This is a genomic window from Campylobacter sp. RM5004, assembly GCF_022369455.1.
GTDB lineage: Bacteria > Campylobacterota > Campylobacteria > Campylobacterales > Campylobacteraceae > Campylobacter_E.
Genome location: NZ_CP059599.1, coordinates 1,150,494 through 1,381,179, shown reverse-complemented (window position 1 = coordinate 1,381,179; position 230,686 = coordinate 1,150,494). Strand labels below are relative to the sequence as shown.

Genomic DNA, 230,686 nt, shown 5'->3' with positions numbered 1-230,686 from the left:
TAGCCTTGTGAAGTTCATTTATAAAGCTATCAAACTCTATTTTGGTGTGTGTATAATAGTCTAAGTAAAAAGGCGTATCATCAACTATAAAAGTTTCTAACTCATCAATGGTTTTTTCCCAACAAATCTCATTATCATCATTTAAACTAAAGCTGTCTTTAGTATTTGTATAAATGCCGTTTTCATAAAAATCTTTGATGATTAAAATAGCGATATTTAAAGGATTTACATCTTCAACATCTTCAACATTATTTGCCATTAGGTTATTTTTATGATACTTTTCAATAACGTTTAAAACTTCTAAAAAATCATCATGATTACTATCTATGTTCGCATTTTTTGTATATTTTGGATAGATAAAAAAATATTCATTATCTTTAGCCAAAAGCCCTACGAAATTAAATCTAGCAATATTATTTTTATAGCTTACAAACTCACTACAATACTTAGCTAAATCATCATCTAATTCATCTTTTAGCTCTATATACTTACGTATTTTCATCTTGATTTTGCTCTTGCTGGTTTAGGAATATATTTCTAATATCTTCTATTTGTGCAAAAGTTTTTTCTCCAAAAACCTTAGCTCTACAATGTCTTAAAACATCTTCGTATAAATACATTAATACTTTATTTTGTAAAGCTTTTAGATAATTATCTTCATTTTCTAAAGCTTTACTATTTAGAAAGTAAAATCCAAGCAATTTATCTTCATTTATACCTAAGCTTAATAATTTTTTATTTATATTTTTTCTTAGCTTATTCCATTCTAGTTTTAAGCCTTGTAATTGCTCTTCATCTTCTTTCGTTAAATCAAGCGGCATATATTCAAAATCCCACCTACGCTTAAACGCTGTATCAAGTGGCATTACACCTTGGTCAGCATTATTCATAGTAGCCCAAATATAAAAATTACTTGGTAAATATAATTTGTTATTTTTTAAATTCTTCACCGATTCTTTATCTAAATGCTCTTTTAACTCATCACTTATAGATATTTTATACTCGCTCTCTCCGTTTTCATCTCTATCAAGCAGTTGAAACATATCACCAAAAACTGCGGCTGTGTTAGCTCTGTTTATTTCTTCTATGATTAGCAAATAATTTTCATTTTCGTTTTTTAATGCTTTTACAAGATGTCTTATAAAAACTCCTGCAATGTATTATAAGTGATTTTTCCATTTTTGCTGTATGGTTTAAATGAACCTACAAAAGCCCCATAAGTAAGACTGGGGTGAAAAGTAACTCGTTTAATATTACTGTCAAATACTTCAGCTTTTTTATTTAACTTACTGCTTTTTCCTGTCCCAGGTGCTCCGTAGAATATGAGTTGATATGGATGATTATTAGATTTAAGTATTTTTCTATTATATTTTTCGTCTTCAGCACTATTTTTATTATTAGTATTTTTATATTTTGAATTATTGAAATTTATATCATAAAATTGATTAGATTTAATTGTGGATAAGTTAGAAAAATTTTTCCATTTATTTTCGCCTAGTTTAAAATACCAAATTAAAAAATGAGCATATAAATCTCTACAAGTTTTATATCCTGCAAAATCTCCATTATCTTTTTTTTAGGTTTGTTAGAAAATCTATATCAATACTATTTAATATAGATATTATGTCATTTACATTATTTTTATCAACATTAAAAATATCTTTACCATCTTTTTTTTTGTTTTTTGATTATACATTTTTAATAATCTTGGAATATAGTGCATTGTTACAGTAGAGTTTTTATATCCATTTTTTAAATTATTTGGTTGACTAGAACACCAATTTATAAATTCATCTTTTATATTCGCCATTTTCTCTCCGATATTTTATTTATTAAATATAGTTTATATTTATATAATAAATTAATATTTATAAGTAGTTTAATTTCCTATTTCAAATTCTTTTTATAATTTATTTATTATTTCTATCTCGCTTTGTTTAAAGTCTAGTTTTTGACTTTTATTATCGTTTAAATCCATTTCTATATACACAGTATCGCTTAAACTTGATAGTATCAAAACATCTTTTAAAACATAATTTCCATCAATTAATTTGCAAATATTTCTCTCACCTTTTAGTTCATCACAAAGCCTAATATCAAGCTTTTTATAATTTACAAAATAACTCATATAAAGACTATTTTTACTAATCACCATATCAGTTCTAAAGCCACCTATATTTGCTAATTTCACCACTTTTATATCAAGGCTAAAAAAATACCAAATAGAGCAAATTATCCAAATAATTTTGATAAGCAAACTAAATCTTTTGAAAAGATATGCAAACACACAAAGAACTATAAAAATACTCATCATAACATTTAAACAACTATTTAGAGTAGGTAGGGAAATATTATCGTAATTTGTTGTTTGATAGACTTGAACAAGGCTTAAAAATACTAATTCAATCACGATAATAACAGAAATTGCGATTATCAAAAATACTTTTTCATATAAAAAATTAATAATTTTTGAAGTTAAATCATTAGCTTTTTTTGTTTTTGTTTTACACGCAAGTAAAACTACAAATTCTATCATAATATAAGGAATTATTCCTATAAAAATAGAATATATAAAACATACATAACCAAAAGTAAGAAGTAAATTAAAATCAAATCTAGGCAAATACCCAACTTCAAATAAATAATATTTAGTATAAGCAATAACAGAAACTAAGGTAATCAAAACTAGCGAAAATCTCATAGTTTTTGTAAATAAATTAGCAATTTTTAAAAGCTTAGAATAGTTTATTAAAAACCTTTTCATCTGTAAAGAATAATTTTCCAAACTATTTCTAGTCTTTCTTATAAAACAAATTTTTATTTTTCTAATAAAAGATATTTTAACTCCTTTTTTATAATTTAGCAAAAAAGTCGTTTATTTTTTAGGAATTTGAATTAGGAATTTAAATATTTTTATATAATCAAAAAAACTTATAAGGACAAACTATGAACTCAAGCTTATTTTTAATGGGTAGGATAAAAGAACTTGCAAATGAAATGATTTTAAATGAGCTTAACAAAAGAGCCGAGTTTGATTTGTCATTTTCGCATGCTGATATTTTAAATATGCTTTTTGATGAAAATGAGTATTGTATGGTTCAAATTGCTCAACAAATCCATAGAAGCAAAGCCACTGTAAGTTCATTAATTGATAAATTAGAGCTAAATGGTTATGTTATAAAAAGACAAAGTGAAGAAGATAGTAGAATGTATTTAATTAAAGCTACCAAAAAAGCTTTGGATTTAAGAGTAATTTTTGAAGAAGTTTCTAATATAGTTTTTTCTAAATTATTAAAAGATTTTTCAAAAGCTGAAGCTTTATTAATAGAAGAATTATTAGAAAAAATGCTAAAAAATATAAAAGATTAACTTTTTAATATAAAATAGTTCGTTATCAAACTAAAAGGAGATAAAATGAACAAAAATTTTAGCATTGAGAGTTTAGGTGAGTTTTCAAGTATTAGCAGAGTTGATTTAAAAGATAAGCTTGAATTTACTTCTTGTGAGATAAGTATTAACACACTTTTGGCAAATACAAATGTGCCTTTTATACATTATCATAAAAGCAATGAAGAAATATATATTATATTAAATGGAAATGGGGAAATAAAGTTAGATAATGAACTAATTTCAATTAAAAAAGGCGATATAATTAGAGTTGCTCCTAGTGTTAGAAGGCAGATTTTTGCTAAAAGTGATTTAAATTATATCTGTATTCAAGCTAAGGAAAATTCTTTAACTCAATATACATTTACAGATGGTGTGATTGAATAAAATTAAAAGTTTTTATATATAGCTTTAAAATGTCTATATATTAAAATTTAGTATTTTTAAATACCTAAATATTACAAAGATTTAGCACGGAATAAATATTCCGTGTATTTTTAAGAATTTACTATTTCATTTAGTATGTGATTTTCGTATTCTTTTAGATATTTTTGCGTATCTTCACCCTTATGAACGTTATAACAAGCAAAGGTTTTAAGCGCACTCATTCCGGCTGATTGGTTTGCTTTATGAAGACTTACGCTTAGCCCATCAACTCCAACATCACTAAAAAATTGCCCTTCTTCAAAAAATGCAACCTTTGGAGCGTTAAAGGTCCAAGAAATCATATATTTTTTACCTTGGCTAAGCCCACCTGAGCCGTATTTTTTGCTAGGGTCACTTCTACTTCTGCCATCATTTTCCCAAAGTTTTCCTTTACCAGCTGTATAAACTTTGGCTAGATATTCCCAAAAAATCCAAGGTGCATTCATATAAAAGCAAGGAATTTGATAGATGATGATATCAGCTTTTAAAAACTTTTCTACCTCAGTTGCTTCATCATAGCCTTGATTTATAGTGGTTTGTTCTACATTAAAGCCGTTTTTGCTTAAAGTCTTAAAAGCAACTTCTTGCAAGCTAGCGTTTAGCTCGCCTTTTGAGAAAAGATAAGGCATAGAACCATTAATCAGTAAAACATTTTTCATAAAACCTCCTTAATTTATGGTAAAGTCATTATAATTAATGGGAGTTTTTTGTCAATACGAACAAAAAGGAGAGTGTATGCAAAATCATTTAGAAAATTGTTGGCTAAAACACGCCCTAAAGCAAATTTTTGGCAAATATAAAATTGAGATCATGTATAATCTTTTGCATAGCGAAGTCTTAAGATACAACGAGCTTAAAAGAGCTGTTGGAGATGTTTCTTTTAAAAGTCTTACAAGAGCTTTAAAAGAGCTTGAAAGTGATGGTCTAATAATTCGCATAGAATATCCAGTAATACCACCAAAAGTAGAATACAGGCTAAGCAAAAAGGGACAAACTTTAGTTCCTATTATGAAAATGCTTTGCAAATGGGGAAATGAAAATAAATAATTCCTATTTCAAATTCTAATGATTTTATGGTATTAAAATCTAAATTTAATAATTAGAAAAACAAGCTTAAAGCACAATAAATAAGCATTAAAGCTAGAATAATATTTGTAATTTTTGCATATTTTACGAATAAAACACTAAAAATACTGCCAAAGCCAGCCCAAAGAAATGTAAAAATACTTCCTATAAAAGCTAGTAAAAATGCAAAAAGTATTAACATAAAGAAATCATTTTGATAAAAAGGCATTATGAAAGTTTGCATTGACACTATGCAATAAATATAAATTTTTGGATTTATAAATTGTAATAATGCACCTTGAATAAAGCTATTTGTAGGCTTTACATTATCATTTAATGTGCTTTTTATAATCTTAAAGGCTAAATAAGTTAAATAAATAGCTCCGATTATTTGCATATAAAATTGAAGCATAGGAATATATACTGATAATAAATTGCAAAAAATAGTGCAAATTAACATTACAACGCTAAAGCCTACAAAAACTCCGAAATTAAAAGGCAAACTCTTTTTAAATCCGAAATTTTTCGCATTTATCATTGATAAGATATTGTTTGCCCCTGGTGTAATAGACATAATCACAGCATAAGATAAAAAACTAAACCAACTAAACATATTAATCCTTTGATATTAAAACTAATTTATATATTTTCCACTATTTCAAATTCTAAAAAAAATTAGAATTTGAAATAGGAATTTGCTTTAGCTAGTTTTTGCTAATTCTTTGATTTTTTCTATTGTTTCGTAATTTACGCCAAATCTTCTTGAATACTTACTGACACAAGAATCAACTAAAAATTCTAAAACAATCTCACGAGCAACTTCTTTAGAACATAAATTATCTTTAATTAGCCTTGTTATTTCTTCTAAAATTTCTGCTTTTATGTTTAATAAATCAATCTTTATAAACTCACCTTCAAATGCTTTTGGACTTTGGGTAAATTCTTCTTTGTTTTCTTTATTATAAACCCTTCTTGCTTTTGCCACTCTTTTCTCAATTACCGAATATCCTAAGGCATTTTTACCATTGCTAGGCTCTTTTATAAGCTCAGGAGTAATTAAGAAAAAGTCATCTAAAAACGCTCCTGTTCCATTATCATCAACCCTAAGGCTTAAATCAAAACCATATAATTTTTCTTCTTTTTCTTGATTTAAAAACTCTTTTTCAAGCTTTTTATAAACATCATCGTTAAAGCATAAAATATCAAATTCTCCAACTTCATCAACAACTTTAATCTTAGCAAATGCTTTATTTTTCTTGCTGATTTTAAATTCTGCATCAATTACAACACCCAAGCTAAAGGCGTTATAATCTCCATACTCGCTTTGAGCGAATTCGCTATGCTTTAAATAGTCTATTTTTTCAACTAAATGAGAAAATCTTTTTATATCGCCTTTGATTTTTTTGCCACCTTTTTTGACAAAAACTTCAAAACCTAAGGCGTTTTTATCAAACTCATTTACGCCTATATCTTGAGCATCAACTTCAACTAAACTATTTAAAAATAAAGTATTTTTGCCATTTTCACGCTTATTGTTTAGTAAAAATCCATAAAGAGATTTTTTGGTTTTTGTATCCGAAGAAGCAAGATTCATAGCTTTATATTTTGACGCTAAAATTTCTATTAAATCAGGGTTAAAGCATAAAATATTAAAGTTTGAATAATAATCAAGCGCTTTAATATTTGCATAACTTTTACCACTTTTACTTTGTTTAAAATCTACTTCTTCAATAATACCTAAGCAAAATGCTTGATAATCACCATCATCTAAGTTTTCAAAATCAGAGCTTTTATAATGATCTATTGATTTGATTTCTTTTTTAAACTCATCTAGCGGGTGAGTTCCTAAATAAATGCCTAAATATTCTTTATCAAATTCTGCAAGTTCTGCAACGCTAAATTCTTCTTGATTTGTAATATCAATACTACTATGATATTCGGTTTCAAACTGAGAAAACAAGCTTTCTTGTAATCTTTTATCATGCTCTTTTTTTGCTTTAAATTCATTAATAATATAATCAATTGCAGCTAAAGAGCTTTTTCTATTAATTCCTATACATTCAAAGCAACCCGTTTTAGCTAAAGCTTCTATGCCTTTTTTATTCATATAAGCAGCATCAGCTCTTGCAATAAAGTCTTTTATATCAGTAAATGGCTTATCTCCTCTAGCTTTAGTAAGACCTTCAGCGCTTGGAATTCCAAAGCTTTTAATTGAGCCTAGTCCATAAACAATAGCAGCCTTTCCATCTTTATCAATAACGTTAAATTCTCTTGTGCCATCATTGATATTTGGTGGTAAAAGCTCTATTCCTAATCTATCAAGCTCATCTTTGTATTTTTCAATTTTTTCAACCTTACCTTCTTCGCTAGTTAGTAATGCTGCCATAAATTCCGTTTCATAATATTTTTTAAGATAAGCAGTCTGAAACGCAACTAGAGCATAAGCAGCCGAGTGAGATTTATTAAAGCCGTATTCAGCAAACTTTAAGATAAGCTCCCATAAATCATCAGCCTTTTTCTCATCAAAGCCTTGCTTTATAGCTCCATCTAAATACTCGCCTTTTAGCTTAATCATTTCTTCAAGCTTTTTCTTACCCATTGCACGGCGAACCAAATCAGCTCCACCTAGGCTAAATCCACCGATAGTTTGAACGACTTGCATAACTTGCTCTTGATATACAATAACCCCATAAGTTGGCTCTAAAATAGGCTTTAATTCAGGGAAAGCATATACAGCAGGTTTTCTTCCATGCTTAATGTCAATAAAATCATCAACCATTCCACTATCAAGTGGTCCTGGGCGATAAAGTGCAAGAACAGCGATTAAATCTTCAAAGCAAGTTGGCTTAAGCCTAGCATTTAAATCCTGCATTCCCGAGCTTTCTATTTGAAAAATCCCAAGAGTGTTACCAGTTTGAATTAAATCATAAACGCCTTTATCATTTACATCAATTTTGTTCCAGTCTATGTCTATATTATGGCGTTTTTTAATAAGTTTTATAGCATTATCAATAACGGTTAAAGTTTTAAGCCCCAAGAAGTCAAACTTAATCAAATCAACATCTTCAAGATAATCTTTCATATATTGAGTTACTAACGCATCTGATTTTGGCTGTTTAAATAATGGAGTTTTTTTCCATAATTCTTCGTTTGAAATAACAACACCAGCAGCATGCATTCCTGCGTTTCTATTAAGTCCTTCAAGAGCTAATGAATATTCCCAAACCCTTGTTCCGATTTTGCTTTTGCCCCTTACATCATCAGGATGACAAACTATATTTTTATATTCAGCGCGATTGTCTAAATCTTCAATGAAAGCTTTTATATCAGGGTTTTTTTCGTAAGCATCTTTTAAAGTGATTTTTAATTCTTCAGGCACTAATTTTGCTAAAGTATCAGCATCTTTTATGCGTAAATCACAAACCCTTGCAACATCACGAATAACACCTTTTGCAAGTAATTTACCAAAAGTAATTACTTGGGCTACGTTATAACGACCATATTTTTGTACAACATAATCAATCACTTCTTCACGCCTATTTTGACAAAAATCCACATCAATATCAGGCATAGAAACACGCTCAGGATTTAAAAAACGCTCAAAAAGTAAGTTATAAGGAAGTGGGTCTAAATCAGTTATTTCTAGACAAAATGACACCAAAGAACCTGCAGCAGAACCCCTACCAGGTCCAACAGGAATATCCATATCTTTAGCAGCCTTAATAAAATCATGAACGATTAGCATATAACCACTAAAACGCATATTTTTAATAATATTTATCTCAGTTCTTAAACGCTCTTTATATGTTTCGTGCTTGCTCTCATCAATATAAACCAAACGCTTAGCAAGTCCATCCCAGCAAAGCTTTTCAAACAATACATCATCATTATCAAAACTAAAAATATCTTTACTAGGAAGCTCTAAGCCGATTTTTTCGGCATATTCAAGGGCGAATTTAAAGTTTGGCGGAGTAGGGTTTCCTAGGTTTAATTCTAAATTACATTTATCAACTATTTCTTGAGTATTTTGCACAACTTCAGGCACATCAAGGAATAATTCATACATTTCTTCAGGACTTTTTACATAAATTTCACTCATTGTATGTCTTAAGCCTGTGTTTTTCTTAGCATCTTCACTTTCAGGATCAACCCCAACGATATCTCCTGTGCTAATTGCCATGAAAATATTTTGAGCTTGAGCTCTATCTTTGTATGTATAGTGCGAATCGTTTGTAGCAATTACTTTTATACCTAATTCTCTTCCTAATTTAAGTATATTTGTGTCTATATTATATTGAGAATTAATCCCCATTCTCATAATTTCAAGATAAAAATCATCTCCAAAAACTTCTTTATACCAAAGTGCAGCAGCTTTAGCTCCTTCGTAGCCTTTAGCTCCCATATCGGCGTTTGTTTTTCCATTACGGCGAACTTCTTTATCATTTAAGTGCCAATTAATCTCACCGGCAAGACATGCAGAACTACAAATAATGCCTTCACTATGCTCTTTTAATAATTTTTTATTAATTCTTGGGCGATAATAAAAACCATCTATATGAGCTCTTGAAGTAAGATACATAAGGTTTTCATAGCCTTTTTGATTTTTGGCAAATAAGCATATATGCCAGCGATGATTTGTTGAAGTGCTGCTTATATCATCTTCTTCGTGTAAGTAACCTTCAAAGCCAATAATAGGCTTAATGCCGTGCTTTTTCATACTTTTATAAAAGTGAATAGCCCCAAACATTACTCCATGATCGGTGATTGCACAAGCTTTGAAATTTAGCTCTTTTAGTCTTTTTGCTAATTCATCAATTTTGTTTGCACCATCTAAAAGCGAATATTCCGTATGTAAATGTAAATGTGTAAAATCCATATATTATCCTTTAGGGCTATTTTAGTCGTTTTATCTAAAGACTTCTTAAACGCAAATTCCTAGTTTCAAATTCTTTGAAATTTTTGTGGAATTTGAATTAGGAAAATAATTTTAGTTTTTAAATGAGTTTTTTAAAATATCTAGCATTTTTTCTCGATGCTTTTCAATTTGTATAGCTTGCCAAGTTTGGCTATTCAAATTGTTATCTTTATCATTTTTTTGATATTCTTCATTTTTATATATATCCAATAATTTTAAGCTTATTATTTTTTTATCTTTGCTTTTAAATTTATTAAATATTCTTTTCTTTTCAACAAATACATTATTACTAAAAGTTGAGTTTTCACCATCTGTTATTAGGGCTAAATTACCAAAATCATTCAGCACTTTTTGATTTTCTTTATCTTTACTTAAACCATCTAAATCATTTTGCGCTAAAACATGTTCTACTGAATTAACATATCTAAAACGATATTTTTCAATATCATCATTATGTTTTTTCTTAAAGTTTTCATCGGTCAACAAGTAATATTCTAAGCGATAAAACCAATAATGCGGAGTATTTGTGCCGTAGTTTAAAAAATTAAAATTGGGCTTATCCGTATTTTTTTCTACATTTTCAAAATTTAAATTTTTAATACTTTCTTTAATTTTATTTGTTTGGTCATCAAAATTAAATTGACCAAAAGAAACATCGCTAATAATATCAATCAAATTTGCCATATCAATTAAATTATTTGCCATGCCAAGTTGTTTTAATGCCAAAAAGTCATCAATGCTTTTTAGGTATTTTCTAAGATTATCTGCGTTATTACTATCTTTTAAATTATCCAAACATTTTTTTCTAGTTATTCCTTCTTCACTCATAATTTCATTACTCATAATTTCGTTTTTACAAAATTCTAAGTAATGCGTTAAAAAGTGGTGGTAGTTAGCATTATCTCCACTCCTTGCTATTCTTAGATAGTTTTGAATAATTGCTAAATCATTAGCATCACTTACTTCATTCCAATTATTGTTTTTATTCCATAATTTATATTCATTTTCTTCATTATCTGCTTTTCTTTTTATCACAAAGGTATCAAAAATGGTTCTATATTCTTTTAAAGCATCTATGATTGTTTTTGCTTGTTCTGCATTCAACCCATCATTTAATTTATCCCAAGTATTTTCAAGGAATTTGTCTTTTTTTATTGATATTTTTATATCTTTTTTAAAAATATTTGATTCTTGTCTTGATAAAATCTTAAAAACATGCAAAATAAAGGTAGGAAAATCAATAATACTCTCAAACTTAACTCTATCATTATTATTATTTGAGTAATTTTGTAATTTTTTTTCATTTTTTATTATATTTTCAATAGTTGGCTTGGTTGTATTGGTGTTCGTATTATTATCTATAAAACTAAAATCTGAAAAATAATTCATCTGCGAACATTCATCAAATATCCTAGCGTATTTTGTAACTTCGCTTTTTTCATTTTGAATTTTTTGTTCTTTTTCATAATCGCTTATCAACTTTAACAATCTTGCCTTTAAAATATCTGTGCCATCAAGCTGAACTCCTGTATTATTCATCCTTACAAAGTATTTATTTAGCTCTACTTGGTCACTTAAAATAACTAAATTAAACTTAACATCTTTTTTTATAAAATTAATACGTTGTTGCTTATCTTCTTCATTATCTTTACCAAAATACACTTCAAAAAATTTAAAAGCATTCTTAAAACCTACATTTGTATTGTTTTTTTCGTTAAAACATTCATCTAAAGTTTTACCCTTACAGTATTTATCTATCGCCTGAACATCTTCTTCTCTAATAGGCATTTCTATATCAAAATAATCTTCTTTCTTAAATTTTCCTTGTAACAAATACCTTAAAACTAGCCAAATAGTAGTTAGCCTTTGCTGCCCATCTATAAGGACATATTTGCCATTATCTTCTGATACTACGATATTACCTATAAAATGAGATTTTTGTTCTTTTTGGTTTTTATTATGCTCAATACAATTTTTAAAATCATCTAAAAGAGTTTTTATTTGCTCATCTTTCCAAGCATAAAGCCTTTGATAGGGTGGTATTATGAAACCATATCCTTTAATATCATTAATTATTTTAATCTCTGCTTTAGTATCCATCTTTTATCCTTTTGTAGATTTAAGTTCAATTTCATTATAAACTTCTTGTGAAATTATAGGAATTTGATATTTTTCATATTCATTATTAAAAAACTCCATATCATTTTTTAATATTTTATAGGCTATATTGGTATAATCTATATTTGTTAATTCTATTTGGGAACTTAAAATAACCTTGTCTTTTAAATAATCTATTATTTGACTTTCAAAAGTGGAAAAATAAATCTTTTTAATTATATCTTGTGCTAAATTAAGTGAATTAACTTTATTAAATTTTTGATTTGTAATTCTAAAATTATGAAATAATCTCATTAATAACCTAATAAATAAATCAAAATTTCCATTACTATATTTATCCATAAAAATAATCATAGTAGCCCTTAAACCTTGTCTTAAATATTTACTATAATCATTATTTTCTTTAATACGTATATAAATAGGTGAATAATGGATTGTTTTGACAATTTCATAATATTTTTTAAAATACTCAAAAAAATCTACTCCATTTGAAAAATCTCTTATAATACCAGTATCATACAACGACAAACCACTTAAATCTTCTTTGCAAAATTCATCAAACACATCAATTTTAGTATTTCTATCCAATTCACCATGTTTAATTGCATATCTAGCATATGAAAGTAGCTTATCTATAAAGTTTGAAATATTAACCTCTTTACTCTTATTTATACTTTCAAAATATCTAGCATTAGCATTTTGCAAATCTTTATGACGCTCTTGCATGGCTTGTAAATGAAAGGCTTTTATTAAATCATAGCTTTCTAGTTTTTTGCCTTTTGAGTTGGTATTATCAAAAAAGATAAAAGCATCATCGGCGTTTATTGTAGCTACTATGATAAATTGTGTATTTTCTAGCTTTTTTAGAAAATCTTTAGCTTTATCTTCATTACTCAAATAGTTTTTAATATACTCATAATTATTCTTAATATTATCTTGAGAAATTTTATGAAAAAAACTTACATCTTTTAGATAAGTTTGATATTTATGTAGTTGCATAAAAAACAAAGAAACTTTTTTACAAAATAAACTCGAAATCTTACTTTTATTGTCTAATTTTATTATTTTATTTTCTAACGCCATTAAAATAAGCTTTATGGTAGTTAGCCTTTGCTGTCCGTCTATTACTTCATAAATTTCGTTTTCGGTTTTATGCAAAATAATAGAGCCTAGCAAGGCTCCTTTTTTACTATTTTCAATATCTTTTAAAAGCATTCTTGTTTGCTTTATCTCCCATACATAAGGGCGTTGATAATCAGGTATGCTAAGTTTTAACTTGCTTGCTAAAGTGTTAAAATTTATAACATTTGAACCTACTTGATTTGTATCATTAAGCTTAAAATCAATACATCCCATAACTTTTTCCTTTTTTTAGTAATTAACCATAATAATTAATTATTATAGCAAAAGCATTGTCGTGATTGTGTCCATATAAAAAATTTAAATTAAGATTTTTAATATATTTAATGCTTTATGAAGTTAGCAAATTCCTATTTCAAATTCTTTGAAATTTTTGTGGAATTTGAATTAGGAATTTGACTAATGATTATTCTTCTTTTTCGTTGATTTTACTAATAATTTATAAGCTTTATAAACATTTAAAATAGCAGCTGCAATTCCAAACCCAAGCCCTACAAAAAATAAGGGCTTATAAAGTTTTGCAAGCAAGATTCCAAGCCCAACACCTATTAAAATAGCAACTACAACGCTAATTCCTAAGCTTAAATAATTTGCTGCATCAACTAAGGTTCTAACTTTTTTAGCTCTGCTATTTTCTTGCTTATGCACGAATTGCCTTTACAAATGCGTTTTTGAAAAGCTCTAATTCAGTATCTTCAAATGAAGTGCAAATAAAGGCTGTTTCATAGGTTGATGGTGCTAGATTTACGCCGTTTTCAAGCATAACTTTATGAAATCTTGAAAATTTAGCTGTATCACTAGTCTTTGCTTCATCGTAATTAGTAGGATATTTTTCATTAAAGAAAAATCCTAACATTGAGCCTATATTTTTTGCTACAAAAGGAACTCCTGCTTTTTTGCTCTCATCAAGCATTATGTTAATTGCTGCTTTTGCCCATTCATCGCATTTTTTATAAATATCTTTATTTAATTTGCTTAAACTTGCAATTCCAGCTGCCATCGCAAGTGGGTTTCCACTTAAAGTTCCTGCTTGATACACTCCACCTATTGGGCTTAATAATTGCATAATTTCTTTTCTAGCTGCATACGCACCAACAGGAAGACCACCTCCGATTACTTTACCAAAGCAAACCATATCAGGCTTAATACCATAAACCTCTAAAGCTCCACCTAAAGCAGCTCTAAAACCACTCATAACTTCATCAAAAATTAAAACGATTTTAAGCTCATCGCAAAGTTTTCTAAGCTCTATTAAAAACTCCTTGCTAGCAGGAACAAAGCCCATATTTCCAGCAATAGGCTCGATTATAATAACGCCTATTTCATTGCCGTTTTGTTTAGCTGCTGCGATTTGCTCTTTTACGCTATTTATATCATTATATTTTGCTGTATAGGTGTCTTTTACGGCGTTTTTGCTAACACCACTTGAGCTTGGAGTATTAAAAGTAGCTAAGCCACTTCCAGCATTTACTAAAAGCATATCAGCATGTCCATGATAACAACCATCAAATTTCATTATCCCATCACGCCCACTAAATGCTCTTGCAAGGCGGATTGCACTCATGGTTGCTTCTGTTCCACTATTTACAAATCTAATCATTTCAATCGCAGGATATAGTGAAATAACTTTTTTTGCTAATTCGCTTTCAGCTAAAGTAGGAGCTCCATAGCTTGTGCCATTTGCTGCTGCATCACATATTGCTTTGGTTATATCATCATCTGCATGACCTAAAATACAAGGTCCATAGCTTTGCACGAAATCAAGGTATTTTTTACCTTCAATATCATAAACATAAGCACCTTTAGCATTTTTTATAAATATCGGATCATTATCAACGCTTTTGAATGCTCTTACGGGAGAATTTACCCCACCTGCTATTAGTTCTTTTGCTTCTTTAAAAGCTTCTTTATTTGTCATTTTTTTCTCCTTTTTTCTTTATATATAAGTATAGATTTTTTATTTCTTCATTTGTTAAATAATAGTTTGGCATTATGTTTTTTGAACTTGTTTTGCTAACTAAGGCCTTATAAAAATTCTCATAACTAATATCTTTTATACTAGGAATTATTACTTTTATTGTTTTTCCGTTTTCTTTATATGTTGCAAATACTTGTTCGCTTCCATCAAGCCCATGGCATTTATCACAGCCAATTCCTCTTGGATTTTGATATAAACTTAATTGATATTCATCTTTACTTAAAAAATCGCTATTTGCATAAACAAATACGCTAAGTATTAATAAGATTAATTTTAGTTTCATTTTATAATCCGTTGTTTTTAGGGGTTATAATACACTCTTTATTTTTATAAAGGTTACAAATTGATATTAGATGGAAAAAAATTAAGCCAAGAATTATACATAAAATTATCATCAAAAATTAAAGAATTAAATACAAAACCTTGCTTAGCAGTAATCTTAGTAGGAGATGATTATGCAAGTAGTATTTATGTAAGAAATAAATTAAAAGCTTGTAATGAATTAGGAATTATCAGTAAAGATTATAAATTAAGTTCAGACATTAGCGAAATAGAGCTTTTAGATTTAATCAAGTCTTTAAATGAAGATGAAAATATTGATGCAATTTTAGTTCAATTACCATTACCAAATCATATTGATAAAAATAACATTATAAACGCAATTAAGCCAGAAAAAGACGTAGATGGCTTTACTCCTTATAATTTAGGTTTAGTATTAGCTAATCAAGAGCCTTATTTTTATGCTTGCACTCCTTTAGGGATTAAAATTTTATTAAATCATTATAAGGTTGATTTAAAAGGCAAAAATATATGCATAATAAATGATAGCATTATAGTTGGACGCCCACTTGCTGCTATGATGATTAACGAAGGTGCAAGTGTTAGTATATGTCATAAATACACAAAAGATTTAAAAGAATATACCTTAAATGCAGATATTTTAATAAGTGCTACTGGAGTTTTACACCTTTTAAATGATGATTATTTAAAAGATGGAGCGATTTTGGTTGATGTAGGAATTACTAAAAAAATTGATGGAAAAATGATAGCAGGAGATTATATTAAAACAAGCGATAAAGCAAGTATGATTACCCCTGTTCCTGGCGGTGTTGGGCCTATGACAATATATGCTTTAATGCTAAACACCTATGAAGCAAGATTAAAAAAGGAAAAAAATGAAAGAAAATAAAACAAAATGGCAAAAATTAGTTGATTTTTGGAACTCATGGACTGGGACTATTATATTTGTCTTAGTTTTTATATTTTTTGTAGCACAAGCTTTTACAATTCCAAGTGGTTCTATGAAAAATACATTATTAATAGGCGATCATTTATTTGTAAAAAAATTCGCTTATGGAATACCAACTCCTAGAATACCATTTTTAGAAGTGCCTGTTTTACCTGATTTTAAAGGCGATGGACATTTATTAAGCTATGCAAAGCCAAAGCGTGGAGATATAGTAGTATTTTTATATCCACATAATACGAAATTACATTATGTTAAGCGTTGTGTTGGCTTAGGTGATGATGAGATAATTTATTCAAACAAAACTCTTTATGTAAGAATGCATGAAGGAGATGAATATATGAGAGCAAATTATCCTGAAAATAAGCAAGTGATTTTACAAGGTAAATTATATATAAAAGAGCCATTTACAAAAAAAGGAATTCATTATGATGAAAGAATTGATTTTGATAGAGTAATTGAAGCTTATATTGCAAAAAATCAATTCGCAATGGAGCCTATTTATGTTAGTGAATTAAAAGGACTTCATAAAGCATATTATTATAAAGTTCCTAGCAATGAATATTTTATGATGGGCGATAATCGTGACCATTCAAATGATAGTAGATTTTGGGGAAGTGTAGATTATAAATATATTGAAGGAAAGCCTTGGTTTGTATATTTAAGCTGGGATGAAGATTATAATATTCGCTGGGAAAGAATGTTTAAAAGTGTTGATACATTAGAAAATGATGAGCGTTATATTCATCATGAAGTAAGCGATATTAATTCACTTGATTAAGATAATTTAAATTCCGAATTCAAATTCTTTGATTTTTATAAAAAAGCTTTAAAGCTGATTAAAATTACTTAGAATTTGAATTCCGAATTAACTTTTTGCTAATACAAAATCCGAATTTAAATTCTTTAAGATTAATTAAATAATGAAGGCGTATAGTTGCTTAGCTTTAAAAGCGAATAAGCTTTATTAGTTGCTAGTCTTCCTTTTGCACTTTTTTCAATATAATTATTTGAAATCAAATAAGGCTCAATTACATCTTCAATAGTTCTTTCATCTTCGCTTAAAGCTGCTGCAATTGTATTTAATCCAACAGCTTTTTTAGCCTTACATAAAAACTCAAGATAATTTAAATCGCATTCATCAAGCCCTAATTCATTTACACCTAAGCTCTCAAGCGCTTGTTTTGCTCTTTGTAAGCTTATTTTTGTTTCATTATTTACAATGGCAAAATCTCTAACTCTTTTAAGCAGTCTAAGAGCAATCCTTGGAGTGCTTCTACATCTTTTAGCTATTTCTTTACTAGCTTCATCATCGCAACTTATATCAAGCTTTAAAGCTGCTTTTTTTATGATTAAAGCAAGTTCATCAGGAGTATAAAACTCTAATCTACAATTAATCCCAAATCTATCTCTAAGCGGAGTTGATATTCCACCACTTTTTGTTGTTGCAGCGATTAAACAAAACTTAGCTAAATCAATTTTAACCGTTTGAGCAGCAGGACCACTTCCTATAATAATATCTAAGCGAAAGTCTTCCATCGCAGGATATAAAACTTCTTCAATAGCTGGACTTAGGCGATGAATTTCATCTATAAATAAAATATCTCCATCTTCAAGATTTGTAAGAATTGCAGCTAAATCTCCGCTTTTTTCTATCATAGGAGCCGCTGTTGTTTTAATATTTACGCCCATTTCGTTTGCAATTATATTTGCTAGAGTAGTTTTTCCAAGTCCTGCAGGTCCAAAAAATAAAGTATGATCTAAGGGAGCATTTCTTAATTTTGCTGATTTTATAAATACTTTTAAGTTTTCTTTTGTTTTTGCTTGTCCTACATATTCATCAAAATTAGTAGGCCTTAAGCTAATTTCGTATTTGCTATCATCTTTAAATTGTTCAATTTCTACTATTCTTTCCATATTTTGCCTTAAATAATGTTTGTAAATAATTTGTATAATCTTAGCAAAATATAAAAACGAGTGATTACATGAATAAAAATTTAGGACTTTTAGGACAATTAGAATTAGAATTTGATTTTGATATTGTTGATGATTTTATGACGCATTTTAATATATTTTGCGATTCTTTAGAGCCTGTTATAATAGCTTTAGAAGATGAGGTTAAATATTCTGAAAAAATTAACGAATTATTTAGAATGTTTCACAATATGAAAAGTGCTAGTGGGTTTTTAAAAATTAATCAATTCGTAAATATTTGCAAAATTGTTGAAGATGTTTTAGATGAAGCTAGAGCTATGAGTGGGCCTGCAAGCGATGAATTAATTGACTGGCTTTTATTAATAACCGATCAATTTATTGTCTATAAAATTGATTTTAATGAAAATAATTCTTATTTATCAGCACTAAATCCTAAAATAATCAAAATACCAGAAAGGCTAAATAAGTGAATACAAAAGTCTTTATTACTTGCTTAGTTTTATTAGTGTTTTGCTGTTTATTATATTTATTTCGTCCGTTTTTATTAACAATAGCAATAGCTGTTTTAATGGCAGTTGCAACAGCAAATCTTCATCATAAAATATTTGTTAAAACTAAAAAAAAATATCTAGCACCTATAATTTTGACTGCTTTAATGTCTTTATTGTTTTTCGCTCCTTTAGGATATACTAGCTTTTCTCTTGCAAGTTCTATAAAAGAATTTGATTTAACACAAGTTCAAACAACTATTACAAAATTAAAGGCAATTGATTTTAATTTACCGCAAGATTTTAGTTTTGTAGAGCCTAAAATAAAAGAATTTTTAAATGAAATTGATTTAAACAATTTAGGTAAAAACATTCTAAATTATGCTTCAAATTTTACCAAATCAGGGGCTAAATTCTTTACAGAATTAGTTCTTATTGTGATTTTTTATTTTTTCGCAAATTATTATGGAGTAGAGCTAGTAGGATTTTTTAAAAGATTACTTCCACTTAGAAAAAAAGAATTTGAAAACATTTTAAGTGAAGTTTCAAACGTTATGAGTGTTGTGTTTTATTCTGTGATTATTACCGCAGTTTTTGAAGGTTGTTTGTTTGCAATGTTTTTGGTATATTTTGGATATGATGGGCTTTTAATGGGGATTTTATATGCGATTTCTTCGCTAATTCCATTAATAGGCGGGGCTTTACTTTGGGTTCCTGTAAGCCTTTATGAGTACTCGCATGGAAATACTACTAATGCAATAGTGATTGCGCTTTATTCTATTGTGGTAATTTCTATTATTGCAGATACATTTATAAAGCCTTTAATAATTAAATGGATAAATGAAAAACTATTAAAAACTCCGGCAAATATCAATGAGCTTTTGATATTTTTTGCGATGATTGCAGGTATTTCTACTTTTGGATTTTGGGGAGTTATACTTGGACCTGCTATTTTGGCGTTATTTTTATCAGTAGTTAAATTATATGTTTTGATTATGGAAGCTAAGAATTAATTTTAAGATTAATTGTTAATAATGAAAATCGCATAAGAATTTGAAATAGGAATTTAAAATCATAATTCCGAATTCAAATTCTAATTGATTTTATCAAGCATACTAAGAACTTCTTCAAAGGCAAAAGCTTCATCATTTCCTTGTCTTAAAAAATCATTCATATAATCTTTTTTAGAAATTGCAAAATCAAGCTCTTTATCGCTACCTTTAACATAAGCTCCAATTCTAATTAAGGTTTCATTTTCTTTTAGCACGGAATTAAGTCTTTTAAACTTTGCTGCATTTTTTTTATGCTCAGGCGTAACTACATCTCCCATAACCCTGCTTGCTGAGTTTTGAATATTTATAGGTGGATATATTCCAAAATCAGTTAGATTTCTATCAAGAACAATATGCCCATCAAGAATTGATCTACTTTGATCAGCGATAGGATCACTCATATCATCTCCATCTACAAGCACGGTAAAAAACGCTGTTATAGTTCCTTTTCCTTCTTCTTTACCAGCACGCTCCATTAATTGTGGTAGTAGGTTAAAAACACTTGGTGGATAGCCTTTAGCAGTTGGTGGCTCACCTAATGCAAGTCCAATTTCTCTTTGTGCCATAGCAAAACGAGTAACACTATCCATAATAAAAAGAACATCCATTCCTTGCTCTTTAAAAAACTCAGCAACACTCATAGCACAAAATGCTCCGTATTTACGCATCAAAGCACTATCATCGCTAGTTGCTACTATCATTACGGTATCATCCATTTTTCCGCCTAAGTTTTTGTGGATAAACTCAGGTATCTCACGCCCACGCTCGCCTATTAATGCTACTACTTTTACTGCTGCAGGAGCGTTTTTAACTATCATTCCCATAAGGGTTGATTTACCAACCCCAGAGCCAGCAAATATGCCTAGTTTTTGTCCAACTCCGCAAGTTAAAAGCCCATCAATACTTTTAATCCCAACAGGAAAAGGCTCACTTATAAGCCCACGCTTTAAAGCTTCAATAGGAGCTCTTAAAATAGGCATCATTTTTGTAGGATTTATTTTGTCTTTTCCATCTTTTGGTCTCATAAAAGGATCAACCACACGCCCAAGTAGTTCCATTGAACAAGGGATTTTCATTCCTGCTTCTTCCATGAAAGCTTTATCGCCTACTTTAAAGCCTTCTACGAAATCAAAAGGGCTTAAAAAGCTTATAAATTCTTCAATCTTAACAACCATCGCATAAGCAGTTTTTTCTTCATTTTCAAGTCTTATTAAATCACCTACGCTAGTTGTTAAACCTTTAATCTCAATGCTAATTGAACTAATTTTATATATATAGCCAAAGTTTTGAGATTTTGGAATTTGTGCTATTTTTTTCTTTAATCTTTCTAAATTCATTTTATTAGAGAGTAAAACTCTTTCCTAGTTCTTTCGTCGCTTAAAAATATTCCTTTAAGTGAGCTTGTTATGGTTTTTGAATTTACTTTTTGAATGCCACGCATTTGCATACATAAATGCTCTGCTTCAATAGTTACAGCTACACCTTTTGGTTTTAATATTTCATATAATGAATTGCTAATTTGTTCGCATAATTGTTCTTGAATTTGTAGGCGTCTTGCAAATACTTCTACAAGCCTAGGAAGTTTTGAAAGTCCTACGACTTTGCCATTTGGAATATATGCGATATGAACTTTTCCAAAAAAAGGCAATAAATGGTGTTCGCATAAACTATAAAAATCAATGTCTTTTACTAAAACCATTTCATTATTATCTGTATTAAAAATCGCTTCGTTTAGAATATCTTTTGGGTTTTGATGGTAACCACTACATAAGTATTCATAAGATTTTTGAACTCTTTCAGGGGTTTTTATCAGTCCTTCTCGGTCTGGATTTTCTCCGATTTTTATTAATAAATCTTTAATTAAATCTTTCATTCTTTACCTTTATATTTTGCCAATGATTAATTTTTTTAGCTAGAATTGTGCGAAATATTTTACAAAAGGTAGTTTAATGAAACTTAGTACAACAAAAATCAACGAAATTAATTACTCAGTAAGCGGTGTTATTGAGCAATCTTTATTAGATGAAAAGATTAAAGAAATAGCTGTAAAAGCTAGCAAGACTATGCAAGTTGCTGGATTTAGAAAAGGTAAAGTACCTGTAAATGTAGTATTATCAAGATATAAAGATTCTTTAGTAAAAGATGCAGAGCAAGAAGCAATCACAAGCGCTTATAAAGAAGCTGTAAAACAAACAGGTAAAGAAGAAAAAGAATTAATTGGTGAGCCAAGCTTTAAGAAGTTTGAAAGAAAAGAAAATGGAATAGAATTTGAATTCGTAATTTCATTTAGACCAACAATTGACTTAACAGGCTATGAAGCTTTAGTTCCTGAGCTAAAAATAGAAGAAATTAAAGAAAAAGACATTAAAGCTAGAAAAGAAGCAATGTTAAAGCAATACGCTCCACTTGAAAAGACAAAAAAGCAAATCCTTAAAAAAGGTGATTATGCTAAATTTGACTTTGAAGGCTTTGTTGATGGCGTTGCATTTGAAGGTGGAAAAGCAGAAAATTATATGCTAGAAATCGGCAGCAATCAATTTATTCCAGGTTTTGAAGATGGTATGATTGAATTAAAAGTTGGCGAAGAAAAAGATATAGAAGTAACTTTCCCAGAGAATTATCAAGCGGCACACTTAGCTGGTAAAAAAGCTGTATTTAAAGTAAAATTACATGAAATTCATGGAAGAAAATTACCTGAAATTGATGAAGAATTACTTAAAAAATTATTACCAGGTGTAGAAAACCCAACCGAAGCAATCTTAGATGAAAAGATTAAAGAACAATTAGAAACAGAAGCTAAATTTAAACAAATTGATGAGAAATTAAAGCAAGAATTTGTTGAAAAAATGCTAGAAAAATATGATTTTGCAGTTCCACAAAATATATTAGAGCAAGAAACTAATTTACAATTCAATCAAGCAGCAAGAAGCTTTAGTAAAGAAGAATTTGATAAATTAAAAGATGAAAAATATCTAGAAGAAAAAAGAAAAGAATATGAAGCAGAAGCTTTAAAGAGCGTTAAATTAACTTTCATTGTTGATGAGTTAGCAAAATTAAGAAAAGTAGTTGTAAATGATCAAGAAGTAGCACAAGCTATTTATTTTGAAGCTTTAAGATATGGAATGGATCCAAAACAACTAATTGAAACTTATACAAAAAATGGAACTTTACCAGCTGTTAGAATGAGCTTAGTAGAAGAAAAATTATTTGCTGATTTATTTTTAGGAAAAGATAAATGAGCTACATTCCATATGTAGTTGAAAAAACTAGCAAAGGCGAGAGAAGTTATGATATCTACTCTCGCTTACTTAAAGATAGAATTATTCTTTTAAGTGGAGAGATAAATGATGAAGTAGCAGCTAGTGTTGTTGCTCAATTATTATTTCTTGAAGCTCAAGATGCTAATAAGGATATTTATTTATATATAAATAGCCCAGGTGGTGTGGTTACTAGTGGATTTAGTATATTTGATACTATGAATTATATTAAACCTGATGTTAGCACAATTTGTATAGGTCAGGCTGCTTCAATGGGCGCATTTTTACTTAGCTCAGGTGCTAAAGGCAAAAGATTTGCTTTAACAAATGCAAGAATTATGATACATCAGCCACTAGGTGGAGCGAGAGGACAAGCAACTGATATTGAAATACAAGCTAAAGAAATTTTAAGATTAAAAGCAATTCTTAATAAAATATTAGCTGAAAACACAGGCAATAAACTTGCTAAAATTGAAAAAGACACTGAAAGAGATTATTTTATGAGCTCAGATGAAGCTTTAAAATATGGATTAATAGATAAGGTATTAGAAAAAAGTTTTAAATAGGATAGGGCTTTGAATAAAGATGTAATTTATGATGAATCTCCTAAGATTCAAAAACTTAGTGGTGGAGAGTTTGAGAAATTTACTCAACAAGTGATTAAACAATTAATTGAAGATAATGTTCCACCAACTCCTACTAATTATGCTATATATTTTGAAAAAATGCTTGATACTAAACCTATGGCGTTTAAAAAAAGAGTTAATGAAATGATATCTTATGAAAAAGAAGATCAAAGCAATAAAATAGCAGTGATTGAACAAGATATTAAAGAAACTTTTGCAAATATTAAGCAATTAGTTGGCTCAATTGCAGCGATTTATAAAAACATCACTACAATGAAAGCATTAATTAAGAAAAAAATAGGGGATTTAAGTATTGCAACTGGCTCTTTATCAATTCAAAATATCTTAAAATCACTTGATAGTGATATGGCAAAACTTACAACTGCTCTTGATATACAATTAAATAGTATTAAAAAAGGTTATGATGAGATTGTAAAAATCCATAATAGGGTAAATGAGCAAAGTGAGTTTGATGATAAATTCGGAGTATTTAATAAAAGATATTTATACAGCAATATAACTCAAGATATAGAAGATATTAAAAAATATGGCTATTCAATATCACTAATGTTTGTAAAAATTAAAGATAGTTTATTAAATACAATTGAACTACAAAAAGACAAAAATCTTTTAATGAGAAATGTTGCTAAGTTATTATTAAAAACTTCAAGAAGAAGTGATGTAGTAGCACATTTTGGTGATGGAATATTTGTAATGGCTATGAAGCATACAAATATAGTAAATGCTAAGAAAGCTTGTGAGAGAATTTCTGATTTATTTTACAATACGACGTTTTTCATTAATGATAATGAGATTGATATCAATATAGAAATGAGTGTTGTAGCGCTTAGTGGTGATAATTATGAAGAGCAAATCTTAGAAGCTATTAGTGTATTACCTAATACGGGTAAAGACAAAGAAATTTATGCTGTTGTTGGAGATAGCGAAGAAGATGCTTGAAATAATCACATATCCAAATAAACTTCTTTTTACAAGAAGCCAAGAAGTAGAGAAATTTGATGAAAATCTACATAAACTTTTAGATGATATGTATGAAACTATGATTTCATCAAATGGTATAGGCTTAGCTGCAATTCAAGTAGCAAAACCTTTAAGAATATTTTTAATAAATCTATTAAATGATAAAGAAGAGCAAAACAAAGAAGATTTAATTGAATTTATTAATCCTGTAATTACTCCTATTGGAGAAGGAACTCAAGTTTATGAAGAAGGTTGCCTTAGTGTTCCTGGATTTTTTGAAGAAGTAACTAGATACGATAGGATTAAGGTTGATTACTGCGATAGGTTTGGCAATGCAAAAAGTCTTGAGACAGATGGTCTTTTAGCTGTTGCTATCCAACATGAAAACGACCATTTAAATGGACATTTATTTATAGAAAAACTATCTTTTAACGGAAGAAAAAAACTAGAAAAACATTTAAAAAACTCTAAAAAGTCTAAAAAATAATCTTAGCTCAAGCTAGGGTTATTTAACTTGCATTATAAATAATAAGCCTAGATTTTAATAATTATTTAAATGATTAATTCTTAATGTTTTAAAGTAATTTTTAATTCAAATTCTTTGAAATTTTCAATATTTAATCAATAATAAAATACAAAATTATAAGCGAACTAAAGTTTATTTAAATCTATTAAATGTATTTGTATTTAAAATTAGCAAAATTTTGTAATCACACGAGCAAAGCCAAAATAATTACAAATTTCAAAGAATTTGAATTAGGAATTTAAATAATATTAGACCTTATAAAATTAAAAGTATTCATTTGTTTTTTTACGTAAATTAAGATTACAACTTTTACTTGTATTATTTTAAAATATCAGCTTTCAATTTATCAAGCATAATCTTATAAATTTTAAAGTCAAATTCCTAATCTAAATTCTTTTGTTTGTCTAAATAATTAAACATAAACTTCAAATACTTTTATATTTTTTCTTTTAGTTTGAATTTTAGCGCTTACTACTTAGGAGTGTTTTGCTTGAGATTGCTTGAGATTGGTTGAGATTGGTTGAGTGCCGAGCGTATAATGATTATCAATAGTTTTTGTTTAAACTTTTAAAGAATTTGAAATAGGAATTTGATTTTATTAATTCTATTTAAGTTCAAAATATTTAATAGCTTTAGTTTTTACATACTAAATTATTTGAAATATATAAACTCATAAAAATTCTTAAGAATTTGAAATAGGAATTTAATTAAGTACAATGAATTATCCTAAATATTTAGCATAATAATTTGTAGCTTATATAACTAATAATTTTTTAAAATGTGTAAAAATTGCTTTTTAATTTTAAAATTCCTATTTTAAATTCTTTAAACTTCTTAAATACTTATTATTATTTGAGTAATCTAGTAACAACTAAAAATAATATTTTATTTTTTTTACAAAATTTCACATTATTTAACATTACAATCAAAATAAAACTAAAGAAGATAAAATGACCCCAAAAGAATTAAGAGCTTTGATTTCAAAAAACGAGTTTAATAAACCTACTTCAGGTGTGTGTCCTAACTATGTTCAAGCAAATCTTGCGATTTTACCAAAGAGTGATGCTTATGATTTTTTATTATTTTGTCAAAGAAATCCAAAACCTTGTCCTTTGATAGAAGTGCTTGATGCAGGAGAGTATTTGACCAAAATATGTGCTGATAACGCAGACATTAGAACAAGCATTCCTAAATACAGAATATATAAAAAAGGCGAATTAGTAGATGAAGTAAGCGATATTATAAATTATTTTAAAGATGATTATGTAAGTTTTCTAATGGGCTGTTCGTTTTCATTTGAAGCAGCTTTGATAAATCACAAAATCCCTTTAAGACACATTGAAGAAGATCATAATGTGCCTATGTATATTACAAATATTGATTGCCTTAGTGCGGGTAAATTTCATGGAAAAATGGTTGTATCAATGAGACCTATTAAATACAAGGATTTAATTAGAGCTACAACTACAACAGCACTTTTTCCAAGCGTTCATGGAGCTCCAATTCACATAGGAAATCCACGCGAAATAGGTATAAAAGATATTTCAAAGCCTGATTTTGGCGACGCATCTACTATTTATCCTGATGAAGTTTGTGTATTTTGGGCTTGTGGGGTAACTCCGCAAAGCATTGCACTTACTAGCAAACCTGAGATTATGATAACACATTCGCCTGGCTATATGTTCGTAACTGATAAGCAAGATAATGAATATTCAGTATTTTAGGAGCGTAAAATGTATAATGAGTTTAAAATAATTAGTGAAACTTCACTTCTTTTATACCTAGCGCCTCCTATTAGTATGCAAAATCAACGTCTTTGCTACGCACTTAACGAAGAGCTTAAAAACAAAGCTCATATTAAAGAAGTAGTAGTTGGTATGAATAGTGTTTATGTGCTAACAAGTGATTTAAATTATAAAGAATTATTAGATTTACAAAGCGAATTAAACGAACTAATAAAATACATAAAACCACTTGAATTAAATGGAAAATTAGTAGAAATTGCAGTTGATTATGGTGGGGATTTAGGACTTGATTTAAAAGTTATTGCTAAGGCTAAAGGTATGAGTATGAGCGAATTTGCAAAATTACATGCCGAGCCTATTTATGATGTTTATTTTATAGGTTTTCAACCTGGTTTTGCTTATTTAGGTGGGCTTGATATTAGGCTTCATACTCCAAGACTTAGCACTCCAAGACTAAAAATCCCTGCAGGTTCAGTTGGTATAGGCGGAGCACAAACTGGAATATATCCTTATCAAAGCCCTGGTGGTTGGAACATAATAGGCAATACTAAAACAAAATTATTTGATATTAATAGCGACGAGCCAAGCCTTTTAAAAGCAGGAGATAAGCTTAAGTTTGTAATTAATAGCATTAAGGAGAGATTATGAAAGTTACAAAAGTTTCATCAATTTCTAGCATTCAAGATTTAGGAAGACTAAATTATAAAGCTTATGGGGTTAATGAAAACGGAGCTTTGGATAAATGGAGCTTTATGTTAGGAAATGCTTTATTAGGCAATGATTTAAACGCACCTGCAATTGAAGTTATTTTAGGCGGTATTGAAATATATTGCGATAAAGCAATGACTTTTTGTATCACAGGAGCAAATTATGAAGCTTTTATAGATGAAAAGCCAATTCATAATAATTACAGAATTAGAATTGAAGCAGGAAAAACCTTAAGATTAGTAAGGGCAATGTCGGGAATGTGTGCTTATATTTGTGCTTATGGTGGTTTTAAGGCTGATTTGGTTTTAAACTCAGCTTCTACAAATCTTAGTGCAAATTTTGGTGGATTAAACGGAAGAGCATTAAAAGTAGGCGATGAGCTTAGCATAGGCTCAAGAATGAATTTATCTCAAATAGCAGTAGCGGGTATTAAAAATAGAAAAAGCATTAGGATATTAAAGGGTAGTGAGTGGGATTATTTTAGCGATGAGGCTAAACACAATTTATTAAATAATGAGTTTTTAATTACAAGTTCAAGCAATAGAATGGGGTATAGATTAAAAAGTGATTTTAAATTAGATTTAAAAGAAGAGCTTTCTTTAGCATCTCACGGAGTTAGTGCAGGGACAATTCAAGTGCCAAGTGGCGGAGAGCCTATTGTTTTATTAAAAGATGCACAAACTACAGGCGGTTATGCAAAAATCGCTCAAGTAATTGAGGCTGATTTAGGGCTTTTTGCTCAAAGTAGAATTAATAGTAAAATCTCTTTTGAATTAGTAGATTTAAAAGAAGCCTTAGAAGCTAAAAAAGAAAGAATATCACATATAAATCAAGTAAAGGAGTACGCAAGTGAAAATTGATTTTAATTCAGATTTAGCTGAAGGCATTGGTAATGATGAAGAGATTATGAGAGTAATTAGCTCGGTAAATGTTTGCTGTGGTCTTCATGCAGGCAATTATAAAGAGATTTTAAAGACACTTAAACTTGCAAAAGAATTAGGCTTAAGAATAGGAGCGCATCCTAGCTTTGATGATAGGGCTAATTTTGGAAGAAGTAATGAAAATCTAAGTGAAGTTGAGCTAAAAGCCTTGCTTGCTTATCAATTTGGTGCGATGAAGCAAATGTGTGAATTAGTAGGGGTTAAATTAAGCTATGTTAAGCCACATGGAGCTTTATATAATATGGCTTGCGTAGATTTTAAACTAGCTAAAAATATCGCAATAGAAGTTGCAAAATTAGGCGAAGATATTGCTTTAATGGGGCTTAGTAATTCGTGTTTAATTAGTGCTACAAATGAAGTTGGTATTAAATCAATTAGCGAAGTTTTTGCAGATAGAAGATATACAGACGAGGGCTTGTTGGTATCAAGAAGTAAAGAAAATGCTGTTATTAAAGATGAAAATGAAGCTATAAATCAAGTTTTAAGAATGATTAAAAACTCATTTGTAATTAGCGAAAATGGCAAAAAAGTTCCTATAAAGGCTGAAAGTTTATGCTTGCATGGAGATAACGAAAAAGCAATTTTATTTGCCAAAAAAATCAAAAAAACTTTAGAAGAAAACAACATAAGCATAAGGAGTAATTAATGAAAGATAATCGTGCCATTTTAGGGGCTGCGTTTTTAATGGCAACTTCAGCAGTTGGCCCTGGGTTTTTAACTCAAACTGCAAGTTTTACAGCTGATTTAGGAGCTAGTTTTGCCTTTATTATTTTAATGTCAGTTATTATGGATATAGGGGTTCAATTTAACGTATGGAGAGTAATTGCAGTAAGTAAGCTAAAGGCTCAAGATATTGCTAATAAGGTCTTTCCTGGAGTTGGGTATTTATTATCATTTTTGATTATTTTGGGCGGACTTGCTTTTAATATAGGAAATATTGCAGGAGCTGGGCTTGGATTTGAGACGATATTTGGCATTAATCCTATTTTAGGAGCTTGTATTAGTGCAATTATTGCTATTGGGATTTTTATTAATAAAGACGCAGGTGCTCATATGGATAGATTTGCAAAAATCTTAGGAGCATTGTTAATCTTAATTATTATTTATATTGTTTTTAAGGCAAATCCACCTTTTAAAGAAGTTGTAGTAGAAACCTTTGTGCCATCTAAGTTTAATGCACTAAGCCTAGTAACTTTAATAGGTGGAACCGTTGGTGGATATATCACATTTTCAGGCGCTCATCGTTTGCTTGATGCAGGGATAAGTGGTAAAGAAAATCTAAAAGAAGTTAGCAAAAGCTCAATTTCAGGAATACTAATAGCAAGTATTATTAGAGTATTTTTATTTTTAGCTGTTTTAGGTGTTATTTCTTTGGGCGTTAAATTAAATCCTAATAATCCTGCTTTAACTCCGTTTGAATATATTTTAGGCTCATTTGGAAGCATTGTTTTTGGTATAGTTATTTGGGCTGCTTCTATTACATCAGTTGTTGGCTGTGCTTATACTTCGGTAAGTTTTATTTCAAGCTTTAGCCCATGGCTTAAAAAGAATGAAAATAACATAATAATAGCATTTATAATATTTTCAACCTTAGTATTTTCTACCATAGGTCGTCCTACTCAAGTTTTAATTCTAGTTGGGACTTTAAACGGATTTATTTTGCCTATTGCTTTATGTGTGATTTTGATTGCTGCATATAAGAAAAACATAGTAGGTGATTATAATCATTCTAAATTATTAGCTTTATTTGGTTGGATTATTACTATTGCTATGGCTTATTTATGCTATGAAACCACAATGAAATATATAAACTCTTAATCAAAAAGAATTTGAAATTCCTATTTCAAATTCTTTAATTTTTCAATGTAATTTCTAAGTAAATTCAAAAGGAATTTGAATTCGGAAATTGAGTTTAAAAATCCAAATTCCTATTCTAAATTCTTTAAAATTTATTTTAATTTAAGTTTATATTAGTATTATTGACAGATTTTTTTGAACTTCAAATTACACAATTTCCCCTTTATATTTCAATCACATTTCGGCGGTTAGGCCTTACTCTCGTGGGAGGAAAAAAATGCGTGATTATTTAACAACTAGAACTCTTAGTAATGATGATTTTTATAAGTTAATTAAAAAAGCACTTTATTATAAAAATAACGATGGCTTTTTTAAAACTTATGAAAATAAAATCATAGCTAATTTATTTTTTGAAGATTCTACAAGAACAAGGACTAGTTTTGAAGTTGCCGAGCTTAAGCTTGGCTTTAGAGTGCTTAATTTTTCTGCAGCAAGTTCAAGTATTAATAAAGGCGAGAGTTTATATGATACTTGCAAGACTTTTGAAAGTCTTGGAACTAGCGTTTTAGTAATTAGGCATAAACAAAATAATTATTTTGATGAATTAAAAAATCTTAATGCAAAAATCATCAATGCAGGTGATGGCAGCGGAGCACATCCATCTCAATGTTTGCTTGATCTTATGACAATCTACGAACAATTTAATACTTTTGAAGGTCTTAAAATTGCTATTGTTGGAGATATTAAAAACTCTCGTGTAGCAAGGTCAAACAAAGATGCGCTTGAGCGACTTGGAGCTAAAGTATTTTTAGTAGCACCGCCTATTTATCAAGACAATGAATACAAAGATTATTACAAACTTGATGAAATAATTAACGAAATTGATGTTTGCATGCTACTTCGCATTCAGCACGAAAGACACGATAAAAACGAACTTGATTTAGCTAAATACAGAAATTCATTCGCCCTTACAATGGATAAATACAAAATGCTAAAAGAGAATGCAATCATTCTTCATCCAGCACCAATTAATAGAGATGTAGAGATTGATAGTTGTTTGGTTGAGTGTCCTAAATCAAGGATTTTTACACAAATGAGTAATGGTGTGTTTGCCAGAATGGCAATATTAGATTATGTTTATGAAAGGATTTAAAATGCTTCTTAAAAATTGCAATGCGTTTATTGATAATGAATTTATTAATACAGATATTTTAATTGAAAATGAAAAGATTGTAAAAATCGCTCCTAATATTAATTATTGTGGCGAAGTAATTGATGTTAAAGGTAGGCTTGTTAGTGCAGGTTTTGTTGATATTCATCAGCACCTAAGAGAGCCAGGATATTCACACAAAGAGACAATTAAAACAGGCTCATTAGCAAATGCAAAAGGTGGAATTACCACAGCTTGTGCTATGCCAAACCTAAAGCCAGTGCCTGATAGCTTAGAGAATTTAAATCAAGAATTAGAACTTATTAAAAAAGATTCTTGCATGAAAGTCTTACCATACGGAGCAATTACGCTTGAAGAAAAGGGGCAAAGCTTAGTTAATTTTAGCGAATTAGCACCTTTTGTATTTGCGTTTAGTGATGATGGAAGAGGCGTTGCAAATGCAAAAATTATGAAAGATGCAATGATAGAATGCGCTAAGCTTAATAAATACATAATAGCACATTGTGAGGATTTAGACTTAGTAGAAGGTGGTTTTATGCACGATGGTTTGCAAGCAAAAAAGCTAGGCATAAAAGGAATTTCAAGCTCAAGCGAAAGTGTGCAAGTTGCAAGAGATATGCTACTTTGTAAAGAGACTAATTCAAATTATCATGTATGCCACATAAGTGCAAAAGAAAGCGTAAAAATGGTTGAGCTTGGCAAGAGCTTAGGTGTAAATATAAGCTGCGAAGTAACCCCACATCATTTAATATCTTGTGATGAAGATATAAAAGAAGATAATGGAATGTGGAAAATGAACCCACCTTTAAGAAGTAAAGATGATAAAGATTATTTAATAAAAGCTTTAAATGAAGGCATAATTGAAGTTATCGCAACCGATCATGCTCCACATTCAAAAGATGAAAAGCAAGGTGGATTTTCTAAAGCGTATTTTGGAATTATAGGAAGTGAGTTTGCATTTTCGCTGCTTTATACAAAGCTAGTTAAAACGAATTTAGTAAGCCTAAAAACTATCTTAAACGCATTTAGCCTAAATCCTAAAAAAATCTTTAATTTAGAAAACGCAGGAGAGCTAAAAGTTGGCTCTAGGGCTGATATTGTTGTGATAGATTTAGAAAAAACTTGGGAATTAAAAGAAAGCGAAATTATAAGTCTTGGCAAAAACACACCTTATTTAGGTGAAGTTTTAAGCTCAAAAGTAATGTTAACAATTTGTGATGGAAAAATAATTTATAAAGGAGAATAAATGAAAGAGATTAAATCAATTTTAGTAATAGGAAGTGGTCCGATTATTATAGGTCAAGCTGCTGAGTTTGATTATGCAGGAACTCAAGCTTGTTTGTCGCTTAAAGAAGAAGGAAAAAGAGTAATTTTAATAAACTCAAATCCAGCCACCATAATGACTGATAAAAATATTGCAGATGAGATTTATATAGAGCCAATTACTTTAGAATTTGTAACAAAGGTTATTAAAAAAACTCGTCCTGATGCAATCTTAGCAACCTTAGGCGGACAAGTTGCGCTTAATATGGCGATAGAATTAGATAAAGCCGGAGTGTTAAAAGAATTTGATATCAAGGTTTTAGGCTCAAGTTTAGAGACAATTAATAAGGCTGAAGATAGAGAATTATTTAGAAATTTAATGAATGAATTAAATGAGCCAGTTCCACCTAGTGTAATAGTAAATGATACTTTAAGTGCAATTTCATTTGCAAAAGAATGTGGCTATCCTGTCGTAGTTCGCCCTGCATTTACAATGGGTGGAACAGGTGGTGGAATATGCGAAAATGAAGCTGAACTTAGAAAAATCACTCAAGAAGGCTTAACATATTCACCTACAAATCAGTGTTTAATAGAAAAATCAATAGCAGGATTCATAGAGCTTGAATATGAAGTTATAAGAGATAGAAAAGATCAAGCGATTTTAATTTGCGATATGGAAAATATAGACCCAGTTGGCATTCATACAGGCGATTCGCTTGTGGTTGCACCAACTCAAACACTTAGTCCTGAGATTAAACAAAAAATGATAAATGTAGCTTTAAAACTAATAAAAGCTTTAAAGATTGAGGGTGGTTGTAATGTTCAAATTGCACTAAATCCTAATACAAATGATTATTATATAATTGAAGTAAATCCTAGAGTATCACGCTCAAGTGCATTAGCTAGCAAGGCAACTTCTTTTCCTATTGCAAAAATTGCTGCAAAAATTGCACTTGGTAAAACTTTAGATGAGATTAAAAACGAAGCAAGTGGCTTAAGCTATCTTGAATATAAACCAAACTTAGATTATGTTGTAACGAAAGCTCCTAGATTTGCCTTTGATAAGTTTAAAGATGCTAATAGATATTTAGGCACGCAAATGAAAGCAACAGGCGAAGTAATGGGGCTTGGAACTAGCTTAGCAGAAAGTATTTTAAAGGCTATTAAATCGCTTGAATATGGTATTTGTCATTTAGGGCTAAAAGATGGCGAAACTTATTCAGATGAAAAAATCAAAAAGCGTTTAAGTAAAGCAGGAGATGAGAGAATATTTTTTATAGGTGAGGCTTTAAGGCGAGGAATTAGCGTTGATGAGATTATGAGCCTTACAAAAATACAAAGATTATTCATTGAAACTTTTAAGCAAATTATTGATACAGAGCATGAATTAAAAGAAAAAAGATTTGATATAGAGGCTTTAAAAAAAGCTAAAAAATTAGGCCTAGCTGATAAAATCATCGCTCATCGTTGGCAATGTAGCCAAAAAGAAGTTTATGAATTAAGGGCTAAAAACAACATAAGACCTATTTATAAATGCGTTCAGCCGATTGATTATAAAAATAAAATCCCGAGTTTTTATTCAACTTATAATGATTTTAAAGATACAAATGAAATCAGCAAAAATCAAAAAATAATAGTTTTAGGCAGTGGTCCTATTAGAATAGGGCAAGGAATTGAGTTTGATTATTCTAGCGTTCATGCTATTTGGGCTATTAAAGAAATGGGCTATGAAGCAATAATAATTAACAATAATCCTGAAACTTTATCAACTGATTATAGTGTGGCTAATAAGCTTTATTTTGAGCCTTTAAGCAATGAAGAAGTTTTAGAAATTATTAATATTGAAAAACCTTTAGGAGTAATTGTTAGTTTTGGCGGACAAACTGCTATTAATTTAGCTGAATTTTTAGAAGCGAATGGGGTTAAGATTTTAGGGACTAGTTTAGATAGTATAAATACGGCTGAAGATAGAAAATTATTTGAAAAATTAATGAGTGATTTAGGCTTAAATCAACCAAAAGGAATTACAGCAATTAGTGTTGATGAAGCTCTTAAAAATGCTAATTTGATAGGCTATCCTGTGCTAGTTCGCCCATCGTTTGTATTAGGCGGAAGAGCTATGCAAATAGTATTTAACGATGAAGAACTTAAAAAATATATGCAAAATGCTACCGAAATTAGCCAAGATAAACCTATATTAATAGATAAATATTTATGTGGAAAAGAGCTAGAAATTGATTTAATATGCGATGGAGAAAATGTCTATATACCAAGTATTTTAGAACATATTGAAAGAGCAGGAGTGCATAGTGGAGATAGCACAGCAATAACTCCAAGTATTAGTATAAACGATGAGGTAAAGGCTAAGATTATTGATTATGCTAAAAAGCTTGCAATTGCTTTAAAAATCAAAGGTCTTTTAAATATACAATTCGTATATTATGAAAACGAGCTTTATGTATTAGAAGTAAACCCTAGAGCATCAAGAACATTGCCATTTTTAAGCAAGGTTTTAAATAAAAATCTAGCAAATATAGCGCTTAAAGTTGCTTTAGGAAAGAGCTTAAAAGAATTAGGCATTAGTAAAGAATACGAAGAAGTAAAGGGTATGTATTATGTAAAAGTTCCTGTTTTTTCATTTTCTAAACTTGCTTTAGTTGATACTATTTTAGGACCTGAGATGAAAAGCACAGGAGAAGTTTTAGGAGCAAGTGTAAGCCCTAATAAAGCTATATTTAAAGGCTTATTAGCTAGTGGAATTAGTATTAAAGAATATAGCAAGGTTTTATTTAGCATTGATGATAAAAATAAGCCTGAAGCTTTAGAATTAGCTCGTGGTTTTAGTGCTTTAGGATATGAAATATTAGCTACTTTAAATACTGCAAATTATTTTGCTACAAATGGCGTAAAAGTAAGCAAGGTTGATAGGCTTAGCGAAAGTGATGAGATAATTACAAAGCTTGTAAATAAGCAAATTTCGCTTGTAATAAACACTCCAAGCGATGCAAAATCTAGCCTTAGCGATGGCTTTAAAATAAGAAGAGCTGCAAGTGAGAGTAAGGTTGCAAGTTTTACAAATCTTGATATTGCAAAAGCTTATTTAAAGGCTTTAGAAGAAATAAGCTTAAATATTTATTCTTTATAAAATATAAGGAATTAGGATTTAATAAATTTAGCTTTTAAATAGTGCATATTAAAAATGATGATTATTTACGATTTTTAATTAGATTTAGATGTTAATTTCTTTTTAAGGAGAAGCTATGAAAAAGCTTTTATGGGTTGTAATTGCTATCCTTGGAGCGTTTTGTATGGGCGTTATTGCATTAAATAACGGCGAGAGCATAAATGCTGCTTGGATTGTTATAGCTGCTGTTTGTATTTATACAATCGGCTATAGATTTTATGCTTTGTTTGTTGAAACTAAGCTTTGCGGTGTTGATGCTAGTAGGATTACTCCTGCTGTTGCATTAAATGATGGAAAAGACTATGTTCCTACAAACAAATATGTATTATTCGGTCATCACTTTGCAGCAATTGCAGGAGCTGGACCACTTGTTGGACCAATCCTAGCAGCTCAAATGGGATACTTGCCTAGTGTTTTATGGATTTTAATAGGCGGTGTTTTAGTAGGTAGCGTGCATGATTTTGTGGTGCTTTTTGTATCTAGTAGAAGAGGCGGAAAGAGCCTTGGCGAAATGATAAAAGATGAAATGGGAAATTTTGTTGGCGCTATTTCTATGCTAGGAATTTTTTTGATTATGTTAATTATCATTGCAATTTTGGCAATGGTTGTTGTAAAAGCTTTAGCTCACTCTCCTTGGGGAACATTCACGATAGCTTCAACAATTCCTATTGCGATATTTATGGGAATTTATATGAGATTTATTCGCCCAGGTGCTGTTGGAGAAGCTAGTATAATAGGCTTTGTTTTACTTATGCTTGCACTTTATTTTGGTAAAGTTGTAGCAAATGACCCAGAATTAGCAAGACATTTTGATTTTAGTGTTCTTGAACTTAGCTTTATAATGATGGGTTATGGAATGATTGCTGCGATTTTGCCTGTTTGGTTTTTGCTTGCACCTAGAGATTATCTATCAACTTTCTTAAAAATTGGTGTTATTGTGATAATGGCTGCTTGCGTTGTTTTAGTTTTACCTGAGATTAAAATGGCTAAGGTTACAAAATTCGTTGATGGCACAGGTCCGGTTTTTGCTGGCGGATTATTTCCATTTTTATTCATAAATATTGCTTGCGGGGCGATTTCAGGCTTTCACGCATTAATTTCTAGTGGAACAAGTCCAAAAATGCTAGAAAATGAATCTCAAGCAAAAATGGTAGGCTATGGTTCAATGTTAATGGAAAGTGCTGTTGCTATAATGGCTCTTATTGCTGCTTGTATCTTGCAACCTGGAGTATATTTTGCAATAAACTCAGCACCTGCAATTATAGGCACTACGCTTGAAAGTGCAGCTGCAACCATTAGTGCTTGGGGCTTTAGCGTAACACCTGCTGATATAGCTAATCTTGCAAATGATATAGGAGAAGCTAGTGTTTTAAGTAGAACGGGTGGAGCACCTACATTTGCAATAGGCTTATCATTAATCATTCACGAATTAATCGGTGGAAAAGAAATGATGGCGTTTTGGTATCACTTCGCGATTTTATTTGAAGCTTTATTTATCTTAACAGCAGTTGATGCAGGAACTAGAACTTGTAGATTTATGGTTCAAGATATGTTAGGAAATATTTATAAGCCACTTGCAAATACAAGCAATTTAGGAGCAAATATATTTGCAACTATTATTTGCGTTGCTGGTTGGGGTTGGTTCTTATATGGTGGAGCGATTGACCCACTTGGTGGGATTTACTCACTTTGGTCGCTATTTGGTGTATCAAATCAGCTTTTAGCAGTGGTTGCTATGTTTTTATGTGCTTCAGTGTTTATTAAAATGGGAAAAAGAAAGTATATTTTAGCAATAATCTTGCCTGCACTTTTTGTAATCTCTACAACATTTACAGCAGGAATTGCAAAAATTATGCCACAAAGTGAAAGCAAAATCGCTAACTCAATTTCTCACGTTGCAACAGCTCAAATAAATTTTGCTAAAGCAGATGATTTAATGGCAAAAATTAATGCAGGAGATACAAGCGAAGCAACAGCAAAAGAATTAGCAAAAGCTAAGCAAATTGCAAATTCAAACGTTGTAAATGCAATTTTAACTATATTTTTCTTGCTAGTTACAATTATCGTTGGGCTTAAGTTTGTAATGATTTTAAGAGAAAGCTATACAGGTAGATTTTCTATACCATTAAAAGAAGTGGTATATGAAAAAGCAAATTCGTGAGTTCTTTTACGCTTTAGCTGGTGCGCCTGATTATGAAAAATATTTAGAGCATTTTAAGAAAATGCACCCTGATAAAACTCCTTTAAGTAAAAAGGAGTTTTTCATAGAGCAAACCAGCAAGCGTAAAACAAAATGCTGATAAAGATAAAGTAGCTAGTTAGCTAATACAAATTATCTTTATTAGCAATTTTTACTTACATTTAGAATTATCAAGTTTAAGTTTTTGGAATTTAAAATAGGAATTTCATTTTTTTTAGTGATTATTTTTTAAATTATCTTAGAAGAATGGGTAAGGATTTAAATTGCGAAGTCGTTTTCTTACTCCTTTTTATAAAAAAGTATTATAAAAATTCCAAAAAATCTTTTTTAAGAAAAATGAAATTCCTATTTCAAATTCCTTTTGAATTTGCTTAGAAATTACATTGAAAATTTAAAGAATTTGAAATAGGAATTTGAGTGTAGTTTTGTTTGAATTAAGCTGTTTTTTAAACAATTTTTTAGATTTTAGATAATTTCAAATTCCTGTTTTAAATTCTTAAATTTTAAATTATTTGATAATTCACTTAAACTAATATTGTGTAAAGCTAGAAAAAATCTAAGATTTTTAGGCACTTTTGCTATTCTAAACATTTCTTTTTGATTTTTGCTTAGTTTAAAAATCGCCTTTAAAAATACCAAAAAATAACCTTTATAAATGCAAATGCAAACACAATTACTCCCAAAATAAAGCTCAGCTTCGTTGTTTTTAGCCAAAAGATTTTTTAATTCTATTTTTTGCTTTGTTGAACTTATAAAACCTAGTTTTTTGATTGCTTTATCTATTGCGTTTTCGTTTAGACAAAAATAAATACCTTTATATGAAAATGCATCTTTACATATTTTGCTTTTATCGTTTTCTAAATAATTTAGAGTGTTTTTAACGCCATTTGAATAACTTTTTATGAATTCATTTGCGTATTTTAATCTTATTTCATTTCTTTTATATTTAGTATCAAAATTGCTTTCATCTTGAAAATATTCATATTTGTTTTGCTCTAAATATTGCATGATTTCATCTTTGCTGACATTTATTAATGGGCGAATAATTTTATAATTTTTTCTATTATCAATACCATTAAAACCAAGCAAATTACAAAGTCCTGCACCTTTTGCAAATTGCATTAAAAACCATTCAAATCTATCATTTAGATTATGAGCTATTATTAAATTATCATAATTACACATAAGCTCATCAAAGAACTCATATCTATAATTTCTAGCATTATTTTCAAAATTATTTTGTGCTAGATTTGCGTGCTTTATATAAATGTTTTTTCCGTATTTTTTAGCTAAATTTCTAGCTTTTTCTTCTTCTTCATCTGAATTTATTCTTGTGTGATAATTTACTAAGCACAAATCAAACTCGCAATTATCTAACAAAGCATAAAAAAGTGCCGTGCTATCAGTGCCATGAGAAAAGGCTAAAAGGTTTTTTTTGCCTTTTAGCTCGTCTAAAAAATCAATTTTCATAGCGTCTTAGAGCTGTTGCGATTAATGTTTTTTCATTTACTTGCGTGATTTTACAAACTATTAAATCGCCCACTTTTAAATCTTGAACTTCGCTTTCGTTTATTAGTATTTCTCCATCAATATCTCTATCAAATAAAAGTGGCTTAGCACCTATGAAAAACTCTCCTTCGCTAGATTCGCCCAAACAACTTGCTATGATTTCTTGATTTAGCATTTTTGCAAAACTTTGATTTATCTTTTCATCTACTATTTTTTCAATTTTTTTAAGTCTTGCTTTTATTGTATTTGCGTGAATTTGTGGCATTTCGTAAGCTGCTGTGTCTTCTTCTTTTGAATATGCAAATACACTAATTCTATCAAAATCAAATTCTTTTATAAACTCGCATAAATCATTAAAATCTTCTTCGCTCTCACCTGGGTGTCCTACGATAAAGCCAGTTCTTAAAAAGCTATTAGGAGCTTTTCTCATTTGTTCTAAAAAGCTAATTGCCTTAGCCTTATCATATCCACGCTTCATAATCTTTAGCAAATTATTACTTGAATGTTGAAGTGGCATATCAAAATAATTTACAAATACTTTTGAATCAATGATTTTAGCAATTAAACTTGGCTTTAGTGAGCTTGGATATAGATATAAAATTCTTGCAGCCTTAACGCCTTTTATTTTTTCAATTTCATCTATTAATTTCTCTAAACCATCGCTAATATTTAAATCTTTTAAATAAGAGCTTGTATCTTGAGCAATGAAAGAAAAATCATAATAGCCTTTTTCAACAAGTCCTTTTACTTCTTTTGCTACGTCAAGAACACTTCGTGATTTTAATTTACCTTTAAAGCTAGGAATTGCACAAAAGCTACATTTTTGATTACAGCCTTCAGCGATTTTAATATATGCGTGAGTATTTGAGCCTGTTATAACTCTTTTAGCGTTTGCATCTTGTAAATATACAAAATCTCTAAATCTACTTTCACGATTTGCGATTAGCTCATCAATTTTTTCATACTCGCTAACCCCTGCAAATAAATCAACTTCAGGTAATTCTTTTACTAATTCATCTTTATAGCGTTGCATCAAGCAGCCTGTAACAACCAAAATTGAATTTTTTTTTCTAATTTCGTGAAGTTCTAAAATCGCATTTATACTCTCAATTTTTGCACTTTTTATAAAGCCACAGGTATTTACTATCAAAACATCAGCTTCGCTAGCTTCGTTTGTAATTTCGTATTCTTTTAAACGTCCTAGCATGATTTCACTATCTACTAGATTTTTATTACAGCCTAAACTTTGTAAAAATAATTTCATTAAAAATTCCTTTAAAAAAAGCTATTATCTTAATAAATTTTAGCTAAGATTTGCCTTTAAAATTACAATTACGGAGTAAATTTTGGATACTTATGAATTCGGCGAATTACTAAAAGAACTAAGAATAAAATTAGAAAATATAGAAAAAATCATAAAACCAAACGAAGCAAAAAAAAGACTACAAGAAATAGAAAAAGAACAAGAAAATCCAGAACTATGGTCTCAAGCCAAAAAAGCTGCAGAACTTGGAAAAGAAAAAACAAAACTAAATCAATTAGTTTCAAAATACGAGATTGCTTATAGTGAATTAATAGGCACAATTGAATTATTTGAATTAGCTTGTAAAGAAAATGATATAGACACATTAGAAGCTTTATATGCTGATAGCCAAACCCTTGAAGATACTATAAAAAGTCTTGAGATTTCAATGCTTTTAAGTGGAGAAAATGATTCTAAAAACGCAATTATCAATATTCACCCAGGAGCAGGCGGAACAGAGAGTAACGACTGGGCTAGTATAGTTTATAGAATGTATTTAAGATTTTGTGAAAGAGAAGGCTTTAAGGTTGAAACACTTGATTACCAAGAAGGTGATGAAGCAGGGATAAAAGATGTTAGCTTTGTTGCTCGTGGGCTTAATGCTTACGGATATTTTAAGGCTGAACACGGAGTTCATAGACTTGTAAGAATTAGCCCATTTGATAGCAATGCAAGACGTCATACTAGTTTTTGTAGCGTAATCGTTGCACCTGAAATTGATGATGATATAGAAATTGAAATTGAAGAAAAAGATATAAGAATTGATTATTATAGAGCAAGCGGTGCGGGCGGACAACATGTAAATAAGACAGAAAGTGCTGTAAGAATTACTCATATTCCAACAGGAATTGTAGTTCAATGTCAAAACGATAGAAGTCAGCACAAAAACAAAGCCACAGCTTATAAAATGCTTCGCTCAAGACTTTATGAGCTTGAAATGGAGAAATTAAATGATGGCAAAGATACAGGGGGAGTTGGCGAAAATAGTTTCGGACATCAAATTCGCTCTTATGTTTTAGCTCCTTATCAGCAAGTAAAAGACGCTAGAAGCAATGAAGCATTTAGTCAAGTTGATGCGATACTTGATGGCGATATTAAAAAAATGATAGAAGGCGTTTTAATTGCACAAAAGGGTGATAATGAATAAAGAAATAGCTTTGCTTGCTTTAAAAGATAAGATTAGCGAAGAAGATTTGTTTATATTAAGCACTAAAGATAATGCAGATTTTTCTAAGATATGCTTACTTGATTTAAAAAGCCCTTTAACAGGGCTTATTTTAGGATTATTTTTAGGAGTACTTGGGGTTGATAGATTTTATAAAGGCGATATATTTTTAGGAATTATCAAAATTTTTGTAAATTTGATAACATTTGGTATTTGGTGGCTTTTAGATTTATTTTTAGTTTATCATGGGATTAAAAAGGATAATTTTCAAAAGATTTTGATGGTAATTTGAAGGAAAATTTATGCAAGAGAGCGAATTAGTATATTTGTTAGGCAAGATAAAATCTAATGATTTAGTGAGTTTAAAAGATAAGAATTTAGATAAAAAGATTTTATTAGCACTTAATCTAAAATCTCCAAAAATAGGGGTGATATTAGGAATATTTTTTGGTGTTTTTGGGGTTGATAGATTTTATAAAGGCGATATATTTTTAGGAATTATTAAGCTTATTTTGTCTTTTATCTCTCATGCTGCTTTATTTACTGCTTTTTTAAGTGCTTTGAGTGTTATTGTATATGCTGCACCAGATGCACCGCCTGCGCCACCTAATTTAGAGCAAGAAATAGATACAATCATTTTGTATTGTTTTGGTATATGGTTTTTGTTTATGATTTATATCGTTTGTGATTTATTTTTAGTCTATCGTGGGATTAAAAAGGATAATTTTCAAAAGATTTTGATGGTAATTTGATGTGGAATTTGAAATAGGATTTATTAATGAAAGAATATCAAGCTTTGTATTTAAAAACATATTTAAATACTAAACAAATACTAAGCTTAGAAGATAAAAATTTGAATAATAATGCTCTTTTTATGCTTAATCTAAAATCTCCTAAAATGGCATTAATTTTAGGGATATTTCTTGGAAGTTTTGGAGTTGATAGATTTTATAAAGGTAATATACTTTTAGGAATTATTAGATTGTTAGGTGGTGTAATTTCACATTTTTTGTTTATTGCATTTCAAGGACTTGCTATGCTTTTTGGGCGTGGCGTTGAGAGCAATGAAAATGCTGATTTGATAGTCTTATCTTGCCTTGCATTATGGGTACTTATTAATTTTTTTATTTATTTTGATGTATTTTTAGTTTATCGTGGTATAAAAAATGATAATTTTCAAAAGATTTTAAGTGTAATAAAGGATGAAAATTGAATATATTTTTAATATTAATAATAATTTTAGGCATTATTGGATTTATTACTGGTAAAGGTATTATTAGAACTATCTTTTCATTTTTTGCTATTGCAATTGGCACTATTATAACTGCTATTTTAGGGCTTATTGGAGCGATATTGCTACCATTTTTCTTCAAAGGAAATATTTTAAATAATCAATTTAGCCAAATGAAAGGCGGATATGCTGAATATTTAGTAGCTTTAATTGCAAAGATTGCAAAGCTAGATGGCGTAATATCTCCTAAAGAAGCTGAGTTTATAAAGCTAATCTTAGATAAAAATTCATATAATTTAGTTGAGCGTGAAAGATTAAAACAAGTTTTTAAAGACGCTAAAGAAAATCCAGAAAATTACAAACTTGTAGCACAAGAACTTAAAAATAATTTTACTCTTAATAAACACGAAAAGCTAAATATTATGCAAAGCTTACTTTTTTGTGCGAGTATTGATGGCTTTAGCGAAAGAAAGGTTTCAGCCTTAAAAGAGATTGCAGAAATTTTTGAAGTTTCAAATGAATTTGCACAATTTATTAATTTTGGTAACAATACGCGAAAAAATAAGCAAAGTATAAAAGATCCTTATAAGGTCTTAGAATTAAGTCCAAATGCAAGCTTAGTAGAAGTAAAAGCAGCATATAGAAGACTTGCGAAAAAATATCATCCTGATATACTAAATACAAAAAATCTTAGTGAAGATGAATTAAGAGCAGGTATAGAAAAGTTTCATGAAATAAATGAAGCTTATGAAATTTTAAAAGAAAAATTGAGTTAAGGAAGATAAGTGGTTATATTAATAACAGGAGTTGCAGGATATATTGGTTCAGCTACTGCAACTAGGTTTTTAGAAGCTGGTCATAAGGTTATTGGAATTGATAATTTAAGTGGAAAAAATAAAAAAGCTATTAAAAATATTAAAAAATATTATGAAATAGATTTTTATGAAGTTGATATTTCAAATGGCAATGCTTTAGAAGATGTTGTAAGTAGATTTAAAATAGATATGGTTTTTCATTTTGCAGCAAGCACTAATGAAAACTTTAGCAAAAAAGACAATCTAACATTTTATGAAAACAATATCATAAATCTTTTTAAAGTTTTAAAGGTTATGAAAAAGCATAAGATTAATAATTTAATCTATCCATCAAGTATATTTGCAAAAATAGGCTTAGAGAATACAAATGATGCTTATGTTAAAACAAAGATTTTAGCAGAAAATATGATTCGTGATTATGCGAATACTAATCCTGATTTTTCTTATGCAATTTTAAGATATTGCAATATCGCTGGATATTATTCTAAGATATTTTTAGGAGAATTCGAGCATTATTCAATAATTAAAAATGTTGCAAGGCTTGCTTGTGGAAAAGCTGAATTGGGTCGTGATTTTATTTATGATGAGAATTATCATTTCGTTCATATTGATGATGTTGTAAATATTAATCTAAAAATTGCTAATGAATTGCACGAAAAAAGACAAAATATATGCACCACTATTGCAAGTAAAGAAAGTATAAGCGTAAAAGAATTAGTAGCTTTAGTAGAAAAGCTAAGCAAAAAAGACATAAATATAACAATAGCTTTAAAAAATGAGCATAAGCATGAAGAAAAATTTTGCAATTATTTAGAGTATGAATTAGAGTATTCTATTGAAGATATTTGCAAAAATCAATTAGAGCACGAAGCTAGGTTTTAATGTTTAGATATTTATTACTAAAGTATGAAAAAGAAAATTTAATAAAATTTTTAAAAGAATTTGATTTAAGATATGAAGAAGATATAGAATATGCTTTAGTTTATGAAGAAAACGACGAGATAAAAGCTTGCGCTTGTATAAGTGGCAATATAGTAAAATGTATTGCCATTGATAAATCTTTGCAAGGCAATAATTTTAGTGCAACACTGCTTAGCCAAATTGCTGATAAATTAAGAGAGCTTAATATAAATGAATATTTTATATTTACAAAGCCATGTAATGCTAAGATATTTTCAAATTTAGGGCTTTATTTATTATGCAAAACTCCTGATATTGCTCTTTTTGAAAATACTAAGCTAAATTACGAAAAGTATAAATTTGATTTAGAAAAGCATTACAAAAAAGCTAATAAAATAGGTGCAATTGTAATGAATTTAAATCCTATGAGTAAGGGGCATTTGTATTTAATAAAAGAAGCTTTAAAGCAATGCGATATTTTACATATATTTATTTTAAGTGAAGATTTAAGTATGTTTAGCACTGATGCAAGAATACAGATTGCTAAAAACGAGCTAAAAGAATATAAAAATATAATAATTCACGAAAGCAAAAATTACATAATCTCAAAAGCTACATTTCCTACATATTTTTTAAAAGATAGTGCTGATATAAATGAAGTTTATTCAAGACTTGATATAACTTTATTTGCTACAAAAATAGCACCTATTTTAGGAATAAACATTAGATTTTTTGGAAGTGAGCCAAACGATAAAATTACAAATGATTATAATGAAAAAGCAAAAGAAATTTTAAAAGAATTTGAAATAGGATTTTGCGAAGTGCCAAGACTTGAAATTAATAATGAAGTAGTAAGTGCTAGTAGAATTAGGAAAATTATTTTAAATGATAAGGATTATTTAAATAATGAAGAGTTACAATTGCTCTGCACAAATTCAACTTATGAATATTTAAAAAATAATTTAATAACTAAAAATTAAGTTATCTTTGCAATAATAAAACAAAACTTAAAAAATTTAATTAATTAGGAGATTTGATGATTACAACCGTTGCTAGTGCAGGTTCGCTTGAATCAGGCGATGTTTTAATTAGTATAAGTCCAGCAAATGTTGGAAGAAAGATTGAGCTAAATTCAAGTGTTTATAAACAATTTGGCGAAGATATTTTAAAAAGTGTTAATGAAATCTTAGATGAATACGAAGTAAAAAACGCAACAATTAAGATTGAAGATAAAGGAGCGCTTGATTTAGTAATCCGTGCAAGGCTTAAAACTGCAATTTTTAGAGCTAGTTTAAAAGATTATAATTGGGAGAATGAATTATGCTAAATAAAGATAGATTAAGAAGAAGTATGATGTTCTTACCAGGCAATGCACCTGCTAAGCTAATTGATGCACATATTTATGGAAGTGATTCAATTATGATTGACTTAGAAGATGCTGTAAGTATTTCAGCAAAAGACGCTGCTAGAATGCTAACTTATGAAACTCTAAAAAAGATTAACTATGGCACAACAGAAGTAGTAGTTAGAATAAATGCTCTTAATTCTCCTTATGGAAGAGATGATGTAATTGCTATGGTTAGTGCAGGGGTTGATGTTATTAGACTTCCAAAAACCGATAATGCAAACGAAGTAAAAGAAGTAGATGAATTAATAAGCGAAATTGAATATAAATTAAATCGTCCTAAAAAAACACTAATCCTAGCAGCAATTGAGAGTGCTAGTGGGGTAATTAATGCTTGCGAGATTGCAAAGGCAAGTGATAGATTAATGGGGATTGCTTTAGGTGCTGAAGATTATGTAACAAATCTAAAAACAACTAGAAGCAAACACGCAATGGAGCTTTATTATGCAAGAGAGCAAATCGTTCATGCTGCAAGAAGTAATGATTTGTATTGCTTTGATACCGTTTTTTCAGATATTAAAGATAAGGCTGCTTTTGCTGAAGAAGTGCAATTTATTAAAGATTTAGGATTTGATGGAAAGTCAGTAATTCATCCTAGTCAAATTAAAATCGTTCATGATATTTATGCTCCAAAAGAAAAAGAAATAATAAACGCAATAAAAGTTGTAAATGCAGCTAAAGAAGCTGAAAAGAACAATATTGGAGTAATTTCAGTAGATGGAAAAATGGTTGATAGACCAATAATTATAAGAGCTTTAAGAGTAATTGAACTAGCAAAAGCTAGCGGGCTTTATAAGGAGGAGTTTTAATGTTTAAATTAAACGCAGTAAATAGAAAAATCCCAAATAAAATAGAAAATTATAAAGATGTAGTTGTATATAGTGGAGAGTTAAAACAACCTAAAGAGCGTAAAATCGGTGCAGCAATTAGAGTTGGTAAAAAACAAGATAAAATCACACAAGATTTAAAAGATGCGATAATTAAATCAGGGCTTAAAGATGGTATGACAATAAGCTTTCATCATCACTTTAGAAGTGGAGATTATATAGTAAATCTAGTTTTAGATGAGATTGCTAAGCTTGGTATTAAAAATATTTGTGTAGCTGCAAGTTCGCTTTCAACTTGCCATAAGCCTTTAATAGAGCATATTAAAAATGGCGTTGTTACAAGCTTGCAAACAAGTGGCTTAAGAGATCCATTAGGCTCGTTTATTTCTCAAGGTGGTTTAAAAACTCCTGTAATTATTCGCTCACATGGAGGCCGTGCAAGAGCTATTGAAGATGGTTCGCTTAAAATTGATGTAGCATTCATAGGAGCTCCAAGTTGCGATAAATTCGGCAATATCAATGGCTACACAGGAAAATCAGCTTGTGGAAGTTTAGGTTATGCTAAAGTTGATGCTATGTATGCAAATAAAGTTGTTGCAATTACTGATAATTTGGTTGATGGAATAAATCTTCCTGCAAGTATTGATCAAACTATGGTTGATTATGTTTGCGAGATTGAAAGTATCGGAGATCCAAAAGGAATAGTTTCAGGTGCAATTCGCTTTAATGATAATCCAAGAGATATTTTAATTGCTCAAAATGCTTTAAAATGTATTTTAGCTTCAGGTTTATTTAAAAATGGCTTTAGCTTTCAAACAGGAGCTGCAGGTGCTAGCTTAGCTGTTACAAAACTTTTAAAAGATGAGATGATTAAGCATAATGTAAAGGCAAGCTTAGGCTTAGGTGGAATTACAGGGGCTTTAGTTGATTTGCATGAAAGTGGTTTAATGGACGCACTTTTTGATACTCAAAGCTTTGATTTAGATGCAGTAAGCTCACTTGCAAAAAATCCTAAGCATTATGAGATTTCAGCTTCATTTTATGCAAACCCAAATTTAGTAACACCAGCAGTAAATCAGCTTGATTTTGTAATGTTAGGAGCTTTAGAAATTGATACAAGCTTTAATGTAAATGTTATTACAACTTCAACAGGAGTGATAAATCAAGCAATAGGCGGACATCAAGATACAGCCGAAGGTGCAAAAATTTCAATGATATTAGCTCCTTTAATTCGTGCTAGAATTCCTATCATTGTAGATAGCGTTAGCACGGTTTGTACCCCAGGAGCAAATGTTGATGTGGTTTGTACGGATTATGGAATTGCTGTAAATCCAAAAAGAACTGATTTGATAGAAAACTTCACAAAAGCTGGTATTAAGCTATATACCATAGAAGAATTAAAAGAAATGGCAGAAAATATAACAGGCAAACCTGCTAGCATAAAATTTGGCGATGAAATCGTAGGCGTTGTAGAATATCGTGATGGCAGCGTTTTAGATGTAATTTATAAATCTTTATAATTTTAAAATCCTATTTCAAATTCCTTTGGTAATTTTTAGAATTTGAAATAGGAATAAACAATCAAATTAAAAATCTTAATGTTGAAAAATGTGTGATTTATTAGGGTTTTTGATTTTTATTAAAGCAAATCACATAAATTATTCTAATCAATTCGTGCAAGATTTTAAAGCTTAAGATAAAAGAATTTGAATTAGGAATTAGCTTTTAAATTGTTCTAAGCACTTGTAAGATAATTTTTAAAATTAAAAATAATGCAAGTGAAGATTTAGTTTGGTTTTATAAGGTTAAACATTGTTTTAAATTCTTATTTCAAATTCTTTTGCTTATAACTTCAAATACTTTTATATTTTTTTCTTTTATAACTTTTGTTTGAATTATTTAGGATTTAGGATTTTTGTTCCGAACTTATAATAATTATCAATAGCTTTTGTTTAAAATTTCAAAGAATTTGAAATAGGAATTTAAAAATAATATTTAGACTTTATAAAACTAAAAATATTGATTTGCTTTATATAAATTCAAATTAAAATCAAATCTCACTCATTTTTGTTTTAAGCAGATTGTTTAAAAAAGAATTATAAAACTAAAATCAAGATTTTAATTCGTGCAGGGTCTAAAAGATTTTAAAATCCTAATTCAAATTCCACTAAAATTTGAAAGAATTTGAATTAGGAATTAAGATTTAAAATAAAGCTTCATCCATTTCATCAGGTTTTTTAATATCAAGTATTTTTAGCACACTTGCAGCAATATTTGCTAAGCTACCATCGTTTAATTTCACATTTTTATGGTAATTATAAAACCAACAGCCAACATCATAAGTAGTGTGATTTGTTAGAATATTTCCATGAGTATCCATCATATCTTCGCAGTTTCCATGATCAGAGGTTAAAATCATTGCATAATCTTTTTCTTTGCAAGTTTTTATAATCTTACCTAAACACTCATCCACACACTCAACTGCTTTAATACAAGCTTCATAATTTCCTGTATGACCTACCATATCGCCATTTGCAAAATTTACAACTATGAAATGAAACTCTTCATTCATTGCTTTTAATACTTCATCACAAACTTTATAAGCACTCATTTGTGGTAATTCATCATAGCTTTTAACCTTTGGGCTTGGGATTAGTGAGCGTTTTTCGTTTTTAAATTCTTTCTCAACTCCGCCATTAAAGAAAAAGCTAACATGAGCGTATTTTTCAGTTTCTGCTGTGTGAAATTGTATAAGATTATTTTGGCTAATTACTTCTGCAAGAGTATTTTTTATATCAATTTTTGGAAAAATAACACTAAGCTCAAGTTTTTCATCGTATTCACACATACATAAAACTTGTTCTTTACTTAGGCGATTTTTAAGCTCACTTGCAATCTGTCTTGCTCTATCGCTTCTAAAATTTATAATAATTACTCCATCATCTTTATTAATCCCACTAAAGCCTAAATTCTTTGGTTTTATAAACTCATCATAGATTTTATTCTCATAAGAATTATTAATTAAATCTTCTAAATTGCTTTCATTTGCGCTTGAAAATAGCATATTTATATATTCATTTGTTCTATCAAGATTATTATCTCTATCCATTGCATAAAATCTACCTGAAATACTGCTTGGTTTTATAAAACTTGGATTGTTTTTATAAAAATCTTTAAAAGAGCTTGGCAAAACATCTCTTCCATCGCTTATTAAGTGCATATAAACATTATTTTTAACACTTGCAATTTTTGCTATTTCATTAAAATGAATATGGCTTGAATGAACTCCGCCATCACTATACAAGCCTATTATGTGAATGTTTTTAAATTTACTTAAAAAGTCTTTTAAGGTTTTGTTATTTTCTAAGCTTTTATCTTTTATAGCATTATCAATTCTTACAAGATTTTGATAAATTACTCTACCACTTCCTATACTCATGTGACCAACTTCGCTATTTCCCATAACCCCGTTAGGAAGTCCTACTGCATTGCCACTAGTTTTTAATCTACAAAACTGAGCGTTAATATTTAAATAATCATAATTTGGTTTTTTTGCATGATGAAATGAATTGTATTCTAATCTATCGTTTAAGCCTATTCCATCGGTTATTACTAATATACATTTTTGCATTTTTTCTCCTTTAAGTATAATTTAAGAGTTGATACTAAGTGGTTAAACTTTATTAAGTTAGATTAGCTAAAATAACTCAAAAATTTATGTTATTATAGGATGAAAAGATGAAAAATTATTACGAAATATTAGGCGTTAAAAAAGACGCTAGCACAGATGCAATCAAAAAAGCTTATAGAAGTCTTGCAAGAAAATATCATCCTGATGTTAATAAAGATAAGGGTGCGGAAGAAAAATTTAAAGAAATCACAGAAGCTTATGAAGTCTTAAGCGATGAGAAGAAAAGAAAAGCCTATGATAATCCTTCTTTTGGTGGATTTAATGGTTTTAACGGATTTAGCTCAGGTGGTTTTGATGGGGTTGATTTAGGAGATATATTTTCTCAATTTGGCTTTGGCGGTAGAAGTAGCGGCGGATTTAATTCAAGTTCGTTTAATAAACCTATGCAAATTGAATTAGAAATAAGCTTTCTTGAAGCTATTTTAGGAACTACAAAAAGCGTTAATGTAAGAGGAATGAGCTTTGATATTGAGATTAAATCAGGCATTATAAATAATCAAGAAGTCTCAGTTAGTAAAAACGGAGTTAGTCTAAAAGCAAAAATAAAAATAACAAATAGCAATGAATACGAAAGAGATGGAGATGATTTAACAAAAGATTTAGAAGTGCCTTTAAAAATAGCTTTATTTGGTGGAAAAGTGCCATTTGACACTCCAAAGGAGCAAGGTAGAAAAATAACAATCGCAGCAAATACAAAAAATGGTGCTTTATTAAAAGCTAAAGGTTTGGGTATAAATAACGAATACACAAAGGCTAAGGGTGATTTATATTTAAGGGTTAAGGTTATTTTACCTGATATTAACACTCTTGATGAAAAATTAGTAAAAGCTTTAAAAGAATATTTATAAAGGAGTTTGAATGCATTATGATGAGCCGGTTTTTTTAATCTCAGTTGTATCAAAACAATTAAACATTCATCCACAAACTCTAAGACAATACGAAAGAGAAGGTTTGATTGAGCCAAATAGAACCTGTGGTAAGGTTAGAATGTATTCTCAAAGAGATGTGGATAGAATTAAATTAATTTTAAGATTTACAAGGGATTTAGGGGTAAATTTAGCAGGGGTTAGCATTATTTTAGAACTTAAAAATCAAATAGCAGATTATGAAGAAATGCTTAATAATTTAAAAGAAAAACCTAAAAAGAATGCTTTAATAAAACAAAATCAAAAATATGATGTAATCTTTTATGATGATAAAGGCAGTAGTTAATGCAGGCTTTTTTAGAAATATTTTTAATAACAAGTGCTATTGCAATCATTTTAAATGTAGTGCTTAAAAAATTTAGCATACCTACAATAATAGGTTATATTGCAACAGGTTTTATTATTGAAGAAGTATTTTTTGTAACTGCATCAGAACAGCTAAGCCATATTGCAGAATTTGGAATAGTGTTTTTGATGTTTACAATAGGGCTTGAGTTTTCCATAAAGCATCTTCTTACTATGAAAACTGATGTTTTTGTAAATGGTGCTTTACAAATGGGAATTTGTGGGATAGTATTTGCTGTTATCTTACATCATGCCTTTGGGATTAAAGATGATATTGCTTTAATTATAGGTTTTACTATTTCGCTCTCATCAACTGCAATTGTTTTAAAAATCTTAAATGAAAATCAAGACATAAACCAACGCTATGGAAGAAAAGCTTTAGGAATATTATTATTTCAAGATATTGCAGTAATTCCACTACTACTAATGATAGATATATTTAATCAAGACGGAGTTGCTATTAGCACACTTGTTATAAAGACTTTAATATCAGCTTTTATTGTTTTGTTATTATTATTTTTAATAGGAAAATATATTTATAGCAAGGTGCTTTATTTTGTATTAAAGACTAATTCTCAAGAGATTTTTATAGCTACGATTTTATTTACCGTTGTAGGTGCTTCTTTTTTAGCTTCGTTTTTTGGCTTTTCGTATTCGCTTGGAGCGTTTATTGCTGGAATGATGATAGCTGAAACTGAGTTTAAACACCAAATTGAAGCTGACTTAATACCTTTTAGAGACCTTTTATTAGGATTTTTCTTTATTACGGTTGGACTTCAAATAAATATAGATGTAATTATAAAATACTGGTATGTAATCATAGCTCTTACAATAGGAATTATGCTTATTAAGACTTTATGTATATTTTTATTATTAAGCATTAAAAGCACTAAAAGTGATGCCTTAAAAACTGCTTTAAGTGTTAGTCAAATAGGAGAATTTGCATTAGCTATATTTACTTTATTAGTTGCTAATAAAATGCTTGATTCAAATACAGCTCAAATGCTAACACTTGCAGTAATTTTAAGTATGATTTTATCTCCATTTATCTTAAAAAATATCAAAACTCTAGCAAGTATTACAAATGATGAAATAATCACAGTTGCTCCTAAAATAGAAGCAATGAGCGGACATTTTGTAATTTTTGGATATGGATCTTTAGGTCAAGAAGTTGTATTAAGACTTAAAAATCAAGGCATTCCTTATATTGTTTTAGAAAATGATATGAGCTTGGTTGAATTAGGTCAAAGTAGAGCAGAGAATGTTTATTATGCAAGTGCAGAACAAACAGCAAGCTTTGATAATGCAAGTATTAAAACAAGTGCTGCAGTAATTGTAACTATTTCAAACGAACAAGTTTTAGAAGTAGTAAGTAAAAAAATACTAGATTATGACCCAAATGCTAATGTAATCATTAGAATTAATAAAGATGAGTATAAGATATTTGAAGATTTAGGTGAAAATATCAAAATGGTAAAAGAAGAAAAAGTAATAGCAAGAACGCTTTTACAAGAAGCGTTAGTTTGCAGAATAAAACAACAATCTTAAAGGAAAAATATGAAAATAGCTACTAGAAAATCATTACTTGCTTTATGGCAAAGTGAATATGTAAAAGAAGAATTATTAAAAATTGAGCCAAATCTTAATATAGAATTATTAGAACTTAGCACTAAAGGAGATGTGATTTTGGATACTCCTTTGGCAAAAATAGGTGGCAAAAATCTATTTATAAAAGAATTAGAAAACGCTATGTATGATGGACTTGCTCAAATTAGCGTTCATTCTTTAAAAGATGTAGGAGCAAGTTTAGCTTATGATTTTAAGCTTGCAAGTATATGTAAAAGAGAAGTGGTAAATGATGTTGTAGTTTTTCGTGGAAATGAAAAATCATTAAGCGAGTTAAAACAAGGTGCAAAAATAGGCACAACAAGTCTTCGCCGCCAAATGCAACTAAGACTTATTAGAGATGATTTTTCTATACATTCATTAAGGGGAAACCTACAAACAAGACTTAAAAAGCTAAAAGATGGCGAATTTGATGCGATAGTTTTAGCTTATGCAGGACTTAAAAGGCTAAATCTTTTAGATGATTTAAATTATGAAATTTTAGATACTAAAATAATGATACCTTCAGCAGGGCAAGGTGCAGTTGCGATTGAAAGTATTAATGATGAAAAGGTTCTTAATTTGGTTTCAAAACTAAATTGTGAAACGACAGCTTTACTTTGCAAGATTGAAAGAGATTTTACAGCTACTTTAAATGGGGGTTGTGGTGCTCCTATTGGAATTAATGCTTCTATGATAAATGATGATTTAATATGCGTAAATGCAATTGTAGGCTTAATTGATGCTAGTAAAATCATCAAAATGCAAAGAAAAATAAGCAAAAAAGAAGCAAGTGATTTTGGGGTTGTTTTAGCAAAAGAGTTTATAAAATACGGAGCACTTGATTTATTAAAAGAAAATGAAGAATTATTAAAAGAAATGCTATGAAAAATTATATAGAAAAATTAAAAAAAGAAAATTTATTAAAGGTTATAAATACTCCTTTAGATGTTGATTTAGAAATAGCTCATTTAGCTTATTTAGAAGCTAAAAAGAGCGATTCAAAGGTATTATTATTTACTAATCCTAAAAAGGGCAACACAACTTATGATATGCCTATTATTATGAATGTTTTTGCTAATAAAAAAGCACTTAATTTAGTATTAGGCAAAAGTCCTGATGAAGTAGCAGCAGAAATTGAAAGCTTATTAAAGCTACATATTCCGCCAACATTTGGCGCTAAATTAAATCTAGCTAATAAATTATTTTCATTAAAAAATATAGCTCCAAAAAGAGAAATTAACAAAAACGCACCTTGCAAACAAAAAACCTATTTCCTAAATCAAATTCCTATCATTAAAACTTGGGAAAAAGATGCAGGTGCATTCATTACAATGGGTCAAGTTTATACACAAAGCCTTGATGGAAAACAAAATAATTTAGGAATGTATCGTTTGCAAGTATTAGATGATAATCATTTAATTATGCATTTTCAACTTCATAAAGATGCAAATAATTACTTTTATGAATATAAAACAGCAAATAAAAAAATGCCAGTAGCTATTGCAATAGGAGATGACCCACTTCATATATTTTGTGCTCAAGCACCACTTCCTAAAGGCATATTTGAATTAATGCTTTATGGATTTATAAAAAAACAAGGTGCAAAATTAGTAAAATGTGATACAAATGATTTATATGTTCCAAGCAATAGTGATTTTGTAATTGAAGGCGAAATTGATGTAAATCATTTTGCTATTGAAGGGCCTTTTGGCGATCATACAGGATTTTATACTCCACAAGGAAATTTCCCTGTTATGAAGATTACAAAAATTACGGGTAAAAATGAGCCTATTTATAATGCAACGGTTGTTGGCAAACCTCCACTTGAAGATAAATGGATGGGGTATGGGACTGAGAGAATTTTCTTGCCATTACTTAAGACAACTTGCCCTGATTTGATTGATTATTCTATGCCTGAAAATGGAGTTTTTCATAATTTGATTTTAGCAAAGCTTAAAAATAATTATGAAGGCATTGCAATGGCAAATATGCACGCATTTTGGGGAGTAGGGCAAATGGCTTTTGTAAAAAATGCTATTTTTGTTGATGAAAATGCACCTAGCTTAAATGATTATCCTAAAATTACTGAATATATTTTAGATAATTTTGCTCCTAGCAAATTACTTTTAAGTTATGGATTATGTGATGAGCTTGATCATTCAAGCACAAAATTAGGAATGGGTGGAAAATTAGGGCTTGATGCTACAACTAAACCCGCTTATAAAGCACATACATTTAAAAAAGAAAATGAATTACACCTAAAAGAAAGCTTTAAACCAAATCTTAAAGCTTTATTAGAAAACTTAAAAGATTTTGGCTTGTATGAATATAATATTTTCTATCCTGAGGCAAAGACACAAATTACTTGCATAAGTTTAGATAGAAAGCATAATTTAGATGAGATTTATAAAGCTTGTAAAGATAATTTAGGTGGAGTGGTTGTATTATTTGATAAAGGCGTTGATTTAACAAATGCTTATATGTTAGTTTGGAGAGCTTTTAATAATTATGATCCAAGTACAGATATTAAAATAGATGAAAATGGTATTTTAGTAGCAGCTTATGCAAAAGGCGAAATTGATGGCTATTTAAACGAGTGGCCTAGTACAACTGATTGCACTAAATCAGTAATAAATGGGCTTATTGAATTAAATTTATTAGAAAATGATGAAAATTTTTTCAAAAGGTATGAAGTTTTTTAAAAATTAGCCGATTTAGAAAACAAGCATATTAAAAGGAGATTATTATGGAAATTTTTAGAGCAGCGAGTTCTCAGTATGATACTCAAGTAAGAGCGAGTGCAGAAACAACAAAAATGCGCCCAGTTGAGCAAACTCATATTGAAACAAATTCGGGCAAGCAAAAAAATGAAGAAATAGATAAGGAAATCACAAAAGAAAAGCTAGATGAGTCAATCAAAAAGCTTAATGAAAATATGGAAGAATTAAAAACTGATGTAAGATTTGGTTATAACGATAAAATTAATCAAATGTATGTAGATGTAATAGCTACAAAATCAGGTAAAGTAATTCGTAAAATTCCTAATGAAGAAGTAATTAAACTAAGCGAAAGTATGAAAGAAGCAATAGGAATTATATTTGATAAAAAAAGCTAAAAGGAGTTAGTAATGGCAGGAATAGGCTTAGTAGCAGGTGCAAACCAGTTTCAATTTAAAGAAAAATATGATGCATTAAAAGAAGCTGATCAAAAGCAACAATTAGCAATACCTAATAAAAAGCTAACTGATACACAAGCAAAACAAAAGGATTTAACAGATTTAACCACACTTTTAGGAACTTTTAAAGGGGATATTTCAAGTATTGTTGAAGGTGATGTGTTTTCTAAAAGTAAGGTTGATGCAACAGGAGAGAGTGCTAGTATCACTACAAAAAAAGGCGTAAAAGTAGGCGATTTTGATATAGACGTAAAACAATTAGCTACAAAAGATGCTTATCAAACTAATTCGTTTTCTAGTGAAGCTTATGGTATTTTTAATGATGTTAGTATTATTAATGATAAAGGTGAAAAAGAAATGCTTAAAGATGCAGAATTTAAAATCACCGTTAATAAACAAGAATTTACTATAAGAATCAATTCAGGAGATTCTATACAGAGCTTAAATGATAAAATTCTTTCAGCTACAAATGAAAATGGTAAAAAACTTAGCGATTATGTAAGCACTAAAGTTTTAGATACAGGTCATGATAATTATAGACTTATGATCACAAGTAAAGAAGCAGGAATTGATAATGAAATAGCTTTTGGTATATCAAGTAAAAACGATGATCCTAATGTAGCAGAATTTTCAAAAGCAGTTCTTAAAAAACTTGGTTTATTAAACTCAGCAAATGCTAGTTCGGTTAAAAAAGAGCTTAAGAGTGCTACAGAACAACTTGATGCTTCTAAGGTAATTTTAGGTGATAAAAATTATTTGGAAGATATACAAAAAAAAGTTTCAGAATTAACAGCAGATAAAGAGTTGAGTTACAAAATATCAGAACAAGATCCAAATGATAGCAGTAAAACTATTGAAAAAGAAGTTAAATTTACAATCAATAAAGATACAGATTTAACTAAATTAAGCGATGATGAAAGAAAAGCTGTATTTAATGAATTTAAAGATAAAACAAATATGGAGCAACAAACTAAAGATTGGGTTTCGTTTATCAAAAACAAAGGCGAAGAGCTGAATGTTAAATTTAAAGATAGCAGTGGAAAAGAACAAACTGTAAGTATTAATAAACTAACAGATTTTGACAAATTAAGTAATGATGAGAAAAAAGGATTACAAGAATTTTTTGAACTTCAACAATTTAATTATTTTGACAATGAATTAGATGTTAAATCAGCAGAGACTAGATTGAAGGCAATAGATACTTCGGCAAATCACGTTCAGACTGCAAAAGATTCTAAATTTGTTTATGAAGGTATAGAAATTACTAGAAGTACTAATAATATTGAGGATTTAATAATAGGTGCAAAGATTACTCTTAAAAAAGAAGGTGTAACTAATTTTAAAGTTAGCGATGACTTAGATGCTCTAACAGAACATTTAAATACCTTTACAACAAACTATAATGCCTTAGTTAATTCACTTGCTACTTCAACTGGATTTGATCAAGAGAAAAAGACTTCAGGAAGCTTACAAGGTATAACAGAGATTACGAGATTAAAATCTCAATTATCATCATTAATTACAAAAGCAGATGCTAATGGAATGAGCTTATCTGGTATGGGATTTAGTCTTAACGAAAAGGGTATTTTAGAATTTAAAAAATCAAAGTTTGAAGAAGCTTATAAAAAGAATGGCGAAAATATCAAATCGTTTTTACAAGGTAGCACAAAATATCAAGAATTAAACGAAACAAGTAAAACAATTAGTCAAAAAGTAGCTTTAGCTGAAGGTGATTTAAAGATTAATGGAAAAGATATTACGTTTAAAAAAGAGTTTTTAGATAAATTAAATGATCCAAAAAATACTATCACTCAAGGTGAATACTTAAATAAATTAGTTGAAGCTATAAATGATGCTAAGATTGATGGAGTAAGCGCAAAACTTGGAAAAGATGGTAATATTATTATTTCAAGCACAGGTAAAAATGCTTTAGAAATAAAAGGCTCAAGTGATAAATTATTACAACTTGGTTTGGAAGAAAAAACTATAAATACTATTAAAACAGAGCAAACTGGTATATTTAGAACATTTAAAGATACTTTAGATGGTTTAGTTGGCTCAAATGGAACTATTAGTAAGTATAGTCAGCAATTAGAAAAAGATGTAAAAGATTTAAATGAGAGTATTAAAAAAATCAATCAAGAGATTGAGAAAAAGTATGAAACTTTAGCAAACAAATTAAGCCATTATGATGGTATTTTAAAGAAATATGAGTTGCAAGGTAATACAATTAATGCTCTTATTAACTCAGCTTTTGCAAATAAATAAGGAATATGAATGGTAAGTAACGCATACGCAAGTTATTCACAAAATAACATAGCAGTAGATAGTAATGAAAAAATGATTGAACTTTTATACGAGGGCATACTTAGATTTTGCTCTCGTGCAAAAAAAGCAATTGAAAAAGATGATATAGAAAAAAAATGCTTAAATATCAAAAAAGCCACAGCGATATTTGTGGAATTATTAAATTGCTTAGATTTTGAACAAGGAGAAGTAAGTTATTATCTACAAGGACTTTATTCTCACCAAATTAGCACGCTTAGTAAGGTTATAATTGATAGTGACCCTGCTAAATTAGATGAGGTTATGAGAGTTGCTAATGGTCTGCTTGAAGCTTGGCGTGAAGTAAATCATATGGAGCTTTAATTAAAAATATAAGAATTAGGGATTTGTAATTCCTAATTCAAATTCTAGCTATTTTTATCTTCTAAATTACACATATTTTCAAGCTTTAAAATATTAAAAAAGTTATTCCTATTTTAAAGAATTTAAAATAGGAATTTAAGTTTATTAAAGTTTTCCGCCTTCTACCACAACGCTTTCTTTATCAATATCGTTGCCATAAACAGGTGCTAGAGTTTCATCGTAGTTTTTGTGAAAGAATTGTTCTTCACCAAGTTTGATAATTTCTGCATTAATCCATTCAAGCAATTCAGTATTTCCTTTTTTAACAGCAGGTGCAATCACATCAATATCGCCTAATTCACTAATTCCTACTACAAACTCAGGATTATTCTTAACCCAAGCAAAAAGCAAGGTATTATCGTGTGCAAGTGCAGCACCCCTACCATCTAATAAAGCTCCAAAAGTTTCAGTATTTTGGTCGTATTTTGCTAGATTTACGCCGTTTTTATTCTTTGTAAAATAAGCATCTGCAGTAGTGCCTTTATTTACGATTAAAGTTTTTCCATTTAATTCGCTAATATCTTTAATCTCTGCATTTTTAGGACTTGCAATACCTAAAGAAACTTTCATATAAGGCAATGCAAAATCAACAACTCTTGCTCTTTCTGGAGTTTTTGTAAAGTTTGCTAAAATTACATCAACTTTATTAGATAACAAAAACTCAACCCTACTAGCAGCCTCAACAGGAACAAAAACAACCTTTGTTTCATCTCCTAATAAATCTTTTGCAATTCTTTTTGCAAAATAAACATCATAACCTTGATAATTACCAGCCTTATCTACAAAACCAAATGGTGGTTTATCAGCAAAAACACCGATTTTAATATTATCTTCTGCTTTAATTTCTGCTAAACTTCTAGCATTTAACGAACAGGTTAGAATTGCCCCTGCAACTAATGATAAAATAGTTTTTTTCATAACTACACTCCTTTAAATTAAAATGTAGATAAATTTAAACTTGAAATTATTAATAAAAGATAATTTTAATCCTTTTTAAAATCAAACATATTTAAAAATTGTTTCGCTCGGTTACTTTTAGGTCTAGTAAAAAACTCTTCAGGGCTTGCAATTTCTATAATCTCTCCACTATCCATAAAAATTATTTTATCAGCAACTGCTCTTGCGAACGCCATTTCGTGAGTTACAATTAGCATTGTTTTTTCTTCTTTTGCAAGATTTAATAATACATCTAAAACTTCTCTTACAATCTCAGGATCAAGCGCAGCCGTAACTTCATCAAAAAGCATAATTTCAGGGTTCATACACAAAGCTCTTACTATTGCAATCCTTTGTTTTTGTCCGCCGCTTAGCTCTTTTGGATAGGCGTTAAGCTTGTGTTCTAAGCCAACTTTTTTAAGTAATTCTAAAGCTTCTTTTAAAACTTCATCTTTTTTTCTATTTTGCACTTTTATAGGTGCTAATAAAATGTTTTCAATTACGCTTAAGTGATCAAATAATTCATAACTTTGAAACACCATTCCAACATATTTTCTAATTTCTTGCCAGTTTTTAAAATCTTTTGAAATTACTTCATCTTTTATATAAATATTTCCACTTGCAATATTTTCAAGTCCATTTATACATCTTAAAGTTGTGCTTTTTCCACAGCCACTAGGGCCTATTAAAACAACCACTTCGCCCTTATTAACTTCAAAAGAAATATTTTTTAAAGCATGGGTTTTACCATAAAATTTATTGATATTTTCAAGTTTTAAAATACTCATTAGCTCCACCTTTGTTCTAGGATTTTTGATATTTTTGATAAAGGATAACAAATAATAAAATATATAAAAAATATTATTGTATAAATATATAAAGGTGCGAAATTACTTGTAAGCAATGTAACTTCTTTTAATTGATTGCCTATTGCTAAAACATCTACAACGCCTATTAAATAAGCAACAGAAGTAGTTTTTATCATACGGCTTAAAAGATTTATCACACTAGGAAGCAATCTTCTTGCTGCAAGTGGTAAGATTATAAATCTATACATTTGATACTTGCTAAGTGCAAGAGCGTTTGAGCTTTCAAACTGATGTTTAGGAATACTAAGCAAAGCACCCCTTACTAAATCCATCATTTCAAAAACTCCCCAAATAACAAAAACGATTATACTAGCAGTAATCGCATCTAAACTAAGCCAGCTAGACATTCCAAAATAAATCAAAAACAACCAAACAATAATAGGCATAAATCTTACAATTTCAAGCATTATTTTTAGAATATAAAAAATAATTTTATTTCCTAAACTCATAAAAACACCTAAAATAAGTCCGCCAATAATAGAAAAAAATATAGAAACAAATGATATAAAAAGCGTAACTTTTAAACCTTCAAAAAGTCTTTTATAAATATCTAAATCAAACAATATTTCACTCATCTTCTAATCCTTTTTTCTATTAAGCTAAGTATTAAAGATAATGGTAAAATCATTATAAAATAAGCTACGCATAACATAAATAAAGCTTCATTTGTAACATAATAAAGCCCAATAATATCTTTTGTAGTATAAACCAAATCAGCTAGAGCGATTACGCTTACAACCGAAGTTTCTTTGAATAAAAATATAATATTTGCACTTATACTAGTTATTGATACTCTAAGAGAAAGTGGCAAAATGATGTGATATAAAACTTGATTTTTACTTAAAGCTAGGGCATATCCTGCCTCAATTTGATGCTTGCTAATCGCATTAAGCCCAGCCTTAAGACTTTCAGCCATATAGCTACCACCTAAAAAAGCAAGTCCTATTACTCCACAAGAAAAAGCTTCAAGTTTAATGCCTATTTTTGGCAAGGCATAATATAAGAAAAATAAATGAATTAAAAGTGGAGTATTGCGTGAAAGCTCAATATAAGCATTGCAAACTAATCTTAAAAACTTAAACCTATGAAGCTCTACCCACATACAAAACAAACCTATTAAAAATGACAAAATCACTCCATAACAAGCGAGTTTTATAGTTAGATAAAAAGCATCAATAAAAAGTGGATAATACTCTTTAATAATCTCAAAATCCATCTTAACCCCTAAATCAAAATGGGTTAAAATATATCCTTTTTTGATAAATCAAAATGCCTATTTCAAATTCTTTAAAATTTTAAAGAATTTGAAATAGGAATTTAAGTTTTGTAATTAGTCTAATTTTGATATAAAATTTTAAGCATATTAAAAGTTTTGCTTATTTATAATCAAGCTTTTAATTTCGGCTAAGTTTTAGCCATACAAGGACAACTTATGAAAACTTCTAACTTCGGTGCTGATTTAGCACATTTTAAACACACTTATTTAGACAATTTTTATAGCAATTCAAAAGCTGTTATTTTGCTTAGTATTATGGCAACTTTGTATTTTGCTATTTTTGGCGGTGTGTTTGCAGTAACTGGTGAATTTACTCGCATAGGCGGAGAAATTCTAGAACTTTTTGGAATTGATTTAAGCTCATATTCTTATTATCAAAAGCAAAACCTAAATGGCACAATGCTTACTCGTGTAGATGGAGTGATGATTATAGGGCTAATTATTGGCTGTTTGTTAGCTGCTAGTATTGCTAATAAAGTTTATTTTAGAAAAATTGCTTCTAAAACAAGATTTTTTCAAGCACTAATCGGCGGGATATTAGCGGGTTTTGGTGCAAGACTTGCTTGGGGATGTAATCTAGCAAATTTTTTCACCGGACTTCCTTATTTTTCATTGCATACTTGGGTATTTGCGATTTTTATGATGTTTGGAGTAATAGCAGCCATTTTAACCCTTAAGATTAAAATATTTGCTCCAAAATACGAAATGATTAAGACAAACACCCCACAGCTTAAAATTGATTCTAAAATTAATCAAAAAAATAAAATAATTTTCTTTTTAAGTTTGAGTGCTTTTTTTGTATTTTTTATCTATCTTGCGATTAATGATACAAAAAATCTACCTATTGCTCTTGTTTTTGGGCTTATTTTTGGTTGGCTTATTCAAAAAGGTCAGATTTGTTTTACATCTTGTTTTAGAGATTTGTTTTTATTCAAGCGTTATGGTTTTTCATTAGCTTTGTTTATCTCAATGCTAATTGCTAGTATTTTTGTATTTGCTTTATTAAATAAAGGCTATAACGCTAAGGTTTTAGAAATATCTTTAGCGCTTTGTGTGGGTGCATTTATATTTGGCTTTGGCATTGTGTTTGCGGGTGGTTGTGAGTGCGGATTTTTATATCGTGCAGTAGAAGGGCAAACTCATTTTATGGTAGTTGGCGTTGGAAATATCTTAGGAACTATGCTAATTGCTTTAAATTATGATTATTTGCCTAAGTGGTTTTTAGCAGGTGAGAAAATTAAGCTTAGTGGATATTCAGGCTTTAGTATAAATCTTGCATTGTTTTTAATAAGCATTGCTTTAATTTTATTTTTTGCAAGGAGTAAAAAATGAAAATTGATTATTCTATAACGCTTTTAGGTGAGCCATGTCCATATCCAGCAATAGTTGCAAACGAAGCAATCAATAAACTTAAAAGTGGCGAAGTGCTAGAAATTATTAGCGATTGTCCGCAAAGTATTAATGGAATTGTGCCTGATATGAAAAAATTAGGTCATAGTTGCGAAGTCGTTCAAAATGGCTCGGTTTTAGGATTTTATATAACAAAATCTTAATAATTAGCAAGGGCTTTAAAGTCTTTGCTTGAAAAGTTTAAGAATTTGAATTCGGAATTAGGTTTTTCTTTTTTAAAATCTTTTCAATTTTCTTACGCTGTTTTGCTATGTATTTTTCGCCTAATGGTTGTGCTTCTTCTCTATGCTCTATTTCGTAAGCTCCTTTGCTTATCGCAGAATGTTTTAATCTATATTCAGTGTATAAAAAATAAACCGATAAATCATCAACAAAAGGCAATGAAAATAGCTTGGTTTTAGTTTGATATATTGTGTAAGTTTTTAAGTTTTTACCATTTAATAAAAACAATATTAAATAGCTTGATAAAATATTTAATATTGCAAAAAACATAACTATAGGAAAGAAAATGATTCTAGTTATAGGGTAGTCTAATCTATAATTTAAGCTTTTATTTTCTATTTCTTTAGTATTGTAAGTATCTTTATCAAATATATGTGAATACGCTAAAGCAGGTCGCTTAGATTGTAATCTAAAAACTATATCGCTTTTATTTATCGTTTCGCTTACTTTTTTATAACTTTTAGCAATATCAAAAAGACCTTCTTTATCTACTGCATATGTTTCAAAATATATCTTTTCTTTATCTACGCTAATGTAAAAATCATTATTTTTAACAAATCTAAGCCTTTTAATATGATTTGTCTTTATGAATAAAAAAATAAAAAATATACCGACAATTATTGTAGCTTCGCCTCTTCCTCTTAATCTAATCTCAGTCATTTCTGTGTGAGAAGCTTCAGGTAGTTTATCTAAATTGTAAGCTATAAAACAAATTGTGCAAATTAATAATAAAAAAGCAACAATATCATTAAATAATCTAATAAGCTCTAAGCTATATAAATAATCGTTTTTTTATTTTATAATCTTTTAAATTATCTATATTCAAAATTTTTCCTTAAAATCTTATAAGCTTAATATACAATATTTAAATTCCTATTTCAAATTCTTGCGAAATTTTATGAAATTTGATTAGGAATTTTATTTAAATTCCTAATATTTTTTAATTATCTAAATTGTATTTTTTTAATAATTTTAAATAAGTGCCGTTTTCTTTTAAAATATCTAAAGCCTTATTAAAATTATCTCTTAATTTTGTATTGCCTTTATCAAAAGCAAAGCTTGCTCCACTTCCTTTTATTTCTTTTTTTGCAAAGACTTTTAATTCAGGATAGCTTTTCATATAACCTTTAGCAACTGCAGCTTCTAGCAAAAATCCATCAATTTTTTTATTTATAGTTGCTAAAACAAGCACTATTAATTCAGCATTTAAATATGGTTTTACGCCTTTAATATTACTTAATTCTTCAGCTTGTAAAGTGCCTATTTGAGTTCCAAATATCGCTCCTTTTTCTAAATCTTCAATATTATTAAACTTATCATTATCTTTTAATTTTACGAAATAATTCATTCCTAAATAATAAGGATTAGAAAACTCTACACTTTTTGCTCTTTGCTCGGTTTTATTCATACCTGCTGCTATTACATCAATTTTTTTAGCTTTTAAAGCATTAATAAGTCCATCAAAATCCATAACTTTATATTCTATTTTTATATCTAGAATTTTTGCTATCTCATTTACTAAGTCTATATCAAAGCCTACTAATTCATCATTTTGAATATACTCAAATGGAGCATAACCTGATGTTGTTCCAATTTTTAAAATATCTTGTGCGAATATTTGCGAAATTAACGCAAAACTTAATAATAATTTTTTCATAAATTTTTCCTTGTAATAAAAATAAAAATTGCATAAAGCAAAACCTAAAAAATAAACCTAACAATAATAAAAATTAACAATGATAAAAATGTGAGAAATTAAGAAATAGAAGTAAGCATCAACGTAGTTTAAAGATTAATTTAGCAACACTCTTTTGCATTTTTCACTCCTTTAAAATAATTTAAATAATCATATCAGTAAATCTCATTTATGTTTGTAATAATTTTAATTTTTTTGTTAATTTTGTAACAAAATGAAACAAAATTAACAAAATTTAGTATGAAATTTCTTACATTTCATATTTTTCTAATAATTTTTCATAAATTCCTTGACTTTTTACAACTTCTAAAGCTTTGTTAAAATCATCTCTTAATTTTGTATTTCCTTTAGCAAAGGCAAAGCTTACTCCATCGTTTTCTTCTTTTAATTCTTGAAAGATTTCAAGCTCATTATAAGTGTTTAAATATCCACGAGCTACTAATTTATCAACAATTACCGCATCAACTTTATCATTTACTAATGCTAATACTAAATTAGCTATTTCAGAGTTTAAAAAAGGTTTTGTATTTGGAATTTGATTTAGCATATTTGCTTGAATTGAGCCTAATTGAACGCCTACGCTTAAGCCGTTTAAGCTAGTAATATCGGTTCTTGATTTTTTTCTTAAAAAGCAGTTTGAACCTTGATAATAAATATCGCTAAACTCAACATTTTTTGCCCTTGCAGGTGTATTGCTAAGTCCTGATGCTATCACATCAATTTTGCCAAGCTTTAAAGCGCCCATTAAAGCATCAAAATCCATAGGCACAAACTCTATTTTAATATCTAAAACCTTAGCTATCTCATTAACCAAATCAATATCAAAGCCAATAATTTTATCATCTTTAATATAGCCAAATGGAGCAAAACCCGGTGACATACCAACTTTTATCAAATCACTTGCAAAAATTTGCATAATAAATGCTAATAAAATAATAATTTTTTTCATAAAATTTCCTTTGTAATAAATATAAAAATGCTAAAAGCAAAAATTAAAAATTAACAATAATAAAAATAATTTGGGATTAAAAAAGTAGGGTAAGGGTCAATGGGCTTTAGTTAGTAAAAATAAATTAGTTCTAAGTTTTTGTTTCATGTCATCTCCTTTAAAAAATATTCTTGAGATTAACACAAAAAAGGTTAAGCAAATAATATTTAATAAAAAATATTATTTGCTTTGTTACTTTTAGTTACTTTTTTTGAAGAGTTTTAATATTTTTAAGGTTAGTTTTTTTAATAGACTAGTTTTTTGTGTAGTTAAATACTCAGCTATTTCAAGTCTTCCAAACATAAGAGCGAATGTATAAGGCGTCATGCCTAAGCCGTTGTTTTCATTTATGTTTGCACCATAGCTTACAAGTAATTTAACAATATCTAAATATCCTTTAAAGCAAACCCCTGCTAATGGGGTTTGCCCTTTATCGTTTTTCATATCTACATTTGCGCCATTTTCTAAAAGCATTTTTGCGCATTCGTAAGAGCCGTTATAACAAGCTAACATTAAAAGCGTATTGCCACGATGGTCTTTAAAATCTACATTAAATCCTGCTCTTATCATATTAAGAAGAGTGTTATGGTCATTGTTTCTAGCAAAATCTAATGCCATTTTACAAAGCTCATCATATCTTGCTAATTCGGCACTACTTACTTGCATATTATTTTCCTAAAGCTTTTTTAACGCCGTTTGCGTATTCTGGGCTGATTTTTTCAAAATGTGCTAGAGCTTTTTCTATGATTTCAACTTTAACACCATCAAAACTTGCTGCTAGGTTTTTATAAAGTCTTTCTTTTTCATCACTTGGCAAGATATTAAATAAATTTCTTGGTTGTGTGTAAAAATCATTATCTAGTGGAGCATATCTTGCTGCACTGCTGCCTACTGCTAAATCTGGCTCAAGATATTTATTATCTTCTATTGCTCCATTTAAGGTATTTGGCTCATAATAAGCACCGTTTACTAAGTTATCTCCTATACCAAAGTTCATTGCACCTGCGACATTATAAGTATGAACTTCATTTTTAGCTCTATTTACAGGTAATTGATGATAGTTTGCTCCGATTCTATATCTTTGAGCATCAGGATAGCTAAAGATTCTAGCTTGTAGCATTTTATCAGGGCTAAAGCCTATACCTGGAACTATATTACTTGGGCTAAATGCAGCTTGTTCAACTTCGTTAAAATAATTTTGTGGATTGCGATTTAGCACCATTTCACCAACTTCAATAAGTGGAGCAACGCTATGCGGCCATACTTTTGTTAAGTCAAATGGATTAAAGCCAAGTTTGCTTACTTCATTCTCAGCTAAGATTTGAATTTTTACGCTCCATGCAGGGAAATTGCCTTTTTCAATATTTTCATATAAATCTCTTTGATGAGATTCTCTATCTTTTGCGATGATTTTTTCTGCTTCTTCGTTTGTTAAACACTTAATTCCTTGCTTGGTTTTAAAGTGAAATTTTACCCAAAATCTTTCGTTTTTATCATTAATAAAAGAATAAGTATGAGAACCATATCCGTTCATGTGGCGATACGATGCAGGAATTCCTCTATCACTCATAAGAATTGTTACTTGATGAAGACTTTCAGGAACTTGCGTCCAAAAATCCCATGCAGCATTGTTGCTTCTTAGGTGTGTTCTTGGGTCTCTTTTTTGAGTGTGGATAAAATCAGGGAATTTATAAGCATCTCTTAAGAAAAATGTAGGAGTGTTATTACCTACTAAATCCCAAACGCCTTCTTTTGTGTAAAACTTGATAGCAAAGCCACGAACATCTCTTTCAGCATCAGCTGCACCAGCTTCACCTGCAACTGTTGAAAAGCGTAAGAAAAGTGGCGTAACTTCGCCTTTTGCAAAAACTTTAGCTTTTGTGTATTTGCTAATATCAGCTGTAATTCTTAGTTCTCCATAAGCACCACTTCCTTTTGCATGAACTGCACGCTCTGGGATTCTTTCTCTATTTTGATGAGCAAGTTTTTCAATTAGTTGATAATCTTGCATTAAAAGTGGTCCCATTGCACCTGCTGTAAGTGAGTTTTGATTTGAACCTATTGGGTTACCAAAGTCTGTTGTTAATTGTTTCATTATTTCTCCTTTTTTAATTAAACGAGAGAATAATATTTTTAGTAAGATAATATTTAGTAAATAATAAAAATTATTTTTTAAAAATTTTAATTATTACTTTTGAAATTATAAAATTTATTCAATATTTAAGCTTTTTCTAATTCCTAATTCAAATTCTTTGAATTTTTTTAGAATTTGAAATAGGAATTTGAATTTGAGTTTTAACTTAAATTGTAATAAAGATTTAACTTTAATTTCACATTATCAACTTATACTAATTTTATTTCACTTTAAGGCTAGACTATGAATAGAAGAAAATTTGTATTTATAGGAATGACAACTTCAAGTTATGCATTTAGTTTTCACAATAAAGGTATTGATATGCTTGATAAAAGGTATATCGGCAATTCATCCAAGCGTTATGCAATGGTTATTGACTTAAGGCGATGTATTGCTTGCCATGCATGCACAGCAGCCTGTATTAATGAAAATAAAGTTCCTCAAAATCAATTTAGATCTTTTGTAAGCGAATATGAATTAAGCAAAAATGATGAAGTATTTAAGGCTTTTTTGCCAGAGCTTTGCAATCATTGTGACAATCCTCCTTGTGTTAGCGTATGTCCAACCGGTGCAACATTTAAGCGAAAAGATGGTTTAGTTTTAGTTGATAGTAATATTTGTTGGGGCTGTAGCTACTGCGTAAATGCATGTCCTTATGATAAAAGATTTATTAATAAAGAAACTAAAGTAGCAGATAAATGCACCTTTTGTGCGCATTTAATAGATAATGATGAACTTCCTGCTTGTGTTAGCACTTGTGTTGGAAAGGCTAGAATTTTTGGAGATTTAAATGATAAAACAAGTGAAGTTTCAAAACTTTTAGCTAGTTATCCAACTAGCGTTTTAAAACAGCATTTTGGAACAAAACCAAGGGTGTTTTATATTAATTTAGACAATGAATTAAATGAAATAAATCCAAATCACAAAATGCTTCAAGATATTTCAAGAGAATTTGATATGGCTTTAGAAGAAGAGTGGAGTGTAAGATGAGTGCTGTTATAATTGAAGGTTTTAGTGTTCAAAGAACATGGGCTTTAGATGTTGTTAATGATTTTTTTATTGCAGGGGCTAGTTTTGGAGCATTTTTAATTGCGAGTTTGTATTTTGTATTTGGATTAAAACAATATAAAAATACTGCATTATTTTCGTTATTAATTTCATTAATTTGTGTAATTGCAGTTCCTTTTAATCTAGTAGATGATTTAAAACAGCCTTCAAGATTATTAGAATTTTTCTTAAATGGTTGGGCTAACTTGCCAACTTCTCCTATGAAATGGGGAGTTATTTTACTTATTGTATATCCTTTATTTTTAATGATATTAGCTTTTTTGCATATAAAAAATAAAAATGTAAAAACGCTTGCAATAATTACTTTATTTTTATCTTTTTGTATTCCGGGCTATACGGGTTATATTTTAGGAGCTAGTGTTGGAGTTAGTTTTTGGAATACGCCTGTTTTACCATTATTATTTATTGTAAATGGTGCCGTTGGTGGGGTTGGAGTATGTGCATTGGTTTTATTTATATATTCAAAAATAATAAAAGTATCAATTGATTTTAATAAGCTAATAAAAGTAGCAGGGTATTTAATAATCCTTGATTTGCTTTTAAGATTTTTTTGGTTTAGCTTTATGCTAGGCTTTAATAAAGAAATTAAAGAGCTTTATCAATATGTATTTTTAGCTAGATTTTATGAGATTTTTATTCTTGAGTTTTGTTTGATTTTAATTATTCTAATAAATTTATTTACAAAGCTTAAAAACTATCAATTTTCACTACTTTTAACATTTTTAAGTATGGCTACTTATAGTTATTGCTTTAAGTTTAATGTGGTTTTTGCAGGTAATACTATGCCAAAAATTATGAGTGGATTTTCAGAATATTCTTTTAAGATATTAGGTAGTGATAGTTTAGGTTCTGTTGTTGGTAATTGGTGTATTTGTGTAGCTTTATTTTGTTTATTTGCTGCGATATTTGATAAAGATTTAAGAAAGAGTTTTAAATGAGTAGAAGAAAATTTTTATTAGCTGCAGGTGTTAGTGGGGTTGCTGGAGCGTATTTATATAATGAAACTATAAAGAAAATGATTGGCTTACAAAAAGCTGGGCTTAAAGTAAATGATAGTGTTTATGCAAATAGTATAAATGTAAATGCGGGTAAATACTATTCAAGTGTTTGTAATGGTTGCGTAACTCATTGTGGTGTTAGGGTTAAGGTTAAAGATAATAAAGTTTTAAAAGTTAGCGGAAATCCTTATAGTTTGCTCTCAAGTGATCCTTGGCTTGATATGAATACTAGTATAAATGATAGTTTTGCGTTATTAAATCAAGGCAAAATCCATTCAAGTGTTTGTGCTAGGGGGAATTTAGTTTTTGATAAATTAAATGATAAAGCAAGAATTACACAAATCCTAAAAAGAGTAGGAAAGCGTGGAGAAAACAAATGGCAAAGCATTGAACCTGAGAAATTTTTAGATGAGATTGTTAATGGTGGCGATTTGTTTAATGAAGGATATGTAAAAGGTTTTAAAGAAGTCTATAATCACGATGAACTAATAGACGATAATGCACCTGAATTTGGTAAAAAGGCAAATGGTTTATGTATTATCGCAACAGGTGATGAAGGAAGAAAGAATTTCTTTCAAGAAAGATTTCAAAAATCATTTGGAACTATTAATTTTCATGGACATACTGCTACATGTGGCTTATCTATGCGTGCTGCAATGGCTTGTTTTTTAAATGATTTTGATAAATATCCACATTTAAAACCTGATTATGATAATTGTGAATTTTTAATTAATTTTGCTAGTGCTCCAGCTCAAGCAGGAAATCCTTTTAAAAGGCAAGGATTAAAAATTGCAGATAAAAAAAGTAAAAATTGCGAGTATGTTACAATCACTCCGATACTTACAAACTCAACTTCAAGTGCTGCAAGCTGTGGTAAGTGGATTGCTATAAAACCAGGTGGGGATTTATATCTTGTATTAGCTCTTATTAAAGGCGTAATTGAAAATAAACTTTATGATGAAGAATATTTATCTAATTTAAATGATCCTAATTTTGCTAGTTATTCAAACGCAGCTTATTTAGTAGTGCAAAGTGCTAGTGATAATTATAAAAAAGGCGAGTTTCTTAGACTTGATAAAGAGATTTTAGTAATTTGTGATAATGAATTAAAAAAGGCTAGTGAATGCAAAAAAGCTAATATTTATTATGATGGAATTATTAATCTAAATGGCGAAGATTTGCATGTTAAAACAAGTTTTGTTAAGTTGTATGATAGTGTTAAGGATTTAGATGTTAATGAGTTATTAGCTAAGAGTGGGGTTAAAAAAGCTGATTATGATTATTTAATAAGTAAGATTAAACAATATAAAAGCAAAGTTGCATTTGACTTGCATGGTGGGACAATGCAAACAACTGGATTATATACAGGTTATGCGATTTTAGAGCTTGTTGGCTTGCTTGGTAATTTAAATAAAGTTGGTGGAATGAGTGCAGGTGGGGGTAAATTTAATGATTTATCTGGAATTTTTGAGTTAGCTAAATTTAAAGGCAAAATTAAACCTAGTGGAATTAGAGTTGATAAGACAAAAAAACCTTATGAAATTACAAGTGAATATAAAAATAAAATAAAAAACAACGAAAATCCATATCCATCAAAACTGCCTTGGTATCCATTAACAAATGCGATTTGCACTGATGCTATTACAAATGCTGCTTTAAAATATCCTTATGGAATAGATATTTTATTATCATGGAATGCAAATATTGCTTATGCAAGCAATATGAATAATATAAAAGATACTTTAAAAGATAGCTCTAAAATACCTTTATTTATAGCAATTGATCCATTTATAAACGAAACTAGTATGTTTGCTGATTATATTGTTCCTGATAGTGTTATGTATGAAACTTGGGGTATTGTTAGTCCTTGGGGTGGGGCTTTAACTCGTGCAAGTCATTTTAGATTTCCTATTTTAAATTCTCCTAATGTTAAGTTTAGTAATGAAGAGAGTGTTTGTATGGATAGCTTTGTTATTGAACTTGGCAAAAAATTAGGCTTAGCAGGGTTTGGTAAAAATGCTATAAAAGATAAAGATGGTAATTTTTATAATTTAGATAAGCCAAGTGATTATTATTTAAGAAGTTTTATAAATGTTGCTCTTGATGGTGGGTTTGATTATGAAATAAATGAAGATGAGATAAAAGGTTTGCCATTTTATGATGAGCTTAAAAGTATTAGTCCAGAGCATTATAAAAAAGCACTTTTTTGTATGGCAAGGGGTGGTAAATTTGAAAACGTTAATAAAGCTTATGATGGCGAGTTTTTAGCTAAAAGATATAAAAAAGAAGTAGCTATTTATAATGAAAATTTAGCACTTTGTAAGGATTCTTTAACGGGGGAAAATTATAGCGGTGTTCCTTATTTATTAAATCAGCGTTACAAAAATGGTGAAGATTTAGATAATTTAGACTTAAAAGCATTTTCTTATAAATCAAATATATTTTCAAGCTTAACTGCTGCAAGTTCAAAATTAACTCATCTTAGATATTCAAATTATATTGAAATGAATGAAATTACAGCAAGTAATTTAGGGCTTAAAAATGGTGATTTGATAAGAGTAATTAGAGATGATAAAAAAATAATAGGTATTTTAAGAACAAGAAAAGGTATTCACGAAAACGCATTAGGCATTGAGCATGGGCGTGCAAGGCGTGGTGAAGGTGGAAGTGATTTTTATATAGATGGTAAATTAATAGCAAAAAATATTGCAAAAAGAACAGGCGTAAGCATTGCAAATATAATTCCAAGCGATAAGTTAAGAGGCGAAAATGCGTTGATTAGTGATTTTGTAATAGGCTCAGTTGCTAGACAAGGATTTGGTGTAAAAGTAGAAAAAATTAAAAGCTTATTATAAAGCTTAATTCCTGTTTTAAATTCTTTTGATTTTTTGGAATTTGAAATAGGAATTAGCAAAGTTCTTATTTCAAATTCAGTGAGCGAAAAGTATTTTATAGTTTAATAAAATCGCCTATTTTAAAGTATTGTTCGTAGTACTCTGATAATTTTAATACGCCTTCATTACCCATAACTAATGCATTATCATTGTGTATTTTTAAAGCTGAGCCATAAGGCAAGGCAAATACTGATGAATTCTGGTGTAGTTTAAAGTATTCAAATAATTTTAAAGCAAATTCTTTATCTTGTGGAATATATTCTGTAATTATTTGATATTTTAAAATCCCTAATGCTTTTAAATTATTTGGATATAAAATAGGTAAATCATTACAGGTTTTAATATCTTCTGAAAGCAAGCTCGCACCTGCTCCCCAGCCTGCATATAAAGCTGAATTATTTATCTTATCTTTTATAGCATCTAACAAATTAAGCTGTTGTAATCTATATAATAAAACAAATAAATTACCCCCACTTACTAAGACCCCATCGCTTTCTTTTAGGATATTGATAGGGTCGCTATGAATTGATACTATTTTTGAGTTTATTTTATTTTTTAGTAGCTTTTCGTATTCATTAAAATCATCGCCAACTTGTGCGTAAGGAACTAAAGCAATTTGCTTAGTTTTTGCAAAAAAATCATTCAATATACTTACACACCATTCAAATGATTCTAATTGTTTATATCTATCGCTACTTAATAATAAAATATTTTGCATAATTTTCCTTTAAAACTCATATCTGTAATTTAGCATAGTTGAGTAATTTATACTATCATAAAAATTATGATTTGAATCATCTTTATCATAGCTTAAATTAAGGCTAATAGTTTGATTGCTATTAATCATATATTCTATTGTTGCACTTACAAAGTATTCATTATCTTTTCTTTTTGAAAAATAAGAAATATCTTCTTTTGAATAATCTGTATGAGTATAAGATATACTTGGTTTAAAAGCATAGCTAGTAGCAAATGGAATAATAGCACCTATTTTAACTCCATAGCTTTTAAAATCTGAGTTTGAACTTAAGCTTTCTTTTGCTTTTTCAAAGTCATAATTTAAATTCAAATAATAAATATTATTGTTATAAGCTAAAACATTATTAAAACCTAAAGAATGGTGATTAAAGTTTGAATCTTTATCATAGCTATTATCAAAAATACCTTTTGAATAATCATAAAAAATTGAATATAAATAATTATCATTTAAGTTATTTTCATAAGTAAAGCCTAAATTTATACTATGTAAAAATGCAGCTCTTCTTAACATTACAAAATCATAGCCTAAATTTAAAACAAATTTATGATTATTATAGGTATATTTTGGATTAATACCTAGCGATAATACATTTAAATCAGGATAATTTTCGCTTTTATTTTTTAGATATTTTTTATTATAAAAGTTTCCATAAAATTGGGTTGAATAATTATTCCCTAAATCTAAATTGTAAGATCCATCAATGCTAAAAATTATACTTGTTGAGCTATTAGCTTTTTGATTTTGGAAGTTTTCCATACTTATAAAATCAGTATATTTATCGTTACCATAAAGCGGGTTTGAATCATAACCAAAACCAATATTAATTCCTAAGAAATATGGTCTAGAAATTTCTTTTGTTTTTTCTAGATTGCTTAAAAGATTATTTATTCTAGTTTTTTGCTCTTGGCTTAAATCAAGATTATTTAACATATAGTTTAACTCATCTTTCATAAGCTCAGGGTTGCCATTTTCATAATATAAGTTAGCTATTGAAAACCTTGCTTCAATATTGTTTTCATTAACAATCAAAACTCTATCATAAGCAGCTATTGCTTCTTTTGTATCTTTTAATTTTTCAGCACTTTTAGCTAATATTATATTTAATTCTTCGCTATTACAATCAATATCGCATTGTGCTTTTGCCAATTCTAATGCTTTTTTATAATTTTTATTATTATATTCTTCAAGGTAACCAGCACAAAGAATTGAAGTTGCTAAGCAAATTAATGATAATTTTTTAATCATTTCTTCCCCTTTGTCTTGGGTAATTTACATTATTGTTATTTTTATTATTTTGATAATTTTTACCACTTGAATAGTCTTTATTAGCATAATTAACTTTATTTTGTATGCAATATGGATTTCCATTACATATTTGAATAATATCTTTAGAAACTGCATTAATATCTAAGTCTTTAATTCTTTCACTTCCATACTTATAGTTGTTTTGATATTCTTGGTAGTTTTTGTTTTGATATAATTCTTGTTTTGCTTTTATCATTTCTTCTTTTTTATTTAAAAATTCATTGAAATTTTCATTATTTTTATATGATACATTTTTGTTGCTTGCCACTTCTTTGCCAGTGTTAATTGTCTCATATTCTTTTGGTGCGATTTTTTCAATTTTGATGATTTTATCATTATCAAATCTTAATTGATTTCCTGCTTGAATTAGTTGAGATTTATTACCTACTTTAACATCAATAGCACCTTCTAAACATCCTACCTTATCAACCTTACCAAGACTTCCAACGAATACTGTTCCACGGATACCTATGGTTGCTGTTTTTGCTTGAAATTCAAAGTTTTCTCTAGCAATTTTAGAAATATTACCTGACATTACTTTAAAATGTCCGTTATTTACCTTTAAGCTTACTTTTGAGTTTTTGCCATCAATTACATAGTCGTTAATATTTAAAGTAGTGTTTTTACCTAAAGTAACTATTGTGTTATCTACAAATTTAATTTGTAATTTTGCATTATTTTTAGTAACTATTGTGTCGTTTTCTTCTAATATATCATTAGCTTTAGCAATTCTTTCTTTGTTATCACTAACGATTAAAACATCACCCCTTAAGGTTACAATTTTACCAACATTTGCAAGTAACGAGCTTGCTAAAAAAATCATTAAAGCAATTTTTTTCATAATATCTCCTTTTAATTTCCTAGCCTAATCATTTTAAATTCGCTAGGTTCTAATTTCTTTAGTGTTATTGTTTTTAAGTTTTTATAGTGTAGTCTTTCGCCTTTTTTAAGATTATAGGTTTTATTTCCTACTTTTACATCAATTTCACCATCATTGCAATCTACGAATTTTTGATTTAAATCTCCACTAAATCTAGTTCCACGAATTCCTATTGTTGCAGTATTTGCCTGAAATTTAAAACTTTGTCTAGCTAGTTTTGAAATCTCCCCACTAGTTAAATCATAGCTGCCTTTTTTAGCATTTAAATCTACCTTTGAGTTAGCTCCATTTATTAGGTATTTATTGATTTTAATAGTTGAGTTTTTACCTAAAGTAAGATTTGTATTATCTATAAATATTATATGAACTTTTGCATTACTTTTAGTAATTATTGTGTCGTTTTCTAATAATTCATAATTTTTATTTTGAACTACAATGCTTTCGTTGTTTCTTAAAATCTCTACATCACCTACATAATTAACAATGCTACCAACATTAGCTAATAAATAATTAGCAAAAATAAAAATAAATAAAGCAAAACGCATAACTATCCTTTAAAAACTTTAACCCACAATTCTAGGCAATTAAGTTTAATTTTAAATTAAATATTTGTTAAAATTTATATTAAAAAAATGAAATTTATATTTATCTTCGTAATAATGCCTTTTTAGACATTATTACGAAAGGAATTTGAAATAGGAATTAAAACGAATATCTATAAACTAAGTTAAAGCTATAATCAATGTTTAAATCACCGCCAAAAGTTCTTTCAAACTCAAGATTTAGAGTTGATTTTTCATTGATTTTATAAGTATTTGAAAGATTTACAAAGGCTCTTGAATCTTTTTTACCATTATAAATACTTGTGCTATCTAAATCCTTTATAGTTTTTTTGGCATTATTTATTAAATCAGCTGCGTATCCTACCCCAGCTCTTAAAGCAAACTTTTCATAATTAGCACCCATAAAAAGCGCGGTTTTTATATTAAACGGCACAAAAGAATCTGATTTTAAATTAAGCTTTTTATCTTCGCTTGATAATTCTTGTTTTCCTACATAGCCAGTGATAAACTCAATTTGTGGCTCAAGATAAAAATTATTAAAATCTTTTCTATAACCTAATTCAACACTAGCAATTAGTGAAGATGAATTTTTTGCTTTTAGTGAGTTTAAAACTTCGTTTTGATTTTTTACATATAAAGTAAAATCATTTTTATAATTGATGTATTTTGCAATAGCGTCTATATAAAATCCATTATCAAAAATAGTGCTATTATAAATACCAAATCCTGTGCCTTTTATATCTCCACTTAAATTATTTCCTAATTTATAAATGCTTTGATTTAGCACTAAACCTGTGTAATTTTTATAATAATTGCTATCATTTAATTTATCAATTCCTAATTGAAATTCATAAAATTTTGTTTTATTGTAATCTTTATAAGAACTTTCTCCTACATAAGCTCTAGTCCAAAATCCACTTGAAGTGTTATTTCTTAATTCACCCATTCTTTTTTGTAAGTTATTCCATTCTAAAACATAAGAGAAAAATACTTGATTTAATGAATTATCAATCATTTGAGTAACTGCTTTATTTTCTTCCACAAAGAAATAATCTTTTATAGTAGGTTTTTCTTCAATATTTGGTGTATTTGGGTTATTTATCTCAGGCTCTTGCGTTTCTTCTTTTAAACTTACTAAATACCAATTAGCTTTGCCATTTTCGTTAGCAAATTCAATATTTGGCTTATAAATACTTATATTTTCTTTATACTCAATTGCCTTTAAATAATCTTGTTTTATTGTATTATTTGTATTATTTATACTTGCTAATAGATATTTATTCTCTCCTGCTAAGCTAGGCTTTATCATAAAGGTATTTAAGCTACCCATTGCACTATTAGTTACTTTTAAAGTCTTATTTAGTGCAAAATAAAAATTAGTATTAGTTGCGTTTAGATTTGCAATATTTATATTTGCTTCAATGTTTGCATTTTCTAAGTTTAAACTACTTGTGTTATCATCGCTTATACTTCCGTTAAACTCTGAACCATTTTTAATATTTAGGCTTGAATTATTGTTTAAAACTACATTTGCATTTACATTTATATTACTTGCTAAAGAATTATATTCTTGCAAGCTAGAAGTAAATACCAAATCATTTACACCATTGCTAATATGATTGTTATCGTAATAATCAAGATATATTTTATTCTCACCTATATTTAAATTAGATGCGTTATTTAAAGTAATATTTTTTGCATTTAAAATGCTGTGTTTTAAAATATTTAAATTAGCACTATTTAAAACTATATTATCTATATTATTTACTCTAGCTTCATAATCTTCTTGAAAGCTAGTAGTTGGAGTTATATTTGCACCTACTTTATTTGCAGTTTGTATGTTATACAAATAAGCATGAGCTAGTGGATGTCCTTGAAGATTAATTGTTGAATTATTAATATTTAAATTATTTAAATTTAATTCTCCATCAAATACAAAATCTTTAGCATTATTTAATTCAAGTGAAATATTATTAGCAATTTTTCCGTGATAAATATCAAGCTCTTTAGGATTTGTAATATTTAGTTTTGATTCTTCGGAATTTGAATTCGTAATTAGGGTGTTAAAATTATTTGCTTGAATTTTATTAAGACTTAAATTTACTCCGTTTAAATCAAGCTCTCCACCATTAAAGATTAGATTAGTATCTTTTAGTTGATTTTCATTAGTAATTTTTAATTTTGCATCGTTTAATAAATATATAGAGCTAAAGGCTTTGTTAGTGGTATTAAGAATAGTTAGACCTTCGCCACTTCTAAGTCCTCCTAGGCTTTCTTCATTGATATTTAAGCTTCCTTTTCCCATTTTATGAAGATTATCATTAAGCCCTGTTGTAGCATTAAATTCAAGTGTCTTACCATCGTTTATTACAACTCCACCAAGTAAAACTTCGCCACCATTTATAGTAGAATTATCATTAAAATAAAACACACTTGAGCCTAAATTTTCTTTATCATTTAGAGTAATTGTTGTTGCATTAGCAAATACTAAGTCTTTATTATTTTCATTATTTTTATCTTTTATACTAGCACTTATAGTAGTAGAATCATAACCATTACCATCTAAAGTAGCTGTGAAACCATTTTTAAAATCATTAATTATATGATGATTTATAAGAGCGTAAGAGCTAGTGCTACAAGCATAACCGTTTGTTTCATATGGATTACAATCACTTGTGCTTGCAACTCCTACAACAAACCAATCTTTAATTAGATTATCATAAACATAAACAGCACTTCCACTATCGCCAGGTGCAGGGTTATTAGAAAAATCAAGTCTTGAGAAATCTTTTGTAACTATTCTATTTTCACTAACTGATTCAAGTTTTAATATACCTATATTATCAGTACTTGCACTTTTATTAAGATACAAAACTCCGCCTGTTAAATATACACCTTCGTATTCAATTAAATTAGGAACTAGTTGTCCGTCAATATAGCCTATTTTTTGCATTCCAGAGCCACTTCTAGCATATACACTAAATCTTTCAGGATGGTTTATTAAAATTCCTTTTCCTATATCTTCGCTATCTTGTTCTTTACCTGTTGCAATGTATTTATCATACTCAGTTTTGTTCCAAGCTTGATTTTTCATGCTAAATTTATCTTTATAAAGTTCATTTTGATCATTTTTTAAATTTTCGCTAATAAAGGGGTCTATATAAAAAAATTCTCTATTAATTAACTTTGCGCTTGCATTTATATTTAATTTACTCATTTTAATAACTGCGAAATCTCTCAAATCATCTACAGCTTGAGGTTCTTTGCAGTTATCATTCCATTTAAGATAATCTTTAAAATTAGTATCACTTGCCACAACACTTGAAGCTACATTGCCAAACTCATATTTTTTGCCTTTATTGATCAAATCAGGCCTATGAGTTGGGCTTATCATATGAGCTGCAGTGATTGCATAAGAGCCACCTATGTTTGTAAGCTCACCCATTAAATCTCCACTTTGATTTGCAGCAGAGAAATCTGGCATAGGAACTTTAAAATCAACAACTTTTCCGCTTTTATTAGTTACTGATATGTTTTTTCCAACACTAAATTTTCCCTTATTAGCTCCAAAATCTAAATAATCTTGATAAGCAAAATTAGGATTTACTACACCAGCAAAAAGGTTCATACTAAGCAAAATTGCACTATATTTTATTTTCATACAAACTCCTATTAAATATATGCTTTATAATAGTATTAAAAAACTTTGAAAATACTTTAAAGAATAAAATTTATTAAAGGAAAAATTGTGAAATTATTAAGTATAGCTTTGGAAAACTCAGCAAATACTCATTTAAAACATATCTTAAAAGAATTAGACAATATTAGCTTATATGGGATTTATGATGTTAATTTGAAAAACGAAATTCCTATTTCAAATTCTTACAATTATTGCGACTTTAGTGAGTTTAATGCTATGGGTTTCGTGCAAGTTTTACCACTAATTTTAAAAGCAAAAAAAGCTATAAAAGAATTAGTTCAAATTGCACTTAAAGAAAATATAGAAAAGGTTTTATTAATAGATTCTCCTGCTTTTAATATACCTTTTGCAAAAGCATTAAGAAAGGCCGGTTTTAAAGGTAAGATTATATATTTTATTTTGCCACAAGTTTGGGCATGGAAAAAAGGTAGAATTAAGGTTGTTGAGAGTTTGTGTGATGAATTAGTTGGGATTTTACCTTTTGAAAATCAGTATTTTAAATCATCTTTATATTATGGAAATCCAAGCAACGAGGCTTTAAAAGAATATTTTAAAAACGATACAAAAACTAAAAAATTAATAGCATTTTTGCCAGGTTCAAGAAAAAGTGAAATAAAAGCTTTAATGCCAATTTTTAGAAACCTTAAAAAGCATTTTAGTGATTATGAATGCGTTGTTTGTGTGCCTACTTTTTTAAAGGATAAATTATATTTATATGAAGATTTAAGTGGTTTTACTATTTCTTACGATACTAAAACAACTCTTAAAAATTGCGAGTTTGCTTATATTTGTAGTGGTACAGCAAGCCTTGAAGCAGGACTTATAGGAAATGCCTTTTGTTTATGTTATAAGGCTAAAATGATTGATTATTTCATCGCAAAAACTCTAGTAAAAATCAAGTTTATAGGACTTTGTAATATTATTTTTGATAAGCTTAATTTGGGCGAATTTCACAAAGAATTTATACAAAACTTTGATGAAAATGAATTATTAGCAGTATTTAAAAACGCTAATAAAGAAGAGTTTTTACAAAAATCAATAAAATTAAGAGAACTAACAAAAGGTGAAATAGCAAGCAATTTAGCAAAATTAATCAAGGAGTAAAAATGCAAATAATGACACAAAAAGGCTATGAAAAATTATATAAAGAATTAGAACATTTAAAAGTAGTTGAACGCCCTAATGTAGTAAAAGAAATTGATATTGCAAGATCTCATGGGGATTTAAAAGAAAACGCAGAATATCATGCAGCAAGAGAAAAACAAAGCTTTTTAGAAGGAAAAATCGCTGAACTTAGTGAAATTTTAGCAAATGCAAAGATTGTAAATCCTGCTGAGTTTAATCATGATAAAGTAAGATTTGGAAGCACGGTAGAGATTATGGATTTAAATACTGAAGAAGAAAAGACTTTTAGTATTGTAGGAGATTGTGAAAGTAATTTAGAAAAAGGATATATAAGCATAAATTCTCCTATCGCAAAGGCAATGTTAGGTAAAGATGAAGGAGATGAATTTAGCGTTGTTTTACCTAAAGGAAAAGCAAGTTATGAAATCCTTAGCATAAGTTATAAAGAGCTTGATATTTAATGATTGAGCTTAAAGACAAAGCGATTTTTATAGCCGATGTGCATTATGATAGCACTAGGCTAGATTTTTGTGAATTTATTGAATATTTAAAACTTAATAAGCCCCCACAAGTAATACTTCTAGGAGATATTTTTAATCTTTTAATAGGTGGAATTAAAAGCTCTGAAATTGATAATTTAAACATAATTAATGAATTAGATAATTTAGCTAATGAAATTGAAATTATTTATTTTGAAGGAAATCATGATTTTAATTTAAAAAAACTTTTTAAAAATGTAAAAATCATTAAAAATCAGCCTATTTTAGCTAAATATAAAGAGCTTAATATTGCAATTTCTCATGGAGATATTTTCTTGCCAATAATTACTCAAATAGCTTTAAGATTTTTAAGATTACCTTTTGTAATTTTTATATTAAATCTTTTAAATATTATATGTTTTGATAAAATTTATCAAAAGATTTGCAATCAACAAAAGGTAAAAAAACTATATAAAAAATTAGATTTTTTTGATAGTTTAATGAAATTTAGAATTAAAAAATATCAAGATTATTTTGCAAAAAAAAGCCTAAAAATTGATTATATAATAGAAGGGCACTTTCATCAAGGAAGAGAATTTGAATTAGGAAATACAAAATACAAGAATTTAGAAGCTTTTGCAAATGACCGAAGTTTTTTTATACTAGAATATGGACTTATAAAAAAATATAACTTACCCAGAAAGGAGTAAAAATGGCAGAAGATAAAGTCTTAAAGGCTGATTCTAATGAAATGGAACTTGTAGATTTTCGTATCTATAAACAAGGACAACATAAAGTCTATGAAGGAATTTATGGAGTGAATGTTGCAAAAGTTAAAGAAATTATAAAAATACCAGCATTAACAGAATTACCAGGTGTGCCTGAATATATTGAAGGTGTTTTTGATTTAAGAGGCGTTGTAATTCCTGTAATAAATCTTGCTAAATGGATGAATATTATTGAGCCAAAGGATATGGTTTTAAAACCTAGAATTATTATTGCTGAGTTTTCAAATATTATGATAGGTTTTATCGTTCATGAGGCAAAAAGAATTAGAAGAATTAGTGCTACTGATATTAGAGGTTCGGATTTTTCAACTAATACAGGTGGTTTTGACAAAAGTCAAATCACAGGAATTGCTAAGATTGAAAATGATGAAGTTTTATTAATCTTAGACCTTGAAAGAATAGTAGAAGAGCTAGGAATTTATTCTCCAAAAATTGATATTGAAGAAAAAGAAATTAAGAAAATGACAGGAACAGCTGTTGTTTTAGATGATAGCTCAACTGCTAGAAAATTAGTTCGTGATGCGCTTGATAAAATGGGCTTTAAAGTAATTGAGGCAAAAGATGGCGTTGATGGACTTAACAAAATGAATGAGCTTTATGATGCTTATAAAAATGATATAGCAAATCAAGTAAAAGTGATTATTTCAGACGTTGAAATGCCACAAATGGATGGCTTCCACTTTGCTTCAAGGGTTAGAGAAGATATAAGATTTAAAGGAATTCCAATTATATTTAACTCATCTTTAAGTAATGAGTTCTCAACTCTTAAGAGTAAAGATGTAGGTGGAGATGCCTTTTTAACTAAGTTTGATGCTAATATTTTTTATAAAGAAGTATCAAGAGTAATTGAATCATATATTAATAAGTAAGGAGCGTAAATATGGAAGATATGCAAGAGATATTAGAAGACTTCTTAGTAGAAGCTTTTGAATTAATTGAACAAATAGATCACGATTTAGTTGAGCTTGAAAGCAATCCAGAAGATTTAGAATTGCTTAACCGCATTTTCCGTGTTGCTCACACAGTTAAGGGAAGTTCAAGCTTTTTAAACTTTGATGTTTTAACAAAATTAACTCATCACATGGAAGATGTTTTAAACAAAGCTCGTCATGGGGAATTACTTATAACTCCTGATATTATGGACGTTGTTCTTGAGTCTATTGATATGATGAAGGATTTATTACATTGTATTAAAGATAATGGAAATGATACGGCTATTAATATGGATATTAATTCAATTTGCACACGCTTAACAGCAATTAGCGAAGGTAAAGTTTTAAGTGAAGTTCAATCAGAACCAAAAAGTTTAAATGAAAAAATTGAAGAATTAATAGAAAAAGATTCAAATAGTAATGAAGAAGAAGTTGATGTTAATTCTTTAAGTGCTGATGAAGTTGAAGCTGAAATTGAAAGATTATTAAAGCAAAGAAAAGCAGAAGATAAAGCAAGAAGAGAAGAAAAGAAAAAGAATGAAGCAGCAGCTGAGCCAAAAGTTGAAGCAAAAGCTGAGCCAAAAGTTGAAGCAAAAGCTGTTGAAAAACCAAGTGCGACAGATAAAGACAAGAGCTCAAGTAAACAAGCTCCAGTTGCAGCAGACAAAGGCAATTCTTCAAATATGGAACAAACCATTAGGGTTGAAGTAAAAAGACTTGATAACTTAATGAACTTAATAGGTGAGTTAGTTCTTGGTAAGAATAGATTATTAAAGATTTACGATGATGTTGAAGAAAGATATGAAGGCGAGAAATTTATTGAAGAATTAAATCAGGTTGTAAATCAACTAAGCGTTGTAACAACAGATATTCAACTAGCTGTAATGAAGACAAGAATGCAACCTATTGCAAAAGTATTCAATAAATTCCCAAGAGTTGTAAGAGACTTAAGCCGTGATTTAGGCAAGCAAATTGAGCTTGAACTTGAAGGTGAAGAAACTGAATTAGATAAATCAATCGTTGAAGAAATAGGCGATCCTATTATGCACATGATTAGAAACTCATGCGATCACGGGGTTGAATCAACAGAAGATAGAATTGCAGCAGGTAAGCCAGAAAAAGGAACAGTTCAACTAAAAGCTTACAATGAAGGAAATCACATTGTAATTGAAATTGCTGATGATGGTAAAGGTCTTGATGCTGAAGTATTAAGAGCAAAAGCTATTGAAAAGGGTGTTATTAGCGAAAGAGAAGCTGATAATATGAGTGATAAAGAAGCTTATGGGCTTATATTTAAGCCAGGATTTTCAACTGCTAAGCAAGTTACAAACGTAAGTGGTCGTGGCGTTGGAATGGACGTTGTAAAAACTAATATTGATAAGCTAAATGGTATTATTGAAGTAGATAGCGAGCTTGGTAAAGGAACTGTAATTAAGTTAAAAATACCTTTAACTTTAGCAATTATTCAATCATTGCTTGTTAAAACTCAAGAAGAATTTTATGCTATTCCACTTGCTAGTGTTCTTGAGACAGTTAGAGTTGCTATTGATGATATTTACACAATTGAAGGTAAAAACGTATTAAGATTAAGAGATGAAGTTTTATCACTTGTAAGGCTTAGTGACTTATTTGGTGTAAAACAAGTACTTGAAAATAGCGAACAAGCTTATGTTGTAGTTGTTGGTGCAGCTGCTTCAAAACTTGGAATTATTGTAGATACTTTAATAGGACAAGAAGAAGTTGTAATTAAGTCTATGGGATATTACTTACAAAATATCACAGGAATTGCAGGTTCAACCATTCGTGGAGATGGTAATGTTACCTTAATCGTTGATGTTGGTGCAATGATGGATATGGCTAAAGATGTTAAAGTAGATATTAAAGCAAGTAGCGAAAGCAGTGCAAAAGTTACTAAAGATAAGCCAAGTGATTATGTTGTTTTAGCTGTTGATGATTCTCAAATTGATAGGGGAATTATGAAAAAAGCTCTTGAGCCACTAGGCATTAAAGTAATTGAAGCAGCTAATGGTGTTGAAGCCCTAAACGTTGTAAAAAGCGGAGAGCATTCAATTGATGCAATGTTAATTGATATTGAAATGCCTAGAATGGATGGATACACACTAGCAGCAGAAATTAGAAAATATGCAAAATATAGAAATCTACCATTAATTGCTGTAACAAGTAGAACAAGTAAGAGTGATAGATTAAGAGGTGTAGAAGTAGGAATGACTGAGTATATTACAAAGCCTTATTCTTATGAATATTTAGAAAATGTAGTAAGAAAGAATTTAAAGTTAGGATAATGTAATGGAAAGATTAAATCAAGTTTTAAATAGACAGCAAGAGCAAGTAAAAGGCTCTTCAGCAAGAGATACTAAAGAAGAGCAAATTAGACAATTAGTAGGTTTTATGATAGATGAAGAAGAATATGCTATTCCGATTTTAAGCATTCAAGAAATAATAAAACCTATTGAATACACTAGGGTTCCTAGTGTGCCTGATTATGTTTTAGGTGTATTTAATATGCGTGGTAATGTTATTCCTTTAATTGATTTAGCTAAACGCTTTGGTTTAGGAAGCTCAAAACATACTCAACATACTAGATATATAGTATTAAAAGGTGAAGAAGGAAATATAGGTTTTGTTATTGATAAATTAACAGAAGCTATCAAAATTAAAGAGAGCAATATAGACCAACCACCTGAGACTTTATTAAAAGAAAAAGGTATGATTGAAGGTATTGGAAAGCAAGAAAATAGCATTCTTACCATATTAAAAGTTGAAGCTTTAATGAAAAGGGATTTTTAATGAGTGGATATAGCATTTGGTGTGATTTTATTGAAAATAGTTTTTTAGATAATGAATTTTTACAAATGCTAGCTAGTGGCACTATAAATGGTGCTACTAGTAATCCTAGTATATTTAAAAACGCAATTACAACTTCAGCTTATTATAAAGAAAGAATAAAACAATTAAATATTAAAAACAAAGAAGAATTATTTTTAGCTCTAGCTTTAGAAGATATAAAAAAAGCAGCCCTTAAAATGAGTTATTTATATGCAAAAGATAACAATAATGGTTTTATCAGTTTTGAAATAAATCCATTAAATAGTAATAATGCAGGTCTTAGTATTGCAGAAGGTTTAAAAATTGCTAATTTAATAAATATGCCAAATCTAATGATAAAAGTTCCGGCAACAAATGCAGGTTATGAAGTTATGAATACTTTGGCAAGTTATGGAATTAGCATTAATGCAACTTTAATTTTCTCACATGAACAAGCAAAAAAATGTAATGATGCAATAATTGAAGGTATGAAAAAATATAAAGCAAAAAATCCTAATGGAATAACAAACAAAGGTGTTGTTAGTATTTTTGTAAGCAGGGTTGATAGCTTATTAAATCATAGATATAGCGTAAAAAATCAAATAGGTATTCAAAATGCAATATATTCAGCATCTAAGGTGGATAGTGAAAATATTAGAGCTTTATTTGCTAGCACAGGAACCAAAAGTAATGATTTAAGTAAAGATTATTATTTAAAAGAATTAGAATTAAACAATACTATAAATACAGCACCAATCAATGCAATAAATGCTTATAGACCAAGTAAAAACATAAAGAATTTGAATCAGGAATTAATAACTTCATCAAAAGAATTTATATTCTCAACAATTAATGAAATAGAGTATGATAATGCATGTAAAAAGCTTTTAGATGATGGTTTAGTTCAATTTGAAAAAGCTTATATAGATATATTAGAAAATCTTTAAGGACTAGTATGGAAATAGATTTAGAGAATATCCGTTGGGAATTAAGAGATAGTTTAGATGGTTGGCTTAATACCTTAATTGACTTAGGTGGAAGCGATTTACACTTAAGTTCAAATTTAAATCCTAAAGGTAGAGTAAATGGTGAAATTAGTGAAATTGCACCAGAAATTGTAACTAGAGAAGATATGTTAGACTTATGTAAAGCTTTAACAAGAGGTGATTTTACGAGATTTGTAGATAATAAAAATATAGACTTTTCGTATGAACCAAAGAATAAAGATAAGTTTAAATATAAAGGCTCATTTCGTGTGAATTTATTTTTTACAATGAATGGACCAAGTGCAGTATTTAGAACCATTCCTGATACTATGCCAAGTTTTGAGGCTTTAAAACTGCCTGAAGTTATAAAAGATATTACTACAACAGAAACAAGAGGTTTAATATTAGTTACAGGTCCAACAGGTAGTGGTAAAACAACAACTCTTGCATCAATTATTGAATATATAAACCAAAATTATAATAGACATATTATTACTATTGAAGATCCAATTGAGTTTAAATATAAACCTGCAAAATCAATAGTAAATCAAAGAGCAATAGGACAAGATGCTTTAAGCTTTCAAGATGCTTTAAGAGCAGCTCTTAGAGAAGACCCTGATATTATTTTAGTTGGTGAGATGAGAGATTTAGAGACTATTGAAGTAGCAATGCACGCAGCAGAAACTGGACACTTAGTATTAAGCACACTGCATACAATTAATGCTCAAGAGACTTTAAACAGGGTTTTAGGAATGTTTCCTAAGGAAGAGCAAAACAGAATTAGAAGTTCATTTTCAGGCGTTTTAAGAGCTGTAATTTCTCAAAGATTATGTAAAACAACTGATGGTAAAAGAACTGCAGCTATTGAAGTTTTAAGAGGTAATGAGCGTATTAAAAGGCTTATTTTAGAAGGTAGAGAAAACTCAATAGGAGATGTTTTAAAAGAAGGCACTATGAAAATGCAAAGTTTTGACCAGCATTTATTAACTTTATATAAAAATGGCAGAATTACTGAAGAAGAAGCTTATGATAAAGCAAGTAATGCAAACGATTTGAAAGTTTTAATTGATGGTTATAAATTTGGTGAAGCTAAGAAAACTCAAACAAGTGCAAGTGTAGGTTTTCAATTTAAATTAGCACAAAAAGAAGAAAAAGAAGAACAAAAATAATTTATATTAAATATTTTAAGATAATATAAACGCTTATTTTTTATGAAAGGACATTTTATGTTAGAAGGACAAATTAGACAGAGTATTGGTAGAAAGTCAGCTAAAGCTGCTAGACAAGATGGTATGCTAATTGCAAATATCTATGGAAAAGGTGTTGAAAACATTCACGCAGTGTTTAAGACAAACGAATTTATTAAAGAAGTTCGCAAAAAAGACGGATTAATTTTCCCAGTTAAAGTTGATGGAAAAGTTTATGAAGTTGTAATCGTTGATTATCAACACCACCCAGTAACAAGTGAAATTAAGCACGTTGATTTAAAATTAGCTTTAAAAGGTGTAGAGAGCTTTTATATGGTTCCAGTAAAAGTTGTTGGAACTGCAAAAGGTCTTAAAAATAAAGGTGTTTTAATTCAATCAAAACGCCGTTTAAAAGTTAAGTGCAAAGCAGAAAACTTACCTAATTTCTTTGAATTAGATGTAACTGATTTAGATGTTGGCGATGCTTTACTTGTAAGAGATATTAAAGTTGCTGATAATGTAAAAATTATTGACGCAGGTCGTGTAGCTGTTGTTGGAGTAGAAAAAGCTAGATGATTTTAGTCGTAGGTCTAGGAAATCCTGGCGAGAAATACAAAAATACTCGCCACAACCTAGGCTTTATGTTAATTGATAAAATACTTGATTCTTCTTTTAAAAAACAAAATCTTAATTGCAACGCAGAATTGTATAAAAAACAAGATTTATTATTGTTAAAACCATTAACTTATATGAATAATTCAGGTGAAAGTGTTAAAAAAGTTGTAGATTTTTATAAGCCTGAGAGAATTATTGTTTGTCATGATGAAATGGATATTGGATTTTGCAAATTAAAGATTAAAAAAGGTGGTAGCTCAGGAGGGCATAATGGATTAAAATCTATTGATGCTTTAATAGGAAATGAGTATGAAAGGGTAAGGCTTGGTATTGGAAAGCCTCAATTTAAATATGAAGTTATTAATTATGTTTTAGATAATTTTAGTAAAGAAGAAGAAAAGGAATTACAAAGTTTTTTAGATTATTCAAAAGAAGCTTTAGAGTATCTTATATCAAATGATATTTTGAAAACTCAAAATAAATTCCATAATTAAACTTTACATGTTTATAATTAATTAATAAAATAAATATTTATTTAATAATCAATAAATTAAGAAAGAGAATGAAGATTTTAAAAGTATTAATTATAATTCTTACTATATTTAATATGAAATTATTTGCTAAACAAGATTATAGCTGTTTGCAATTTGAAAGCGTTGAGCAATTTAAACAAAAGAGCTTAACAGCTTTACAATTAGCATTTAGTGATATTGATGCTATGATTTTTAGCAAGATTTTTCAAATTCATGAAATAAATGAAATTAGCAATGATAAAATAAATAAAATTAGCAAGTGTGAAGTATCATACACGGTAATTCCTATGGAAAGGTATGAAGCTTTAGGCTATTTATATTCAATAGGAAATGATTATTCAGAGTTTAAAAATATATTATATGGTTTAATAAATGAAGATAAGCACGAAAGAGAAAGATTTATTTCAAAGCTTAAAAAACTTACTTTAATATTGCCAAAATCAACTTATGTTTCAAAATATACAAATAAAAAAATAGAAACAAAAATAGCTAAATTTTCAATTTTTGAACTTTTTAGACAGCAAATCCAAAATAACTAAAAAAACGCTTTATTATTTTACTTTATACATTTATAATTCGCGCATTTTTTAAACAAGGAAAATTAATGGCGGAAATAAAAGTTCAAGACTATACTTTAAAAGCTTTTGATTTAAAAGCTAAGGATTTAATGCAGCAATATTTAAATGATTTTGATGTAAATGTAAGTGATTATTCATTTTGTGCTAATTATATTTGGCTATCAAAATCTAGCGGTTTTTATGCGATTATTAATAATACATTTTGCTTATTTGTTATGAATGGTGGAGAGCTTTCTATGTTATTACCGCCACTTGGCAAGCCAAAAGATTGTTATGAGAGTATTCCTGAATGTTTTAAGATTATGAATGAAAATAATTCATCTAATTATTATTCAAGAATTGAGTATGTATGTGATAGTTTTTTAGAAGGTTTTATTACTTACACAAATGAAGGAGAGGTTATTTTTAGCTCTCTTGATAATTATGTAATAGAAAAAAAATTAGCAGATTACATTTATGTAAGTGATGATTTAATAGAGCTAAAAGGCAATTCTTATCATACAAAAAGAACAGAAATTAATAAATTTAAAAGAGTTTATCCTAATTACTTAGTAGAAGTTTTAGATTGCAAAAAACACAGCGAAGATATAAGAATATTATTTGATAAATGGGTAAGCGATAGAATAAAATATGTGCCAAAAGCTGAAGTTGATGCGTTCTTAGATGGTATTTATCAAGAAAGATTAGCAATTAAAAGATGTTTGCAAGATTATGAAGCACTTGGCTTAGTTGGTCTAGTAATTTATATTAACGATGAATTGAAAGGCTTTACAATCGGAGAAAAGATTTGCAGTGATACAGCAAGTGTTTTGATTGAAAAAACAGATTTTGAAGTATTAGGCTGCGCTCAATTTATTTTCAGAGAATTTTCAAAATATTTAAAAGATAAATTTGATTGTAAATACATAAATGTAGGTGATGATATGGGATTTGAAAATCTAAAAAAAGTAAAAATGTCTTATCGCCCAGAAAAAATCATTCCAAAATACACAATTTATCAAAAATTATGATTATAAAAGCTAATAAAAATCATTTAGATTCATTGCTTTATTTAGAAGAGATGTGTTTTAAAAATGATTGTTTTAAATTAAGTAGGGCGAATTTTTTATATCACATAAAAAAAGAAAATATTTTAATCTATTTAAAAGATGAAAAAGTTGTAGCATATATTCTAAGCATAACTTATAAAAACAGCATTAGAATATATTCTTTAGCAGTAGATAAAAATTATCAAAATATGAGTTTAGCAACTAAGCTTTGTGAAAATATTATAAATAATTCAAATAAAAAGATTTATTTAGAAGTTAGAAAAAGCAATGAAAAAGCCATTAGATTATACGAAAAATTAGGCTTTAAATATCAAAAAATACTTAAAAATTACTATTTTGATGAAGACGGAATAAAAATGTTAAGAGAATTTGAAATAGGAAATTAAATCCTATTTCAAATTCCTTTTGTATAAAAAGATTTATTTTATCCTATTTTTTACAACATTTATTTAAAAAAATTCCGTAATATTTCATAAAGGATTAAAATGATTAAAATTATGAAAACTAAGGCTATTTTAGACTTTAGCCGTGATGATTTTTTGCAGATTAATAAGACTTTAGTATTTGATGAAAAAATTATAAAAATATGTGATTTTGATGAAGCTATTAAAGAATACAAAAACGCTCATATTATAGACAAAAGCGAGTTTATAATAAGTCCAGTTTTGTGTAATTTGCATTCACATTTAGAGTTTTGTTTATCAAGACTTTATTATGGAGATTTTGCAAAATGGCTTGAAAGCATAATTGCAAATAGACAAAATTATGATAAAGATAAATTAAATCAAGAAATAAAAAATCAAATTAATATTATGCTAAAAAGCGGAGTAGGGTATTTAGGAGAGATTTCTAGTTTTGGTGCAAACCTTGAAAGCCTATCAGAAAGCCCAATAAAGAGCATAATTTTTCATGAGATTTTAGGTGCAAATGATGAAGCAATATCTAAAAATATTGATTTTTTTGAAGAAAGATTTTCAAGATTTTCAAATTTAAACAATCATATTTCATTGCATAGCCCTTATTCAATTTGCGATAAGACTTATGATTATGCTATTAATTTTGCTAAAAAAAATGATTTATTAATAAGCACTCATTATTTAGAAAGTCCTTATGAATTAGAGCATTTAAAAGGATATAAAAATAATCTTAGTTCATATCTAGCAAGATTTAATCCGAGCTTAATTACAAAGGATTTTTTAAGCGGATTTGATGATTTAAAGGCGATTTTTACACATTGTAATTATGTTGATGATTTTAGTATTTTTAAATCTCATCACATAATAACGTCTTGCCCTAGGTCTAATAGGTTTTTAGGCTCTCGTGCATTAAGGTTTAAAAATCTTTTAGAAAATAAATTAAACTTTAGTTTAGGAACAGATGGGCTTAGCTCAAACAATACTTTAAATATGTTTGATGAGCTTAGAGCCTTTTTATATATACAAAGTGATTTTGAATTAAATGAACTAGCTTTTCTACTTTATAAGGCTGTTTGTTTTGATAATTCTCATTTGTTTTTAGATGGTTTAAAGCCATTTAGCAAAGGTGCTAGTGCTGATTTTATCATTTTAGATGATTTTGGATATTTAAATGATAATTTACTAGCTCAAATTATATTAAGAACACAAGAAATTAAAAATATGTATTTAGATGGAAAGGAAATTATATGAATGTAGTTTTAGCAATGAGTGGTGGGGTTGATAGCTCTTATACGGCTCTTATGCTTAAAGAAAAAGGTTTTAATGTAAGCGGTGTTTATATGAAATTACACGGCCGCCCTAATTATCACGAAAAAAACATAGAAAACGGACAAAGGGTTGCTGATTTTTTAGGAATATCTTATGAAGTGCTTGATTTTACTAAAGAATTTAACGATGCTGTATTTAATCCTTTTATTAAAACCTACGAAGCAGGACTTACTCCAAACCCATGTGCTTTATGTAATAAAAATATAAAATTAGGAGCTTTATTAGATCACGCAAAGAGCAAAAATGCAAAACTAGCAACAGGACATTACGCTCAAATTGAAAATGGCATGCTTAAAAAAGCCATCGATTTAAGTAAAGACCAAACATATTTTCTAGCAAATGTAACTAAGCAAAGTTTAGAAGATGTGCTTTTTCCTTTAGGGGATAAGTTTAAAAAAGACATAAAAGAACAAGCCCTAAAAATCCCTATGCTAAAGTCTATTAGCGAGCAAAAGGAAAGCTCAGAAATATGCTTTGTAACTACAAACTACACCGATGTTTTAAAAGAGCATGTAGAGGTTAATCAAAAAGGCTTTGTAAAAAATACAAAAGGCGAAATCGTAGGAGAGCATGATGGCTATATGCATTATACTATCGGCAAAAGGCGTGGATTTAGCGTAAAGGGTGCATTAACCCCGCATTATGTTCTAAAAATAGACGCAAAAGCAAATGAAATAATAGTAGGCTCTAAAGAAGAATTATTTGTAAAAGAATTTGAATTAGGAAATATAAACGCATTTTGCGATTTTGATGAGCTAGAATGTAAAGTAAAAATTAGATATAACACAAAAGAAGTTCCTTGTAAATTAATCAAAAAAGAAAAAAAGGTATTATTAGAAGAAAGCGTATATGCTTTAGCGAAGGGACAATTAGCAGTATTTTATCAAGGTGATTTAGTAGTAGCAAGTGGCTTTATAGTATAAAGGATGAAAATGAAGAAGGAATTGGTATTTAATAGGGAATTATCTTGGCTTAAGTTTAATTCAAGGGTGCTTGATCAATGTAATAAAAAAATCCCACTTCTTGAAAAATTAAGATTTATTAGCATATATTGCACTAACTTAGATGAGTTTTATATGATTAGGGTTGCTGGGCTTAAGCAACTTTTTGCAGCTGGTGTTGTTCCACAAAATGAACTCCCACCGCTTGAGCAATTAAATGCTATTAGAGATTATTTGCATGATGAAAAAGATACTTTAGAAAAAAACTATTTTCAAATAATGAGCGAGTTAGCAACAGCAGGGGTTGAGCTTAAAAGCTACAATGATTTGACTAGAAATCAAAAAGGAAGAGCAAAAGAGTATTTCTTTAGCACAATAATGCCTGTTATCGTTCCTATTGCAGTGGATTCAACTCACCCATTTCCACCGCTTAATAATTTATCTTTTTCATTAGCTGTAAAGCTAAAAAGCGAAGATGAAAAGCATGATAAGTTTGCAATGGTTAGAATTCCTAGAGTATTGCCTAGATTTTTTGAAGCTGATAGAGGGCTTTTCGTTCCTATTGAAAGCGTTGTAAAAGAGCATTTAGAAGATATTTTTCCAGGTTTTACAATGGTAGAAAGTGCTGCTTTTAGGGTTACTAGAAATGCTGATATTATTATTGAAGAAGAAGAAGCAGATGATTTCATGATGTTGCTTGAGCAAGGCTTAAAGCTTAGAAGAAAAGGTGCTTATGTAAGAATTCAAATAGAAAATGGTGCAAGTGAAGAGATAAAAAACTTTTTAAGTATGCATCTTAAAGTATTTAATAAAGACATTTACGAATACAAAACCCCACTTGCACTTTCATCAATGCTACAAATCGTAAATAATAAACAATTAAGCCATTTATGCCACGCATCTTATGTGCCAAAGATTTTGCCACCATTTGATGAGAATGTAAGCGTATTTGAAGTAATTGATAAGCAAGATATTTTGTGTTATCAACCATATGAGAGCTTTGATCCGGTTGCAAGTTTTATCAAAGAAGCTAGCAAAGATCCTAAAGTAATTTCTATTAGAATGACGCTTTATCGCTTAGAAAAGAATAGCCAAATTATAAAAGCTTTAATGGACGCTGCAAACGATGGTAAGCAAGTTACTGTTATGGTTGAGTTAAAGGCTCGTTTTGATGAAGAAAACAACCTTTATTGGGCAAAAGAGCTAGAAAATGCAGGAGCTCATGTAGTATATGGAATAGCAGGTTTTAAAGTTCATGCAAAAATTACTCAAGTAATACGCCAGCTAGATGATGGAACTCTTAAGTTTTATGCACATTTAGGAACAGGCAATTATAACGGCGTATCAGCTAAGGTTTATACAGATGTAAGCTTTTTTACTTCTAATTTTGATATTGCAAATACCGATATAACAGCGTTTTTTAACATACTTACGGGGTATTGTAAAAACAAGCGTTTAAAGACTTTATCAATGAGTCCATTTCAAATAAAAGAGCAGATTTTAAAAATGATTAAAACTGAAAGCCTAGCAGGTAAAAAAGGCGAAATCATAATGAAGATGAACTCACTTGTTGATGAAGATATCATAAAAGCACTTTATGAAGCATCAAATAAGGGTGTTAGTATAGATTTAATCGTTCGTGGGATTTGTTGTCTTAAGCCAAATCTTAAAGGCTTTAGTGAAAACATAAGAGTAAGAAGTATAGTTGGAAAATATCTTGAGCATGCTAGAATTTTTTATTTTAAACACGCAACTCCGCAGTATTATATAAGCAGTGCTGATATGATGCCAAGAAATTTAGAGCGAAGATTAGAGCTTATGACGCCTATATTAAATGAGAGTTTGCATGCGAAATTAGCTGAGATTTTAAGGCTTCAATTAAGCGATAATCAATTAGCTTATACTTTAGATGAAAACGGTGTTTATACAAAGGTGCAAAAAGATGAAAAAGCCCTTGATTCTCAAGAGACTTTTGAAAACTATGTAAGTGGTATTTACAAAAGCTTTAAAAAAGGTCGTGATAAGGCAAAAGCAAACCAAATGGCTCAAAAATTCTTTAGAGAAAATTAGAATTTGAATTCGGAATTTGAGTTTAGAAAAATCCAAATTCCTATTTCAAATTCTTTTTCAATACCTTTCTTAATATCTAAAATATTTTTCATTTATATTATTGATTTAATAAATATCAAAAATATTTAAAATCTAAATTCTGATTTTAAATTCTTTGTAATTTAATACAAAATGTTACAAATCACTAAAAATTTTTAATAAAAATATAAAAATTAATTTATTAATAAAAAATATTTTAATAAATTTATTATAAATATTTTTATTTTTATTGTTTATAAATATTTTATAAAAAGTTAAAATATTTAAATATTATTTAAAATTAATCCTTTAGTCTTTTTATGAATTATCATTATTGCCATTTTTTTTTTTTTTTTTTTGTAAATGTCGGCATATAAAGTTCTTTAATATTGTTTATTTTATATTTAATATTTATTAATGATAATTTATATTAAAAATAATTATTATTTTATTTTTTAAGTTTAGTTTTATAATCAAACAACTATCATAAAGGCTCAATTTTAAATTATTTTAAGGAGACTTTATGAAAAAGCGTAACAAACCTGTTGCTGGGGGGGGTATTTTAAAGTTATCTCTTGCAGCTAGTGCATTAATCTTCTCTCAAGGCTTAATTGCTGAAGAACTACAAACCTCAAATGACAACACACAATTAGAAAAAACAAAGGAAACAAACTCACAAAATACAGATGTATCATCTTTAAACTCAGCTGGAATTCAAACAACTGATGAAGGTTCAAAAACTACTGATGAAGGTTCAAAAGTAGATGAAGGTTCAAAAACAACTGATGAAGGTTCAAAAACTACTGATGAAGGCTCAAAAGTAGATGAAGGCTCAAAAGTAGATGAAGGCTCAAAAGTAGATGAAGGTTCAAAAGTAGATGAAGGCTCAAAAGTAGATGAAGGCTCAAAAGTAGATGAAGGTTCAAAAACTACTGATGAAGGCTCAAAAGTAGATGAAGGCTCAAAAGTAGATGAAGGTTCAAAAGTAGATGAAGGTTCAAAAACTACTGATGAAGGCTCAAAAGTAGATGAAGGTTCAAAAACAACTGATGAAGGCTCAAAAACTACTGATGAAGGTTCAAAAACAACTGATGAAGGCTCAAAAACTACTGATGAAGGTTCAAAAGTAGATGAAGGTTCAAAAACTACTGATGAAGGCTCAAAAGTAGATGAAGGTTCAAAAGTAGATGAAGGTTCAAAAACTACTGATGAAGGTTCAAAAACAACTGATGAAGGCTCAAAAGTAGATGAAAGTCATATAGATAAACAAGACCCAACAGTAGAGACAAAAGACCCTGATGAGCCGAAGAAAGAAGAGCAGGTAGATGAAAGCCAAAAAGGTGAAGCTGGTAAAGGTGATGGCTCAAATGTAGATGAAACTCCAAAAACTGAAGATAAAAAAGAAGAAGTTAAAGAGCCAGAATCAGGTAAAGAAGATGCAAATAAAGAAGATACAAGCAAAGGTGAAGAAGATAGCAAAAAAGATGAAGCTACTAAACCAACTGAGCCTGATGTAAGCACTCCAGAAACTAAGCCAGAGCCAAGTCCTGAAGAAGTTAAAAAAGAGCAATTAATCAAGCAAACAGAAGAAATTGTGAAAAATTTAGGCAATTTAGGAAATATGGCAAAAGATGCAGTAAGTAAGCTTGTAACAATTCTAGTAGATAGTGGAGTAAAAGATTTAGCAACATTTGATGCAAATAAATTAGACGCTACTACAAAAGCAAAAGTTCAAGATGCAGCAAATACAGTAGCAGCAAAAGTAATTGATAATGAAAAAACAAATATCGCAAGCAACGCTCTAGGTGCATTTAATGTTCAAATTAACAATATGAACAAGCGTTTAGGTGAGATTAGAGGTCTAAATGGCGAGATTGGAACTTGGTTTAGAGCTTATGGCGGAAGATTTAGCGATAATAGTAAGCATATTAATTTCTACTCAACTCAATTTGGTGCTGATAAGATGACTAATTTAAGCGATGCTGATGTTATTACTGGTGCTGTATTAGGATTTGATAAAGTTAATGCTGATACTAAAGCAAAAGGCTTTAATATAGGCTTATACGGAAGTTATATCCATAATAATGGTCTATTTGTTGATAGCGTTTTAAAATATGCAAATACAAGCTTTAAAAAGACTGGTGTAGAGTTCAAAAAACAAAACTCAGTATTATTAAGTGTTGAGGGTGGTTATAGAGCTAAGATTAACGATAAAGCTTATGTAGAGCCAAGTTTAGAAGTAATCACAGGTCATGTAGGCAAGTATGAAGCTAAGAGCAAAGCAAATACAATAAGCGTTAAATCATTTACACCAATTATGATTAAGCCTCAAGTTTATACAGGTATAGAACATAAAGACTTTGTATTTAGAGCTGGAGTTGGTGCTGTGGTAAATGCGAAAAAACAAGAAGCTGATATAGTAATCAATAATATCGTAAATGGAATTGATGCTAAAGCTAAAACTAAGTTAAATAGCAATAATCACGGATTTGTAAGCGTTGGCGGTAGCTATAAAGTAAATGATAATCTAAGAATTAACTTAGGTGTAGAAAAGAGCTTCGGAAGTAAGTTCAAAAAAGATTATGAAGTAAATACTACTATTAGATATACATTCTAATATTATTCGTTTTTCCTTCTTGTAAAAAGTTAGGTAGGGTTTATCCCTACCTATTTAATATTAAAAATTTTAATTCTTATTTTGATTTTTTATTTGTATCTTAAAATTTTAAAAAGTTAAAAAATAATATTTCAAAAGCTACTTGCATTATGATTATCGTTTGTGATTGATTTTAATAATATTTTTATTAGTGTTTAAAATAATTTTAATTCAAATTCCTAATTCAAATTCCAGAAATTTTGCAAAGAATTTGAAATAGGAATTATGATTTTTGATTGTTTAGTTTTAAAAGTTCTTGTTTTGCTTTTTCTAAATCATCAAGATTTAAGACAAAATCATAATCTTTAGGCTTTTTATAAACTTTATCATAATAATTAACTAAAAGGATTTTTGCTACATTTTCTAAGTCGTTTTTCTCATAAAACGAGCTTAAATCATTTACTAAGGCATTTCCTAAATACTGCTTTAATCTCTCAAGGCAAAAATAAAAAAACTCCTTGCTAATGCTCTTATAATCACTCACGCAATTATTTATTCTAGTTTCTAAACTAGCTTCACAAAATACCTTAATCCCGCTATTCATTTGCTCGTAAAAATTATTAAATAATACTATTTGACCTATGTTTTTACTCTCTGCTTCTATGAAGACTTTTTCATTTTTTAAGGCTTTTAGTTTTGAGATTAGATTAATGTCAAATTGCTGTTGGCTAGGCTGAGAAAAGCCACGAGAACCAAAGGTTGAGCCTAAATGATGAGCTAAACCTTCTAAATCAATTTTATTATCAAGTATTTTTAAAAGCCTTGTTTTTCCACAAGCTGTATTGCCTGATAAACTTACAAAATTAGGATTTTTATAAGTGTTTAAAAAATCTATCATCTCATTTCTTAAAGACTTAAAACCGCCTTCACACTTATAAACTTCATATCCGATTTCGCTTAAAATATGACCTATCGCACCACTTCGCTGACCGCCTCTAGCACAATATATATAGATTTTATCTTTATGTGGATTTGCTAGTTTTTCAATCTTTTTAAGATGAATGCTAGTGTTTTTACATATTAAACTAGCTCCTAATAATTTTGCATGAAATTTATTATTAGCGTATTTTGTCCCAACTATTTCATGCTCATTATCATTTAGTGCGTAAAAGTTAAAAGCCTTTTTTAAATGAGCTTTTTTGTATTCGCTAGGACTTCTTGCGTCTATTAAAATATTTTTATCTAAATTAAAAAAATCTTTTGCATTAATTATTTGCATTGTAGTTTTTAAAACTCTCTTTTATTTTTAAATATAATTTATCGCTGCTAGTTCCTAGCACTCTAGTATCACAAATAGTAGTAATAAAATTAGTATCCTTATACCATCTAGGTAATACATGTAAATGCAAATGCTTTGCAATTCCAGCACCTGCTGCATCTCCAAGGTTAAATCCTATATTTACACCTTGAGCTTTTAGGGTTTTTAGCATTATGTTTTCTGCAAATCTTGCGATTTTTGCCATTTTAAGCCAAGTATTTTCATCTAATTCATTTAAAAATTCACAATGTTTTTTAGGTGTTATTAGAATATGCCCTGGAGAATAAGGGTATTTATTCATCAAAACCCTACAATCATCATCTTCATAAACTAAAACTTCGCTATCTTCACAAAAAGGGCACAAACTTCTATCTTCGTTAAAGTATTTATCTCTCCAAGGAGCATTAAGATATTGCATGTAAAATTCCTTTATATTTAGTATCTGGAACGTTTTTTAATAAATCAATATTAGCTACAAAAATATCAAACTGCTTTATGGTAGCTTTGAATAAATCAATATTATTTTTTGCCAAAAACGCTAAGCTAAAACCGCAATTTTTAGCTAAATTTAATAAATCTTTATCACATATTTTATCCAAAATAATCCCATCAGCCCCATAAACACTAGCTTTAATAAGCTCATCTTCGCTTAAATTATTAGAATAAAAAAATAAATGCTTTTTGCTATATCTTCTAGCATATCCTAACTCATCAAAATCACTCGTAATAAAAGCATCATTAAGATCGTTTAAATCATAAGAAAAATTAATGATTTTAGCTTTAAAATCGCTTAAATCCTTTGGATAAAATAGGTTAAAACTAAGACTTTTTATTAATATATCTTTGCTTAATTCTTGCATTTGTTTATCCTGTTATTGTGTAAAATTACTTCGTTTTCTTTATTAACTTCTTCGTTTTGCATTACTTTTTGCATTATTATTTTAGCGTTTTTGCAATCGTTGATTAAATAATATCCCCAAGCTAAAGTATCAAGAAAATAAGCATTATTTGGTTCGCTTTCTAAAGCTTTTTTAACTAATTTTATGCCTTTATTAATATCAATTTTTTTATCAATTATTGTATAAGCATAAATATTTAGCATATTAGCACTTACTCCGCCTTTTGCTACTAATTCATCAAGTTTAAAATAATCAAAATCAAAAGGATTATCTAGCATTTCATAGATGTATGATTCAACCAAATATGAATTATTACTTGTCTTTAAGGCTTTTTGCATAAATGATTTGCTTAGTTTTTTATAATCTTTAAGATTAAAATATATTTTTAATGCCAAATCTTCATCTAAATTTGCAATTTTTAATAATTCATCTTTTTTATTATTCTCAAGTAATTTTTGAGCTAGGCTTGATAAAATATCTATATTTTTAGTATATTCATAAAGACTAAGCCCAAGGGTGTTAAATTCTTTTAAATATTTTTTATTATTTAATTCATATAAAGCATTAAATCTATAAAGTAAAAATAAAGAATAATCAGGCTCATTTGGAATATTTCTAGTATATTTTTCTACATTTTTAAAATCTTTTTCTTTAATTAGTTTCATAATAAAATCAGAATATGATTTAGGGTCAAGCCTTACTATTTTATCCCACATACCAAGCTCTTTTAAAGCGTTTAACCTAAGGGCTAAAAATGGTGCTTGTTCTTCATCGGCTTTATTATTTGCTTCGGCAATTTTATTGATATTTTCGGTTAGCTTTACAACTTCTTTATAATTTTTATTTGCGTTTAGCATTTCAAGGTATAGATATAAAGAGTATGGATTTTCATATTTTTTATAGTATTTTTTGCTAATTTCTAAGGCATCTTTTGTAAGACCTTGATTAAACAATTCTTTACTCATAGCGTTTGCTAGATTATAATCTTCGTTTTTATTAATGAATTCAAAATATTGTTTTTTAGCGTTTTTATAGTCTTTTTTCTCAATTAATTTTACTATATCAATTTTTTTAATTAAGTCATTATTGCTATCAATTTTTCTTAATTCATCAATTTCAAATTCCGAATTCAAATTCCCTAAAAATGCTTGTCTAATAGCCTCTTCTAAATAGGCTTTTAGCTTTGTTTTATTATAAAGTTCTTTATAAGCTTGATTTGATTGTTTAGGATTTATAGATTCGTTTAATAAAGCCTCTAGCCTTAATTCATCAAGGTTACTTGCTAAAAGTAAAGTAGAAAAACATATTAATATTATTTTACTCCAATACATTCTTTTTTAAGCTCCTTTAAATTACTTTTAAAATATTCCCAAAAAGGAAAGGTTCTACACTGATTTGGTCTTGCTTCATAAACGCCACAATTTTTATTCACTTCATCAAAAAATATACAAGCAAAACCATCTTTATATGGCTTTTCTATAAGGCTAAATCTAACCCCGACTTTAATGCAATATTTATTTACAAAATCATTAAAATTAAGTTGTTTTAGCTGTGATAATTGTATTATTTCATCGCTTGTTAAAAATATATATCCACTCTTACCAGTGCAGCATTTACCGCCACAACTTTCGCATTTAGTCTCATCAAATGAGTAAGGATAATCTTTATTGTAAATCATAACTATGCACCTTGATATTTTGATAAATATTATTTAATTCTTCGCTTAAGCCATTATCTTCATGGCAGATTAAAGCGGGTAATATTTGTATATCGCTTTTACTAAGTTTTCTTGCTTTTATTAATACTAAGTTTGCAGTTTTATCTATTTTAGTATGAATAAATCTTATTTTTTCACATTTTAATTTTGTATTTTGCATAAGTTGAAATATCAAATCAATTTTTTTAGCATCATAACAAAAATACAAAAACCCGTGTGGTTTTAATAATTTATCACAGCTTTTTAAAAATATTTCTAAAGGCATAAAATCAATATGCCTTGAAGTATTTAAGTGCTTGTTACTTGCTTGCATTTTTGAATAAAACGGCGGATTAGAGATTATAAAATCATAGTGGTTATAAACTTTATAATCTTTAATATCGCTTAAAATTACTTGATAATTTATATTATTTTCTTTGAAATTAAGTTCGCATAATTTCGCATTTTCTTCTTGAATGTCTAGTGCGTCTATTTTGATATTTTTGTTTTCGCTCATTAATATGCTTAATATTCCACTACCTGTGCCTATATCAAGTCCTAAGCCTTTTAGTTTATCAGCTCTTATAAAATCATATAAAATTAAGCTATCACTATTGTAGCGATAGCCATTTTTATATTGATAAATTATCATTTATAAACTCTTAAAATAAAGCCTTTTTTGTTATCTTTTGAATACTCAGGCTCTAAACTAGAGCTAATTAAAGCATTAGGAACTTTTGATTTTATGTAATTTGCTGCGCTTTTTGTTCTATCTTTAGAAAGTCCAAAATTTGCTAAGCGAGTAAGTCTTTGCACTTCTTTTGTAGCCATATGAACGCCATCAATAGCACTTAAACTCTTAAAGCCACTATCATCTATTATAGGAGTAATTTCATATAAGTAGTTTTGATTATATTTGCTTAAGAACTTATCAAGTGCTAAACTACAAGTTTTGCTAAGTCCTATAACTCCTGATTTAATATCATCACAAATAAAAGTATCTTGTAATTTTAGACTTGCAGTATTTAATGAGCTGCCTTTTTGTGCTAATTCAAGCTTTTTTTCTAGCTCTTGAATTTTTTCTTTTTTAGCAATTAATTCATTGTTTTCTTGGTTGTAATTATTTAGTGTTTTTAAATTAAGTTCATTTAATTGCTTTAATAATTTGTCTTTTTCTTCTTCTAAAGCTATGACTTTTTCTGAATTAGTGTCTTTGCTAATTGCTAGTTTTAATTGCTCTATTTCGTTTTCTAAACTTGTTTTTTCTTGTTTATTTCTATTTAACTCAAGCTCTTTTGCTGTTAAATCTTCTTTTAAAGCTATGTATTTTGCATTTAATTCATCATAAGCTTTTGAGCTTTCAAATAATTTATCATTTAAAGACTTAATATCATTTTGCTTATTGTTTAAACTATCGTTTTTGTATTTTAAAAACTCATTATTTATTTTGTTTAATTGAGTTGTTAGGTCAATTTTTTCTTTTTGTAAAGTGTCTAATTTAGCTTTTAAGTCTTTGTTATTTGAATTAGTTGTATTAAACTCATTATCAATTTTGTTTAATTTTGCTAAAGCTTCATTTAAATCTTTTTCTTTTTTCTTGATGTTTAATTCTAAATCTTTGTTTTTTAATTCAATGTCTTTTAAAGCTACTTCTGTTTTTGTATTTTTTTCTTGTAGTTTTACATTTGTTTCGCTAACTTTGTTTAGCTCTTTTGTTAGATTATCAAGAGATTTTTGGTTTTTATCGCTTAATTCTTTTATGGCTTTTGTTTGTTCGTTTTTTGTTTTTTCTAATTCTAATTTAGCTTGAAAAACTTCGTTTTTTAATTCATCTCTTTGTTTTTCAATGTTTTTTAAACCACTAAGCTTTTGCTCTAAATCATCTTTTACTTGATTTAGTTTTAAAATTGAAGTTTTTGCATCATCTAATTTTGCTTGAAGATTTTTATTATCTAAATTAAGCTTTACAAAATCTGAATTATTATTGCTCTTTAGTTCTTCGTTTAGTTTATTTGCTGCTTTTATTTCTTTGCTTAATTCTAAATTTTTTAAATTAAGATCATTATTTGTTTTGCTTAGCTCTGTATTAACACTTTCTAAGTTCTCAAGATTTTTTACCCTTTGTTTTAAGACATCATTTTCTTTTACTACATCGGTGTAATTTTTTTGATTTGCTACGATTTTAGCGTTTGCTTTATCAAGTTCATCTTGTAATTTTCTAGCTAAATTATCGTGTTCAAATTCGTCCATTTGTTTTTGATTGCTTAAAGTTCCTAATAAAGAGTTAAGGTTTTTTACTGCATTTTCTTTATCATTTAAACTAAGTTTTAGGCTATCGTTTTCGCTTTTATAATTTGCCAAATCTTCGTTTAATTTATCAATCATTTGCTGGAATGATATTTTATTATTTTCATTTACTAATAAACTTTCGTTATTTAGGCGATGAACTAATTCATTATTTTTAGTTTCTAATTGTTCGTTATGAGTTTTTAATTTTTCAATTTCCTGATACAAATTCTTTATTTCATCTGCGTTTGTTGAACTATTTTTTATGCTTTCAAGCTGTCTTGTTAGCTTTACTATTCTATCGTTTAAAATCTTATAATTTTGTTCTTCTAATTTTGGTAGCTTTATGTTGGTTGTTTTTTGTTCTTCTACTTTTGTTTCAACTGGTTTTGTATTTACAACTTCTTCTTTTTTAGTAGATGGGATTGTAAAATAAATCCCACCTAAAACAACAGCACAAGCACCTAAGCTATATAATGTTAAATTTTTCTTCAGCAATTTTAAGCCTTAGTAATAAAATCAGCAATTTTTTTAGCGTGGTTAAGTGCTGTGATAATGCTTTCTCCGTTTTTGCTAGCAATATCTCCAGCTACAAAAATATTTGATACATTTGTTTGCATATTAGCATCAAATGTAGGAACGCCTTTATCATCAATCTCTACGCCACTATTTGTAAGAAAATCAACAGGAGTTGAACCGCCGATTCCATAAATTATTCTATCAAACACTTCTTTTTCGCCATTTGTATAAGTAACTTCTGGCTTATTATCTACTTCATTTACTTCGCTTATATCAGTTGCTAGTTTTAAAGTAAGTTTTGCTTCATATACATTTTTATGATTTGTTTCGTTAATTCTGCTAAATTCAGCTCTTCTATAACATAATGTAACATTTGCTTTTTTGCTTAAATCCACAGCGTATTCAACAGCACTATTTCCACCGCCTACAACTAAGATTTTTTCACCATCTTTAGCATCGTTTGCGTTAAAATTTATAACTTTATTTAATTTAGAAGGAAGTTTATAGCTAGGCTTATTTGGTTTTCCCATTCTTCCTATTGCTATAATTGCATTTTTTGTTTTAAATTCGCCTTTGCTTGAATATACTACTAAATTACCATCAACTTGCTTGATTTTTTCAACTTCATTTGAAAACATTACTTCAAAACTTCCATCGCAAAGACTTGTAAATAATTCTAAAGTTCCTTCTTTATTACCATCTTCAAATGGTATTGTTCCTTCATTTGGAATATCTATTTTATTATAAACTTTATCAACTCTTTTTCCGTCTTTATAATAGGTTCTAAAAGTTTGGCAATTTTCACTTGCTTTTTCTATTAATAACACATTTTTTAAACCATTTTTATTTGCTTCTACGGCGCTTGCAATACCTGCAGGGCCTGCTCCAATAACCACTAAATCATATAGCATTTAAGCTCCTTATTAATTTTTTTTATCTATATTAAGCATAAATTTTTAATTACAAGTAAAGATGGAGAATAAATGAGAATTTTTACAGGACTTCAGCCTAGTGGAGATTTGCATATAGGTAATTATTTTGGAGCAATTGCACCAATGATGCAAAGACAAAATGATAACGAAATGATAATGTTTATTGCAAACTACCACGCTATGACAAGCGTATTGAAAGATAAAAATACAGCTAGTTTATTTAAAGATAATATTAAAAAAGCTGCGGCAGCATTTTTAGCCTTAGGACTAAATCCAAATAAAAGCATATTTTATTTACAAAGCGATGTAAAAGAAGTTTTAGAGCTTTATTGGATACTTTCGCAATTTACTCCTATGGGATTACTTGAACGCGCACATTCATATAAAGATAAAGTAGCAAAAGGTATTAGTGCAAATCATGGATTATTTTCTTATCCTGTTTTAATGGCAGCTGATATTTTATTATTTGATGCAAAGCTTGTTCCTGTTGGAAAAGACCAAATTCAGCATTTAGAAATTACTAGAGATATAGCTATTAAGTTCAATAATGAATTTGGAGATGTTTTTGTTATCCCTGAGGCTTTAGTTAGCGAAAATACTCAAACAATAGTTGGAACTGACGGAGCTAAAATGAGTAAAAGTTATGGCAATACTATTGATATTTTTACAAGCTATAAACAACTCAAAAAACAAGTAAATAAAATAGTAAGCGATAGCACACCTATTGAAGAGCCAAAAGATTGGAAAAATTGTAATATCTATAAAATTGCTGAATTATTTTTAGATGAAAGTAAATTAGCTGAGCTTAGAGCAAGATATGAAAAAGGCGGAGAAGGTTACGGACACTTTAAATTATATTTATGTGATGTAATCTGGGAATATTTTGCTAAAGCAAGAGATGAATACGAAAGATTATTATCTAGCAATGAAATAGAAGATATATTAAGCGATGGTGCAAAAAAAGCTAGTATATTAGCACAAAACAAAATGCAACAAGTTTATAAAGCTTTATATTTATAAGGAGTTAAAATGATAGATTTAAGAAAAATTGAAGAAAATTATGAAGTTTTTAATCAAAAATTAAAAGCAAAAAAAGTTGATGAAGGTGTTTTAAAAAACTTATTAGATACTTATAATGAAACAAAAAGTATAAAAATAGAATTAGAAAACGCACAAAGCTTTCAAAATAAATTCTCAAAAGAAATGGGACTTAAAGCAAAATCAGGCGAAGATATAAGCGAACTTAAAAAATCTTTAGAAGAAAATAAGAAAAAAATCGCAGAATTAAGCGAAAAAGTAAGCATAAGCGAAACAAAATTAAATGAAATCGCAGCAAATATTCCAAACTTAATAGCTGATTGTGTGCCTATTGGAAATGATGAAGATGAGAATGTGGAAATTAAAAGAGTTTTAACCCCTCCAACATTTAATTTCACTCCAAAAGATCATCACGATTTAGGTGTAGCACTTGGTTGGCTTGACTTTGAGCGTGGGGTTAAAGTTGCTAAAAGTCGTTTTGTAGCTTTGCGTGGCGAAGGTGCAAGACTTGAGAGAGCTTTGTATAATTATATGATAGATTTTAACCGCTCAAGAGGATTTGAGTTCGTAAATACTCCTTATATAGTAAATGCTAATACTATGTTTGGCACAGGACAATTGCCTAAATTTAAAGAAGATTTATTTAAGATTGAAGATGAAGAATTATATTTAATTCCTACAAGTGAAGTTAGCGTAACAAACTTATATAATGATGAAATAATACCTTTAAATGAATTACCTATAAAAATGACTTGCTATTCTCCTTGCTTTAGAAAAGAAGCAGGAAGTGCAGGGCGTGATACAAGAGGAATTATCCGCCAACATCAATTCGGAAAAGTTGAACTTGTAAGCATTAGTACTCAAGAAGATAGTGATAAGGTTTTTGAAGATATGCTTAGTTGCGCTAGTGATTTATTAACAAGTTTAGGTTTAGCTCATAGACATTTAATGCTTTGTAGTGGGGATTTAGGCTTTAGTGCAGGAAAAACCGTTGATTTAGAAGTATGGCTTCCAGCTCAAGGAAAATATAGAGAAATTAGCTCGGTTAGTAATTGCTATGATTTTCAAGCACGCAGAGCAAAAATAAGATATAAAGATGAAAATGGTAAAAACAAATTAGCTCATACGCTAAATGGCTCAAGCTTAGCAGTTGGAAGAACTTTAGTAGCTATTATGGAAAATTATCAAAGAGAAGACGGAAGCATAGCAATTCCTGAAGTTTTACAAAAATATATGTAAGATAGATTATGGCTAACGAGCAAGTAATAGTAATAGAAGAAGAAAACACTCTTCCAGTTAAGCAAAGTAAGTTCAGTAAAAAAAGCATAATATTAATTGCTGGACTTGTTTTGCTGATTATTATATTACTTGCTGTTTTATTGTTTTTAATTTTTACAAAAGATGATACACAAGAAATTAAAGTAGAGCAAAATGAATTAATAGAGCCAAAAATAAGCATACAACAATTTAAAAGCCAAAAATTAGATTTAATGGTAGCAAAAGCTAATGCTTTATATGAAAATGGCAATAAAAACGAAGCTTTAAAAATATATGAAAACATAGCTAAATACAACGAAAGTTTTTCTCATTATAATTTAGGTGTTTCTAGAATGAAACAATTAAATTATAAAGAGGCTTTAGAGAGTTTTCAAAAAGCTTTAGAAAATAACGAAAATAACACAGTAGCAGCATTAAATGCAGCTGTTTGTGCTTTAAAATTAGAAAAAACAAAAGAGTTTAATTATTATATAGATTTAGCATATTCTTATTTAAGTAGCGAAAAAAACTCAAGCCTTTATTATTATTATCTTGGCTTAGTAAATTATTATAAAGGTTTTTATCCTGAAGCTTTACAAGCTTTAGATAAACAAATTCATCCTTTATATCAAAATGATGCAAAATATTTAAGAGCAAAAATTTTAAGCTCATTTAATAAAAGTTCAGAAGCTATAAAAGAATTAAATTTTCAAGATTCTTATGATAAAAATTTATCTTTAGGCTTATTACATGCAAGAAATGCAGAATATAACAAAGCTAGATTTTATTTAAAAAATGCCTTAGAAAAAAGAATAAAGCCAAAAGAAACTAAACTAGCTTTAGCTTTAGTTGATATAAAATTAGCTGAATACCAAGAAGCAGCAAAACTATTAAAAGAATTAGAAAAAAGCGATGCTGAATGGCTTAAGTCAAGCTATAATTTAAAAACTACTATTGATGATAGAATATTTGATATTAACTACGCGCAAAATACTTATGAAAAAAAGTTTATAGATTCAAAAAAACAAAAATATGATTTGATTTTTTATTTTTCACCTTTTAAGGTTTTTGATGCAAGTAGTGCAACGAAAATGATAAATAAAGCAAATGTAAATATTTATTTAGATGATTTAGGCAAAAGCTCAACATATCTTAAAAATAGCCAAACATTATCAAGAATAAATATAAAAATCACAAAGGCTTTAAATTATGCCTTTAATTATGATGTAAAAAGTGCAAGTGAGCTATTAAGTGAATTAGTAAAAGAATATCCACAGCATAGCATTTTGCAATATGATTTAGGATTAGCTTATGCACTTTTAGGAAAATATGACTTAGCAAAAAAACACTTTTTGGCAAGTTATCATCTTGATCCAAAGAATTTAAGAGCTGGGATTTACGCTTTATTTTGTTCTGATTTGCTATATGATGATGTAGTAAAGTTTGAGCAAGACTTGCAATATAATTTAAATTATATTGAAGATGAAAAAGACAAAAATTATTATCTAGCACTTTTATCACTTAAAAGAAGAGATTATGTAAACATGCAAGCTTTTTTAAAGCAAGATAATGTAAATAATATAAGCAATATTAGCCTTGAAATTTTAGGATATTATATTCAAGGTGAGTATGAAAAAATGATTGATAGATCAAAGCTTTTAATAGATTTGAGTAATGATGATATAATCGCTAATATACTTTATTTCTCGCTTAAAAATAATCAAAAAGATGTTAAAGCTTATGCAAAAGATGTTCAAATGTATTTTTTAAATAAAAAGCTTGATTATCGCTCACTTTTTGGCGGTGCAAAAATCGTAGGATATAACTATGTAAAATTAATGCAAATCTCAGGTCTTTTACAGCAAGAAAGAGAAAAATTAAAAAAATACCTAAAAACTAACGAAGATTTAGGAGCATTAAAAGCTTTAGCTTATATTGATATTTACGCAAATGAATTTGAAGAAAGTTTCGCACTTTACAATAGTCTTATAGATGATTATGATATTAATGATTCGGATACTTTATTTTTAGCAAGTGTTGCAGCTATTGGTGCAGGTCATAATAATTCAGCCATTGCTTTACTTGAATTATCTCGTGTAAATAACCCTAATAATCTTGAATCAAGATTGGCTTTAGCTCTTTTATATCATGAAGCGAAAAATTACGAATCAGCCATAGCACAATATGAAAAAATGAATGATGAATATACTTCAGAGTTCTTTACATTTCAGATTTTTAGATAAGAATTTGAATTAGGAATTTGGGTTAAAAATGGGGCAAGCAAATGGCTTTTAAAAATGCAATTATTGATGATAGATTAGATAAAAAATATTCTTTTGTAGATATTTGTATTAGATATTCTAATGATTGGTATCTCAGACAATATCGTAAATTTCCTTTTGAAGAACGCATTGTAATAGATGAAGAATTAGACTGCTGGTTTATGAATTGTATGTATTTTGATGACCCTGAGCTAGACTATGCTAAACTTGATAAGTCATTGTGGGTATTGTATTACAAAGGCGAAGTAATAAAAATTATTTTAGACCGAGATTTTCGTATAAAAATAAATGGAACTTTATATGATATAGTTTGGAAAATACTATCTATAAAAAACAATAAAATATTAAATGAAAAAGAAATCATAGAATTGCTAAGAGATATTTTAAAAGTCTATGGAGTTAATGGATTTTGGACTGAAAAAGAAGAATGCACAATTTATGTAAGAGAAGAAATACTTGAAGAGCTTTTGTAGTGTAAAGATTATATTTTAAAGCTAATTCCTATTTCAAATTCCGCAAATTTTTAAAGGAATTTGAAATAGGAATTTGATTAAAGAATATTTATAATAAAGGATAGTTATGAAGATTTTTTTAAATTGGCTAATAAGTGAGATTAAATCAAATGAAAAATCTTTCATAGCTTTTTCTTTTTCTATTAAAAAATTAAATATTTATTATTATTTATTTTTTGCTTTATACTTGCTTATAAAACCTGATAATATCACTAAAATGTTTCGTGTATTTATAGATGAAAAAGCAGTCTATGATGATATATTTTTATTAATTCCTTTTGCAGGAATTCAAATTATTTTTTTAGTGGTATTTATTCCATCTTTTATAGTGGTTTTATTTAACTTATTAATTGATAAAGATAAAATCAATCTTGCTTGTGAATTAGAAGACTTTTTCAAAGCTTTGTTTTATGCGTTTATATTTGTATTTTGCATATTTTTTGCTTTAAGTTTTGTTAGTCAATCTAATGAACTTTTCTTTATTTGTTTAATAGCGTTTGTTTTTATATCTATATTGTTATTTGTAATTGCTAAAGAAAATATGCATTATTTTTTTAGCATTATTTTATATCTTACTTGCTCGTTACTTCTTTATGAATTGATAGATATTTTTTATATTTTAGTTTCTTTTTTGATTTTACTTATAATTTCAGTTTGCATAAGGCTTAGAAGTATTTATTTGCTTTTATTGTCAATGCCTTTGATATTTCATTATTTTATAGAGTTTGCACATAGTTATTTTGCAAGTAGCGAAGGTGTTATAAAGCCTTTAAGCGAACTATTTACTTCTTTAGGTATTTTGCTATTAATAATAATTTATGATAGAAGAAAAAGTCCTATTTATAAAAGATAGGACATTAGCTATATTGATGGTTATATTGTTTTTTGCGAGTGAATAAAAATTTTTTATAAAAGTTTTTAAAATATCTTTTAATCATATTTTTTTTGCTTGTTCTTATGCTATTAAATATCATATCAAGCTCAATTCTTTCCTTTTCAGTTATCACCTTTAATCCTTTATTTGTTTTCTTATACGAGACATTAAAAACAATAGCTCATCATCATCTAATTCACAAAGCATAGTAAATACAGCCTTTACTGCTTGCGGTTTAGAATTGCCTAAACGCCAATCCTGATATGTTCGCATAGGTAATCCTAAACGCTGCGACATTGCTTGTAATGAGATTTTTTTCCCATTTTCTTTACTTTCAATCGCATTATGTAATAAATTAAATATATCGTTCGTCTCTAACATTTATAAATTATACGATATGAAAAATTAAACTTCGCTAAAACGAAGTTAATATTTGAGAAAAAATATAAAAAATACTAAAAATATTTTTAATAATACTTAAAATTATCTTTTTAATACAAAATAATGTATAAAATATACAATAATTTTTACTATAAATAATTTTATTTAAGAAAGTTGAGTGTAAGTGGCTAAATGGTTACTTGATAGTTAACAACTCAAGTGATATAATTCGCTTATCAATTTTAAGGCAAGAGTGACAATGAGTAAGAAAACTGATTATATACTAGAGCAAATGATTAAAGCTTACTTAAACGAGCAAAATCCTATCGGCTCTATGTTATTGCAAGATAGTTTGAATGTTCCTGCTAGCACTATTAGGGTTTATTTTAAACAACTTGATAGTGATGGTTATATTTCTAAACTTCATGCAAGCGGTGGAAGAATTCCTACTCAAAAAGCTATGAAGTATTATTGGCATCAGTTTTTTAACTATACTTTTAATACTGAGCTAGAAATTAATTCAAGTTTAGAGCTTTTAAAAGTTGCTAGTGAAAATGATTTATTTTGTCTTGTGGTTGATAATAATAAAGTGTTTTTAAATGAAGTTTTGAATATTGATAATAGATTTATTATTTTAGACTTTAGCCAAAAGCAAGTTTTAATTAATTTTAATGATGAGTTAAATGTTTTATTTAACCAAATAAAAGGATATGAAATTAATGATATTAAAACTATTTTATATAGGCTAAATCTTTTAAATATTTTAGATGAAATAGAAAATGCTTTTAAAAACAAAATTAAATTTATTTGTGGAGAAAAGATTTTTGCAAGTATTGTAAAACTTTCTTCATTTAGCTCTATTATGAATGCGAAATTGCTTGATTATTTTACAAGTAGTTTAATTTATGATGAGTTATTTTTACCTGAATATATGGGAGTTAAAATTGATTGTAATTTTAAACAAAATAAAAGCACTCTTGTATTAGCAGGTAGTATTTTTACAGATTATGAAAATGTTTTAAATCAGTTAAGGGAGGCAATATGAGCGAAAAAGCCACGCAAGAAGAAATTGTAGAAAATAACGAAGAAGTTTGCGAATGCAATGAAGATTGTGCTTGCGAACAAAACGAATTAAGCAATGAAGAAATTGCTTTAAAAGCAGAGCTTGATAAGGCAAATGAAGAAGTTGCGAAATTAAAAGACGCTTATCTTAGAGCAAATGCGGATTTTGATAATTATAAAAAACGCTTAGAAAAAGATAAGCAAAGTGCTGTGCTTTATGCACAAGAAGGATTATTAAAGGATTTAATTCCTGTTTTAGATGCTTTAGAAAATGCTTGCAATTTTGAAGCAGATGATGAGTTTTCAAAGCAACTTAAGCAAGGTATTGAAAATACTTTAAGTTTGTTTAAAAACATTTTAGCAAAACATGGAATTGCTGAAATCGTAGCTAATGTTGGAGATGAATTTAACCCAAATTATCACGAAGCAATGATGCATGTAGAATCTGATTTAGAGCCAAATTGCGTTGCAGCTATGTTTCAAAAAGGCTATATATTAAACGAAAGAATTATAAGAGCTAGCAAAGTTAGCGTATCAAAATAAAAGGAGAATATTATGGGAAAAGCAATAGGTATAGATTTAGGAACAACAAACTCATGTGTGGCAGTTTTTGAGCGTGGAGAAAAGAAAGTAATTCCAAACAAAGAAGGAAAAAACACAACTCCATCAATTGTTGCATTTACAGATAAAGGTGAAATTTTAGTTGGAGATAGTGCTAAGCGTCAAGCAGTAGCAAACCCAGAAAAGACAATTTATTCAATCAAAAGAATTATGGGTCTTATGATGAATGAAGAAAATGCAAAAGAAGCAGCAAAGCATTTACCTTATAAAATAGTTGATAGAAATGGTGCTTGCGCTATTGAGATTGCAGGTAATGTTTATACTCCACAAGAAATTTCTTCAAAAGTTTTAATGAAACTTAAAGAAGATGCTGAAAGTTATTTAGGAACACCTGTAACTGATGCAGTTATTACTGTTCCTGCATATTTTAACGACGCTCAAAGAAAAGCGACTAAAGAAGCAGGACAAATCGCAGGTCTTAATGTATTAAGAATTATAAACGAGCCAACAGCAGCAGCTCTAGCTTATGGTCTTGATAAAGTAAGTGCTGAAAAAATCGCAGTATATGACCTAGGTGGTGGAACATTTGACGTTACAATTCTTGAGACTGGTGATGGCGTAGTTGAGGTTCTTGCAACTGGTGGTAATGCTTTCTTAGGTGGAGATGATTTTGATAATAAATTAATTGATTATCTTGCAACTGAGTTTAAAAACGAGCAAGGTATTGATTTAAGAAACGACAAAATGGCTTTACAAAGATTAAAAGAAGCTGCAGAAAATGCTAAAAAAGAGCTTTCAAGCACAAACCAAACTGAAGTGAATTTACCATTCATTACAGCAGATGCAACAGGTCCAAAACACCTTGTAAAAACTATTACAAAAGCTCAATTTGAAGGAATGATTGATTCGCTTGTGGCTGAAACTATCAAAAAAATTAATGAAGTTATAAGTGAAGCAGGAATTAGCAAAAACGAAATTAAAGAAGTTGTAATGGTAGGTGGTTCAACTCGTGTTCCTTTAGTTCAAGAAGAAGTTAAAAAAGTATTCGGAAAAGAACTAAATAAGAGCGTAAATCCTGATGAAGTTGTTGCAATGGGAGCTGCTACTCAAGCAGGAATTATTCAAGGTGATGTAAAAGATGTGCTTTTACTTGATGTTACACCACTTAGCCTTGGAATTGAGACTTTAGGTGGAGTTATGAGTAAAATTATTGAAAAGGGTGCGACAATTCCAACTAAGAAAAGTCAAACTTTCTCAACTGCAGAAGATAATCAAAGTGCAGTTACAATCAATGTTTTACAAGGTGAGCGTGAGTTTAGCCGTGATAATAAATCACTTGGTAATTTCAACCTTGAAGGAATTCCAGCAGCTCCAAGAGGTGTGCCACAAATTGAAGTAACATTTGATATTGATGCGAATGGTATTTTAACAGTAAGTGCTTTAGATAAAGCAAGTGGTAAAGCTCAAAACATTACAATCACAGGTTCAAGCGGATTAAGTGATGAAGAAATTAAAAATATGATAAATGAAGCTGAGAAAAACAAAGAAGCTGATAAACAAAGAAGAGAAGTAGTAGATGCTAAAAACCAAGCTCAAAGCTTAGTTCATCAAGTTCAAAAGAGCTTAGGAGAATTAGGTGATAAAGTAGAAGCTGCTACTAAACAAGAGATTGAAGGCGCTATAAATGAGCTAAATGATGTGATTAATAACGAAAACGCAACTAAAGCTCAAATTGATGAAAAAATGAAAAAGTTAAGTGATGCAAGTCATAAATTAGCTGAAAATCTTTACAAAAAAGATGAAAATAAAGACGCTAAAAAGAGCGAAAAAGACGACGCAGTAGATGCTGAAGTAGAGTAAAAAACAAACAAACTAGTCTAATTAGGATTTAATCCTTACTTTTTAGGAATTTCTTAATTGAAATTCCTAAATCTTCTTAAAACAAATCACACAACCTACATAAAAACTTAAAAATTAAAAGCCAAATTCCTATTTCAAATTCTTTAAAATTTTCGTGGAATTTGAAATAGGAATTTAAAAAATATTTTTAAAAACTTTTATATGGACAGAATTTTGATATTCAATGTGTTATAATCAAGAAAAATTAAGAAAGGAGAATAAATGAAAGCTATATTTCTCTTATGGGGGGGGGTATAACTCTTTAGAATATACTCAAAAACCTTCATCTATTTTTAAAGGAACTTAGAAAGCATTTTTTATCTAATCATAAATATTTAAAAATTAAAAATAAAAAAATAAAAAGGATAAAAAATGGAAATCAAAAGAATATTAAAAGAATTCACAGAACTAGAAGATAGTAAAAGAAAGATATTAAAAGAAAATATTTTAAATTTTGTTAAAGAAAAAAAGCAAACCAACAATTTTTGCTAATTTCATGTATTCTACATGCCCTAAGGAATATTTAGACATTTTATTAAAAGATTTAGATTTTGATTTAGAAAACAGAATGAAATTAGCTGCTTTAATTGAAGAAATATATCATATCAGCTTTAAATCAAAAGATATTTTAAACTATCAAAAACCAACTTCAACAGCATTAATACCTGATATGTCTAATATAACAGAAGTTATGAAATACTATAAAGAACAAGAAGAATCTAAAGAAGAGTATGCAGAATTAGATGAGTTGTTAAACAAATCAGATTTAGATGAAGAAGATAAAAATAAGCTAAAGCTAAATATCAAAAAACTAGCAAACACAAAGCTAAATATATTAATTACAGGCGGAACAGGAGTTGGCAAAAGCTCTACTATTAATTCGCTTTTTAATATGGGTGATGAATACAAACAAGAATTTAGCGAAATCGGCACTACTAGCAAACCACAAACAATGGAGATTAAAAAATACGAAATAGGAAGAAACCTTGTTTTATGGGATAGTCCAGGCTTAGGAGATGGGATAAAAGATAGTGAGCATATTGCAAAAATCAATAAAAAGCTTCACGAAAAAGATAGTAAAGGAAATGCTTTAATAGATTTAGTTTTAGTTATTGTAGATGCAAAAACTCGTGATTTAGGCACTACTTATCATCTAATTACTAATGTAATAATCCCTGCCTTAGGAGAAAACGCAAAAGATAGAATATTAATAGCACTTAATAAGTGTGATCAAGCTTTAGAAGGAGATTTTTGGGTGAAGGGTGATAGTCCTTATCCAGAAGAAGAGCTTATAAAATATCTTGATGAAAGTGTAAAAATAATTAGTGATAGGATATATGAGACAACTAGCGTAAGGATTGAGCCTATATATTATTCATCAGGCAAGAGCAGAAATGGCATTCAAGAAAACCCATATAATTTAGGAAAATTACTTAACTTCATCGTTGATTATACTCCCAGCAAAAAAAGAGCAGTATTTAAAGGTAAGATAAACGAAAATAAAAACAACTGGAAAAGCAACGAAAAAGTAAAGCCTAATACAAATAATTTTAATTCATCAAGAAATCAAACAAATAATCAGACTTATAATCAAACAGATAACACCACAAAAGATTACAAAGCTTTAGCTGATGAAAAGATAGAAAAAAGCTTTTGGGATAACTTATGCGATGGTGTTGGAAAAGCAGTTGATTTTGTTGTTGAAAACGGCGTGAAGATAATAAATGTTATTGATGCTGGCATAGCTATGGTTGATAAATTCAAGAAAGCCTTTTTTGATTCTAAGAAAAAATAAAAAACAAAAAGAATTTGAAATAGGAATTTCAAATTCTTTAAAGGAGAAATTATGCCAATAGCACCGAAGCCAAGCAAGTTTATTTGTAAAGATTGTGGGTATTCAGTGGTGATAATTCATAAAAGCGATTGTCTAAGTGCAAATGATTTACCACCATCTAAATGTCCTAAATGTAAAAATAGTGTTTGTTATGATAGAAAAAGAGCTAATGCATTTGATATAGCTTTAGCAAAATTAAAGGAGATTTTATGAAAAAATATAAGCCTACCACAAAAGAAGAATTACAAGAGTTAGTAAAAAATAAGACTATTTATCTAGGTGATATTGATACGAGTTTAATTACTGATATGAGTGAGCTTTTTTATTTAACTAAACGAAAAGATTTTAGTGGGATAAACGAATGGGATACAAGTAATGTAACTAATATGAGCCATATGTTTGAATGGTGTGAATATTTTAATGAAGCTTTGAGCTTTGATACTTCAAGTGTAACTAATATGAGCCATATGTTTGAAAATTGCTACGATTTTAATCAACCATTAAATATTGATACTTCAAAAGTAACCGATATGAGCTATATGTTTAGTCATTGTCGTAGTTTCAACCAACCATTAAACTTCGATACTTCAAAAGTTACAAATATGAGCTTTATGTTTGAAAGTTGTTCTAGCTTTAATCAACCATTAAGTTTTAATACTTTGAATGTAACTAATATGTGTAATATGTTTGAAGGTTGTTATTACTTCAATCAATCATTAAACTTTGATACTTCAAATGTAATTGATATGAGTGCTATGTTTAAAGAATGTAGTCGTTTTAATAAACTATTAAACTTTGATACTTCAAATGTTAAATATATGAGTCGTATGTTTTTTGAATGTGAAGTATTTAATCAACCATTAAATTTTAATACTTCAAATGTAATTGATATGAGTGCTATGTTTAAAGAATGTAGTCGTTTTAATAAACTATTAAACTTTGATACTTCACAAGTTACAGATATGAGTAGTATGTTTAAATATTGTTTTAACTTCAATCAACCATTAAGCTTTGATACTACAAACGTAATTGATATGAGTCATATGTTTCAAGATTGTGTTAATTTTAATCAAGCTTTAAAATTTAATACTTCAAAAGTAACTAATATGAGTTATATGTTCAATGGTTGTGAAAAATTTAATCAAGATTTTGATTTTGATACTTCAAGTTTAATTAATATAACTGGAATGTTTGAAGCGCCTGATTTTTATGATGAAGATGATGAATAGGTAATGAAATTTGTAAAATTAAGCAAAAGAATTTGAAATAGGAATTTCAAATTCTTTTTGCATGGATATGATTAAGACTTTGTTTTTTTGCTAAGACAGGAAAAACTTAAATATTAGTTTATGTATGGTTTTTAGCTTTTGATTTTTATAGGGCTTATTATGCTTGCAATTGTTGGGAAAATTTTTGAATTAATATTTAAAGATTAAAAGCTACAAATTATAACAAAATTGAAATTCCTATTTCATAATTTTTTGGAATTTGAAATAGGAATTATAAAAATTAGCAAGAATAAGTTGTCTTAAACTCATAAGCAGTAGGGCGTTGTTCTACTGGCCAAACTTGATTTTTAAACTTCATATGTTGATAATCTTGTATGCAAACATCAGTAAATGCAGGTTTTAAGTAAGCATTATCACGAATAAGGCTTTCTAAAGCACCCCTTAAAGTGTGTGGTAATTGCTCTATGCCTTTTTCTCTAATCTCATCAAGGCTTAGTTTAAATAAGTTTTCATCCATAGGACCTGCTGCTGTAAGCTCATTTTTAATCCCATCAAGACCAGCTAAAAGCATTGATGAAAATGCCAAATATACATTGCTAGAGCTATCAGGGAAACGCATTTCAACTCTTGCGCTTTTTTCATTAATTCCATAAGGAACCCTACAACTTGCAGAGCGATTTTGACAAGAGTAGGTTAGAATTGATGGAGCTTCAAAGCCTGGTATTAATCTCTTATAAGAATTTGTAGTAGGATTTGTAAATGCTGTTACACTTCTTGCATGTCTTAAAACTCCGCCTATATAATGGATTGCAGTTTTGCTAAGTCCCGCATAGCCGCTTTTATCATAAAATAAGTTTTTGCCATTTTTAAACAAACTCATATGAACATGCATTCCGCTACCATTATCAAGATGAAGTGGTTTTGGCATAAACGTAGCTGTTTTACCATTTAGATGAGCTACCATTTTTACAACATATTTATAGATTTGTACATTATCAGCAGCTTCTACTAAGGTATTAAACTTAACTCCGATTTCGCCTTGACCTTGTGCGTTTTCGTGATGATGAACGAAGCATTCAAGCCCAACTCTTTCTAATACTTGAACCATCTCAGCTCTTAAATCTTGCATACTATCTACTGGTGGCACTGGAGTATAACCGCCTTTTCTTCTAGGGCGATGACCTGTATTATACGCATCATCGTAGTGTTTTGCGTCGTTCCATTCGCCTTCTTCTGTATCTATTAAATACATAGAATGATTCATAGTATCAACAATCTTTACATCATCAAAGATGAAAAACTCATTCTCAGCTCCAAAATAAGCTTTATCAGCGATACCGCTTTCATCTAGCATTTTTAGTGTTCTTTTTGCTATTGTTCTAGGGCATTTTTCATAAAAATCATTTTTATAAACATCAAAAATATCACAAATTACAATAACAGTATTATCACTTGTAAATGGGTCGATAAAAGTTGTTGTAACATCAGGAATTAGTATCATATCACTTTTTTCAATAGGCTGCCAACCTTTATATGAACTTGCATCAAAAGGTATTCCGTTTTTAAGAACATCTTCATCTACGCTTTTCATTGTATAGGTATGATGATTCCAAGTGCCATCAAGAGAAGTAAATCTAAAATCTACAAACTTAATTTCATTGCTTATACAAAAATCAAAGAATTCGGTAACATTATTTACAAATTTAGCCATTTTTTTAACCTTAAGTTAGATTTGTTAGGCTATGATTTTAACTAATATTTTTTAATTAAGTATTATTTTAAGGAAGAAAATAATGACGCAAGAAGAATTAGACGCTTTAATGGCGGGGGGTCTTGATGATTTTGATGATGAAATCATTGATGAACCAAAAGCTAATGAAATCCAAGAAGAAGTAAAGATAGAAGATGAAGATTTAGCTTTAGAAGAAGAATATAAATCATATAGACCAGATTCAAGAAAATCATGGCCGCCACCACCACCAACAGAAGATCACAAAGTTGTAAATCAATTAGATGATGTTACTCGTGATAGCGAAGTAAAAGCTACTGAGCTACTTGAAAAAATTGAAACAATGATGGATTATTTTGCAACTGCTGAAAAAATTATAAAAACATTTAAAAAGTCAGTTCAAAATCAAGTTGATTTATTTACTACTTTAAATGAGAAGTTTCCTAATGTTAATAAATTTAGCGAAGCTTTAGAAGATTGTAAAAATCAATTATCAAGCATTGATGAAGCGTTAGATAATTTAGCTATGGGTCAAGATGAAGCTATGATGGCAATGGATGCTATGCAATATCAAGATATTCATAGACAAAAGATCGAGCGTGTTATAAATGTTATGAGAGCATTGTCTAAATATATGAATAGCTTGTTTGAAGGTAGAATTGATGATGAGAAGAGAGTTAGCAGTGCTGTTCATATTGAAGGTGATAGTACGGCTGATTTAGTAACAAACGATGATATTGAAGCATTAATTGCATCGTTAGGTAAAAAATAATGATAAGACCACAAATAATTGCTCCAGCAGGTAATTTAAAAAAATTAAAAATTGCTGTAAATTATGGTGCTGATGCTGTTTATGCAGGGCTTTCATCATTTTCTTTGCGTTCTCGTGCTGCTAAAGAATTTGATGAAACTAGCTTTGCAGAAGGTATTAAGTATGCTCATGATAGGGGTGTGCAAGTTTATGCAACTGTGAATGGTTTTCATGTAAGTGCACAAATTGAAGGGCTAAAAAGACATTTAGCATTGCTTGCTGAATTAAAGCCAGATGCTTTAATAATTGCTAGTATAGGTGCGATGAAATTAGCAAGAGAAATTGCACCAAATATTCCTATACATGTAAGCACTCAAGCAAATATTTTAAACTATGAAGATGCTTTAGTTTATAAAGAATTAGGAGCAAAAAGAGTTGTAATTGCTAGAGAATTAGGCTTAAAAGATGCTTGTGATATAGCAAAAAATGCAGATATTGAAATAGAAGCTTTTGTTCATGGCTCTATGTGTTTTGCTTATAGTGGGAGATGTTTAATCTCAGCAGTTCAAAGTGGCAGACGCTCAAATCTAGGAGCTTGTGCGAATGATTGTAGATTTCCTTATGAATTGTATGCAAAAAACCCAGAAAATAATGCTTTATTTAGAGTCGTAGAAGATGATTTAGGAACTCATATTTTTAATTCAAAAGATTTAAAATTAGCTAATTATATAGATAAAATTATGGAAAAAAATGCCATAAATGCTTTTAAAATTGAAGGAAGAACTAAAAGTGAGTATTATGTAGCATGTGCTACTAGAACTTATAAACAAGCAGTTCTTGATACTTTAAATAATCAATTTGATGCTAAAAAATATGATGATGAATTAAATACCTTAAAATCTCGTGGTTTTACAGATGGATATTTAATGGCAAGACCTTATGAAAAAGAAGATACCCAAAATCATGAAACTTCTATAATGCAAGGAACAATGCAAGTTCATGGATTTAGCGAAAATGGTAAGAGCATTGCTAGTAAAGGTGTTATTAAAACAGGTTTTGAGTATGAAATTTTTGCACCTTTAAATGCAAAAATTGAGTTTGTTAGCAATGAAATAGGCGAAATTTATAAGCGTGATGATAAATATTTTTGTAAGTTTAAAAAACTTATAAATGAAAATAAAAAAGAATTTATTGAATTACACAGCGGTAATGTAAATGAGATTTTAAGTCCATCTTTATTACCAGAGTTTAGTTTTTTAAGAGCATAAAGGATAAAAATGCAAACATATCTTGAACTTAGTGAATTTTGTAAATTAGTTCATTTAAATGAAGAAGTTGTAATGGCTATGGTTAAAAGTGGTTCTTTAAAACATAAATATGAAAACGATAGACTTTTAATTGAAGCAAATGCAGGAACTTTTGCTATTGTTCCTGTTAAGGATAAAAACATTGAAGTTCAAGATATTGCAAATACGCCAGCCGGTAATTTTATAGAAAAAACTATCGGAACTATTTTAAATCTTCACGAAAAAGTATTAGATGCAAAAGATGAAACGCTAGATGTTTTAAGGGGAGAAAATGCTTTTTTAAAAGAAGCACTTTATTCTATGCAAGAACTTTATGATGAAGATAGAAAAATAATTGATACTTTAAATGCTGAATTAAAAGACGCTAGAGAAGAGATAGAGTATTTAAAGCGTAAATATAAGCTAATGTGGAATAAAGCTGTAGAAAATTATCAAAAGGATAATAAAGAATAATTAAGTTAATTTTAGCTTAATGTTTTTATTATTTATACTATTTAATAGAATATCAAAAAGAATTTGAAATAGGAATTTGAAAAATAAATTCTATAAAAACTTATATAAATTTGTTAAAAAATACCTTTTTTTATTACAATCTACATTATTATCAAAGGAGAATTAATGAAAGTACTATTAATTAAAGATGTAAAAGGCTTAGGAAAAGCTGGAGAAGTAAAAGAAGTAAAAGATGGATATGGACAAAATTTCTTAATCGGTAAAGGTTTTGCAAAAGTTGCTAGCACAGAAGTTTTAAGAAAACATGCAAGCGATGTAAAGAAAAAAGAAGAGCAAGACAGATACGAACTTGAATTAATGAATAAATTAAAAGAGAGTTTAGCTGATAAAAAAGTAATCGTTAAAAAACAATTAGGAGCTAATGGAGCATTGTTTGGTGGAGTTACAAAAGATGAAATTTCACAAGCTATTAAAGAGCAATATAATCTAGAGCTTGATAAAAAAAGCATACAAGATTATTCAATAAAAGCAGAAGGCGAATATAAAGTTAGTGCGAAATTAGGTCATGGCATTGTTGCTGAATTTGTTGTAGTAGTTAAAGGTGCTTAATGTTTCACGCTACAACGATATTAGCTTATAAAGGCAAAGAGGCTTCAGTTATTGGTGGAGATGGACAAGTTACCTTTGGTAACACCGTTTTAAAAGGTAATGCTGTAAAACTTAGAAAGCTTTATGAAGGAAAAGTATTAGCAGGATTTGCAGGAAGCACTGCTGATGCTTTTACTTTATTTGATATGTTTGAAAAAATGCTTGAAAGCAAAAAAGGTGATTTAGAAAGAGCTGTTATTGAGTTTTCTAAAGAATGGAGAAAAGATAAATATTTAAGAAAACTTGAAGCTATGATGATAGTTTTAAATAGAAAACAAATATTTTTATTAAGTGGGACAGGTGATGTTGTTGTTCCGCAAGATGAATGTATTTGTGCTATCGGAAGTGGCGGAGCTTATGCGCTTAGTGCTGCAAGAGCATTACACAATCATGCAAATCTTGATGAATTAAGTCTAGTTAAAGAAAGTCTTAAAATAGCAGGAGAGATTTGTATTTATACAAATACTAATATAACTACTTATGAATTAAGGGATTAATGATGCAGATGTTACCTAAAGAAATAGTTGAATTTTTAGATGAATATGTAATAGGTCAAGAAAAAGCTAAAAAAATTATAGCAATTGCTTTAAGGAATAGATATAGAAGATTAAAGCTTGATGAAGCTATGCAAGATGATGTTGTTCCTAAAAATATTTTAATGATAGGAAGCACAGGTGTTGGTAAAACAGAAATTGCAAGAAGAATTGCGAAATTAATGGGCTTACCTTTTATTAAAGTAGAGGCTAGTAAATATACAGAAGTTGGCTTTGTTGGTCGTGATGTTGAAAGTATGGTAAGAGATCTTGCAAATGCAGCTTTAAGCTTGGTAAAAAACGAACATTTAGAAAAAAACAAAACAAAATTAAGCGAATTAGTAGAAAATAAAATTTTAGAAAAATTATTACCACCTTTACCAAAAGGCGTGAGTGAAGAAAAACAAGCTGAATATGAAACAAGCTTAGAGAAAATGAAAGAGCGTTTAAGGAATAAAGAATTTGAAGATAGAGTTATAGAGATTTTTGTAACTCAACGTTCACTTGAAACAAATCCAAATTTACCACCAGAGCTTGCTAGTATGCAAGAAATGGTAAAAGTTATCGGTATTGCTGATAAAAAAATCAAAAAAGAACTAAAAATAAAAGATGCTAGAAAAGTTTTAGAAAGTGAATTAACCGATAGCGTATTAGATAATGAAAGTATTAAAGATGAAGCTTTAAGAAGAGTGCAAAATGAAGGCATTATTTTCATTGATGAGATTGATAAAGTTGCAGTAAGTAGTGGTAGCTCAAATAGACAAGATCCAAGCAAAGAAGGTGTTCAAAGAGACTTATTACCTATTGTAGAAGGTAGTGTTGTAAATACAAAATTAGGTAATGTAAAAACCGATCATATATTATTTATTGCAGCAGGTGCATTTCATTTAAGTAAGCCAAGTGATTTAATCCCTGAATTACAAGGAAGATTTCCATTAAGAGTAGAACTTGATAGTTTAGGAGCTGATGAATTATATGAGATTTTAACAAGACCAAAAAATTCACTCTTAAAACAATATAAAGCATTATTAGGAACCGAAGGTGTTAATTTAGTATTTGAAGATGATGCTATTAAAAAAATCGCTAAAATTGCAGCTCAAGCTAATGAGAGCATGGAAGATATAGGTGCAAGACGCTTACATACTGTTATTGAAAAATTAGTTGAAGATATTTCATACGAGTGTGATAAATATCAAGGTAAAGATTGCGTAATTGATACCAAATTAGTTGATGAAAAATTAGGCAGTATCATAGAAAATCAAGATATAGCAAGATACATCTTATGAAAAGTGGTTTTGTAAGTGTAATTGGCAGAACAAATGCCGGAAAAAGCACTATGGTTAATTCATTACTAGGCGAAAATCTTTGCCTAGTATCACATAAAGAAAACGCTACAAGAAGAAAAATGAATGTAGTCATAATGCATAAAGAAAATCAAATTGTATTGGTAGATACCCCAGGCCTTCATGAAAGTAATAAAAGCTTTAATCAGTTGCTAATTGAGGCAGCAAAAAAAAGTATAGATGAATGCGATTTGATTTTATTTGTTATGAGTGTTTTTGATAAAATTGATGAGTATAAAAAATTTTTAGAATTAAAGCCTAAAGTAGAGCATTTAGTGGTTTTAAATAAGGTTGATTTAATAGAACCAGAAAAACTATTAGCAAAATTAAGCGAGTTTAATGCTTTAGAAAAAGTTCCAAATATTATTCCTTATACTTCAAAAAATAAATTTTATAAAACTAAATTATTAGATGAGATTATCAAGTATTTGCCAGAACACCCATATTTTTTTGATCCTGAATATACAACAGATAAAAATACTAAAGATGTTATTAAGGAATTAATCATAGAAAGTATTTATCAAAATTTAAGTGATGAATTACCATATTGTTGTGAAGTTTTGATTAGTAAAGTTATAGAAAAGGATAGTTCTTTAACAATTTATGCAGATATTGTTACAGATTCAGAAAATCATAAAGCAATGTTAATAGGCCGTGATGCTAATACTATTAAGCGTATAGGAATAGTTGCAAGAAAGAGAATTTCTGAATTATTTTTATTAAAAACCAATTTAAAGCTTATTGTAAAAGTTCAAAAAAAATGGTATGATAATGAGAACTTTTTGAAAAAAGTAGGCTTAAAACAATAAATTTTTAGAGGTATTTATATGGCTAAAACAGCGAAAAAAAGAGAAATAGTTGCTTACGATTCAAGCACCAAAAAACTCTATAAACTTGCTGATAATGTCCTTAGTGAAATAACAGTTAAAGAAAGAGCTAGCTCAGCTTATAATATCACTTATATGCCTGGTGATAATGTAAAGTATGTTTCTGTTGAAGTTCCTAATGGTTCTGAAGAGGATGAAATCAGTATAATTACAAATAAAACTTATGAGTTACTTGAATTGGATATAGAAAAGGAATATAAGATTTCTTATAGTATTTCTAATGCAAGTATGGGAATAAATACGGTTTATAATGTATTTGTTGTAGAAAATGAAAAAATTGAATCAGAATTTAAAGAGGTTGCAAACAAATTACAATATATTGATTATATTGATATGGAACCTCTTATGTATCAAAATTATTATACAAGTAAAATAATTGAAGGTGATGGAGTTCAAGTATTCATATATTTTCATAAAACTTATGCTACGCTTACTGTTTATAAAGATGGAGAATTAATTAATTATAAAATACTTAGCAAATTAAGTATCGATATGCTACATAGTAGTTTTTCTCATGATTTAGGAGAAAGAATTCCTGAGCATATGTTCTTAAATGAATTATCTAAGTATGGATTTGATCATATTGATGATGCTAAAAGAGTTTCTTTAAACAAGATTTTAGGTGATGCATTTAAATTTTTAACTTCAAATTTAGCAATTATTCTAAAAACTGCCCAGTTAGACAAAGCTACAATAAGTAAAGTTTTTGTTGGAACGGATATAGGATTAAGTCAAAATTTCTTAAAAAAAGTAGAAGTATTATTTGCTAATTTTAAAAACATAAATGATGATGAAATTCTTGAAATGCTTTTAAATAATAAAGTTGTAGTTGGAATTAATAGTTTAGAAGTTACAGAATTTGTTAATATCCATAAAATTAAATATGATTTATTTAAAAATATTAGAAATTTTACCGTAGAAGTTAATTCGCCTTCAGAATTTACTAGTACTCCAGAAAAGGAAGGTGGAGAATTAAGGATTAATCCTTTTGTATTATTAAGCTTTTTAAGAGCTAATGAACAATTAAAATTACCTAATGATGTATTTAATATATCAATGTTTTTAAGACCACCGCCTTTTGCTAAAAGGTATTCAGGAAAATTAATCTTATCTATTCTTGCAATAGTTATTTTAGCTAGTATTTATCCTGTTTATAATTATGTAATAGGTCAATTATTAGAAATTGAAACAAAAGAGATAACAGAAAAAATACCACCAAGACAAAATGAATATGAAAGAATTGATAATGAGATTAAGAGCTTACAAGCACAATTAAATGACTTAAGAGATAGGACTAATGAGGCAGAAAGAACTCTTTCATTTAGATACGAGCTTTTAAATAATATACATGATAAAAAGGTTAATTATTTATCAAAAGCAAATGCTTCAGTAAAATTAGCTAATATTTTAAACTCAAGCCATATTAAAGTTACAAATATTACTTTTAACGATAAAATTATTAACTTAAGATTAAAAGGAACAACTAGCGGTGTAACTGCGTTTTTAAAAGAAATAGGAGCTGATGATACTTATACAATAGAGTCTAGAGATGTGTTAATTAAGTTCTTAAATTCAGAAGATAAAGAAAAAGAATATGAAAGCAATATCGTAATAAGGATATTAAAATGAAACAAGCAAGTTTATTTGATAAAATAGATAGCTACTATGAGAAACAACCAAATAGTAATGTATTTTATATGACTATTTTTTTATTTCTTATGCTGTTTGGATATTTAATTTATGATTATACTTATGAATCATCTGAAGAATATGTAGCTACCGAAACACAAAAGTTAGATAATGCAAAAGCAGAATTGCAAAAACTTGATGATTTTATTGAGCGTGAAAGACAAAATTCACAAATTCAAAGATTAACACAAGAAATAATGAGTGTTGATAAAAGAAAGAAAGAAGTTGATGCAGAGAATTTATATTTTGATGAAAAATTAAGAGATGCTTCAAGACTTCTTTATAATCAAAAAAATTGGTCTGAATTTATGGCTAAAATTGATGATATTTCAAGAAAATACAATGTAGTTTTAGGTGATGTAAATAGCAGTGTTAATGATTTAGTAAGCCAAAAAGTTGAAGAAGTGTTTAATGTTAATTTCTCAATTGTAGGTAAATTCCAAAATATTTTACAGTTTGTAAATAGTTTAGAGCAATCAATCGATGTTGTTGATGTTAATATGCTAAAGCTTGATAAAATTAATATTAACAATGAATCAAATGAACAAACAAATAATTCTGAAGTAAAATATACTAGTGATATTAAAGCAGATATTAAAATCTCAATATGGGGGATTAAATACTAATGAAAAAAATATTTTTTATACTTATTTGCTTTCAAGCTTTATTTGCTATGACAAGAGCTGAAATAGATAAGAAGTTTAGCGAATTAGTGGAAATTAGAGATACTATTGAGTATAGTGAAATAGTTAGAACTAATGACCCGTTTTATAAAGATAAGATTAAATCAGATGAAGTTATTACTTTTACTTTACATGCAATAGTTGATAAAAGAGTGAAAATAAATCAAAAGTGGTATGGATTAAACAATGTAATTGCAGCAGGTTACAGAGTTGTAAGTATCAATAAAGAAAGAGTAGGACTTTCTAATTCAATTAATTATATAGAACTTAATTTAAAGGATAATCAGTATGTTAAAATCAATGTTAAATAAGACAGTTTTATCTATAAGCACAGCATTAATATTATCAAGTTCTTTGAATGCAGCAGATTGTTCAAAAAGAGCTTTTGATATAAAGGTTAATAAAGAAGATACATCAGCATATGAAATTATAAATCAATTATCAAAAGTTTGTGATTTTAGTGTTGTTTATAAGGATTCTTATTCTAAGAATATTTTAAATACAAGACAAGATGGAATAAGTATTAAAAATATGCATATTAATAATGTTTTTGATTTACTTATAAAAGAACAAGGTTTAGATTATGAATTTGCAAATAATATTTTAAAAATTCAAGGTCTTCAAACAAAAACTTTTAAATTAGATTATATTACCTCAGTTCGTAAAGGTAGTGCAATTACTAAGGCAAATGTTGAATCTCAAGCTTCAAGTAGTGATAGTAGTAGTTCAAATTCTAGTTCAAGTTCTGATAGCGATAATATGATTGAGACTAAAGAAGAGTTTGATTTTTGGAAAAATATAGGTAAAGAGATATCAGATATTGTTCAAAACTCAGGACAGAATATTCCTATCGTTCCGCCTACGATTAACTCAAATGCAGGTTTAATAACTGTTACTTCAAGTAATGAAATATTAGATAGAATTGAAACATATTTAAATCAAGTTCAAGAATCACTTAAAAAACAAGTAATAATTGATGTTTCAATTATTGAAGTAAGCCTAAATAAATCACATAAAACCGGTATAGATTGGACTCAGTTTAATTTAGGTTTTGATACGACAGGATTATTACCGGGTCAAGGAATTTCAAGCATAATTCCAAATGATGTTATCTTTGGTGGAACTGGTAGCATAAGAGATAAAAGTGCTAATTTTACTGGCGTTACTTTTGGAAAAACTCATAATGGAAGATGGAATGGAAAAGAAAATATAGCTTTAAACATGGGTGTTAATTTAACAGGTATGATAAATTTTCTTAAAGAAAGCGGAGATGTTAAAGTTGTATCAAGTCCAAAAATAGCTACTTTAAATAACCAACAAGCATTAATTACAGTAGGTAATACTTATAATTATAAACTTAAAGGAAGTAGTACAACAACTGATAGCGGTAGTACCGGTGATGCAGATGAAGAAAAATCAATATTTGTAGGTATTTTATTAAATATCTTACCTGAAATATCAGATGATAATAAGATTATGTTAAGAATTAACCCAAGCATTAGTGAATTATTACGCCCAGAAGATTCTAGGGTAAATAGTGCTAAAGGTTATAGAGAAGTTGCACCTGATACAAGACAAAAGAAATTATCAACAGTTGTTCAAGTAAGAGATGGCGAAACTATTGTTTTAGGTGGTTTAATAACTGATTCAGATACATTCAAAAAGAATGGAATTCCTGTTTTACAAGATATTCCTTTAGTAGGTAAATTATTTGGTTCAAAAGAAAAATCTAAAGATAAAGCAGAGCTTGTATTTGTTATAACTCCACATATAGTTGATTTTACTAAAGATAAAGAAGATATTAAAAAATCTTTAGAAGATTTAGGATATACTTTAGCGATTGATTATAAAGAAGATTTAAAACCAACTGCAACTAAAAATGTATTTAAACAAAAAGCAGAAGAATTTGATTCAGTAAATGAAGCTGAATAAAGGCTTGTTTTGAATAAATATACATTAGCAAAAGAATTATTTATAGATAATTTAGAAAGTCTTAGATTTATTAATCTTGATAAATCTAAGATTGCTTATCATAAGATTATCACTTCATTAGAAAAACCATTAAAATTAGTATTATTTTATGGAAAACCAGGTTGTGGCAAAACATTTTTATTGCATAAAATTGAAAAAGACTTGAAAGAAAAAAATAAAAAAATTATATTATTAGAGCAGCCATTTTACTCAGAATCAGGATTTTATACGGAACTACACAAAAAAATTTTTAATGAATATATTGAAATTGAAAAATATGAAGATTTTTTAAATATATTTAAATCAAAAATAACTCAAACCCCAGAAGAATTAAAATACGATGGCTATATGATAATGCTTGATGAAGCTCAAATGTATCCTAATATTTTATTAGAAAAGATTAGATTATTATCAGATACTAGGATGTTTAAATTTTTATTTACAGTTCATAAGACAATAGCAGATGAAGACATATTAGCGCAAGAGCACTTTACAACTAGAATTTGGGAAAGTATTGAGCTTAGCGAATCTAGTGAAGATGAAATTAAGACATATATAGACAAAAAATTAGAAACTTTAAAAAATGGTTTAGATAAAGGATTTTTTAATAGCAAAAATTATAAGTTCATTTATCAAATTACAAAAGGTAATCTAAGAACTGTAAATATGTTATTATATAAAGCTTTTGAAATATATGAATTTTATGAGCAAGAAAGATTTAGTGAATTTAATAACCCTAGAATTAATGAAAAAGTTTTAGAAATGGCTGCAATTGATAAAGGTTTATTACATGCTTAATTTACACGAAGTTATAGAGCTTGAAAATAAATGGCTTGCATATACAAACAAAAAAAAGAAAAAGAAATATTTTATTTTGTATGTATTGTTGGCAATTTTCTTTGTATTGATTCTTTTATCTATTATTTTTTATGCATATTCAAAAGGTGCTAGTGAACTTGAAATGAATGTTAAAAAAAGTAATCAAGAGATTAAAAGACAAATAGATGAAAAAAAAGTAAAGATTGAAAAAGAGAAAATACTTGAAAGTAAAACAAAAATTGAAAATAAAATAATAGAACCTATAAAAGAAGAAAAGCTTGTGGTTAAAGAAAATAAAATTACTAATGATAATAGTGATGAAATTTTAACCTTAAGCATTATGAATATCAATGTTAAGAATTCAACTTTAAAAAAATCTCAAGAAACACCACAAAAGCAGATAATAAAAGCAATACCTAAAACAGTAAATACAGGTAATATTGTAATTACTGATTTGAATACAAAAACATTAGATGCTAAAGAAGAATTAAATGATTTAGAATACTTAAAACTTAAATTTGCAGAGACAAATAGCATTTATTTTGCATTAGATATTGCAAATACATATTATTCTAAGGCTAAGTATAAGGATGCAAGAGATTGGGCTTTAACAGCAAATAAAATTAATCCTAAAAATGATGATAGCTGGATATTATTTGCTAAATCAAGTTACAAGTTAGGTTTTAAAGAACAAGCTATTAATTCTTTAAATAATTATTTAAAAAATAGTAATTCTAAAAAAATAAAAGATGCTTTAGATTTAATTAAAAAAGGTCAATTATGAAAAAATTTTTATTCTTAATAATAGCTATTCAAAGCTTTGCTATTAATATTGCTGATATTAATAAAGCAATTGCAAATAAAGAATATTCAAAAGTATGTAATAATTCAATTTATGATATAGCTATAAAAAATAAAGATGATGGTTTATTAAATTTATATGCCATTGCTTGTTTAAAGTCTGATTATATAAATAAATTATCAGCAGTAATTATAGCTTTAAGAAATTCTAAAGAAGCAAGAGCTAATGCTGTGTATTATTCTACAATTTTATATAAGAAAAAATTATTACATTCTGCCTTGGTAGATGGTTTAAATATAAATGCTATTAAATTACCTAAATGTGATTATATTTTATCAGATATTTACGATGATTATATTAGTCAAAATTATACTAAACAAGATGATAAATATATTTTTAGCTATAATGATAAAATATATGAACTAAGTTTAAAAGAAGATAAGCCATTTACAAAAATGGTTGTTAAAATAAAAAGTTTAAATAATGAAATTTTAGATGTGAAAGAGTACTGGTAATGGAATTTGTAGATCGTTTAGGAGTTTTAGTTTATAGAAGAAAGATGGAATTAAAGGATACTATTTCATCTTATGAAAATCCAGAAGAAAAATTACAATATTTAAAAAGTATATTAGATGAGAGCACCTTAGAATCTTTATTGATGGATTTATATAGGTCAAATGGAATAAGTTTAGATGATATTGCTATGTATTTTGAGATTAGCAATAGAGATTTTTTAGAAAAAGTAGCTCAAAAATTAAGATTTGAATATATAGATTTAGATTCAGTAGATATAAACTATAAGATTTCTGAGAAAATTCAATATTCAGTATTATCAAATTTTGGTTTTTTACCTTTCAAAGAAGATGAGATAAATCTTTATGTAGCGTATAAAGAGCCGTTTAATTTAGAAGCGCAAGATAAAGTCCAACATTTATTTAATAGAAAATTAGTTAAAAATTATGTTGCAAATCCAGCTCAAATAGAGAGATATTTAAGTAAAATTCAATTAAACGAAAGTATAAAAGATATAATTAATGATATCAGAAAAGAACTAAGCTCTGATCCTACAATGGCTTCTGGAGGAGATCAGGATAGTTCGGGTATTTTAAAACTAATTGAAGTAATTCTTAGAACTTGTATAGTAAATCGTTCAAGCGATATTCACATAGAACCAACTGAAACTAACTGCATTGTTCGTGGAAGAATTGATGGTATGTTAACTGAGATTTTTATATTTGATAAAGATATTTATCCACCGATGGTTTCAAGAATGAAACTATTATCAAATATGGATATTGCAGAAAAAAGAAAACCACAAGATGGTAGATTTTCAGCAAGGGTTTTAGATAAGGAATATGATTTTCGTATTTCAACACTACCTATAATTAATGGTGAAAGTATAGTTTTAAGGATTCTTGATAAATCAAAAATTTTAATTAGTTTGGGTAATCTTGGTATGCACCCAACAAACCTTGAAAGATTTCAAGCTGCAATGCATGCTCCTTACGGCATTATACTTGTAACCGGTCCAACAGGAAGTGGTAAGACAACAACACTTTATGCAGCACTTAATGATATGAAAAGCGTAGAAACTAAGATTATTACAGTTGAAGACCCTGTTGAATATCAACTTAATTTAATTCAACAAGTTCATGTTAATGAAAAAGCAGGACTTACATTTGCTGCGGCGCTTAGATCTATTCTAAGACAAGACCCTGATATTATCATGATAGGTGAGATTAGGGATGCTGAAACTCTTACTATTGCTATACAAGCAGCACTTACAGGGCACTTAGTGTTTTCAACCCTTCACACAAACGATGCTGTATCAGCTGTGACTAGAATTGTTGATATGGGGGTTGAGCCTTACATGGTAAGTGGTGCATTAACTGCTATTGAAGCACAAAGACTTGTAAGAAAACTTTGTCCTGCTTGTAAGCAAGTTACTAAAATACCTGATAATTTTTATTCAAGAATAGAAAAGTATTTACACGAAGTAGAAAGCCCACAATTTTATAAGCCTGTTGGCTGTCCTAAATGCTCTCAGACTGGTTATACAGGTCGTGAAATGATTAGTGAAATTCTTCCTATAAGTGATAGAATATCATCTATGGTTGCTGCTGGCGCATCTAAAGAAGAAATTAGAAAAGTAGCGTATGAAGAAGGTTTTGTTGATATGTTTCACGATGGCATTGTAAGAGCTGCTAAAGGCGTTACTAGTGTTGATGAAGTATTAAGAGTTGCGAAAGAGTAATAAATGAAGAAATTTCAAGTTGAATATATAAGTAAAGGACAAAAGAAAGTTTTAACTCTAACAGCACAAAATAAAGCAAGTGCGGTAGAGCAAGCTAAAAATAGAAATTTAGGTCGTATTGTAAAAGCTGGCGAAGTTCAAACCGTTTCTCTTATAGGAGCAGTTGATAGGTTAAAAAATCTATCTTTTTTTAAACCTACAATAAAACTACCGGATTTAATAGCTTCTATAAACCAATTAGGAGTTATGGCAGGTGCTGGTATTTCTATCCATGATAGTGTAAGAGAAGTTGCAAATTCTAGTGCTAACAAAAGAGTAAAAGAAATATTTTCTAAAGTTTATGAAGACTTAAACGCAGGTCTTAGTATAAGTTTATCTTTAGAGCCTTTTCAGGCTGAATTAGGAGATATTACTCTAGCTATGGTAAAACTTGGTGAGAGTACTGGTAAATTAGGTGAGAGCTTAAAAAAACTTGCAGAAATTTTACAAGAATTATATGACAATCAACAAAAGTTTAAAAAAGCTTTAAGATATCCTATTATAGTTGTTACAGCAATTGCAATTGCATTTACTATATTAATGCTTGTTGTTGTTCCGCAATTTAAAGAAATATTTGAACAATTAGGTGCTAATCTACCACCTGCAACTAAGGCATTATTATTTATAGAACATACTTTAAGAAATTATGGTTTATATGTTTTAGCTGTTTTAATAGGTGGTATATTTGCAAGTAGAAGATTTTATAGAATTAACGATAATTATAAGGCTTTAGTTGATAAATATGCACTTAAGACCTATTTGATAGGTAAGATTATTTTATTTGCAACTATGAGTAGATTTAATCTAATTTTTACAGAATTAGTAAGAGCAGGTATTCCTATTGCAGATGCTCTAGATACTTCTCTTAGAACGATAGCGAATACAACTATGAAAAATAAATTAAATGCAACCAAGGTTTCAATTTCAAGAGGTCTTAGTTTAACAGAAGCTTTTAAAGAAACTGAATTGTATGAAAATATGCTAATTCAAATGATTAAAGCAGGAGAAGCCAGCGGTCAGCTAGATGCAATGCTTGAAAAGGTAACTGCATATTACAAAGAAAGATTTAATAATATTATTGATAACTTATCAAGCTATATTGAGCCTATTCTTATGCTTTTTATTGCAGGTATGGTTTTATTCCTTGCTTTAGGTATTTTTATGCCTATGTGGGATTTAGGAAGCGCAGTTAAGAGCTAATTTTGATTTTTAACCATATTTATATATGGTTAAAAACTTTTTAAATTTACAATAATTTAACTAAGTTCTATACAATCTATATTTTAGAAATTAATTATTAAAATTACTCGGAATTTGAAATAGGAATTTGAGAATATAAATTATTGTAATTTCTAACAAAGTAATTCTTTAAAGGAGCAAAAATGACTAAAATATTAATGATAGAAGATGATTTAGAATTAGCAGAGATTTTAAAAGAGTATTTAGAACAATACGATATGAAAGTTGATGTAGCAGATGAACCTTATATAGGATTATCTAAATTAAATCTTACTACCTATGATTTAATTATTTTAGATTTGACTTTACCTGGTATGGATGGTCTTGAAGTGTGTAAAGAGATTAGAAAAAAACATACAAGTCCTATAATAGTTTCATCAGCAAGACATGATATAAACGACAAAGTAGAAGCTTTAGAATTAGGGGCTGATGATTATTTACCAAAGCCTTATGATCCAAAAGAATTAAAAGCAAGAATTACTTCTCATTTAAGAAGATTTGAGCAAATTCAAATAAGTGCAAATGAACATTCAAATAAGACTTTAGAATATGATGAGTTTAAGCATGCTATCTATTTTAAAGGTAAAGAATTAGTATTAACAAATGCAGAGTTTGATATATTAAGCTATTTGATTAAAAAAGAAGGTGGAGTTGTAAGCCGTGAAGAGCTTATATATAATTGCTCATCAATTAATGAAGAGAGTTCAAATAAAAGTATAGATGTAATTATTTCAAGAATTCGTCAAAAAATAAGCGATGATAGCAAAACTCCAACTCATATTCACGCAATTAGAGGAATTGGCTATAAGCTTACACAATGAAATCTAGTATTTTTTATGTAATAACATTTATTTTTATACTAGCAAGTTCTACGATAGGAGTAGCGTTTATTTGGCTTATTAATTATGATAAGATTAATTATTCAAATGAGCTAAATGCAAAATACTCTTATCTAGCAAACTTAAAACTTCAAGAATTAAACGATTCAATAACAAAAGAAGAATTTGATAATAAACAAAAGCAATTTAAATTAAAGCTAATTAGCAAAGATAATAAAAGAAACATAATTAGCGATTCAATTATACTTGCAGAAGATAGCAATAACCTAGGAACTAGTAAAATTCTTACAAATAATGGAAAGAATTACTTGTATATAATGGCAAATGATAAAGAATTTTTATATGAAGATACTAATTTTAATTCATATAGATATATGAGTATTCAAATTATTTTATGTATTGTTATTTTGGTTTTACTAATTAGTTATATATTCGTTATAGGAAAATTAAGACCTATTAGAAGACTAAAAAGACAAATTACAAAATTTGCAAATAATGATTTAGATAATATAGAAAATATTAGTAAAGGTAGCGATGAGATTTCTCAAGTTTCTGATGCCTTTTATCAAGCTATTAAAAAAATTAAAGATTTAAATACTTCAAGGCAATTTTTTTTAAGAAATATAATGCACGAATTAAAAACTCCTATTACAAAAGGTAGAATTACTGCTGAAATGCTTGAAGACACGAAATTTAAGCAAAGATTAATAAATGTATTTGATAGAATGGTTATATTAATTGACGAGTTAGCAGCAGTAGAGCAAATCACAAGTGGAGTAGCAAAAAACCCAAAAAAAATCTCTATAACTCATATTTTTAACGAAGCTAAGGAAATGCTTTTATTAGAAAATGAAAAAATAAATATAATTATAGATAATACTTTTTTAGTTTATGTAGATTTTAAGCTATTTACAACTGCTGTAAAAAATTTATTAGATAATGCAATTAAATATTCAGATGATAACGCTGTAAAGGTTATAATTTGTCAAGAGAGTATAAAATTTTATAACAAAGGTAAGAAATTAGAAAAAAATATAGAATATTATCTTGAGCCCTTTACACAAGGTGGAACTAAAGCTTCAAATTCATTCGGTTTAGGGCTTTATGTTGTAAATACAATCTTAGAAGCTCATAAATTAAAATTAAATTATAGCCATGATAATGGATATAATATTTTTTCAATAACTAATCTTACAAGCATTATAAAAGAAGAAAAATAATAAAATAACTCTATATTTACTTTTAAATAGTTAAAATAACAGCTTATTTCACACACACCAATCCTTATTTGTTGCAACTTTAGTTGTATTTGGGTGTGGAGGTAAAAACAATTTTTTAAGGAGAAACCTATGGTTACAATGAGAGATTTATTAGAATGTGGTGTGCACTTCGGGCATCAAACAAGACGCTGGAATCCTAAAATGAAAAAATTCATTTTTGGTGAGAGAAAAGGTATTTATGTAATTGATTTACAAAAAACAATTAGATATTTTAGATATACATACAATATCGTTCGTGATGCAGCAGCTGAAGGTAAAATAATTTTATTTGTTGGAACAAAAAAACAAGCTACTGATGCTATTAAAGAATACGCTATTAAATGTGGAATGCCGTATGTAAATCACAGATGGTTAGGCGGTATGATGACAAACTTCGAAACTATTCGCCAATCAATCAGAAAACTTGAAGTTATTGAAAGTATGCAAGAAGATGGAAGCATTAATCTTTTAACTAAAAAAGAAGCATTAATGTTAAACAGAAAAAAAGAAAAATTACTAGACTATTTAGGTGGTATTAGAGATCTTAAAACTCGCCCTGATATGATTTTTGTAATTGATACAGTAAAAGAAAGAATTGCGGTTGCAGAAGCAAATAGATTAAAAATCCCAGTAGTTGCACCGATTGATACTAACTGTGATCCTGATGTTGTAGATTTTCCTATCCCAGGTAATGATGATGCTATTCGCTCAGTTCAATTATTCTGCCAAGAAATGTGCGAAGCTATTCTAGAAGGTAAAGCTTTAAGAGAGCAAGATGGTGAAGTAGTTGAAAAAGCTGAAATTAGCGAAGATGAAAAACAAGAAGTTCTTGAAGAAGCTATGATGGAAGGAGAAGAATAATGGCAGAAATTACAGCAGCTATGGTAAAAGACCTGCGCGAAAGCACAGGTGCTGGAATGATGGATTGCAAAAACGCTCTTAAAGAGTGTGGTGGAGATATGCAAAAAGCTGTTGAATACTTAAGAGAAAAAGGCTTAAGTAAAGCAGCTAAAAAAGCAGATAGATTAGCAGCTGAAGGATTAGTAGGCGTTAAAATTAGTGCTAATCTAGCTAGTTTAGTAGAAATAAACTCAGAAACAGATTTCGTTGCTAAAAACGATAAATTTGTGGATTTAGTAAATAAAACAGTAGAACAAGTTCAAGTAAGTGGCGTTAGCGATGTTGAAGGCTTATTAAATAGTTCTATTGATGGTGCTAAATTTGAAGATTATTTAAAAAATCAAATTGCAACAATAGGAGAAAACCTAGTTGTAAGAAGATTTGCTACTTTAAAAGCTAGTGGAAATGAAGCTTTAAGTGGATATTTACACACAAATGGTCGTGTAGGTGTTATCGTAAAAGCTAAATTTAATAACGCAGCAAATAAAGAAAAAGTAGAAGAATTTTTAAAACAACTTTGCATGCATATTGCTGCAATGAAACCAAGTGTTTTAAGCTATAAAGAATTAGATAAAGATTTCGTAGAATCAGAATATAGAGCTTTATGTGCTGAACTTGAAAAAGAAAATGAAGAATTAGTTCGCCTTAAAAAGCCACTTCATAAAATTCCACAATTTGCAAGTAGATTACAAATCACTGATGTAGTTTTAAAGCAAGCTGAAGAAGATATTAAAGCTGAATTAAAAGCTCAAAATAAACCTGAGCAAATTTGGGATAAAATCATTCCTGGTCAAATGGCTAGATTTATAGCTGATAACTCTATACTTGATTCTCGCCTTACATTAATGGGACAATTTTATGTAATGGATGATAAAAAAACTGTAGAGCAAGTAATTGCTGATAAATCAGCTGAATTAAAAGATGAATTAGTAATTGAAAGCTTTGTTAAATACGAAGTAGGCGAAGGCTTAGAGAAGAAAAACGAAGATTTTGCAGCAGAAGTTGCAGCTCAAATGGGTAATTAATGTTACAAGCAAACGGCATTTATAAAAAATATGATGCCGTTTTGTTTGATAATTTAAATTTAACTTTAAAGCCACAACAAACTTTAGCGGTTTTAGGCAGAAGTGGTTGTGGTAAATCTACTTTATTACATATTTTATCAACACTTTTAGAACCAGATAAAGGCGAAGTTTTTTATAAAGGTAATAATATTTATAAAATAAGCGAAGACGAAAGATTAAAAATAAGAAGAAATGATTTTGGAATTATCTTTCAGCAACATTATCTTTTTAAAGGATTTTTAGCTTACGAGAACATTGAGTTAGCAAGTGTTTTATCAAATCAAAAAATAGATGAAAATATTATTGATTTTTTGGGAATTAGAAGTATTTTAAACAAAAAAGCAAATGAATTAAGTGGTGGAGAACAGCAAAGAATTAGCATTGCAAGGGTTCTTTGTAAAAAACCTAAAATTATTTTTGCAGATGAGCCAACGGGAAATCTTGATCCAAATAATGCAAAAATAGCTATGAAGTTGCTAATTGATTATGTTAAAAATAATAATTCAGCATTATTTTTAATCACACATGATGAAAGTTTAGCATTAATGTGTGATGATATCCTAAGGATTAGCAATGGGTAAATTAGTGTTTTTAAGTGGAGCAGGGCTTAGTGCTCCATCGGGCTTAAGCACATTTAGAGATAATAATGGTCTTTGGGAGCAGTATGATTTAGATGTGGTTTGTAATTATGAAACTTGGCTTAAAAATTATGATTTAGTTCATGAGTTTTACAATAAAAGAAGGCTAGAGTTAAAAAAAGTAAAACCTAATAAAATGCATGAAAAAATAGCTGAATTATCAAATAGATTTGAAGTTATTAATTTTACTCAAAATGTTGATGATTTATTAGAGCGTGCAGGTTGTAAAAACGTTATTCATTTGCATGGAAAATTATTAGAATTGCATTGTGTTAATTGTGGTGATGAAATTAGATTAAATCTTGAAGATGATTTGGAATTTGAATTCGGAAATTGTAAAAAATGTCAAAGTAAGATGATGAAGCCAAGCGTTGTATTTTTTGGAGAACATGCACCATTTTATGCTGAATTATATTCAACTTTTTATAATCTTAAAGAAGATGATTTGGCTATTATCATAGGAACAAGCGGAGCAGTTATAAACATTAATTCCTTACTAAGATTTGCAAAATCAAAAAATATTTTAATAAATTTAGAAAAAAATAAATATATAGATGAATGTTTATTTTCTAATGTAATCTACAAATCTTGTGATGAATGTATTGACGAATTAGAGCAAATTATTCAAGAATGGAACTCGTAAGATTATTTAGCGAACAAAATATAGTTTTGTTTATGTTGCTATTAGCAAGAATGAGTGGTCTTTGCTTATTTTTTCCTTTTTATTCACATTTGCAAATTCCTGTGATTATTAAAACTAGTTTTATTATAATTTTAGTTTTCTTTTTTTATCCATTAGCACATACAAACATAACTCCTAATTTAATAACCTATGCAATTGTTATGGAGCTAATCTTTGGTTTAATTGCAGGATTATGTTTGCAGCTTACATTTGCGATTTTGCAAATGTGTGGAGAGCATATTAGTTTTATTATGGGTTTTTCTATGGCAAGTGTGCTTGACCCAAATACTGGTGCAAATACACCTATCATAGGACATTTTATTTCACTTTTAGCGTTATTATTATTTTTAGCTTATGATGGACATCATTTAGTTTTAATGTTTTGGGCTAAGAGTTTAGATAGTGTTTTATTAGGTGATTTTATGTTAAGTAATGTTTGGTTTAATCAAATTATGCTTGAGGTAAAAGATATATATTTAATAGGGCTTAGTTTGGCATTTCCTATTATTGCTATATCTATGCTTAGTGATTTTGTATTTGGCTTACTTATGAAAACTATGCCACAATTTAACCTTTTAGTGGTAGGCTACCCTATAAAAATAACTGTCGCATTTATTGTTTTGATGACAATTTTAGCTACAATTTTATTTTATTTTAAAGAATTAGTATTGAAAGTGTTTAAACAACTTGAATTATTTATTAGTTAGGAAGGTGAAATGAAAGCTATATTAATAAACAAAAATCCAGCAATTTCAAGATTGATTAGTCTTAGTTTGCAAAAATTAAATATTGTTTATAAAGAAATAGATAGTGTTGAAGGTCTTGAAGAGTGCGATATTATAATAGCTGATAGTGAGTGTGATATTGATATTAATAAATGCAAAGAGATATCAAAAAAACTTATATTATTATTACCTAAAAACGAAACAAGTGATGAAGCTTTAGTGATTCATAAGCCATTTTTACCTACTGATTTTATAGATTTAATAAATAGTTTTAAAGATGAACTTAAAGAAGAAAAATTAAATATACATGATGAATTAGAAAATATTGATTTATTAAATGATACTATTGATTTAGAAGATTTTAAAGTTGATGACATTAACGATGAATTAGATATTTCATTTTTAGATGAGAATAAATTAGAAAATGATTTAGATTTTGAATTTAATGATTTAGATACTTTAGAAGAAATTGAAGAAAAATTAGAAAATAATTTTGAAGAAGACCCAATAAATTTAGATGATTTAGAAAATGATTCTTTAGAAGATATTGAAGATATTTTAAATGATAAAGAAGAAGCAGAAGATAATTCTTTAGAATTAAATGAAGAGAATTTAGATAAGCCTTTAGATGATAATTTAGACTTTTTAGAAGAAGATTTAAATAATAATGAGTTAGAAGAAAATATTTTAGAAAATGATTTGGGTGTTTCTAACGATGAAGAATTAGCTTTAGATAATGAATTTGATAATTTAGAAGAAAACGAATTAAGCAATGAAGAATTATCAAACGAATTAGATGAATTACATAATTTAGATGATTTTTCAATGCCAGAAAGCTTTGAAGAATTAAGAAGAGATTATGAAGATTTATTGCAAGATGATGATAAATTAGAAGAAACAATTTTAAGCGATGATCTAGAAACAAATTTAGATTTAAATGAAGATTTGCTTGAAAACAATAATAATTTAGACTTAAGCGAAGATTTAGAAATAAAAGATGATTTAATAAATAATGATTTTAATTTAGATGAAGATTTAAGTTTAGATGATTTAGATGTTAATCAAGATATGAAATTATCAAATTTAGAAGATGAACTTAATTTAGATGAAGAAGTATTAAATGAAGATTTAGTAAATAGCGAATTTGATTTAGCTGAAGATTTTGATAATTTAAGCGAAGAATTACTAGAAGATGAAAGTAATTTAGAATTAAGCGAAGAATTAGATTTCAATGAAGATTTAGCTAATATTGATGAAGAAAATGCAAACAATGAAGGCTTTGAAAATTTAAATGATTTTGATAGCGAATTAAAAGAATTTGAAGATGATAATAATATTGAAGAAAAAATTATAGCTAATGATTTAGATATTCAAGAAAGTGATTTAATTAGCGATGAGATAAAATTAGAAGATTTAAAAGAAAAAAATGAAATAGGAGAAGAGCAAGTGAGCGATTTTGATGAATTAGACGAAATTGAAATTAAAAAAGCTTTAGGTGAAGAAATATCTTCAGATGAACCTATAATAAGCAAAGAAGAAGCTAAGCAAAATGAAATAATGAATAATATTGAAGTTAGTTCAGATGATGATATAAGCGAAGTTAGCGAGAATGTAACAAAGGCAGTAAATCAAGCTATTATAAATAGCACTAAGAGTACTAAAAATCGTATAAAAGATATAAATATATCAATTAACATAAGTTTTAAAGATTAATTATGGCAGGAATTTTATTAATATCAGGCCCAAGTGGTGCGGGCAAAAGCACCCTATTAGAGCGTTTAGCACAAGATTATAATGACTTTTATTTTTCTATATCAGCTACTACTAGAGCTCCTAGAGTAGGCGAGAAAGAAGGTGTAAATTATTATTATTTAACCCATGAAGAATTTGAATTAGGAATTAAGAATGATGAGTTTTTAGAATATGCAAATGTTCATGGTAATTATTATGGAACACCATTAAAACCAATATATGATGCTTTAGAAAATGGTAAAAATGTTATTTTAGATATTGATGTTCAAGGTTTTAGAATTGTTAAAGATAAATTAGGTAAAGACTTTTTATCAGTTTTCATAAGTCCTGAGAATGAAAAAGTATTAAAAGAGCGTTTGGTTTGTCGTGGGACAGAAAGTGAAGATGTAATATCAAAAAGACTTCATAATGCAACAGCAGAAGTTCAAGCTATCGGAAGATATGACTTTTTTATAATTAATGATGATTTAGATAAAGCTTATAAAGAACTTAAATTGCTTTACCAAGCAGCAAACTTAAAAGTGTTAAATAAAGATATCAAAAAATTTATTTCAGAATGGAAAAAAGGAGAATAAAATGGGAATAGGTAGTGGATGGCACTGGATTATAGTTTTACTTGTAATAGTGTTATTATTTGGCGGTAAGAAATTACCTGAACTTGCAAAAGGCTTAGGAAAAGGAATTAAAACTTTCAAAAAAGAAATGGCTGATGATACTCCAGCAAAAAGTATTAATGAAGTTGATGAATTAGCTGATAATACAAAAAAAACAGAGGCTAATGAAATAAAAAGTGAGCAAAAAGCCTAATGCTAAAGGATAGTGTTAAAGAATATTTAAGTAAAGAATTAGATTGTAACTTTAGTTTAGAAAGTCCAAAAGACAGAAGTTTAGCTCATTTTGCAATGCCGTGTTTTAGCTTTGCAAAAGAGCTTAGAAAATCTCCAAATCAAATAGCTCAAGATTTTGCAAACAAGCTTAAAAATTGTGATATTTTTAGTAGTGTTGAAGCTGTTAATGCTTATGTTAATTTCAAATTATCAAATGAATTTTTAGATAAATTATGTAAAAACGCTTTAAATAATCCTAAAGATTTTGCAAAAAGTCCTAAGAAAGATTATAAAATACTACTTGAATATGTAAGCGCAAACCCAACAGGACCACTTCATATAGGTCATGCAAGGGGTGCTATATATGGAGATAGTTTAAATAGAATTGCAAAACATTTAGGCTATACATTTGATACTGAGTATTATGTAAATGACGCAGGAAATCAAATAGATTTATTAGGAACTAGCGTAATTTTAGCTATAAGAGATTTTGTTTTAAAAGAAAAGGTTGAATATCCAGAAAGCTTTTATGGTGGCGAATATATGCAAGAGCTTGCTTTTAAATTTTATGAAGAATTTAAAAACGATTACGAGAGTAAAAAAGCCGAAATTGCTAACTTAGCAAAAGATGAAGTTTTAAAAGAAATAAAGCAAACATTAGCAAATGCAAGAATTAAAATTGATAATTATGTAAGCGAAACTTCTTATTATTCTAAGTTAGATGAAACTCTAAATAAGCTTAAAAATGCTAATGCAACTTATGAAAAAGAAGGTAAATTATTCTTAGCATCTACTAAATACGGCGATGATTTAGATAGAGTAATTGTGCGTGAAGACGGAAGAGGCACTTATCTTGCAGCTGATATTGTTTATCACGATGATAAATTAAGTAGAGGCTATGATAAGGTAATTAATATTTGGGGAGCAGATCATCATGGATATATTGCTCGTGTAAAAGCTGCAATGAGCGCTTTAGGTCATGATGCAAACAATCTTGAAGTAATACTTGCTCAAATGGTTAATTTATTAAAAAATGGTCAGCCTTATAAAATGAGTAAAAGAAAAGGTAATGTAATTTTATTTAGCGATGTTTTAGAAGATATTGGAGCAGACGCTTTGCGTTATATTTTTATAAGCAAGCGTTGTGATAGCCCGCTTGAGTTTGATGTTGATGAGTTTAAAAAACAAGATAGCTCAAACCCAGTATTTTATATAAACTACGCACACGCTAGAATTCATCAAATTTTTGCAAAAGCAAATAAGAGCTTTGATGATGTAGTTAATGTTGATTTAAGTAGTTTTAATGATGAAAATGCACTTAATTTATTGTTTGATTCTTTAACTTTAAATGATGTTTTAGAAGATGCTTTTAATAGCAGAACTCTTTCTAAAGTTTGTGATTATTTAAAACAAATTGCAAGCTCATTCCATAAAATCTATAATGAAACTAGAGTAGTAGGTCATGAAAATGAAGAGCAATATTTAAAGATTTTTGCTCAAGTGGCATTAAGTATTAAAACAGGTTTTGATTTAATAGGAATTAATGCACTAACAAGAATGGAAAAAGAATGAGCCATAAAAAACACAATAAATCCCCAGAGCAAGTAGCTTTGGGGATTAATAAAATTTATAAAAGTAAAAAAATAGAAAGTTATGTAGTTTTAATAGTCTTAGCATTTTGTTCTTATGCCATAGGAGAGCTTAGTTTTTTTAAGAAATTTGGAATATCAGCTTTAATAATCGCAGTTGTTTTGGGAGCTGTTATTGGAAATTTCGCACATCATAATGTAAGCTTACTTAAAAAAACAGGAGCTTTAGGGGTTTGTACTAAGCAAGTTTTAAGACTTGGAATTATTTTATATGGCTTTAGAATATCTTTAAGTGATATTGAGAGCATAGGCTTAAGTGGAGTAGGGCTTGCTGCTTTTATTGTATTTTCTACATTCTTTTTTGGTTTATTGATTGGAAAAATTTTAAAAATAGACTTTTTACAATCAGCATTAATTGCGAGTGGTTCTAGTATTTGTGGAGCTGCTGCAGTTTTAGCAAGCGAAAGTGTGCTTAAAGGTGGTTCTGCTAGAGTTGGGGTTGCGGTTTGCACTGTTGTTGTTTTTGGCAGTTTAGGAATGTTTCTTTTGCCTTTAACACAAAGTTTTTTTGCTTTAGATGAAAGACTTTTTGGCTTTTTAGTAGGTGGGACTTTACATGAAGTCGCACATGTAGTTGGAGCTGGTTCAAGCATAGGTGTTGAAGGTGCTACTAGTAGTATTGTTGTAAAAATGGTAAGAGTTTTAATGCTTGTTCCGTTTTTGATAATGCTTAGTTTTGGTTTTAAAAAAGAAGAAAAAAACGGCAGTTTCCTAAATCAAATTCCTTGGTTTGCTATATGGTTTTTAATAGCTTGTGGTGTATCTAGTATGCCTATTTTAAATACTGATTTTGCATTAAGCGTAATAAAACCAAATATAGCCGTATTTGATACATTTTTACTAAGTCTTAGTATGGTTGCACTTGGAGTAAATATAAGAAAGGATATGTTAAGCAAAGCTGGTCTTAAACCATTCATTATGGCTATTATTTTATGCGTTTGGCTAATAGTTTCAGCTTATGCTTATATAAAGGTGTTTTGTTAATGAGAGCAGAATGGCAAAAATGTGAATATATTTTACTTGCGTTACCGCACAAAAATAGTGATTGGTCGCCTTATTTAGAAGAGATTTTAAGCTCTTATTTGGATTTTGCAAAGGCAATTTCTAAACATTGTAAGGTGTTATTAGTTCATCACGAAAGTGCTGATTTAACTGAGTTTAAAAAGCTTGATAATATTGAGTTTTATTGTTTTAATACAAATGATACTTGGATAAGAGATTTTGGTCCTATTGATAATAATTTGGATTTTATCTTTAATGCGTGGGGTAATAAATTTAGCTCAAATCTTGATAATGCTTTTAATGAAAGTTTGTTTAAAAACTATCTTAAAAAAGATTTAAAGAAGATTGATTTTATTCTTGAAGGTGGCAGTATTGATACAAATGGCAAGGTATTGCTAACTACAAGCGAGTGTTTATTAAACGATAATCGTAACAAACTTAGCAAAGAAGAAATTGAAAATACCTTAAAAGAGCATTTAAAGGTTAGCGAAGTTTTATGGCTTGAAAATGGTGTTATTATAGGAGATGATACGGATTCTCATGTGGATACTTTAGCAAGATTTATTGATGAAAACACCATAGCTTATAGTTCTTGCGAAGATTTAAACGATGAAAATTACGCAAGTTTAAAAGCAATGGAAGATGAGCTTAAGAAAACAAAATATAATTTAATTTCTTTACCAATTCCTAGTAAAAAGTATTATGAAGGAAAAAGATTAGGCTGCACTTATGCTAATTTCGTTTTTGTAAATAATGCTTTAATAATTCCTTGTTATGATGATAAAAATGATGAAATCGTAAAAGAAAAATTACAAGCTGCATTACCAAATCACGAAATTATCATGGTAAATGCACTTGTATTTGTAAGACAAAATGGCTCACTTCATTGTTCTTGTATGAATATTTTTAAGGATTGATTATGTTAAAAATCGGACTTGTATCTCAAAAATATAGTGAAAATATGAGAGAAATCACTAAAGAAAAAATAAAAAATGTAGCAAACAAAGGAGCAAAATTAGTAATTTTGCAAGAATTACACCAAAATGCTTATTTTTGCCAAGTTCAAAATACAAATAATTTTGACCTAGCAGCAAATTATGAAGATGATTTAAAGTTTTGGAGTGAAGTTGCAAAGCAAAATAAAGTGGTTTTAGTAACTTCTTTATATGAAAAACGCTTAGAAGGTTTATATCATAATACAGCAGTGGTTTTTGAAAGTGATGGCTCTATTGCAGGAAAATATCGTAAAATGCACATACCAGATGATCCACACTTTTATGAGAAATTTTATTTTACCCCAGGAGATTTAGGCTTTAAAGCGATAGATACAAGTGTAGGTCGCTTAGGCGTGCTTGTTTGCTGGGATCAGTGGTATCCTGAAGCTGCAAGACTTATGGCACTTGATGGCGCACAAATTTTAATATATCCTACGGCTATTGGTTGGCTTTATGAAAACGGCGTTAGTGATGATAGCGAAACCATGCAAGATCAATTAAATGCTTGGTTAGGGGTTCAAAGAGGTCATGCGATAGCAAATTGCTTGCCAGTAGTTGGGGTTAATCGTGTGGGCTTTGAAGATGTAGCTTTAAGTGGAGAAAGTAGCATTACTCAAGATGAAGCAACTCACACCAAACAAAGCAAAGAAAACTCTAAAAATGGAATTGATTTTTGGGGTAATAGCTTTATTTATGACGCTCAAGGCAAAGAAATCTTTAGAAGTAATACAAGTGATGAACTAGAAATTGTGATTGAAATTGACATGAAAAAATGCGAGCAAATAAGACGCTGGTGGCCATTCTTAAGAGATAGAAGAATAGAACATTATAATGACTTAACCAAAAGAGCTATAAAAGATTAAAACACTTTAAACCAACTTCTAATTCCTAATTCAAATTCCATTAAAATTCAAGGAATTTGAAATAGGAATTTCATATTTACAAAAAGTAGCAAATAATTAAATTTGATAAAGATTTTTAATACTTTATTAAATAAATGCTATGATATGAAAAACATTTAAGGTTATAGTATGAAAAACACATTAGAATTCTTAAAAATACTTTTTAAGATTTTTATAATAATTGAAATAGTGATTGTTATTTTTTCGGTTATTAGTGGGGCTTTTTATATTAGTTTTGGCTTAGAAGTGTTTGCTGTAATCATGGTTATTTTTATAAACATAAATAATATTATTTTTGAAAAATTAAGTCAAATAATAATTTTAGTATATAACTCATTTTTATTTTCTCCTTTAGTGTATTTTCAAATTTTTATAATTATGTTTTTCGCAATACTTTTCTTTATTTTGAAAAAGAAAATTAATAATATGCTAGCTTTTAGTTGCAGCATAATTCCTATGATAATAATATTATCTACCTTAAGTAGTTATTACTTAAGAACCATACCTGATTACTCAAGTAAAACTAATGAAAGAATAGTAACTCTAAGTGATTATAAAAAATATCAGCAAGGCTATTGCTTAAAAGAAGATAGGATATTACCTAAAGATGAGCTTTATAAAAGAGTGGTGATTGATGTTTTTACAAAGCAATTAATACATAAAGATATTGTTGATAAAAGGGTTTATAATAGAATTGCAAATTACAAATATAAGATACATAAAGATATTAGTCTAGATAATTACAAAGATTACTTAAGAAAAAATGCTTATTCTAAAGGATATGTTAATTACGATGAATTAGAATTAGTTGATTATACTAAATATCTAGTAGTTAAAAATAATACAGCTGGATTTACCAAACCTATTATTCTTGTGAGTGATAGCTCAATTTCAATTACATTTTATACTGACATAGCCTTTGAATTTAAAGATAATATATATAGAACCTATAGTTTTTATCTTCTTGATGAATTTGATGAGCGTGAAGATAAAGAAAAAGAGTATAAATATAGACTTAGAGTTTTTAATCATGAGTTTTTATCATACGAAGCTGATATAAAGAAAAAACGTAGTTATAGACGTAAATTTGATAATTGTGGTTATTCAAACCTAAACCCAGAAAAACAAGCAAAAGAAAGCTTAGAAGAAATAAACTTTAAATAAAAGGAGAAAACATGGCAAATTTTAGATTAGATTTAAATGGTGATTTTATAAATATTAGAATTATATAAACAAAATAAATCTCATAACAAAGTAAATATAAAACTTCTAATTCCTATTTCAAATTCCTTGAAAAATTATGAGAATTTGAAATAGGAATTAGAAATATTTTAATAAGCATAAAATTATTTTAAATTGATAATTGATATAATCAATAAATTTTAAAATTAAGGAGAAACAATGGCTTTTAAGAACGCAGTAGTTACAAAAGAACTTAATGAAAAATATAAAATGACAGATATTTTTTGCAATTATACAGATAGCTTATATTATAAACAAAATCGTATGTTGCCTGATGAAAAAAGAATAGTGATAGATGAAGAATTAGATTGTTTTATGATGCAAGCTTATAATTTTTTAGACCCTGAATTAGAGCGAGCAAGACTTAGCAAAGGTTTGTGGGTTTTATATTATAAAGGTAATTTGATTGAAGTTATACTTGATTATGATTTTGATATAACAATAGATGGTGTTTTATATGATAAAGTTTGGAGTATTTTTGATATTAAAAACAATGAATTATTAAGCGAAAAAGAAGTTATAAATCTTCTTAAAGAAATATTAGATGTTTATAATCTTTCTGGTGCTTGGGAAACAATTGACGGCTATAAAGTATATGTAATAGATGAATTGATAAAGGAATAATCATTTAATATATGCAAAGAGATTACGATAAAGAGCCGGTAATTATCAAGGATATTAATACATTTTTTGATTTTTTACCTGCTTTTGTTTGTATGATAATAAGTTATATTGCATATTTTCTAACAGATAATCCTAGCACTTCACTTCATAGAAATGTTTTTATAATTATGCCATTTTTAGCACTACCTTACATAAGACCTTTTGTAAAGTGTAAAAGAGAAATCATAATTACTAAAAATACCATTAATTATCTAAATAATGGCGAAGTACTAGAAAGTATTGATTTAAATAAGCCTTTTAAGATATACAAAAGCTTTTCGGTAGTTCATCACAAATCGCAAAAACCCCATGAAGTAATTCAAATTTTATGGCTTTTTTTATTGCCTGCTACTATCTTACAATACTTTATAAATTTTATTCTTAAATTATTTTATTATATATTTACGCTTAAACTAAAACACTATAAGGTAATGGACTCGGTAATGTTATTGCAAGATGAAAAGATTATAAATATCTTAAGCATTGAAAAATATCACGAGCTTGAAAAGTATTTTAAAGATAATCATAATATCAATATAAAAGAGCTTAAAATTTATTTTCATAAATATGGTTATATTTATGAAAAACTTTAATTTCAAATTCCTATTTCAAATTCTTTTTGTTTTATTTATTTTTTGTAAAATTGTAATATCTTTGTAATAAATTTTCTAAATTTCCCCAATTTTTCACAAAAAATTCACATAGGTTTTTTAAGATTTAATAAATCAATTTAAGGAGAAGTTATGAAAACAAAATTAAGTTTTATACTTTTATTATCATCAGCTGTATTTGCAATTGACCCAAGTGTAGCAAAGATAAAATCAGCCACCGGACAAGAGCCAAAAGTAGTTCCTTGGGTAGTGCCAAGTGCTATGGATGATGATGGATATTTAGATGAGAGCAAATTGCCAAAGGGTTCAAAATACATTGAAGCTGTAATCTTAGGTAATAAAATAATGAATGAAACTTCGTATTACATAGGACCAAAAGCAAAAGATGAGAGCAAAAGATATGCAGGAAACAACCTATCTTGCAGTAGTTGTCATGCAGCAGGCGGAACCGTGCCTTATGAAGCTGGATATGTAGGCATTTATGCTAGATTTCCACAATATTTAGCAAGAGGCGATCAAATCGCAACCATTGAAAATAGAATAAATGGCTGTATGGAACGCTCTATGAATGGTAAGCCACTACCTATTAATTCGCCTGAGATGAAAGCAATGGTAACTTATATGCACTATTTAAGCCAAGGTGTTCCTATTGGTGCTAAGGTTGAAGGGCAAGGACTTACTAAAATAAAATTATTAAATAGAGCAGCAGACCCTAAAAAAGGTAAAGCTATCTATGAAGACAAATGCTCAGCCTGTCATGGTGAAAACGGAGAAGGCGTTGTAAATGATGAACAAAGGGGTGGATATTATGTATATCCTGCACTTTGGGGAGATGATAGCTATAATACTGGTGCTGGTATGTATAGATTAATAAAAGCTGCTCAGTATATTAAAGGCAATATGCCAAAAGGCGATGCAACTTTAAGCGATGAAGAAGCCTTTGATGTAGCATCGTATATTAATTCAAAACAAAGACCTATAAAGGCTAATCGTGAAGCTGATTTTCCTGATAGAAGAACAAAGCCACTTGATATGGATGTGCCACCTTATGATGATGATTTTGATGTAAATGAGCATAGATTTGGACCATATATTGAAATGGGTAAGGTAAGTAAAGCGAAATGATATTAAAGGAATTTCTTCATTGAAATTCCTTAAAACTGCAAAGAATTTGAATTCGGAAATTAATTTTCTAAATTACTTTTCAAAAATTGATGAAAATCAAAATTAATTTTTAAAACTTTTTTTACAATGCAAAATAAAAAAGGAGAAAAAATGTTTGATTTTAAATCTTGGAAAAAAGTAAGTTTAGCAAATGCTACTGTTGATTTTTATGAAAATGATGAATATTTAGCATTTGATAGTAGTAAATGTATGCCACCTGAGCCTATGATAAATGCAAGAGTAGGGCTTAATAGCCTAAAGCCAAATCAAAAATTAATCATGCTAAATCACAAAAATCCATTAGGATTACTTCCTAGCGTTAAACCTTATTATGAGATTGAAACTACGCAAAAAGATGGCTTATTTTGGTTAGTTTTTACAAAAATTAAAGAGCATGATAATTTTGATGAAGCTTGTAAAGATCATCCTTAAGGATTAATTATGTTGAACGCTTTTGCTCCACCATTTAAAGTGGTGGCGATTTATTTTATAATGGCATTTTGCTATTTGTTTGCTTTAATATTTTTGTTTTCTTATGCGAGTGATGATTTTTATTCTTATTCATTTAAGGCATTTTTGCATTGTTTTTTCGCTGGATTTAGTTTAAATATAATAATAGGAAGCTTGTATCAGCTAAGCTCAGTAATTTATGAAAAAGCATTTATCGGTATAAAGGGCGTATTTATGATAGCCTTAGCAACAAATATAAGCTTAGCTTGTATGATTTATGCTTTTATTACTTTAAATTATGAATTATTAAAAGTATGCGTAATTTTAGTAGCTTTATGTGTTTTTTATTTTATTATTTTATTTAAATTATCATTTTTTGATTTTAAAAATATAGCCAAAAGTGCTTTGTTTTTAGGTGTTTTGTTTTTAGCTTTAGGTTTAATTTGTGCGGTTTTTTTAGTATTTATTATAAATGGCTCAATCGCTTTAGAATATGAATTGTTTTTAAATTTGCATATTTATTTTATGCTTGGCTTTGTTTTGTTTATTTGCATTGGAGCTGCTAATGTTCTTTTGCCTATGTTTGCGCTAACTCATAAGCATAAAAATTATTTATTATGGCTTAGTTTTATTTCATATTTTTTTGCATTTTTTAATAAATTTATAGCTGTTTTTTCATTTTTAGCCTTTGTTTTGTGGTGCTTGTATATTTTGTATTTAAGGACTAGAAAGGCTAGGGATTATTGGAATTTAAATATAGTTTTTGCAAGTGTTGGGGCAATTTTGGCTTCGTATGAATTTGTTTTAAATGATTTTACAATGGCTTTAAGATTATTAATATTTTCTTGTATTTTGCCATTTATTATCGCTCATGTTTATAAGATTTTGCCCTTTTTGATTTGGTATCACTTTATTTCAAAGCTAATTGGCAAATGCAAAGTCCCTTTATTAAGCGATATGGTTTTAGGCAAGGTAGCGTATTTTACTATGTTTATTAATATTGCTTTGGTTTTTAGTCTTTATTTTAAGCCTTTAGTTTATTTATATATAGCTTTATTAATAGGGCTTTTTATTAATGTGATTAATTTTTTTACTTATATAAGGAGATTTAAATGAAAAAGCAAATAATTGATGCAATCAGCAGTGTAATTGATCCTGAAGTTGGCTTTGATATTTTGGCTTTAGGGCTTATTTATGATATAAAATTAAGTGATAATAAATGCGAAATTACAATGACTTTATCAACTAAATCATGCCCTATGCATGATTTATTAATAACTTGGGTTAAAAACGCAGTTAGTAAAGTAGTAGAAAATGTAGAAATCAATCTAGTTTTTGAGCCTGCTTGGAGTATTGAAATGGCTAGCGATGAGGTTAAAAAGGCTTTAAGTTTTTAATATAAATTACAAAGAATTTGAATTCGGAATTAGACTTTTAATTCCTATTTTAAATTCTTGTGTTTTTGCTTAAATATTTGTGCTTTTATATTTTTGTTCGTGCTTATTTAAAAATTCTTTCATATTTGAGACTTCGCAAGTAAATCTTCCTAAGCTAGCATCAGAGCGAATTACTCTATGGCAAGGTAGAATGATTAAATAAGGATTTTTTGATAAGGCAGTTCCAACTGCTCTATAAGCTTTAGAATCTATTCTAAAGGCTAATTCTTTATAGCTTATTGTTGTTGCATAAGGTATGTTTTTTAATTCATTTAATACATTTTGACTAAATGCTGAGAATTTACTTAAATCTAGCTTGATATTTGAAAAATCATATTTTTTACCATTAAAATAATTTTGCAATTCATCTTTTGCTAGCTTAGTAATATGATTTGGTTTATCTTTTAGGCTTTTTAGATTTGTAATATCAATAGATATCAAGCATTCATCATTAGCTTTTATCAATATTACAAAATCTTTTAATTTTAGTGTTTGAATATACATTAAGAGCCAAAGCCACTACTTTTAGTAGAGCTACTACTTCCGCTGTTTTTGAAAAATCCACTACTTTTATTAGCACTAGTTGCTGTTGTGCTTTTAAAGCTATTTACGCTTCTTTGATAAGCACTTGGGTTTTGATAATGAGTAGCTTTGTTTGCATTAAAATGCGAATTGCCAAATAATTTATTTCCTATCCAAGAGCCTATGATTGCACCTGCAACAGAGCTAAGTAAAACTTCTCCTAATGAATGATTTGAACTTATACTTTCATTTGTTAGTGAGCTTTGTCCGGCTTCAATTTTAGCATTTTCAGCTTTTATTAGCTCATCCATTTCAGCCTTAGTTAAAACTCTTTCATTTCCATTAAGCTCTTTTAAAACAACTCTTGTTTCATCGCTTGGGAATTCATCTTTAATTCTATATTGTTTAGGCGCATATTCTTCTATGATTAAAAACGAACCTTGAGCCTTGTTTTGACTTTGCTCTTCACCGCCACAAGCACTAAGTAATGCACCAGCACTAATTGCTGCAAAGGTTGCTTTATAGCTTAGATTACTTAAATTCTTAAACATATATCCTCCTAAATCTTTGATAGTTTTTTGTTTCTTATGAAAACTTGATTATTTTCTAGTTTTATTCTTTTACTCTTAAAAAGTCTTGATATTAAATATTTTTTGATTTTTTCACGCTTTTTTTTCTTAAATTTTAATAAATATTCATCTATTAAAATCCATTTTGCTTTTATAATTACTGGTAGATTAACTTTATTTTTTAATTCTTCGTTTTCTTTTCTTAATTCTTCGTTGCTAATTTTTAAAATTCTAATTTGCTCTAACAACTCATCTTTAATAGCTAGGCTATTTTGTTCTTGTTCTATTATTACATAAGTTTTGTTATCTTCTTTGATTGATTTTAATGAGCCTCTTCTAATTCTATTATAAATGGCTTCTTTGCTTATATTTAGATATTTTGCAGCGTCTTTTACTAAAAGTTTCATTACTAACCTTTAAAAAGGGGCGAACCCCTTTTTATTAAAGCTTTGCTTCGTAGTGTCTTAACATATATAGGCGTTTTAGCATTTTCTTTCTAGCTGAAATTTTTTGCTTTTTGCGAATTTCAGTCATAGGTTCAAAAAAGCGTCTTGCTCTAACTTCTGTTACGATTAGGTTACGATCAGTTTGCTTTTTAAATCTGCGATAAGCCTCGTCAAAAGATTCGTTATTATGAACTTTAATCCCTGGCACGGCAATCACTTCCTTTCGTTGTAAAATTAAAAAATGCTAATTTATAAAAAAATTGTAAATAAACAAAATTATTTTTAATTTAATATTCTTAACTTTAAAAGACTAGAATTATCTTAAACTTACAAATTAAGTTAAATTTAAGGAGAGATTATGCTAAGAATTACTAATTATTTTAAAAAACGCGTAGTTTTTTATGCTATTTTAACCTGTATTATCTTCATTACTCCTTTTATAAGGATTAATGGTAATCACCTTTTTTTATTAAGTTTTGATAAGAAAATGCTTAATTTGTTCTTTGTATCTTTTAATACAAATGAACTTTATTTAATGCCTTTTTTACTTATTATGATGTTTGTTTTTATATTTTTTATTACAAATCTTTTAGGTAGAGTTTGGTGTGCTTGGAGCTGTCCTCAAACAATATTTAGAGTAATTTTTAGAGATTTAATACAAACAAAAATATTTAAACTCTATGGTGGAAGAAAAAATAAGCAAAATAATGCAAGGGATAAAATATTTGCTAAGATTTTTAGTGTTGCATTGTTTTATCCTATTAGTATAATTGCAGCTAGTAACTTCTTATGGTATTTTATACCACCTGAAGATTTCTTTGCTTATATAAAAGAGCCAAGCGAACACTTAATATTAATCGGAATTTTATTCTTTTTATCTTTATTTATTACTTTTGATATTACTTATATTAAAGAGAATTTTTGTGCTTATATTTGCCCTTATGCAAGAATTCAAAGTGTAATGTTTGACAATGATACAAAAAGCGTTATATATGATGAAAGTCGTGGTGGAATAATCTATAAAGATGGCTTAAAAGTTAGCAAAAAACCTGTGGGTGGAGAGTGTATAGGTTGTGAAGCTTGTGTTAAAGTATGCCCAACTCATATTGATATTAGAAAAGGAATGCAACTTGATTGTATTAATTGTCTTGAGTGTGCTGATGCATGTTCTAGCGTTCAAGCTAGATTTAATCGCCCTTCATTAATATCATGGTCTAGCACAAAAGAGATTAAGACTAAAGAAAAATATAATTTCTTAAGACCTAGAACTATTATTTATGTTGTAGTGTTAATCGCTATGTTTATTGGTTTAGTATATAAAGCAGAACATAAAGAAACAATGCTTTTAAATATAAATAGAACAACAGAGCTTTATAGTTTAGAAGATGATGGAAAAATTGTAAATAATGCTTATTTAGTTTTATTTCATAATACTAGTGATAAAGACCATAGATTTTATATCCAATCACTTGATGATGATATAAAAGTAATAAAACCAAAGAAAGATTTTAGAGTTAAAGCTGGTGAGAAAGTAAAACAAATAGTTGTTTTAAGTAGCGAAAATAAAAAAGTTAAAAAACACCACAAACATATCAAGCTAAAAGCTTATGCCTTAGATGATGAAAAAGTATTTACTATACAAGATACAATATTTATTTATCCTAAGGAGAAAAAATGGAAGGAAAAGAAGAAGTAATCTTAAAAGTAGCCCTTGAACTATTTTTAGAGAAGGGCTACGAAAATACAAGTTTAAACGATATAGTTAAAATTACTGGCGGCTCACTTGCTACAATTTATAAAAAATTTGAAAATAAAAACAATCTATTTTTAAAAGCTTTAAAATTTAGAGCAGACACAAGGCTTGATAATCTAAAGGATATAATTGCTTCAAAAATACATTTAGATTTACCTGAATTTTTAGAAGTTTTTGGTAATGAGTATTGCAATTTTTTCGTAGGCGAGGATAATGCTAAGTTTTTAAGGCTTGTGCTTGAGAGAACCTATAAAGATGTAATTGTGAAAAGAGAATGTGCAAAGGCTGATAAAGATGTGATTGTTAGATTTTTGTGCATGGTATTTGAGCAAAAAATAGATAAAAAGGTTTTAGAAGAAATTAGTGCTTATGATTTAGCGAATTTGTATTGTTCTATGATTAGAAGCAATAAAATATTTGATTTGATTTTTAACTCAAAAGAAACATTTTCAAAAGCTGAATTAAGTGAGCATGTAAAAAATGTAAATATATTATTTTTACGAGCTATTAGGTAATTTCATTTACTTTAATGTAATTATAATTACATTTTAAATCATAACAAGGAAATTTTATGAAGAAAATTATTAAATTAAGTCTTGTTGCAAGTATGTTATTTTTCGCAGCTTGTGGTGAAAACAAAGAACAAAAAAAGCAAGAAATGCCACCATCAATAGTTGATGTAAAAAAGATAGGTTTAGAGGATGCTAGTATTTACTACGAATACGCAGCAAAACTTGAAGCAAGTAAAGATGTAGTTGTTTTGCCTAAAGTTTCTGGCGAGATTAAAGAAATACTTTTTAAAGATGGTGATTTTGTAAAAAAAGGAACTGTTTTATATAAAATTGATGATGAGCAATATAAAGCAAATTTAGATTTAGCTTTAGCTGATATTAGCGTTGCTCGTGCAAACTATGAGAATGCAAGTGCTGATTTTAATAGAACCAAGGATTTATACAATAAAAAAGCAGTATCTAAAAAGGAATTTGATGCAAAAGAAGCAGCATATAAGAGTGCAAAAGCAAGTTTAAATAAAGCAAACGCATCTTATAAACTAGCTAAATTAAATTATGATTATACAAGCGTAAAAGCTCCTTTTGATGGATATTTACAAGCATCATTGATTGATATAGGAAGTTATGCAGTAGCAAATAATACAAAGCTAGTTCAAATAGTAGATCAAGATAATTTAAAAGCAACATTTTTTATATCAGATACAAATATGGAACAAATCAAAAGAAATAATAACGATTTAAAAAAAGCTAAAGCAAGTTTTATTTTAAATGGTAAAACTTATGAAGGCGAAGTTGAGTTTGTATCAAATTATAATGAATTAGCAAGCACAAAAGCTTATGCGGTATTTAAGAATTTAAATCAGGAATTAAGTGCAGGAACTTTCGTAAGCTTAAAGCTTAGCGAAATTACTCAAGCAAATTCTTTAGTAATTAGTAAAGAAAATTTATTACAAGATATAGATGGTTATTATGTATTTATAAAAGATAAAAATACTGCAAAACAAATTCATGTTAAAACTATTTTTGATGATGAAAAAATAGCAGTAATTGATGCTAGCAATAGTAGTTTAAAAGTTGATGATGAACTTATTTTAAATAACTATAAGAAGATTTATCCAGGTGCAAAAGTTGCTACAAAAGCAGAATTTGGTGCAATGATGCAAAAACAAGCTTCAAAAGAGCCAACTAAGGAATAAAAATGTTTTCTAAATTTTTTATTTATAGACCTGTTTTTGCGATAGTTGTCTCAATTATTATAACTATTGCCGGTATTTTAGGAATGAAAGGCTTGCCTATTGAAGAATATCCTAATGTTACTTCTCCTACAATTAAAGTAAGCGCAAGCTATTCAGGTGTTGATGCAGCTACCTTATCTCAAAATGTAGCAAGTATACTTGAAGATGCAATAAATGGCGTTGAAGATATGATATATATAACTTCAAGTTCAAGCTCAAGTGGTTTGATGCTAATGAACGTATATTTTAAAGTAGGAACAGACCCTTCGCAAGCGTTAATTGATGTAAATAATAGAGTTCAAAGTGTATCAGCAAAAATGCCAGAAGAAGTTAAAAAATTAGGCGTTAATGTTAGCGAATCAAGCTCTAGTATTTTAGCAGTTGTTAGTATTTATTCTCCTGATGAGAGTCGTGATGAGATTTATCTTAGCAATTATGCTACATTAAATATTGCTGATGAATTAAGTAGAATTGATGGTGTTGGCGATGTTAGCGTAGTTGGTTCTAAAGATTATTCAATGAGAATATGGTTAGACTCTCGTAAATTAAATAAATATGACTTAACACCTGCAGCAGTAAGTGCTGCTATAAGAGAGCAAAATTCACAATATCCAACAGGAAGTATGGGTGATTTACCTTTAAAAGAAGTAAGCCCATTTGTGTATTCAATGAGTGCGAAAGGAAAATTAAGCAAAGTTAGTGATTTTGAAAATATCATAATCAAAGCACTTCCTAATGGAAATATTTTATATTTAAAAGATATAGCTAGAGTAGAAATTGGTTCTAAAAACTACGGCTTTACCGGTCTTAATAATGGTAAAAAAATGGTTCCATTAATGATTAATCTAAAATCAGGTGCAAACGCAATTGCAGTAGCACAAGCAGTAAATGATAAATTAAAAGAACTAAGTGCATTCTTTCCTAGTGGTATTGCTTATGATATGCCTTATGATACAACCGAGTTTGTTAAGGATAGTATTAATGAAGTTGTTCAAACCTTCGTTGAAGCAATTTTACTTGTTTTAATAGTTATGTATATGTTCTTAAAAAACCTTCGTGCAACTATTATTCCACTAATTGCAGTTCCTGTTTCATTACTTGGAACTTTTGCGTTTTTATATCTTTTTGGTTTTACAATAAATCTAATTACGCTTTTTGCGTTAGTTCTTGCCATAGGAATTGTTGTTGATGACGCTATTGTTGTTGTTGAAAACGTTGAGCGTGTGTTTAGAAGTGGAATTACTAAAGATGTAAGAGAAGCTACAAAAATAGCAATGGATGAGGTAACTGGACCTGTTATTTCTATTGTTTTGGTTTTAAGTGCTGTATTCATTCCTGTTTCATTTTTAGATGGTTTCGTTGGACAAATCCAAAGACAATTTGCAATTACTCTTGTAATTTCAGTTTGTATTTCAGGTTTTGTTGCATTAACTTTAACTCCTGCTTTATGTGGATTATTACTAAAAGATCATGAAGATAAGCCGTTTTATTTAATTAAAAAATTTAATGACTTTTTTGACTGGAGTACTGGGCTATTTGGAGCAGCAGTGGCAAAAGTTTTACGCCATGTAATTCCTAGCTTAATAGTTGTAGCGATATTCTTTTATGGGATTTTTGCACTACTTAAGATTATTCCAAGTTCGCTTGTTCCTAGTGAAGATAAGGGTGCTATTTTAGTTTTATCACAATTAAAATCAGCAAGTTCGTTAGAAAAAACAATTAATTTCAATAATAAAATTTACAATATGGTTAAGGAAAATCCTGCGGTAGAAAGTATGATTTCTCTTAATGGTTTTGATGTTGAAAGCTCTGCATTATCTACAAGTGCAGGAATTTCATTTATTACTTTAAAAGATTTTAAAGATAGAAAAGACTTAGGTATTAATGGAGATAGTCAAAACTTAGCAAATACTTGGATGAAAAATATGTGGCTTGACCCTGATGGATTTGCGTTTTTCTTAAACCCACCACCGATTATGGGTTTATCACTTACTGGTGGATTTGAAATGTATGTGCAAAATAAATCAGGTAAAAGCTATGAAGAAATTAAAAAGGATATAGATGTTTTACTTGCAGAAGCTTCAAAAAGACCTGAATTAACACAAGCAAGAACAACTCTAAGCACTGATTATCCTGAGTTAAAAGTAAGCGTTGATGAGAAAAAAGCTAAAATTTTAGGCCTTAGTTTAAGTGATATATATACTAACTTAAATCTAATTTTTGGCTCTGTTTATGTTAATGATTTTACAGCTTTAGGTAAGAACTTCCAAGTTAATGTAAGAGGTGATGAAGATTTTAGAAATAAAAAATCAAGCCTTGAAAATATTTATGTAAAAAATAATGAAGGAAATAGTATTTCTTTAGCAAGTGTAGTTGATATTAAGCCTAGTGTTGCACCATTTTCAGTAACTAGATTTAATCTCTTCCCTGCTGTAAAAGTTACAGCAAGTCCAGCTGCAGGCTATACGAGTGGTGATGCAATCGCAGCAATTGTTGATGTATTTAATAAGACTATGAATAAAGATGAATATTCTTATGCTTGGGCAGGAAGTTCTTATGAAGAAGTAAATTCTAGTGGTTCAGGTTCAACTGCTTTTGCTTTAGGAATGGTGTTTGTATTCTTAATTCTTGCAGCTCAATATGAAAGATGGCTAATGCCTTTAGCAGTAATTACTGCAGTTCCTTTTGCTGTATTTGGTTCACTTGCTGCAACTTATTTAAGGGGCATAGATAACGATATATATTTTCAAATAGGTCTATTATTATTAATAGGTCTTAGTGCAAAAAATGCTATATTAATAGTTGAGTTTGCTATGGAAGAAAAATATAAGCATGGTTTAAATACAAAAGATGCAGCTATTAAAGCAGCTAAACTTAGATTTAGACCTATTATTATGACTTCTTTAGCATTTGGTATAGGAATATTGCCTTTAGTATTTAGTGAAGGCTCAGGAAGTGCTGCAAGACACGCACTAAGCACTGGGCTTGTTGGTGGAATTATTGTAGCTTCAAGTGTATCTATTTTATTTGTTCCGTTATTCTTCTATATGCTTGAAAGTTTTAATGATTTCTTGAAGAGAAAAAAAGGAAAAACAAATGAATAAAATTATCTTAAGCAGCTTTGCTGCTTTATTTTTAATATCTTGCTCTAGTGTAAATAATTATGAGTTAAAAACTCCAAATAATTTAGACACTCAAACAAAATTTGAGATAAAAAATTGGAGAGCTTTAGGAAAAGATGATAATTTAAATCGCTTGATAGAAATAGCAATGGAAAATAACGAAGATGTTAAAATGGCTTTAAATAATCTTTTAATCGCTGAATCAAACCTTGTTAGTGCAGGAATTAAAAGAGAGCCTAGTGTTAATTTAAGCTTAAATGCAAATGAAAGAATTGCTAATAATTCAAAACCTATTTACGGGCATACTTTAGGGCTTAATTTATCTTATGAAATTGATTTATTAAATAAGCTTGGTAAAGCAAAAGAAAATGCTTTATTTAGTGCAAATATAAGCGAAATTGATGTAGAAAGCACTTATCAAACAATAGGTTTTAGCATTGCTAATCTTTATTATAAAATAGTTGCAACAAATAAAAAAATTGAGATTTTAGAAGACTTTGTAAAAAGCTATGAAAAGACTTTAAAACTAAAAGAAGAGCAATATAAATTAGGTTTTATTACAAAATCAGTTCTTTTACAAACAAAAGAGCAAGCTAGCTTAAATCAAACAAAATTAAGAAGCTTGAAGCTTGAGCGTGATTTATATGAAAGCTCTTTAAATATTTTAGTTTATGGTCTAAATCAACAAAAAGAAGAAATCAAATACGCAAATGATTTATTAGATGATTTTGTTATGCCAAAATCAGTTCCTAGCTCAGTGATGACAAATCGCCCTGATATTGCAAAAGCAATTTTGAATGTAAAAATAGCTCATAATAATGCAAAAATTGCTTGGGATAATTTCTTTCCTACATTTACAATAGGAGCAGGAATTAGCACAAGTGGAGATACTCATAAGGTATTTTCAGATCCAATAGGCACAATCAGTGCAAATCTTTTACAGCCTTTATTTAATTTAGGCGAAACAGATGAGCAAGTAATTAGAGCTAATTTATCTCAAGATAATGCAGTTTTAACTTATGAAAAGGTTGTAAAAACAGCATTAAAAGAAATTGAAGATGCGATTTTACAATACAACAACGCAGAATTAAAACTAAAAGATTATGACGCAATTATCAAGCTTGAAGAAGAAATTTATGAGTTTAATAAGCTTAAATTTAGCGAAGGAGAAATAAGCTTTTTAGAATTCTTAGATAGCGAAAGAGCCTTACAAAATAGCTTAATGGAGCAAATAGATTTAAGACTAGGCAAAATTACTGCTGGAATTGATGCTTATAAAGCTATTGGAGTAAGAGAGCTTGAGTTTAGGAAATGATTTTTATATGAGCCTAGCCTTAAAAGAGGCTTGGAAATATCAATTTTTAACCTATCCAAATCCTGCCGTAGGATGTCTAGTCTTAGATAAATACGGCAAGATTTTATCTATTAAAGCACATAAAGCTGTTGGTACATTTCACGCTGAAAGGCTGTGTGTTAATGAAATACTTGAAAATTATGGAAAAGACGCATTAAAAGATAGCACTTTTTATGTTACTTTAGAGCCTTGTAGTAAGCAAGGTCGCACTCCGCCTTGTCATGAATTACTTATAAAATATGGTGTTAAAGAAGTTTTTATAGGCTCAAGTGATGAGAGTCAAAACGGAATAAACGAGCTTAGAAAATCAGGTATAAATGTGGTTTTAGGTGTATTAAAAGATGAATGCGATGAGCTTATAAAACCATTTAAATTTTGGCTTAAAAATGAGCCTTTTGTTTTATTTAAACTTGCAATTAATCTTAATTTTAATAATGAAGGCTCAATCAGTAATGAATATTTAAGAGCTTATTTTCATGAAATTCGCTCAAAGCTTGATGCTTTAATAATTTGTGGAAATACTTTAAGGCTTGATAATCCTATGCTTGATGCAAGATTTTCAACTAGCAAAAAAGCTCCTAATTTATTAATATTCTCAAGACATTTTCAAAATCTTAATTCCGAATTCAAATTCCTTAATATTTTTAAAGCAAATAGAAGCATAGAATTTGGCAAAAACCCTTTAAACCTAAAAGAAGAATTAAAAGCAAAAAATATAAAATTTGTAATGATAGAAGGTGGCTTTAATGCCTTAGAGCTTTTTAAAAATCAAATAGATTGGTTATTTTTACAACAAGGAAATTCTACCTATAATAATTCAAGCGATTTTAAGCTAAGTTTAAGCCCTATTTATCAAAGCACTACAAAAGATTTTTATAATAAGCCCCACGAATTTCAGCAATTCGGATTTTATGAAATAAGGAAATAAATGTTAGAAAAGTATTTTGAGAAATTTCTAGTTAATTCTAGATTTATTACAATTTTACCTGTAATTTTTGGTCTTTTAGGTGCTTTTATATTGTTTTTTATAGCTAGTTTTGATGTTTATAAGGTTATAAAAATCGCATATTCTTATTATTTTCAAAAAGCTGATTTAGATATTCACGAAGAAGCTGTTAGTATGATAGTTGGAGCTGTTGATTTATATTTAATGGCTTTGGTATTTTATATATTTTCTTTTGGAATATATGAGCTTTTTATTAGCGATGTTGAAGAGTTTAAGCAATATAAACAAAGTAAAGTTTTAGAAGTGCATAGCTTAGATGAGCTAAAGGACAAGCTTGGTAAGGTTATTGTTATGGTTTTGGTTGTTAATTTCTTCCAACACGCATTAAACCTTAAGTTTAATTCAAGTATTGATATGCTATATCTAGCTATCGGCATTATGTGTATTTGCTTAGGATTATGGGCTTTACACAAGAGCGATCATAAAGAGAACAAAAAAGAGCACTAAGGAGCAAAAATGATTTTTATAGATACTTGTTTTGGTAAAAAAAGTGATGTTATGCCTATATGGATGATGCGTCAAGCAGGCAGATACCTAGCTGAATACAAAGCTACTAGGGCAAAAGCAGGAGATTTTTTAAGCCTTTGTAAAGATTATAAATTAGCAAGCGAAGTTACACTTCAGCCTGTTGATATTTTAGATTTTGATGCGGCTATTATATTTTCAGATATTTTGGTTGTGCCACTTGAAATGGGCTTGCCATTACGCTTTGCTGCGGGTGAAGGTCCTATTTTTGATGAGATTATTACAAATATCGACGATGTAGCAAGACTTGATATAAAAGCAGCCGCTAAGCTTAATTATGTTTATGATGCTATAAAACTAACTCGTGAAAAATTAGCCCCTAATAAGGCTTTAATAGGATTTTGTGGAGCACCTTGGACGCTTGCAACTTATATGATAGAAGGGCAAGGCTCAAAAACTTATGCAAAAAGTAAAAAAATGCTTTATCAAGAACCAGAATTAATGCATAAATTATTAGCAAAAATAACTCATGTTTTAAAAGAATATTGCGAAAATCAAATAAAAGCAGGAGCGAATGCTATTCAGATTTTTGATAGTTGGGCGAATGCGCTTGAACCTAGTGCGTATTTAGAATTTTCTTGGAAATATATAAGCGAATTAGCTGAATATTTAAAGACAAAATACCCACATATAGCAATAATAGCATTCCCTAAAGGTGTAGGTGGATTTATTGAATGTCTTGAGGCAAAAATTGATGTTTTAGGCGTTGATTGGAGCACACCACTTCAAGTAGCTTTAAAAACTCCTTATGTATTGCAAGGTAATCTTGAGCCTTGTAGATTATATAGCAAGCAAGCTATTAAAGATGGTGTAAGTATTATTAAAGAATTAGTAAAAGATAAAGCTCATATATTTAACCTTGGGCATGGAATTTTACCTGATATTCCTGTAGAAAATGTAAGATACCTAATAGAGTGCGTAAGAAATGCTTAGTCTAATTTCACTAGGCGGAACAATTTCTATGCTAAGCAGTGGCGAGGGAGCAATCCCTAGCCTAAATGCAAACGATTTAACAAATTCTTTTAAAGACATAAACGCAATTACATTTAGCAATATTTCAAGTCCAAATATTACTTTTTCTATGCTTTTAGAAGTTTTAGCATTAGCAAAAGAAGAAATTAAAAAAGGCTCTCGTGCAGTAATAATCACACAAGGAACTGATACGCTTGAAGAAAGTGCGTTTTTTTGCAATCTTTTTTGGGATTTAGATGAGCCATTGATTTTTACGGGCGCTATGAAAAATCCTAGCGAATTAGGAAGTGATTATTTAGCAAATATTAATAGTGCAATAATTTTAGCAAATAGCGATTTAGCAAAAGGTTTGGGTGTTTTATGTGTATTAAACGAAAGCGTTCATTCAGCTAATTTTATTCATAAAAGCAATACCTTTAGCTTAGAGACATTTACAAGCTTTAATCGTGGTTTGGTTGGAGAGATTAAAGAAGATAAATTTTATTTATTTAATAATTTTTATAAGCGTCTAAAACTAGAACTTCCAAAAGAAATAAACAAAAAAGTAGCCTTACTAAAAATGTGCCTTGATTATGATGATGATTTGCTTAAATTTGCTAGTGATAATTACGATGGCATAGTGCTTAGTGGTTATGGAGCAGGGCATGTAATGGCTAAAAATATGCCGTGTATAAAAAATATCAAAAAGCCTATAATTATGACAAGTAGATGCGAAAGTGGCAAAACTGGGCTTAAAACCTATGGCTACGCTGGAGCTGAAATAGATTTAGCTAAAAATGGCGTAATTATGAGCGAATATTTAAGCGATGTAAAGGCTAGAATTTTACTTTTAGTAGCACTTAGTTTAGGGTTTAACAAAGACCAAATAAAAGATTTAATAAAACAATTTAATTAAACTAAGAATTTGAATTAACAATTCAAATTCTTAATATCTTACTTAAAGCTTTTTTATAAATGAATAAAGAATTTGAAATAGGAATTTAAAACAATATTTTATATAAATTAAAATCTTAATTCCTATTTCAAATTCTGTTATTTTTATTTATATAAAAGATTAAAATTATCTTAAATTGAATATATCTACAATTAAAATTAAAGATTTAATCAAAATTTGTGTAAATTTTACACATAATTCAGAAAATTTTAAGCTTGGGGGGGTAAAATTAGTATTCAATTTCAAAATTAAAGGAACTCTCAATGAAACTTTCGCACAAAATTTCATTATCTACTGCAAGTTTATTTGTTGTTTTACTTTTAGTATTGTCTTATCTAGAAAGCAATAAAACTGAAAGTATAATTATAAGCAATTATGATTCTTCAATTGCTGGGGATTTAAAGTTAAGAAATGCTTATATTGATGAGTATATTAAAACTCGTATAGAGCAGATTGAAAAAATTGCAAAAACTTTTGAAGACGCTAATGATTTAAGTCCAGAATTTATTCAAAAAATCATTTCAAATGATAATAGAATATTAGATTTTCAAGGACTTTTCATAGGTCTTGCAAATGGTGATGTTTATAAAGCTGAAACAGATTTAAGCTTTAGATTAATTCCTAATTTTGATGGAAGAACTAGAGCATGGTTTAAAGAAGCTAATGAATTAAGAAGAGCAAGTAACTCATCAATTTATAAAGATGTTTCAAGTGGCAAACAAGCTACAACTATTTTTGCTCCTGTATTTAAAAATAATCAAATAATAGCTGTAATTGGCGGAAATATCTTAATTAATGACTTTAGCGATATTATCACAAGTATTAAATCAAATAAAGATATTAGCACTTTAATTCTTGATAAAAACAATGAAATAATTGCTAGTGAAAATACGAAAGAATTAGGCAAGCCAGAGTGGTTAAATGGGTTAAATCAAGAGCTTAATAAGCTTAAATCTAATAGTAATTTAAATCATATTAGATTTATAAAAGATAATCAAGAATATTTGGCTTATTGTATAGTTAATGATTTAAGTGGTTTTAGTATATGCACGATAATTTTAGAAAGTGCTATAACAAAATCGGTTGCAGATGCTAGACATTCTACTTTGATTAGTTTTTTAATATTTTTGATTATTATGGTTGGATTTTTAACATATACTATTAATTTTTATTTAAAACCTTTATCAAAAATAACCTTAGGTTTAAATGAATTTTTTGATTTTTTAAATCATGAAAAAGAGGATGCAAATAAAATTAATTTATATTCTAAAGATGAATTTGGCTCTATGGCTAAAGCAATCAATGAAAACATTGAAAAAACAAAGCAATCATTATTAAAAGATGAAGAAGCAGTAGAACAAAGCGTTCAAACAGCAGCTGCAATTGAAAGCGGTGATTTAAAAGCAAGAATTACTCTAAATCCTGCAAACCCACAATTAATTGAACTAAAGAATGTATTAAATAAAATGCTTGATACTTTAGAAGATAAAGTAGGAGCTAATACAAACTCAATTGAAAAAATCTTTGATGAATATAGCCAGAACGACTTTAGAAACGAAATAAAGAATGCTAGAGGTAAGGTTGAACTTGCTACTAATATGCTAGGTAAGCAAATAAGAGATATGTTAAAAACAAACCTAGAAACTGCAAGAAACCTACAAGAAAAATCAAAAATACTAAAAACAAGTGTTATTGATATAAACGAAGGTGCAAGAAAGCAAGCAGCAAGCTTACAAGAAAGTGCAGCAGCAGTAGAAGAAATGAGTGCATCTATGCATGCAGTAAATCAAAAATCAAACGAAGTGATTAAGAATGGAGAAGATATTAAAAATGTAATCACTATGATAAGAGACATTGCTGAACAAATTAATCTACTTGCACTTAATGCTGCAATTGAAGCTGCTCGTGCAGGTGAGCACGGACGTGGCTTTGCAGTAGTTGCTGATGAAGTAAGAAAACTAGCTGAAAGCACTCAAAAATCTTTAACAGAAATAGAAGCAAGTGTTAATGTATTAACTCAAGGAATAAATGATATGAGCGAAAGCATTAAAGAACAAACTCAAGCTATTACTCAAATAAACGAAGCAATAAGCAGTATAGATGAATTAACACGTGCTAATGTTGTTGTAGCTGATAATACTAATAAGATATCAGATGAAGTAGATTCTATGGCAAGCAGTGCAGTTGAATCTGTAATGAAGAATAAGTTTTAATAAAGACTACATTAAAAAGCTAAAAGAAACTTCTTAAGTGAAGTTTCTTTTATTTAATATAAACTACTTAGATTTAAATCATAATTACTTTTTAAATTATCAAAGCAAATTCTTAATCTTAATTCTTAGTTTGTAATTCTTAATTCGTAATTCCTATTCCTAATTCTTTAATGTTTTTATTAAATTGAAAAAAGAATTACGAAATAGGAATTAGACTTTTTTAGCTTTATAAAGTCTAAATATTGTTTTTAAATTCTTATTTCAAATTCTTTTATTTTTAAATACTTAAATAGTAGTTGAGTTTGGTTGAGTTACGAGCTTATAATGATTATCAATAGTTTTTGCTTAAAATTTCAAAGAATTTGAAATAGGAATTTAAAAATAATATTTAGATTTCATAAAAGAAAAGTATTAATTAGTTTTATATAATTTAAATTAAAAAGCTAACTTTTAAACTTCTTAAAAATATTCTTGTAAGTGCTAAAATAAAGTTTAAAGCAAATATCCCTATTTCAAATTCTTTTATTTGTTTAAATACTTTTATACTTTTTTATTCTTAATCTTTATTTGCTTAGGTTAGGTTGTGTTTTGGGTGCTGTTCCGAGCTTATAAAGATTATCAATAGTTTTTACTTAAAATTTTAAAGAATTTGAAATAGGAATTAGACTTATTTTTATTTATTTTATTGCTAAAAATAGCTGTGATTACGGCTATTATTTTTTAGATTTTATGTAAAAATAAATTAAAATCGTAGATATTAAAGCCATAGCAAGAGTTAAAGTGCTATTATGAATATCTCCTAATTTTAAAAAGCAAAATTTAAAAAAGGCATTTAGAATACTAAATAAGGTAAAATAAAATAAAAAACCTAAATCTTTCTCGCCTTTATAAAAATTAATAATATTTTTACAATAGATTTTAGTCGCAGATATACTAAAATAACTCCATATCATAAGCAACAAAAAACCTAATAAAAAACCACGAGCATAAGCATCATCGTCATCTATAAAAAACCATGGTAATAAATATCTTAAAGGTATTAAAGTAAGTATAAAAGTATCCATATATAACATTAAAAAAGACCAAGAAATTACATATAATAAAACAATAAATATTAAAACTTTAAAGCAAGTTGAAATAAAAACTTTTATTAATTTATTATATATCCATTCTAACATGCTAAATCCATATAATTTTCTTAATCTTTAGATAAAAGCATTTGTTTTATTAGATTGTAAGCTAAGAATAATATTTCTTAGCTTATTTTAAGATATTGTAGTTTTCACAAGCTATGTTATTGCCTAAATCACAAGCTTTTTTGTAATATAACTTAGCCATATTTTTGTCTTTTTCGTGAAATAAAACGCCTAAATTATTGCACGCATAAGCGTCTTTATTATCACAAGCTTGTCCCCAAAGAATAGCAACTTTATCATAATCTTTTAGCTCATAATATACATTTCCTAGATTATAACAAGCATTATAATCCTTTGCCGAGCAAGCAATTGAAAGATATTTGATAGCTAGATTATTATTCTTTTCATTAGCATACAAACTTCCTAAACCATAGCAAGCTTGCATGATGTTTTCATCGCAAGCTTTTTTCCAAAATATTTTTGCATTATCTAAATCTTGGTTATTTTTATAAAACACACCTAGATTATAACAAGCGTCTTTATAATTATTTTCACAAGCTTTGGTTAAAGGCTCTTTTGCTTGATTAAAATCACTAGCGTAAATCCCAGCATAAAAACAAGCTTCATAATTGCCGTTTTCACAAGCTTTATTGTAATACTTATTAGCATTTAGCTTATCGTTATTTTTGCTATAAATAACACCTAAGTTATAACAAGCATTGCTAATATCACCATCGCAAGCCTTTATAAAATACTTAGTCGCTGAATCTAAATCATTTTGATTAAATAAAGCCACGCCTTGATTATAACAAGCTGCAGCGATTTTGCTTTCTTCACAATCGCTTAAATAATCAGCACCTAAAATTAAACCAAAACTCATTACTAATAATAATTTCTTCATGTTCTAAACTCTTGTAATTTCTTATTAAGCTCTTCAGTCATCTCGCTTAAATGACTTGCAGCCCCTGCGATTTCTTCAACGCTTCTTGCGTTTTCATTCGTAATTATATTCATATTGTTTAAATTATTTAAGATTTTTTCCATATCTTCGCTTGTATTTATATAATCATGAACCGTTTGTTCGCTTTGATTTATTGCATTTGTTACACTTTCTTTCATTGTATGCATGTGTTCTTTTGTAACATTTGCGATATTGCTTAAATCTTGCATTTGATTTGAGTTTATATTCATTTGTTCGCTTGTATCTTTAATACCTTGAACGATAACATTTATAGTAGCATTTACTTCGCTTAAGCTTCTTTGAGTTCGCTCAGCTAGTTTTCTTACCTCATCAGCAACTACTGCAAATCCACGACCTGATTCTCCCGCACGAGCTGCTTCAATAGCAGCATTTAGTGCTAATAGATTTGTTTGGTCTGCTATTTCATTGATTATTTCAAGCACTGATTTTACATTATCAGCATCTACACTAAGTCTTTCTATCTTCATAGCAAGTTCGCTTTCAATGCTTGCACTATTTATTATTTTACTACTTAGAGTATCTATTTCTTTGTTTGAGTTTTCTATCATTAATAAAGCATTATCTAGTGAAGTAGTAGCATCTTTAGCTTTTTGAACGCCAATATTTAAAGCGTTTTTAGTATTTTGACCTTTATTTGCTATTTCGCTTACTATTAAGCTTCCTTCTTCAGCTCTTTTACCTGTTTGTAAGCTTGTATTTCCTAATTCACTAGCAATTGAAGCATTTTCGGTAGAAATTGTTTTAGCTTGTGCTATTAAAACTCTAATTTTTTCTAAAAATTCATTAATAGCTTTTGAAGCGTGAGCTATTTCATCATTTCCTTTTACAACTAGTTTATTTGTTAAATCGCCATCTCCACTACTTAATTCAACTGCTTTATTCTCTAATACTTTTAAAGGTTTTGATATAAATGTATTTGTAAAAATATAAGCAATTATCATTAAAACAATAAAGCTAATTAAACTAATAAACATAAACTTTATAAAATCATCAAATTGAGCATCGCTTAATTCTTTAGCATTTTTATCTAAAAAGCTATAAACATTATCTAAATCAACAGCTGTGCTAAAAATATAACCACTCTTTTTATCTTGTAAAGAATATGCTAAAAATTTTTTAGTGCTTCCATTTTGGTATCTAAACTCATATTCACTAAAGCCCCCACCGCTTTTACCTGCGTTTATAATATCTCTTATGAAAGCTTTATTATTTGCATCTACTGAGTTTATTTTGTTTTCACCTATCCAGTCGCTTAAAACGTGATAAATTACCATTCCATCATCTTGAAAAACTAAAAAACCTTTAGAATTATTATCATATCTTACTCTATCTAATTGATTTTGCAATAATTCTGTAAACCTATCTAACTTATTTTGTCTTTCTAAATCATCGTAAGTATTTCCTGCATATTGACTAATGCTTTCTACTAGAGTTTTTACTTGTTCTTTTCTAAGATAAATGCTTTCGTTTTCTATTTCGCTTAGCATTTTAGTTTCTAATTTGTTAAACATTTTGCTTGAGTTTATGCTTAAGGATAGTGCTAATAAAAACAAAGAGCAAAAGACTAATAAACTTATTTTAAATGAAATCTTCATTTGTAACCTTTCAAAAAATTTTTGTTAATAATAATTTTTTTATATAAATTTTTTATTAATTAAATTTTATTTTTTTATATTTTTTGTTCTTTTTAATTCGTATTAATTATTAAATAAGCAAAATTTGATTAAATCCTAGGAAAAAACTTAATGGAGGTCGTATGATTACAGGTGCAAAGATGATTTGTGAAGCTTTAAGGCTTGAAGGTGTTGAAGTAGTATTTGGTTATCCTGGTGGAGCTGCGCTTAATATTTATGATGAGCTTTATAAGCAAGATGATTTTAAGCATGTATTAGTTCGCCACGAACAAGCTGCTGCACATGCTGCTGATGGCTATGCAAGAGCTAGTGGTAAGGTTGGTGTTGCGATAGTTACAAGTGGTCCAGGATTTACAAATACCCTAACAGGTATCGCAACAGCTTATGCTGATAGTATTCCTATGGTTTTAATCTCAGCTCAAGTTGCAAATTCGCTAATAGGAACAGATGCTTTCCAAGAAATTGATGCAGTTGGAATGAGTAGGCCTTGTGTAAAGCATTCTTATTTAGTAAAAACTATTGAAGAATTACCAAGAGTTTTAAAAGAAGCATTTTATATAGCAAGAAGTGGTCGCCCAGGCCCTGTTCATGTAGATATTCCAAAGGATATTACAGCAATTAAAGGCGAGTTTTCTTATCCAAGCGAAGTAAATATGAAAACCTATAAGCCAACTTATAAAGGTAATCCAAGACAAATAAAACGCCTAGCACTTGCACTAAGTGAAGCTAAAAAGCCACTTTTATACATAGGTGGTGGCTGTATTAGTTCAAATGCTAGTGAAGTTATTCGTGAGTTTGTTAAAAAGACTAAAATACCTGCAGTTTGCACTCTAATGGGCTTAGGTGTATTAGAACACGATAATCCATACAACCTTAGAATGGCAGGAATGCATGGAAGTTATAGAGCTAATATGGCTATGAGTGAATGTGATTTGCTAATTTCATTAGGTGCTAGATTTGATGATAGAATTACAGGCAAGACTAGTGAGTTTGCAAAATTAGCAAAAATAGCTCATATTGATATTGACCCAACTTCAATTTCTAAGATAATTAAAGCTGATTTTCCTATCGTTGGAGATGTTGCTAATGTTTTAAGTGAGCTTTTAGCTGAGATTAAAGATATGGAATTTGATTTAGGAAATTGGCATGGTATTTTAGATAGACACGAAGCTTTATATCCATCATTTAGTTATGAAGATAGCGATGAAGTATTAAAACCACAATGGGTTATAAATGAATGTGCAAAAATTAGCCCAAATGCAAATGTAATCACAGATGTAGGACAACATCAAATGTGGGTTGCTCAGTTTTTTAAATTTAATGAACCAAGAAGATTAAGTACAAGTGGTGGATTAGGAACTATGGGTTATTCAATTCCTGCTGCTTTAGGTGTTGCTTTTGCAAAAAATAATGAAGTTGTGCTTAATTTCGCAGGTGATGGCTCGTTTTTGATGAATGTTCAAGAGCTAATGACGCTTACAGCAGAGCGTAAAAAAGTAATTAATATTATTTTAAATAACGCTTATTTAGGAATGGTTCGCCAGTGGCAAACTAGATTTTATAATGAAAGGTATTCAGAAACAAATCTTGAAGATGTTCAACCTGATTATGAAATGCTAGCAAAAAGTTTTGGTTGTGATAGTTTTAGAGTAAAAACTAAAGATGAGTTTATAAAGGCTTACAATGAATGTTTAAAAAGCCCTAGACCTTGTGTAATTGATGTTATAATTTCAAGATTTGAAGATGTATTGCCAATGGTTCCAGCAGGTGCTGCGATTTATAATATGATATTACCACAAAAATTAATAGCAAAGGATAGCAAATGAAAAGAGCTTTAAGTGTAATAGTAGAAAACCAACACGGAGTTTTAAGTAGAGTTGTAGGGCTGTTTTCAGGTAGGGGTTATAATATAGATAGCTTAACCGTTGCACCAATTGCTGGGACTGAGTTTTCTAGAATTAGTATAATTACTAGTGGAGATGAAGCAGTATTTGAGCAAATCACTAAACAACTTCATAAATTAATTAGCACTTATAAAGTGTTTGAAAATTGCGAATTTGTTGAGCGTGAATGTGCTTTGGTTAAAATTAGTATAGATCAAAATTTAGCTGGACTTGATAGTTTATTAAAAGGCTATAATGGCACAATAGCACATTCAAATGATGAATACATAACGCTTTGCGTAAATGATACAGGAGATAGGATTGATAATTTCTTAAAAACTATCAAAAAATATAATCCTAAAGATTGTGCTAGAAGTGGCGTTGTTTTAATGGAAAGTTAAGATGAAGAATTTAAAAGAATTATGTGAAATTATAGGAATAAAAACAGAATTTGAAATAGGAATTAAGGCTCTTAATTCCTTAGAAGATGCTAAAGAAAATGAGCTTAGTTTTTGTGTAAAAGATAATGACGCTTTAAGAACTACAAAAGCAGCAGCGGTTTTAATTGATGAAAAACTAGCTAAATTTTTGCCTAGTGATGTGATTGCGATAATTTGTGATGATGCTAAATATGCTTTTGCACTTCTTAGCAAGGTCTTTGCAAAAGATTTAATAAGAGCAGGTAAAGATGCTGTTATAGGCGAAAATACAACTATTATGCCAAATGTTTATATAGGAAAAGACACTAGTATAGGAAATAATTGTACTATTATGGCAGGTGCATATATTGGTGATGGAGTTTGCATTAAAGATAATGTAATAATATATCCAAATGTTACAATTTATAACGATTCTATCATAGGAAATCATTGCATAATTCACGCAGGAAGTGTTATTGGAAGCGATGGTTTTGGATATGCAAGTAATGCTAAGGGACATTTTAAGATTTATCATAATGGTTATGTAGAATTGCAAGATTTTGTTGAAATTGGCTCTTGCGTTTGTATTGATAGGGCTGTATTTTCAAAAACTCTTATTAAAGCAGGAACTAAAATTGATAATTTAGTTCAAATAGGGCATAATTGCATTTTAGGTCAAGGTTGCTTAGTGGTTTCTCAAACAGGATTAGCAGGTTCAAGTGAGCTTGGAAATGCTGTTGTAATGGGAGGTCAGAGTGCTACAAGCGGTCATTTAAAAATAGGTGATCGTGCAATTATTGCTGCTAGGGGTGGAGTTAGCAAAGACTTAGCAGGTGGCAAGGTTTATGGTGGTTTTCCTATAATGGAGCAAAGAGAATGGTTAAAAATGCAAGCAAAATTAAAAAGGATGAATAATGAAGGCTGAGTTAATTAGCTCAATTTTACTTAAAGGCACTCAAAGTGGTAAAATCTCATTAGCAAATATTAAAAATCCTTATGGAGAAGGCAGTAGCGAAGTATTAAGCATAGCAATATGCCTAAAAGAAAACGAGCCAGAGTGGAAAATCCATGTGCCTTATGAAAATTTAGACGAATTAATAATAGCTTTACAATCAATTAGCGATAAAAGGCAATAAAATTGATTAAAACCCATTTGAGAATTTTTGAAATTGTGCTAATTCTTATGATGATTAGTATTGTTTTTGTATTTTCAATGGGATTTTTTACTTATGTAGGACAAAAATCTCCTTATGGATTTTTGTTTTCTCAAACATTATTTGCAGTAATAGGCGTTTTGATTATTGTAGTTTTTCAACTCATAAAAGAAGAATATTGTTATAAAATCTTATATGCAATTTTTATAATTAGTTTAATCGCTTGTATGATTATGCCTTATTTACCAGCTTCTTTGGTTGTTGAGACTAAGGGGGCTAGAAGATGGATTAGGTTTCTTGGTTTTTCTATTGCTCCATTAGAATTTCTAAAAATCTCAGCTTTTTCTATATTAGCTCTTACATATTCAAGAAAAATTGATGCAATTAAAAGAACTTTTAAACAAGATTTATTTTTATTATTGCCAACTCTTTGTGCTTATTGTTTGATTTTTGGTTATGTTTATGTTACTCAAAATGATTTAGGTCAGTGTGTTGTGGTTGCTGCTAGTATGTTTGTTATGGCTTTAGCTGCTGGAATTAGCTTTAAGCATATTTTTTATTTATTCATAGCTGCTATTGCTTGTGGGGTATCTTTAATAGCACTGCATCCTAGAAGACTTGAAAGAGGGCTTGAGTGGTGGGGAAGTATTCAAGATTTTATTTTGCCTATGTTTCCTGAAGGCATTCAAGAAAGCTTAAGAATAGCACACGCAAGTGAGCCTTATCAAATCTCGCATAGCTTAAACGCAATTACTCACGGAGATATTTTAGGGCAAGGTTTTGGGCTAGGCGTGTTTAAATTAGGGTTTTTAAGTGAAGTTCATACGGATTTTATTCTCTCAGGTATTGCAGAAGAAATAGGCTTTTTTGGATTTTTTGTAGTTATTTTATTGTTTAGTTTTTTAGTAGCTTCTATTTTAAAACTATCAACTTATATGAAAACTAAAAGAGATTATTTGTTTTGCATAGGATATGGCTCTTGTATGTTTTTTACATTCTTAATGAATGTAGGTGGAATTATTTCATTAATTCCTTTAAAAGGAATTGCAGTGCCATTTCTTAGCTATGGTGGAAGCTCAATGTTAGCTAACTCCATTGCGACAGGAATTTTATTAAGCATTTTTAAACATTCTCAAGAAAATTATGTAGGAAGTATGTAATGATAGCAATCACTGGTGGTGGAACGGGCGGTCATTTAGCAGTAGCTAAGGCAGTTTCAAAAGAATTAGATGAGTTTATTTATATAGGTAGCACTAAAGGACAAGATACTTTATGGTTTAGTGGAGAAAATTGTTATTTTTTAAAAAGTAGTGGTTTTGTAAATCAAGGAATATTAGGCAAAATTAAGGTGATTTTTTCTTTAATTGCTTTAGTTTACGAGTGTTTAAAAATATTTAAAAAGCATAAAATAACTTGTGTTTTAAGCGTCGGTGGGTATTCTAGTGTTCCTGCTAGTCTTGCTGCTATTATTTCATTTCGTAAATTAATAATTCATGAGCAAAACTCAAAAATGGGTCTAGCAAATCGCCTTACAAAGCCTTTTGCTACAAGGTTTTTTTCAGCTTATGAAAAAGAGCTTTGCCCTTATCCTGTGCAAGAGAAATTCTTTAATATTAAAAGAAAAAGAAATGAAATAAAAGCAATCTTAATTATAGGTGGCTCTCAAGGTGCTAGATTTTTAAATGAATTTGCACTTAGCCTATATCCTAAATTATTAGAAAATAACATTAAATTAATTCATCAATGTGGTGCTAAAGAATTAGAAAAATATGAAAAAGAATACGAAAAATTTGAAATAAAGCCAACCTTAATAGGCTTTTCAAGTGAAATTGAAAAATATATGCAAGAAGCTGATTTTGCTATTAGTAGGGCTGGGGCAAGTGCTAGTTTTGAGCTTATAAATGCAGCTATTCCAACTCTTTTTGTGCCATACAAATATGCTTATAAAAATCATCAATATTTTAATGCTTTGTATTTGGTAAATCAAGAGCTAGCTTTTATGTGTGAAGAAAAGAATTTGAATTCGGAATTAGCATTAGATCTAATCTTAAATGAAGGTTTAAAATACGCTGATAATTTATATAATTTCAAAAACATAAATGGAGCAAAATTTTTAGCAGATATTTTAAAGGAATATTGATTTGAGCTTTTTTTCAATAGAGTTTTTGATATTAATTTTTATATTTTTTATATTATTTAATAAACTTGATATAAAAAAACAAAATTTATTATTACTAGGATTTAATGCCTTAGTGCTTTATTTATTTAATCCTTATTGCTTGTTGGTTGTTTTTGTTTTTAGTATATTTATACATTTTTTAGCTTTAAGTGTTTATGTTAGAAATACCAAAAACATTACTTTTTTAGCATTAGCTTTAATTGTTTTAAACCTTTGTGTTTTTAAATATTATTCTAGTATAAAAGATAGTTTTGATTATGTATTAAGTCTTTTAAATATTCAAATTGCTGATTTAATCTTTCCTTTAGGGCTTAGTTTTTATACATTTAATGCAATTACTTATATAGTGTGGGTTTATAAAGAAAAAAGAGAGCCTGTTAGCTTTGCGTTTTTATTTACTTATCTTAGTTTCTTTGCTACTTTTGTGAGTGGTCCTATTTTTAGATTTGCTAATTTTAAAAAGCAGTTTTTAAGATTAAAACGCTTTAAACATAAGGATTTAATAATAGCTAATTTATTGCTTGCACTTAGCAAAGTATTTTTGATACTTCCTTTTGTAGATAAATATTTTTATGCTTTTTTAGATGAGTTAAATACTCTTAGCTTTTTAGGTTTATTAAACTGCTTTTATTTATATTCGCTTAAATTATATTTGGATTTTAGCGCTTATGTTAATTTAGTTAGTGCATTTGCTTTTATGATAGGATTTAAATTACCAAGGAATTTTAATAATCCTTTTAAAGCTAGAAATATCCAAGATTTTTGGAAAAGATGGCATATTAGCTTATCAAATTTTATTCGTGATTATATTTATATTCCATTAGGTGGAAATAGAGTAAATAGAACAAGCTTAAATATAATAATCGCTTTTGTAATTTCTGGTATTTGGCACGGAAATACTTATAATTTTGCTTTATGGGGTTTAGCTCATGCTTTAGGGCTTATTTTTATTTCTTTATTTTCTTATAAATTTAATAAATTTTTAGCTTCATTTATTACTTTTACTTATATTAGCATTGTGTGGAGCTTTTTTTATTTTGCTGATTTTTCGCAAGTTAAGGAATATTTTTTAAGCTTTTTAGTCTTTAATAGTATAAATAATAAAGAATTATTAGTATTTTTAACTATATTTGTTTTATTTATAGTTAATTTTTATTCTAAAAACCATTTAGCTATATTTACTAATTTTTTAAGGCGTTTGAATATTTTTATAAAAATTATTTTTATTAATTTAGTTTTATTAGTTGTGTTTATGTATATGCCAAGTGGGATTCCAAATTTTATTTATGCAGGATTTTGATGAGAGAGTTTGTTTTTATAATTATAAGTTCTAGTTTGATTTTTATAGCTTTATTTAACGATTCGCTAAAAGAATACTACGAACAAACCTATCATAAAAGCATAGAATTTGAATCAGGAATTACAAAAAAGCTAAGTGAATTTAAAAGCTTTTTAGAATATGAAGTATTTTTTGTAAAAGAAAAAGAAGAAATTAAAGAAATAGCAAAAGAAACAAAACCAACAAAAGATGAAATCAGCAAAAAAGCAAAAAATAAAATCTTGCTTAAATGCTATTTGCCATATAAATTAAATGAAAATACATTAGCAAAAGCAAAAACTCTAAGTCTTAGCAAAGAAAACGGAGTGATTTTATTAGGCGATAGCTTAATGCAAGGCGTTGGAGTTGCAATTTGTAATAATCTAAAAAAGCACAATATAAAATGTGAAAATCTTGCAAAGCAAAGCACAGGTTTGCTTAGAAAAAAATACTACGATTATGCAAAGGTTTTAAAAAATTCTTTGAATAATTCTAAGATTAAAAATATAGTAATTTTAGTAGGTGTTAATGATTTGTGGGATGTTAATGAAAATAATAAGCTTTTAATTTTTGGTAAAAGCGAGTGGAAAGCCTTTTATGCTAAAAGAATTGATGAATTAGTAAAAATCGCTAGAGAAAATGATGCGAATATTTTTTGGTATGAATTACCTGTGGTAAAAAATGATGAACAAAACGAAAAGATAAAAATCTTAAATGAAGTATTTTATGAATTAGCTAAACAAAACAATTATCAATTTATAAAATTAAGTTCATTATTAACCGAGCATTTTGATTTTTATATAAAGATAGAAGGCAAAAGCAAAAGGATAAGGTCAAACGATGGCATACATTTCACACCACTTGGGTATGATTTGATTTCACAAGATTTTTTTAAAGCAGTTGAAATAAAATGAGAATTTTAAGTATTTTTATAGCTTTATTTTTATTTTCATCTTGTAGCTCTCCGTTTTTAAATAGCATAATTTATAAAAAGCAAGAAGCAAAAACTCCACAAAAATCAAGCAAAACACATCAAGAAAGCTTGATAGTAAAAGATGCTAAAGTAAATACAAATATTATAAAAATTACAAAAGAAGAAAAAAAGCAAGATATAAAAAAAGAAGTAAAACAAGAAATTAAAAAACAAATTCCTATTAAAAATATAAAACTACCTTATAAAAAAATAGCATTTGTAGGTGATTCACACTTCGCAAGTGATTATATAAGCGCTTATTTTAGAAATGCTTTAGGTATTTATTCTTTAGGATTTATTCCTGCAATTTTACCTAAATGGCATAATCAATATTTAGCAAAATATAATAATTCAGGCTTTAAAGTAGAGTATTTAATAAATACAAAAGATAATTTAAGTTTTAGTGGAATTAATGCAAACTGCTTAGATAATTGCGAGATAAATATAGATTTAGGCTTTATGGCTAATGATGTTGAATATTTGGAATTTAAATCAGGAATTTGGAATTTTAAAAACTATAAAAAGAATACAAATAAGATTAATTTTAAGCTAAGTTCATCAAAAATAGGGGGATTTTTAAGCAATAATTCTTCTTATATTGATAATCTTGGAATTAATGGTGCTAGTATTTTTAATTATTTAAGAATTGATGATGAATTAGCGTTTAAAGTCGCTAAGAAATTAGATTATGATTTGGTTGTTTTTTCTTTTGGGACTAACGAAAGCGTTTCAAATAAGATAAATCAAGAAATGTTTTTAAATAATTACAAAAAAATCATCAATATTTTCAAATCAACAAATACAAAAATAATTCTTCTAATCCCGCCAGAACCTACATTGTATGTGAATAAAAACTATGTAAAAGGAGAAAATAATGAGCTAGTAAGAACTCTTATTAAAAAAGTGGCAAAGGAAAATGGTGCTTATGTTTTTAATATAGATGAGCTTATGCAAAAAGAAGGGGGTAAAGCTGCTTGGATAGCTAATAAAAAATCATTAAAAAATACACATCTTAGCAAGTTGGGTTACGATTATGTAGCCTTAAAATTATTAGAATTTTTAAAGATTACAAAGGATTAAAATGAAAGATGAATTAATTTATCATTTAAATGATAAACCGCCATTATCTCGTGCAATTTTAGCTGCTCTTGTTCATTTACTAGCTATGTTTGTAGCTGTTATTACTCCATCACTTATAATTGGAAAAGGCTTAGGATTAAGTCCTGAGAATGCAACTAGAATAGTGTCTATGTCATTGTTTGCAAGTGGGGTTGCAGGATTTATTCAAATGATGACTTTAAGAATAGGTAAGTTTCAAATAGGCTCAGGCTTACTTAGCGTTCAAGGAACTAGCTTTAACTTTGTTAGCGCTATTATTGCAGGGGGATTAATATTAAGAAAGCAAGATTTAAGTGATGCAGAGATTTTAGCAGCAATTTTTGGAACATTAATGCTATGTAGTATTACTGAAATGCTTGTATCAATTAGCTTAAAATATGTAAAAAGAATAATTTCAAATCTAGTTTGTGGAATCGTTGTAACTATAATAGGACTTACGCTAATTAGTGCTGGGCTTGTTAGTGCAGGGGGTGGCTTTTCAAGTATGAATAAAGACTTGGCACCTAATTTACAATTTGCAAGTCTTGAAAACCTTGCTTTAAGTGGAGTTGTATTGCTATCTATTGTGATATTTAACTCTTTTAAAAAGCCTATTTTTAGAGTAGGGGCATTGTTCTTTTCTATAATAATAGGATTAATTTTAGCTATATTTTTAAATAGATTTGATTTAAGCAATCTTCACACATCAAGTTTATTTATAGTTCCTGAGCCTTTATATTATGGTCTTAGTATTGAGCTTAGCCTAATTTTGCCTTTTGCAATCATTTTTATAGTTACTTCGCTTGAAACCATTGGAGATATTAGTGCTACAAGTGAGCTAAGTCGTGAGCCTATGAGCGGAGAACTTTATGAAAGAAGGTTAAGGGGTGGTGTTTTTGCTAATGGGTTTAATTCTTTAGTATCGGCATTTTTTAATACATTTCCAAATTCATGCTTTGGGCAAAACAATGCAGTAATCGCACTTAGTGGGGTTGCAAGCCGTTATGTTGGCTATATTGTTTGTATTATGCTTATGATTTGTGGGATTTTTCCTATTGTTGCGGAGTTTGCTTTAAGAATACCTGAGCCTGTAATTGGTGGTGCGATTTTGGTAATGTTTGGAACAATTGCAGCAACAGGAATTAAGATAATTTCAAGAGAAGAATTAAACAAGCGTTCTGTAATGATACTTTCAATCTCACTTGCTCTAGGCTTAGGAGTTAGCACTCAGCCACTTATTTTAGAGCATTTGCCTGATTTTTTAAAAAATCTTTTTGGCTCAGCTGTTGCAACTGCTGGATTTAGTGCGATTTTGCTTGAAATCTTACTACCAAAAGAAGAAAAATAAACTTTTTATAGGAATTAAAATTATTTTAATTCCTATTTCAAATTCCTTGATTTTAGTTTGCAAATAAGTTGATTAAGTATGTATTAAAAGGAATTGCAACAATATCAATAAGAACAGCCCCGCATAATGGAACTATTAAAAATGCTTGTTTTGAAACAAGATTATATCTATTACAAGCTGCGTTCATATTAGCTACTGCATTAGGTGTTGCACCTAAGCCATGCCCCATAAGTCCTGCACACATTATTGCACTATCGTAGTTTTTACCACATACCCTAAATACTACAAAAACAGCAAATAAAACCAAAATAATTGCTTGAATAATTAAGGTGATAAATAAAGGAGTAGCAACTTCGCTAAGCTCATTTATCTTAAGGCTCATCATAGCCATTGTTAAAAATATTCCTAAACTAAGTTCGCTTATAGTATCTATTGTGTATTGATTTAGTTTAAAAATCTCAAAATTATCATTAATATTTCTTACAATAATTGCTATAAGCATAGCACCAACATAGCTAGGTAAAGAATATCCACTAGCTTTGCTAAACTCCGAACTTAAGTAAAACCCAACACACATAATACATAAAATCAAAAATAAAGATTTTAAGAAGTCTTGATAACTTGCTATGTGAATTTCGTGCTTTAATGGGTCAATATCTTGAATATTTTCATTTGTTTTTATCTCAAGCTTGTGTTTATTAATTAAATATCTACAAACAGGACCACCAAGCAATGAGCCACTAATTAAGCCAAATGTAGCAGCTGCTATTGCTAAAACTTTTGCATTATTAAGCCCTGTTAATTCTTCTACCATTCCACCAAATGCGATTGCATTTCCGTGTCCTCCTTCAAGTGCAACAGCTCCACATAATATTCCATAAAGTTTATTTAAATCAAATATACTCATCATAGAAATACCAATGAAATTTTGCATAATAGCCATAAACCAACAGCATGCCAAATAGATTAAAAGTATTTTTCCACCAACTTTTAATAATTTAAAGCTTCCGCTAAGACCAACAACCGTAAAAAACACAACCATAAAAGGAGTTTGTAAAGCGTTATCAAATGTGATTTTTATATCAGCAAAGCTTAAAATCCATACAATAATACTTACCAAAAAGCCTCCTACAACAGGAGCAGGAATGCAAAATTTTTCTAAAAAATTGATTTTTTTCTTTAAAAACATTCCAAATAATAAAACACCTATGCTAATTGCCAAAACACTCAAACTATCAAATTTCATATAATTTTTCCTTTCTTAATAAATAATATGCCAAAAAGGCACTAAGTCTTGCCGTGTGATTATCAAAATCATACAAAGGATTAAATTCACAAATATCACTAAGCAAAAGTTTTTTAGAATCAAATATAAGATTTAATAAAGGAATTATTTGCTTAAGGTTAATTCCAAATACAGCAGGAGCACTAACTCCAGGAGCAATGCTTAAAGAAAATACATCAATATCTATGCTTAAATATATATAATCGTTTGCATTTAAAAAGTCTTTTAAAACATCAAATGATTTATCAAACTCATAATCTAAAACATATTTTGCTCCCATTTTATCCATAGTATTAAAAAGAGCTTTTGTATTTGATAAAGAACTTGCACCTAAGCAAAGATAATTAAATTTATAATTATTTTCTTTTGCGTATTCATAAGCTTTATAAAAAGAATTGCCAGAAGTATGCAAATCTTGAATCCTTACATCAAAATGAGCGTCAAAATTAATAACTCCTACGCTTTTTTTACTATCAAGCAAAGCTTTAATAGGTGCAAGTGAGCTTTCGTGTCCGCCACCTAAAATAACGCAATATTCATTATTTTTAAGAGAGTTTAAAACCTTTTCATAAAGCATTTCATCAGCACTCTCAAGATCACTAAATTCACTTATGTTTCCTAAATCATCAAAGCTAAAATCATCATGAATTGCAAAATTAGCCATAAATTCTCTAATCTTTAAAGGCGCATTCTCACTACCAATTCTGCCTTTGTTTCTCTCAACTCCAAGGCTTGAGCAAAAGCCTAATAATTTTGTTTTAGAAGTCTTATCAAGGCATTTGAAAAGTCTTTTATGAATAATTTCTTTTCCATCATCTCGTCCGTTCCACATGTTTTCTCCTTTTAAAAAATTAGTTTAAAATTTTTTAAATTAAGATTTGTGTAAAATTCATAATAAATTTATTTAATGTGTAACTTGGTAACAAAAAAATAGGAAAAAATTTTATATTGTTATTTTATCAATTAATAATTTTTATTATAATTAAATAAATATTATCAAAGGAATTAAATCATGGGAAAAAATCTCTCTTTAAAATCACAATTATTTATAGGTTTTGCAAGTATTCTTGCATTTATTTTGGTTATATTTTTTAATGGCTTTATAAAAATACAAAGCGTTGAAAATGATTTAAATACCATTAGCGATGTAAATGCTCTAAAACAGCGTTATGCAGTTGATTTTAGGGGTAGTGTTCATGATAGAGCTATTGCTATTAGAGATGTTGTTTTGTTAAATTCTAAAGATGAAATAAACAATACCATTTCTTTAATCAATAAACTTGAAAATAATTATGAAATCGCAGCTAATAATATGGATAAAATCTTTTTAAACCCTAGTTTAGTAGATGAAAAAGATAAAGAAATATTAGCAAAAATTAAAAATGTAGAAACAAAAACTCTTCCTTTAATTAAAGAAATCATTAATCTAAAAGATAAAAAGGCTTTCAATGAAGCTAATGAATTGCTACTTAATAAAGCAAGATTTAGTTTCGTTGAATGGCTAAATGTGATTAATGAATTTATTGATTATCAAGAAGCTAAAAATCAAGTTTTAACAAAACAAGCAAGAGGAACAATCTCAGGCTTTTTAAGTAATAGTATGATTATTACGATTATTGCCTTTGTTGTTGCTATTCTTTTAGCGCTTTATATAAGTAAATTAATCATAAGCTCATTAGGTGGAGAGCCAAAATATGCAGTAAAGATTGTAAATAGCATAGCTCACGGAAATCTAAACACTAAAATAGATACAAAATATAAAGATAGTATGCTTTATTCTTTAAAAGAAATGCAAAATAGATTAAAAGAAATCGTAAGTGAAGTAATAGAATCTTCAAGAGAGCTTGAGACAAGTGCAAAAGAAGTTACAAATGCATCAAATAACGCAAACAAACTTGCAAACGAACAGCAAGTAAAATCAAAAGCATCGCTTGAGAGCATTAGCGTAGCAAGAGTTGATATGCAAGAAGTATTAAACATAGCTAATCAAACTAAGGATAATTCTTTAAAATCAGTTGAATTATCAAAAACCGGAATTGCTTCAATGAGAACAACTATTAATGAAATAGAAAAAATCACTCAAACTGTTAATTATTCTTCAGAGCAAATCAGAATGCTTGATAAACATACAACAGAAATTAGCAATAGTGCAGAATTAATCAAAGAAATAACAGAGCAAACAAACTTATTAGCACTAAATGCAGCTATTGAAGCAGCAAGAGCAGGTGAGCATGGACGTGGCTTTGCTGTGGTTGCTGATGAGATTAGAAAATTAGCAGAAAAGACTGATATTGCTACGAATGAAATCTCAAATATGATTTCAATTATTCAAAACGAAACTCATGCAACGGTAGAAGCGATACTTAAAACAGTTCCACAAGTAGAAAACGGAATGAGATTAGCTAATGAAGCAAACAATGTGTTAGAGCAAATTAACATTCAAGCAAATGATTCATTGCTAAAAGCAAATGAAGTAAGTAATGCTGCAAAAAATCAAGCAGATAAGCTAAATAATTTAAATAATGATATGCTAAGTATTACAAATAGTGCAGAAAATACACATAAATCAATGCAAGATAATACAAAAGCAGCAAGCCATTTAAAAGATATAGCAAATATGCTTACAAATCATATAAATTATTTTAAAATCTAAAAAGATAGTGAAAGAATTAATTTCTTTCACTAAAAGTTAAAATCGTAATTCCTAATTCAAATTCTTTGACAATTTAAATAAAATTATTGATAATTATTATATGTTTGACTTAACCAAACTTAATTTGCTTAAAACTAAAAAACTCTAACCAATCCAACAAAGCTTATTCAAACCACTCCGAGCAAGAGTTTAAAGCTTAAAAATAAGAGAATTTGAATTAGGAATTTAAAACAATATTTAGACCTTACATAAATTAAAAATCAAATTCTAATTTCATAATTTTTTTATTTTAAATACTTAAATATAAGTTTCAATACTTTTATATTTGTTATCTTTTTTTGCTTAAGGCTAGATTGGATTAGTTTGCTTGAGTTTGCTTGAGTTCCGAGTTTATAATGATTATCGATAAATTTTACTTAAACTTTTAAAGAATTTGAAATAGGAATTACTAAAAAGTATTTAAACTTTATAAAATCAAAAGCATTAATTAGTTTTACACAATCAAATTAAAAAGCTAATTTCTAAATTCTTAAAAATATTTTTGCAAGTGCTAAAAATAAACTTTAAAGCAAATTCCTATTTCAAATTCTTTTATCTATTTAAATACTGAAACATAAACTTAAAATACTTCTATATTTATTCTTATTCCAATTCTTGCATGGTTTTTTGGGGTGTTTGGGGTGTTTGGGGTGTTTGTGGTGTTTGTGGTGTTTGTGGTGTTTGTGGTGTTTGTGGTGTTTGTGGTGTTTGTGGTGTTTGTGGTGTTTGTGGTGTTTATTCTAAGCTAATAATGATTATCGGTAGTTTTATTTAAATTTATGAAGAATTTGCAATAGGAATTACTAAAAAATATTTAGACTTTATAGAAAAAAGGCATTAATTAAAAAGCTAATTTCTAAACTTTTTAAGAATATTTTTGCAAGTGCTAAAATAAATTTTAAAGCAAATTCCTAATTCAAATTCTTTTATTTTTTAGGAATTTGAAATAGGAATTACTTTGTGCTTTAAAGCTCTTTTAATAGATTTTTGCAAGAATTGTTTAAAATCATATAAACTTCTTCAAAATTACCTGTATACCAAGGATCAGGAACATTTTTATAACCTAAATCGCAATATTTACAAATAGGCTTTACTTTGTCTTTAAACTCAGGATATGCTGAAATTACATTGTTGTAATTACTCTCATCCATTGTAAGTATTAAATCAAACTCTTCGCAGTGCTTTAAACTAAGCTTTTTAGATACGAAACCACTGCAAGCTATATTTTTTGATTTTAGAAGTTTTTTCGTTCCATCATGCATATCTTCTCCGTCGTGATAACCTGCAGTTCCTGAGCTTGAGATTATATAATTTTTATCTTTTGCTAAGTCTTTCATAACAAACTCAGCCATAGGAGAGCGACAAATATTACCTAAACAAACAAACATAATTTTCATTTTATTTTCCATTTAAAAAATCCTGTAAATCTTTACCAATCGGAGCTAGTTTTCCATCTTTTACATGAACTAATTTTACGATAGCTTCAAAAATTGCTTTATCATCTTTATAAATAACTTGTTTTAATTCTAAGCAGTATTTATCAAATCCCATAGGAATATTTTTAACTTCTAAAATATCTCCTAATTTTGCAGGAGCTTTGTAAATTGCTTTTATTTCTCTTAATGCAAAAGGATTGTTTTCTAAAAAATTCTTACCTTCATTTGCAAAAAACCATTCGCTTCTAGCTCTTTCGCAATATTTTAAATAATTTGTATGATAGACAATTCCCATACAATCAGTATCTTCATAATAAACTCTAATTTGCATGTTATTTCCTTTTGTAAGTAAAGAGTATGGCTATAAGCCGGGTTTTGTCTTGGATAATCATTTATCTACTTGCTATTTCACAATAGCACTCTAGCGAAGGGTAAAAATATAAGATTAAAACCACCCCTTCTTGCTGCAGGTTGGGTTTATAAGCTGATTTGCTTTTCCTTGCAAAATCACTGGTGGGCTCTTACCCCGCCGTTTCACCTTTACTAATTTCTTAGTAGTCTGTTTTCTGTTACACTTTCCCTTAGGTTGCCCTAGCCATCTGTTAGATGGAACCTTATCTTATTGCAGCCCGGACTTTCCTCTTAATTAAAAGCGATTATCCGCCATACTCTTACGCCATTTTAACTAAGCTTGTTTAAGATAAAGAAAATTAAAGGAGCAAAAATGTATAAATATGTTTTACATTACCCAGCAGGAAATACCACAGCTTTGGTTTTTGGTTACAATGATTTAGATTTTAAGCAAATAAATGATGAGATTTTAGCTAAGCATAAAGATGTAGAGCAGGTTGGTTTTATATTTATGAATAAGCTTAGAATGGCAGGCGGAGAGATTTGCTTTAATGCTTTAAGGTGTGCAGCAAAATTTATTTTAGATTTTGATGATACAAAAGAAATAATTATTAAAATGAATGATAAAGAATATCAATGTGGAATTAATGATAATTCTTTTATAAAAGAAAGCGAACTTAAGCAAAAATACGAAAATAAAAAATTTTATTATATGAGAATTAGCGATAATTATGAGATTAATAAAATGAGCGATTATGAATACTTCGTTGATTTAGGCGATATTTTTCATGTTGTTTATACTAAAGAATTAGATTTAAATAAAATTGATTTAAAAGAATATGCTTATTCTTATTTTAAAGAGCATAATTTATTAGATAAAAAGGCTTGTGGTTTTATGTATTTACATAATAATTGCCTAGAGCCTATTGTATGGGTAAGAGATATAAAAACTTTATTTTATGAGAGTGCTTGTGGGAGTGGAAGTTTTTCTAGCTTTTTATATATTAATAAGATTTTAAATAAAGATTATTTAGCTTTAAAACAACCATCAAATGAGTATTTGTTTTTAAGAAAAGTTAATGATTTGATTGAGATTAGTTCAATTATTGAAGATATTACTTAAGCTAATTCCTATTTTAAATTCTTCAAGAATTTAAAATAGGAATTTAACTAAAGAGCTTTAAGCTCTTTAGAACATTAATCCATCTTCTTCTTGCTGTTTTAAGATATCGTTTCTGCTAGCTTTTGGTAAAGGAGATTTGTCTGTATAAAACCAAGTTTTACCATCTATTACTCTTCTGCTTACACCTTTTGGAATATCAAAATTTCTTTTAATATTTGGATGTGCTGCTAAGTATTTTTGCATAAAGTATCTAAATACAGGAGCAGCAGTTCTAGCACCGCCTTCGTAATATTTCATAGGTTTATTATTATCATTTCCATACCAAGTAATTACTTGAATACTAGGAGTAAAGCCTACAAACCAAGCATCTATACTTTTATTTGAAGTTCCTGTTTTACCTGCTATTTCAATTCCTGCAACTCTAGCACCGCCACCAGTTCCAGCTGCAACAACATTTTTCATCATATCTATCATCAAATAAGTTTGCTCAGGTTTTACAAACTCAACTGCTTCTTTAGTTTCTAGTTTAACTTCATTGCCAAATTTATCAGTTACTTTTGTAATTAGTTTAATAGGTTGTTTTGTTCCGTAGTTTGAAATAATGCTATAAAGCTCAGCATATTCATAAGGGCTAACTCCGAATGAGCCAAGACCTATTGATAAATCTTGCGGAACGTTAGTAAAGCCATATTTTGTGATTGTTTGATGAACATAACTAAGGCTTGTATCTAATAAAAGGTTGATTGTAGCTAGGTTTCTACTTTTAGTTAAGGCTTCTTTTAAGGTAATTAAACCATTAAAATCTCTTCCGTAGTTTTTAGGTTTCCATATCATTTTTTTACCTTGAGCATCACGAGTTTCAAAAACTCTTGCAATATCTGCTATTTCACTAGCAGGTGAGTAGCCAAGATTTAATGCGCTAAGATATACAAAAGGCTTAAAGCTTGAGCCAACTTGTCTATTACTCATAGTAGCGCGGTTAAAATTACTCTTATAATAATCAACCCCACCAACCAAAGCTAAAACATCTCCACTTTTTGGCTCAGTTACAATCATAGCTCCATTTATTTGATTTAAATCAATATCTTTATCTCTTTTAATAAGCTCATCATAACCAAATTTAATAGCTTCTTCTGCGATTTTTTGAGTATCTAAATCAATACTAAGTTCAACCTTATATCCACCTGTTTTAATATCACTTATTCCCATTGCTTGAAGCTGTCTTATAGCTTCATCTACAACATAAGGAGCTTTATTTTGAGTTAAACTCTCATCATATACAATAGGTTTTAAGGCTACGTTTTGTTTATATTCAGCTTCGCTAATCCAACCTAAATCATACATTCTCTTAAGCACTGCATTAGCACGAGAAAGCGATAAATCTATTCTTTTTGTTGGATCATAAGTGCTTGGTGCTTTTGGTAAGCCTACTAGCATTGCCATTTCTTTAAGGCTTAATTCATCTAATTCTTTATGAAAATATCCAGCCGCAGCTGTTTTTATCCCATAATATCCGTGCCCTAAGAAGATAAAGTTTAGATATCTTTCTAAAATTTGCTCTTTTGTTAGGTTTTTTTCAATTTCATAGCTAATTAGTGCTTCATTTATTTTTCTTTTAATACTCTTTTCATTTGTTAGATAATGGTTTTTTACAAGCTGTTGAGTTAAGGTTGATGCACCTTCTGCTAAGCGACCTTTTTGAATATCTTTAATGATTGCTCTAAAAATCGCATCAATATTAATTCCTTCATGCTCAAAAAAGCTAGTATCTTCAATAGCAATTAATGCTTCAATAAGTCTTGGTGGAATTTCTTCAAATCTAGCATAAGCTCTGTTTTCGTTAAATACATTCGCAAGTAGATTGCCATTTCTATCATAAAATTGAGTTGTAAGGTCTAAATCAAATTCCTTATAATCAATATCCTTGCTTTCTACTACATTTAGAAAATATCCTAAAATTAAGCAACCTATAATTCCACAAATAGCTATAAAATAAACAAAATATTTCAATAAAATCTCCTTAAATCATCGTGCTTATTAGCAAAGCAAATAATACACCTATACAAGAAATCAAAATGTTTAATGGTATGAAATAATAAACAATTAATGCAATTTTTTCGCTACATACTAATAATTTATTTTCTTTTTCTTTTTCACATAAAATAAATTGATAATAAATATATAATAAGTTTAGTGTAGCAAAAGCATAAAGTGACCATTGAGTAGAAGCTAAAGTGCTAAATAACGGGTCATTGCTATTGTTTATCATAACAAAAACAGCACTAAAAGCCATTATCGCCATTAAGATAAAAAAAGCATAGATTTGTTTTTTTAAATTTTTTAAAGTTTTTTGCAAATCTTCTTCGTTTTCACATAAATAAAAACTAGCATTTGCTCTAATGCCTATATGAAGACCTATAAAGCAAATGCCTGCTAATAAATGTATATATGGTAAAATTAAGCTGTCAAGCCCTAGCATAAAGCCTTCTTAATCTCATCTTTTGCTAAAGCTAAAGCTTCGTTTAATTTGCTAGTATCTTTTGCACCTGCAGTAGCAAAATCATCTCTACCACCGCCGTTTCCACCTAAAAATTGTGCGATTTGCTTAGCTAAAGCACCAGCTTTAATATTTGTATTTTTTGAACCAACTGCTATGCTTACTTTATCATCTTTGCCTGATATTAAAACAATCACAGCTTTATCAAATTTATTTTTAAACTCATCAATGTCTGCTTTAATATCAAAGCCATTAAATTCACTTACACAAACATTAACTCCGTTTATTACTTCATTATTTAAATTATTTGAGCCGTTTTTTAAAGCTTGTTTTAGTTCTTTAATTTCAGCTTTTAAACTCTCTACACTTTTTAAAATATCATTAGTTTTTAGGCTTTTTTTAATGTTTTCAAATTCTAAAATCAAATTCTTTGTATATTCTTTAGCTGCTTTACTTGCTATTGCTTCAATTCTTCTAACACCTGCACTTACACCACTTTCTTTAAGAATAATAAAATCTCCAATAACAGCAGTATTTTTAACGTGAGTTCCACCACAAAGCTCAATGCTATCTCCTAAGCTTAAAACCCTTACTTTATCGCCATATTTTGTATCAAATAATGCCATTGCACTGCATTTTTTAGCACTTTCAATATCAGTTATTTGTATTTTTGCATCATCAGCTTTATAAATCATATCATTTACAATATCACTAATTTGCTTTAATTCATCTTCGCTTAATGCACGAGTAAAGTTAAAGTCAAATCTAAGTCTATTGTAATCTACAAATGAACCTGCTTGAGTTGCATTTTCGCCTAAAACTTTTCTTAGTGCATAATGAAGCAAGTGAGTAGCACTATGATGTCTTGCAATCTCTGCTCTTCTTTCGGTATCAATCTTGATTATTAATTCATCATTTATATTAAACTCACCAACAATTTCAACTAAAGCTAAATTAATATCAAAAAACTTTTCAACTTCAAGCACGTTTGCCACTAATTTATCATTTTTATAAATGCTACCTAAATCGTAATTTTGCCCACCACTTGTAGCATATAACGGAGTTTTATCAAACATTAGCCAAGCTTTTTTGCTCTTAATTCCTATTTTAAATTCTTCATCTAAAGCAGCTAATAATTTTGCTTTAATTTCAGTATTGTCATAGCCAACAAACTCATTTACTCCAAACTTATCTAAAAGCTCTTTAAAATCTCCGTGAGTTGCTTTATCTCCACTACCTTTCCAGTTTGCTTTAGCAAGTTCTCTTTGTTTTGCCATTAATTCATTAAATTTATCTTCATCAATTTTAAGATTTTTTTCTCTTAGCATATCAAGAGTTAAATCAAGTGGAAAACCATAAGTATCATATAATTTAAATGCTACTTCACCACTAAAAATATCTTTTGTATTTTTAAGCTCATCACTAAAAATACTCATTCCATTTTCAATTGTGTTTAAAAATCTTTCTTCTTCGCTTAATAATTGTTCTTTTACAAAAGATTTTTTCTCGTTTAAATATGTGTAGTGATTACCCATTAATTCACATACAACATCTACTAATTTATACATAAATGCACTCTTAAAGCCTAGTAAATATCCATGTCTTAAAGCTCTTCTTACAATGCGGCGTAAAACGTAGCCCCTTCCTTCTTTATCAAAAGTTACACCTTGAGCTAATAAAAATGTAGCTGAACGAATATGATCAGCAATTACTCTAAAACTTGCACCACTTTTATACTCATAAGTCTTATTAGCAAGTTTTGCAATTTCATTGATTATTGGCATAAATAATGAGCTATCAAAATTACTAAATTTTCCTTCTTTAATAGCAGTTACACGCTCAAGTCCCATTCCTGTATCAATGCTAGGTTTTGGTAGTTTTGTCATTGTGCCATCTGGGTGCTTTTCAAATTGCATGAAAACTAGGTTCCAAATCTCAAGGAATCTATCTCCATCTCCACCCATATAATCTTCATCGCTTTTAAAATTTTCTTCGCCTTGATCGTAAAAAATCTCACTACATGGACCACATGGACCAGTATCGCCCATTTGCCAGAAATTATCCTTATCTCCAAATTTATAAATACGCTCTTTTGCTATATGTTTTTGCCACATATTATAAGCTTCATCATCGTTTTCATGAACTGTTACATAAAGTCTATCTTTAGGTAATTTAATAACTTCAGTTACAAACTCCCATGCATAAGCAATAGCTTGTTCTTTAAAATAATCGCCAAAGCTAAAATTTCCTAACATTTCAAAAAATGTATGGTGTCTTGCAGTATAGCCAACATTATCTAAGTCATTGTGCTTTCCACCTGCACGAATACATGTTTGACAGCTTGTTTTTCTAGGCGGATTTGGGCGTGGCACTTCACCTGTAAAAATACTTTTAAACGGAACCATACCTGCATTTGCAAAAAGCAGTGTCGCATCATCAGGAACAAGTGGGCTTGATGGGGTTATCTCATGACCTTTACTTGCAAAAAAATCCAAATATTCTTTTCTTATATCCATTTTATATCCTTATAAATTTTCTTAAATCATATCAATTTTTTTTAACTTATTGAATATTGCTTAACATTTTTTCATAAGTTTCTTCATTGTTTTTGCTTGTTTTAAAAACTAAAGATGTAATTATTATAAAAATACTTGCAATTAAAAATGCAGGTATAATTGAATAAAGTTCAAAAATACCACCAAAATCTTTTAGATTTTCCCATATTAAAACACAAATAGCTCCAGAGCTCATTCCGCTAATTGCACCAATTTTTGAAGTTTTTTTCCAAAATAAAGCAAATAAAATAACACTACCAAATGAAGCACCAAACCCAGCCCAAGCATGAGCTACAATATCAATTATGCTTGAGTTTTTATCAAATGATATTAAAAGTGCAATAAAAGAAATTGCTAAAACACTAAGTTTTGATAAAAACATAATTTTTTCATTACTTGCATTTCTTTTTAAAACTTTTTTATAAAAATCTTCAACAATAGCAGAGCTTGATACTAAAAGCTGAGAGCTTGCAGTACTCATAATAGCAGCAAGTATTGCGCTAAGTAAAACTCCTGCTATCCAAGGATTAAATAATATTTGGCTCATTAGAATAAAAATTCTATCTTTATCCATCAAGTTTAATTTAAACTCATCTAAATAAGCAATACCTAAAAATCCTATCATAATAGCTGCAAATAACGATATAACCATCCAAGAAATACCAACGAGTGTTGCTACTGGAATATCTTTAATATCTCTTATAGAAATAAATCTTATTAGAATATGAGGTTGTCCAAAATATCCCAAACCCCAAGCTAAAGATGAGATTATAAACATTGTATTTTGGCTCATTGAAATATAGTTTTTATTATTGTTTGTTCCTACTTTTTCAATAATTTCTATTGTATTATTTACTCCACCTAATGCTTTAAGCATAACAATAGCAATAATTACTAAAGCTAACATCATAAGTAAGCCTTGAATTAAATCAGTCCAACAAACTGCTTTGTATCCACCTAAAAAAGTATAAGTTACTATTATAAAAGTTATTATAAAAAGCCCATAAAAATAATTTATATTAAATACTTCTTCAAATAATTTAGCACCAGCTACAAAGCCACTTGAAATATATATAGTAAAAAATATAAGTATTACAAAGGCGCAAATTATTCTTAATATTCCATTTTTATCATCAAATCTAGTTTCAAAAAAATCAGGAATAGTTATACAATTTTGTTTAATATCAGTATAAATTCTAAGTCTTTTTGCAACAAATAGCCAGTTTAATAAAGCTCCTATGCTAAGTCCTATTGCTATATATGATTTTGCTAATCCGTCAAGCAAAATAGCAGCAGGTAAGCCCATAAGTAGCCAAGAACTCATATCAGATGCACCTGCGCTAAGAGCTGATAAGACAGGACCTAAGCTTTTGTTTCCTACAAAATAATCGCTAGAAGTTTTGTTTTTTCTTCTAAAATAAACGCCAATTCCTATCATAAGCAAGCTATAAGCAATAAAATCAATTATGATAGGCAAACTAAGTTCAATATTTTCTAAATTACTCATTATTTTCCTTTTGCAAAAGTTTTAATATATAAAAAAATTTTTAAAAATCATTTAAAACAAAAATTTAATTTTTAAAAGCTTATTTTACTTACAATTTAAGTTATCTAAATACAATTAGCCTTTTATTTTTTAAGGACAACATATGTTAGCATTCTGTGATTTAAAATCTCAATATTTAAAATACAAAAACGAAATTGATGAAAGAATTCAAAATATATTAAATAATTCAAGTTTTATAGGTGGGACTGAAGTTGCTTTATTAGAAGAAAACTTAGCTAATTTTGTAAAATCAAAATACGCATATTCATGCTCAAATGGAACAAGCGCTTTATATATAGCTTTAAAAGCTTTAGGTATTAAAGAAGGCGATGAGATAATTACTAGCCCATTTACATTTATTGCAAGCTCTGAAATGATAGCCTTAATAGGTGCTAAACCTGTTTTTGTTGATATTAGCGATGTCGATTATAACCTTGACATTAGCAAAATTGAAGAAAAGATTAGTCCTAAAACTAAAGCTATTTTAGCTATTTCTATCTTTGGTCAAATGCCTGATTTAAATTCTTTGAAAAAAATATGCAAAAAACATAATCTTTATTTAATCGAAGATGCAGCACAAAGCTTTGGGGCTAGAAATGATTTAGAAGAATTTTCTTGTAATATTGCTGATATTAGCACAACTAGTTTTTTCCCATCAAAACCACTTGGCTGTTATGGTGATGGCGGTGCTATTTTTACTAATAATGATGAATTAGCTAAAAAAGTAAAATTACTTATAAATCATGGAAGCGAAATAAGATATCAGCACGAAATTATAGGCTTAAATGCAAGACTTGATGCAATTCAAGCTGCAGTATTGAATGTAAAATTAAAGTATTTTGATGAAGAAATTGCAAAAAGAAAAGATTTAGCAAATACTTATAGTAAAAATCTTAAAAACTGCATTACTCCACAAGTAAAAGCTAATTATTTAAGCGTTTGGGCTCAATATAGCGTAAGGGTTAAAAATAGAGATTTAGTGATTAAAAAGCTAAATGAAAATGGCATTCCAACAGCTATTCATTATCCTATCGCTCTTTATAAACAACCTTGTTTTAAATATTTAGAATATAATGAAAAAGATTTTAAAGTTTGCGAAGATGTAACTAATGAAATTTTATCATTGCCATTTTCGGCATTTTTAGATATAAAGGATCAAGAAAGGGTAATTGAAATTTTTAATAAAGGAGAATAAATGAGAAAATTAGACCAAGTAGGCTCATTCTTAAGACCTGCGAAATTAAAGGCTGCAAGAAGCGATTTAGCAAATGGAAAAATAAGTCAAGAAGAACTTAGAATTATTGAAGATGAGTGTATTAAAGAATTACTACTTGAGTGTGATAAAAATAATGTTTATTATTTAAGCGATGGAGAATTTAGACGCTCTTGGTGGCATTTAGACTTTTATTGGGGATTTAGTGGGGTTATTAAGATTATTAAAGAAAAAGGCTATGTATTTAAAGGTATTGAAACAAGAGCAGAAGGCGTAAAAATAGTTGGCAAAATTGAGTGTAAAGACCATCTTTTTATAAAAGATTTTGCAAGATTAGTGCAGATTGCAAAAGAACTAAATATAGACACAAATCGTTTAAAACTTACAATTCCAAGCCCAGCGATGTTTATTTATATGCTATTTATTAGGGGTGGATTTAATGTGGAATTTGAATATTATGGCAAAGATTATGCAAGGCTTAAAGCTGATATTTTAAAAGCTTACGAAGATTTTTATAATGAATTTAGCAAAGTAGGTGGGGTTTATTTACAACTTGATGATGTTAGCTTTGGTTCGTTTTGTGATGATGATTTTAGAGCAAATTTAGAAAAAAATGGTCTAAACGCAGATGAATGCACTAAAGAATATGTAGAATATTTAAACAAAAGCTTAGAAACTATGCCAAAAAATATTACAACAGCAATTCATATTTGTAGAGGAAATTACAGAAGCCATTTTAGTGCAAGTGGTGGATATATTAAAGTAGCAAAAGAATTATTTGCAAAGCTTAATATAGATAAGTTTTTCTTAGAATTTGATAGCGATAGGGCAGGTGGATTTGAACCTTTAGAATATATTAAAAATCAAACAGTAGTTATAGGACTTTTAACTACAAAAGTAAAAGAAAGTCCTAGTTTAGATGAGTTGGTATCAAGAGCATTTGAAGCTAAAAAATATCTAAAATCTTCTCAGATTGAGTTTAGCACACAATGTGGCTTTAGCTCTACTGAAGAAGGAAATGAGATTGATATGGCAACTCAATGGGAAAAGATTAATTTATTAAATAAATTAAATGAAACTTTAGAAAATCAAGGATTTTAATGAATATAGCATTAATTGGGCTTGGTGTAATGGGAAAAAACCATTATACCGAGCTTAGAAAAAAAGATATAAATTTATTTTGTTATGATGTGATAAAGCCTGAATGGATAGAAGATGAGCTTTATTTTTCTAATTTAGATGAATTATTAAGCAATAAAATTGATGGAGCTATTATTGTAGTTCCTACTAAATATCATTATGAAGTATTTTTAAAATTAAGTGAAAAAGTAAAATATATATTAATAGAAAAGCCGCTTAGCTTTAATTTAGATGAAGCTTATGCAATTAAGCAAAGTGGGGTAAATGTTGCTGTTGGTTTTTGTGAAAGATTTAATCCTGTTAGCCTAGAGTTCTTAAAACAAAGTCAAGGCGAAGAGATAAAATATGCAAGTTTTATAAGAGCATCTAAAAAACCAGCAAGAATTAGTGATGTTGGGGTTGATTTAGATCTTTGCGTTCATGATATTGATTTGGCTAATTTTTTTGGAATAAAAGCTGAGTTTAATATAAGCAAGATGAATAATCCTTGCACGCAAATTAAGCTTAATTCTAACAACCTTGATATTTTAGCTTCGTGGGAGTTTAATAGTAGAATTAGAAAAGCATTTATTAATACAAATGTTTCAAGCTATGAGCTAGACTTTTTGAACTCAAGATTGATTAAAGATGAAGTTGTAATGGAACTTAAAAGCCATTCAAGTTTATCAAGAGAGCAAGATGAATTTATTAACTACATAAAGACAAATAATTTAGGATATTTAGCAAGCGTAGATGATGCTATTTATACTCAACAAATTTTATAATTCTTATTTCAAATTCCTTTAATTTTTTTTGTATATTTAAAGGAATTTGAGAAGTCAATTTTTTACACAAAATTATCATTAAAATAAAAAGAATTTGAATTCGGAATTACAATTTTATAAAACTAATTCCTATTTTAATTTTTTTAAGAATTTAAAATAGGAATTTGATTATTTTGTTTTGTCTTTATGAGAAAATAAAAGTGCTTTATAATCGTCTTTTAAAAAGTCTATATTATAGCTTAAAAACATTTCATGCAATTGCTTGCAAGCTCTAGGTAATTTCTTAGGATTGAAAGCTGGTTGAATATATAATTCATCTTTTACAAACATAAGTATAAAGCAAGGCTTATTATCACTTGAATTAAATTCGTAATAATGAGTATGTTTATTACCCACATTAGTCATTTTTGAGATATTTATACCTTCATCATCTTTAAAATAATCACCCTTACTTACATAATAAGTATTTAAATCATTTATTAAGGTTTTAAAATTATTAACTTGAGCTACATTATGTGCATCATCTCTAATGCTGCTTATTTTATAAATCACAACCGAAGCAAGTATTGCGATTATAATAATTACAAAAATTAATTCAATAATGGTAAAAGCTTTTTTCAAGCCCTTACCTTATCTAAAACACCATTTATAAGTTTTGGTGCGTTATCGCTTGCGTATTCTTTTGCAAGTTCTATTGCTTCATTTATAATTACTGCTTTATCTGTTTTTGTAAATAATAATTCATAAACCCCAAGTCTTAATATGGCTTTTTCCATACCACCTAGATTATTTACTTCGTTGCTTTCTAAAATACCTTTTAAGCATTCATCAATTTTGCTTAAATTATTTTGAACTCCATTAAATAATTCTAACGCCCATTCACGGATTGCATTTCTAATTTTATGCTCTTCTAAATAATCATTCACATGTTCGCTATTTTGAACATAATCAAACGAATAAAGCAAACTTACAACGGTCATTCTAGCTTGATGTCTAGTTGCCATTTTGAACTCTTTTTAAGTTTAGCATTTCAATAGTAGTTACCATTGCTTCATAGCCTTTATTTCCACTTTTAATTCCTGCTCTATCCATAGCTTGTTCTGTCGTATTAGTGGTAAGCACACCAAAACTAATAGGAGTATCATTTGCTAGAGTAATTGCTGCAACTCCTTTAGTGCATTCTGCTGCTACATAGTCAAAATGAGGTGTATCTCCACGAATTACAGCACCAAGAACAACTATTCCATCATATCCTTGTTCAACAGCTTGCTTTAATGCAAAAGGTAGTTCAAATGCACCAGGAACAAGTATTAAATCAAGTTTGCTCTCATCACCGCCAAAACGAACAAAAGCATCTTTTGCACCTTCAACTAATTTATCAGTAATAAAACTATTAAATCTAGCATTTATAATTGCAAATCTTTCATTGCCATTTAATTTTAATTTTCCTTCAATAATATTCATAATTATCCTTTATTTAGTATTTTTAATAATAAATTAACCTTTGCTTCAAGCTCATCAGTTGCTATCATATTAGGTCCATCACATAAAGCTTCTTTTGGATTATAGTGTGTCTCAAAGAAAAATCCATCAACACCAACCCCAGCAGCAGCACGAGCAAGTGGCATTACAAAAGAGCTATCTCCACCGCTTTTTCCACCTGCAGCTCCAGGCATTTGAACGCTATGAGTTGCGTCAAAAATAACAGGTGCGAAATTTCTCATAATTTTAAGCGATCTCATATCAACAACTAAATTACCATATCCTAGACTAGTGCCTCTTTCAACCACTAAAATACCAGCTTCTCTTGCCATTTGATGAGCAAGTGAGAAATCACTATCAGCTAAATCATTATAAACTCTTTCACCTAAATCAGAGCTTGCAAAAAAACTTTCATCATTAGTTGTATAGTTAAATCCTCTAGTTTGTGCAATCTTAGCAACACTATATCTCATATCGTTTGGATTTAAGAATTGTCCTTTTTTAATATTAATAATAGCTTTTGTTTTTGCAGCTGCAACTAATAAATCCGTTTGCCTACATAAAAACGCAGGAATTTGAAGTGTATCAACAACCTCGGCTGCAATGCTAGCTTGATGACTTTCGTGAATATCAGTTATTAATTTATAACCAAATTTAGATTTTACATCAGCTAAAATTTGCAAACCTTTTTCAAGTCCAGGCCCTCTAAAACTATCTAAACTTGTGCGATTTGCTTTATCAAAACTTGATTTAAAATAAAAATCAATTTGTGGATTTTTAGCTATTTTTTCTAATCTTTTTGCCACTTCCATAACAACTTCAGGACTTTCTATAACGCAAGGTCCTGCAAATAATATAATTTTTCTCATTTTTTATTATCCTTACTTAAGCTTATTCCTATACCGCCTATTAAAACGCAGATTATACCCGCTAAAACCATTAAACTTGGTAAATCATCTCCTAAAAGTATCCCTAGTAATAATGTAAAGACAACATCAATATAACCAACCCCTGCTACAACTCCTGCTTTTTTAGCTGCCTTATAGGCTTTTGTAACATATATTTGATATACAATTGAAAGACTTCCCATTAAAATTATCAATATCCATAATTTAAAATCATTTGGCATTACAAATTTTGCAAAAGCAAAATCAAAATACTTAATCAAATCAGGATCTAAATATTCTCCACCAAGCATTGATAATATAGGTAAAATAGTTCCTAATATAAAAAAACTCGACGCTATAACTTCAGTATTATAATATTTTCCAAGTTCTCTTGCACTTGTAAGAGCTAGAGCTGCTGTAAGACCACTTAAAACTCCTAAAATTGAGTTTTTTATATCAAAACCAGTATGCAAGTGTTCTGGTGCTAGTGGCTGAATTATTAACATAACCCCACTAAAAGCTAAAAATAAATATAAAATACTTTTAATTCCTAGTTGCTCTTTAAAAAACAAAAACGCAATTAGTGCAACAAATAAAGGATTTGTTTTTTGAAAAGCAAAAGCTCCACCCAAAGAAATATTTGCAACATTATAAAAGAAAAAATATAAAGAGATTGTTCCGATAAGACCACGAAAAAATAATAAAAAAAACTTGCCACCTGATTTTTTATGTGGAATTTTATAAATTAAATAAGCGATAAAAATTACTCCGATTACATTTCTAAAAAACATAATCTCAACACTAGGCATATCATTTGCAAGTAGTTTTGCACTGCACCCCATGAGTGCAAATGCAAAACTAGCAATTACCATAAAATAAATCCCAAGATTTTTTCTGATAATTTTTTTAAATTTTTTCATTTAATTATCATAAAACCTTAGTTGCTGGAATTATATAAGGCATAAAGTATGCTATAAAGCTTACCCAAAGACCTATTAAAATAATCATAGCAATTGAGTATTTAATTGTATATTTAAACAACTCACTTTCGCGTCCAACAAGTCCAACAGCAGCGCAAGCAACTGCAATACTTTGTGGAGAAATCATTTTACCAACAACACCACCAGCACTATTTGCTGCTAAGAATAATGAATCAGCAAAACCTAATTGATGAGCTGTAACTTGCTGTAATGAACCAAATAAAAGGTTTGCACTTGTATCAGAACCTGTTAAGAACACTCCAATCCATCCAATAATAGGTGAGAAGAATGTAAATGCTCCACCAGTTTGTGATAATGCAATTCCTAATGTTCCACTTGCTCCACTATAATCAGTAATTTTTGCAAAACCTACAACCAAACCAATAGTTAAAATAGGGAAAGCCATTTCTCTTAAAGTATCGTTAAAGCAAACTTTAGCATCATCAACTTTTACTTTTAGAATATAAATACTTGCAATTGCAGCAAATAAAATAGCTGTTCCTGGAGTATTAATTAATGGAATTCCTACGCTAAGTGCTTGAGTTCCTGCTTTACCACCTTCAACAAGTGATGGCTTAATTACCGCTAAATCACCTAAACTAGCAAATGATAATTTTAGGTTTGTAAATGCTAAAGCTGCATCAGTTCCAAATAAAGATTTAAACCAAGGTTGTGTCCAAACAACAATGAAGATAATTAATAAAATAAATGGAGACCAAGCATAAACAACTTCGCCTAAGCTAAGAGTTTTTACATCACTAAAATCAGTTTTACCATCAAATCTTACAATATTTTTAATTTTAAATGCTTTTACAGCAGCAGTTGTACATACTAATGAAACAACAGCTGAAATAATATCAGGTAATTCTGCACCTAAAAAGTTTGATGAGAAAAATTGAGCTATTGCAAAAGATGCTGCTGCAACGAATACGATAGGGAAAGTCTCACGAATACCTTTCATGCCATCCATTAAGAATATTATAAAGAATGGAACACAAAAACTAAGTGGAGGTAATATTCTTCCTACCATTTGAGAAATTGGATGTGGATCAAGCCCTAAAGCACCTGCCATAGCAAGAATTGGAACCCCAATAGCTCCAAAAGCAACAGGTGCAGTATTTGCTATCATACAATATCCAGCAGCTTGTAAAGGTCTTAGTCCAAGTCCAACTAGTAGTGCTGCAGTAATTGCAACAGGACCACCAAAACCAATAGCACCTTCAAGGAATGCTCCAAAACAAAATCCAATGATGATTACTTGGATACGATGATCTGGAGTTATTGTCATAATGCTTTGCTTAATTACTTCAAATTGTCCTGATTTAATAGATAATTTGTAAAGAAAAATAGCTGCAATGATAATCCAAGCAATAGGCCAAATACCAGTAGTAAATCCTACTATAATACTAGCAAATGCTGCATTTACAGGCATTTTGTATGCAAAAACAGCTACTAAAATAGCTGCAACAACGGTTAAAAATCCTGCTACATAACCTTTTGTCTTAAATACGACAAGACAAAGGAAGAAGCATAATATTGGCAAGAATGCAACTAAAGCACTTAACCAAATGTTACCTAATGGATTAAAGTTAGGTGTAAATTCCATGTTTTTCCTTTCAATAAAGTTTTAAGGTATTTTAAAATAAAAGGCTTAATTTAGCACAGAATAATAAAATACATAGGTAAAAAAGTAATTAAATTTAAAACTTGTTACAATTTGTAACAAATTAACTTATAAGTTTTTTTTGTTAAAATATTTTAGTAATTATTTTTTTGAAAGGTTATTTTATGAGAGGTTATACTATTTTTTCAGGCTCTGCTAATCTTGATTTTGCAAATAAAGTTGCTCAAAGATTAGATTGCAGATTAAGTGATGCAGGGATTAAACGCTTTAGCGATGGCGAAATTAGCGTTCAAATAGGAGAAAGTGTTCGTGGTAAAGATGTTTTTATTATCCAAAGCACTTGTGCTCCTGCAAATGATAATTTGATGGAATTATTAATTTTAAGCGATGCTTTAAAAAGAAGCTCAGCTAATTCAATTACAGCTGTGGTTCCATATTTTGGATATGCTAGACAAGATAGAAAAGCAGCTCCAAGAGTTCCAATTAGTGCAAAATTAGTTGCTGATTTAATGCAAACTGCAGGAATTAGTCGTGTAGCTACAATTGATTTACACGCAGGACAAATTCAAGGATTTTTTAATATTCCTGTTGATAATCTTTATGGAAGTATTATTTTTAACGAACACTTAAGACAAAGAGATTTAAGTAAAGCCGTAGTAGCAAGCCCTGATACAGGTGGAATTGTTCGTGCAAGAAGTGTCGCAAAAGCACTTGATTTAGATTTAGTTATCGTTGATAAACGCCGTGAAAAAGCAAATGAAAGCGAAGTTATGAACGTAATTGGCGATGTTAATGGTAAAGATGTAATTATTGTTGATGATATGATTGATACTGCTGGAACTATTGTTAAAGCTGCAGAAGTATTTAAGAAATTAGGTGCAAAAAGTGTAATTGCTTGCTGTACTCATCCAGTTTTAAGTGGAGCTGCATACGATAGAATAGAAAATGGTGCTTTAGATGAATTAATAGTAACTGATACAATACCACTTGCAAAAGAATGCAAAAAAATAACAACTTTAAGCGTTGCACCATTGTTTGGAGAAGTAATTCGCCGTGTTTATCACAATGAAAGTGTGAATGGATTATTTTCATAATTCCTATTTCAAATTCTTATACAAAAGCACCGAAAATAACTCGGTGCTTAAAAGTTAAATATGCTATGTTATAACTGCTTAAAGCCAACATTTAAAATATTTTGTTCTACGTGCGAAAAAGATTTTAAACAACTTGAATGTAAAAGAAGAATTTTAGATGATGGATTAGAAGTTATAAGTTTTTATAAATATTCAAAAATTAAAAATCTTTTAAGTCATAAACACTATATAAGTGGGTATTTTATTTTAAACAAATTAGCTTCATATTCTTATAAAAGATTTAGATTTAAAAACGAATTAGCTTATGCGATAGGTTTAGATGATGATATAAAAGAAGGCTATTCACATACGGCGATTTTATTAAAAAATATGAAAGCAAATAATATTATCCCTTGTTATAATGTAATTAAGGCTAAAAATAGGGTGATTTATAAAGGTAAAAGCCTTGCTTTTAGAAAGAAAAATAAAAGAAATTTTGAATTATTAAAAAATATTGATAAACCTGTGATTTTAGTAGATGATATTATTACAACAGGTGAGACTTTAAAACAAGCTCACGCAGTGCTTAAAAAAGCAAAAATAAATGTTCTTTTTGCCGTTGTATTAGCCGATGCGAAAGTTTAGTTTGCTAGTATAAAAAAATCTTTAACTTAAAGGAACACAATGAATTTATTTGATAATAGTGAAATTACTATTGTAGATATTGAAGATAGTATTAAGACAAGTTATCTAGATTATTCTATGTCAGTAATTATAGGTCGTGCATTACCTGATGCAAGAGATGGATTAAAACCTGTTCATAGAAGAATTTTATATGCTATGAATAAGCCAGAAGTTGGTGCTAGAACAAGATTTGTAAAATCAGCTCGTATAGTGGGTGATGTAATAGGTAAATACCATCCACATGGAGATACTGCTGTTTATGATGCATTAGTTAGAATGGCTCAAGATTTTTCTATGAGATATCCAACTATTAAAGGGCAAGGTAACTTTGGTTCGGTTGATGGAGATGGTGCTGCTGCTATGCGTTATACCGAAGCTAAAATGAGTGATTTAACTGAAGATTTATTAAAAGATATTGATGAAGATACAGTTGATTTTGTTCCAAACTATGATGGAAGAGAGTTTGAACCTGATGTATTACCTACTAGAGTCCCAAACTTGCTTTTAAATGGTTCTAGCGGTATTGCTGTTGGTATGGCAACTAATATTCCGCCACATAGTTTAGATGAATTAGTTGATGGACTTTTATATTTACTTAAAAACAAAAACGCTTCAGTAGAAGAAATAATGCAATTTATCAAAGGCCCTGATTTTCCTACCGGCGGAATAATCTTTGGTAAAAAAGGAATAATTGAAGCTTATAAAACAGGTCGTGGTAGAATAAAAGTAAGAGCTAAAACTCATATAGAGCAAAAGGGCAATAAAGAATTAATAGTAATTGATGAATTACCTTATCAAGTAAATAAAGCAAGACTTCACGAACAAATTGCAGAGCTTGTTAAAGAAAAGCAAATAGAAGGCATTAGCGAAACAAGAGATGAGAGTGATAGAGATGGAATCCGCCTTGTAATTGAGCTAAAGCGTGATGCAATGAGTGAAATAGTTTTAAATAACTTATTTAAAAGCACTACAATGGAAACTACATTTGGTGTTATTATGCTTGCAATTCATAATAAAGAGCCTAAAGTATTTTCATTAATTGAATTACTTGATTTATTCTTAAATCATAGAAAAACAGTAATTATTAGAAGAACAATTTATGAACTAGAACAAGCTAAAAAGAGAGCTCATATTTTAGAAGGCTTAAAAATTGCATTAGATAATATTGATGAAGTTATTACGCTTATTAAATCAAGTGCAGATACAGCAAGTGCTAAAGAAGGCTTGATGAATAAATTTGCTTTAAGTGAAGTTCAAGCTAGTGCTATTTTAGAAATGAGACTAAGCAGATTAACAGGTCTTGAGCGTGATAAACTTGAAGAAGAATTAAAAGAATTATTAGCTACCATTGAAAGATTAAACGCTATTTTAAAAAGCGAAGAAAAAATTGAAGAAATCATTAATGATGAATTATTAGAACTTAAACATAAATATAAAGTTCCAAGAATTACAGAAATCATTGATGATTATGATGAAATAGATGTAGAAGACTTAATACCAAATGAGCCTATGGTAATTACAATTACTCATCGTGGATATATTAAAAGAGTTCCTACAAAATCTTATGAAAAACAAAAGCGTGGTGGTAAAGGTAAGGTTGCAGTTACTACTTATGATGATGACTTTATTGAAAGCTTCTTTACGGCAAACTCACACGATACGCTAATGTTTGTTACCAATAAAGGTCAGTTATATTGGTTAAAAGTTTATAAAATCCCAGAAGGTAGTAGAACAGCAAAAGGAAAAGCTGTTGTAAATCTAATCAATTTATCTCCTGATGAAAAAATTATGGCAATTATTCCAACTACTGATTTTAGCAATGAAAAATCTTTAGCGTTCTTTACGAAAAATGGTTTAATTAAACGCACTAATTTAAGTGAATATAGCAATATTCGTTCAGTTGGAGTAAGAGCAATTAATCTTGATGAAAATGATGAGTTAGTAAGCGTTTTAATAGCATATAATGATGCTAGTGAGATAATAGAAGTTGAAGAAAACGAAGAAAATACTGAAAATAATGTAGAAATCATTGAAGAAAACGAAGAAAATGTAGAAAATAATGAAGAAAATCAAAATGTTGGAACAATGATTTTTGTAGCTACTAAAAAAGGTATGTGTATTAAGTTTCCACTAACAAAAGTTCGCCAAATTGGTCGTGTAGCTCGTGGTGTTACTGCAATTCGCTTTAAAGAAAAAGATGATTGTGTAATAGGTGCAGTAGTGATTGAAAATAACGAACAAGAGATTTTAAGCGTTAGTCAAAAAGGTATCGCAAAAAGAACCGATGCAGGTGAATATCGCTTACAAAGTCGTGGCGGTAAGGGTGTAATTTGCATGAAACTTACTCAAAAGACTAAAGACTTAGTAGGTATTGTAATTGTTGATGATACTATGGATTTAATGGCGCTTACAAGTAGTGGTAAGATGATTAGAACTGATATGCAAAGTATTAGAAAAGCAGGGCGTAATACAAGTGGCGTTATCGTTGTAAATGTTGGAAGCGATGAGGTTGTAAGTATTGCAAAATGTCCTAAAGAAGAAGACGAAGAAGAAGTTGTAGAAGAAGAAACAGGGCTATTTGATGATAATTGATTTAATCATCTTAGCCTTTTCTTTAGGAATAGATGCGTTTTTCGTAGCACTTAGTATATGCTTGGTGCTACGAAATAATATAAAAAAATTAATTGTTTTTAGCTCTTTAGCAGCGTTTTTTCAAGCTTTTATGCCCATTATAGGCTATTACATAACTTATTATCTAAATACAAAATATATGAAAATAATTCAAGCAATTGATCATTATTTAATATTTTTTATTTTTGCTTTTTTATCTTATAAGTTATTTAAAGAATTTTTAGATGAAAATAAAGAAGAAATTAATATAAATTATTTTTCTTTATTTATGCTAAGTATTGCTACAAGTATTGATGCTTTAGGTGCTGGACTTATGATTTTTTCATTAAAATATGATTTGTTTATGTCTATTATTTTAATTTTTAGCATTACATTTGTAATGTGTATTTCAAGTTTTTTAATTAGTAAAATTAAGGCCAACAAAAAGATTTTACAACCCATAGGAAGTTTGCTTTTATTATTCTTAGCTTGCAAAATAGTTATTGTGCATATATTAGAAGACATATAACTTGTAAAATTGTAACAATTTTCATATTTTTTTAAAAAATTTCTTTTTAGATTTTTTATTTTTATATATCATACTCCTTTAACTTAGAAGGAGTATTTATGATAATAGGTTGTTTAAAAGAAATTAAAGACCAAGAATATAGAGTTGGGTTAACACCTTTAGATGTTGTTGAATATATTAATCATGGACATGAAGTTTTAGTAGAAAGCAAAGCAGGAGCTGGAATCGATATAAGTGATGAAGAATATATAAAAGCTGGAGCTAAAATTTTAACAAAAGAAGAAATCTTTGATAAAGCAGGAATGATTGTTAAAGTTAAAGAACCAATTGAGTGTGAATATAAATTTTTTAAAAAAGGGCAAATTTTATATACTTATTTACATCTTGCAGCAGATGAAAAGCTTACAAAAATGCTTATAGAAAAAGAAATTTCAGCATTTGCATACGAAACTATTCAAGAAGGAAAAAGCTTACCTTGTCTAGCTCCAATGAGCGCTATCGCAGGTCGTTTAGCAGTTATTCAAGGCTGTAAATATCTTGAGAAAACTTATGGTGGCAATGGTATGCTTCTTAGCGGACTTACAGGTGTTAAAAAAGGTAAGGTTGTGATTTTAGGAAGTGGTATGGTTGGATTAAATGCTGCACAACTTGCTTTTGGAATGGGTGCTGAAGTTGTAATTTTAGGTCGTGATGCAAATAGGCTTGATTATATTGACCATGTATTTAATGGCAAAATCACTACACTTTATAGTAATATTTCAAATATCTTAGATAGTATTAAAGATGCTGATGTGGTTATTGGAGCAGCTTTAGTTCCTGGTGCAAAAACTCCTAAATTATTATCAAGAAAACATTTAAAACATATGAAAAAAGGTGCGGTAATTGTTGATGTTGCGATAGATCAAGGGGGTTGCTTTGAAACAAGCCGTGCGACAACTCACACAAATCCTATTTATGAAGTAGATGGGATTATTCATTATGCAGTTGCTAATATGCCAGGTGCAGTAGCAAAAACAGCTACTTTAGCTTTATTAAACGCAACAACTCCTTATGGTATAAAAATAGCAAACTTAGGAGTAGTTGGAGCGATTACTTGTTTTGAGAGTTTAAGACATGGATTAAATACTCATAAAGGTCATTGCACTCATGAAGGTGTTGCAGAAGCATTTAATTTAGAATATTTTAATCCTAATAATTTCATTGCAAAATAACTCAATTTCCTATTTTAAATTCCAAAAGAATTTGAAATAGGAATTACAAATGATATTCAAGAGATTTTGAAATCTTTTGAATGTTTATACTTGTTTCGTTATCATTGTTTAAAATTACATTTATTACTGATTTATTTATTAAATCAAAGCTTGTTTTATAAAAATATAAAAAATCATTTTGATAAGGTAGATTAAATAAATCCTTAGAAATACTCTCAAAATCCCTACTGATATTATCAACCAAAATTGAGTTTAATTTAGTTTTACTAGCGATAATTAATATATCTTTATTATCTTTAACTCCTAAATAACTTATAATAAAGTCTTTTATATAATAAGACCTTAGCATTATCTCTTCTTTAGAATTATAAAATTCATTTTTGTCTTTTACACAAGCTGATAAAAATATAAAAATTATTAATAATATGGCTTTTTTCATAACTTCTTCTTTGTTTAATTTATAATTTTATAATTTTTAATAAAAAAGGTTAATCAATGAAAAAAGCATTCGCATTCACAGGCCCATCAAATTCGGGCAAAACTACATTAATTTGTAAAATTTCAGAATATTTACAAAATCAAGGCTTAAAAGTAGCAATTATTAAGCATGATCCAAAAGATAAAGCCGTATTTGATACTAATGGTAAAGATAGTTTTAAATTTTATCAAACAGGTGCAGAAGTTGCAGTGCTAAGTCCAAATAAAACTACTATGTTTTATCATCATTCACTTGAAATTGAGCAAATTATTAAGCAATTTAGTGCTGATATTGTTTTGGTTGAAGGTCTTAAGATTTTACCATTACCGAGACTTTGCGTATTTTGTAAAGAAATTGATGAGAGTTATTTAGAATATTCTTTAGCATTAGCAAGTTATTCTAATAAAAACTACGGATTAACTCAATTTAATTTAGATGATATTGCTAGTATTAGCGATTTTGTTCTAAAGAATGCTAAGGAGATTTAATGCAAGAAGTAATTCAAGCTATAAAAGCAAGTGTTTTAAAAATTAAACAAAGTTTTGATAATCCAGAATATGGTTATACAGAGCTTAATAATGCTAGTGGAGATTTACAGCTTAAACAAGATGTTTTAAGTGATATGATAATTACAAATGAGCTTAGTAAAGTTGGTTCTATAAAAGCAATTATTAGCGAAGAAAAAGAAAATCCACATTTTTTATATGATGATGCAAGATATGTTGTTGCATACGATCCACTTGATGGTTCTTCACTTTTTGATGTTAATTTTGCTGTTGGAAGTATTTTTGCAATTTATGAAAATACAGCTGAACCTGCTAATTTAAAAGCAGCTGTTTATTCAATTTATGGACCTAGAACTCAGCTTGTAATTTGTATAAATGAACCAAAATTATATGAATATGATGGAAAAGAGTTTAAATATCTAAAAGATTTAAAATTAGAAGAAAAAGGCAAATTAAACGCAACAGGTGGCACTCAAAAAGACTGGAGCAAAGAGCATAAAACTATGATTGATAAGATATTTGCTGATGGATATCGCTTAAGATATAGTGGTGCTATGGTTAGTGATTTACACCAAATTTTAATTAAAGGTGGTGGCTTATTTTCATACCCAAATACAAGCACAGCAACCCTAAATGATGGTAAATTAGGAAAACTTAGAGCTTTATTTGAAGTATTTCCTTTCGCTTATATTTATGAAAAAGCTGGTGGATTTTCAAGCGATGGTATAAAAGGCTCAAAAGGATATGAAAGTTTATTAAATCTAAAATTTAGCACAATTCATGCAAGCACACCTTGTTATTTAGGCTCAATGTATGAAAAGGGTTATTTGAATGAATATTTATGAGAGTAATTTGCATGCTGCAAAAATTGCCTTGCAAGATTGCCAACAAAAAACACAAAATAAATTATCTTGTATAGATTGTGAAAAACTTTGCGAATGTGAAATAAGAGATACTTTTGTAAAAGCAACTTATGAAAATATGTCGCAAGGTGCTTCACAAGACTTCAACTTTTAAGGATTTAGATGAAAACATATATTACAACTCCTATTTATTATGTAAACGATAAAGCTCATATAGGACACGCATATACTACTATAATTGCAGATACGCTTGCAAGATTTGCAAGACTTCGTGGAGATGAAACATTTTTTTTAACAGGCACAGATGAGCACGGACAAAAAATAGAAGAAAGTGCTATTAAATACAATGAAAGTCCTAAGGCTTATGCTGATAAAGTTAGTAAAAGTTTTAAAGATTTATGGGCTGAACTTGAAATTAGCAATGATTATTTTATAAGAACAACAGATGAAAAGCACAAAGCAATTGTTCGCAAGATATTTTTAAAAATGTATGAAAAAGGCGATATTTATAAAGATGAATATGAAGGGCATTATTGTGTATCTTGCGAGACTTTTCATACTAAAACTCAGCTTTTAGATGAGGATAAATGCCCTGATTGCAAAAAGCCTACAAGGATATTAAAAGAAGAGAGCTATTTTTTTAGATTAAGCAAATACCAAGATAGATTATTAAAATGGTATGAAGAAAATCCAACTTGCATTATGCCAGCAAGTAAAAAAAATGAAGTAATAGCCTTTGTAAAACAAGGTTTAAGGGATTTATCAGTTACTAGAACTAGCTTTTCATGGGGGATAAAAATACCTGATGAATTAAATGATGATAAGCATATTATTTATGTATGGCTTGATGCACTTAGTAATTATTTAAGTGCTTTAGGATACTTAGATGATGATGCGAAAATGTCTTTTTGGCCTGCAAATGTTCAATTAGTTGGAAAAGATATTTTAAAATTTCATGCTATTTATTGGCCTTGCTTTTTAATGAGTCTTGATTTGCCACTGCCTAAGATGATAGGAGCGCATGGCTGGTGGACTGTTGAAGGCGAGAAAATGAGTAAGAGTATAGGTAATGTTGTAAATCCACAAGATATTAAAAATGAATTTGGAAATGAGCCTTTAAGATACTTTTTATTATCTCAAATGCCTTTTGGAAATGACGGAGATTTTAGCAAAGCTGCAATGGTTAATAAAATAAATGGCGAATTAGTAAATGAATTAGGCAATTTATTAAGTAGAAGTATCTCAATGGCTAAAAAATACTTTGATTTGAGCGTGGAATTTAAATCAGGATTTAGCGAAGAATTAAATGAAGCAAACGAGCATTTTAAAGCAAGTATAAATGCAATTAATGAGCTTAGAATGAACGAATACATAAATGAAGTTTTAAAAGCTTTAAGTGTTGCAAATGCTATGGTTTCAAAATATGAGCCTTGGAATATGATGAAAAATAACGAAAGCGAAAAAACTCAAAGCTTATTGGTAGTAATTTTTAATATTTTAAAAAATGCTAGTATTTTATTAAGCCCTGTTATGCCAAAAGCAAGTTTAAAAATTGCAAATGCTTTAGGAATTAGCATTGATACTAAGGCATATAATGATATGTTTGTTTTGCAAAATAGCTTTAAGGTAAGCGAGTGCGAACATTTATTTTCTAGAGTTGAATTAAAGGTTGAAAATATGCAAGAGATTAAAGAAGTTAAAGAAGAAATAAAAGAGCCAAAAATAAAAATTGATGATTTTGCAAAAATTAAAATGCAAGTAGCAACTGTTTTAGAATGTGAAAATGTTGAAGGTAGTGAAAAATTACTAAAATTTCAGCTTGATTTAGGCACTGAAAAACGCCAAGTTTTAAGTGGAATTGCTAAATATTATAAACCTGAGCAATTAGTTGGAAAACAAATTATTTTACTTGCTAATTTAGAAAGTAGAAAAATCTTTAAACATTTAAGCGAAGGAATGATTTTAAGTGCTAAAAATTCAGATGAGAGCTTAGTATTACTTAGTCCATTAAGTCCTTGCGAAAATGGTGCAATCATAGGATAAGCCTTGCAAATAAGCAATTTTTCGGAATTAATTAATGCAAAAATTATAAACAAGTCTAATAATTTAAGGCTTAGTAGTTTTTGCACGAACTTAAGTAATGTTACTATGGCTAGTGCTTTTTTTACAAATAGTGAAGAAGAAGCAAAAGAAGCTATAAATAAAGGTGCTTATGCGATAATTAGCACAGATAAGCTTAAGGTTGTTGATGAAGAAGTTGCTTATTTATTGGTTGATGATTTTTATCATTCTATGCTTAGAATAATTGCTTTTTCTTCTATGAATAAAAGAGCTATTTTATTTGATGAATTAGGCATAGAATGCTTAAAAAGGCTAAATATTTCGGTATTAAGCAATGATTTATTTAAAGATTTTGAATTAATACTAAAACAAGATTTGCTTTTTAGCAGTGATTTGGATTATTTAAAAGAGCTGAGTTTGAGTGTAAGTAAGCAAGAATATTCTTATAATATTATCAAGCGATCAAGCTTTTTTTATCAAGATTTAATCTTGAATGATGAATATTATTATAATGTTTTTATACCTGTTATTTTTACAGAGCAATTAGCAAAAATTCACTCAATTAAAGAGCTAGAAATTAATTATTCAAATCTTAAATTATTAGATTTTATTTTTTTAAATGAAAATAATGAAATAGTTAAGATGAGTGAAGGCTCTAAGGTTGTATTTTTTGAGCAAAATATAGAGGTTATAAAAGAGATTAAAAAACATATTAATTTAGTAGAAGTAAGCAAGGTTACAAACAATACTTATATGCTTAGTAAGATTAGCAAAACTGATTTTTTAAAAGAGCTTAATACAAGTGATGAAGGGTTATTTTGATGATTTATATTGTTTCAGCGATTTTTTCGTTTTTAATGCTTTATTATTTAGCTTTGGTTTTACAGCTAAATAGTTATAAATTTAAAAGAGTTATTTTTAATTTTGCCAAAAAGCGTTGGCATTTTTATTATCTAATAGCTCCTTTTTTACTCTATGTAATCACTTGTGATATTAATCATTATTTAGCGTTAGCTTTGATGATTGTTTATTTAATAGCACTTGTTTTACTAGCTAAAAATATTGATAAGCCTTTGGTATTTACTGCTAGAATTAAAAGGCTTTTTGCATTTAATTTATTAGGTGTTTTGATTTTTAGTCCACTTCATTTTTATTATAAGCTTGACCCACATACGCTTGATATTTTAGCTTTTGCGTTTATTTGCTCTTATATATGCGAATATTTTGTAAATAAGGGCTTTTATAACAAAGCTTACGAAAAGATTACAAAATTAAATAATTGCAAAGTAGTCTTAATAACTGCTAGTTATGGAAAAACCAGCATAAAGCATTTTTTAGCTCAAATTACACAAAATCATTTTAAAATCCATTATGCAAAAGGTAGCATTAACACTACTTTAGGGCTTATAAAAGATATTAATGAAAATCTTAAGCCTGATACGGAGTTATTAATCATTGAAGCAGGTGCTAGAAAGCAAGGCGATATATTAGAAATCACTAAATTAGTTCGCCCTCATTATGTAATAATAGGACAAATCGGCACAGCGCATTTAGAATATTTTAAAAATATAGAAAACACAAGAGCTACAAAAAAAGAAGCCTTACAAAGCGAAAGGTTTGAGTTAGCAATTACTCATAGTAGTGTAAATGAAACTTCTTCTTATGATGAAGGATTAAGCGATATTAATGCAAGCCTTGATGGGCTTAGTTTTAAATATAAAGGCGAAGATTATTTTGCTAATTTATTAGGTAGTTTTAATGCTAGTAATTTAGCAGCTTGTATTAGTTTAGCTAAAGCTTTAGGCTTAAATTATGAGCAGATTAAAGAAGAGGTAAAAAATATAAAGCCAACAGCTCATAGACTAGAAATTATCTCAAAAGAGCCAAAATTTATAATTGACGATGGTTTTAATGGAAACTATGATGGAATGAGTGATAGCTATAAAATAATAAAAGATTATAAAGCTGGAAAAAGAGTTTTGGTAAGTCCAGGAATTATTGAAGCAAGTGATGAGCTTAATATAAAGCTTTGCGAAGTAATTAATGAATGTTTTGATTTAGCGATAATTACAAGCGAAAGCAATGCTTTAATTTATGATGAAAATCTAAAGATTGATAAAATAATCTTAAAAGATAAAGCAGAGTTAATAGATACTTTAGCAAACAATACTAAAGAAAAAGATTTAATAATCTTTTCAAACGATGCACCAAATTATATTTGATAAATTGCTTTAAAAAATTTAAAGCAATTTCCTAATTCAAATTCCTTTGAGAAATAAAGGAATTTGAATTAGGAATTAAAAAATTTATTAAATTTTAAAAATTTTAAGAATTATTTAAGCAAAAAAAGATACTATTACGCTTTTAATCACGGAGGATTTATAGCTCAGTTGGTTAGAGCAACCGGCTCATAACCGGTTGGTCCTAGGTTCGAGTCCTAGTAAATCCACCACCTCCTTTAAATTTAATAGAATTAAATCTTTCTATGGCTTAGATTTTTCTTTAGGAGAAAATCATGTTAGAAAATAAATCAAAAGTATTATTACCTATATGTTATATAGAAGCCTTAGAAAGATTTGCCTTTTTAGGCTTTTTAGGAATCTTCGTATTTTACTTAATGGATGTTTTTTCTTTTAGCAAAGGTGAGGCTAGTGCTATTAGTGCTAGTTTGGGTGCTGCTATTTATGCTTTTGGAATGTTTGGAGCGTATTTAAGCGATTTTTGTTTAGGTGCTAAAAGATGTGTTTTATATGGAATTGTTTTCATTGCTTTAGGTTATTTGGTTTTAAGTTTTGATTTTTTAATTTTAGCTTTGATTTTTATTCTTCTTGGCAGTGTTTTGATTAAATCAAATATAACGAGCTTATTATCAAAAACATATCCAAATGATAGCGAATATGTATTTAGTATTTTCTATATCTTTGTAAATATCGGCTGTTTTTTAGGGCAAATGAGTGCAGGTTTGCTTATAATTCATTCTTATAAATTGGCTTTTTTAACAGCATTTTTAAGTGTATTTTGTGCTATTTTAGTCTTTATCTTCAATGCAAAAAATATATCAAATGAGCCTATAAAATATGACTTTTTTAAAAATAATATAAAAATGATTTTATTTTTTATAGCTTTTGTGGTGTTTTTAAGCTTTTTTGATCTTTTAGCAATTAGTAAAATAATAAGCATTGTTTCGGTTTTGCTCTTGATATTTTTTTATTTTTTTATTTATAAAAAAGTTGAAAATAAAGGTGAGTTTAAAAAATTTGCATTCTACTTATTAGCAGCTGTGTTTTTTTATATGCTTATTTTTCAAGGTTTTAATACTTTAAATATATTGATTAAAAATAAAGTTCAGTTTTATGTGAATGATTATTTAGTTCCTGCTAGTTGGTATTTAGCGTTTATGTTTTTAGTAAGTATTGTAACAAGCACGATTTTAAGTAAAATTAGTAAAAATAATAATATAAATGAAGCTTTAATTATCGCAATATCTTTATTTGTAGCTGCAAGTTCTTTTATTTTTCTTGGTCAATTAAGTAAAAACGATAGTATAAATCCAGCCTTTATTTTATTTGCTTATTTAATGTTAGGCGTTTCTCAAACTTGTGTTGGGATTTTTGGTCTTAGTGTTGTTTCAAAAGTATCTTCAACCGAGTTTAAAACTAGCACTATGGGAATTTGGTTTTTATGTTCTGCTGCTGCTCAAGGAATTGAAGGTATAATTGTAAAATATATTGATTTTATTAGCTATGAAGTTTATCTTAGCATACAAGGTTTTTTTGTATTATTTTTATCATTAATTATTTTTGTTTTACATAAATATTTAAAAATCTAGTTTTTAGTGTTTGGAATTTGAATTAGGAATTTGAAAATTTAAAAAAATGCTTTTTGCTTTAAAAATATTTGCTATTATTCTTTTGAGTATAAAGGAGAAATGATGGTATTTTTAATCCCACTTATTATTTTTATTGGTGTTCTTTTTGGAATTGATTATATCTATTTTCAAGATGATGATAATAATGTAAAACAAGAAAAAACTATTAAAAAACAAGTAGATGTAGACGAATATATCAAAAAGTACACAAAATGATAAAACAAGCTTTAGTTGATACTTTTGCAGTTGCAGTTGCATACATTGTAATAGGTGTTGCTTTTGGCATACTTGCGTATTCAAATTCTTTTACATTTTTTGAAGTATTTGTTGCTGCTGTTTTTGTTTTTTCTGGTTCATTACAATTTTTATTATTATCATTACTTAGTGCGAGTGCTAGTTTATTAGAGATTTTAATAGCTGCAAGTTTGCTAAATCTTAGACATTTTTTCTATATTTTAGGAGCTTTAAAATATTTTAGAGATTTAGGATTTATAAAATATTATGCAATGTTTGCTCTAACCGATGAAAGCTTTGCATTGCTTAGTGCAAAAGATTATGATAAAAAAACTGCGGTTTTAATCCTAACTTTTAATCATTTATATTGGATTTTTGGCTGTGTTTTAGGATATTTTATTGCTAGTTACTCTAAAGCTGATTATAGTGCTTTAGGCTTTTCTTTAAACGCTTTATTTATTGTATTAGCTTATGAGCTTTACATAAAACATAAAGAAAATAAAGTATTTTTTATAGCATTATTTTTAGGGCTTGTTGGTTTATTTTTTATAGATAAGCAATATATGATGCTAAGCTGTATTTTTTCAGGAATATTTATATTGATTTTAGGAAAGAAATTATGTCTTATACGATGATTGCTTTGCTAATTGCTGGTTTTAGCGCTGTTGTTTTAAAGGCTTTAGCTTATATGTTTTTTGGGACAAAAAAACCAAATGAGCTTTTAATGTATCTTGAAAAACATATGCCACTTTTAATTATGGTTATTTTAGTTTGCTTTTTATATAAAGGCTTAGATTATGAAAACCCACCTTACGCAAGTGATTATATAATCGCTGGTCTTGTAGCTTTGATTACTCATATAATTTTTAAAAAAGGTTTTGTTAGCATAATCGCTGCTACTGGTGTGTTTTATATTTTACATGAAATTATTTTTAAGGTTTGATTTTGAGATTTAGTATTTTATTAGCTAGTTTATTATTTTTAAGTGCATGTGGTGGAGGCGGTGCAAACTCACCTACACCTGTTGTAAAGACTTATTCAAATTATCAAAACACTGCGGAATTTGATTTAGGAAAAAGTTTATATGATAGTAAGTATTTAAACTTCGTTGCGGGCAAAAATGCTTCTATTTATACTACAAGCGTTGGATTTAGTTCTAATTGGAATCAAGGATTTTTAGGCACAGGAATAATTTTAGCGATTTTAGATTCAGGAACAGAAGATTTAAGCAAATTAGCTTTTAACTATCATTATGATTACAATAATCACGCAACACTATATTGGAACGATTTAGAATATAGAGCTAATAATGCTAATTTTACTCAAAAAACTTATAAAAGCTCTATTTTAATCAATGAAAAAACAAAAGAAAAAGCAAACCATGGAACTTTAGTAATGAATACAGCAAATCATTTAGCTAAAGACATAAAGTTTGCTAATGTGCCTTTACCTTTAATTGATTCAGATGGAAATAATTTAAGCTCAGGAGATAATGTAAATCTTGCTGCAACTATTGATTATTTATCAAATAGTGGAGTAAGGTTTTTTAATCGCTCATTTGCTAGAACAGGATTAATTGATACTAGTGAAGATAATGTAGGAGATTTTTATACAGCTATTATGCAAAATAACGCCCTTGTTGTTAGTGCAGCTGGAAACGCTCCAACTACTGGAGATTTTTCAAACCATGCACTTCCTTTAAATAGCCCACTTAGAAAAGGCTGGATAATAGCACTTGGTTATTATGATAAAAAACCATTAGGATATAAAGATACTTATTATATTATGGACAATGGGGTAAAAAAGTATGTATATACTGCAGGAAATACATGTAAAAAATATGGTTGGGATGATTGTATAGCAGCACCTTTTTCAATAAATGGCAATGCAGGAACTAGCTTTAGCACCCCAGCTATTTTAACCCTTGGAGCTTTAATTTATGAAAAATATCCTTGGATGAGCAATGATAATATTAAAGAAAGTATATTTACCACAGCTTATAAGGTTTATGGGACAAATGAAGATGATGTAAAAGCTCATTTTGGAGAAGGCATTATAAATCCTGCAAAAGCAATGAATGGAGTTGCAAGTTTAAGGCATGATTTTTATGCTAATGTAGATAGAGATAATTTATATGTATTTTCAAACAATATTAGTGGCTCAGCAAATTTTATTAAAGATGGAATCGGAGCCCTTGCTTTAAGTGGAGCAAATACATTTACAGGTGATATAAATATCAAAAAAGGCACTTTATGGCTTAGTAATACAAATAAAGCAAATGTTATAAATAATGCAATTTTAAGAATGAGTAATGCAAGTGCTGCAAATCTTACAAATTATGGAACCTTAGTTAATGAAGGGCTTAATGTAAATAATTTAACTCTTTTTAATACAAGTAAGGTTTATACAAATATAGGTGAAAGATTTAATGTAGTTAATAAAGCTAAGCTTGATGGGGATTTAAACATAGTTGGCGTTAAATATAATTACACTTTAAATAAGGAAAGAGAAGATTTATTAACAGCAGGAAGTATTGAAGGGCAATTTAAAAATATAGTTTCAAACTCAGTATTTTTAAAAATCAAAGAGCCAAAATATGAAAGCACTAAGCTTAGTATAAAGGTTGATAAAATTGAAGATTTAAGCAAACTACCAGAACTAAACGCTTATGCAAAGAAAAATTATACAAGTTTATTTACTAATTTTGATAGATTACTTTATGAGACAAAAAAGCCTGATTTAGCATTAGATTTAGCAAATTATAAAGAGCCTAATTTAAATGGTAATTTAAGCGAAAATGAGTTTTTAAAATATAATTTAGTAGCAAGTGCGATAATTAATACAACAAAAGATGAATTAATACCTACTACGAAATTATTATTTGCAGAAGATATTTATACAAATTCATTATTAAATATTGCAAGGATTAAAAACGCAAGCAAAAACTTAAATGATACTTCAAGCATAAGCTATAATTACAATAAAATCAGTGATTTAAAAGAAAGTTCGTATGATTTTAAAATAGCTCATAATATTGATAATTTAGGTCTTGCTTTTATATATAATGATGCAAATATTTATAATGATAATTTTAAAAATAATGCTAAAACTTTAGGATTTTTAGCTAGTTATAACCTAGATTTAAATGATTATTATTTAAAGAATTTGATTTCGTATTTTGATATTAAAAATAATGTAAATAGATTTAATTTAAGTTCAAGTTTTAACAATAAAGCTCTTGTTCTTTCAAGTGAATTAGGATTAAATAATCAAATTAGCCCTTATTTAAGACTTAATTACTTAAAGTATTATCAAAAAGCCTTTAGTGAAAATAGCGATTTATTAGCCTTAAAATTTGAAAAATTCAAAAAAGATTTTTATTATGCTAATTTAGGTTTAAATGTGAATTTTGATTTTCAAAACATTAAAATAAAGCCTTTCATTGATTTAGAATATAATTTTAATAAAGATTTTTATTTTTTAGCAAAATATGATTTTTCTAATAATTTAGAAATCTCAAATGGCTTTTATAAAAGATTTTTGCATAATTTGGGAATTAGTTTTGATTATCGTTTAAATAATAAAATAAATTTTAATTTTCATTATTATAATACTTTCGCAAAAAAATATTATACAAATAAATTTTATTTAGGATTTTTATATGAATTTTAAGAGCAAGTTATCATTAATCACTATTTTGGTTTTATTTAGTGCATGTGGAGGTGGTGGTGGAGCTGCAGTTCCGATTTCAAATTCCACTCCAAAAACAACACCTATAAGTAATCCAAATCAAGTTATTCCAAAGCCTAACAATTCACTTCCAAACAATCCTGATTTAAATAAACCAAGCAATCCAAGCTTAGGTAATCCAAATATCCCAGAACCAAATCTTCCTAATACAAACGAGCCAAATCTAGTGCTAAATCTTGTTAATACAAATATATGCAAGGCAGAAATTAAAGAAACTTATACAAATTTACCTAGCATTAAAATAGAAAACAAAGTTGAATTAAGCACAAAACTAACAAGCGAAAATAAAGAAGCTATAGAAGTATTTAGCAAGCTTTATGATAGTTCTTTAAAGACTTTTAGTGTAGCGAATAATGTTTCTAATTATGAAAGCTCAAATGATAAAGCAAATATAAATGATGTTAATTCAAGAGCAGAAGCTAAACAATCAAGCTATGGATTTAGTCCTAATTGGAATCAAGGTTTTTTAGGTAATGGAATAATTATAGGTATAAATGATTCAGGGACAAATGATTTAACAAATGTATTATTTAATGAGCATTATGATTATATAAACAATACAAACGATAAATGGAATAGCTTAGAAAATAGATTAAATAATGATAATTTTAAAAGCAAAGCATATTCAAGTTCGTTTTTAAAAGATAGTAACAATAATCCTATTTTACATGGCAAAAATGTAATGGATACTGCAAGTCTTATTGCAAATAAAATAAATTTTGCAAATATAGTAAGTCCTATTAGTGAAGATGAAAGGGGCGATAAGATAAATCTAGCTGCTACGATTGATGCTTTATCAAATAGTGGAGTTAGATTTTTTAATCAATCTTATGAATATCACGAATTAAATAATTCAAGCCCTAATACAGGTGTGTTTTATACAGCAATTATGAAGAATAATGCCTTAGTATTTAATGCAGCAGGAAATGTTATTGATAATATTGATAAGCCTTTTACAACTCACGCATTACCTATTGATAGCCCTTTAAGAAAAGGTTGGGTGATTGTATTAGGTTATAAAACAGATGCTGCAAGATTAGATGAAATTGGAAAACATTTTTATATAACAGATAATGATGGGCTTGTTAAAGAAGTTTATCATCACGGAAATACTTGCAAAAAATATGGTTGGGATGATTGTATTTCAGCTCCTTTTGTAATAAACGGACATCAAGGCACAAGTTATAGTGCTCCTGCAACTGCTAGTGTGGCTGCTTTAATTTATGAAAAATATCCTTGGATGAGTAATGATAATATTAAAGAAAGTTTATTTACAACTGCATTTAAGGTTACTAGTTCAACTAACACAGAAGATGAAATAAAGGCTCGTTTTGGTGTTGGTATTTTAAATCCTGCTCGTGCTATGAATGGAGTAGCTGAATTTAGAAAAGACTTTTATGCTAATGTTGATTTAGATAATTTATATGTATTTTCAAATAATATTAAAGGTAGTTATGGTCTTATTAAGGATGGCATAGGAACTTTAGTTTTAAGTGGAGATAATACTTTTACAGGTGCAAGTGAGATTAAAAACGGAACTTTATGGCTAGCAGGTAAGAAAAACCAAGCACATTTTACAAATACAAATGGTATATTAAGATTAAGTAATACAATAGTAAGTGGCATTACTAATAATAGTGTTTTAGTAAATGAAGGTGTTACTTTAGGAAGTCTTACATTAGGTGCAAATAGTAAGATTTATTCAAATTTAGGTGAGAGTTTTAGGGTTTTAGGAAATGCTAAGTTAGATGGAGAATTTAATTTAGTAGGAGTAAAATCAGGTGTTAATATTGCTCAAGGTCAAAATGTTGATATATTAACAGCAAAAAGTATTGAAGATAGGTTTAAATCAGTTCAATCATTAGTAACTTTTCTAGAAATTAACGAGCCAATTTATGCTAACGATAAAGTAAGCGTAATGGTTAAAAGAATTGATTTAGATAAGGCAAATGATTTAAATGATTTTGCTAAGAAAAATTATCAATTATTATTCACTCAACTTGATAATTATTTAGATTACGAGAGTAAAAAACAAGATAAAACAAGCAATGATGAAGCATATAATAAAATCAATCTTGATGGAGCTTTAAGCGAAGCTGAGTATAACTTAAAAAGAGCTGATTTGTTTTATGCTAATGTTTTAAATACTACAAAAGATAAATTAGAAGAAAATACTAATAAGCTTTTTGCAACTGATTTTTATAAAAACAGCCTTATGAATATTGCAATAGTTAAAAATATTCATGCAAGTGCTTTAAAAAATAATTTTAATATTGAGCAAAGTTTCGGACATAATAGTATTGATGATTTAAAAGCAAATTCAAGCAAAACTTTAATAAGTAATGCTTTAATTAAAGATGATTTAAAACTTGCTTTTGGATTTGTTTATGATAGTGTTAATATGTATAATGATAATTTTAAAAATGACGCTAAAACAATAGGTTTAAAGGCTAATTTAACTTATGATTTAAGTAACCTTGTAATATCAAATAATTTAAGTTATTTAAATACTTTAAATAAAACCCAAAGATTTGATAATTTTGCAAGATTTTATGATAATTCTTTAGCATATACATTAAAATTATCTTATAAATTACATAGTGATGGCTTTGTTTCAAATCTTTTTGAGCCTTATATTGCTATAAATGGGGTTTATAGTAGGCAAAATAGCTTTAATGAGCGTGGAAATGAATTTAGCGTAGGGCTTGATAGTTTTAATAAATTTTATTCTTATGCTAATCTTGGTTTTAATTTAAATACTTATTTTGATAATTTATCATTATCAGTAGGAACTGATATAGAATATAATTTTTATAAAGATTATTCACTAAAGGGAAGAAATTTAAATTATTTAAATAAAATTGAAATAAGTGATGGTTTTTATAAAAATCTCGTAAGTAATGCTAATATAGGCATAGAATATTTATTTAATAATCAATTAAAAATGATTATGAACTATAAGTTAAGTTATATGTATAATAATAATTCAGCAAATAAAGGAAAACATTTTGATTTTTCAACAGGTTTTGACAAAGCTAAAAATTTGAAGAATTATACAAATGAATTTATGTTTGGAATTAATTATATTTTTTAAAGGAGATACATGAAAGTTTTTAAATTTGGCGATAATATAGATACAGATTTAATCATTGCTGCAAGATATTTAAATACAAGCGATGAAAAAGTTTTAGCAAGTTATGTTATGGAAGATGCTAGACCAGGATTTTTTAAAGAAATTGGTGAGAATGATTGTATAGTTGCAGGCGAAAACTTTGGCTGTGGTTCTAGTCGTGAGCATGCTCCAATAGCTATAAAAGCTGCAAATATTAAATGCGTAATCGCAAAAACTTATGCAAGAATTTTTTATAGAAACGCATATAATACAGGGCTTTTAATACTTGAATGCAATGATACTGATAAAATTGCAGAAAATGATGAATTAGACATAGATATAACAAATGGTGTTATTAAAAATATTACAAAAAACGAAAGCTATAAAATAAATCCAATTCCAGAATTTATGCAAGAATTACTTGCAGCTGGTGGGCTTATTGAATATGCTAGTAAGGTGGCAAAATGAGTAAAATTTGTGTGATTAAAGGTGATGGAATAGGGCCTGAGATAATTGATGAAGCGATAAAAGTTTTAAAAGTTGTTCGCCCTGATTTAGAATATAAAGAATGCTTAATGGGTGGAGCAGCAATTGATAGCGTTGGAGTTCCGTTGCCACAAGAGACAATCGATACAGCATTAAATTCTGATGCTGTATTATTTGGAGCAATTGGTGGAGCTAAATGGGATAATTTAGAACGCCATTTAAGACCTGAGAGTGGATTGCTTGCACTTAGAAAAGCTTTAGGAGTTTTTGCTAATCTTCGCCCAGCTTTTGTTTATGAAGGACTTGAAGAGCTTAGCACAATTAGAGCTGAGGTTGTAAAAGGCGTTGATTTACTTGTGGTAAGAGAGCTAACGGGCGGAATTTATTTTGGACAGCCAAGAGAAAAGTCATACGATAAAGCTTACAATACTATGGTATATAGCCGTGATGAGATAATTAGAATTGCAAAAATTGGTTTTGAAAGTACAATGAAACGCCGCAAAAAACTATGTATGGTAGATAAAGCAAATGTTCTTGAGACTTCAGCTTTATGGAGAGAAGTTTGCGATGAATTAGCTAAAGATTATCCAGAAGTTGAGCTTAGTTATATGTATGTAGATAATGCTGCAATGCAACTTGTAAAAAATCCAAAGCAATTCGATGTAATTTTAACTGAAAATTTATTCGGAGATATTTTAAGTGATGAGGCTAGTATGGTTGTTGGCTCAATCGGACTACTTGCAAGTGCAAGTATAGGTGGTAAGGTTGGTTTATATGAGCCAATTCACGGAAGTGCTCCTGATATTGCTGGGCAAGGCATTGCAAATCCAATTGCTACAATTTTAAGCGCTGCTATGATGTTAAGATTTGCGTTAAATGATGAAGAAAATGCTACAAAAATAGAAAATGCAGTTAAAAAAGCTATAAGTGAAGGCTATGGTTGTGCTGATTTAGCTAATGCAAAGATTAAATTAAATACTCAAGAAATGGGTAATTTGATAGCAAAGTATTGTGAATGCAAACAATAACAGCTGCAAAAATATATGAAGAACAAGGGCTAAGAGCTGAAGCCCTTGAGATTTATAAAAATATTTTAAAAAAAGATAAAAACAATCAAGCAGCTAAGGAAGGTATTTTTAGATTAAGTGGAGCAAAGGTTCATAAATTAGAGCTTAATTTATTAATGTATGATTTTTTTATGAATGCAAAAAGCGAACAAGAATATAATGAGTTTAAAAGGTGGTTATTAAATATATGAATAATGAAGAATTATCACAAATGATTGATAGATTATCTCAAGTTGCAGCCGAAGAAGTAAAAAAAGAATATGAAAATAAAAAAGAAGAAAAACTTGAAGATATTAAGATAATAAATCAAGAAAGCGTAGAAGAAGAATTAATATCAAAAATTGAAGATATACAAAAGAACAAAGAACAAACTCCTATGCTAACAAACTATGAAAAGCAATATTTATTAAAGATTAAAGAAAGAATTTTGGTTCTTTTTGAAGCTTTAAATACAAAACAAAATGAAGAAGATTTGCAAAAAAGATTAGAAATTACAATTTCTTTTATTGAATTTTTATTAGCAAACATTGAAGAGCGTTTAAAAAATTAATGCTTCCTTGGAATGAAAAAACCTTTTTAGAAATCAAATCAACTTTATTTAAATATACAAAAAGAGCTTATTTTGTAGGTGGTTGTGTTAGGGATATTTACCTAAACAATCACACAAATGATTACGATATAGAAATTTATGATGTAAGCCCGAGTAAAATGGAGGAAATAGCTAAAGAATTAAATGCTTTAGGTGTTGGAAAAAGTTTTTTTGTATATAAAAAAGAAAACTACGATTTAGCACTTGCAAGAACTGAAAGAAAAATAGGCAATTTACATACAGATTTTAGTGTAAAAGTTGAAAATAATGAAT

Annotated in this window: 219 protein-coding genes, 1 tRNA gene, 1 other RNA gene and 2 pseudogenes (2 of these 223 only partly in view); 158 read left to right on the top strand and 65 right to left on the bottom strand. The window is 28.5% G+C overall.

What is annotated here, in order from left to right:
- The 3 genes from AVANS_RS06805 to AVANS_RS06795 all read right to left on the bottom strand — a co-directional run.
- Positions 1-502 carry the start of an LlaJI family restriction endonuclease gene (locus tag AVANS_RS06805; RefSeq protein ID WP_239817141.1) on the bottom strand. Its footprint begins 635 nt before the window's first position, so the window shows 502 of its 1,137 coding nt (coding positions 1-502); the start codon lies at positions 500-502; its stop codon lies beyond the left edge, outside the window.
- A complete protein-coding gene (locus tag AVANS_RS06800; protein WP_275583463.1) occupies positions 489-1,142 on the bottom strand; it encodes an AAA family ATPase in 654 nt (217 codons plus the stop codon). The genes AVANS_RS06805 and AVANS_RS06800 overlap by 14 nt, the downstream gene beginning before the upstream one ends.
- Before the next feature lie 761 nt (positions 1,143-1,903).
- A complete protein-coding gene (locus AVANS_RS06795) occupies positions 1,904-2,785 on the bottom strand; it encodes a hypothetical protein (protein WP_239817139.1) in 882 nt (293 codons plus the stop codon).
- A gap of 161 nt (positions 2,786-2,946) precedes the next feature.
- Between AVANS_RS06795 and AVANS_RS06790 the strand changes: the two genes are divergently transcribed.
- Both AVANS_RS06790 and AVANS_RS06785 read left to right on the top strand, forming a co-directional pair.
- Positions 2,947-3,369, top strand: a complete 423-nt coding sequence (locus AVANS_RS06790) for a MarR family transcriptional regulator (protein WP_239817138.1) — start codon at positions 2,947-2,949, stop codon at positions 3,367-3,369.
- A 45-nt stretch (positions 3,370-3,414) separates the two neighbouring features.
- Positions 3,415-3,774: a cupin domain-containing protein gene (locus AVANS_RS06785; RefSeq protein WP_239817137.1), complete on the top strand. Its 360-nt coding sequence runs from the start codon at positions 3,415-3,417 to the stop codon at positions 3,772-3,774.
- Positions 3,775-3,884: 110 nt separating this feature from the next.
- On the opposite strand, the gene AVANS_RS06780 is transcribed toward AVANS_RS06785, so the two are convergent.
- A complete protein-coding gene (locus tag AVANS_RS06780; protein WP_239817136.1) occupies positions 3,885-4,472 on the bottom strand; it encodes an NAD(P)H-dependent oxidoreductase in 588 nt (195 codons plus the stop codon).
- A 76-nt stretch (positions 4,473-4,548) separates the two neighbouring features.
- On the opposite strand from AVANS_RS06780, the gene AVANS_RS06775 reads away from it, so the two are divergent.
- Positions 4,549-4,860, top strand: coding sequence for a helix-turn-helix domain-containing protein (locus AVANS_RS06775; RefSeq protein WP_239817135.1), 312 nt, complete (start codon positions 4,549-4,551; stop codon positions 4,858-4,860).
- 52 nt (positions 4,861-4,912) lie between these two features.
- On the opposite strand, the gene AVANS_RS06770 is transcribed toward AVANS_RS06775, so the two are convergent.
- The 7 genes and pseudogenes from AVANS_RS06770 to AVANS_RS06740 all read right to left on the bottom strand — a co-directional run bounded on the left by AVANS_RS06770 (position 4,913) and on the right by AVANS_RS06740 (position 15,312).
- A complete protein-coding gene (locus AVANS_RS06770; RefSeq protein WP_239817134.1) occupies positions 4,913-5,491 on the bottom strand; it encodes a LysE family transporter in 579 nt (192 codons plus the stop codon).
- Positions 5,492-6,367: 876 nt separating this feature from the next.
- Positions 6,368-9,754: pseudogene (gene dnaE, locus AVANS_RS06765) on the bottom strand (DNA polymerase III subunit alpha); the annotation flags it as partial.
- A 111-nt stretch (positions 9,755-9,865) separates the two neighbouring features.
- A complete protein-coding gene (locus AVANS_RS06760; RefSeq protein WP_239817133.1) occupies positions 9,866-11,893 on the bottom strand; it encodes a DUF262 domain-containing protein in 2,028 nt (675 codons plus the stop codon).
- Between the two features lie 3 nt (positions 11,894-11,896).
- Positions 11,897-13,267: a DUF262 domain-containing protein gene (locus AVANS_RS06755; RefSeq protein ID WP_239817132.1), complete on the bottom strand. Its 1,371-nt coding sequence runs from the start codon at positions 13,265-13,267 to the stop codon at positions 11,897-11,899.
- A 183-nt stretch (positions 13,268-13,450) separates the two neighbouring features.
- Positions 13,451-13,699 (bottom strand): AtpZ/AtpI family protein, encoded by a 249-nt coding sequence (locus AVANS_RS06750; RefSeq protein ID WP_239817131.1) that lies wholly within the window; start codon positions 13,697-13,699, stop codon positions 13,451-13,453.
- Positions 13,692-14,969, bottom strand: coding sequence for a glutamate-1-semialdehyde 2,1-aminomutase (gene hemL, locus AVANS_RS06745; protein ID WP_239817130.1), 1,278 nt, complete (start codon positions 14,967-14,969; stop codon positions 13,692-13,694). Before hemL ends, AVANS_RS06750 begins: the two co-directional genes overlap by 8 nt.
- Positions 14,959-15,312, bottom strand: coding sequence for a hypothetical protein (locus tag AVANS_RS06740; RefSeq protein ID WP_239817129.1), 354 nt, complete (start codon positions 15,310-15,312; stop codon positions 14,959-14,961). Before AVANS_RS06740 ends, hemL begins: the two co-directional genes overlap by 11 nt.
- Before the next feature lie 60 nt (positions 15,313-15,372).
- On the opposite strand from AVANS_RS06740, the gene AVANS_RS06735 reads away from it, so the two are divergent.
- Both AVANS_RS06735 and lepB read left to right on the top strand, forming a co-directional pair.
- Positions 15,373-16,218: a bifunctional 5,10-methylenetetrahydrofolate dehydrogenase/5,10-methenyltetrahydrofolate cyclohydrolase gene (locus AVANS_RS06735; protein WP_239817128.1), complete on the top strand. Its 846-nt coding sequence runs from the start codon at positions 15,373-15,375 to the stop codon at positions 16,216-16,218.
- Entirely contained in the window at positions 16,205-17,056 is an 852-nt protein-coding gene (gene lepB, locus AVANS_RS06730) for a signal peptidase I (RefSeq protein WP_239817127.1), read from the top strand. Before AVANS_RS06735 ends, lepB begins: the two co-directional genes overlap by 14 nt.
- Before the next feature lie 131 nt (positions 17,057-17,187).
- On the opposite strand, the gene ruvB is transcribed toward lepB, so the two are convergent.
- Positions 17,188-18,192, bottom strand: coding sequence for a Holliday junction branch migration DNA helicase RuvB (gene ruvB, locus AVANS_RS06725; RefSeq protein ID WP_239817126.1), 1,005 nt, complete (start codon positions 18,190-18,192; stop codon positions 17,188-17,190).
- A gap of 68 nt (positions 18,193-18,260) precedes the next feature.
- Between ruvB and AVANS_RS06720 the strand changes: the two genes are divergently transcribed.
- Positions 18,261-18,680, top strand: coding sequence for an Hpt domain-containing protein (locus AVANS_RS06720; protein ID WP_239817125.1), 420 nt, complete (start codon positions 18,261-18,263; stop codon positions 18,678-18,680).
- Positions 18,677-19,711, top strand: coding sequence for an AI-2E family transporter (locus AVANS_RS06715; RefSeq protein WP_239817124.1), 1,035 nt, complete (start codon positions 18,677-18,679; stop codon positions 19,709-19,711). Before AVANS_RS06720 ends, AVANS_RS06715 begins: the two co-directional genes overlap by 4 nt.
- Before the next feature lie 80 nt (positions 19,712-19,791).
- On the opposite strand, the gene fliI is transcribed toward AVANS_RS06715, so the two are convergent.
- Both fliI and folE read right to left on the bottom strand, forming a co-directional pair.
- Complete coding sequence (gene fliI / locus AVANS_RS06710) at positions 19,792-21,087, bottom strand: flagellar protein export ATPase FliI (protein WP_239817123.1); 1,296 nt, start codon at positions 21,085-21,087, stop codon at positions 19,792-19,794.
- Positions 21,084-21,623 carry a GTP cyclohydrolase I FolE gene (folE, locus tag AVANS_RS06705; RefSeq protein WP_239817122.1) on the bottom strand — a complete coding sequence of 180 codons (540 nt, stop codon included), beginning with the start codon at positions 21,621-21,623 and terminating at the stop codon, positions 21,084-21,086. The genes fliI and folE overlap by 4 nt, the downstream gene beginning before the upstream one ends.
- 76 nt (positions 21,624-21,699) lie before the next feature.
- Here folE and tig point away from each other — a divergent pair, with 76 nt between their 5' ends.
- The 14 genes and pseudogenes from tig (at position 21,700) to AVANS_RS06635 (ending at position 38,249) form a co-directional block, all read left to right on the top strand.
- A complete protein-coding gene (tig, locus tag AVANS_RS06700) occupies positions 21,700-22,989 on the top strand; it encodes a trigger factor (protein ID WP_239817121.1) in 1,290 nt (429 codons plus the stop codon).
- Positions 22,986-23,573, top strand: coding sequence for an ATP-dependent Clp endopeptidase proteolytic subunit ClpP (clpP, locus tag AVANS_RS06695; protein ID WP_239817120.1), 588 nt, complete (start codon positions 22,986-22,988; stop codon positions 23,571-23,573). The genes tig and clpP overlap by 4 nt, the downstream gene beginning before the upstream one ends.
- Before the next feature lie 9 nt (positions 23,574-23,582).
- Positions 23,583-24,593, top strand: a complete 1,011-nt coding sequence (locus AVANS_RS06690; protein ID WP_239817119.1) for a diguanylate cyclase — start codon at positions 23,583-23,585, stop codon at positions 24,591-24,593.
- Positions 24,586-25,101: a peptide deformylase gene (gene def, locus AVANS_RS06685; RefSeq protein ID WP_239817118.1), complete on the top strand. Its 516-nt coding sequence runs from the start codon at positions 24,586-24,588 to the stop codon at positions 25,099-25,101. Before AVANS_RS06690 ends, def begins: the two co-directional genes overlap by 8 nt.
- A 980-nt stretch (positions 25,102-26,081) precedes the next feature.
- A pseudogene (locus AVANS_RS06680) lies at positions 26,082-26,864 on the top strand (putative hydro-lyase); the annotation flags it as partial.
- Between the two features lie 9 nt (positions 26,865-26,873).
- Positions 26,874-27,533 (top strand): 5-oxoprolinase subunit PxpB, encoded by a 660-nt coding sequence (gene pxpB, locus AVANS_RS06675; RefSeq protein WP_239817116.1) that lies wholly within the window; start codon positions 26,874-26,876, stop codon positions 27,531-27,533.
- Positions 27,530-28,453, top strand: coding sequence for a biotin-dependent carboxyltransferase family protein (locus AVANS_RS06670; protein ID WP_239817115.1), 924 nt, complete (start codon positions 27,530-27,532; stop codon positions 28,451-28,453). Before pxpB ends, AVANS_RS06670 begins: the two co-directional genes overlap by 4 nt.
- Positions 28,443-29,180: a 5-oxoprolinase subunit PxpA gene (locus AVANS_RS06665; RefSeq protein ID WP_239817114.1), complete on the top strand. Its 738-nt coding sequence runs from the start codon at positions 28,443-28,445 to the stop codon at positions 29,178-29,180. Before AVANS_RS06670 ends, AVANS_RS06665 begins: the two co-directional genes overlap by 11 nt.
- A complete protein-coding gene (locus AVANS_RS06660) occupies positions 29,180-30,352 on the top strand; it encodes an NRAMP family divalent metal transporter (protein ID WP_239817113.1) in 1,173 nt (390 codons plus the stop codon). The genes AVANS_RS06665 and AVANS_RS06660 overlap by 1 nt, the downstream gene beginning before the upstream one ends.
- A 256-nt stretch (positions 30,353-30,608) precedes the next feature.
- Entirely contained in the window at positions 30,609-31,484 is an 876-nt protein-coding gene (locus AVANS_RS06655; protein ID WP_239817112.1) for an aspartate carbamoyltransferase catalytic subunit, read from the top strand.
- A 1-nt stretch (position 31,485) separates the two neighbouring features.
- Positions 31,486-32,748 carry a dihydroorotase gene (locus AVANS_RS06650; RefSeq protein ID WP_239817111.1) on the top strand — a complete coding sequence of 421 codons (1,263 nt, stop codon included), beginning with the start codon at positions 31,486-31,488 and terminating at the stop codon, positions 32,746-32,748.
- On the top strand, positions 32,749-35,910 hold the full coding sequence (gene carB / locus AVANS_RS06645; protein ID WP_239817110.1) for a carbamoyl-phosphate synthase large subunit: 3,162 nt from the start codon (positions 32,749-32,751) through the stop codon (positions 35,908-35,910).
- Between the two features lie 115 nt (positions 35,911-36,025).
- Complete coding sequence (locus tag AVANS_RS06640; protein ID WP_239817109.1) at positions 36,026-38,110, top strand: carbon starvation CstA family protein; 2,085 nt, start codon at positions 36,026-36,028, stop codon at positions 38,108-38,110.
- Positions 38,091-38,249 carry a YbdD/YjiX family protein gene (locus AVANS_RS06635; RefSeq protein ID WP_239817108.1) on the top strand — a complete coding sequence of 53 codons (159 nt, stop codon included), beginning with the start codon at positions 38,091-38,093 and terminating at the stop codon, positions 38,247-38,249. The genes AVANS_RS06640 and AVANS_RS06635 overlap by 20 nt, the downstream gene beginning before the upstream one ends.
- 365 nt (positions 38,250-38,614) lie before the next feature.
- Here the strand turns inward: AVANS_RS06635 and tilS are convergent, their stop codons facing one another.
- Positions 38,615-39,619 carry a tRNA lysidine(34) synthetase TilS gene (gene tilS, locus AVANS_RS06630; RefSeq protein ID WP_239817107.1) on the bottom strand — a complete coding sequence of 335 codons (1,005 nt, stop codon included), beginning with the start codon at positions 39,617-39,619 and terminating at the stop codon, positions 38,615-38,617.
- Positions 39,609-40,922 (bottom strand): 30S ribosomal protein S12 methylthiotransferase RimO, encoded by a 1,314-nt coding sequence (rimO, locus tag AVANS_RS06625; RefSeq protein WP_239817106.1) that lies wholly within the window; start codon positions 40,920-40,922, stop codon positions 39,609-39,611. The genes tilS and rimO overlap by 11 nt, the downstream gene beginning before the upstream one ends.
- An 82-nt stretch (positions 40,923-41,004) precedes the next feature.
- Here rimO and prfB point away from each other — a divergent pair, with 82 nt between their 5' ends.
- The 10 genes from prfB to citF are packed head-to-tail and all read left to right on the top strand — an operon-like array spanning position 41,005 to position 48,824.
- Entirely contained in the window at positions 41,005-42,108 is a 1,104-nt protein-coding gene (gene prfB / locus AVANS_RS06620) for a peptide chain release factor 2 (protein WP_239817105.1), read from the top strand.
- Positions 42,101-42,418, top strand: a complete 318-nt coding sequence (locus AVANS_RS06615) for a TM2 domain-containing protein (protein WP_239817104.1) — start codon at positions 42,101-42,103, stop codon at positions 42,416-42,418. Before prfB ends, AVANS_RS06615 begins: the two co-directional genes overlap by 8 nt.
- Before the next feature lie 10 nt (positions 42,419-42,428).
- Positions 42,429-42,878 (top strand): TM2 domain-containing protein, encoded by a 450-nt coding sequence (locus AVANS_RS06610; protein ID WP_239817103.1) that lies wholly within the window; start codon positions 42,429-42,431, stop codon positions 42,876-42,878.
- A 26-nt stretch (positions 42,879-42,904) separates the two neighbouring features.
- Positions 42,905-43,339: a TM2 domain-containing protein gene (locus tag AVANS_RS06605; RefSeq protein ID WP_239817102.1), complete on the top strand. Its 435-nt coding sequence runs from the start codon at positions 42,905-42,907 to the stop codon at positions 43,337-43,339.
- A complete protein-coding gene (locus AVANS_RS06600; RefSeq protein WP_239817101.1) occupies positions 43,336-44,133 on the top strand; it encodes a DnaJ domain-containing protein in 798 nt (265 codons plus the stop codon). The genes AVANS_RS06605 and AVANS_RS06600 overlap by 4 nt, the downstream gene beginning before the upstream one ends.
- Positions 44,134-44,142: 9 nt before the next feature.
- On the top strand, positions 44,143-45,054 hold the full coding sequence (locus tag AVANS_RS06595) for an SDR family NAD(P)-dependent oxidoreductase (RefSeq protein WP_239817100.1): 912 nt from the start codon (positions 44,143-44,145) through the stop codon (positions 45,052-45,054).
- Positions 45,054-46,052, top strand: a complete 999-nt coding sequence (citC, locus tag AVANS_RS06590) for a [citrate (pro-3S)-lyase] ligase (RefSeq protein WP_239817099.1) — start codon at positions 45,054-45,056, stop codon at positions 46,050-46,052. Before AVANS_RS06595 ends, citC begins: the two co-directional genes overlap by 1 nt.
- Before the next feature lie 56 nt (positions 46,053-46,108).
- On the top strand, positions 46,109-46,399 hold the full coding sequence (citD, locus tag AVANS_RS06585) for a citrate lyase acyl carrier protein (protein WP_239817098.1): 291 nt from the start codon (positions 46,109-46,111) through the stop codon (positions 46,397-46,399).
- The gene (locus tag AVANS_RS06580) at positions 46,393-47,286 is read left to right on the top strand and encodes an aldolase/citrate lyase family protein (protein WP_239817097.1); all 894 of its coding nucleotides are present in this window, start codon (positions 46,393-46,395) and stop codon (positions 47,284-47,286) included. The genes citD and AVANS_RS06580 overlap by 7 nt, the downstream gene beginning before the upstream one ends.
- Positions 47,286-48,824, top strand: a complete 1,539-nt coding sequence (gene citF, locus AVANS_RS06575; protein ID WP_239817096.1) for a citrate lyase subunit alpha — start codon at positions 47,286-47,288, stop codon at positions 48,822-48,824. The genes AVANS_RS06580 and citF overlap by 1 nt, the downstream gene beginning before the upstream one ends.
- Before the next feature lie 683 nt (positions 48,825-49,507).
- Here the strand turns inward: citF and gpmI are convergent.
- Complete coding sequence (gene gpmI, locus AVANS_RS06570) at positions 49,508-50,935, bottom strand: 2,3-bisphosphoglycerate-independent phosphoglycerate mutase (protein ID WP_239817095.1); 1,428 nt, start codon at positions 50,933-50,935, stop codon at positions 49,508-49,510.
- Positions 50,936-51,042: 107 nt separating this feature from the next.
- On the opposite strand from gpmI, the gene AVANS_RS06565 reads away from it, so the two are divergent.
- From AVANS_RS06565 to fliS, 8 genes are read left to right on the top strand one after another with little or no spacing between them, the layout of a single operon-like run.
- Complete coding sequence (locus tag AVANS_RS06565) at positions 51,043-51,843, top strand: DnaJ domain-containing protein (RefSeq protein WP_239817094.1); 801 nt, start codon at positions 51,043-51,045, stop codon at positions 51,841-51,843.
- A 10-nt stretch (positions 51,844-51,853) separates the two neighbouring features.
- Positions 51,854-52,207, top strand: coding sequence for a helix-turn-helix transcriptional regulator (locus AVANS_RS06560; protein ID WP_239817093.1), 354 nt, complete (start codon positions 51,854-51,856; stop codon positions 52,205-52,207).
- A complete protein-coding gene (locus AVANS_RS06555) occupies positions 52,207-53,814 on the top strand; it encodes a cation:proton antiporter (RefSeq protein WP_239817092.1) in 1,608 nt (535 codons plus the stop codon). The genes AVANS_RS06560 and AVANS_RS06555 overlap by 1 nt, the downstream gene beginning before the upstream one ends.
- 9 nt (positions 53,815-53,823) lie before the next feature.
- On the top strand, positions 53,824-54,759 hold the full coding sequence (gene hemC / locus AVANS_RS06550) for a hydroxymethylbilane synthase (RefSeq protein ID WP_239817091.1): 936 nt from the start codon (positions 53,824-53,826) through the stop codon (positions 54,757-54,759).
- Complete coding sequence (locus tag AVANS_RS06545) at positions 54,756-56,576, top strand: menaquinone biosynthesis decarboxylase (RefSeq protein ID WP_239817090.1); 1,821 nt, start codon at positions 54,756-54,758, stop codon at positions 56,574-56,576. Before hemC ends, AVANS_RS06545 begins: the two co-directional genes overlap by 4 nt.
- A gap of 44 nt (positions 56,577-56,620) precedes the next feature.
- A complete protein-coding gene (locus AVANS_RS06540; RefSeq protein ID WP_239817089.1) occupies positions 56,621-56,989 on the top strand; it encodes a flagellar protein FlaG in 369 nt (122 codons plus the stop codon).
- Positions 56,990-57,001: 12 nt separating this feature from the next.
- Entirely contained in the window at positions 57,002-59,317 is a 2,316-nt protein-coding gene (gene fliD, locus AVANS_RS06535) for a flagellar filament capping protein FliD (protein ID WP_239817088.1), read from the top strand.
- A 9-nt stretch (positions 59,318-59,326) separates the two neighbouring features.
- On the top strand, positions 59,327-59,698 hold the full coding sequence (gene fliS / locus AVANS_RS06530; RefSeq protein WP_239817087.1) for a flagellar export chaperone FliS: 372 nt from the start codon (positions 59,327-59,329) through the stop codon (positions 59,696-59,698).
- 144 nt (positions 59,699-59,842) lie between these two features.
- Here fliS and AVANS_RS06525 read toward each other — a convergent pair whose 3' ends face one another.
- The 4 genes from AVANS_RS06525 to AVANS_RS06510 form a co-directional block, all read right to left on the bottom strand.
- Entirely contained in the window at positions 59,843-60,655 is an 813-nt protein-coding gene (locus AVANS_RS06525) for a transporter substrate-binding domain-containing protein (protein WP_239817086.1), read from the bottom strand.
- Positions 60,656-60,720: 65 nt separating this feature from the next.
- The gene (locus AVANS_RS06520; protein WP_239817085.1) at positions 60,721-61,461 is read right to left on the bottom strand and encodes an amino acid ABC transporter ATP-binding protein; all 741 of its coding nucleotides are present in this window, start codon (positions 61,459-61,461) and stop codon (positions 60,721-60,723) included.
- Positions 61,461-62,117 carry an amino acid ABC transporter permease gene (locus AVANS_RS06515; RefSeq protein WP_239817084.1) on the bottom strand — a complete coding sequence of 219 codons (657 nt, stop codon included), beginning with the start codon at positions 62,115-62,117 and terminating at the stop codon, positions 61,461-61,463. The genes AVANS_RS06520 and AVANS_RS06515 overlap by 1 nt, the downstream gene beginning before the upstream one ends.
- A complete protein-coding gene (locus tag AVANS_RS06510) occupies positions 62,114-62,758 on the bottom strand; it encodes an amino acid ABC transporter permease (protein WP_239817083.1) in 645 nt (214 codons plus the stop codon). Before AVANS_RS06510 ends, AVANS_RS06515 begins: the two co-directional genes overlap by 4 nt.
- Positions 62,759-62,974: 216 nt before the next feature.
- On the opposite strand from AVANS_RS06510, the gene yedE reads away from it, so the two are divergent.
- A complete protein-coding gene (yedE, locus tag AVANS_RS06505) occupies positions 62,975-64,150 on the top strand; it encodes a selenium metabolism membrane protein YedE/FdhT (RefSeq protein WP_239817082.1) in 1,176 nt (391 codons plus the stop codon).
- A complete protein-coding gene (gene yedF / locus AVANS_RS06500; protein ID WP_239817081.1) occupies positions 64,147-64,371 on the top strand; it encodes a sulfurtransferase-like selenium metabolism protein YedF in 225 nt (74 codons plus the stop codon). Before yedE ends, yedF begins: the two co-directional genes overlap by 4 nt.
- A 37-nt stretch (positions 64,372-64,408) precedes the next feature.
- Here yedF and AVANS_RS06495 read toward each other — a convergent pair whose 3' ends face one another.
- The 5 genes from AVANS_RS06495 to AVANS_RS06475 all read right to left on the bottom strand — a co-directional run bounded on the left by AVANS_RS06495 (position 64,409) and on the right by AVANS_RS06475 (position 69,229).
- A complete protein-coding gene (locus tag AVANS_RS06495; protein ID WP_239817080.1) occupies positions 64,409-65,110 on the bottom strand; it encodes a hypothetical protein in 702 nt (233 codons plus the stop codon).
- Between the two features lie 280 nt (positions 65,111-65,390).
- Positions 65,391-66,107 (bottom strand): transporter substrate-binding domain-containing protein, encoded by a 717-nt coding sequence (locus AVANS_RS06490; protein WP_239817079.1) that lies wholly within the window; start codon positions 66,105-66,107, stop codon positions 65,391-65,393.
- 289 nt (positions 66,108-66,396) lie between these two features.
- Positions 66,397-67,095, bottom strand: a complete 699-nt coding sequence (locus tag AVANS_RS06485; protein ID WP_239817078.1) for a transporter substrate-binding domain-containing protein — start codon at positions 67,093-67,095, stop codon at positions 66,397-66,399.
- Between the two features lie 237 nt (positions 67,096-67,332).
- Complete coding sequence (locus AVANS_RS06480; RefSeq protein WP_239817077.1) at positions 67,333-67,800, bottom strand: ankyrin repeat domain-containing protein; 468 nt, start codon at positions 67,798-67,800, stop codon at positions 67,333-67,335.
- Between the two features lies 1 nt (position 67,801).
- The gene (locus AVANS_RS06475) at positions 67,802-69,229 is read right to left on the bottom strand and encodes a catalase (protein ID WP_239817076.1); all 1,428 of its coding nucleotides are present in this window, start codon (positions 69,227-69,229) and stop codon (positions 67,802-67,804) included.
- Positions 69,230-69,511: 282 nt separating this feature from the next.
- Here AVANS_RS06475 and dsrO point away from each other — a divergent pair, with 282 nt between their 5' ends.
- From dsrO to AVANS_RS06460, 3 genes are read left to right on the top strand one after another with little or no spacing between them, the layout of a single operon-like run.
- Entirely contained in the window at positions 69,512-70,258 is a 747-nt protein-coding gene (dsrO, locus tag AVANS_RS06470) for a sulfate reduction electron transfer complex DsrMKJOP subunit DsrO (protein ID WP_239817075.1), read from the top strand.
- Positions 70,255-71,274 (top strand): NrfD/PsrC family molybdoenzyme membrane anchor subunit, encoded by a 1,020-nt coding sequence (nrfD, locus tag AVANS_RS06465; RefSeq protein WP_239817074.1) that lies wholly within the window; start codon positions 70,255-70,257, stop codon positions 71,272-71,274. Before dsrO ends, nrfD begins: the two co-directional genes overlap by 4 nt.
- Positions 71,271-74,189, top strand: a complete 2,919-nt coding sequence (locus AVANS_RS06460) for a molybdopterin-dependent oxidoreductase (protein ID WP_239817073.1) — start codon at positions 71,271-71,273, stop codon at positions 74,187-74,189. The genes nrfD and AVANS_RS06460 overlap by 4 nt, the downstream gene beginning before the upstream one ends.
- 94 nt (positions 74,190-74,283) lie before the next feature.
- Here the strand turns inward: AVANS_RS06460 and AVANS_RS06455 are convergent, their stop codons facing one another.
- From AVANS_RS06455 to AVANS_RS06435, 5 genes are all read right to left on the bottom strand, one after another.
- Complete coding sequence (locus AVANS_RS06455) at positions 74,284-74,946, bottom strand: Type 1 glutamine amidotransferase-like domain-containing protein (RefSeq protein ID WP_239817072.1); 663 nt, start codon at positions 74,944-74,946, stop codon at positions 74,284-74,286.
- A gap of 9 nt (positions 74,947-74,955) precedes the next feature.
- Entirely contained in the window at positions 74,956-76,233 is a 1,278-nt protein-coding gene (locus AVANS_RS06450; protein ID WP_239817071.1) for a porin family protein, read from the bottom strand.
- Positions 76,226-77,134, bottom strand: a complete 909-nt coding sequence (locus tag AVANS_RS06445) for a FecR family protein (protein WP_239817070.1) — start codon at positions 77,132-77,134, stop codon at positions 76,226-76,228. Before AVANS_RS06445 ends, AVANS_RS06450 begins: the two co-directional genes overlap by 8 nt.
- Positions 77,135-77,145: 11 nt before the next feature.
- The gene (locus AVANS_RS06440) at positions 77,146-77,718 is read right to left on the bottom strand and encodes a FecR family protein (RefSeq protein WP_239817069.1); all 573 of its coding nucleotides are present in this window, start codon (positions 77,716-77,718) and stop codon (positions 77,146-77,148) included.
- 157 nt (positions 77,719-77,875) lie between these two features.
- Positions 77,876-81,397, bottom strand: coding sequence for an autotransporter outer membrane beta-barrel domain-containing protein (locus AVANS_RS06435; protein ID WP_239817068.1), 3,522 nt, complete (start codon positions 81,395-81,397; stop codon positions 77,876-77,878).
- Positions 81,398-81,484: 87 nt separating this feature from the next.
- Here AVANS_RS06435 and AVANS_RS06430 point away from each other — a divergent pair, with 87 nt between their 5' ends.
- The 17 genes from AVANS_RS06430 to AVANS_RS06350 all read left to right on the top strand — a co-directional run bounded on the left by AVANS_RS06430 (position 81,485) and on the right by AVANS_RS06350 (position 99,925).
- Positions 81,485-82,540 (top strand): lipid-A-disaccharide synthase, encoded by a 1,056-nt coding sequence (locus tag AVANS_RS06430; protein ID WP_239817067.1) that lies wholly within the window; start codon positions 81,485-81,487, stop codon positions 82,538-82,540.
- Positions 82,541-82,542: 2 nt separating this feature from the next.
- Positions 82,543-83,022: a transcription elongation factor GreA gene (greA, locus tag AVANS_RS06425; protein WP_239817066.1), complete on the top strand. Its 480-nt coding sequence runs from the start codon at positions 82,543-82,545 to the stop codon at positions 83,020-83,022.
- The gene (locus AVANS_RS06420; protein WP_239817065.1) at positions 83,022-83,750 is read left to right on the top strand and encodes a metallophosphoesterase; all 729 of its coding nucleotides are present in this window, start codon (positions 83,022-83,024) and stop codon (positions 83,748-83,750) included. Before greA ends, AVANS_RS06420 begins: the two co-directional genes overlap by 1 nt.
- Positions 83,751-83,752: 2 nt before the next feature.
- Positions 83,753-84,697: a chemotaxis protein gene (locus AVANS_RS06415; RefSeq protein WP_239817064.1), complete on the top strand. Its 945-nt coding sequence runs from the start codon at positions 83,753-83,755 to the stop codon at positions 84,695-84,697.
- Positions 84,698-84,708: 11 nt separating this feature from the next.
- Entirely contained in the window at positions 84,709-87,063 is a 2,355-nt protein-coding gene (locus AVANS_RS06410; RefSeq protein WP_239817063.1) for a chemotaxis protein CheW, read from the top strand.
- Between the two features lie 4 nt (positions 87,064-87,067).
- Entirely contained in the window at positions 87,068-87,568 is a 501-nt protein-coding gene (locus AVANS_RS06405) for a chemotaxis protein CheW (RefSeq protein WP_239817062.1), read from the top strand.
- Positions 87,568-88,533, top strand: coding sequence for a transaldolase (locus AVANS_RS06400; RefSeq protein WP_239817061.1), 966 nt, complete (start codon positions 87,568-87,570; stop codon positions 88,531-88,533). The genes AVANS_RS06405 and AVANS_RS06400 overlap by 1 nt, the downstream gene beginning before the upstream one ends.
- Positions 88,534-88,541: 8 nt before the next feature.
- Positions 88,542-89,741, top strand: a complete 1,200-nt coding sequence (locus AVANS_RS06395; protein ID WP_239817060.1) for a PilT/PilU family type 4a pilus ATPase — start codon at positions 88,542-88,544, stop codon at positions 89,739-89,741.
- A 57-nt stretch (positions 89,742-89,798) separates the two neighbouring features.
- Positions 89,799-90,335 (top strand): 50S ribosomal protein L25/general stress protein Ctc, encoded by a 537-nt coding sequence (locus AVANS_RS06390; protein WP_239817059.1) that lies wholly within the window; start codon positions 89,799-89,801, stop codon positions 90,333-90,335.
- Positions 90,332-90,868, top strand: coding sequence for an aminoacyl-tRNA hydrolase (gene pth / locus AVANS_RS06385; RefSeq protein ID WP_239817058.1), 537 nt, complete (start codon positions 90,332-90,334; stop codon positions 90,866-90,868). Before AVANS_RS06390 ends, pth begins: the two co-directional genes overlap by 4 nt.
- A gap of 68 nt (positions 90,869-90,936) precedes the next feature.
- Complete coding sequence (locus tag AVANS_RS06380) at positions 90,937-91,446, top strand: hypothetical protein (protein ID WP_239817057.1); 510 nt, start codon at positions 90,937-90,939, stop codon at positions 91,444-91,446.
- Positions 91,447-91,511: 65 nt separating this feature from the next.
- A complete protein-coding gene (locus AVANS_RS06375) occupies positions 91,512-92,495 on the top strand; it encodes a phosphatidylglycerol lysyltransferase domain-containing protein (RefSeq protein ID WP_239817056.1) in 984 nt (327 codons plus the stop codon).
- On the top strand, positions 92,492-92,920 hold the full coding sequence (locus AVANS_RS06370; RefSeq protein ID WP_239817055.1) for an N-acetyltransferase: 429 nt from the start codon (positions 92,492-92,494) through the stop codon (positions 92,918-92,920). The genes AVANS_RS06375 and AVANS_RS06370 overlap by 4 nt, the downstream gene beginning before the upstream one ends.
- A gap of 99 nt (positions 92,921-93,019) precedes the next feature.
- Positions 93,020-94,201: an amidohydrolase family protein gene (locus AVANS_RS06365; RefSeq protein WP_239817054.1), complete on the top strand. Its 1,182-nt coding sequence runs from the start codon at positions 93,020-93,022 to the stop codon at positions 94,199-94,201.
- Positions 94,198-95,202 carry a tRNA 2-thiouridine(34) synthase MnmA gene (mnmA, locus tag AVANS_RS06360; protein WP_239817053.1) on the top strand — a complete coding sequence of 335 codons (1,005 nt, stop codon included), beginning with the start codon at positions 94,198-94,200 and terminating at the stop codon, positions 95,200-95,202. Before AVANS_RS06365 ends, mnmA begins: the two co-directional genes overlap by 4 nt.
- Before the next feature lie 3 nt (positions 95,203-95,205).
- The gene (locus AVANS_RS06355) at positions 95,206-97,290 is read left to right on the top strand and encodes an RNA degradosome polyphosphate kinase (protein ID WP_239817052.1); all 2,085 of its coding nucleotides are present in this window, start codon (positions 95,206-95,208) and stop codon (positions 97,288-97,290) included.
- A gap of 541 nt (positions 97,291-97,831) precedes the next feature.
- Positions 97,832-99,925, top strand: coding sequence for an autotransporter outer membrane beta-barrel domain-containing protein (locus AVANS_RS06350; protein ID WP_239817051.1), 2,094 nt, complete (start codon positions 97,832-97,834; stop codon positions 99,923-99,925).
- Positions 99,926-100,187: 262 nt separating this feature from the next.
- Here the strand turns inward: AVANS_RS06350 and mnmH are convergent, their stop codons facing one another.
- The 8 genes from mnmH to AVANS_RS06310 are packed head-to-tail and all read right to left on the bottom strand — an operon-like array spanning position 100,188 to position 107,533.
- Positions 100,188-101,183 carry a tRNA 2-selenouridine(34) synthase MnmH gene (mnmH, locus tag AVANS_RS06345; protein WP_239817050.1) on the bottom strand — a complete coding sequence of 332 codons (996 nt, stop codon included), beginning with the start codon at positions 101,181-101,183 and terminating at the stop codon, positions 100,188-100,190.
- Positions 101,170-101,640, bottom strand: coding sequence for an HIT domain-containing protein (locus tag AVANS_RS06340; RefSeq protein ID WP_239817049.1), 471 nt, complete (start codon positions 101,638-101,640; stop codon positions 101,170-101,172). The genes mnmH and AVANS_RS06340 overlap by 14 nt, the downstream gene beginning before the upstream one ends.
- On the bottom strand, positions 101,627-102,082 hold the full coding sequence (locus AVANS_RS06335; protein ID WP_239817048.1) for a hypothetical protein: 456 nt from the start codon (positions 102,080-102,082) through the stop codon (positions 101,627-101,629). Before AVANS_RS06335 ends, AVANS_RS06340 begins: the two co-directional genes overlap by 14 nt.
- On the bottom strand, positions 102,070-103,452 hold the full coding sequence (locus tag AVANS_RS06330) for a hypothetical protein (RefSeq protein ID WP_239817047.1): 1,383 nt from the start codon (positions 103,450-103,452) through the stop codon (positions 102,070-102,072). Before AVANS_RS06330 ends, AVANS_RS06335 begins: the two co-directional genes overlap by 13 nt.
- The gene (locus tag AVANS_RS06325) at positions 103,434-103,799 is read right to left on the bottom strand and encodes a YkgJ family cysteine cluster protein (protein WP_239817046.1); all 366 of its coding nucleotides are present in this window, start codon (positions 103,797-103,799) and stop codon (positions 103,434-103,436) included. The genes AVANS_RS06330 and AVANS_RS06325 overlap by 19 nt, the downstream gene beginning before the upstream one ends.
- Positions 103,786-104,469: a methyltransferase gene (locus AVANS_RS06320; protein ID WP_239817045.1), complete on the bottom strand. Its 684-nt coding sequence runs from the start codon at positions 104,467-104,469 to the stop codon at positions 103,786-103,788. Before AVANS_RS06320 ends, AVANS_RS06325 begins: the two co-directional genes overlap by 14 nt.
- Positions 104,466-106,601: a hypothetical protein gene (locus AVANS_RS06315; protein ID WP_239817044.1), complete on the bottom strand. Its 2,136-nt coding sequence runs from the start codon at positions 106,599-106,601 to the stop codon at positions 104,466-104,468. Before AVANS_RS06315 ends, AVANS_RS06320 begins: the two co-directional genes overlap by 4 nt.
- 2 nt (positions 106,602-106,603) lie before the next feature.
- Positions 106,604-107,533 (bottom strand): NAD(P)-binding domain-containing protein, encoded by a 930-nt coding sequence (locus AVANS_RS06310; RefSeq protein WP_239817043.1) that lies wholly within the window; start codon positions 107,531-107,533, stop codon positions 106,604-106,606.
- A 72-nt stretch (positions 107,534-107,605) separates the two neighbouring features.
- On the opposite strand from AVANS_RS06310, the gene trpS reads away from it, so the two are divergent.
- The 5 genes from trpS to AVANS_RS06285 all read left to right on the top strand — a co-directional run bounded on the left by trpS (position 107,606) and on the right by AVANS_RS06285 (position 113,496).
- Positions 107,606-108,574, top strand: coding sequence for a tryptophan--tRNA ligase (gene trpS, locus AVANS_RS06305; RefSeq protein WP_239817042.1), 969 nt, complete (start codon positions 107,606-107,608; stop codon positions 108,572-108,574).
- Positions 108,575-108,583: 9 nt separating this feature from the next.
- Positions 108,584-109,831: a serine--tRNA ligase gene (gene serS, locus AVANS_RS06300; RefSeq protein WP_239817041.1), complete on the top strand. Its 1,248-nt coding sequence runs from the start codon at positions 108,584-108,586 to the stop codon at positions 109,829-109,831.
- A gap of 8 nt (positions 109,832-109,839) precedes the next feature.
- A complete protein-coding gene (locus AVANS_RS06295) occupies positions 109,840-112,092 on the top strand; it encodes a tetratricopeptide repeat protein (RefSeq protein ID WP_239817040.1) in 2,253 nt (750 codons plus the stop codon).
- Positions 112,093-112,133: 41 nt separating this feature from the next.
- Positions 112,134-112,604, top strand: coding sequence for a hypothetical protein (locus AVANS_RS06290; protein WP_239817039.1), 471 nt, complete (start codon positions 112,134-112,136; stop codon positions 112,602-112,604).
- A gap of 106 nt (positions 112,605-112,710) precedes the next feature.
- Complete coding sequence (locus AVANS_RS06285; protein WP_239817038.1) at positions 112,711-113,496, top strand: hypothetical protein; 786 nt, start codon at positions 112,711-112,713, stop codon at positions 113,494-113,496.
- A 4-nt stretch (positions 113,497-113,500) separates the two neighbouring features.
- On the opposite strand, the gene AVANS_RS06280 is transcribed toward AVANS_RS06285, so the two are convergent.
- Together AVANS_RS06280 and AVANS_RS09610 are read right to left on the bottom strand one after the other, a co-directional pair.
- A complete protein-coding gene (locus tag AVANS_RS06280; RefSeq protein WP_239817037.1) occupies positions 113,501-113,650 on the bottom strand; it encodes a hypothetical protein in 150 nt (49 codons plus the stop codon).
- Between the two features lie 2 nt (positions 113,651-113,652).
- Positions 113,653-113,790: a hypothetical protein gene (locus tag AVANS_RS09610; RefSeq protein ID WP_336611807.1), complete on the bottom strand. Its 138-nt coding sequence runs from the start codon at positions 113,788-113,790 to the stop codon at positions 113,653-113,655.
- Between the two features lie 367 nt (positions 113,791-114,157).
- Here AVANS_RS09610 and AVANS_RS06270 point away from each other — a divergent pair, with 367 nt between their 5' ends.
- The 6 genes from AVANS_RS06270 to AVANS_RS06245 all read left to right on the top strand — a co-directional run bounded on the left by AVANS_RS06270 (position 114,158) and on the right by AVANS_RS06245 (position 120,483).
- Entirely contained in the window at positions 114,158-114,943 is a 786-nt protein-coding gene (locus AVANS_RS06270; RefSeq protein ID WP_239817035.1) for a hypothetical protein, read from the top strand.
- Positions 114,940-115,503 (top strand): nucleotide exchange factor GrpE, encoded by a 564-nt coding sequence (gene grpE, locus AVANS_RS06265; protein ID WP_239817034.1) that lies wholly within the window; start codon positions 114,940-114,942, stop codon positions 115,501-115,503. The genes AVANS_RS06270 and grpE overlap by 4 nt, the downstream gene beginning before the upstream one ends.
- Before the next feature lie 12 nt (positions 115,504-115,515).
- Positions 115,516-117,381, top strand: a complete 1,866-nt coding sequence (gene dnaK, locus AVANS_RS06260; RefSeq protein WP_239817033.1) for a molecular chaperone DnaK — start codon at positions 115,516-115,518, stop codon at positions 117,379-117,381.
- A 493-nt stretch (positions 117,382-117,874) separates the two neighbouring features.
- Positions 117,875-119,215, top strand: coding sequence for a GTPase (locus AVANS_RS06255; protein ID WP_239817032.1), 1,341 nt, complete (start codon positions 117,875-117,877; stop codon positions 119,213-119,215).
- Positions 119,216-119,266: 51 nt separating this feature from the next.
- On the top strand, positions 119,267-119,467 hold the full coding sequence (locus tag AVANS_RS06250; RefSeq protein WP_239817031.1) for a hypothetical protein: 201 nt from the start codon (positions 119,267-119,269) through the stop codon (positions 119,465-119,467).
- Positions 119,464-120,483, top strand: a complete 1,020-nt coding sequence (locus AVANS_RS06245) for a BspA family leucine-rich repeat surface protein (RefSeq protein WP_239817030.1) — start codon at positions 119,464-119,466, stop codon at positions 120,481-120,483. Before AVANS_RS06250 ends, AVANS_RS06245 begins: the two co-directional genes overlap by 4 nt.
- Positions 120,484-120,763: 280 nt before the next feature.
- On the opposite strand, the gene glnA is transcribed toward AVANS_RS06245, so the two are convergent.
- The gene (gene glnA, locus AVANS_RS06240; RefSeq protein ID WP_239817029.1) at positions 120,764-122,194 is read right to left on the bottom strand and encodes a type I glutamate--ammonia ligase; all 1,431 of its coding nucleotides are present in this window, start codon (positions 122,192-122,194) and stop codon (positions 120,764-120,766) included.
- Between the two features lie 82 nt (positions 122,195-122,276).
- Between glnA and AVANS_RS06235 the strand changes: the two genes are divergently transcribed.
- The 37 genes from AVANS_RS06235 (at position 122,277) to AVANS_RS06055 (ending at position 156,391) form a co-directional block, all read left to right on the top strand.
- Positions 122,277-122,984 (top strand): chemotaxis protein, encoded by a 708-nt coding sequence (locus tag AVANS_RS06235; protein ID WP_239817028.1) that lies wholly within the window; start codon positions 122,277-122,279, stop codon positions 122,982-122,984.
- A complete protein-coding gene (locus AVANS_RS06230) occupies positions 122,984-124,231 on the top strand; it encodes a peptidase U32 family protein (RefSeq protein ID WP_239817027.1) in 1,248 nt (415 codons plus the stop codon). Before AVANS_RS06235 ends, AVANS_RS06230 begins: the two co-directional genes overlap by 1 nt.
- 9 nt (positions 124,232-124,240) lie before the next feature.
- Positions 124,241-124,723 (top strand): DUF3972 domain-containing protein, encoded by a 483-nt coding sequence (locus AVANS_RS06225; RefSeq protein WP_239817026.1) that lies wholly within the window; start codon positions 124,241-124,243, stop codon positions 124,721-124,723.
- A 165-nt stretch (positions 124,724-124,888) separates the two neighbouring features.
- Positions 124,889-125,332: a 50S ribosomal protein L9 gene (gene rplI, locus AVANS_RS06220; protein ID WP_239817025.1), complete on the top strand. Its 444-nt coding sequence runs from the start codon at positions 124,889-124,891 to the stop codon at positions 125,330-125,332.
- A complete protein-coding gene (gene hslV, locus AVANS_RS06215) occupies positions 125,332-125,868 on the top strand; it encodes an ATP-dependent protease subunit HslV (RefSeq protein ID WP_239817024.1) in 537 nt (178 codons plus the stop codon). Before rplI ends, hslV begins: the two co-directional genes overlap by 1 nt.
- Positions 125,869-125,870: 2 nt before the next feature.
- The gene (gene hslU, locus AVANS_RS06210; RefSeq protein ID WP_239817023.1) at positions 125,871-127,190 is read left to right on the top strand and encodes an HslU--HslV peptidase ATPase subunit; all 1,320 of its coding nucleotides are present in this window, start codon (positions 125,871-125,873) and stop codon (positions 127,188-127,190) included.
- A complete protein-coding gene (era, locus tag AVANS_RS06205) occupies positions 127,187-128,056 on the top strand; it encodes a GTPase Era (RefSeq protein ID WP_239817022.1) in 870 nt (289 codons plus the stop codon). The genes hslU and era overlap by 4 nt, the downstream gene beginning before the upstream one ends.
- 18 nt (positions 128,057-128,074) lie before the next feature.
- Positions 128,075-129,763 carry a hypothetical protein gene (locus AVANS_RS06200; RefSeq protein ID WP_239817021.1) on the top strand — a complete coding sequence of 563 codons (1,689 nt, stop codon included), beginning with the start codon at positions 128,075-128,077 and terminating at the stop codon, positions 129,761-129,763.
- Positions 129,760-130,449, top strand: a complete 690-nt coding sequence (locus AVANS_RS06195) for a hypothetical protein (protein ID WP_239817020.1) — start codon at positions 129,760-129,762, stop codon at positions 130,447-130,449. Before AVANS_RS06200 ends, AVANS_RS06195 begins: the two co-directional genes overlap by 4 nt.
- Positions 130,449-130,817, top strand: coding sequence for a hypothetical protein (locus AVANS_RS06190; protein WP_239817019.1), 369 nt, complete (start codon positions 130,449-130,451; stop codon positions 130,815-130,817). The genes AVANS_RS06195 and AVANS_RS06190 overlap by 1 nt, the downstream gene beginning before the upstream one ends.
- Positions 130,795-132,438 (top strand): pilus (MSHA type) biogenesis protein MshL, encoded by a 1,644-nt coding sequence (gene mshL / locus AVANS_RS06185; RefSeq protein ID WP_239817018.1) that lies wholly within the window; start codon positions 130,795-130,797, stop codon positions 132,436-132,438. The genes AVANS_RS06190 and mshL overlap by 23 nt, the downstream gene beginning before the upstream one ends.
- A gap of 9 nt (positions 132,439-132,447) precedes the next feature.
- Entirely contained in the window at positions 132,448-133,275 is an 828-nt protein-coding gene (locus AVANS_RS06180) for an ATP-binding protein (protein ID WP_239817017.1), read from the top strand.
- Entirely contained in the window at positions 133,268-134,080 is an 813-nt protein-coding gene (locus tag AVANS_RS06175; protein WP_239817016.1) for a CDC27 family protein, read from the top strand. Before AVANS_RS06180 ends, AVANS_RS06175 begins: the two co-directional genes overlap by 8 nt.
- Positions 134,077-134,613, top strand: coding sequence for a hypothetical protein (locus tag AVANS_RS06170; protein ID WP_239817015.1), 537 nt, complete (start codon positions 134,077-134,079; stop codon positions 134,611-134,613). The genes AVANS_RS06175 and AVANS_RS06170 overlap by 4 nt, the downstream gene beginning before the upstream one ends.
- Positions 134,614-134,657: 44 nt before the next feature.
- Entirely contained in the window at positions 134,658-136,352 is a 1,695-nt protein-coding gene (locus AVANS_RS06165) for a GspE/PulE family protein (RefSeq protein ID WP_239818539.1), read from the top strand.
- A gap of 3 nt (positions 136,353-136,355) precedes the next feature.
- Complete coding sequence (locus AVANS_RS06160) at positions 136,356-137,591, top strand: type II secretion system F family protein (RefSeq protein WP_239817014.1); 1,236 nt, start codon at positions 136,356-136,358, stop codon at positions 137,589-137,591.
- Positions 137,592-137,773: 182 nt separating this feature from the next.
- A complete protein-coding gene (locus AVANS_RS06155; protein ID WP_239817013.1) occupies positions 137,774-138,451 on the top strand; it encodes a response regulator transcription factor in 678 nt (225 codons plus the stop codon).
- The gene (locus tag AVANS_RS06150; protein WP_239817012.1) at positions 138,448-139,689 is read left to right on the top strand and encodes an ArsS family sensor histidine kinase; all 1,242 of its coding nucleotides are present in this window, start codon (positions 138,448-138,450) and stop codon (positions 139,687-139,689) included. Before AVANS_RS06155 ends, AVANS_RS06150 begins: the two co-directional genes overlap by 4 nt.
- A gap of 129 nt (positions 139,690-139,818) precedes the next feature.
- Positions 139,819-140,589: a 30S ribosomal protein S2 gene (gene rpsB / locus AVANS_RS06145; protein ID WP_239817011.1), complete on the top strand. Its 771-nt coding sequence runs from the start codon at positions 139,819-139,821 to the stop codon at positions 140,587-140,589.
- The gene (tsf, locus tag AVANS_RS06140) at positions 140,589-141,653 is read left to right on the top strand and encodes a translation elongation factor Ts (RefSeq protein WP_239817010.1); all 1,065 of its coding nucleotides are present in this window, start codon (positions 140,589-140,591) and stop codon (positions 141,651-141,653) included. Before rpsB ends, tsf begins: the two co-directional genes overlap by 1 nt.
- Positions 141,653-142,273: an ABC transporter ATP-binding protein gene (locus AVANS_RS06135; protein WP_239817009.1), complete on the top strand. Its 621-nt coding sequence runs from the start codon at positions 141,653-141,655 to the stop codon at positions 142,271-142,273. The genes tsf and AVANS_RS06135 overlap by 1 nt, the downstream gene beginning before the upstream one ends.
- Positions 142,266-142,973, top strand: coding sequence for an NAD-dependent deacetylase (locus AVANS_RS06130; protein ID WP_239817008.1), 708 nt, complete (start codon positions 142,266-142,268; stop codon positions 142,971-142,973). The genes AVANS_RS06135 and AVANS_RS06130 overlap by 8 nt, the downstream gene beginning before the upstream one ends.
- On the top strand, positions 142,961-143,719 hold the full coding sequence (gene fliR, locus AVANS_RS06125) for a flagellar biosynthetic protein FliR (RefSeq protein ID WP_239817007.1): 759 nt from the start codon (positions 142,961-142,963) through the stop codon (positions 143,717-143,719). The genes AVANS_RS06130 and fliR overlap by 13 nt, the downstream gene beginning before the upstream one ends.
- A gap of 9 nt (positions 143,720-143,728) precedes the next feature.
- A complete protein-coding gene (locus tag AVANS_RS06120) occupies positions 143,729-145,450 on the top strand; it encodes a hypothetical protein (RefSeq protein WP_239817006.1) in 1,722 nt (573 codons plus the stop codon).
- A gap of 2 nt (positions 145,451-145,452) precedes the next feature.
- A complete protein-coding gene (gmk, locus tag AVANS_RS06115; RefSeq protein WP_239817005.1) occupies positions 145,453-146,064 on the top strand; it encodes a guanylate kinase in 612 nt (203 codons plus the stop codon).
- Position 146,065: 1 nt separating this feature from the next.
- Positions 146,066-146,296 (top strand): twin-arginine translocase TatA/TatE family subunit, encoded by a 231-nt coding sequence (tatA, locus tag AVANS_RS06110; RefSeq protein ID WP_239817004.1) that lies wholly within the window; start codon positions 146,066-146,068, stop codon positions 146,294-146,296.
- Positions 146,296-147,888, top strand: a complete 1,593-nt coding sequence (gene argS, locus AVANS_RS06105; protein WP_239817003.1) for an arginine--tRNA ligase — start codon at positions 146,296-146,298, stop codon at positions 147,886-147,888. Before tatA ends, argS begins: the two co-directional genes overlap by 1 nt.
- Positions 147,885-148,949, top strand: coding sequence for a putative sulfate exporter family transporter (locus AVANS_RS06100; protein WP_239817002.1), 1,065 nt, complete (start codon positions 147,885-147,887; stop codon positions 148,947-148,949). The genes argS and AVANS_RS06100 overlap by 4 nt, the downstream gene beginning before the upstream one ends.
- Positions 148,949-149,884 (top strand): agmatine deiminase family protein, encoded by a 936-nt coding sequence (locus tag AVANS_RS06095; protein ID WP_239817001.1) that lies wholly within the window; start codon positions 148,949-148,951, stop codon positions 149,882-149,884. The genes AVANS_RS06100 and AVANS_RS06095 overlap by 1 nt, the downstream gene beginning before the upstream one ends.
- A 2-nt stretch (positions 149,885-149,886) precedes the next feature.
- Complete coding sequence (locus AVANS_RS06090) at positions 149,887-150,825, top strand: carbon-nitrogen hydrolase (protein ID WP_239817000.1); 939 nt, start codon at positions 149,887-149,889, stop codon at positions 150,823-150,825.
- 168 nt (positions 150,826-150,993) lie between these two features.
- Positions 150,994-152,028, top strand: coding sequence for a hypothetical protein (locus tag AVANS_RS06085; protein WP_239816999.1), 1,035 nt, complete (start codon positions 150,994-150,996; stop codon positions 152,026-152,028).
- A 237-nt stretch (positions 152,029-152,265) separates the two neighbouring features.
- Entirely contained in the window at positions 152,266-152,730 is a 465-nt protein-coding gene (locus AVANS_RS06080; RefSeq protein WP_239816998.1) for a hypothetical protein, read from the top strand.
- 11 nt (positions 152,731-152,741) lie between these two features.
- A complete protein-coding gene (locus AVANS_RS06075; protein ID WP_239816997.1) occupies positions 152,742-153,362 on the top strand; it encodes a hypothetical protein in 621 nt (206 codons plus the stop codon).
- Positions 153,363-153,512: 150 nt separating this feature from the next.
- Positions 153,513-154,505: a c-type cytochrome gene (locus AVANS_RS06070; RefSeq protein WP_239816996.1), complete on the top strand. Its 993-nt coding sequence runs from the start codon at positions 153,513-153,515 to the stop codon at positions 154,503-154,505.
- Positions 154,506-154,655: 150 nt separating this feature from the next.
- On the top strand, positions 154,656-154,976 hold the full coding sequence (locus AVANS_RS06065; RefSeq protein WP_239816995.1) for a hypothetical protein: 321 nt from the start codon (positions 154,656-154,658) through the stop codon (positions 154,974-154,976).
- Positions 154,977-154,985: 9 nt separating this feature from the next.
- Positions 154,986-156,110, top strand: a complete 1,125-nt coding sequence (locus AVANS_RS06060) for a hypothetical protein (protein WP_239816994.1) — start codon at positions 154,986-154,988, stop codon at positions 156,108-156,110.
- Positions 156,107-156,391, top strand: coding sequence for a metal-sulfur cluster assembly factor (locus AVANS_RS06055; RefSeq protein ID WP_239816993.1), 285 nt, complete (start codon positions 156,107-156,109; stop codon positions 156,389-156,391). Before AVANS_RS06060 ends, AVANS_RS06055 begins: the two co-directional genes overlap by 4 nt.
- A gap of 69 nt (positions 156,392-156,460) precedes the next feature.
- Here the strand turns inward: AVANS_RS06055 and AVANS_RS06050 are convergent, their stop codons facing one another.
- From AVANS_RS06050 to rpsU, 4 genes are read right to left on the bottom strand one after another with little or no spacing between them, the layout of a single operon-like run.
- The gene (locus tag AVANS_RS06050; RefSeq protein WP_239816992.1) at positions 156,461-156,934 is read right to left on the bottom strand and encodes a methylated-DNA--[protein]-cysteine S-methyltransferase; all 474 of its coding nucleotides are present in this window, start codon (positions 156,932-156,934) and stop codon (positions 156,461-156,463) included.
- Complete coding sequence (locus AVANS_RS06045; RefSeq protein ID WP_239816991.1) at positions 156,934-157,503, bottom strand: UPF0323 family lipoprotein; 570 nt, start codon at positions 157,501-157,503, stop codon at positions 156,934-156,936. Before AVANS_RS06045 ends, AVANS_RS06050 begins: the two co-directional genes overlap by 1 nt.
- 8 nt (positions 157,504-157,511) lie before the next feature.
- On the bottom strand, positions 157,512-157,928 hold the full coding sequence (locus tag AVANS_RS06040) for a helix-turn-helix domain-containing protein (protein ID WP_239816990.1): 417 nt from the start codon (positions 157,926-157,928) through the stop codon (positions 157,512-157,514).
- 34 nt (positions 157,929-157,962) lie between these two features.
- The gene (gene rpsU / locus AVANS_RS06035; protein ID WP_239816989.1) at positions 157,963-158,175 is read right to left on the bottom strand and encodes a 30S ribosomal protein S21; all 213 of its coding nucleotides are present in this window, start codon (positions 158,173-158,175) and stop codon (positions 157,963-157,965) included.
- 147 nt (positions 158,176-158,322) lie between these two features.
- Here rpsU and ccoG point away from each other — a divergent pair, with 147 nt between their 5' ends.
- The 10 genes from ccoG (at position 158,323) to AVANS_RS05985 (ending at position 171,593) form a co-directional block, all read left to right on the top strand.
- Complete coding sequence (gene ccoG / locus AVANS_RS06030; protein ID WP_239818538.1) at positions 158,323-159,663, top strand: cytochrome c oxidase accessory protein CcoG; 1,341 nt, start codon at positions 158,323-158,325, stop codon at positions 159,661-159,663.
- Complete coding sequence (locus tag AVANS_RS09590; protein WP_275583443.1) at positions 159,642-160,235, top strand: TetR/AcrR family transcriptional regulator; 594 nt, start codon at positions 159,642-159,644, stop codon at positions 160,233-160,235. The genes ccoG and AVANS_RS09590 overlap by 22 nt, the downstream gene beginning before the upstream one ends.
- Before the next feature lie 56 nt (positions 160,236-160,291).
- Positions 160,292-161,428, top strand: coding sequence for an efflux RND transporter periplasmic adaptor subunit (locus AVANS_RS06020; protein WP_239816988.1), 1,137 nt, complete (start codon positions 160,292-160,294; stop codon positions 161,426-161,428).
- A gap of 2 nt (positions 161,429-161,430) precedes the next feature.
- Positions 161,431-164,571, top strand: a complete 3,141-nt coding sequence (locus AVANS_RS06015) for a multidrug efflux RND transporter permease subunit (RefSeq protein ID WP_239816987.1) — start codon at positions 161,431-161,433, stop codon at positions 164,569-164,571.
- Positions 164,564-165,904 (top strand): TolC family protein, encoded by a 1,341-nt coding sequence (locus tag AVANS_RS06010; RefSeq protein ID WP_239816986.1) that lies wholly within the window; start codon positions 164,564-164,566, stop codon positions 165,902-165,904. Before AVANS_RS06015 ends, AVANS_RS06010 begins: the two co-directional genes overlap by 8 nt.
- A gap of 7 nt (positions 165,905-165,911) precedes the next feature.
- Positions 165,912-166,871, top strand: a complete 960-nt coding sequence (gene ribD, locus AVANS_RS06005) for a bifunctional diaminohydroxyphosphoribosylaminopyrimidine deaminase/5-amino-6-(5-phosphoribosylamino)uracil reductase RibD (RefSeq protein ID WP_239816985.1) — start codon at positions 165,912-165,914, stop codon at positions 166,869-166,871.
- A complete protein-coding gene (locus tag AVANS_RS06000) occupies positions 166,872-167,396 on the top strand; it encodes a YqhA family protein (protein WP_239816984.1) in 525 nt (174 codons plus the stop codon).
- A 9-nt stretch (positions 167,397-167,405) separates the two neighbouring features.
- Positions 167,406-168,407: a uroporphyrinogen decarboxylase gene (gene hemE, locus AVANS_RS05995; protein WP_239816983.1), complete on the top strand. Its 1,002-nt coding sequence runs from the start codon at positions 167,406-167,408 to the stop codon at positions 168,405-168,407.
- Positions 168,400-169,341 carry an asparaginase gene (locus AVANS_RS05990; RefSeq protein ID WP_239816982.1) on the top strand — a complete coding sequence of 314 codons (942 nt, stop codon included), beginning with the start codon at positions 168,400-168,402 and terminating at the stop codon, positions 169,339-169,341. Before hemE ends, AVANS_RS05990 begins: the two co-directional genes overlap by 8 nt.
- A gap of 302 nt (positions 169,342-169,643) precedes the next feature.
- On the top strand, positions 169,644-171,593 hold the full coding sequence (locus AVANS_RS05985) for a methyl-accepting chemotaxis protein (protein WP_239816981.1): 1,950 nt from the start codon (positions 169,644-169,646) through the stop codon (positions 171,591-171,593).
- Positions 171,594-172,306: 713 nt separating this feature from the next.
- Here the strand turns inward: AVANS_RS05985 and AVANS_RS05980 are convergent.
- The 3 genes from AVANS_RS05980 to AVANS_RS05970 all read right to left on the bottom strand — a co-directional run bounded on the left by AVANS_RS05980 (position 172,307) and on the right by AVANS_RS05970 (position 175,306).
- Positions 172,307-172,771 (bottom strand): hypothetical protein, encoded by a 465-nt coding sequence (locus tag AVANS_RS05980; protein ID WP_239816980.1) that lies wholly within the window; start codon positions 172,769-172,771, stop codon positions 172,307-172,309.
- A gap of 82 nt (positions 172,772-172,853) precedes the next feature.
- Positions 172,854-173,630 (bottom strand): tetratricopeptide repeat protein, encoded by a 777-nt coding sequence (locus AVANS_RS05975; protein ID WP_239816979.1) that lies wholly within the window; start codon positions 173,628-173,630, stop codon positions 172,854-172,856.
- Positions 173,627-175,306 (bottom strand): methyl-accepting chemotaxis protein, encoded by a 1,680-nt coding sequence (locus AVANS_RS05970; protein WP_239816978.1) that lies wholly within the window; start codon positions 175,304-175,306, stop codon positions 173,627-173,629. The genes AVANS_RS05975 and AVANS_RS05970 overlap by 4 nt, the downstream gene beginning before the upstream one ends.
- A 161-nt stretch (positions 175,307-175,467) precedes the next feature.
- Between AVANS_RS05970 and AVANS_RS05965 the strand changes: the two genes are divergently transcribed.
- Genes AVANS_RS05965 through AVANS_RS05920 form a run of 10 tightly spaced genes read left to right on the top strand, consistent with a single transcriptional unit; the run spans position 175,468 to position 185,717 of the window.
- Positions 175,468-177,171: an acetolactate synthase large subunit gene (locus AVANS_RS05965; RefSeq protein WP_239816977.1), complete on the top strand. Its 1,704-nt coding sequence runs from the start codon at positions 175,468-175,470 to the stop codon at positions 177,169-177,171.
- Positions 177,168-177,629 carry an acetolactate synthase small subunit gene (gene ilvN / locus AVANS_RS05960; RefSeq protein ID WP_239816976.1) on the top strand — a complete coding sequence of 154 codons (462 nt, stop codon included), beginning with the start codon at positions 177,168-177,170 and terminating at the stop codon, positions 177,627-177,629. Before AVANS_RS05965 ends, ilvN begins: the two co-directional genes overlap by 4 nt.
- A 1-nt stretch (position 177,630) precedes the next feature.
- A complete protein-coding gene (lpxD, locus tag AVANS_RS05955) occupies positions 177,631-178,572 on the top strand; it encodes a UDP-3-O-(3-hydroxymyristoyl)glucosamine N-acyltransferase (protein WP_239816975.1) in 942 nt (313 codons plus the stop codon).
- A complete protein-coding gene (locus AVANS_RS05950) occupies positions 178,562-178,783 on the top strand; it encodes a hypothetical protein (protein WP_239816974.1) in 222 nt (73 codons plus the stop codon). Before lpxD ends, AVANS_RS05950 begins: the two co-directional genes overlap by 11 nt.
- Before the next feature lie 2 nt (positions 178,784-178,785).
- Positions 178,786-179,961, top strand: a complete 1,176-nt coding sequence (locus AVANS_RS05945) for an FtsW/RodA/SpoVE family cell cycle protein (RefSeq protein WP_239816973.1) — start codon at positions 178,786-178,788, stop codon at positions 179,959-179,961.
- On the top strand, positions 179,961-180,941 hold the full coding sequence (locus tag AVANS_RS05940; RefSeq protein ID WP_239816972.1) for a UDP-N-acetylglucosamine--N-acetylmuramyl-(pentapeptide) pyrophosphoryl-undecaprenol N-acetylglucosamine transferase: 981 nt from the start codon (positions 179,961-179,963) through the stop codon (positions 180,939-180,941). The genes AVANS_RS05945 and AVANS_RS05940 overlap by 1 nt, the downstream gene beginning before the upstream one ends.
- Position 180,942: 1 nt before the next feature.
- Positions 180,943-182,280, top strand: coding sequence for an MBOAT family O-acyltransferase (locus AVANS_RS05935; protein ID WP_239816971.1), 1,338 nt, complete (start codon positions 180,943-180,945; stop codon positions 182,278-182,280).
- Positions 182,280-183,212: a DUF459 domain-containing protein gene (locus AVANS_RS05930; protein ID WP_239816970.1), complete on the top strand. Its 933-nt coding sequence runs from the start codon at positions 182,280-182,282 to the stop codon at positions 183,210-183,212. Before AVANS_RS05935 ends, AVANS_RS05930 begins: the two co-directional genes overlap by 1 nt.
- The gene (locus AVANS_RS05925) at positions 183,209-184,351 is read left to right on the top strand and encodes a GDSL-type esterase/lipase family protein (protein WP_239816969.1); all 1,143 of its coding nucleotides are present in this window, start codon (positions 183,209-183,211) and stop codon (positions 184,349-184,351) included. The genes AVANS_RS05930 and AVANS_RS05925 overlap by 4 nt, the downstream gene beginning before the upstream one ends.
- Position 184,352: 1 nt before the next feature.
- Positions 184,353-185,717: a solute carrier family 23 protein gene (locus AVANS_RS05920; RefSeq protein WP_239816968.1), complete on the top strand. Its 1,365-nt coding sequence runs from the start codon at positions 184,353-184,355 to the stop codon at positions 185,715-185,717.
- Between the two features lie 52 nt (positions 185,718-185,769).
- Here the strand turns inward: AVANS_RS05920 and gltS are convergent, their stop codons facing one another.
- Positions 185,770-186,963 carry a sodium/glutamate symporter gene (gene gltS, locus AVANS_RS05915; protein WP_239816967.1) on the bottom strand — a complete coding sequence of 398 codons (1,194 nt, stop codon included), beginning with the start codon at positions 186,961-186,963 and terminating at the stop codon, positions 185,770-185,772.
- Positions 186,953-187,834, bottom strand: a complete 882-nt coding sequence (locus AVANS_RS05910; protein ID WP_239816966.1) for a formimidoylglutamase — start codon at positions 187,832-187,834, stop codon at positions 186,953-186,955. The genes gltS and AVANS_RS05910 overlap by 11 nt, the downstream gene beginning before the upstream one ends.
- A gap of 180 nt (positions 187,835-188,014) precedes the next feature.
- Here AVANS_RS05910 and AVANS_RS05905 point away from each other — a divergent pair, with 180 nt between their 5' ends.
- Both AVANS_RS05905 and AVANS_RS05900 read left to right on the top strand, forming a co-directional pair.
- On the top strand, positions 188,015-189,655 hold the full coding sequence (locus AVANS_RS05905; protein ID WP_239816965.1) for a methyl-accepting chemotaxis protein: 1,641 nt from the start codon (positions 188,015-188,017) through the stop codon (positions 189,653-189,655).
- 658 nt (positions 189,656-190,313) lie between these two features.
- Complete coding sequence (locus AVANS_RS05900) at positions 190,314-190,469, top strand: hypothetical protein (RefSeq protein WP_239816964.1); 156 nt, start codon at positions 190,314-190,316, stop codon at positions 190,467-190,469.
- A 190-nt stretch (positions 190,470-190,659) separates the two neighbouring features.
- Here AVANS_RS05900 and AVANS_RS05895 read toward each other — a convergent pair whose 3' ends face one another.
- The 3 genes from AVANS_RS05895 to rnpB form a co-directional block, all read right to left on the bottom strand.
- On the bottom strand, positions 190,660-191,091 hold the full coding sequence (locus tag AVANS_RS05895; protein ID WP_239816963.1) for a low molecular weight protein-tyrosine-phosphatase: 432 nt from the start codon (positions 191,089-191,091) through the stop codon (positions 190,660-190,662).
- Between the two features lies 1 nt (position 191,092).
- On the bottom strand, positions 191,093-191,461 hold the full coding sequence (locus tag AVANS_RS05890) for a YbgC/FadM family acyl-CoA thioesterase (RefSeq protein ID WP_239816962.1): 369 nt from the start codon (positions 191,459-191,461) through the stop codon (positions 191,093-191,095).
- Between the two features lie 17 nt (positions 191,462-191,478).
- An RNA gene (gene rnpB, locus AVANS_RS05885) (RNase P RNA component class A) lies at positions 191,479-191,802 on the bottom strand.
- Between the two features lie 52 nt (positions 191,803-191,854).
- On the opposite strand from rnpB, the gene AVANS_RS05880 reads away from it, so the two are divergent.
- Positions 191,855-192,604 (top strand): hypothetical protein, encoded by a 750-nt coding sequence (locus AVANS_RS05880; RefSeq protein WP_239816961.1) that lies wholly within the window; start codon positions 191,855-191,857, stop codon positions 192,602-192,604.
- Between the two features lie 66 nt (positions 192,605-192,670).
- Here AVANS_RS05880 and AVANS_RS05875 read toward each other — a convergent pair whose 3' ends face one another.
- From AVANS_RS05875 to putP, 4 genes are read right to left on the bottom strand one after another with little or no spacing between them, the layout of a single operon-like run.
- A complete protein-coding gene (locus AVANS_RS05875) occupies positions 192,671-194,593 on the bottom strand; it encodes a PBP1A family penicillin-binding protein (protein WP_239818537.1) in 1,923 nt (640 codons plus the stop codon).
- Between the two features lie 31 nt (positions 194,594-194,624).
- Positions 194,625-195,083, bottom strand: a complete 459-nt coding sequence (locus AVANS_RS05870; RefSeq protein ID WP_239816960.1) for a hypothetical protein — start codon at positions 195,081-195,083, stop codon at positions 194,625-194,627.
- Positions 195,077-197,617 (bottom strand): alanine--tRNA ligase, encoded by a 2,541-nt coding sequence (alaS, locus tag AVANS_RS05865; RefSeq protein WP_239816959.1) that lies wholly within the window; start codon positions 197,615-197,617, stop codon positions 195,077-195,079. The genes AVANS_RS05870 and alaS overlap by 7 nt, the downstream gene beginning before the upstream one ends.
- 46 nt (positions 197,618-197,663) lie before the next feature.
- A complete protein-coding gene (putP, locus tag AVANS_RS05860; protein ID WP_239816958.1) occupies positions 197,664-199,163 on the bottom strand; it encodes a sodium/proline symporter PutP in 1,500 nt (499 codons plus the stop codon).
- Positions 199,164-199,305: 142 nt separating this feature from the next.
- On the opposite strand from putP, the gene AVANS_RS05855 reads away from it, so the two are divergent.
- From AVANS_RS05855 to AVANS_RS05845, 3 genes are read left to right on the top strand one after another with little or no spacing between them, the layout of a single operon-like run.
- Entirely contained in the window at positions 199,306-200,397 is a 1,092-nt protein-coding gene (locus AVANS_RS05855; RefSeq protein WP_239816957.1) for a DegT/DnrJ/EryC1/StrS family aminotransferase, read from the top strand.
- The gene (locus tag AVANS_RS05850; RefSeq protein ID WP_239816956.1) at positions 200,398-201,516 is read left to right on the top strand and encodes a 5-methyltetrahydropteroyltriglutamate--homocysteine S-methyltransferase; all 1,119 of its coding nucleotides are present in this window, start codon (positions 200,398-200,400) and stop codon (positions 201,514-201,516) included.
- Entirely contained in the window at positions 201,516-202,319 is an 804-nt protein-coding gene (locus AVANS_RS05845) for a Gfo/Idh/MocA family oxidoreductase (RefSeq protein WP_239816955.1), read from the top strand. Before AVANS_RS05850 ends, AVANS_RS05845 begins: the two co-directional genes overlap by 1 nt.
- 168 nt (positions 202,320-202,487) lie before the next feature.
- On the opposite strand, the gene AVANS_RS05840 is transcribed toward AVANS_RS05845, so the two are convergent.
- The 6 genes from AVANS_RS05840 to AVANS_RS05815 are packed head-to-tail and all read right to left on the bottom strand — an operon-like array spanning position 202,488 to position 207,274.
- Complete coding sequence (locus AVANS_RS05840; RefSeq protein ID WP_239816954.1) at positions 202,488-202,940, bottom strand: prepilin-type N-terminal cleavage/methylation domain-containing protein; 453 nt, start codon at positions 202,938-202,940, stop codon at positions 202,488-202,490.
- Positions 202,937-203,323 carry a transcription antitermination factor NusB gene (gene nusB, locus AVANS_RS05835; RefSeq protein ID WP_239816953.1) on the bottom strand — a complete coding sequence of 129 codons (387 nt, stop codon included), beginning with the start codon at positions 203,321-203,323 and terminating at the stop codon, positions 202,937-202,939. Before nusB ends, AVANS_RS05840 begins: the two co-directional genes overlap by 4 nt.
- Positions 203,313-203,783: a 6,7-dimethyl-8-ribityllumazine synthase gene (ribH, locus tag AVANS_RS05830; protein WP_239816952.1), complete on the bottom strand. Its 471-nt coding sequence runs from the start codon at positions 203,781-203,783 to the stop codon at positions 203,313-203,315. The genes nusB and ribH overlap by 11 nt, the downstream gene beginning before the upstream one ends.
- A gap of 2 nt (positions 203,784-203,785) precedes the next feature.
- Positions 203,786-204,670: a 3-deoxy-8-phosphooctulonate synthase gene (kdsA, locus tag AVANS_RS05825; RefSeq protein WP_239816951.1), complete on the bottom strand. Its 885-nt coding sequence runs from the start codon at positions 204,668-204,670 to the stop codon at positions 203,786-203,788.
- Positions 204,667-205,608 carry a DMT family transporter gene (locus tag AVANS_RS05820; RefSeq protein ID WP_239816950.1) on the bottom strand — a complete coding sequence of 314 codons (942 nt, stop codon included), beginning with the start codon at positions 205,606-205,608 and terminating at the stop codon, positions 204,667-204,669. The genes kdsA and AVANS_RS05820 overlap by 4 nt, the downstream gene beginning before the upstream one ends.
- Positions 205,609-205,615: 7 nt before the next feature.
- Positions 205,616-207,274 carry a lactate permease LctP family transporter gene (locus AVANS_RS05815; protein ID WP_239816949.1) on the bottom strand — a complete coding sequence of 553 codons (1,659 nt, stop codon included), beginning with the start codon at positions 207,272-207,274 and terminating at the stop codon, positions 205,616-205,618.
- Positions 207,275-207,456: 182 nt separating this feature from the next.
- On the opposite strand from AVANS_RS05815, the gene AVANS_RS05810 reads away from it, so the two are divergent.
- The 5 genes from AVANS_RS05810 to ald all read left to right on the top strand — a co-directional run bounded on the left by AVANS_RS05810 (position 207,457) and on the right by ald (position 213,399).
- Positions 207,457-208,386, top strand: coding sequence for a ribose-phosphate pyrophosphokinase (locus tag AVANS_RS05810; protein ID WP_239816948.1), 930 nt, complete (start codon positions 207,457-207,459; stop codon positions 208,384-208,386).
- Between the two features lie 60 nt (positions 208,387-208,446).
- Positions 208,447-209,010, top strand: a complete 564-nt coding sequence (locus AVANS_RS05805; protein ID WP_239816947.1) for a phosphoribosyltransferase family protein — start codon at positions 208,447-208,449, stop codon at positions 209,008-209,010.
- Positions 209,011-209,049: 39 nt separating this feature from the next.
- Positions 209,050-211,641: a DNA gyrase subunit A gene (gyrA, locus tag AVANS_RS05800; protein ID WP_239816946.1), complete on the top strand. Its 2,592-nt coding sequence runs from the start codon at positions 209,050-209,052 to the stop codon at positions 211,639-211,641.
- Complete coding sequence (locus AVANS_RS05795; RefSeq protein WP_239816945.1) at positions 211,631-212,188, top strand: manganese efflux pump; 558 nt, start codon at positions 211,631-211,633, stop codon at positions 212,186-212,188. Before gyrA ends, AVANS_RS05795 begins: the two co-directional genes overlap by 11 nt.
- A gap of 98 nt (positions 212,189-212,286) precedes the next feature.
- Positions 212,287-213,399 carry an alanine dehydrogenase gene (gene ald, locus AVANS_RS05790; RefSeq protein ID WP_239816944.1) on the top strand — a complete coding sequence of 371 codons (1,113 nt, stop codon included), beginning with the start codon at positions 212,287-212,289 and terminating at the stop codon, positions 213,397-213,399.
- Between the two features lie 43 nt (positions 213,400-213,442).
- Here the strand turns inward: ald and AVANS_RS05785 are convergent, their stop codons facing one another.
- The gene (locus tag AVANS_RS05785) at positions 213,443-213,838 is read right to left on the bottom strand and encodes a hypothetical protein (RefSeq protein WP_239816943.1); all 396 of its coding nucleotides are present in this window, start codon (positions 213,836-213,838) and stop codon (positions 213,443-213,445) included.
- Between the two features lie 56 nt (positions 213,839-213,894).
- Here AVANS_RS05785 and mobB point away from each other — a divergent pair, with 56 nt between their 5' ends.
- From mobB to AVANS_RS05695, 18 genes are all read left to right on the top strand, one after another.
- The gene (mobB, locus tag AVANS_RS05780) at positions 213,895-214,365 is read left to right on the top strand and encodes a molybdopterin-guanine dinucleotide biosynthesis protein B (protein WP_239816942.1); all 471 of its coding nucleotides are present in this window, start codon (positions 213,895-213,897) and stop codon (positions 214,363-214,365) included.
- Positions 214,365-215,228 carry a class 1 fructose-bisphosphatase gene (locus tag AVANS_RS05775; protein WP_239816941.1) on the top strand — a complete coding sequence of 288 codons (864 nt, stop codon included), beginning with the start codon at positions 214,365-214,367 and terminating at the stop codon, positions 215,226-215,228. The genes mobB and AVANS_RS05775 overlap by 1 nt, the downstream gene beginning before the upstream one ends.
- Positions 215,215-215,400 carry a hypothetical protein gene (locus AVANS_RS05770; protein ID WP_239816940.1) on the top strand — a complete coding sequence of 62 codons (186 nt, stop codon included), beginning with the start codon at positions 215,215-215,217 and terminating at the stop codon, positions 215,398-215,400. The genes AVANS_RS05775 and AVANS_RS05770 overlap by 14 nt, the downstream gene beginning before the upstream one ends.
- An 8-nt stretch (positions 215,401-215,408) precedes the next feature.
- Positions 215,409-217,289, top strand: a complete 1,881-nt coding sequence (metG, locus tag AVANS_RS05765) for a methionine--tRNA ligase (RefSeq protein WP_239816939.1) — start codon at positions 215,409-215,411, stop codon at positions 217,287-217,289.
- Positions 217,290-217,292: 3 nt separating this feature from the next.
- The gene (locus tag AVANS_RS05760) at positions 217,293-218,129 is read left to right on the top strand and encodes a hypothetical protein (protein ID WP_239816938.1); all 837 of its coding nucleotides are present in this window, start codon (positions 217,293-217,295) and stop codon (positions 218,127-218,129) included.
- On the top strand, positions 218,129-219,529 hold the full coding sequence (gene murF / locus AVANS_RS05755; RefSeq protein ID WP_239816937.1) for a UDP-N-acetylmuramoyl-tripeptide--D-alanyl-D-alanine ligase: 1,401 nt from the start codon (positions 218,129-218,131) through the stop codon (positions 219,527-219,529). Before AVANS_RS05760 ends, murF begins: the two co-directional genes overlap by 1 nt.
- A 153-nt stretch (positions 219,530-219,682) precedes the next feature.
- Positions 219,683-219,759: transfer RNA gene (locus tag AVANS_RS05750), tRNA-Ile, on the top strand.
- Between the two features lie 63 nt (positions 219,760-219,822).
- Complete coding sequence (locus tag AVANS_RS05745) at positions 219,823-221,136, top strand: oligopeptide:H+ symporter (RefSeq protein ID WP_239816936.1); 1,314 nt, start codon at positions 219,823-219,825, stop codon at positions 221,134-221,136.
- Between the two features lie 102 nt (positions 221,137-221,238).
- Positions 221,239-221,391 carry a hypothetical protein gene (locus tag AVANS_RS05740; protein WP_239816935.1) on the top strand — a complete coding sequence of 51 codons (153 nt, stop codon included), beginning with the start codon at positions 221,239-221,241 and terminating at the stop codon, positions 221,389-221,391.
- Positions 221,388-222,044 carry an AzlC family ABC transporter permease gene (locus AVANS_RS05735; protein ID WP_239816934.1) on the top strand — a complete coding sequence of 219 codons (657 nt, stop codon included), beginning with the start codon at positions 221,388-221,390 and terminating at the stop codon, positions 222,042-222,044. Before AVANS_RS05740 ends, AVANS_RS05735 begins: the two co-directional genes overlap by 4 nt.
- Complete coding sequence (locus tag AVANS_RS05730; RefSeq protein ID WP_239816933.1) at positions 222,029-222,352, top strand: AzlD domain-containing protein; 324 nt, start codon at positions 222,029-222,031, stop codon at positions 222,350-222,352. The genes AVANS_RS05735 and AVANS_RS05730 overlap by 16 nt, the downstream gene beginning before the upstream one ends.
- Before the next feature lie 2 nt (positions 222,353-222,354).
- Entirely contained in the window at positions 222,355-225,081 is a 2,727-nt protein-coding gene (locus AVANS_RS05725; RefSeq protein ID WP_239816932.1) for a S8 family serine peptidase, read from the top strand.
- A complete protein-coding gene (locus tag AVANS_RS05720) occupies positions 225,071-228,253 on the top strand; it encodes a S8 family serine peptidase (protein WP_239816931.1) in 3,183 nt (1,060 codons plus the stop codon). Before AVANS_RS05725 ends, AVANS_RS05720 begins: the two co-directional genes overlap by 11 nt.
- 9 nt (positions 228,254-228,262) lie before the next feature.
- Entirely contained in the window at positions 228,263-228,739 is a 477-nt protein-coding gene (locus tag AVANS_RS05715) for a 3-isopropylmalate dehydratase small subunit (protein ID WP_239816930.1), read from the top strand.
- Positions 228,736-229,785 (top strand): 3-isopropylmalate dehydrogenase, encoded by a 1,050-nt coding sequence (leuB, locus tag AVANS_RS05710; RefSeq protein ID WP_239816929.1) that lies wholly within the window; start codon positions 228,736-228,738, stop codon positions 229,783-229,785. Before AVANS_RS05715 ends, leuB begins: the two co-directional genes overlap by 4 nt.
- Complete coding sequence (locus AVANS_RS05705) at positions 229,773-230,015, top strand: hypothetical protein (RefSeq protein ID WP_239816928.1); 243 nt, start codon at positions 229,773-229,775, stop codon at positions 230,013-230,015. The genes leuB and AVANS_RS05705 overlap by 13 nt, the downstream gene beginning before the upstream one ends.
- Complete coding sequence (locus AVANS_RS05700; protein WP_239816927.1) at positions 230,012-230,374, top strand: hypothetical protein; 363 nt, start codon at positions 230,012-230,014, stop codon at positions 230,372-230,374. Before AVANS_RS05705 ends, AVANS_RS05700 begins: the two co-directional genes overlap by 4 nt.
- Positions 230,374-230,686: the start of a CCA tRNA nucleotidyltransferase gene (locus AVANS_RS05695; RefSeq protein WP_239816926.1), read on the top strand. Its footprint extends 749 nt past the window's final position; only the first 313 of its 1,062 coding nucleotides appear in the window; its start codon is at positions 230,374-230,376; its stop codon lies beyond the right edge, outside the window. The genes AVANS_RS05700 and AVANS_RS05695 overlap by 1 nt, the downstream gene beginning before the upstream one ends.

Bases quoted from the DNA above. Each gene is read 5' to 3' on its own strand.
- AVANS_RS06790 (WP_239817138.1), top strand. From the start codon at position 2,947: ATGAACTCAAGCTTATTTTTAATGGGTAGGATAAAAGAACTTGCAAAT.
- AVANS_RS06785 (WP_239817137.1), top strand. From the start codon at position 3,415: ATGAACAAAAATTTTAGCATTGAGAGTTTAGGTGAGTTTTCAAGTATT.
- AVANS_RS06780 (WP_239817136.1), bottom strand. From the start codon at position 4,472: ATGAAAAATGTTTTACTGATTAATGGTTCTATGCCTTATCTTTTCTCA.
- AVANS_RS06775 (WP_239817135.1), top strand. From the start codon at position 4,549: ATGCAAAATCATTTAGAAAATTGTTGGCTAAAACACGCCCTAAAGCAA.
- AVANS_RS06770 (WP_239817134.1), bottom strand. From the start codon at position 5,491: ATGTTTAGTTGGTTTAGTTTTTTATCTTATGCTGTGATTATGTCTATT.
- AVANS_RS06760 (WP_239817133.1), bottom strand. From the start codon at position 11,893: ATGGATACTAAAGCAGAGATTAAAATAATTAATGATATTAAAGGATAT.
- AVANS_RS06755 (WP_239817132.1), bottom strand. From the start codon at position 13,267: ATGGGATGTATTGATTTTAAGCTTAATGATACAAATCAAGTAGGTTCA.
- hemL (WP_239817130.1), bottom strand. From the start codon at position 14,969: ATGACAAATAAAGAAGCTTTTAAAGAAGCAAAAGAACTAATAGCAGGT.
- AVANS_RS06740 (WP_239817129.1), bottom strand. From the start codon at position 15,312: ATGAAACTAAAATTAATCTTATTAATACTTAGCGTATTTGTTTATGCA.
- lepB (WP_239817127.1), top strand. From the start codon at position 16,205: ATGAAAGAAAATAAAACAAAATGGCAAAAATTAGTTGATTTTTGGAAC.
- ruvB (WP_239817126.1), bottom strand. From the start codon at position 18,192: ATGGAAAGAATAGTAGAAATTGAACAATTTAAAGATGATAGCAAATAC.
- AVANS_RS06720 (WP_239817125.1), top strand. From the start codon at position 18,261: ATGAATAAAAATTTAGGACTTTTAGGACAATTAGAATTAGAATTTGAT.
- fliI (WP_239817123.1), bottom strand. From the start codon at position 21,087: ATGAATTTAGAAAGATTAAAGAAAAAAATAGCACAAATTCCAAAATCT.
- folE (WP_239817122.1), bottom strand. From the start codon at position 21,623: ATGAAAGATTTAATTAAAGATTTATTAATAAAAATCGGAGAAAATCCA.
- tig (WP_239817121.1), top strand. From the start codon at position 21,700: ATGAAACTTAGTACAACAAAAATCAACGAAATTAATTACTCAGTAAGC.
- clpP (WP_239817120.1), top strand. From the start codon at position 22,986: ATGAGCTACATTCCATATGTAGTTGAAAAAACTAGCAAAGGCGAGAGA.
- def (WP_239817118.1), top strand. From the start codon at position 24,586: ATGCTTGAAATAATCACATATCCAAATAAACTTCTTTTTACAAGAAGC.
- pxpB (WP_239817116.1), top strand. From the start codon at position 26,874: ATGTATAATGAGTTTAAAATAATTAGTGAAACTTCACTTCTTTTATAC.
- AVANS_RS06670 (WP_239817115.1), top strand. From the start codon at position 27,530: ATGAAAGTTACAAAAGTTTCATCAATTTCTAGCATTCAAGATTTAGGA.
- AVANS_RS06660 (WP_239817113.1), top strand. From the start codon at position 29,180: ATGAAAGATAATCGTGCCATTTTAGGGGCTGCGTTTTTAATGGCAACT.
- AVANS_RS06655 (WP_239817112.1), top strand. From the start codon at position 30,609: ATGCGTGATTATTTAACAACTAGAACTCTTAGTAATGATGATTTTTAT.
- AVANS_RS06650 (WP_239817111.1), top strand. From the start codon at position 31,486: ATGCTTCTTAAAAATTGCAATGCGTTTATTGATAATGAATTTATTAAT.
- carB (WP_239817110.1), top strand. From the start codon at position 32,749: ATGAAAGAGATTAAATCAATTTTAGTAATAGGAAGTGGTCCGATTATT.
- AVANS_RS06640 (WP_239817109.1), top strand. From the start codon at position 36,026: ATGAAAAAGCTTTTATGGGTTGTAATTGCTATCCTTGGAGCGTTTTGT.
- AVANS_RS06635 (WP_239817108.1), top strand. From the start codon at position 38,091: ATGAAAAAGCAAATTCGTGAGTTCTTTTACGCTTTAGCTGGTGCGCCT.
- tilS (WP_239817107.1), bottom strand. From the start codon at position 39,619: ATGAAAATTGATTTTTTAGACGAGCTAAAAGGCAAAAAAAACCTTTTA.
- rimO (WP_239817106.1), bottom strand. From the start codon at position 40,922: ATGAAATTATTTTTACAAAGTTTAGGCTGTAATAAAAATCTAGTAGAT.
- AVANS_RS06615 (WP_239817104.1), top strand. From the start codon at position 42,101: ATGAATAAAGAAATAGCTTTGCTTGCTTTAAAAGATAAGATTAGCGAA.
- AVANS_RS06610 (WP_239817103.1), top strand. From the start codon at position 42,429: ATGCAAGAGAGCGAATTAGTATATTTGTTAGGCAAGATAAAATCTAAT.
- AVANS_RS06605 (WP_239817102.1), top strand. From the start codon at position 42,905: ATGAAAGAATATCAAGCTTTGTATTTAAAAACATATTTAAATACTAAA.
- citC (WP_239817099.1), top strand. From the start codon at position 45,054: ATGTTTAGATATTTATTACTAAAGTATGAAAAAGAAAATTTAATAAAA.
- citD (WP_239817098.1), top strand. From the start codon at position 46,109: ATGATTACAACCGTTGCTAGTGCAGGTTCGCTTGAATCAGGCGATGTT.
- AVANS_RS06580 (WP_239817097.1), top strand. From the start codon at position 46,393: ATGCTAAATAAAGATAGATTAAGAAGAAGTATGATGTTCTTACCAGGC.
- citF (WP_239817096.1), top strand. From the start codon at position 47,286: ATGTTTAAATTAAACGCAGTAAATAGAAAAATCCCAAATAAAATAGAA.
- gpmI (WP_239817095.1), bottom strand. From the start codon at position 50,935: ATGCAAAAATGTATATTAGTAATAACCGATGGAATAGGCTTAAACGAT.
- AVANS_RS06565 (WP_239817094.1), top strand. From the start codon at position 51,043: ATGAAAAATTATTACGAAATATTAGGCGTTAAAAAAGACGCTAGCACA.
- AVANS_RS06560 (WP_239817093.1), top strand. From the start codon at position 51,854: ATGCATTATGATGAGCCGGTTTTTTTAATCTCAGTTGTATCAAAACAA.
- AVANS_RS06555 (WP_239817092.1), top strand. From the start codon at position 52,207: ATGCAGGCTTTTTTAGAAATATTTTTAATAACAAGTGCTATTGCAATC.
- hemC (WP_239817091.1), top strand. From the start codon at position 53,824: ATGAAAATAGCTACTAGAAAATCATTACTTGCTTTATGGCAAAGTGAA.
- AVANS_RS06545 (WP_239817090.1), top strand. From the start codon at position 54,756: ATGAAAAATTATATAGAAAAATTAAAAAAAGAAAATTTATTAAAGGTT.
- AVANS_RS06540 (WP_239817089.1), top strand. From the start codon at position 56,621: ATGGAAATTTTTAGAGCAGCGAGTTCTCAGTATGATACTCAAGTAAGA.
- fliD (WP_239817088.1), top strand. From the start codon at position 57,002: ATGGCAGGAATAGGCTTAGTAGCAGGTGCAAACCAGTTTCAATTTAAA.
- fliS (WP_239817087.1), top strand. From the start codon at position 59,327: ATGGTAAGTAACGCATACGCAAGTTATTCACAAAATAACATAGCAGTA.
- AVANS_RS06525 (WP_239817086.1), bottom strand. From the start codon at position 60,655: ATGAAAAAAACTATTTTATCATTAGTTGCAGGGGCAATTCTAACCTGT.
- AVANS_RS06520 (WP_239817085.1), bottom strand. From the start codon at position 61,461: ATGAGTATTTTAAAACTTGAAAATATCAATAAATTTTATGGTAAAACC.
- AVANS_RS06515 (WP_239817084.1), bottom strand. From the start codon at position 62,117: ATGAGTGAAATATTGTTTGATTTAGATATTTATAAAAGACTTTTTGAA.
- AVANS_RS06510 (WP_239817083.1), bottom strand. From the start codon at position 62,758: ATGGATTTTGAGATTATTAAAGAGTATTATCCACTTTTTATTGATGCT.
- yedE (WP_239817082.1), top strand. From the start codon at position 62,975: ATGAAAACTTCTAACTTCGGTGCTGATTTAGCACATTTTAAACACACT.
- yedF (WP_239817081.1), top strand. From the start codon at position 64,147: ATGAAAATTGATTATTCTATAACGCTTTTAGGTGAGCCATGTCCATAT.
- AVANS_RS06495 (WP_239817080.1), bottom strand. From the start codon at position 65,110: ATGACTGAGATTAGATTAAGAGGAAGAGGCGAAGCTACAATAATTGTC.
- AVANS_RS06490 (WP_239817079.1), bottom strand. From the start codon at position 66,107: ATGAAAAAATTATTATTAAGTTTTGCGTTAATTTCGCAAATATTCGCA.
- AVANS_RS06485 (WP_239817078.1), bottom strand. From the start codon at position 67,095: ATGAAAAAAATTATTATTTTATTAGCATTTATTATGCAAATTTTTGCA.
- AVANS_RS06480 (WP_239817077.1), bottom strand. From the start codon at position 67,800: ATGCAAGTAAGTAGTGCCGAATTAGCAAGATATGATGAGCTTTGTAAA.
- AVANS_RS06475 (WP_239817076.1), bottom strand. From the start codon at position 69,229: ATGAAACAATTAACAACAGACTTTGGTAACCCAATAGGTTCAAATCAA.
- dsrO (WP_239817075.1), top strand. From the start codon at position 69,512: ATGAATAGAAGAAAATTTGTATTTATAGGAATGACAACTTCAAGTTAT.
- nrfD (WP_239817074.1), top strand. From the start codon at position 70,255: ATGAGTGCTGTTATAATTGAAGGTTTTAGTGTTCAAAGAACATGGGCT.
- AVANS_RS06460 (WP_239817073.1), top strand. From the start codon at position 71,271: ATGAGTAGAAGAAAATTTTTATTAGCTGCAGGTGTTAGTGGGGTTGCT.
- AVANS_RS06455 (WP_239817072.1), bottom strand. From the start codon at position 74,946: ATGCAAAATATTTTATTATTAAGTAGCGATAGATATAAACAATTAGAA.
- AVANS_RS06450 (WP_239817071.1), bottom strand. From the start codon at position 76,233: ATGATTAAAAAATTATCATTAATTTGCTTAGCAACTTCAATTCTTTGT.
- AVANS_RS06445 (WP_239817070.1), bottom strand. From the start codon at position 77,134: ATGAAAAAAATTGCTTTAATGATTTTTTTAGCAAGCTCGTTACTTGCA.
- AVANS_RS06440 (WP_239817069.1), bottom strand. From the start codon at position 77,718: ATGCGTTTTGCTTTATTTATTTTTATTTTTGCTAATTATTTATTAGCT.
- AVANS_RS06435 (WP_239817068.1), bottom strand. From the start codon at position 81,397: ATGAAAATAAAATATAGTGCAATTTTGCTTAGTATGAACCTTTTTGCT.
- greA (WP_239817066.1), top strand. From the start codon at position 82,543: ATGCAAATAATGACACAAAAAGGCTATGAAAAATTATATAAAGAATTA.
- AVANS_RS06420 (WP_239817065.1), top strand. From the start codon at position 83,022: ATGATTGAGCTTAAAGACAAAGCGATTTTTATAGCCGATGTGCATTAT.
- AVANS_RS06415 (WP_239817064.1), top strand. From the start codon at position 83,753: ATGGCAGAAGATAAAGTCTTAAAGGCTGATTCTAATGAAATGGAACTT.
- AVANS_RS06410 (WP_239817063.1), top strand. From the start codon at position 84,709: ATGGAAGATATGCAAGAGATATTAGAAGACTTCTTAGTAGAAGCTTTT.
- AVANS_RS06405 (WP_239817062.1), top strand. From the start codon at position 87,068: ATGGAAAGATTAAATCAAGTTTTAAATAGACAGCAAGAGCAAGTAAAA.
- AVANS_RS06400 (WP_239817061.1), top strand. From the start codon at position 87,568: ATGAGTGGATATAGCATTTGGTGTGATTTTATTGAAAATAGTTTTTTA.
- AVANS_RS06395 (WP_239817060.1), top strand. From the start codon at position 88,542: ATGGAAATAGATTTAGAGAATATCCGTTGGGAATTAAGAGATAGTTTA.
- AVANS_RS06390 (WP_239817059.1), top strand. From the start codon at position 89,799: ATGTTAGAAGGACAAATTAGACAGAGTATTGGTAGAAAGTCAGCTAAA.
- pth (WP_239817058.1), top strand. From the start codon at position 90,332: ATGATTTTAGTCGTAGGTCTAGGAAATCCTGGCGAGAAATACAAAAAT.
- AVANS_RS06380 (WP_239817057.1), top strand. From the start codon at position 90,937: ATGAAGATTTTAAAAGTATTAATTATAATTCTTACTATATTTAATATG.
- AVANS_RS06375 (WP_239817056.1), top strand. From the start codon at position 91,512: ATGGCGGAAATAAAAGTTCAAGACTATACTTTAAAAGCTTTTGATTTA.
- AVANS_RS06370 (WP_239817055.1), top strand. From the start codon at position 92,492: ATGATTATAAAAGCTAATAAAAATCATTTAGATTCATTGCTTTATTTA.
- AVANS_RS06365 (WP_239817054.1), top strand. From the start codon at position 93,020: ATGATTAAAATTATGAAAACTAAGGCTATTTTAGACTTTAGCCGTGAT.
- mnmA (WP_239817053.1), top strand. From the start codon at position 94,198: ATGAATGTAGTTTTAGCAATGAGTGGTGGGGTTGATAGCTCTTATACG.
- AVANS_RS06355 (WP_239817052.1), top strand. From the start codon at position 95,206: ATGAAAATGAAGAAGGAATTGGTATTTAATAGGGAATTATCTTGGCTT.
- AVANS_RS06350 (WP_239817051.1), top strand. From the start codon at position 97,832: ATGAAAAAGCGTAACAAACCTGTTGCTGGGGGGGGTATTTTAAAGTTA.
- mnmH (WP_239817050.1), bottom strand. From the start codon at position 101,183: ATGCAAATAATTAATGCAAAAGATTTTTTTAATTTAGATAAAAATATT.
- AVANS_RS06340 (WP_239817049.1), bottom strand. From the start codon at position 101,640: ATGCAATATCTTAATGCTCCTTGGAGAGATAAATACTTTAACGAAGAT.
- AVANS_RS06335 (WP_239817048.1), bottom strand. From the start codon at position 102,082: ATGCAAGAATTAAGCAAAGATATATTAATAAAAAGTCTTAGTTTTAAC.
- AVANS_RS06330 (WP_239817047.1), bottom strand. From the start codon at position 103,452: ATGTATTGGAGTAAAATAATATTAATATGTTTTTCTACTTTACTTTTA.
- AVANS_RS06325 (WP_239817046.1), bottom strand. From the start codon at position 103,799: ATGATTTACAATAAAGATTATCCTTACTCATTTGATGAGACTAAATGC.
- AVANS_RS06320 (WP_239817045.1), bottom strand. From the start codon at position 104,469: ATGATAATTTATCAATATAAAAATGGCTATCGCTACAATAGTGATAGC.
- AVANS_RS06310 (WP_239817043.1), bottom strand. From the start codon at position 107,533: ATGCTATATGATTTAGTGGTTATTGGAGCAGGCCCTGCAGGTATTGCA.
- trpS (WP_239817042.1), top strand. From the start codon at position 107,606: ATGAGAATTTTTACAGGACTTCAGCCTAGTGGAGATTTGCATATAGGT.
- serS (WP_239817041.1), top strand. From the start codon at position 108,584: ATGATAGATTTAAGAAAAATTGAAGAAAATTATGAAGTTTTTAATCAA.
- AVANS_RS06295 (WP_239817040.1), top strand. From the start codon at position 109,840: ATGGCTAACGAGCAAGTAATAGTAATAGAAGAAGAAAACACTCTTCCA.
- AVANS_RS06290 (WP_239817039.1), top strand. From the start codon at position 112,134: ATGGCTTTTAAAAATGCAATTATTGATGATAGATTAGATAAAAAATAT.
- AVANS_RS06285 (WP_239817038.1), top strand. From the start codon at position 112,711: ATGAAGATTTTTTTAAATTGGCTAATAAGTGAGATTAAATCAAATGAA.
- AVANS_RS09610 (WP_336611807.1), bottom strand. From the start codon at position 113,790: ATGCGAACATATCAGGATTGGCGTTTAGGCAATTCTAAACCGCAAGCA.
- AVANS_RS06270 (WP_239817035.1), top strand. From the start codon at position 114,158: ATGAGTAAGAAAACTGATTATATACTAGAGCAAATGATTAAAGCTTAC.
- grpE (WP_239817034.1), top strand. From the start codon at position 114,940: ATGAGCGAAAAAGCCACGCAAGAAGAAATTGTAGAAAATAACGAAGAA.
- dnaK (WP_239817033.1), top strand. From the start codon at position 115,516: ATGGGAAAAGCAATAGGTATAGATTTAGGAACAACAAACTCATGTGTG.
- AVANS_RS06250 (WP_239817031.1), top strand. From the start codon at position 119,267: ATGCCAATAGCACCGAAGCCAAGCAAGTTTATTTGTAAAGATTGTGGG.
- AVANS_RS06245 (WP_239817030.1), top strand. From the start codon at position 119,464: ATGAAAAAATATAAGCCTACCACAAAAGAAGAATTACAAGAGTTAGTA.
- glnA (WP_239817029.1), bottom strand. From the start codon at position 122,194: ATGGCTAAATTTGTAAATAATGTTACCGAATTCTTTGATTTTTGTATA.
- AVANS_RS06235 (WP_239817028.1), top strand. From the start codon at position 122,277: ATGACGCAAGAAGAATTAGACGCTTTAATGGCGGGGGGTCTTGATGAT.
- AVANS_RS06230 (WP_239817027.1), top strand. From the start codon at position 122,984: ATGATAAGACCACAAATAATTGCTCCAGCAGGTAATTTAAAAAAATTA.
- AVANS_RS06225 (WP_239817026.1), top strand. From the start codon at position 124,241: ATGCAAACATATCTTGAACTTAGTGAATTTTGTAAATTAGTTCATTTA.
- rplI (WP_239817025.1), top strand. From the start codon at position 124,889: ATGAAAGTACTATTAATTAAAGATGTAAAAGGCTTAGGAAAAGCTGGA.
- hslV (WP_239817024.1), top strand. From the start codon at position 125,332: ATGTTTCACGCTACAACGATATTAGCTTATAAAGGCAAAGAGGCTTCA.
- hslU (WP_239817023.1), top strand. From the start codon at position 125,871: ATGCAGATGTTACCTAAAGAAATAGTTGAATTTTTAGATGAATATGTA.
- era (WP_239817022.1), top strand. From the start codon at position 127,187: ATGAAAAGTGGTTTTGTAAGTGTAATTGGCAGAACAAATGCCGGAAAA.
- AVANS_RS06200 (WP_239817021.1), top strand. From the start codon at position 128,075: ATGGCTAAAACAGCGAAAAAAAGAGAAATAGTTGCTTACGATTCAAGC.
- AVANS_RS06195 (WP_239817020.1), top strand. From the start codon at position 129,760: ATGAAACAAGCAAGTTTATTTGATAAAATAGATAGCTACTATGAGAAA.
- AVANS_RS06190 (WP_239817019.1), top strand. From the start codon at position 130,449: ATGAAAAAAATATTTTTTATACTTATTTGCTTTCAAGCTTTATTTGCT.
- mshL (WP_239817018.1), top strand. From the start codon at position 130,795: ATGTTAAAATCAATGTTAAATAAGACAGTTTTATCTATAAGCACAGCA.
- AVANS_RS06175 (WP_239817016.1), top strand. From the start codon at position 133,268: ATGCTTAATTTACACGAAGTTATAGAGCTTGAAAATAAATGGCTTGCA.
- AVANS_RS06170 (WP_239817015.1), top strand. From the start codon at position 134,077: ATGAAAAAATTTTTATTCTTAATAATAGCTATTCAAAGCTTTGCTATT.
- AVANS_RS06165 (WP_239818539.1), top strand. From the start codon at position 134,658: ATGGAATTAAAGGATACTATTTCATCTTATGAAAATCCAGAAGAAAAA.
- AVANS_RS06160 (WP_239817014.1), top strand. From the start codon at position 136,356: ATGAAGAAATTTCAAGTTGAATATATAAGTAAAGGACAAAAGAAAGTT.
- AVANS_RS06155 (WP_239817013.1), top strand. From the start codon at position 137,774: ATGACTAAAATATTAATGATAGAAGATGATTTAGAATTAGCAGAGATT.
- AVANS_RS06150 (WP_239817012.1), top strand. From the start codon at position 138,448: ATGAAATCTAGTATTTTTTATGTAATAACATTTATTTTTATACTAGCA.
- rpsB (WP_239817011.1), top strand. From the start codon at position 139,819: ATGGTTACAATGAGAGATTTATTAGAATGTGGTGTGCACTTCGGGCAT.
- tsf (WP_239817010.1), top strand. From the start codon at position 140,589: ATGGCAGAAATTACAGCAGCTATGGTAAAAGACCTGCGCGAAAGCACA.
- AVANS_RS06135 (WP_239817009.1), top strand. From the start codon at position 141,653: ATGTTACAAGCAAACGGCATTTATAAAAAATATGATGCCGTTTTGTTT.
- AVANS_RS06130 (WP_239817008.1), top strand. From the start codon at position 142,266: ATGGGTAAATTAGTGTTTTTAAGTGGAGCAGGGCTTAGTGCTCCATCG.
- fliR (WP_239817007.1), top strand. From the start codon at position 142,961: ATGGAACTCGTAAGATTATTTAGCGAACAAAATATAGTTTTGTTTATG.
- AVANS_RS06120 (WP_239817006.1), top strand. From the start codon at position 143,729: ATGAAAGCTATATTAATAAACAAAAATCCAGCAATTTCAAGATTGATT.
- gmk (WP_239817005.1), top strand. From the start codon at position 145,453: ATGGCAGGAATTTTATTAATATCAGGCCCAAGTGGTGCGGGCAAAAGC.
- tatA (WP_239817004.1), top strand. From the start codon at position 146,066: ATGGGAATAGGTAGTGGATGGCACTGGATTATAGTTTTACTTGTAATA.
- argS (WP_239817003.1), top strand. From the start codon at position 146,296: ATGCTAAAGGATAGTGTTAAAGAATATTTAAGTAAAGAATTAGATTGT.
- AVANS_RS06100 (WP_239817002.1), top strand. From the start codon at position 147,885: ATGAGCCATAAAAAACACAATAAATCCCCAGAGCAAGTAGCTTTGGGG.
- AVANS_RS06095 (WP_239817001.1), top strand. From the start codon at position 148,949: ATGAGAGCAGAATGGCAAAAATGTGAATATATTTTACTTGCGTTACCG.
- AVANS_RS06090 (WP_239817000.1), top strand. From the start codon at position 149,887: ATGTTAAAAATCGGACTTGTATCTCAAAAATATAGTGAAAATATGAGA.
- AVANS_RS06085 (WP_239816999.1), top strand. From the start codon at position 150,994: ATGAAAAACACATTAGAATTCTTAAAAATACTTTTTAAGATTTTTATA.
- AVANS_RS06080 (WP_239816998.1), top strand. From the start codon at position 152,266: ATGGCTTTTAAGAACGCAGTAGTTACAAAAGAACTTAATGAAAAATAT.
- AVANS_RS06075 (WP_239816997.1), top strand. From the start codon at position 152,742: ATGCAAAGAGATTACGATAAAGAGCCGGTAATTATCAAGGATATTAAT.
- AVANS_RS06070 (WP_239816996.1), top strand. From the start codon at position 153,513: ATGAAAACAAAATTAAGTTTTATACTTTTATTATCATCAGCTGTATTT.
- AVANS_RS06065 (WP_239816995.1), top strand. From the start codon at position 154,656: ATGTTTGATTTTAAATCTTGGAAAAAAGTAAGTTTAGCAAATGCTACT.
- AVANS_RS06060 (WP_239816994.1), top strand. From the start codon at position 154,986: ATGTTGAACGCTTTTGCTCCACCATTTAAAGTGGTGGCGATTTATTTT.
- AVANS_RS06055 (WP_239816993.1), top strand. From the start codon at position 156,107: ATGAAAAAGCAAATAATTGATGCAATCAGCAGTGTAATTGATCCTGAA.
- AVANS_RS06050 (WP_239816992.1), bottom strand. From the start codon at position 156,934: ATGTATATTCAAACACTAAAATTAAAAGATTTTGTAATATTGATAAAA.
- AVANS_RS06045 (WP_239816991.1), bottom strand. From the start codon at position 157,503: ATGTTTAAGAATTTAAGTAATCTAAGCTATAAAGCAACCTTTGCAGCA.
- AVANS_RS06040 (WP_239816990.1), bottom strand. From the start codon at position 157,928: ATGAAACTTTTAGTAAAAGACGCTGCAAAATATCTAAATATAAGCAAA.
- AVANS_RS09590 (WP_275583443.1), top strand. From the start codon at position 159,642: ATGGAAGGAAAAGAAGAAGTAATCTTAAAAGTAGCCCTTGAACTATTT.
- AVANS_RS06020 (WP_239816988.1), top strand. From the start codon at position 160,292: ATGAAGAAAATTATTAAATTAAGTCTTGTTGCAAGTATGTTATTTTTC.
- AVANS_RS06015 (WP_239816987.1), top strand. From the start codon at position 161,431: ATGTTTTCTAAATTTTTTATTTATAGACCTGTTTTTGCGATAGTTGTC.
- AVANS_RS06010 (WP_239816986.1), top strand. From the start codon at position 164,564: ATGAATAAAATTATCTTAAGCAGCTTTGCTGCTTTATTTTTAATATCT.
- ribD (WP_239816985.1), top strand. From the start codon at position 165,912: ATGAGCCTAGCCTTAAAAGAGGCTTGGAAATATCAATTTTTAACCTAT.
- AVANS_RS06000 (WP_239816984.1), top strand. From the start codon at position 166,872: ATGTTAGAAAAGTATTTTGAGAAATTTCTAGTTAATTCTAGATTTATT.
- hemE (WP_239816983.1), top strand. From the start codon at position 167,406: ATGATTTTTATAGATACTTGTTTTGGTAAAAAAAGTGATGTTATGCCT.
- AVANS_RS05990 (WP_239816982.1), top strand. From the start codon at position 168,400: ATGCTTAGTCTAATTTCACTAGGCGGAACAATTTCTATGCTAAGCAGT.
- AVANS_RS05985 (WP_239816981.1), top strand. From the start codon at position 169,644: ATGAAACTTTCGCACAAAATTTCATTATCTACTGCAAGTTTATTTGTT.
- AVANS_RS05980 (WP_239816980.1), bottom strand. From the start codon at position 172,771: ATGTTAGAATGGATATATAATAAATTAATAAAAGTTTTTATTTCAACT.
- AVANS_RS05975 (WP_239816979.1), bottom strand. From the start codon at position 173,630: ATGAAGAAATTATTATTAGTAATGAGTTTTGGTTTAATTTTAGGTGCT.
- AVANS_RS05970 (WP_239816978.1), bottom strand. From the start codon at position 175,306: ATGAAGATTTCATTTAAAATAAGTTTATTAGTCTTTTGCTCTTTGTTT.
- AVANS_RS05965 (WP_239816977.1), top strand. From the start codon at position 175,468: ATGATTACAGGTGCAAAGATGATTTGTGAAGCTTTAAGGCTTGAAGGT.
- ilvN (WP_239816976.1), top strand. From the start codon at position 177,168: ATGAAAAGAGCTTTAAGTGTAATAGTAGAAAACCAACACGGAGTTTTA.
- lpxD (WP_239816975.1), top strand. From the start codon at position 177,631: ATGAAGAATTTAAAAGAATTATGTGAAATTATAGGAATAAAAACAGAA.
- AVANS_RS05950 (WP_239816974.1), top strand. From the start codon at position 178,562: ATGAAGGCTGAGTTAATTAGCTCAATTTTACTTAAAGGCACTCAAAGT.
- AVANS_RS05940 (WP_239816972.1), top strand. From the start codon at position 179,961: ATGATAGCAATCACTGGTGGTGGAACGGGCGGTCATTTAGCAGTAGCT.
- AVANS_RS05930 (WP_239816970.1), top strand. From the start codon at position 182,280: ATGAGAGAGTTTGTTTTTATAATTATAAGTTCTAGTTTGATTTTTATA.
- AVANS_RS05925 (WP_239816969.1), top strand. From the start codon at position 183,209: ATGAGAATTTTAAGTATTTTTATAGCTTTATTTTTATTTTCATCTTGT.
- AVANS_RS05920 (WP_239816968.1), top strand. From the start codon at position 184,353: ATGAAAGATGAATTAATTTATCATTTAAATGATAAACCGCCATTATCT.
- gltS (WP_239816967.1), bottom strand. From the start codon at position 186,963: ATGAAATTTGATAGTTTGAGTGTTTTGGCAATTAGCATAGGTGTTTTA.
- AVANS_RS05910 (WP_239816966.1), bottom strand. From the start codon at position 187,834: ATGTGGAACGGACGAGATGATGGAAAAGAAATTATTCATAAAAGACTT.
- AVANS_RS05905 (WP_239816965.1), top strand. From the start codon at position 188,015: ATGGGAAAAAATCTCTCTTTAAAATCACAATTATTTATAGGTTTTGCA.
- AVANS_RS05900 (WP_239816964.1), top strand. From the start codon at position 190,314: ATGGTTTTTTGGGGTGTTTGGGGTGTTTGGGGTGTTTGTGGTGTTTGT.
- AVANS_RS05895 (WP_239816963.1), bottom strand. From the start codon at position 191,091: ATGAAAATTATGTTTGTTTGTTTAGGTAATATTTGTCGCTCTCCTATG.
- AVANS_RS05890 (WP_239816962.1), bottom strand. From the start codon at position 191,461: ATGCAAATTAGAGTTTATTATGAAGATACTGATTGTATGGGAATTGTC.
- AVANS_RS05880 (WP_239816961.1), top strand. From the start codon at position 191,855: ATGTATAAATATGTTTTACATTACCCAGCAGGAAATACCACAGCTTTG.
- AVANS_RS05870 (WP_239816960.1), bottom strand. From the start codon at position 195,083: ATGCTAGGGCTTGACAGCTTAATTTTACCATATATACATTTATTAGCA.
- alaS (WP_239816959.1), bottom strand. From the start codon at position 197,617: ATGGATATAAGAAAAGAATATTTGGATTTTTTTGCAAGTAAAGGTCAT.
- putP (WP_239816958.1), bottom strand. From the start codon at position 199,163: ATGAGTAATTTAGAAAATATTGAACTTAGTTTGCCTATCATAATTGAT.
- AVANS_RS05855 (WP_239816957.1), top strand. From the start codon at position 199,306: ATGTTAGCATTCTGTGATTTAAAATCTCAATATTTAAAATACAAAAAC.
- AVANS_RS05850 (WP_239816956.1), top strand. From the start codon at position 200,398: ATGAGAAAATTAGACCAAGTAGGCTCATTCTTAAGACCTGCGAAATTA.
- AVANS_RS05845 (WP_239816955.1), top strand. From the start codon at position 201,516: ATGAATATAGCATTAATTGGGCTTGGTGTAATGGGAAAAAACCATTAT.
- nusB (WP_239816953.1), bottom strand. From the start codon at position 203,323: ATGGCAACTAGACATCAAGCTAGAATGACCGTTGTAAGTTTGCTTTAT.
- ribH (WP_239816952.1), bottom strand. From the start codon at position 203,783: ATGAATATTATTGAAGGAAAATTAAAATTAAATGGCAATGAAAGATTT.
- kdsA (WP_239816951.1), bottom strand. From the start codon at position 204,670: ATGAGAAAAATTATATTATTTGCAGGACCTTGCGTTATAGAAAGTCCT.
- AVANS_RS05820 (WP_239816950.1), bottom strand. From the start codon at position 205,608: ATGAAAAAATTTAAAAAAATTATCAGAAAAAATCTTGGGATTTATTTT.
- AVANS_RS05815 (WP_239816949.1), bottom strand. From the start codon at position 207,274: ATGGAATTTACACCTAACTTTAATCCATTAGGTAACATTTGGTTAAGT.
- AVANS_RS05810 (WP_239816948.1), top strand. From the start codon at position 207,457: ATGAGAGGTTATACTATTTTTTCAGGCTCTGCTAATCTTGATTTTGCA.
- AVANS_RS05805 (WP_239816947.1), top strand. From the start codon at position 208,447: ATGCTATGTTATAACTGCTTAAAGCCAACATTTAAAATATTTTGTTCT.
- gyrA (WP_239816946.1), top strand. From the start codon at position 209,050: ATGAATTTATTTGATAATAGTGAAATTACTATTGTAGATATTGAAGAT.
- AVANS_RS05795 (WP_239816945.1), top strand. From the start codon at position 211,631: ATGATAATTGATTTAATCATCTTAGCCTTTTCTTTAGGAATAGATGCG.
- ald (WP_239816944.1), top strand. From the start codon at position 212,287: ATGATAATAGGTTGTTTAAAAGAAATTAAAGACCAAGAATATAGAGTT.
- AVANS_RS05785 (WP_239816943.1), bottom strand. From the start codon at position 213,838: ATGAAAAAAGCCATATTATTAATAATTTTTATATTTTTATCAGCTTGT.
- mobB (WP_239816942.1), top strand. From the start codon at position 213,895: ATGAAAAAAGCATTCGCATTCACAGGCCCATCAAATTCGGGCAAAACT.
- AVANS_RS05775 (WP_239816941.1), top strand. From the start codon at position 214,365: ATGCAAGAAGTAATTCAAGCTATAAAAGCAAGTGTTTTAAAAATTAAA.
- AVANS_RS05770 (WP_239816940.1), top strand. From the start codon at position 215,215: ATGAATATTTATGAGAGTAATTTGCATGCTGCAAAAATTGCCTTGCAA.
- metG (WP_239816939.1), top strand. From the start codon at position 215,409: ATGAAAACATATATTACAACTCCTATTTATTATGTAAACGATAAAGCT.
- murF (WP_239816937.1), top strand. From the start codon at position 218,129: ATGATTTATATTGTTTCAGCGATTTTTTCGTTTTTAATGCTTTATTAT.
- AVANS_RS05745 (WP_239816936.1), top strand. From the start codon at position 219,823: ATGTTAGAAAATAAATCAAAAGTATTATTACCTATATGTTATATAGAA.
- AVANS_RS05740 (WP_239816935.1), top strand. From the start codon at position 221,239: ATGGTATTTTTAATCCCACTTATTATTTTTATTGGTGTTCTTTTTGGA.
- AVANS_RS05735 (WP_239816934.1), top strand. From the start codon at position 221,388: ATGATAAAACAAGCTTTAGTTGATACTTTTGCAGTTGCAGTTGCATAC.
- AVANS_RS05730 (WP_239816933.1), top strand. From the start codon at position 222,029: ATGTCTTATACGATGATTGCTTTGCTAATTGCTGGTTTTAGCGCTGTT.
- AVANS_RS05720 (WP_239816931.1), top strand. From the start codon at position 225,071: ATGAATTTTAAGAGCAAGTTATCATTAATCACTATTTTGGTTTTATTT.
- AVANS_RS05715 (WP_239816930.1), top strand. From the start codon at position 228,263: ATGAAAGTTTTTAAATTTGGCGATAATATAGATACAGATTTAATCATT.
- leuB (WP_239816929.1), top strand. From the start codon at position 228,736: ATGAGTAAAATTTGTGTGATTAAAGGTGATGGAATAGGGCCTGAGATA.
- AVANS_RS05705 (WP_239816928.1), top strand. From the start codon at position 229,773: ATGCAAACAATAACAGCTGCAAAAATATATGAAGAACAAGGGCTAAGA.
- AVANS_RS05700 (WP_239816927.1), top strand. From the start codon at position 230,012: ATGAATAATGAAGAATTATCACAAATGATTGATAGATTATCTCAAGTT.